202 protein-coding genes, 11 tRNA genes, 8 pseudogenes and 2 riboswitches (2 of these 223 only partly in view) are annotated in these 226,416 nt (G+C 64.9%); of the genes and pseudogenes, 124 read left to right on the top strand and 97 right to left on the bottom strand.

What is annotated here, in order from left to right:
* Window positions 1-154, bottom strand: the 5' portion of a protein-coding gene (gene acuR / locus CT3_RS12840; protein WP_066533101.1) for an acrylate utilization transcriptional regulator AcuR. It extends 485 nt beyond the left edge of the window; the window shows 154 of its 639 coding nt (coding positions 1-154); it begins with the start codon at window positions 152-154; its stop codon lies off the left edge, out of view.
* 121 nt (window positions 155-275) lie between these two features.
* A complete protein-coding gene (locus CT3_RS12845) occupies window positions 276-1,070 on the bottom strand; it encodes an IclR family transcriptional regulator (RefSeq protein WP_083520214.1) in 795 nt (264 codons plus the stop codon).
* A 218-nt stretch (window positions 1,071-1,288) separates the two neighbouring features.
* Between CT3_RS12845 and CT3_RS12850 the strand changes: the two genes are divergently transcribed.
* The 11 genes from CT3_RS12850 to CT3_RS12900 all read left to right on the top strand — a co-directional run bounded on the left by CT3_RS12850 (window position 1,289) and on the right by CT3_RS12900 (window position 13,511).
* Window positions 1,289-1,549 (top strand): hypothetical protein, encoded by a 261-nt coding sequence (locus CT3_RS12850; protein ID WP_066533105.1) that lies wholly within the window; start codon window positions 1,289-1,291, stop codon window positions 1,547-1,549.
* Window positions 1,495-2,592, top strand: coding sequence for an amidohydrolase family protein (locus CT3_RS12855; protein ID WP_083520215.1), 1,098 nt, complete (start codon window positions 1,495-1,497; stop codon window positions 2,590-2,592). The genes CT3_RS12850 and CT3_RS12855 overlap by 55 nt, the downstream gene beginning before the upstream one ends.
* Before the next feature lie 34 nt (window positions 2,593-2,626).
* Window positions 2,627-3,598 (top strand): Bug family tripartite tricarboxylate transporter substrate binding protein, encoded by a 972-nt coding sequence (locus tag CT3_RS12860; protein WP_066533360.1) that lies wholly within the window; start codon window positions 2,627-2,629, stop codon window positions 3,596-3,598.
* A gap of 25 nt (window positions 3,599-3,623) precedes the next feature.
* On the top strand, window positions 3,624-4,613 hold the full coding sequence (locus CT3_RS12865) for a Bug family tripartite tricarboxylate transporter substrate binding protein (RefSeq protein ID WP_066533111.1): 990 nt from the start codon (window positions 3,624-3,626) through the stop codon (window positions 4,611-4,613).
* Window positions 4,614-4,624: 11 nt separating this feature from the next.
* On the top strand, window positions 4,625-5,827 hold the full coding sequence (locus CT3_RS12870) for a CaiB/BaiF CoA transferase family protein (protein ID WP_066533112.1): 1,203 nt from the start codon (window positions 4,625-4,627) through the stop codon (window positions 5,825-5,827).
* Window positions 5,824-6,642 carry a citryl-CoA lyase gene (locus CT3_RS12875; RefSeq protein WP_066533113.1) on the top strand — a complete coding sequence of 273 codons (819 nt, stop codon included), beginning with the start codon at window positions 5,824-5,826 and terminating at the stop codon, window positions 6,640-6,642. Before CT3_RS12870 ends, CT3_RS12875 begins: the two co-directional genes overlap by 4 nt.
* An 89-nt stretch (window positions 6,643-6,731) precedes the next feature.
* Window positions 6,732-8,135, top strand: coding sequence for a GTPase-associated system all-helical protein GASH (locus tag CT3_RS12880; protein ID WP_115594650.1), 1,404 nt, complete (start codon window positions 6,732-6,734; stop codon window positions 8,133-8,135).
* A 68-nt stretch (window positions 8,136-8,203) separates the two neighbouring features.
* Window positions 8,204-9,100 (top strand): TRAFAC clade GTPase domain-containing protein, encoded by an 897-nt coding sequence (locus tag CT3_RS12885; RefSeq protein WP_066533118.1) that lies wholly within the window; start codon window positions 8,204-8,206, stop codon window positions 9,098-9,100.
* On the top strand, window positions 9,093-9,932 hold the full coding sequence (locus CT3_RS12890; protein WP_066533119.1) for a TRAFAC clade GTPase domain-containing protein: 840 nt from the start codon (window positions 9,093-9,095) through the stop codon (window positions 9,930-9,932). The genes CT3_RS12885 and CT3_RS12890 overlap by 8 nt, the downstream gene beginning before the upstream one ends.
* Window positions 9,932-12,400 (top strand): GAP1-N1 domain-containing protein, encoded by a 2,469-nt coding sequence (locus CT3_RS12895; RefSeq protein ID WP_066533121.1) that lies wholly within the window; start codon window positions 9,932-9,934, stop codon window positions 12,398-12,400. Before CT3_RS12890 ends, CT3_RS12895 begins: the two co-directional genes overlap by 1 nt.
* A 4-nt stretch (window positions 12,401-12,404) precedes the next feature.
* Window positions 12,405-13,511 (top strand): caspase family protein, encoded by a 1,107-nt coding sequence (locus tag CT3_RS12900; RefSeq protein ID WP_066533126.1) that lies wholly within the window; start codon window positions 12,405-12,407, stop codon window positions 13,509-13,511.
* Window positions 13,512-13,827: 316 nt separating this feature from the next.
* On the opposite strand, the gene CT3_RS12905 is transcribed toward CT3_RS12900, so the two are convergent.
* A complete protein-coding gene (locus tag CT3_RS12905; protein ID WP_066533127.1) occupies window positions 13,828-14,382 on the bottom strand; it encodes a TetR/AcrR family transcriptional regulator in 555 nt (184 codons plus the stop codon).
* Between the two features lie 211 nt (window positions 14,383-14,593).
* Between CT3_RS12905 and CT3_RS12910 the strand changes: the two genes are divergently transcribed.
* From CT3_RS12910 to CT3_RS12925, 4 genes are all read left to right on the top strand, one after another.
* The gene (locus CT3_RS12910) at window positions 14,594-15,829 is read left to right on the top strand and encodes an efflux RND transporter periplasmic adaptor subunit (RefSeq protein WP_066533133.1); all 1,236 of its coding nucleotides are present in this window, start codon (window positions 14,594-14,596) and stop codon (window positions 15,827-15,829) included.
* 65 nt (window positions 15,830-15,894) lie between these two features.
* The gene (locus CT3_RS12915; RefSeq protein ID WP_066533135.1) at window positions 15,895-19,053 is read left to right on the top strand and encodes a multidrug efflux RND transporter permease subunit; all 3,159 of its coding nucleotides are present in this window, start codon (window positions 15,895-15,897) and stop codon (window positions 19,051-19,053) included.
* Window positions 19,054-19,060: 7 nt separating this feature from the next.
* On the top strand, window positions 19,061-20,503 hold the full coding sequence (locus CT3_RS12920; protein WP_066533140.1) for an efflux transporter outer membrane subunit: 1,443 nt from the start codon (window positions 19,061-19,063) through the stop codon (window positions 20,501-20,503).
* A 257-nt stretch (window positions 20,504-20,760) separates the two neighbouring features.
* Complete coding sequence (locus CT3_RS12925) at window positions 20,761-21,453, top strand: pentapeptide repeat-containing protein (RefSeq protein ID WP_083520216.1); 693 nt, start codon at window positions 20,761-20,763, stop codon at window positions 21,451-21,453.
* 140 nt (window positions 21,454-21,593) lie between these two features.
* On the opposite strand, the gene CT3_RS12930 is transcribed toward CT3_RS12925, so the two are convergent.
* Window positions 21,594-22,211 (bottom strand): nitroreductase family protein, encoded by a 618-nt coding sequence (locus CT3_RS12930; RefSeq protein WP_066533142.1) that lies wholly within the window; start codon window positions 22,209-22,211, stop codon window positions 21,594-21,596.
* Between the two features lie 150 nt (window positions 22,212-22,361).
* Window positions 22,362-23,234 (bottom strand): EamA family transporter, encoded by an 873-nt coding sequence (locus CT3_RS12935; RefSeq protein ID WP_066533144.1) that lies wholly within the window; start codon window positions 23,232-23,234, stop codon window positions 22,362-22,364.
* 60 nt (window positions 23,235-23,294) lie between these two features.
* On the opposite strand from CT3_RS12935, the gene CT3_RS12940 reads away from it, so the two are divergent.
* The gene (locus CT3_RS12940; RefSeq protein WP_066533145.1) at window positions 23,295-23,840 is read left to right on the top strand and encodes a MarR family winged helix-turn-helix transcriptional regulator; all 546 of its coding nucleotides are present in this window, start codon (window positions 23,295-23,297) and stop codon (window positions 23,838-23,840) included.
* Window positions 23,841-23,928: 88 nt separating this feature from the next.
* A complete protein-coding gene (locus CT3_RS12945) occupies window positions 23,929-24,216 on the top strand; it encodes a barstar family protein (RefSeq protein WP_066533147.1) in 288 nt (95 codons plus the stop codon).
* Window positions 24,217-24,546: 330 nt separating this feature from the next.
* Here the strand turns inward: CT3_RS12945 and CT3_RS12950 are convergent, their stop codons facing one another.
* The 6 genes from CT3_RS12950 to CT3_RS12975 all read right to left on the bottom strand — a co-directional run bounded on the left by CT3_RS12950 (window position 24,547) and on the right by CT3_RS12975 (window position 30,107).
* The gene (locus tag CT3_RS12950; protein WP_066533149.1) at window positions 24,547-25,551 is read right to left on the bottom strand and encodes a transketolase family protein; all 1,005 of its coding nucleotides are present in this window, start codon (window positions 25,549-25,551) and stop codon (window positions 24,547-24,549) included.
* Window positions 25,548-26,402, bottom strand: a complete 855-nt coding sequence (locus tag CT3_RS12955; RefSeq protein WP_066533153.1) for a transketolase — start codon at window positions 26,400-26,402, stop codon at window positions 25,548-25,550. Before CT3_RS12955 ends, CT3_RS12950 begins: the two co-directional genes overlap by 4 nt.
* A 36-nt stretch (window positions 26,403-26,438) precedes the next feature.
* Entirely contained in the window at window positions 26,439-27,698 is a 1,260-nt protein-coding gene (locus CT3_RS12960) for a TRAP transporter large permease (RefSeq protein WP_066533155.1), read from the bottom strand.
* 28 nt (window positions 27,699-27,726) lie between these two features.
* Window positions 27,727-28,242 (bottom strand): TRAP transporter small permease, encoded by a 516-nt coding sequence (locus CT3_RS12965; RefSeq protein ID WP_066533158.1) that lies wholly within the window; start codon window positions 28,240-28,242, stop codon window positions 27,727-27,729.
* Window positions 28,243-28,326: 84 nt separating this feature from the next.
* Entirely contained in the window at window positions 28,327-29,313 is a 987-nt protein-coding gene (locus CT3_RS12970; RefSeq protein ID WP_066533160.1) for a TRAP transporter substrate-binding protein, read from the bottom strand.
* A 44-nt stretch (window positions 29,314-29,357) separates the two neighbouring features.
* Window positions 29,358-30,107, bottom strand: a complete 750-nt coding sequence (locus tag CT3_RS12975) for an SDR family NAD(P)-dependent oxidoreductase (protein ID WP_066533163.1) — start codon at window positions 30,105-30,107, stop codon at window positions 29,358-29,360.
* Between the two features lie 124 nt (window positions 30,108-30,231).
* Between CT3_RS12975 and CT3_RS12980 the strand changes: the two genes are divergently transcribed.
* From CT3_RS12980 to CT3_RS12995, 4 genes are all read left to right on the top strand, one after another.
* Window positions 30,232-31,116, top strand: coding sequence for a LysR substrate-binding domain-containing protein (locus tag CT3_RS12980; RefSeq protein WP_066533164.1), 885 nt, complete (start codon window positions 30,232-30,234; stop codon window positions 31,114-31,116).
* Window positions 31,117-31,677: 561 nt separating this feature from the next.
* Window positions 31,678-32,118: a hypothetical protein gene (locus tag CT3_RS12985; protein ID WP_066533165.1), complete on the top strand. Its 441-nt coding sequence runs from the start codon at window positions 31,678-31,680 to the stop codon at window positions 32,116-32,118.
* Window positions 32,119-32,349: 231 nt separating this feature from the next.
* A complete protein-coding gene (locus tag CT3_RS12990; RefSeq protein ID WP_256682307.1) occupies window positions 32,350-33,264 on the top strand; it encodes an alpha/beta hydrolase in 915 nt (304 codons plus the stop codon).
* Between the two features lie 448 nt (window positions 33,265-33,712).
* Window positions 33,713-34,045, top strand: coding sequence for a hypothetical protein (locus tag CT3_RS12995; RefSeq protein ID WP_127446233.1), 333 nt, complete (start codon window positions 33,713-33,715; stop codon window positions 34,043-34,045).
* A gap of 245 nt (window positions 34,046-34,290) precedes the next feature.
* Here the strand turns inward: CT3_RS12995 and CT3_RS13000 are convergent, their stop codons facing one another.
* Entirely contained in the window at window positions 34,291-34,740 is a 450-nt protein-coding gene (locus tag CT3_RS13000) for a hypothetical protein (RefSeq protein WP_066533171.1), read from the bottom strand.
* 471 nt (window positions 34,741-35,211) lie between these two features.
* Here CT3_RS13000 and CT3_RS13005 point away from each other — a divergent pair, with 471 nt between their 5' ends.
* From CT3_RS13005 to CT3_RS13060, 10 genes and pseudogenes are all read left to right on the top strand, one after another.
* A complete protein-coding gene (locus CT3_RS13005) occupies window positions 35,212-35,610 on the top strand; it encodes a DUF7674 family protein (protein ID WP_066533172.1) in 399 nt (132 codons plus the stop codon).
* 952 nt (window positions 35,611-36,562) lie between these two features.
* Complete coding sequence (locus CT3_RS13020; protein ID WP_066533176.1) at window positions 36,563-37,228, top strand: NAD(P)H-binding protein; 666 nt, start codon at window positions 36,563-36,565, stop codon at window positions 37,226-37,228.
* A gap of 470 nt (window positions 37,229-37,698) precedes the next feature.
* Complete coding sequence (locus CT3_RS13025) at window positions 37,699-38,697, top strand: LacI family DNA-binding transcriptional regulator (RefSeq protein WP_066533180.1); 999 nt, start codon at window positions 37,699-37,701, stop codon at window positions 38,695-38,697.
* Window positions 38,698-38,733: 36 nt separating this feature from the next.
* A complete protein-coding gene (locus CT3_RS13030) occupies window positions 38,734-39,747 on the top strand; it encodes an ABC transporter substrate-binding protein (RefSeq protein ID WP_066533184.1) in 1,014 nt (337 codons plus the stop codon).
* Between the two features lie 18 nt (window positions 39,748-39,765).
* Window positions 39,766-40,599, top strand: coding sequence for an ABC transporter permease (locus tag CT3_RS13035; protein ID WP_066533186.1), 834 nt, complete (start codon window positions 39,766-39,768; stop codon window positions 40,597-40,599).
* 35 nt (window positions 40,600-40,634) lie between these two features.
* The gene (locus CT3_RS13040; RefSeq protein ID WP_083520218.1) at window positions 40,635-41,402 is read left to right on the top strand and encodes an ABC transporter permease; all 768 of its coding nucleotides are present in this window, start codon (window positions 40,635-40,637) and stop codon (window positions 41,400-41,402) included.
* Window positions 41,392-42,447, top strand: a pseudogene (locus tag CT3_RS13045) (ABC transporter ATP-binding protein). Before CT3_RS13040 ends, CT3_RS13045 begins: the two are co-directional and overlap by 11 nt.
* 14 nt (window positions 42,448-42,461) lie before the next feature.
* A complete protein-coding gene (locus tag CT3_RS13050) occupies window positions 42,462-43,295 on the top strand; it encodes a phosphodiesterase (RefSeq protein WP_083520219.1) in 834 nt (277 codons plus the stop codon).
* 851 nt (window positions 43,296-44,146) lie between these two features.
* Window positions 44,147-44,353 (top strand): hypothetical protein, encoded by a 207-nt coding sequence (locus CT3_RS13055; RefSeq protein WP_083520220.1) that lies wholly within the window; start codon window positions 44,147-44,149, stop codon window positions 44,351-44,353.
* A 111-nt stretch (window positions 44,354-44,464) separates the two neighbouring features.
* A complete protein-coding gene (locus CT3_RS13060; RefSeq protein ID WP_083520221.1) occupies window positions 44,465-44,812 on the top strand; it encodes an RNA-binding regulator in 348 nt (115 codons plus the stop codon).
* Window positions 44,813-45,356: 544 nt separating this feature from the next.
* On the opposite strand, the gene CT3_RS13065 is transcribed toward CT3_RS13060, so the two are convergent.
* Window positions 45,357-47,024, bottom strand: a complete 1,668-nt coding sequence (locus CT3_RS13065; protein ID WP_066533191.1) for a 2-isopropylmalate synthase — start codon at window positions 47,022-47,024, stop codon at window positions 45,357-45,359.
* Window positions 47,025-47,294: 270 nt separating this feature from the next.
* Between CT3_RS13065 and CT3_RS13070 the strand changes: the two genes are divergently transcribed.
* Window positions 47,295-48,128, top strand: coding sequence for an AraC family transcriptional regulator (locus CT3_RS13070; protein WP_066533193.1), 834 nt, complete (start codon window positions 47,295-47,297; stop codon window positions 48,126-48,128).
* 85 nt (window positions 48,129-48,213) lie between these two features.
* On the opposite strand, the gene CT3_RS13075 is transcribed toward CT3_RS13070, so the two are convergent.
* The gene (locus CT3_RS13075; RefSeq protein WP_066533196.1) at window positions 48,214-49,083 is read right to left on the bottom strand and encodes a LysR family transcriptional regulator; all 870 of its coding nucleotides are present in this window, start codon (window positions 49,081-49,083) and stop codon (window positions 48,214-48,216) included.
* 243 nt (window positions 49,084-49,326) lie between these two features.
* Between CT3_RS13075 and CT3_RS13080 the strand changes: the two genes are divergently transcribed.
* Complete coding sequence (locus CT3_RS13080) at window positions 49,327-50,322, top strand: NAD(P)H-quinone oxidoreductase (protein ID WP_066533200.1); 996 nt, start codon at window positions 49,327-49,329, stop codon at window positions 50,320-50,322.
* 141 nt (window positions 50,323-50,463) lie between these two features.
* On the opposite strand, the gene CT3_RS13085 is transcribed toward CT3_RS13080, so the two are convergent.
* Together CT3_RS13085 and CT3_RS13090 are read right to left on the bottom strand one after the other, a co-directional pair.
* Window positions 50,464-50,883: a VOC family protein gene (locus CT3_RS13085; protein WP_066533202.1), complete on the bottom strand. Its 420-nt coding sequence runs from the start codon at window positions 50,881-50,883 to the stop codon at window positions 50,464-50,466.
* Window positions 50,884-51,164: 281 nt separating this feature from the next.
* Window positions 51,165-51,698: a DMT family transporter gene (locus CT3_RS13090; protein WP_066533203.1), complete on the bottom strand. Its 534-nt coding sequence runs from the start codon at window positions 51,696-51,698 to the stop codon at window positions 51,165-51,167.
* A gap of 89 nt (window positions 51,699-51,787) precedes the next feature.
* Here CT3_RS13090 and CT3_RS13095 point away from each other — a divergent pair, with 89 nt between their 5' ends.
* Window positions 51,788-52,705 (top strand): LysR family transcriptional regulator, encoded by a 918-nt coding sequence (locus CT3_RS13095; protein ID WP_066533204.1) that lies wholly within the window; start codon window positions 51,788-51,790, stop codon window positions 52,703-52,705.
* Between the two features lie 122 nt (window positions 52,706-52,827).
* Here the strand turns inward: CT3_RS13095 and CT3_RS13100 are convergent, their stop codons facing one another.
* Entirely contained in the window at window positions 52,828-53,709 is an 882-nt protein-coding gene (locus CT3_RS13100) for a LysR family transcriptional regulator (protein ID WP_066533207.1), read from the bottom strand.
* A gap of 51 nt (window positions 53,710-53,760) precedes the next feature.
* Between CT3_RS13100 and CT3_RS13105 the strand changes: the two genes are divergently transcribed.
* A complete protein-coding gene (locus tag CT3_RS13105; RefSeq protein WP_066533209.1) occupies window positions 53,761-54,699 on the top strand; it encodes a DMT family transporter in 939 nt (312 codons plus the stop codon).
* Window positions 54,700-54,839: 140 nt separating this feature from the next.
* Here the strand turns inward: CT3_RS13105 and CT3_RS13110 are convergent, their stop codons facing one another.
* Window positions 54,840-55,238: a hypothetical protein gene (locus CT3_RS13110; RefSeq protein WP_066533210.1), complete on the bottom strand. Its 399-nt coding sequence runs from the start codon at window positions 55,236-55,238 to the stop codon at window positions 54,840-54,842.
* A gap of 101 nt (window positions 55,239-55,339) precedes the next feature.
* Between CT3_RS13110 and CT3_RS13115 the strand changes: the two genes are divergently transcribed.
* Window positions 55,340-56,236, top strand: a complete 897-nt coding sequence (locus CT3_RS13115) for a LysR family transcriptional regulator (protein WP_066533364.1) — start codon at window positions 55,340-55,342, stop codon at window positions 56,234-56,236.
* Window positions 56,237-56,869: 633 nt separating this feature from the next.
* On the opposite strand, the gene CT3_RS13120 is transcribed toward CT3_RS13115, so the two are convergent.
* The 7 genes and pseudogenes from CT3_RS13120 to CT3_RS13150 form a co-directional block, all read right to left on the bottom strand.
* On the bottom strand, window positions 56,870-57,880 hold the full coding sequence (locus tag CT3_RS13120) for an RES family NAD+ phosphorylase (protein WP_066533212.1): 1,011 nt from the start codon (window positions 57,878-57,880) through the stop codon (window positions 56,870-56,872).
* An 8-nt stretch (window positions 57,881-57,888) separates the two neighbouring features.
* Complete coding sequence (locus tag CT3_RS13125; RefSeq protein ID WP_066533214.1) at window positions 57,889-58,821, bottom strand: sce7725 family protein; 933 nt, start codon at window positions 58,819-58,821, stop codon at window positions 57,889-57,891.
* Between the two features lies 1 nt (window position 58,822).
* Window positions 58,823-59,710, bottom strand: a complete 888-nt coding sequence (locus CT3_RS13130) for a sce7726 family protein (protein ID WP_083520222.1) — start codon at window positions 59,708-59,710, stop codon at window positions 58,823-58,825.
* Between the two features lie 641 nt (window positions 59,711-60,351).
* Complete coding sequence (locus CT3_RS13135; protein ID WP_227657894.1) at window positions 60,352-61,041, bottom strand: alpha/beta fold hydrolase; 690 nt, start codon at window positions 61,039-61,041, stop codon at window positions 60,352-60,354.
* Between the two features lie 216 nt (window positions 61,042-61,257).
* Window positions 61,258-61,731, bottom strand: a pseudogene (locus CT3_RS13140) (aminotransferase class I/II-fold pyridoxal phosphate-dependent enzyme); the annotation flags it as partial.
* 125 nt (window positions 61,732-61,856) lie between these two features.
* The gene (locus tag CT3_RS13145; protein WP_083520223.1) at window positions 61,857-62,783 is read right to left on the bottom strand and encodes a helix-turn-helix transcriptional regulator; all 927 of its coding nucleotides are present in this window, start codon (window positions 62,781-62,783) and stop codon (window positions 61,857-61,859) included.
* Window positions 62,784-62,796: 13 nt separating this feature from the next.
* Window positions 62,797-63,444, bottom strand: a complete 648-nt coding sequence (locus CT3_RS13150; RefSeq protein ID WP_066533215.1) for a YbhB/YbcL family Raf kinase inhibitor-like protein — start codon at window positions 63,442-63,444, stop codon at window positions 62,797-62,799.
* Window positions 63,445-63,838: 394 nt separating this feature from the next.
* Between CT3_RS13150 and CT3_RS13155 the strand changes: the two genes are divergently transcribed.
* Window positions 63,839-64,249, top strand: coding sequence for a VOC family protein (locus CT3_RS13155; protein ID WP_066533217.1), 411 nt, complete (start codon window positions 63,839-63,841; stop codon window positions 64,247-64,249).
* A gap of 581 nt (window positions 64,250-64,830) precedes the next feature.
* On the opposite strand, the gene CT3_RS13160 is transcribed toward CT3_RS13155, so the two are convergent.
* A complete protein-coding gene (locus CT3_RS13160) occupies window positions 64,831-65,784 on the bottom strand; it encodes an alpha/beta fold hydrolase (RefSeq protein WP_066533219.1) in 954 nt (317 codons plus the stop codon).
* Window positions 65,785-65,845: 61 nt separating this feature from the next.
* Window positions 65,846-66,274: an organic hydroperoxide resistance protein gene (locus CT3_RS13165; protein WP_066533222.1), complete on the bottom strand. Its 429-nt coding sequence runs from the start codon at window positions 66,272-66,274 to the stop codon at window positions 65,846-65,848.
* A 119-nt stretch (window positions 66,275-66,393) separates the two neighbouring features.
* On the opposite strand from CT3_RS13165, the gene CT3_RS13170 reads away from it, so the two are divergent.
* On the top strand, window positions 66,394-67,233 hold the full coding sequence (locus tag CT3_RS13170) for an AraC family transcriptional regulator (protein ID WP_066533224.1): 840 nt from the start codon (window positions 66,394-66,396) through the stop codon (window positions 67,231-67,233).
* A gap of 476 nt (window positions 67,234-67,709) precedes the next feature.
* Here the strand turns inward: CT3_RS13170 and CT3_RS13175 are convergent, their stop codons facing one another.
* A complete protein-coding gene (locus CT3_RS13175) occupies window positions 67,710-68,279 on the bottom strand; it encodes a TetR/AcrR family transcriptional regulator (protein WP_066533226.1) in 570 nt (189 codons plus the stop codon).
* Window positions 68,280-68,364: 85 nt separating this feature from the next.
* Between CT3_RS13175 and CT3_RS13180 the strand changes: the two genes are divergently transcribed.
* Window positions 68,365-68,832 (top strand): nuclear transport factor 2 family protein, encoded by a 468-nt coding sequence (locus CT3_RS13180; protein ID WP_066533228.1) that lies wholly within the window; start codon window positions 68,365-68,367, stop codon window positions 68,830-68,832.
* A 493-nt stretch (window positions 68,833-69,325) separates the two neighbouring features.
* Here the strand turns inward: CT3_RS13180 and CT3_RS13185 are convergent, their stop codons facing one another.
* From CT3_RS13185 to CT3_RS13225, 9 genes are all read right to left on the bottom strand, one after another.
* Complete coding sequence (locus CT3_RS13185) at window positions 69,326-69,838, bottom strand: CbrC family protein (RefSeq protein WP_066533230.1); 513 nt, start codon at window positions 69,836-69,838, stop codon at window positions 69,326-69,328.
* 264 nt (window positions 69,839-70,102) lie between these two features.
* On the bottom strand, window positions 70,103-71,110 hold the full coding sequence (locus tag CT3_RS13190; RefSeq protein ID WP_227657895.1) for an LLM class flavin-dependent oxidoreductase: 1,008 nt from the start codon (window positions 71,108-71,110) through the stop codon (window positions 70,103-70,105).
* Window positions 71,094-71,903 (bottom strand): ABC transporter ATP-binding protein, encoded by an 810-nt coding sequence (locus tag CT3_RS13195; protein WP_066533375.1) that lies wholly within the window; start codon window positions 71,901-71,903, stop codon window positions 71,094-71,096. The genes CT3_RS13190 and CT3_RS13195 overlap by 17 nt, the downstream gene beginning before the upstream one ends.
* A gap of 14 nt (window positions 71,904-71,917) precedes the next feature.
* Complete coding sequence (locus tag CT3_RS13200) at window positions 71,918-72,910, bottom strand: FecCD family ABC transporter permease (RefSeq protein WP_066533233.1); 993 nt, start codon at window positions 72,908-72,910, stop codon at window positions 71,918-71,920.
* Window positions 72,907-73,845: an ABC transporter substrate-binding protein gene (locus CT3_RS13205; RefSeq protein ID WP_227657896.1), complete on the bottom strand. Its 939-nt coding sequence runs from the start codon at window positions 73,843-73,845 to the stop codon at window positions 72,907-72,909. Before CT3_RS13205 ends, CT3_RS13200 begins: the two co-directional genes overlap by 4 nt.
* 107 nt (window positions 73,846-73,952) lie before the next feature.
* A complete protein-coding gene (locus CT3_RS13210; protein ID WP_227657897.1) occupies window positions 73,953-76,157 on the bottom strand; it encodes a TonB-dependent receptor in 2,205 nt (734 codons plus the stop codon).
* Between the two features lie 203 nt (window positions 76,158-76,360).
* Window positions 76,361-76,615: riboswitch (cobalamin riboswitch) on the bottom strand.
* A 174-nt stretch (window positions 76,616-76,789) separates the two neighbouring features.
* Complete coding sequence (zigA, locus tag CT3_RS13215) at window positions 76,790-77,980, bottom strand: zinc metallochaperone GTPase ZigA (protein WP_486815980.1); 1,191 nt, start codon at window positions 77,978-77,980, stop codon at window positions 76,790-76,792.
* A gap of 380 nt (window positions 77,981-78,360) precedes the next feature.
* Window positions 78,361-79,335, bottom strand: a complete 975-nt coding sequence (locus CT3_RS13220) for a Bug family tripartite tricarboxylate transporter substrate binding protein (RefSeq protein WP_066533238.1) — start codon at window positions 79,333-79,335, stop codon at window positions 78,361-78,363.
* 36 nt (window positions 79,336-79,371) lie between these two features.
* The gene (locus CT3_RS13225) at window positions 79,372-80,496 is read right to left on the bottom strand and encodes a mandelate racemase/muconate lactonizing enzyme family protein (RefSeq protein ID WP_066533242.1); all 1,125 of its coding nucleotides are present in this window, start codon (window positions 80,494-80,496) and stop codon (window positions 79,372-79,374) included.
* Window positions 80,497-80,631: 135 nt separating this feature from the next.
* Between CT3_RS13225 and CT3_RS13230 the strand changes: the two genes are divergently transcribed.
* Together CT3_RS13230 and CT3_RS13235 are read left to right on the top strand one after the other, a co-directional pair.
* Complete coding sequence (locus CT3_RS13230) at window positions 80,632-81,516, top strand: LysR family transcriptional regulator (RefSeq protein WP_066533243.1); 885 nt, start codon at window positions 80,632-80,634, stop codon at window positions 81,514-81,516.
* Between the two features lie 174 nt (window positions 81,517-81,690).
* Window positions 81,691-82,197: an arsenate reductase ArsC gene (locus tag CT3_RS13235; RefSeq protein WP_066533245.1), complete on the top strand. Its 507-nt coding sequence runs from the start codon at window positions 81,691-81,693 to the stop codon at window positions 82,195-82,197.
* 201 nt (window positions 82,198-82,398) lie between these two features.
* Here CT3_RS13235 and CT3_RS13240 read toward each other — a convergent pair whose 3' ends face one another.
* A complete protein-coding gene (locus tag CT3_RS13240) occupies window positions 82,399-84,840 on the bottom strand; it encodes a membrane-bound PQQ-dependent dehydrogenase, glucose/quinate/shikimate family (RefSeq protein WP_066533248.1) in 2,442 nt (813 codons plus the stop codon).
* A gap of 275 nt (window positions 84,841-85,115) precedes the next feature.
* On the opposite strand from CT3_RS13240, the gene CT3_RS13245 reads away from it, so the two are divergent.
* Genes CT3_RS13245 through CT3_RS13255 form a run of 3 tightly spaced genes read left to right on the top strand, consistent with a single transcriptional unit; the run spans window position 85,116 to window position 87,476 of the window.
* Window positions 85,116-85,787 (top strand): TetR/AcrR family transcriptional regulator, encoded by a 672-nt coding sequence (locus tag CT3_RS13245; RefSeq protein ID WP_083520241.1) that lies wholly within the window; start codon window positions 85,116-85,118, stop codon window positions 85,785-85,787.
* Window positions 85,788-85,805: 18 nt separating this feature from the next.
* Complete coding sequence (locus CT3_RS13250) at window positions 85,806-86,483, top strand: type 1 glutamine amidotransferase domain-containing protein (RefSeq protein WP_066533254.1); 678 nt, start codon at window positions 85,806-85,808, stop codon at window positions 86,481-86,483.
* A 15-nt stretch (window positions 86,484-86,498) separates the two neighbouring features.
* Window positions 86,499-87,476, top strand: a complete 978-nt coding sequence (locus CT3_RS13255; protein ID WP_066533255.1) for a zinc-binding dehydrogenase — start codon at window positions 86,499-86,501, stop codon at window positions 87,474-87,476.
* A gap of 425 nt (window positions 87,477-87,901) precedes the next feature.
* Here CT3_RS13255 and CT3_RS13260 read toward each other — a convergent pair whose 3' ends face one another.
* On the bottom strand, window positions 87,902-88,621 hold the full coding sequence (locus tag CT3_RS13260; protein ID WP_066533379.1) for a Crp/Fnr family transcriptional regulator: 720 nt from the start codon (window positions 88,619-88,621) through the stop codon (window positions 87,902-87,904).
* A 294-nt stretch (window positions 88,622-88,915) separates the two neighbouring features.
* On the opposite strand from CT3_RS13260, the gene CT3_RS13265 reads away from it, so the two are divergent.
* The 3 genes from CT3_RS13265 (at window position 88,916) to CT3_RS13275 (ending at window position 90,339) form a co-directional block, all read left to right on the top strand.
* Window positions 88,916-89,629, top strand: a complete 714-nt coding sequence (locus CT3_RS13265; RefSeq protein ID WP_066533256.1) for a Crp/Fnr family transcriptional regulator — start codon at window positions 88,916-88,918, stop codon at window positions 89,627-89,629.
* A gap of 139 nt (window positions 89,630-89,768) precedes the next feature.
* A complete protein-coding gene (locus CT3_RS13270; protein ID WP_066533257.1) occupies window positions 89,769-90,116 on the top strand; it encodes a hypothetical protein in 348 nt (115 codons plus the stop codon).
* Window positions 90,117-90,180: 64 nt separating this feature from the next.
* Window positions 90,181-90,339, top strand: a complete 159-nt coding sequence (locus CT3_RS13275) for a DUF3309 family protein (protein ID WP_083520242.1) — start codon at window positions 90,181-90,183, stop codon at window positions 90,337-90,339.
* Window position 90,340: 1 nt separating this feature from the next.
* Here the strand turns inward: CT3_RS13275 and CT3_RS13280 are convergent, their stop codons facing one another.
* The 4 genes and pseudogenes from CT3_RS13280 to CT3_RS13295 all read right to left on the bottom strand — a co-directional run bounded on the left by CT3_RS13280 (window position 90,341) and on the right by CT3_RS13295 (window position 93,843).
* The gene (locus tag CT3_RS13280; RefSeq protein ID WP_066533259.1) at window positions 90,341-91,621 is read right to left on the bottom strand and encodes a cation:proton antiporter; all 1,281 of its coding nucleotides are present in this window, start codon (window positions 91,619-91,621) and stop codon (window positions 90,341-90,343) included.
* A gap of 5 nt (window positions 91,622-91,626) precedes the next feature.
* On the bottom strand, window positions 91,627-92,439 hold the full coding sequence (locus tag CT3_RS13285) for a GGDEF domain-containing protein (RefSeq protein ID WP_172591788.1): 813 nt from the start codon (window positions 92,437-92,439) through the stop codon (window positions 91,627-91,629).
* A gap of 249 nt (window positions 92,440-92,688) precedes the next feature.
* Window positions 92,689-93,554 (bottom strand): annotated as a pseudogene (locus tag CT3_RS21390) (slipin family protein).
* A gap of 64 nt (window positions 93,555-93,618) precedes the next feature.
* Window positions 93,619-93,843: a glycine zipper 2TM domain-containing protein gene (locus tag CT3_RS13295; protein WP_066533261.1), complete on the bottom strand. Its 225-nt coding sequence runs from the start codon at window positions 93,841-93,843 to the stop codon at window positions 93,619-93,621.
* 349 nt (window positions 93,844-94,192) lie between these two features.
* Here CT3_RS13295 and CT3_RS13300 point away from each other — a divergent pair, with 349 nt between their 5' ends.
* The 10 genes and pseudogenes from CT3_RS13300 (at window position 94,193) to CT3_RS13340 (ending at window position 109,012) form a co-directional block, all read left to right on the top strand.
* Window positions 94,193-94,516, top strand: coding sequence for a BON domain-containing protein (locus CT3_RS13300; RefSeq protein WP_066533262.1), 324 nt, complete (start codon window positions 94,193-94,195; stop codon window positions 94,514-94,516).
* Between the two features lie 70 nt (window positions 94,517-94,586).
* Window positions 94,587-95,168 carry a hypothetical protein gene (locus CT3_RS13305; protein ID WP_225608641.1) on the top strand — a complete coding sequence of 194 codons (582 nt, stop codon included), beginning with the start codon at window positions 94,587-94,589 and terminating at the stop codon, window positions 95,166-95,168.
* Window positions 95,169-95,277: 109 nt separating this feature from the next.
* A complete protein-coding gene (locus tag CT3_RS21585; protein WP_428041658.1) occupies window positions 95,278-95,382 on the top strand; it encodes a DUF3309 family protein in 105 nt (34 codons plus the stop codon).
* A 235-nt stretch (window positions 95,383-95,617) separates the two neighbouring features.
* Entirely contained in the window at window positions 95,618-95,776 is a 159-nt protein-coding gene (locus tag CT3_RS21400; RefSeq protein WP_282597774.1) for a hypothetical protein, read from the top strand.
* Between the two features lie 21 nt (window positions 95,777-95,797).
* Window positions 95,798-104,224 (top strand): glycoside hydrolase family 94 protein, encoded by an 8,427-nt coding sequence (locus tag CT3_RS13315; protein WP_066533264.1) that lies wholly within the window; start codon window positions 95,798-95,800, stop codon window positions 104,222-104,224.
* 431 nt (window positions 104,225-104,655) lie between these two features.
* Window positions 104,656-104,847, top strand: a complete 192-nt coding sequence (locus tag CT3_RS13320; RefSeq protein ID WP_066533265.1) for a hypothetical protein — start codon at window positions 104,656-104,658, stop codon at window positions 104,845-104,847.
* Window positions 104,844-106,529: a glucose-6-phosphate isomerase gene (pgi, locus tag CT3_RS13325; RefSeq protein WP_066533266.1), complete on the top strand. Its 1,686-nt coding sequence runs from the start codon at window positions 104,844-104,846 to the stop codon at window positions 106,527-106,529. Before CT3_RS13320 ends, pgi begins: the two co-directional genes overlap by 4 nt.
* A gap of 65 nt (window positions 106,530-106,594) precedes the next feature.
* Window positions 106,595-107,100, top strand: a pseudogene (locus CT3_RS13330) (hypothetical protein).
* Window positions 107,101-107,549: 449 nt separating this feature from the next.
* Window positions 107,550-108,374, top strand: a complete 825-nt coding sequence (locus CT3_RS13335) for an alpha/beta fold hydrolase (protein ID WP_218568107.1) — start codon at window positions 107,550-107,552, stop codon at window positions 108,372-108,374.
* Between the two features lie 164 nt (window positions 108,375-108,538).
* The gene (locus CT3_RS13340; protein ID WP_282597775.1) at window positions 108,539-109,012 is read left to right on the top strand and encodes a cupin domain-containing protein; all 474 of its coding nucleotides are present in this window, start codon (window positions 108,539-108,541) and stop codon (window positions 109,010-109,012) included.
* A 161-nt stretch (window positions 109,013-109,173) separates the two neighbouring features.
* Here the strand turns inward: CT3_RS13340 and CT3_RS13345 are convergent, their stop codons facing one another.
* Window positions 109,174-110,067 (bottom strand): LysR family transcriptional regulator, encoded by an 894-nt coding sequence (locus tag CT3_RS13345; protein WP_066533270.1) that lies wholly within the window; start codon window positions 110,065-110,067, stop codon window positions 109,174-109,176.
* A 190-nt stretch (window positions 110,068-110,257) separates the two neighbouring features.
* On the opposite strand from CT3_RS13345, the gene CT3_RS13350 reads away from it, so the two are divergent.
* A complete protein-coding gene (locus CT3_RS13350; protein ID WP_428041663.1) occupies window positions 110,258-111,706 on the top strand; it encodes an MFS transporter in 1,449 nt (482 codons plus the stop codon).
* A 262-nt stretch (window positions 111,707-111,968) separates the two neighbouring features.
* Here the strand turns inward: CT3_RS13350 and CT3_RS13355 are convergent, their stop codons facing one another.
* A complete protein-coding gene (locus CT3_RS13355) occupies window positions 111,969-112,880 on the bottom strand; it encodes a LysR family transcriptional regulator (protein WP_066533272.1) in 912 nt (303 codons plus the stop codon).
* 210 nt (window positions 112,881-113,090) lie between these two features.
* On the opposite strand from CT3_RS13355, the gene CT3_RS13360 reads away from it, so the two are divergent.
* The 3 genes from CT3_RS13360 to CT3_RS13370 all read left to right on the top strand — a co-directional run bounded on the left by CT3_RS13360 (window position 113,091) and on the right by CT3_RS13370 (window position 115,931).
* Complete coding sequence (locus tag CT3_RS13360) at window positions 113,091-113,444, top strand: cyclophilin-like fold protein (protein ID WP_066533381.1); 354 nt, start codon at window positions 113,091-113,093, stop codon at window positions 113,442-113,444.
* Window positions 113,445-113,489: 45 nt separating this feature from the next.
* The gene (locus CT3_RS13365; protein ID WP_227657941.1) at window positions 113,490-114,605 is read left to right on the top strand and encodes an alpha/beta hydrolase; all 1,116 of its coding nucleotides are present in this window, start codon (window positions 113,490-113,492) and stop codon (window positions 114,603-114,605) included.
* A gap of 117 nt (window positions 114,606-114,722) precedes the next feature.
* Window positions 114,723-115,931: an MFS transporter gene (locus CT3_RS13370; RefSeq protein ID WP_227657898.1), complete on the top strand. Its 1,209-nt coding sequence runs from the start codon at window positions 114,723-114,725 to the stop codon at window positions 115,929-115,931.
* A gap of 42 nt (window positions 115,932-115,973) precedes the next feature.
* Here the strand turns inward: CT3_RS13370 and CT3_RS13375 are convergent.
* Window positions 115,974-116,057, bottom strand: a pseudogene (locus CT3_RS13375) (LysR substrate-binding domain-containing protein); the annotation flags it as partial.
* A 286-nt stretch (window positions 116,058-116,343) separates the two neighbouring features.
* Between CT3_RS13375 and corA the strand changes: the two are divergent.
* The 3 genes from corA to gorA all read left to right on the top strand — a co-directional run bounded on the left by corA (window position 116,344) and on the right by gorA (window position 119,011).
* Entirely contained in the window at window positions 116,344-117,318 is a 975-nt protein-coding gene (corA, locus tag CT3_RS13380; protein ID WP_066533385.1) for a magnesium/cobalt transporter CorA, read from the top strand.
* Between the two features lie 66 nt (window positions 117,319-117,384).
* Window positions 117,385-117,579, top strand: coding sequence for a thioredoxin family protein (locus CT3_RS13385; RefSeq protein WP_428042561.1), 195 nt, complete (start codon window positions 117,385-117,387; stop codon window positions 117,577-117,579).
* Window positions 117,580-117,655: 76 nt separating this feature from the next.
* Window positions 117,656-119,011, top strand: coding sequence for a glutathione-disulfide reductase (gorA, locus tag CT3_RS13390; RefSeq protein ID WP_066533275.1), 1,356 nt, complete (start codon window positions 117,656-117,658; stop codon window positions 119,009-119,011).
* Between the two features lie 351 nt (window positions 119,012-119,362).
* Here gorA and CT3_RS13395 read toward each other — a convergent pair whose 3' ends face one another.
* On the bottom strand, window positions 119,363-120,271 hold the full coding sequence (locus CT3_RS13395) for a LysR family transcriptional regulator (protein ID WP_066533276.1): 909 nt from the start codon (window positions 120,269-120,271) through the stop codon (window positions 119,363-119,365).
* Between the two features lie 101 nt (window positions 120,272-120,372).
* On the opposite strand from CT3_RS13395, the gene CT3_RS13400 reads away from it, so the two are divergent.
* Together CT3_RS13400 and CT3_RS13405 are read left to right on the top strand one after the other, a co-directional pair.
* Window positions 120,373-120,702 (top strand): nuclear transport factor 2 family protein, encoded by a 330-nt coding sequence (locus CT3_RS13400; RefSeq protein WP_066533277.1) that lies wholly within the window; start codon window positions 120,373-120,375, stop codon window positions 120,700-120,702.
* The gene (locus CT3_RS13405; protein WP_066533278.1) at window positions 120,699-121,481 is read left to right on the top strand and encodes an SDR family oxidoreductase; all 783 of its coding nucleotides are present in this window, start codon (window positions 120,699-120,701) and stop codon (window positions 121,479-121,481) included. Before CT3_RS13400 ends, CT3_RS13405 begins: the two co-directional genes overlap by 4 nt.
* Window positions 121,482-121,944: 463 nt before the next feature.
* Here CT3_RS13405 and CT3_RS13410 read toward each other — a convergent pair whose 3' ends face one another.
* Window positions 121,945-122,787 carry an MBL fold metallo-hydrolase gene (locus CT3_RS13410; RefSeq protein ID WP_066533279.1) on the bottom strand — a complete coding sequence of 281 codons (843 nt, stop codon included), beginning with the start codon at window positions 122,785-122,787 and terminating at the stop codon, window positions 121,945-121,947.
* A 407-nt stretch (window positions 122,788-123,194) separates the two neighbouring features.
* Window positions 123,195-123,713 (bottom strand): annotated as a pseudogene (locus CT3_RS13420) (sugar ABC transporter); the annotation flags it as partial.
* 157 nt (window positions 123,714-123,870) lie between these two features.
* Here CT3_RS13420 and CT3_RS13425 point away from each other — a divergent pair.
* From CT3_RS13425 to CT3_RS13445, 5 genes are all read left to right on the top strand, one after another.
* Window positions 123,871-124,767 carry a LysR substrate-binding domain-containing protein gene (locus CT3_RS13425; protein ID WP_066533282.1) on the top strand — a complete coding sequence of 299 codons (897 nt, stop codon included), beginning with the start codon at window positions 123,871-123,873 and terminating at the stop codon, window positions 124,765-124,767.
* 205 nt (window positions 124,768-124,972) lie between these two features.
* Entirely contained in the window at window positions 124,973-126,064 is a 1,092-nt protein-coding gene (locus CT3_RS13430) for a tripartite tricarboxylate transporter substrate binding protein (protein WP_083520227.1), read from the top strand.
* A 179-nt stretch (window positions 126,065-126,243) separates the two neighbouring features.
* Window positions 126,244-126,732 carry an OsmC family protein gene (locus CT3_RS13435; RefSeq protein WP_066533284.1) on the top strand — a complete coding sequence of 163 codons (489 nt, stop codon included), beginning with the start codon at window positions 126,244-126,246 and terminating at the stop codon, window positions 126,730-126,732.
* Between the two features lie 463 nt (window positions 126,733-127,195).
* Window positions 127,196-127,972 (top strand): SDR family oxidoreductase, encoded by a 777-nt coding sequence (locus CT3_RS13440; RefSeq protein WP_066533285.1) that lies wholly within the window; start codon window positions 127,196-127,198, stop codon window positions 127,970-127,972.
* Window positions 127,973-128,258: 286 nt separating this feature from the next.
* A complete protein-coding gene (locus tag CT3_RS13445; RefSeq protein WP_066533286.1) occupies window positions 128,259-129,881 on the top strand; it encodes a sensor domain-containing diguanylate cyclase in 1,623 nt (540 codons plus the stop codon).
* A gap of 114 nt (window positions 129,882-129,995) precedes the next feature.
* Here CT3_RS13445 and CT3_RS21405 read toward each other — a convergent pair whose 3' ends face one another.
* The 14 genes from CT3_RS21405 to folC form a co-directional block, all read right to left on the bottom strand.
* Complete coding sequence (locus tag CT3_RS21405; protein ID WP_172591786.1) at window positions 129,996-130,148, bottom strand: hypothetical protein; 153 nt, start codon at window positions 130,146-130,148, stop codon at window positions 129,996-129,998.
* A gap of 582 nt (window positions 130,149-130,730) precedes the next feature.
* Window positions 130,731-133,562: an HD domain-containing phosphohydrolase gene (locus tag CT3_RS13450; RefSeq protein ID WP_066533287.1), complete on the bottom strand. Its 2,832-nt coding sequence runs from the start codon at window positions 133,560-133,562 to the stop codon at window positions 130,731-130,733.
* A gap of 358 nt (window positions 133,563-133,920) precedes the next feature.
* Window positions 133,921-133,997 (bottom strand) — tRNA-Asp (locus CT3_RS13455).
* Window positions 133,998-134,045: 48 nt separating this feature from the next.
* Window positions 134,046-134,121 (bottom strand) — tRNA-Glu (locus CT3_RS13460).
* Between the two features lie 44 nt (window positions 134,122-134,165).
* Window positions 134,166-134,241, bottom strand: a tRNA-Ala gene (locus tag CT3_RS13465).
* A 9-nt stretch (window positions 134,242-134,250) separates the two neighbouring features.
* Window positions 134,251-134,327 (bottom strand) — tRNA-Asp (locus CT3_RS13470).
* Between the two features lie 48 nt (window positions 134,328-134,375).
* Window positions 134,376-134,451, bottom strand: a tRNA-Glu gene (locus CT3_RS13475).
* Between the two features lie 40 nt (window positions 134,452-134,491).
* Window positions 134,492-134,567: transfer RNA gene (locus CT3_RS13480), tRNA-Ala, on the bottom strand.
* A gap of 72 nt (window positions 134,568-134,639) precedes the next feature.
* Window positions 134,640-136,046, bottom strand: coding sequence for a glutamate--tRNA ligase (gene gltX / locus CT3_RS13485; protein ID WP_066533388.1), 1,407 nt, complete (start codon window positions 136,044-136,046; stop codon window positions 134,640-134,642).
* Window positions 136,043-137,257 (bottom strand): O-succinylhomoserine sulfhydrylase, encoded by a 1,215-nt coding sequence (locus tag CT3_RS13490; RefSeq protein ID WP_066533389.1) that lies wholly within the window; start codon window positions 137,255-137,257, stop codon window positions 136,043-136,045. Before CT3_RS13490 ends, gltX begins: the two co-directional genes overlap by 4 nt.
* A gap of 259 nt (window positions 137,258-137,516) precedes the next feature.
* Window positions 137,517-139,025, bottom strand: coding sequence for an amidophosphoribosyltransferase (gene purF / locus CT3_RS13495; protein ID WP_066533392.1), 1,509 nt, complete (start codon window positions 139,023-139,025; stop codon window positions 137,517-137,519).
* Window positions 139,026-139,108: 83 nt separating this feature from the next.
* Complete coding sequence (locus CT3_RS13500) at window positions 139,109-139,603, bottom strand: CvpA family protein (RefSeq protein WP_066533394.1); 495 nt, start codon at window positions 139,601-139,603, stop codon at window positions 139,109-139,111.
* 20 nt (window positions 139,604-139,623) lie between these two features.
* Entirely contained in the window at window positions 139,624-140,526 is a 903-nt protein-coding gene (locus tag CT3_RS13505) for an SPOR domain-containing protein (RefSeq protein ID WP_066533396.1), read from the bottom strand.
* 32 nt (window positions 140,527-140,558) lie between these two features.
* Window positions 140,559-141,881: a bifunctional tetrahydrofolate synthase/dihydrofolate synthase gene (gene folC / locus CT3_RS13510; RefSeq protein WP_066533399.1), complete on the bottom strand. Its 1,323-nt coding sequence runs from the start codon at window positions 141,879-141,881 to the stop codon at window positions 140,559-140,561.
* A gap of 48 nt (window positions 141,882-141,929) precedes the next feature.
* On the opposite strand from folC, the gene CT3_RS13515 reads away from it, so the two are divergent.
* The 7 genes from CT3_RS13515 to CT3_RS13545 all read left to right on the top strand — a co-directional run bounded on the left by CT3_RS13515 (window position 141,930) and on the right by CT3_RS13545 (window position 147,536).
* The gene (locus CT3_RS13515; protein WP_066533962.1) at window positions 141,930-142,292 is read left to right on the top strand and encodes an ArsC family reductase; all 363 of its coding nucleotides are present in this window, start codon (window positions 141,930-141,932) and stop codon (window positions 142,290-142,292) included.
* A gap of 386 nt (window positions 142,293-142,678) precedes the next feature.
* The gene (locus CT3_RS13520; RefSeq protein WP_066533400.1) at window positions 142,679-143,425 is read left to right on the top strand and encodes a glycine zipper 2TM domain-containing protein; all 747 of its coding nucleotides are present in this window, start codon (window positions 142,679-142,681) and stop codon (window positions 143,423-143,425) included.
* A gap of 179 nt (window positions 143,426-143,604) precedes the next feature.
* Window positions 143,605-143,922 (top strand): pyrimidine/purine nucleoside phosphorylase, encoded by a 318-nt coding sequence (ppnP, locus tag CT3_RS13525; protein ID WP_066533965.1) that lies wholly within the window; start codon window positions 143,605-143,607, stop codon window positions 143,920-143,922.
* A 134-nt stretch (window positions 143,923-144,056) separates the two neighbouring features.
* Complete coding sequence (argG, locus tag CT3_RS13530) at window positions 144,057-145,394, top strand: argininosuccinate synthase (protein WP_066533967.1); 1,338 nt, start codon at window positions 144,057-144,059, stop codon at window positions 145,392-145,394.
* Window positions 145,395-145,619: 225 nt separating this feature from the next.
* Entirely contained in the window at window positions 145,620-146,108 is a 489-nt protein-coding gene (locus CT3_RS21410; protein ID WP_066533403.1) for a hypothetical protein, read from the top strand.
* A gap of 293 nt (window positions 146,109-146,401) precedes the next feature.
* Window positions 146,402-146,719: a DUF4148 domain-containing protein gene (locus CT3_RS21415; RefSeq protein ID WP_066533405.1), complete on the top strand. Its 318-nt coding sequence runs from the start codon at window positions 146,402-146,404 to the stop codon at window positions 146,717-146,719.
* A gap of 121 nt (window positions 146,720-146,840) precedes the next feature.
* Complete coding sequence (locus CT3_RS13545) at window positions 146,841-147,536, top strand: Crp/Fnr family transcriptional regulator (protein ID WP_066533411.1); 696 nt, start codon at window positions 146,841-146,843, stop codon at window positions 147,534-147,536.
* Between the two features lie 119 nt (window positions 147,537-147,655).
* On the opposite strand, the gene murB is transcribed toward CT3_RS13545, so the two are convergent.
* Window positions 147,656-148,714, bottom strand: a complete 1,059-nt coding sequence (murB, locus tag CT3_RS13550; protein WP_066533413.1) for a UDP-N-acetylmuramate dehydrogenase — start codon at window positions 148,712-148,714, stop codon at window positions 147,656-147,658.
* Window positions 148,715-148,800: 86 nt separating this feature from the next.
* On the opposite strand from murB, the gene CT3_RS13555 reads away from it, so the two are divergent.
* Window positions 148,801-149,286 carry a YajQ family cyclic di-GMP-binding protein gene (locus tag CT3_RS13555; RefSeq protein WP_066533969.1) on the top strand — a complete coding sequence of 162 codons (486 nt, stop codon included), beginning with the start codon at window positions 148,801-148,803 and terminating at the stop codon, window positions 149,284-149,286.
* A gap of 40 nt (window positions 149,287-149,326) precedes the next feature.
* Here the strand turns inward: CT3_RS13555 and CT3_RS13560 are convergent, their stop codons facing one another.
* From CT3_RS13560 to CT3_RS13595, 8 genes are read right to left on the bottom strand one after another with little or no spacing between them, the layout of a single operon-like run.
* The gene (locus CT3_RS13560) at window positions 149,327-150,229 is read right to left on the bottom strand and encodes a TIGR01777 family oxidoreductase (protein WP_066533415.1); all 903 of its coding nucleotides are present in this window, start codon (window positions 150,227-150,229) and stop codon (window positions 149,327-149,329) included.
* A gap of 32 nt (window positions 150,230-150,261) precedes the next feature.
* A complete protein-coding gene (locus CT3_RS13565; RefSeq protein WP_066533417.1) occupies window positions 150,262-150,960 on the bottom strand; it encodes an SDR family NAD(P)-dependent oxidoreductase in 699 nt (232 codons plus the stop codon).
* 20 nt (window positions 150,961-150,980) lie between these two features.
* A complete protein-coding gene (locus CT3_RS13570; protein WP_066533971.1) occupies window positions 150,981-152,549 on the bottom strand; it encodes a cryptochrome/photolyase family protein in 1,569 nt (522 codons plus the stop codon).
* A complete protein-coding gene (locus CT3_RS13575) occupies window positions 152,546-153,853 on the bottom strand; it encodes a DASH family cryptochrome (protein WP_066533418.1) in 1,308 nt (435 codons plus the stop codon). Before CT3_RS13575 ends, CT3_RS13570 begins: the two co-directional genes overlap by 4 nt.
* Entirely contained in the window at window positions 153,850-154,011 is a 162-nt protein-coding gene (locus CT3_RS21590; RefSeq protein WP_083520245.1) for a DUF2256 domain-containing protein, read from the bottom strand. The genes CT3_RS13575 and CT3_RS21590 overlap by 4 nt, the downstream gene beginning before the upstream one ends.
* A gap of 20 nt (window positions 154,012-154,031) precedes the next feature.
* A complete protein-coding gene (locus tag CT3_RS13585; protein WP_066533419.1) occupies window positions 154,032-155,102 on the bottom strand; it encodes an NAD(P)/FAD-dependent oxidoreductase in 1,071 nt (356 codons plus the stop codon).
* 6 nt (window positions 155,103-155,108) lie between these two features.
* Entirely contained in the window at window positions 155,109-155,717 is a 609-nt protein-coding gene (locus CT3_RS13590) for a lipocalin family protein (protein WP_066533973.1), read from the bottom strand.
* 2 nt (window positions 155,718-155,719) lie between these two features.
* Complete coding sequence (locus CT3_RS13595) at window positions 155,720-156,673, bottom strand: MerR family transcriptional regulator (protein ID WP_282597776.1); 954 nt, start codon at window positions 156,671-156,673, stop codon at window positions 155,720-155,722.
* A 379-nt stretch (window positions 156,674-157,052) separates the two neighbouring features.
* Here CT3_RS13595 and CT3_RS13600 point away from each other — a divergent pair, with 379 nt between their 5' ends.
* Together CT3_RS13600 and CT3_RS13605 are read left to right on the top strand one after the other, a co-directional pair.
* On the top strand, window positions 157,053-158,576 hold the full coding sequence (locus CT3_RS13600) for a methyl-accepting chemotaxis protein (protein WP_265331856.1): 1,524 nt from the start codon (window positions 157,053-157,055) through the stop codon (window positions 158,574-158,576).
* A gap of 224 nt (window positions 158,577-158,800) precedes the next feature.
* Entirely contained in the window at window positions 158,801-159,826 is a 1,026-nt protein-coding gene (locus CT3_RS13605) for an HD-GYP domain-containing protein (protein WP_066533425.1), read from the top strand.
* Between the two features lie 133 nt (window positions 159,827-159,959).
* Here the strand turns inward: CT3_RS13605 and def are convergent, their stop codons facing one another.
* Window positions 159,960-160,499: a peptide deformylase gene (gene def, locus CT3_RS13610; RefSeq protein WP_066533427.1), complete on the bottom strand. Its 540-nt coding sequence runs from the start codon at window positions 160,497-160,499 to the stop codon at window positions 159,960-159,962.
* Window positions 160,500-160,628: 129 nt separating this feature from the next.
* On the opposite strand from def, the gene CT3_RS13615 reads away from it, so the two are divergent.
* The 5 genes from CT3_RS13615 to CT3_RS13635 all read left to right on the top strand — a co-directional run bounded on the left by CT3_RS13615 (window position 160,629) and on the right by CT3_RS13635 (window position 161,563).
* Window positions 160,629-161,045: a YbaN family protein gene (locus CT3_RS13615; protein ID WP_256682304.1), complete on the top strand. Its 417-nt coding sequence runs from the start codon at window positions 160,629-160,631 to the stop codon at window positions 161,043-161,045.
* A gap of 84 nt (window positions 161,046-161,129) precedes the next feature.
* Window positions 161,130-161,205: transfer RNA gene (locus tag CT3_RS13620), tRNA-Asn, on the top strand.
* A gap of 46 nt (window positions 161,206-161,251) precedes the next feature.
* Window positions 161,252-161,327, top strand: a tRNA-Asn gene (locus CT3_RS13625).
* 41 nt (window positions 161,328-161,368) lie between these two features.
* A tRNA-Asn gene (locus CT3_RS13630) sits at window positions 161,369-161,444 on the top strand.
* A gap of 43 nt (window positions 161,445-161,487) precedes the next feature.
* A tRNA-Asn gene (locus CT3_RS13635) sits at window positions 161,488-161,563 on the top strand.
* Between the two features lie 91 nt (window positions 161,564-161,654).
* Here CT3_RS13635 and CT3_RS13640 read toward each other — a convergent pair.
* A complete protein-coding gene (locus tag CT3_RS13640) occupies window positions 161,655-161,999 on the bottom strand; it encodes a hypothetical protein (protein ID WP_066533432.1) in 345 nt (114 codons plus the stop codon).
* A 209-nt stretch (window positions 162,000-162,208) separates the two neighbouring features.
* On the opposite strand from CT3_RS13640, the gene aat reads away from it, so the two are divergent.
* The 3 genes from aat to CT3_RS13655 all read left to right on the top strand — a co-directional run bounded on the left by aat (window position 162,209) and on the right by CT3_RS13655 (window position 164,596).
* Complete coding sequence (gene aat, locus CT3_RS13645) at window positions 162,209-162,964, top strand: leucyl/phenylalanyl-tRNA--protein transferase (protein ID WP_066533433.1); 756 nt, start codon at window positions 162,209-162,211, stop codon at window positions 162,962-162,964.
* The gene (locus tag CT3_RS13650; protein ID WP_066533434.1) at window positions 162,961-163,719 is read left to right on the top strand and encodes an arginyltransferase; all 759 of its coding nucleotides are present in this window, start codon (window positions 162,961-162,963) and stop codon (window positions 163,717-163,719) included. The genes aat and CT3_RS13650 overlap by 4 nt, the downstream gene beginning before the upstream one ends.
* 79 nt (window positions 163,720-163,798) lie before the next feature.
* Complete coding sequence (locus tag CT3_RS13655) at window positions 163,799-164,596, top strand: IclR family transcriptional regulator (RefSeq protein ID WP_066533436.1); 798 nt, start codon at window positions 163,799-163,801, stop codon at window positions 164,594-164,596.
* 83 nt (window positions 164,597-164,679) lie between these two features.
* Here the strand turns inward: CT3_RS13655 and CT3_RS13660 are convergent, their stop codons facing one another.
* Together CT3_RS13660 and CT3_RS13665 are read right to left on the bottom strand one after the other, a co-directional pair.
* Window positions 164,680-165,387 carry an HAD family hydrolase gene (locus tag CT3_RS13660; RefSeq protein WP_066533438.1) on the bottom strand — a complete coding sequence of 236 codons (708 nt, stop codon included), beginning with the start codon at window positions 165,385-165,387 and terminating at the stop codon, window positions 164,680-164,682.
* 184 nt (window positions 165,388-165,571) lie between these two features.
* Window positions 165,572-166,027, bottom strand: coding sequence for a Cd(II)/Pb(II)-responsive transcriptional regulator (locus CT3_RS13665; protein WP_098066181.1), 456 nt, complete (start codon window positions 166,025-166,027; stop codon window positions 165,572-165,574).
* Window positions 166,028-166,066: 39 nt separating this feature from the next.
* Between CT3_RS13665 and CT3_RS13670 the strand changes: the two genes are divergently transcribed.
* The 11 genes from CT3_RS13670 to CT3_RS13720 all read left to right on the top strand — a co-directional run bounded on the left by CT3_RS13670 (window position 166,067) and on the right by CT3_RS13720 (window position 176,350).
* Window positions 166,067-168,169 carry a heavy metal translocating P-type ATPase gene (locus tag CT3_RS13670; RefSeq protein ID WP_083520248.1) on the top strand — a complete coding sequence of 701 codons (2,103 nt, stop codon included), beginning with the start codon at window positions 166,067-166,069 and terminating at the stop codon, window positions 168,167-168,169.
* A gap of 334 nt (window positions 168,170-168,503) precedes the next feature.
* A complete protein-coding gene (locus tag CT3_RS13675; protein ID WP_066533442.1) occupies window positions 168,504-169,160 on the top strand; it encodes a DUF6198 family protein in 657 nt (218 codons plus the stop codon).
* A 154-nt stretch (window positions 169,161-169,314) separates the two neighbouring features.
* Window positions 169,315-169,506, top strand: a complete 192-nt coding sequence (hemP, locus tag CT3_RS13680; protein WP_066533444.1) for a hemin uptake protein HemP — start codon at window positions 169,315-169,317, stop codon at window positions 169,504-169,506.
* A 66-nt stretch (window positions 169,507-169,572) separates the two neighbouring features.
* Window positions 169,573-170,172 carry a hypothetical protein gene (locus CT3_RS13685; protein ID WP_141891764.1) on the top strand — a complete coding sequence of 200 codons (600 nt, stop codon included), beginning with the start codon at window positions 169,573-169,575 and terminating at the stop codon, window positions 170,170-170,172.
* Between the two features lie 94 nt (window positions 170,173-170,266).
* Window positions 170,267-170,695, top strand: a complete 429-nt coding sequence (locus CT3_RS13690; RefSeq protein WP_066533449.1) for a hypothetical protein — start codon at window positions 170,267-170,269, stop codon at window positions 170,693-170,695.
* Window positions 170,692-172,128 carry a TolC family protein gene (locus CT3_RS13695; protein ID WP_066533450.1) on the top strand — a complete coding sequence of 479 codons (1,437 nt, stop codon included), beginning with the start codon at window positions 170,692-170,694 and terminating at the stop codon, window positions 172,126-172,128. Before CT3_RS13690 ends, CT3_RS13695 begins: the two co-directional genes overlap by 4 nt.
* A 1-nt stretch (window position 172,129) precedes the next feature.
* Entirely contained in the window at window positions 172,130-173,521 is a 1,392-nt protein-coding gene (locus CT3_RS13700; protein ID WP_066533452.1) for a multicopper oxidase family protein, read from the top strand.
* A 14-nt stretch (window positions 173,522-173,535) separates the two neighbouring features.
* Window positions 173,536-174,045, top strand: a complete 510-nt coding sequence (locus CT3_RS13705) for a cupredoxin domain-containing protein (RefSeq protein WP_066533454.1) — start codon at window positions 173,536-173,538, stop codon at window positions 174,043-174,045.
* A gap of 22 nt (window positions 174,046-174,067) precedes the next feature.
* Entirely contained in the window at window positions 174,068-174,580 is a 513-nt protein-coding gene (locus CT3_RS13710; protein WP_066533457.1) for a DUF411 domain-containing protein, read from the top strand.
* A gap of 17 nt (window positions 174,581-174,597) precedes the next feature.
* On the top strand, window positions 174,598-175,023 hold the full coding sequence (locus tag CT3_RS13715) for a copper-binding protein (protein ID WP_066533459.1): 426 nt from the start codon (window positions 174,598-174,600) through the stop codon (window positions 175,021-175,023).
* A gap of 127 nt (window positions 175,024-175,150) precedes the next feature.
* A complete protein-coding gene (locus CT3_RS13720; RefSeq protein WP_066533461.1) occupies window positions 175,151-176,350 on the top strand; it encodes a leucine-rich repeat-containing protein kinase family protein in 1,200 nt (399 codons plus the stop codon).
* Between the two features lie 148 nt (window positions 176,351-176,498).
* Here the strand turns inward: CT3_RS13720 and CT3_RS13725 are convergent, their stop codons facing one another.
* The 3 genes from CT3_RS13725 to CT3_RS13735 all read right to left on the bottom strand — a co-directional run bounded on the left by CT3_RS13725 (window position 176,499) and on the right by CT3_RS13735 (window position 179,954).
* A complete protein-coding gene (locus CT3_RS13725) occupies window positions 176,499-177,329 on the bottom strand; it encodes a MetQ/NlpA family ABC transporter substrate-binding protein (RefSeq protein ID WP_066533462.1) in 831 nt (276 codons plus the stop codon).
* Window positions 177,330-177,689: 360 nt separating this feature from the next.
* Window positions 177,690-178,721 (bottom strand): porin, encoded by a 1,032-nt coding sequence (locus tag CT3_RS13730; protein WP_066533464.1) that lies wholly within the window; start codon window positions 178,719-178,721, stop codon window positions 177,690-177,692.
* Between the two features lie 405 nt (window positions 178,722-179,126).
* Window positions 179,127-179,954 (bottom strand): MetQ/NlpA family ABC transporter substrate-binding protein, encoded by an 828-nt coding sequence (locus CT3_RS13735; RefSeq protein ID WP_066533467.1) that lies wholly within the window; start codon window positions 179,952-179,954, stop codon window positions 179,127-179,129.
* Window positions 179,955-180,171: 217 nt separating this feature from the next.
* Here CT3_RS13735 and CT3_RS13740 point away from each other — a divergent pair, with 217 nt between their 5' ends.
* Window positions 180,172-181,173, top strand: a complete 1,002-nt coding sequence (locus tag CT3_RS13740; RefSeq protein WP_066533975.1) for a P1 family peptidase — start codon at window positions 180,172-180,174, stop codon at window positions 181,171-181,173.
* A gap of 121 nt (window positions 181,174-181,294) precedes the next feature.
* On the opposite strand, the gene CT3_RS13745 is transcribed toward CT3_RS13740, so the two are convergent.
* Together CT3_RS13745 and ettA are read right to left on the bottom strand one after the other, a co-directional pair.
* Window positions 181,295-182,290, bottom strand: coding sequence for a Bug family tripartite tricarboxylate transporter substrate binding protein (locus tag CT3_RS13745; protein ID WP_083520250.1), 996 nt, complete (start codon window positions 182,288-182,290; stop codon window positions 181,295-181,297).
* A gap of 275 nt (window positions 182,291-182,565) precedes the next feature.
* On the bottom strand, window positions 182,566-184,227 hold the full coding sequence (ettA, locus tag CT3_RS13750; RefSeq protein ID WP_066533469.1) for an energy-dependent translational throttle protein EttA: 1,662 nt from the start codon (window positions 184,225-184,227) through the stop codon (window positions 182,566-182,568).
* Between the two features lie 263 nt (window positions 184,228-184,490).
* On the opposite strand from ettA, the gene CT3_RS13755 reads away from it, so the two are divergent.
* Both CT3_RS13755 and CT3_RS13760 read left to right on the top strand, forming a co-directional pair.
* Window positions 184,491-186,383, top strand: coding sequence for a DEAD/DEAH box helicase (locus CT3_RS13755; protein ID WP_066533471.1), 1,893 nt, complete (start codon window positions 184,491-184,493; stop codon window positions 186,381-186,383).
* A gap of 166 nt (window positions 186,384-186,549) precedes the next feature.
* Window positions 186,550-188,292, top strand: coding sequence for a M14 family metallopeptidase (locus CT3_RS13760; protein ID WP_066533473.1), 1,743 nt, complete (start codon window positions 186,550-186,552; stop codon window positions 188,290-188,292).
* A gap of 256 nt (window positions 188,293-188,548) precedes the next feature.
* On the opposite strand, the pseudogene CT3_RS13765 reads toward CT3_RS13760, so the two are convergent.
* Window positions 188,549-189,238 (bottom strand): annotated as a pseudogene (locus tag CT3_RS13765) (bifunctional aspartate transaminase/aspartate 4-decarboxylase); the annotation flags it as partial.
* Window positions 189,239-189,583: 345 nt separating this feature from the next.
* Window positions 189,584-190,153 (bottom strand): manganese efflux pump MntP, encoded by a 570-nt coding sequence (mntP, locus tag CT3_RS13770; protein ID WP_066533478.1) that lies wholly within the window; start codon window positions 190,151-190,153, stop codon window positions 189,584-189,586.
* Window positions 190,154-190,172: 19 nt separating this feature from the next.
* A riboswitch (yybP-ykoY riboswitch) is annotated at window positions 190,173-190,335 on the bottom strand.
* A gap of 417 nt (window positions 190,336-190,752) precedes the next feature.
* On the opposite strand from mntP, the gene CT3_RS21420 reads away from it, so the two are divergent.
* The gene (locus CT3_RS21420; protein ID WP_172591785.1) at window positions 190,753-190,911 is read left to right on the top strand and encodes a hypothetical protein; all 159 of its coding nucleotides are present in this window, start codon (window positions 190,753-190,755) and stop codon (window positions 190,909-190,911) included.
* 119 nt (window positions 190,912-191,030) lie between these two features.
* Here CT3_RS21420 and CT3_RS13775 read toward each other — a convergent pair whose 3' ends face one another.
* The gene (locus CT3_RS13775; RefSeq protein ID WP_227657901.1) at window positions 191,031-191,804 is read right to left on the bottom strand and encodes a cysteine hydrolase family protein; all 774 of its coding nucleotides are present in this window, start codon (window positions 191,802-191,804) and stop codon (window positions 191,031-191,033) included.
* Window positions 191,805-192,402: 598 nt separating this feature from the next.
* Here CT3_RS13775 and CT3_RS13780 point away from each other — a divergent pair.
* The 3 genes from CT3_RS13780 to CT3_RS13790 all read left to right on the top strand — a co-directional run bounded on the left by CT3_RS13780 (window position 192,403) and on the right by CT3_RS13790 (window position 199,342).
* Window positions 192,403-193,575 (top strand): response regulator, encoded by a 1,173-nt coding sequence (locus tag CT3_RS13780; protein WP_066533480.1) that lies wholly within the window; start codon window positions 192,403-192,405, stop codon window positions 193,573-193,575.
* Window positions 193,576-193,687: 112 nt separating this feature from the next.
* On the top strand, window positions 193,688-197,794 hold the full coding sequence (locus tag CT3_RS13785) for a response regulator (protein ID WP_066533482.1): 4,107 nt from the start codon (window positions 193,688-193,690) through the stop codon (window positions 197,792-197,794).
* Between the two features lie 9 nt (window positions 197,795-197,803).
* Entirely contained in the window at window positions 197,804-199,342 is a 1,539-nt protein-coding gene (locus CT3_RS13790) for a GAF domain-containing protein (RefSeq protein ID WP_083520252.1), read from the top strand.
* 108 nt (window positions 199,343-199,450) lie between these two features.
* Here CT3_RS13790 and CT3_RS13795 read toward each other — a convergent pair whose 3' ends face one another.
* Window positions 199,451-199,963 (bottom strand): ClbS/DfsB family four-helix bundle protein, encoded by a 513-nt coding sequence (locus CT3_RS13795; RefSeq protein ID WP_066533490.1) that lies wholly within the window; start codon window positions 199,961-199,963, stop codon window positions 199,451-199,453.
* Window positions 199,964-199,979: 16 nt separating this feature from the next.
* Window positions 199,980-200,339: a hypothetical protein gene (locus tag CT3_RS13800; protein ID WP_115594645.1), complete on the bottom strand. Its 360-nt coding sequence runs from the start codon at window positions 200,337-200,339 to the stop codon at window positions 199,980-199,982.
* Between the two features lie 322 nt (window positions 200,340-200,661).
* Here CT3_RS13800 and CT3_RS13805 point away from each other — a divergent pair.
* Window positions 200,662-200,738: transfer RNA gene (locus CT3_RS13805), tRNA-Arg, on the top strand.
* A 131-nt stretch (window positions 200,739-200,869) separates the two neighbouring features.
* Here the strand turns inward: CT3_RS13805 and CT3_RS13810 are convergent.
* The 3 genes from CT3_RS13810 to CT3_RS13820 all read right to left on the bottom strand — a co-directional run bounded on the left by CT3_RS13810 (window position 200,870) and on the right by CT3_RS13820 (window position 202,383).
* Window positions 200,870-201,145 carry a hypothetical protein gene (locus tag CT3_RS13810; RefSeq protein WP_066533495.1) on the bottom strand — a complete coding sequence of 92 codons (276 nt, stop codon included), beginning with the start codon at window positions 201,143-201,145 and terminating at the stop codon, window positions 200,870-200,872.
* A gap of 152 nt (window positions 201,146-201,297) precedes the next feature.
* A complete protein-coding gene (locus tag CT3_RS13815; RefSeq protein WP_066533497.1) occupies window positions 201,298-201,765 on the bottom strand; it encodes a GNAT family N-acetyltransferase in 468 nt (155 codons plus the stop codon).
* A 48-nt stretch (window positions 201,766-201,813) separates the two neighbouring features.
* Window positions 201,814-202,383 carry a helix-turn-helix domain-containing protein gene (locus CT3_RS13820; protein WP_083520253.1) on the bottom strand — a complete coding sequence of 190 codons (570 nt, stop codon included), beginning with the start codon at window positions 202,381-202,383 and terminating at the stop codon, window positions 201,814-201,816.
* Between the two features lie 49 nt (window positions 202,384-202,432).
* Here CT3_RS13820 and CT3_RS13825 point away from each other — a divergent pair, with 49 nt between their 5' ends.
* The 5 genes from CT3_RS13825 (at window position 202,433) to arsH (ending at window position 206,372) form a co-directional block, all read left to right on the top strand.
* Window positions 202,433-203,338 (top strand): DMT family transporter, encoded by a 906-nt coding sequence (locus CT3_RS13825; protein WP_066533501.1) that lies wholly within the window; start codon window positions 202,433-202,435, stop codon window positions 203,336-203,338.
* A 207-nt stretch (window positions 203,339-203,545) separates the two neighbouring features.
* Window positions 203,546-203,899 carry an ArsR/SmtB family transcription factor gene (locus CT3_RS13830; RefSeq protein WP_066533503.1) on the top strand — a complete coding sequence of 118 codons (354 nt, stop codon included), beginning with the start codon at window positions 203,546-203,548 and terminating at the stop codon, window positions 203,897-203,899.
* Window positions 203,900-203,909: 10 nt separating this feature from the next.
* Window positions 203,910-204,398 carry an arsenate reductase ArsC gene (locus CT3_RS13835; RefSeq protein ID WP_066533504.1) on the top strand — a complete coding sequence of 163 codons (489 nt, stop codon included), beginning with the start codon at window positions 203,910-203,912 and terminating at the stop codon, window positions 204,396-204,398.
* Between the two features lies 1 nt (window position 204,399).
* Entirely contained in the window at window positions 204,400-205,500 is a 1,101-nt protein-coding gene (gene arsB, locus CT3_RS13840; RefSeq protein WP_083520254.1) for an ACR3 family arsenite efflux transporter, read from the top strand.
* Between the two features lie 101 nt (window positions 205,501-205,601).
* Window positions 205,602-206,372 (top strand): arsenical resistance protein ArsH, encoded by a 771-nt coding sequence (gene arsH / locus CT3_RS13845; RefSeq protein ID WP_083520255.1) that lies wholly within the window; start codon window positions 205,602-205,604, stop codon window positions 206,370-206,372.
* A 103-nt stretch (window positions 206,373-206,475) separates the two neighbouring features.
* Here arsH and CT3_RS13850 read toward each other — a convergent pair whose 3' ends face one another.
* On the bottom strand, window positions 206,476-207,729 hold the full coding sequence (locus CT3_RS13850; protein ID WP_066533505.1) for an MFS transporter: 1,254 nt from the start codon (window positions 207,727-207,729) through the stop codon (window positions 206,476-206,478).
* A 192-nt stretch (window positions 207,730-207,921) separates the two neighbouring features.
* On the opposite strand from CT3_RS13850, the gene CT3_RS13855 reads away from it, so the two are divergent.
* Entirely contained in the window at window positions 207,922-208,860 is a 939-nt protein-coding gene (locus CT3_RS13855) for a LysR substrate-binding domain-containing protein (protein WP_066533507.1), read from the top strand.
* Window positions 208,861-208,873: 13 nt separating this feature from the next.
* On the opposite strand, the gene CT3_RS13860 is transcribed toward CT3_RS13855, so the two are convergent.
* Window positions 208,874-209,254, bottom strand: a complete 381-nt coding sequence (locus tag CT3_RS13860) for a tautomerase family protein (protein WP_066533509.1) — start codon at window positions 209,252-209,254, stop codon at window positions 208,874-208,876.
* Window positions 209,255-209,345: 91 nt separating this feature from the next.
* Between CT3_RS13860 and CT3_RS13865 the strand changes: the two genes are divergently transcribed.
* A complete protein-coding gene (locus CT3_RS13865; RefSeq protein WP_066533510.1) occupies window positions 209,346-210,215 on the top strand; it encodes a LysR family transcriptional regulator in 870 nt (289 codons plus the stop codon).
* Window positions 210,216-210,342: 127 nt separating this feature from the next.
* Here CT3_RS13865 and CT3_RS13870 read toward each other — a convergent pair whose 3' ends face one another.
* Window positions 210,343-210,978, bottom strand: a complete 636-nt coding sequence (locus CT3_RS13870) for a LysE family translocator (RefSeq protein ID WP_066533512.1) — start codon at window positions 210,976-210,978, stop codon at window positions 210,343-210,345.
* A 179-nt stretch (window positions 210,979-211,157) separates the two neighbouring features.
* Here CT3_RS13870 and CT3_RS13875 point away from each other — a divergent pair, with 179 nt between their 5' ends.
* The 4 genes from CT3_RS13875 (at window position 211,158) to CT3_RS13890 (ending at window position 216,616) form a co-directional block, all read left to right on the top strand.
* Window positions 211,158-212,195: a LysR substrate-binding domain-containing protein gene (locus CT3_RS13875; RefSeq protein ID WP_066533513.1), complete on the top strand. Its 1,038-nt coding sequence runs from the start codon at window positions 211,158-211,160 to the stop codon at window positions 212,193-212,195.
* A gap of 196 nt (window positions 212,196-212,391) precedes the next feature.
* Window positions 212,392-212,916: a sigma-70 family RNA polymerase sigma factor gene (locus CT3_RS13880; protein WP_066533515.1), complete on the top strand. Its 525-nt coding sequence runs from the start codon at window positions 212,392-212,394 to the stop codon at window positions 212,914-212,916.
* On the top strand, window positions 212,913-213,932 hold the full coding sequence (locus CT3_RS13885; protein ID WP_083520257.1) for a FecR domain-containing protein: 1,020 nt from the start codon (window positions 212,913-212,915) through the stop codon (window positions 213,930-213,932). The genes CT3_RS13880 and CT3_RS13885 overlap by 4 nt, the downstream gene beginning before the upstream one ends.
* Before the next feature lie 146 nt (window positions 213,933-214,078).
* The gene (locus CT3_RS13890; RefSeq protein WP_083520292.1) at window positions 214,079-216,616 is read left to right on the top strand and encodes a TonB-dependent siderophore receptor; all 2,538 of its coding nucleotides are present in this window, start codon (window positions 214,079-214,081) and stop codon (window positions 216,614-216,616) included.
* A 128-nt stretch (window positions 216,617-216,744) separates the two neighbouring features.
* Here CT3_RS13890 and CT3_RS13895 read toward each other — a convergent pair whose 3' ends face one another.
* Entirely contained in the window at window positions 216,745-217,113 is a 369-nt protein-coding gene (locus CT3_RS13895; protein ID WP_066533521.1) for a DUF1428 domain-containing protein, read from the bottom strand.
* Between the two features lie 656 nt (window positions 217,114-217,769).
* Here CT3_RS13895 and CT3_RS21425 point away from each other — a divergent pair.
* From CT3_RS21425 to CT3_RS13910, 4 genes and pseudogenes are all read left to right on the top strand, one after another.
* A pseudogene (locus tag CT3_RS21425) lies at window positions 217,770-218,251 on the top strand (hydantoinase/oxoprolinase N-terminal domain-containing protein); the annotation flags it as partial.
* Window positions 218,252-218,416: 165 nt separating this feature from the next.
* The gene (locus tag CT3_RS13900; RefSeq protein ID WP_256682329.1) at window positions 218,417-219,877 is read left to right on the top strand and encodes a hydantoinase/oxoprolinase family protein; all 1,461 of its coding nucleotides are present in this window, start codon (window positions 218,417-218,419) and stop codon (window positions 219,875-219,877) included.
* Window positions 219,874-221,535 carry a hydantoinase B/oxoprolinase family protein gene (locus CT3_RS13905; RefSeq protein ID WP_066533523.1) on the top strand — a complete coding sequence of 554 codons (1,662 nt, stop codon included), beginning with the start codon at window positions 219,874-219,876 and terminating at the stop codon, window positions 221,533-221,535. Before CT3_RS13900 ends, CT3_RS13905 begins: the two co-directional genes overlap by 4 nt.
* Before the next feature lie 62 nt (window positions 221,536-221,597).
* On the top strand, window positions 221,598-222,578 hold the full coding sequence (locus CT3_RS13910; RefSeq protein ID WP_066533525.1) for a tripartite tricarboxylate transporter substrate binding protein: 981 nt from the start codon (window positions 221,598-221,600) through the stop codon (window positions 222,576-222,578).
* A 229-nt stretch (window positions 222,579-222,807) separates the two neighbouring features.
* Here CT3_RS13910 and CT3_RS13915 read toward each other — a convergent pair whose 3' ends face one another.
* Window positions 222,808-223,209: a cupin domain-containing protein gene (locus CT3_RS13915; RefSeq protein WP_066533528.1), complete on the bottom strand. Its 402-nt coding sequence runs from the start codon at window positions 223,207-223,209 to the stop codon at window positions 222,808-222,810.
* 48 nt (window positions 223,210-223,257) lie between these two features.
* Window positions 223,258-224,136 carry an AraC family transcriptional regulator gene (locus CT3_RS13920; RefSeq protein ID WP_225608636.1) on the bottom strand — a complete coding sequence of 293 codons (879 nt, stop codon included), beginning with the start codon at window positions 224,134-224,136 and terminating at the stop codon, window positions 223,258-223,260.
* Between the two features lie 279 nt (window positions 224,137-224,415).
* On the opposite strand from CT3_RS13920, the gene CT3_RS13925 reads away from it, so the two are divergent.
* The gene (locus CT3_RS13925) at window positions 224,416-225,117 is read left to right on the top strand and encodes an aspartate/glutamate racemase family protein (RefSeq protein ID WP_066533530.1); all 702 of its coding nucleotides are present in this window, start codon (window positions 224,416-224,418) and stop codon (window positions 225,115-225,117) included.
* Window positions 225,118-225,520: 403 nt separating this feature from the next.
* Here the strand turns inward: CT3_RS13925 and CT3_RS13930 are convergent, their stop codons facing one another.
* Together CT3_RS13930 and CT3_RS13935 are read right to left on the bottom strand one after the other, a co-directional pair.
* Entirely contained in the window at window positions 225,521-226,063 is a 543-nt protein-coding gene (locus CT3_RS13930; RefSeq protein ID WP_127446236.1) for a DUF3885 domain-containing protein, read from the bottom strand.
* 163 nt (window positions 226,064-226,226) lie between these two features.
* Window positions 226,227-226,416: the 3' portion of a hypothetical protein gene (locus CT3_RS13935; RefSeq protein WP_127446237.1), read on the bottom strand. The gene runs 158 nt beyond the window's last position; 190 of the gene's 348 nt are visible here — the last part of the coding sequence; its start codon lies off the right edge, out of view; it ends in the stop codon at window positions 226,227-226,229.

Consider the following 226,416-nt stretch of genomic DNA (forward strand, 5'->3'; position numbering starts at 1 on the left):
GGGCCAGGATTTCATCGATTCCGGCGGTGGCGAAACCTTTTTCGGTGAGCGTCTCCAGACCTGCACGCAGCAGCAGTTCGCGCGTGTCAACGTCCTCGACCCGGGGCCTTGGCGGCCTGCCGCGCCGCGGTTTCAGGAGTGGGTCGGTGTGCATGCGGCAAATATAGACTGGTTAGTCTATATTTTCAAGTGGCGACGGCCAGCAGCCATCCACCCTGCAAAACGGACCATCGCTTTCGGCCATCAACACCCCGTCTGCAGCCCATACGGCAGGCTCAGTCTGGCCTTGCTGCGCTGACGCTGTTCAGCTGGAGATGCTTGCCCGCAGTGAGCAAGCGGGCCGGATTTCCGCCGAAGGCAATCGTGGCGCGCACGGCCATGTCCAGCAGCGCACCCACGGCCGCATGCATGGCCTGCGGCACGCCCAGGCGCGACAGCGGCCCCGACACGGTCAACGCCCCCTTGAGTTCACCCAGGGCACCAAACACCGGCACCGATGCGGCGCAGGACTCTGCATCGCGTTCGCCATAGGAGGTGGCCCACAGGCGCTCGCGGACCGCCACCATGTCAGGCTGCAACTCGCTCTCGGTGAAGGCCAGCAGCACCTTGCCTGCCGCACCGTGCCGGATGTCGAAGTCTTCCCCCACGCGGATGGAGACCCGCACCGCCCGCGCGGGCTCCACGCGGCTGACCACCAGGCGCCGCTCTGCCGCGCGCACATAGAAGGACGCGGTCTCGTTCAACGCAGCGCTCAGCTCGGCCAGCAAAGGCTCGATCACGGAGTCCACCCGGAACGATCGCTGGTAGATCGCGGCCAGGCGCATGGGTTGGGGGCCCACGGCATACAGACCGTCTTCCAGCTTGCGGATGAAGCCGCCATGCTCCAGCGCCACCAGCAGGCGCAGCACCGTGCTTTTGTACAGCCCCGTGCGCTTGGACAGCTCGGTCAGGGTCAGGCGGTCGTCCGTGGGGCTGAAGGCCCCCAGGATGGAAAACGCTCGGTCGAGCACGGCCACGCCGCTGCTGGATTCAGCGGTGTCCGGTGCGGTCATGGGGGGGTCACTGGGCATGCAAAGGGCTCTGAGTGCAGTTTTCGGGCTGTTCTGCCTAGTAGAACATGATTTCGATTTGATCCAAGATTAGGTACTTACCCTGAATCGATTGGGCTTTCTTGGTTTTATAGTTCTTCTACACAGAACGAAGTTCTATCAGATAGAACAAACAACCAACGCGCTGCACCTTGCAGATGCGCTGGCTGGATTTCAGACAGTTGAAAGTGGAGACAGGAATGTTGCTTGCACCCGGCTACGGCACGGTCATCCCCCGCACGGTGCGGACCCTGGCGCAGCGAATGGCCGCCGTGGTGGCGCTGGCACCGGTACAGACACCGCTGCCCATGGCCCGTGTCCGTGCAGGTACCCGTGTGACCGCGTCACCGGATGCGGTCACCAGCACGCTGAGCCATAGCGCCCCCCGCCTGGCGCAAGCCGACACATGGCGGCTGGGCACGGCGGTGCTGCCGGCCGCCGCAGGAGGGCTGCGCCCATGAGCACCAACTACCTTCCCGTGCGCGCAGACTGGCTGGCCCAGGGGGTGGAAGCCGCCCTGGAGCCGCAGCTGCCCATTGTTGATGCCCACCACCACTTCTACGACCGCCCGGGCTGGTCGTACCTGAAGGACGACTATCTGGCCGATGCCATGTCGGGGCACCATATCCGCGCCTCGGTCTACATGCAGGCGCTGACGCGCTACCGCACCGATGGGCCCGACGCACTTCGGCCGGTGGGCGAGACCGAATTTGTGGTGGCCATCACGCCGGCTGATCCCGTTGATCCCGTTGACCCGGCTCCATCCGCGCAATCCGCCGAACCGCAAATCGCCCAGGCTATCGTGGGATATGCGGATCTGCGCCTGGGCAGTGAAGTGGCGGGCGTGCTGGAGGCGCACCAAATAGCCGGCCAGGGCCGCCTGCGTGGTGTGCGCCACCTGGTCACCTGGGATGCCGACGCCTCCCTGGCCAACCCCTTGACCGCGGCGCCTCCCCACCTGCTGCGGGATGCCAGCTACCGCGCCGGTCTGGCGCAGCTGGCACAGCGCCAGCTGTCGTACGACGCCTGGCTGTTCTGGCCCCAGCTGGCCGAACTGGCCGAGGTGGCCGACGCCTTTCCGGAACTGCCGATCATCGTGAACCACTGCGGCGGCATCGTCCGCATCGGGGCCTATGCGGACCGGGGCCCGGAGGTCTTCCACCACTGGCGCCAGGCCATGCAGGCGCTGGCACGCCGGCCCAATGTGCACGTGAAGCTGGGCGGCCTGGGCATGCGCATCAACGGATTTGGCTTTCACGAAGGCGCCCTGCCCCCCTCTTCCCAGCAGCTGGCAGAGCACTGGGCGCCCTGGATGCGGGCGTGCATCGACCTTTTCGGCCCCGAGCGCTGCATGTTCGAGAGCAATTTCCCCGTGGACAAGGGCTCCTACAGCTTTGTCAACGGATGGAACGCATTCAAAAGGCTGAGCCAGGATTTTTCGCCCGCAGAGCGACAGCAGCTTTTTGAAGGCACGGCAAGCCGCGTGTACGGGCTGGGCCGGTAGCCGCGGCAACTACATCAACGAAGGAGACAAAACCATGGCCATTCTTTCCCGCATTGCAGGGGCGTGCGCGCTCGCCACCCTGGCGCTGGCAGCCCATGCCCAGCCTGCCTACCCCAACCAGCCCATCAAGGTCATCGTGCCGTTTCCGCCAGCGGGTGGGACCGACATCGTGACACGCATGGTGCTGGAAAAAATCCGCCTGTCCACCGGCTGGAACCTGATTGTGGAAAACCGGCCGGGTGCCGGCGGCAACATCGGGCTGGACGGGGTGGCCAAGGCGCAGCCCGACGGCTACACCCTGGGCATGGGCCAGACCGCCAACCTGGCTATCAACCCCTCGCTCTACGCCAAGATGCCGTATGACGCCGCCAAGGCCTTTGCCCCGGTGGCCACGGTGGCCGGGCAGCCGGTGGTGCTGGTGGTCAACAGCAACTCCAAGTACAAGACGCTGGCCGACCTGGTCAGCGCCGCCAAGGCCAAGCCAGAAACGCTGACCATGGCGTCGGCAGGCAACGGCACGGTGGGGCATTTGACGGGCGAGGTCTTCACACGCCAGGCCGGCATCAAGACCCTGCACGTGCCCTACAAGGGCGCAGGCCCTGCCGCCAATGACCTGCTGGGCGGCCAGGTGGATTACTACTTTGCCACGCCGCAGACGGTGCTGGCGTTCCTCAAGGCCGGCAAATTGCGCGCCCTGGCCGTCAGCTCGCAGGCGCGCCTGCCCGCCCTGCCGGACGTACCCACCGTGGCCGAAGGCGGATACAAGGACTTCCAGACCAGCGACTGGAAGATGCTGGTCGCCCCGGCAGGCACCCCGCCCGCCATCCTGACCAAGCTGCAGGCCGAAGTGGCCAAGGCCCTGGCCCGCCCGGACACCATCAGCACCTTGCAGGCCGAAGGCAGCACGCCCATGGGCGGCAGTTCGCAAGAGGCCGCCAAGCTGCTGGCGGCGGAGCAGAAACGCTGGACGGCCGTGGTCCGCGAAAGCAACGCCAAGCTCGACTGAACGCCACGCCATCCAGGAGAACACCATGATCTTCACCCGTGCCCTGGCGGCGGCTGCCACTGTCGCCACCGCCGTCACCACACTGTCCTTGTCTGCAGCGGCCCTTGCCCAGACGCCCGCCTACCCGACCAAGCCCATCACGGTCATCGTCCCCTACTCCGTGGGCGGTACCACCGACATCGTGGCCCGCCTGGTCACCACCCAGCTGGGCAACAGCCTGGGGCAGTCGCTGATCGCCGACAACCGCGTGGGCGGCGGCGGCCAGATCGGCTGGAGTGCGGCAGCGCGCTCGGCCCCGGACGGCTACACCTTGCTGACCACGGAGATGTCCTTCACCATTGCCCCGGGCCTGTTCCCCAAGCTGCCGTTTGATGGGCGCAAGGATTTCGCCCATGTCATCACCGCCGCCGCGGCGCCGCACGTGCTGGTCATCAACCCCAATGTGCCCGCCAAGAACGTGCAAGAGTTTGTGGCATTGGCCAAGGCCAAGCCCGGCAGCATGAACTACGGATCCGGCGGGAACGGCACCAACACCCACCTGGGCGGGGAGCTGTTCAAAAGCGCCGCCGGGGTGGAGCTGGTGCACGTGCCCTACAAGGGCGCCGGCCAGGTGCTGACCGACCTGATGGCAGGCCAGGTGCAGGCGCTGGTGACATCGCTGCCCACGGCGCTGCCGCACATCAAGTCCGGCAAGCTGCGGGCCCTGGTGGTCACCAGCGACACGCGCTCACCGCTGCTGCCCGATGTGCCGTCCGCCAAAGAGGCCAAGCTGCCCAGCTTTGTGATGGATTTCTGGGTGGGCTTTGCGGTGCGCGCAGGCACGCCGGCACCCATCATCGACCAGCTGAACCACGCGATTGCGGCCACCCTCACCTCGGCGGACGGCAAGCGGCGGCTGGCAGAACAAGGACTGACGCCGGTGGCCAACACCCCTGCACAGGCAGGCCAGCTGGCCGCGTCAGAAATGCAACGCTGGGCAGCCGTCATCAAGGCTGCCGGCATCAAGGCGGAATAAGGAACCCCACCATGGCTATCAAACCCCTGCACGGCATCCGCGTGCTGGATCTGACCAACGTACTGGCCGGCCCGTTCGCATGCCATCAGCTCGCCCACATGGGCGCCGATGTCATCAAGGTCGAAGCCTGCCAGGGCGGCGACCTGGCCCGGCAGCTGGGCGCGGACCCGGCGTTGAACCAGGTCCACATGGGGGTCTCCTTTCTGGCCCAGAACCCCGGCAAGCGTTCCATCACGCTGAACCTGAAGCACCCGCAAGGCAAAGAAGCACTGCGGCGCCTGGTGCGCACGGCCGACGTGCTGGTGGAGAACTACCGCCCGGGCGTGATGCAGCGCCTGGAGCTGGGCTATGAAGACCTGCTGAAAGAGAACCCCAAGCTGATCTACTGCGCCATCTCGGGGTTCGGCCAGGACGGGCCCTTGCGGGACCTGCCCGCCTACGACCAGATCATCCAGGGCATGTCCGGCATGATGAGCATCACCGGCGCGCCAGAGAACGCGCCCTACCGCGTGGGCTACCCGGTGGCAGACACCATCGGCGGCATCACCGCGGCCTTTGCCGTGGCCAGTGCCCTGGCCGACCGCCACCGCACCCAGGGGGTGTTCATCGACGTGTCCATGCTGGAAGCGGCCATGGCCACCATGGGCTGGGCCGTCTCCAACCACCTGATCGCCGGGCGCGAACCCCAGCCGCTGGGCAATGACAACGTGACCGCCAGCCCCTCCGGCACATTCCGCACCGGGGACGGGCTGCTGAACATTGCCGCCAACAAGCAGGAACAGTTTGAAGCCGTCTGCCAGGTGCTGGGCCACCCGGAGTGGATTGCCGATGCACGGTTTGCCGCCCGCCAGGGCCGTTTGCAGCACCGCGCACAGCTCAAGGAACTGATCGAAGGCGCGCTGGCCAGCCAACCCGCCAACGCCTGGTGGGCCTTGCTGAATGCGGCAGGGGTCCCCGCCGGACCGGTCTACACCGTGCCCCAGGCGCTGGACATTCCCCAGATTGCCGAGCGCGGAATGATCGGCACGTTCGAGGACGTGCCGGGCGTGGGCCGCGACATCCGGGTGCTGCGCACGGGCTTCAAGCTCAACGGCGAAGCGCCGACCGTGGACACCCCTCCCCCGCAACTGGGCCAGCACACGGCCGACATCCTGGCCGAACTGGGCTATTCCCAGACCGACATTGACACCCTGGTAAAGGAGAAAGTGGTATGAGCACGCAAGACCCCCGCGTCAGCGACTGGTGGCGCACCTCCATCATCGACATGCAACCCGGCGTGATCCGCTACAGCGGCTACGCCATCGAAGACCTGATCGGCCGCGTGAACTTTGCGCAGATGATCTGGCTGATGACTCGGGGTGAGCTGCCCAGCGAAAGCCAGGGCCGGCTGCTGGATGCCGCGCTGATGTCGGCCGTGGACCATGGCCCCCAAGCGCCCAGCATTGCCATTGCCCGCATGGCCACCACCTGCGGCGTGGGCCTGAACAACGCCATGGCCTCGGCCGTGAACGTGCTGGGCGATGTGCACGGCGGCGCCGGCGAACAGGCGGTGGAGATGTACCAGGAGATTGCCGCGCACCAGGCGGCAGGGGCAGACCTGGAGGCTGCCACGCGCCTGGGCCTGGACAGTGCCATCGCGCGCCACGGCAAGTTCGTGTCCGGCTTTGGCCACCGCTTTCACCCCATCGACCCGCGTGCGCCGCGCCTGCTGCAGCTGGTGGACGAAGCCGCCCAGGCCGGTGTGGTGGACGGCAAGTTCGCCGCCATCGGCCGCGCGGTCGAAGCCGAGCTGGCCCGCCGCAAGGACGGCCGCCGCATCCCCATGAACATCGACGGCGCCACCGCCGTCATCTATGCCGAGCTGGGCTTCCCCGCCCCCCTGGCGCGCGGCCTGTTCTGCCTGTCACGGTCGGTCGGCATCCTTTCCCACGCCTGGGAACAGACCGGACAAGGCGGCCGCAACAAAGGCCCTATCCCGCGCGAATATCTGTGGACCTATGAAGGGCCACAGCCGAGGGCTGTGCCCTGAGTTTTGGGCAGGACCAAGCCAATGGAGTTGGGGCACGGGCCGCTAGGCGGCCTGTGGTTGGACATTGCTGCACCAAACCACTATGCGGGTTGGGGTTCAACTTTGCTGCGCTGAAGCGGGTCGAGCGAAGCCAGCGCTTCGCGGAGCTGCCAATCAGCGCTGCAGTATCATCGTGCAAAAACTATGATCATCGAGGGGGGATGATGGGGACAAGCCTGCTCCAAGAATTTCTGAGTTTGCGACTTCTGGATATCGGTGCCGAGGACGCTCGCCTTGACAAGCTCGAAAGCACCTGCGTCGAACTTGCTCTGTCGTACGCAACCAATCCTCAAAGCGCTCTGCCACCGCTCCTAGCGGCGTGGGACCCGAATGCTGAAGCGGACCCCGCGCTGCTAGAAATTGCTACGGTCCTCCAAGGACACTGGCCAACATTCCGGGGGGCGTTTTCCGGTGAACCGCTGACACTGTACCGAGCGGTTGTGCTCGAGTCGGTCATGCGGGCGATGGAATTGCAGTCCTCGCTTGCAGTCGCAGTGAGCCTAGTTGCCGCCAACGTCCTCCCACAACTGAAGGTTGGACAAGAAACTCCCATCCTCAAGATTCTTGTTGGACGAGCAGAAGCCCTCACCACTGTGCGGCTTGAACAAGCTTGGCCGCAACAGGATGGCGCGGGGACTAACCTGGCATCTATGGCTGTACCGCCTATGAATAGCCTGAAGAGAATTGACGAGAGCACCTGGTTCGCGCAGGTAGCCGCTGCGGCTGGCCCACATACAAACAAAGGTGACGTGGCTCTTAACAGTCCGAACCCACACTGGACGAATCAGACAGGGGGCTGGTCATATGAATTTGCTGACCGCATGGCTCCGATACTTGCGGACGTGCATGACAAGGCCGCCGGAAATGCGCTGCGAGTCGCTGGGAGTGCTTTCAAAGCCCTGGTGGATGCTGTAGCAGCTAAGCTCAACGAGTTCGTAGAAGCTGAACAGGCACGCAGCAATCAGCGAGAAGCAGCCAGTCGCCTCCTATGGTGGCGCCAAAGCCTCTACTCCGAGACTGCGGAGAAACCGTACCGCAAACTGCCCGTGGCGCTTGTCGTATGGCACATGGCACTGGACATCTCTGACCTCCTACCGGAGGTGTACCCGCGTGCCGTTGAGTCACTGCTATTCGAGTCAGTGCTCGCGGTCACGGAAGCTCAGGGCGACGTCGAGTTGACTCTGAAAGAGCTACTCCAAGTGGACGGTGCGACCTCGCAGCTGGCACAACTCCAATGGCTCATGGAGCAGCGAACGTCCGCCTCAAGGACTCTTCTGGTTCAGGCGCTGGCGAACTCCTATGCCGCACGAAATTCCGAGCTGCCCAAGCTCGGGATGGACACTGAACTCAAGATGCCGCCGGGCGATTGGGCGATTTGGCTCCTCCGTGAAATCAAAGCGCTCGAAACGCTGGCATCTCCCGGTGCGGTCAAACAGGAAGCGGAGGCGGCGTGAGCCTCAAATGTTCGCACAGCGCGTGCCTTGCCCCAGATGAACTCGGCTGCAAGGTAGGAGAAAGCTCCTTGCAGCAGTGCAAGTATTGGCAAAGCAGCCGCGAAGTGCTGGAAAAAGCTGCGGTAGCCGAGATTGACGACAGCGCTCGGCTTCCCTGGACAGGGAACGCCATGGGCGCAGGCGACATCGGATTCCTAGGTGGCGCAAGCCGCACACGTCTGGTAGGCGTCTTCGGGGTTGCAGAAAGTGGTAAGACTTCTCTATTGGGTGCGTGGTACCTGCTCTTGGGTCGCGGCATCGGCCCCAAGGGCATTTCTTTCGCCGGTTCACTGACTCTTGAAGGTTGGGAGAACATCGCCGGGAACCTGCGCTGGAACGCCACGCATGGACCATCGTTTCCGCCGCACACGTCCAGCGGCGCTGGCAGACATCCCGGGCTGCTGCACCTGGATCTGCAGGTCGACGGTGGCCGGCATGACCTGCTCTTTGCAGACGCGCCTGGGGAATGGTTTAGCCGTTGGTCAGTCCGCCGCGATGCGGAGGACGCAGCTGGTGCTGCCTGGCTATCGGGCGCCGCAGATGTACTCTTGGTGATTGCCGACTCCAAAGAGTTGGCTGGAGAGCGGCTCGGGACAGCTCGGGCGAATCTGCTCAGTCTACTGCGAAGGGTGGGCGCTGAGCGGCATGGTCGCCCCGTGGCACTCGTCTGGACTAAGTGCGACGTTGCGGTCGGCGAGCAAATGCGTAGCGCCGTGAAGCATGCTGCCGACTTGGCGCTAGGCACTTACGAGACGTTCAGTGTGAGCATGCACGCTGCCCCCGGGCAGGAGCCGTATAACTGCGGCCAGGGCCTGCTGGAATTACTCGATTGGCTTGTGCGCGTAGGTGATGTTACGTTCCCCAAGACGGTGTTGCCGAATCCGGAACAAGACTTGCTGCGCATCGTCGGAGGCGTCCATGCTTGAGGCAGCTCTGAAGATTGCCGTATTCGGGAAGTCCAACGTAGGCAAGAGCCACTTTGGCGCACAGCTCATTGGGCGGCTGAATGCAGAGAGCGGGTTGTTACGGATGCGCGGTGCTGCTCCAGACCTGGGCGCCTTCGAGGAGGTGGTCCAGTCGCTCAGTAGTGGTGTACCCGGCGCCCATACTTCTGCTGGCACGTACACCGAAACACTTCTTCCTGTACAAACTGCCGACGGCACTGCAATCGATCTGAACTGGCCTGACTACGCGGGCGAGCAAGTCAGTCAACTCCTGGAGGACCGGCGTGTTCCGGCTTCCTGGCAGGAACGGGTGGAGGCTGCCGATGGGTGGATTCTCATGGTTCGTCCCAGACACGTCCCTTTAGGCAATGACATCTTCTCCAAGCCACTTAGCGACTTGCAGGCGTCGCGATCTGGCGGTGCCGTCGAGTGCTCGCCGCAGGCGCGGCTGGTGGAACTTCTGCAGATGCTGGTCTACACCTCCCGTGCACGAACCGGCAAACGAAAGCCCGCACTCGCAATACTGCTTTCGTGCTGGGACGAGCTTGAGGCGCCGCTGGGAGTCACTCCCGCCGCAGTGCTGCGCAAGAACTTGCCGATGCTGGCCGATTACGTCAGCAACAACTGGAGCGAGGAACGCCGAATCATTCTGGGGTTGTCAGCAACAGGAGTTGCGCTCTCCAAGGCGGCGCCCAACCAGGACTTTATTTACAAGGGCGCAGAAACGATGGGCTGGGTTGTTGATGCTGATGGCGAACACTCCCCGGATCTGACGCTGCCTATCGCCAAGCTCGCTGTGGCAATCCAGAGCTGATGCGAATTCACAAAGCATGGTACGGCCCCAAGGGCGGGCACGCGCTGCTGTATTGCACAGACCCTGGCCTGCAGTCGACGTTCAGACAGGCTGCTTGGCTCACGGACTTACCGGGCAATGCTCCGACCGGGCTGACCTGGGCTCCCTACTTTCGCACCGCAATTCACGATGACTACTTCGTGCTGGTGCATACGCGACCCAGCCAAGCCTCAGACAGAGCTGGCATGGTCGATTCGGTGGCTGCATTCGTGCCACTGAACGAGCTACCTCAAGTTCCCGACCTGAGAGCGTTGGCTTCAAACGTGCGGGAGTCTCACGACAACCAAACGCCGGCCCCCTTTGAGGCAACCGCAGACGCGCAGGAGGTGACGGGCACGCCGCAACCAATGCTTCTGAGCATCGCTGAAGCACTGATTTCGGCGACCGCGCGGCCGGTAGTGCATGTCGGACAAGAGGGTTTCGATGAAATCATGATGGACCTTCTGCAACTGGTTCCAAGGCAGCTACGCAGGGAGATTCTGTTCAGCCTCAGTTTTTCTCCGGGAGAACCTGGCTCACCATTCGCCGTGGCAACACCGCGTGAGCAGGCATCGCGCTTTGCGCCAGCGCAAGTGCTCAAGCCGTCTGAGACGAGCCCGACAGCGCGTGTGGCGGCTATTCTGAATCGGCAAGAAGGCAGGCCTTTGCTGGAGTTCGTACAACAAGCCGGCTTTGACTTGCAGTCACCTGGCGCGTTTATCCTGTTGGAGCGGGCCTTCCAGCTCTGGACAGATTCGACGAGCGTTGAGAATGCAATCACCTTGGTGCGCCTTTTGGCAGCCAAGTCGTCCGATGTGCCAACAGCGCGCGAGCTTAGGGGAGCAGCACTCGACCGCCTAATATCGACTTCGGAACAGTGGACGCCAACAGACGTTCTTGCAATGCGCAACCTGCAACTCGAGCGCTTCGAATCCGACGCGCTGGCCCAAGCACTGCAGGATTGGATAGTGCGAAGGGTGGGCAGCATGCGTGGCCTGCTGCCTGAAGACCATCAGCTTCTTGCACAAGCGTCACGCGCAGCGGCGCAGCAGAATTGGTGGAACCAGCGGGCTCAAGGTGGGCTTGCGTTGGCGTGCAATGCAACGCCTGCCGCGATGAGCTCTCTCGCATGGGGCGCGATTGTGGCCTTGCCGCAAGACATCGAGCCGGTTATCAGCTTCCTCCTAAAGCAGACGTTGCTGACTGCGCTTTCGGAGAACACGCCGACCACTTTGGCCACCGCGGTTGCCCAGAAGGTAGCGCAGGTCAGTGCAGGTCATCAAGCGTGGGAGCTGTGCGGCGCAGCTTTAGCCGCTGCATACTCCCCTGCCGAAGCACTGCGCGAAGTCCTCAAGGTCGCGACGACGAAGGTCGCGCGGCGGGCTGCCATCGAACAGGCACTCAAAAACGCAACGCCCACCGAGCTTTTGGCACTCGCAGTGAGCGAAGACCTAGAAGAGGTTACCGTCCTGGCGGCTAAGGCCGTGGTGAGCCGTCCCAGCCTGATCGGGGATTTCGATTGGACCTCTCCCGTCTGGTTTGACATCCTGCAGCGTGTTGTCGACAAGCGCCGCAGTGCCGTGGCTGAGGTGCCCAACCGTGTAAAGGGGCTTCAGAGCATCATCACGGCGAGTTTGACTTCCGAGCGCATCTGGACTCCTCTGGTCAACATGGGCTTGGCGGACCTCTCGAAGGTGCCTAACCGAGCTGATGCTTGGGAACTCATACCCAACAAACTCCAGAGGGACACCCTCTCACTCACCGCCAAAGGCTGGATTGCCTCACTACTCGATGGCTCCGCACAAATGGCAGCACTGGAGGAACCACTAGGTGGCGAAGCGCGAAAAATGCTTCGAAGCTCCAATGTGCTGACAACGGTTGCCCAGAAACACCCAGCGCTTTTCATCAGTGTTATCAATGAGGTGCACCCGTGCAGCGACCACGACTGTGTCAGCCTGCTCGATTCCTTCGCCAGCAATGGACGATGGCTGGCACCTGCGCTAGCCTCGGCGATTGGTGCTCTTATCAGGGAGCGACTCTGGCGTTCAGCAGCTTCGCGCGCTGCGAGTTTGGCTCAAACGCGCGACGAGTTCCTTGTAGTTTGCAAAGAGTGCTTGGACGTTATGTCGTTGTGGGACTGGTTTCCATTGTCTCTGCGCGTTGGCAGGGCCTTACAGGTCCGTGAGGACGATGCCTGGAAAATTTTCGAGGAGACGCTGGCAAAGCTGTATCCCAGCGGCCCTACCGACCAAGAGGTCTGGAGCAGAAGCGGCGGGCGCAACGAGGAGCTAATTCAAGAAGGGAATGGCATCGCACAGTGGCATCGCTGCCTCAAGCAAGTACGCTCGGGAAATGGGCCACTGCTCTCTAAGTTGCTGAACACGGCTCTTCAGGACTTCAGCAACAACTCTGTACTGCAGATTTTGCGCGACAACCGCGCGTTAGGCTAGGAACGTGAGCAAGTCTTTTCACTCGGGTCGCGCTTTCATCGTCGGGATCGGCGACTACGACAATCTTTCGGACCTGGGACTTGCTCCCGTTTACGACGCTGACGACGTCGAGAAGCTGCTGGTTAGCCCGAAGCACTGCGGTTACCCCACAGCCAATGTGCGGATTCTTCGAAATCGTGAGGCATCCCGCAGTGCAATCATCGCTGGCCTCCAGGAATTGGCCGCCCAGTCTCAGCCCAATGACACAGTCGTCGTCTACTTCTCGGGCCACGGCGCGCAACGCACGGCAGGCCCAGATGTGGGGACATACCTGTGCCCGCCCGAATTCGACAGCACGCGACCGCGCGAGACAGGCATCGAAGCAGAGGAGCTTTCGGACCTGCTCCAGGGAATCAAGGCCGAGCGCCTGCTTGTCCTGATAGATGCCTGCCGCTCCGGAGCGGTGGCCCGCATCAAAGCCGAGGAAGGCGAGGATTTATTGAAGTGGGAGTTCGGCGGCCAGCGGCTTGACAAGCTCGCTGTTGGCAACGGGCGCGTCATCATCTCTGCAAGCGAAGCACACCAGAACTCGATGATTCTCGGGCGTTACCGCAACAGCCTATTCACCCACTTTGTGCTCAAGGGCCTTCAGGGCGGCGTTGACGACCGCTCGGACGGCCTCATTCACGTTCTTGACCTTTTTCACTATGTCGCACAACAGGTCACTACCGAGCGTGGCGACCAGAACCCAGTGCTGACAACGAGGACGCAAGACAACTTCCCGGTTGCGCTGCGTAAAGGAGGTTTGCTCAAGTCCGAAGATGGGTCTGGCGACGACGCCAGGGAGCAGGAGCCTGGCAATGCGGGGGCGGACCCAAAAGAAGTCGAAGACCTGATGGTGATCCTGTATCCGCAGGGCCCCACTGACCGAGAGATTTGGTCACGTGCTGATGGAGACATTGCAAGCCTACGTGCAGGCAGCACAGGGCGTGCCGCCTGGCATGCTGCACTGCGCACGCTCGCCCTGGGCGGTGGCGGCGCTATCACGATGGACTCCCTCCTGAAAGAAGCAGCTGCTGAATACGGAAACAATCCTCAATTGCGCAGCCTGCTTGACGCCCGACGATCTTGAGCCCTAAGCGATAACATGAGGGAATAAAGTCAAGAGCCACCGCATTTCAGCGACAGGGAAGATGTCGCTGAACGGGGGACAACGCCAAACTGGCGGCTACGTAGCAATCTGCCGCCCGCTGCCGTAGATGGCTGCTGTCAGCCACTGTGTGGTCGGCTACTCGACGTAGTTGAAGGACTGCAACCACTCCCAGGACGAGGGAACAAGAGGGGCCGCAATACGTCGCAAGCAACTCCACTCTTGACCGTCTGTGCTTCCCCAAAAGCTCACCCGTTGGGTCACCGCGATGTGGCGAAAACCCAAACTAGCCGGAGTTTCACGCAGACGCCCCCTTGAGGAACAGGGCTTCCAGCGTGGGCGCGATGCTGGTGCGGGCCACGCGGCCATTGCGTTCGGCGTCGACCAGGCCGCAGAACAGGCCGCCAAAGGCTTCGCTCAGGGCGGCGGCCGAGATGTCGATGCGAAACGCGCCTTCGCGCTGGCCGCGCAGGAAGAAGGCGTCCATGCGGTGGGTGAACTCGTCCCACTGCGCGGCTTGGGCCGGGTTGTCCAGCGCATCGGGCCGCCAGTAATAGATCATGAACGCCATCAGCTCGCGGTGTTCCAGCTGCGCCGCGATGAGCTTGGGCAGCACCTGGATGGGCGAGCCCTCTTCGATCTCCACCAGGTCGGCCGTGGCGTGCAGCAGCGCCGTGCCGTGCGCCATCAGCCGGTCGATCAGCTCCTCCCGCGTGCGGCAGAAGCGGTAGAGCGTGGCCTTGCTGATGCCCACCGCCTTGGCCAGTTCCTGCAGCGAAGCGCGGGGCTTCTGCACCAGCGCCAACGCCAGGGCGGCGAGCAAACGGTTGTCATCCGGTGCGGACACGGTCATCTCAAAGTTCCAAGGTGGTGAGGGAAAAGTCGCAGCAACAGGGGATCTGCGCCCCCAACTTTGCGCACACGGGTTCAATTTTACGCCCTCTCACCCGCAATGACCTTACAAAGAATCATGTGAATCACATTTGATTCATTTGATGCAAATGAGTGATAATTTTTCCCTACCCGATTCACGGGTCCTGCACAGAACAGCATGAGGGAAGAAGATGGCGTGGAATGAACGGCGGTTGCCGGTGGCGGTGGCAGCAATGGCGGTGGCGGGCTTTTTGACGGCTTGCAGCCAGGGGCATACGGAAGCCGGAGGCCCGCCGGGCGGCCCGGCCGTGGTGGAGGTACAGGCCGCGGGCACGCGCGCCTTGTCTCTGGGTGAGGAACTGCCCGGGCGCGTGGAAGCAACCCGTGTGGCCGAAGTGCGCGCCCGGGTGGCGGGCATTGTGCTGAGCAAGAACTTTGTGGAAGGCTCGGACGTCAAGGCCGGGCAGCTGCTGTTCAAGATCGACCCGGCCCCCTACCGGACGGCGCTGGCCCGCGCCAAGGCCGAACTGGCAAAAGCGGAAGCCGCTGTGGCCGACGCCGATGCCGTGGTGCGGCGCTACAGCCCGCTGGCCAAGCTGGAGGCCGTGAGCCAGCAGGAGTTCGACACCGCCCAGGCCACGCTCAAGAGCGCCCAGGCGGCGCGCCAGTCTGCGGTGGCCGATGTGGACACGGCGCAGCTGAACCTGGACTACACCAGCGTGGTGGCACCCATTGCCGGGCGCATTGGCCGGGGGCTGGTGACCGAAGGCGCCCTGGTGGGACAGAACGAGGCCACGGCCATGGCCGTGATCCAGCAGCTGAACCCCGTCTATGTGGACTTCACCCAGGCCGCTGCCGAGGTGATGAAGGCCCGGGCACAGGGCGCCGCTACGGCGGCCACGCGTCTGTCGGTCACCATTGAAGGCACCGACCAGACGCGCGACGGCAAGCTGCTGTTTGCCAATGCCTCGGTCGACAAGACCACCGGACAGATTGCGCTGCGCGGCGAGTTTGCCAACCCCGACGGCCTGCTGCTGCCCGGCATGTATGTGCGCGTGAAGATGGCCAACGCCGAACCGACCCAGGCCGTGGTCGTGCCCCAGCGTGCCGTGAAGCGCGCCGCTGACGGCAAGCCGCTGGTGATGGTGCTGGGCCAGGACGGCAAGGTGGCTGCGATGCCAGTGGAAACCGGGCGCATGGTGGGCCCGGACTGGCACATCACCGCCGGCCTGCAGGGGGGCGAGCGGGTGATTGTGGGCGGCGCCCCGGTCAACCCTGGCGATGCGGCCACCGCCGCCGGTGCCCCTGAAGCACCTGCAGCAGCTGACGCACCGGCAGCGCCCGGCGCATCTGCTGCCGCTCCTGCGGCTGCGGCAGCGCAAGCGCCCGCTGCGCAGGCCGATGCCAAAGGATCTGCCGGCACCTGAGTCGTGACCCAGTCCCCGGGTTTCCGGGGCACGCGCCTGCGGGCGCTTTCAAGCACTGAGCATCCATGTCCAAATTTTTCATTGGACGGCCCAACTTTGCCTGGGTTGTCGCAATCTTCATCACGCTGGCTGGCGTGTTGTCCATCCCGTCGCTACCGGTGTCACAGTTCCCGGTGGTGGCCCCGCCGCAGATCACCGTGGCGGCCACCTACCCTGGCGCTTCGGCCAAGGACGTGTCCGAATCGGTGACCAGCATCCTCGAAGAGGAAATCAACGGCGCCAAGGGCATGCTGTACTTCGAGTCGTCCAGCTCCAACGCCTCGGCCGAGATCACGGTCACCTTCAAGCCGGGGATGGACGCCGACCTGGCCCAGGTGGACGTGCAGAACCGCCTGAAAAAGGCCGAAGCACGCCTGCCGTCCGCCGTGACCCAGCAGGGTCTGCAGGTGGAGCAGGCCAATGCCGGCTTTCTGCTGATCTATTCGCTGCGCTATAAGGCCGAGGACAGCAGCAAGGACGTGGTCGAGCTGGCTGACTACGCAGCGCGCCGCATCAACAACGAGATCCGCCGCATCCCCGGTGTGGGCAAGCTGCAGTTCTTCAGCTCCGAAGCCGCCATGCGCGTGTGGGTGGATCCGCAGAAGCTGCTGGGCTACGGCCTGTCGATTGCCGACGTCAACAGCGCCATCGCGGCGCAGAACGTGCAGGTGCCGGCGGGCAGCTTTGGCAGCCGCCCCGGCACGGCCGAGCAGGAGCTGACGGCCACCTTGGCGGTCAAGGGCATGCTGGAGTCGCCCGAGGAGTTTGGCCGCATTGTGCTGCGCGCCAACACCGACGGCTCCGCCGTGCGCCTGGGCGATGTGGCGCGCCTGGAAATCGGCCGCCAGGACTACAGCGTGGAAAGCCGCCAGGACGGCCGCAAGGCCGTGGCCGCCGCGGTGCAGCTGGCGCCGGGCGCCAACGCGCTGCAGACCGCCGATGCGGTCAAGGCCCGGTTGAACGAGCTGTCGGCCGCCTTCCCCGCCGACATCGAGCATTCCATCGCCTACGACACTTCGCTGTTTGTGAAGGTGGCCATCGAGAAGGTCATCTACACCCTGCTGGAAGCCATGGTGCTGGTGTTCCTGGTGATGCTGCTGTTCCTGCAGAACCTGCGCTACACCTTGATCCCGACCATTGTGGTGCCGGTGTGCCTGATGGGCACCTTCGCCGTGATGTCGCTGCTGGGCTTTTCCGTCAACATGATGACCATGTTCGGCATGGTGCTGGCCATCGGCATTCTGGTGGACGACGCCATTGTGGTGGTGGAAAACGTCGAGCGCATCATGACCGAGGAAGGCCTGTCCCCGGCCGCGGCCACGGTGAAGGCCATGTCCCAGGTCAGCGGTGCCATCGTCGGCATCACCCTGGTGCTGGCCGCCGTGTTCCTGCCGCTGGCGTTCATGAGTGGCTCCGTAGGCGTGATCTACCAGCAGTTTTCGCTGTCGCTGGCGGTGTCCATTCTGTTCTCGGGCTTCCTGGCCCTGACGTTCACGCCGGCGCTGTGCGCCACCCTGCTCAAGCCGGTGGCCATGGGCCACCACGACACCAAGCGGGGCTTCTTTGGCTGGTTCAACCGCAGCTTTGAACGCCTGACCGGCCGCTTTGAAGCGCTGAACCACCGGCTGCTGCGCCGCACGGGCCGCTACATGGTGATCTACGCCGCCCTGGTGGGCGTGCTGGGCTGGATGTATGTGCGCGTGCCCGAGTCGTTTGTGCCTTCGGAAGACCAGGGCTACATGATTGTGGACATGCAGCTGCCCCCCGGCGCCAGCTACGCCCGCACGGAAGCACTGGTCAAGGATGTGGAGCAGTACCTGGCGGAACGCAAGACGCTGTCGTCGTCCTTCTCGGTGCTGGGCTTCAGCTTCTCGGGTACCGGGCAGAACGCGGCGCTGGGTTTTCCGACCTTCAAGGACTGGTCCGAGCGCAAGGGCGCGGGCGAGTCTGCGGCCGACGAGGCTGGCGCGCTGAACGCCCGCTTTGCGGGCAACCCCGACGGCACGGTGATGGCGGTGACCCCGCCGCCCATTGAAGGCCTGGGCAATGCGGGCGGCTTTTCGCTGCGCCTGCAGGACCGTGGCGGCGTGGGCCGTGAGGTGCTGACCCAGGCCCTGGGCACGCTGCTGTACAAGGCCAACACCTCCCCGGTCATTGCCTACGCGATGATGGAAGGCCTGGCCGACGCGCCCCAGCTGCGCCTGGATGTGGACCGCGCCAAGGCCCAGGCGCTGGGCGTGGGCTTTGACACCATCAGCACCGCCTTGTCGACGGCCTTTGGCTCCGCCACCGTGAACGACTTTGCCAACGCCGGCCGCCTGCAGCGGGTGGTGGTGCAGGCCGATGTGCGCGACCGCTCCACCCCGGAGAGCATCCTGACCCTGCACGTGCCCAACCGGGCCGGCGACCAGGTGCCGCTGAGCGCGTTTGTGACCGCGCAGTGGGAGAACGGCCCGGTCCAGATCTCGCGCTACAACGGCTACCAGGCTTTCAAGATCGGCGGCGACGCCCGCCCGGGCTACAGCACCGGTGAGGCCATGGCCGAGCTGGAACGCATCATGAAGGAGCTGCCCGAAGGCATTGGCTACGAATGGACCGGCCTGTCCTACCAGGAACGCTTTGCCGGTGCCCAGGCGCCCATTCTGTTTGCCCTGGCCATTCTGGTGGTGTTCCTGCTGCTGGTGGCGCTGTACGAAAGCTGGGCGATCCCCGCCTCCGTCATGCTGATCGTCCCCATCGGTGCCCTGGGCTCGGTGCTGGCCGTCACGGTGGCGGGCCTGACCAACGATGTGTACTTCAAGGTGGGGCTGATCACCGTGATCGGCCTGGCGGCGAAGAACGCCATCCTGATCGTCGAATTCGCCAAGGCGCTGCGCGAGCAAGGGCTCTCCCTGGTGGAAGCCGCCGTCACGGCCGCGCGCCTGCGCTTCCGCCCGATTGTGATGACCTCGCTGGCCTTCATCCTGGGCGTGGTGCCGCTGGTGATTGCCACCGGCGCGGGCGCTGCCAGCCAGCGTTCGCTGGGTACGGGGGTGATCGGCGGCATGCTGAGCGCCACCTTGCTGGGTGTGGTGTTCGTTCCGGTCTTCTTCGTGTGGGTGCTGTCCCTGCTGGGCGACCGCAAGGGCAAGAAGCAGCAGGCTGATGCAGCCGACGGACAAACTGCCCCTGCGGCAGCGGAGTAACTAGGCAATGAACAAGCAACGGACATTTCAAACCCTGCCCCTCGGGGCCCTGGCACTGGCGCTGACACTGGCCTTGGGAGGCTGCTCCCTGGCCCCGACCCTGCAGACGCCCGAAGCCCCCATTCCCCAGCAGTGGGCCGGCAACGTGCCCACCGCTGCAGCCAGCGCCGCCGTGGACTGGCAGGACTTTGTGACCGACCCCACGGTGCGCAAGCTGGTGGAGCAGGCGCTGCACAACAACCGTGATCTGCGGCAGACGCTGCTGAACATCGAGGTGGCGCGCGCCCAGTACCGCATCCAGCGGGCCGACCGCCTGCCGGGCCTGAACGCCCAGGCCGGCGGCACCCGCCAGCGCACCCCTGCCGATCTGTCGGCCGGCGGCGCGGCCAGCATCGGCAACACCATCCAGGCGGGTGTGGGCATCACCTCGTTCGAGCTGGACCTGTTTGGCCGCGTGAAAAGCCTGTCGGACGCGGCGTTGCAGGACTATCTGGCAACGGAAGAAGCCGGGCGCGCCGCCCGGCTCAGCCTGGTGGCCGAGGTGGTGCAGGCCTACCTGACCCGCGACAGCGCCCAGCGCCGGCTGAAGCTGACACAGCTGACGCTGGCGGCCCGGGAACGTTCGCTGGAGCTGATCGAACAGCGCCGCCGCAACGGTGCCTCCAGCGCGGTGGACTACCAGGAGGCCCTGGGCCTGACCGAGCAGGCCCGCGCCGACTTCGAGCGCAATGCGCGCGAATTCAGCCAGGCCACCAATGCGCTGGCACTGTTGGTGGGCGACCACCAGGCCGTCGCCGCGCTGCCGGTGGCGGTGGCCACCGGCCCGCTGGTGCTGCAGCAGCTGGTGCCGGACATGCCGGCCGCCCTGCTGACCCGCCGCCCGGACATTCTGGCTGCCGAACACCAGCTGCAGGCGCGCAACGCCAACATCGGCGCTGCGCGGGCGGCTTTCTTCCCCAGCATCTCGCTGACGGGCTTCTTCGGCAGCTCCAGCGCAGACCTGTCGCGCCTGTTTGAAGGCGGGCAGCAGGCATGGTCCTTTGCCCCGCAGCTGACCTTGCCCATCTTCGATGGCGGCCGCAACCGCGCCAACCTGGACGTCGCCAAGGTCCGCAAGGACATGGCGGTGGCCAAGTACGAAGCCACCATCCAGACGGCGTTCCGGGAAGTGGCCGATGCACTGGCCGCCACGGACACCTTGCGCCGGGAAGAATCTGCCCGCCAGGCCTTGGCCGCCAGCAGCACCGAAACCATGCGCCTGTCTGAGGCACGCTACCGCGCCGGCGTGGACAGCCACCTGCGCTACCTGGATGCGCAGCGCAGCAACTACACCAACCAGGTGGCGTTGATCGAGGTGACCACCCAGCGCCAGACGGCCCTGGTAAGCCTGTTCCGCGCCCTGGGCGGCAGCTGGTCAGCCGCCCCCAAGGCGGATGCCGGGAACAGCTGATGGCGGTGCAGCACACCGCTGCACGGGGCGGGATGGGGGTGGGGGTCGGGCCGCGCCCTGCCCCACTCCCCTACTGCCCCACAGACCTATCCCTGCCGCCTGCTGCATACAAGCGGCGGCCTTCTGAAACACCGCAGGGGACCCGGCCGCGTGCCGGGTCTTTTTGCGATGGCCCGCGATGACGCGCGCTGGCGCACGATGGCGCACCACCCCGCCAGCGACGCGGTAACCTCACCGGCCCAGCCTGAAAACACGATATGACCGATCTGCTGACACTGAAAGGCGGCCCGCTGGACCGCGCTGACCTGCAAGCGCTCCAGCGCACCCGCAGCGGCAAAGGCATTCGCCTGGAGGGCTGCGAATTGGACGATGCCGACCTGTCGGGCCTGGACCTGAGCGGGGTGCAGTTCAGCGAATGCACGTTTTCCGGGGCCCAACTTGAAAAGGCCGACCTCTCCCGCACCACCTGGAGCCGCTGCCGCGCAGCCTTTGCCCAGTTCGACATGGCCAACCTGACCGAAGCCCGGTTCGACGGGGGCGACTTCAACAACGCGTCGTGGACGCGCGCCCGCCTGGCGGCCGCCACGTTCAGCGAGGTCAAACTGACCGGTGCGAAGTTCTACCAGGTGCAGTCTCTGGGGTTGACCCTCCAACGCTGCCTGCTGGTGAATGCGGACTTGCGGGGCATGTCGTTTCGCAAGCTGCGCCTGGAAGGCCTGAACTTCGCGGGTGCCGACCTGGGCGGCTGCGACTTCTCCCAGGCCGTGTTTGCGGGCGGCAGCCTGCGGGATGCCAACCTCCGGAACGCCAACTTCACCTCGGCCGATGTGCGGGATGTGGAGCTTGGCAAGGTCCAGGTCGGGGACCTGCAGCATCACTTCAAAGGCGCCATCATGTCCACGGACCAGGCGGCGGCCATCGTCGCGTCTCTGGGCGTGACCGTGCTCTGACGGGGTGGCCCCTCCGCTGGGGCCGGATATTGGGGCAGAACGCCAGGGCAGCGGCCGCCCTGCCCTCTCCTGCCTCATTACCCGCCAGCGCCTCGCTAGCGCCTCGCCAACGCTCCACTGGTCGCGCGGCACGTGCCCCGTCACACGATGGTCAGCACATCCGCCACCGGTTTGCGGGGCTTCTGGGGCCAGTTGCCGGGCTCTGGATGGCCGACCACCACGATCAGCACCGGCAATTCCGTGCTTGCCAGGCCCAACGCCTGCGCAACCTGTGCGGCGTCAAAGCCGCTCATGGCGCACGAGCCCAGACCCATGCTTTCGGCCGCAAGCATCAAGGTCATGCCCGCCAGGGATGCGGAGCGCACGGCCTCATCCCGCTGCAGCGTGCTATTGCCCGTATGGCTGCGGTGCGCCTGCGACTGCCAGGCTTCGGCCATGGCCTGCGGCATGAATCCCGCCTGCACGCTGGGAGCCAGGGCCGATGCCAGTTGCGTGTGCGCCTCCAGCGTCCCGCAGACCAGGAAGGCGGCCGAGGCATCCGCAATCTTCTGCTGCCCATAGGCCGCAGCCTGCAGGCGGGCCTTGGCCTCTGGCGAGCGGGCCACCACAAAGCGCCAGTTCTGCAGGTTGTAGGCCGACGGAGCCTTGGTGGCCAGGTCAACCAGCGACGCGATGGTGGCATCGTCCAAAGGACGGTCGGGCTGGAAGCTGTTGACGGAAATGCGGGATGCGATGGCAGCTTGGACGGACAGGGTCATAGGGGTAACGGAAGAAAAAAGGGGTCGAGAAAAAATGATCGAAGTGATCGAGGAAGTGATCGGAAAAGTGATCGGGAAAGTGATCCGGGAAGTGATCGCGAAGGTGGTCGGATCAAAGGAGAAAGCTTGGCCGTGGCAGTGCGCGCCGCTCTAGGGCTTGCGGCTTGAAGCCCATTGCACGCCAAAGACACTGGCCAGCACGACCAGCAGCCCCAGCAGCGAAGCCCCGGTCATGGACTGGGACAGCAAGGCCCAGCCCAGCACGACAGCGGTCAGCGGGCTCAGCAGGCCCAGCGACGCCACGGCCACGGAAGGCAGACAGGCCACACCGCGAAACCACAGCACATAGGCCACGAGGGCGCCCGCCCCGCTGAGGTAGGCATAGGCGGCCCATTGCACCCCGGTCAGCGTCGGCAGCGGGGCATCTGCCAGCCACGCCACCGGCGCCAGCATCAGCCCTCCCAGCACCAGTTGCCACCCGGTCATGGACAGCACAGGCAAGCCGATCTGCCAGCGCCGGGTCAACCAGACGCCCGTGGCCATGGACACCGCCCCCAGCAAGGCCGCAGCCATGCCAATCGGCTCAAACACGGTCTGCGGCGACAGCAGCAGCACGGCCATGCCGAACACACCGGCCGCAGCGCAGCACACCGCCACCACGCCCGGTGCACGGCGATCGACGGCCCAGGCCAGCAGCATGACCAGCAGCGGTTGAATCGCCCCCAGCACTGCCGCCAGGCCACCGGGCAGGCGATAGGCCGCCACAAACAGCAGCGCCTGGAACACGCCGATGTTCAGCGCGCTCAACACCCACAGCCGCCACCAGTGCTGCCTGTGCGGCAGCTGCCGCGTGATCAGCAGCAGCAACAGCCCGGCGGGCAGCGCCCGGATCAGCGCGGCGGTGAAGGGCCGGTCCGGCGGCAGAAACTCGGACGTCACGATGTAGGTGGAGCCCCAGATGACAGGGGCGCACGCGGTCAGCAAGGCGTCGCGCCAGGGGTGGGGAGAAATGTCGGCAGGCATGTGTTATCTTCAAATCAAGACAATTCATTGTGCAAGCCAGTTATCTTGAAGTCAAGACAAATGAAAGACCATACGCTTTCTCCGCCGCGCGATGCCGTGGACACCATCCTGGCCCAGTGGCGGCGCGAGCGCCCCGATCTGGATGTGAGCCCTATGGGCCCCATCGGGCGCATCAAACGTTGTGCGGCGCTGCTGGAGCAGCAGCTGGAAGCCGGCTTTGCGGAGTTCGACCTGAGCGTGTGGGAGTTCGACATGCTGGCCGCCCTGCGGCGGTCTGGCGCCCCTTACTGCCTCAGCCCCACGGAGCTGTTCTCCACCCTCATGGTGACCTCGGGCACGATGACCCACAGGCTCAAGCGCCTGGAGGCCCGGAGGTGGGTGGCACGCGTACCCAACGCCCAGGATGCGCGCAGCACCCTGGTACAGCTCACCGCGGACGGGCTGGCGCTGATCGAGCGCGCGGTGGAGGCGCATGTAGACAACGAACGCACGATGCTGTCGGTATTGCCTGCCGACGTGCTGCGCGACCTGGATGCACAGCTGTCCCACTTGCTGCGCGCCCTGGAGCCTTCCAACCATGGTGCCGATGCGACGCCGGCATCCTGAGCGGCATGGGCACCGCAGCGGACCCCGGCCACATGCCGGGTCTTTTTTGGGCAGGAGGCAGAATGGGATCCAAAGGAGTTCTGCACACATGGCACGCGCGCAGCAGGTGGTGGTCACTGTCAGCGATGTTTTCAAGACAGAGGAGCTGCATCAACGGCTGATGACGGCGCTGTCATTTCCGGGCTTCTACGGCCGCAACTGGGACGCCTTCTGGGACGCCATCACCGGGCTGGTGGAGATGCCCCACACGCTGCGGCTGGAGGGATGGCGGGCACTGGAGGCACACCTCCCCCGCGATGCCCGCGTGCTGCAGCAATGCCTGGAGCGCATGCAGCAGCAGTACCCCGCGCTGGCAGCCCGGGTGGAGTACGTGTAACCCGGCTCACCCATGGCAGGCCGTCTGTCTGGATGGGCTGTTCGGCCGCCTGAAGCCAGCACAGGGGCCAATGCTGCGCCGCAGCGCGACGACTGGAGGCTGCCCCGCCTGCGCCGGCAAGCCGTCACGGGGTGTGGAGCGCCCCTCCACCAAGTGGTTCAGTGACGGTAGTGAGCAGGCCTGCCTGCTTTCGGCCATGAGCAGTCCTCTAAGGCATTCCTCCAGGCGACTGCTTCAGGCTGGTAGCAGACACTCAATACTGAGAGCTGGAGGACGGCTTCCATCGTAAACGGTCATTCGACGGAAGCCATTCAAACTGCTCGACGGCGTTCAACCCAGCCAGGCCTTGACGCGCCGACTCAGCGCCTCAGTGCTGATGCCGTAACGGTCATGCAACGTAGGCAGCGCCCCAGCATCCAAGTATGCATCGGGCAGGCCTGCGAGGCGAAACTTGGTGGGTGTCACGCTGTTTTGCAACAGGCTACTGGCCACCGCCTCGCCCAAGCCTCCCACAACCGAATGGTTCTCAGCCACCACCACCAAGCGCGGCTTACGCAGCACCTCAGCGAGGATGGTGACCTCATCCAGTGGTTTGATCGTCGGACAGTGCAACACCGCCACGCCGATCTTGTCGGACTGCAACGCCTTGGCCACCTCAAGCGCGCGCATGGTCATGAAGCCGCTGGAGATGATGAGCACCTCGTCCCCGTCCACCAGGCGCTTGGCCTTGCCCATCTCGAAGCTGTAGTCGTATTCGTCCAGCACCAGCGGCACGTTGCCGCGTAGCAGGCGCATATAGACCGGACCGTTGTGCGCGGCCATCTGCGGTACGGCCTGTTCGATGTCGAGCGCGTCGCAGGGGTCGATAATGGTCAGGCCGGGGATGCCGCGCATCATGGCCACATCTTCAGTGGCCTGGTGGCTTGGGCCGTAGCCGGTGGTCAGTCCAGGCAATGCGCAGCACATCTTCACATTCAGGCTCTCTTCGGCTATCACCTGGTGGATGAAGTCATAGGCCCGGCGCGTGCCGAACACCGCATAGGTGGTGGCGAACGGGATCAGGCCTTCTTTGGCCATACCGCCGGCTGCGCCCATGAGCAGTTGTTCGGCCATGCCCATCTGGTAGAAGCGCTCGGGGTAGGCTTGCGCAAACAAGTGCAGGTCGGTGTACTTCGCCAGATCAGCGGTCATACCCACGATTTCAGGCCGCTTGGCGGCCAGTTCGACTAGGGCTTTTCCGAACGGAGCAGCTTTGACGCGCTGTCCCTCGCCCGCGATGGAGGCGATCATGGCGGAGGTGGTCAGACGCGGCTTTTTTTCAGCGACAGGGTTCATGCGACGGCTCCTTCGGGGGCATTCTGGTCGAGGATGGAGAGGGCTTGTTGCCACTCTGGTGGATCGACCCGGATAAAGTGGTTTTTATCGCGCGTCTCCAGGAATGGCACACCCTTGCCCATCAGCGTGTTGAAAAGGATCACACGCGGCTTGGCTTCCTTGAGGTTTCGTGCGATATCGAACGCGGCCAGGACGGCAGCTAGGTCGTTGCCGTCGATGCGCTGCACATGCCAGCCGAAGGCGGCCCACTTGTCGGCCAGCGGCTCGAAGCCCAGCACCTTGGAACTGGGGCCGTCGGCCTGCTGGTTGTTGATGTCCACCAGGCAAATCAGGTTGTCCAGTTGGTGGTGCGCAGCCGACATGGCGGCTTCCCAGGTCGATCCTTCGTCAAGCTCGCCGTCGCTCATGGAGTTGTAGACAAAGGCGGGGTTCTTCTTCTGCTTGAGGCCCAGTGCCATGCCGACACCAATGATTAGGCCCTGGCCCAGCGAGCCGCCGGAGATTTCCATGCCCGGCGTATAGGTGGCCATGCCGCTCATGGGCAGGCGACTGTCGTCGCTGCCGTAGGTTTCCAGTTCTTCCTGCGGGATCACGCCAGCCTCGATCAGCGCCGCGTAGTGCGCGATAGCGTAGTGGCCGTGCGAGAGCAGAAAGCGGTCGCGGCCCTCCCAGGTGGGGTCTTGGGGTTGCAGGTTCAGCGCGTGGCCGTAGGCCACGGCCAGCACATCGGCCCAGCCCAGGGCCTGGCCGATGTAGCCCTGACCCTGAACCTCACCCATACGAACGGCGTAGCGGCGGATGCGATGGGCGCACCGGGCCAGCGCCTGCAGTTTGTCTGCGGCGGAAGTCATGAAGTTCTCCTGTGTGAAGCGGGGGAAGAAAAGCGGTCAGCGAAGGATCGAGGCCGGCACATAAGACACCAGCGCCAGTACCAGGAAAGCTACAAAGTAGAACGGTCCTAGCTCACGTACCGTCTGACCCACCTTGACCTTGGCCAGCGCGCTGGTGATGAACAGCGTGGTGCCCACGGGCGGGGTGTAGAGGCCCACAGCCAGGTTCACCACCATCATGATTCCCAGCTGTACCGGGTCCATGCCAATGCTTTCGGCCAAGGGCAGGAACACCGGGGTCAGCAGCAAGACGGCGGCCGGCAGGTCGATGAACATGCCGATGAACAGCATCAGCAGGTTCATGATCAGGATCACGATCCAGCCTTGGCTCACGTTCTGCTGAATCCAGTGGGCTACGCCCGTAGGCATCTGATCGTAGGTGAGCAGCCAGCCGATGGCGGCAGAGGCCATGATCACCAGCAGCACTACGCCGGTCGCCAGGCCTGCATGCACCACGGCATCGTTCAGGCGCTTGAGCGACAGGTCGCGGTACACCACCACCGACACCGCAGCGGCGTACAGCGTGGACAACACTGCCACCTCGGTGGGTGTGGCAATGCCAAAGCGCAGGAACAACACGATCAGCACCGGCAGCAGCAGCGCGGGCGACGAGTACAGCAGGTGTACGCGGAACTCGCCCCAATTGATTGGGGTGGTGTCGCGCGGAAAGTTACGGCGCTTGCCGACCCACCAGCACATGAACATGAAGCCGGCGCACATGAGGATGCCAGGCAGGATGCCCGCGACAAACAGTGCCGCAATGGAGGCATTGGCCGTCAGCGCGAACAGAATCATCGGGATCGAGGGCGGGATGAGGATGTCGATGGTGGCTGCCGCGGCTAGCGTAGCAGCAGAGAAAGCGGGCGGATAGCCCAGGCGCTTGTGCCAGGGAATCAGCAGCGAGCCAATGGCCGAGGCATCGGCCACGGCAGAGCCCGACACACCACCGAACAGCGTGGACGACAACACGCCCACCTGCGCAGGCCCGCCGTGAAAGCGGCCGATTAGGGTGCTGAGCACACCCACCAGCGCTGCCCCCAGGCGGCCGCCCATCATGAGCGAGCCGGTGAGCATGAAGAACGGGATCGCGATGAGCGGAAAGCTCTGCACCTGCGCCACCATCTGCTGCACCAGCAAATCGAGCGGGATGCGGTCAGAGGTTGCAGCGGCAGCCATGGCCGCGACCAGCAGCGCATGGGCAATGGGCATGGCCAGCACGGCGGCACCGAGAAAGACAACAAGAATGAGGGCGCTCATAGGGGAAATCCTTGGCAGGGGACGGGGCTTACCAGTGCGCCTCTGGCACGGCGGTCTCGGTATCGGGGGGGCTGGGCACCTGCGGCGTGGCCCATGCGTTCCAGGCTGACTTGAGCGCCAGCAACGCCAGCATCACCAGCCCGCCCATCACGCAGCCATAGGTGAGCGACCCGGGCACCTGCAGGATGGGCGACTTCTCGTCGTGGACGATCACCAGCATCTGGTAGGTGGCGCGAGCGAGCGTGCCATACAGCACTGCCACGACCAGCCAGCTGCCGATGGAGGCCCAGCGGCGCAGCGCAGGAGGAACGGCGTCCATCAGAAAGCTGGTGGTGATGTGAGCACCATGTGCAGCCGCCAGTACCACGCCAGACATGACCAACCAGGGAAACAGTAGCTCCGGTACCTCGTTGGCCCATTGCAGGCTGGTTCCGGTGGCGTAGCGCAACACGGTGTTGGCCACTAAGATGACAAAGATGACGGTCGTGCTGATCCATAACAGCACACGGCATACGCCGACAACGGCCCATTCGATGAAGTTCATCGGAAGACTCCTTGGGCTGCAGGGGCCGTGACCCATGCAGCGGCTTCGGTGAAATGAAAACTGGCGTAGCTGCGCCTAGAACGGTCAACGCGCAGCGGCGATGACTTTCTTGAGGTAAGGCCCGATGGGTGTGGTCAGCCACTTGGCGTCCACTCCTGCCGTGGCCTTGGCAAACGCAGCCTTGTCCACCGTGGTCACCTGCACGCCCTTGTTCTTGAGGTCTTCCAGCAGCTTGTCGTCGGCCTCTTGCGACATCTTGCGCTGCAGCGTTGTGGCTTCGGCGGCGGCCTCGGTCACTGCCTTGCGGTCGGCGTCAGACAGGCGGTCCCAGGTGCGCTTGCTCATCAGGAACGGCGTCATCTGGAACATGTGGCTCGTCAGGGCCAGGTGCTTTTGCACTTCGTACAGCTTGCTCGCATGGATGTTGACCAGCGGGTTCTCCTGCCCATCGACCACGCCTTGCTGCAGCGCCACGTACAGCTCGGCAAATTTGATCTGCTGTGCCTCGGCACCCAGCGCCTGCATGATGTCCACCAGCACTGCGTCAGGCGGGGTGCGCATCTTCAAGCCCTTCATGTCTTCGACCTTGGTGATGGGACGTTTGCTGTTGGTCATGTGGCGGATGCCGTTGTCCCAATAGCCCAGCACCACCATGCCTTTGTCTGCAGATTTTTGCGCCAGCTCCTGGCCCAGCGGGCCGTCCAGCAGCTTGAAGGCCTGCGCGGGGGTGGAGAACATGAACGGCATGCCATAAGCGGCATACTCGGGCACAGCCACCGACACGGCACCTTGCGAGTTCGCTGTCATGTCCAGCGCGCCGGTGCGCACAGCTGTGACCATGGCCGCATCGTCGCCCAGCTGGGCCGATGGCGCCACCTGCACCTCGATGCGGCCTGCGGTCTTGGCCTTGAGGGTTTCAGCAAACTTGACGGCGGCCTCGTGGCGCGGATTGCCAGGGGCAGCGCCATGGCCCAGAGTGAGCTTCATGGTCTGTGCCTGAGCGAGCCCGGGCAGTGCCACTGCCAAAGCGGCGGCTGCCAACAAGGTGCGGGTGAAGGTTTTGCGTTGCATCGTTTGTCTCCTGGTTTATGTTTTTTGAGAGGTCGTGAGGGCGGTCAGTGGATCAGCATGCCGCCGTTCACATCGAGCGTGATGCCGGTGCAGTAGGTCGACAGCGGGCTGGCCAGGAACACGCAGGCGCCGGCAATGTCGTCGGCCCTTCCCAGGCGGGCCAGTGGAATGGTCTCCGCGATCTCGGCCTTTTTCTCTTCGGTCAGTTTGCCCTTGATGATGTCCGTGCCGATCAGCCCGGGCGTGATGCAGTTGACGCGAATGTTCTCGGAGCCAAACTCGCGGGCCATAGCGCGGGCCAAGCCCAGTACGCCCGCCTTTGCAGCCGAATAGTGGGGGCCACCCAGAATGCCGCCGCCGCGCTGGGCCGAAACCGACGAGATACAGACGATAGATCCGCTTTGCTGCTGGCGCATGGTCGGCAGCACTGCTTGAGACATGTAAAGCGTACCGCGCAGACTCACGTCCAGGATGCGGTCGTAGTCGGCACCGGTGATCTCCAGCGTCTTCACTGGTTGCGTGATGCCCGCGTTGTTCACCAGCGTGTCGATGCGACCGAAGGCCTTGAGCACGGCTGCTGCTGCGGCGTCGCACGAGTCCTTGTCGGTCACGTCAGCGACGATGCCGATGGCGCCGTGGCCAATCTGTGCAGCAGCCGCAAACGGATCGGCGCGTTCCAGATCGAGGATGGCGACCCTGGCACCCTGCGCTGCCATGAGACGGGCTGTGGCAAATCCGAGGCCGTTGACGCCGGCACCGCCGGTAATGATGGCCACGTTGTCCTTGAGAAGCATGAGTCTTGTCTCCAGTGGTTTGAATAGTGCGTGGAGCGAATTCTCAAAGCCGGACATGATGATGACAAGCGATATAAGGTCAGCGTAAGATGACAATTCGTCACTCAACATGAGGATTCACCCGATGGCTGCGTTGCCCCCCATCGCCAACCTGCAGGCGTTCGAAGTGGTGGCCCGCCGCCGCAGCTTTGCGCTGGCAGCGGCTGAGCTGCACCTCACTGCCTCAGCCATTAGCCACCAAATTTCTCGGCTCGAATCGCACCTGGGCGTCCGCCTTTTCGAACGCAGCGCGCACGGAGTTCGCTTGAGCCCCGCAGGTGAGCATTACCGGTTACACGTGGGTGCGGCACTCAACGCCATAGCTGCCGCAACCGACGACCTCAAGCAGGGCATCCGCAACAGTCTCTACGTGCACTCCGCACCAAGCATCGCCAGCCTCTGGCTTATGCCTCGACTACATCGCTTCGCACAGGCCTATCCGGACATCTCGCTCAATCTTTCCGCCGCACACACACCCAGCGACTTCGCGCTCGGCCAGTCCGACATCGATATTCGTTATGGCATCCCGCAGTGGGGCGATCTGGTAGTGGAGCCGCTGTTCGTCGAGTCGCTAGTGCCGCTGGCAAGCCCGGCCTTCATAAAGACGCACAAGCTCAAGCGGGTCGAACAGTTGCTGGAGGTGCCGCTGATCCAGAGCAACGTGAGCATCGTGCAGTGGTCCGACTGGTTTGGCCGTTTCACAATGCAGCGCGCACCCGACCGCTTCGCGCTACGCTTCGACCGAGCACAGATGTCGCTGGATGCGGCCACACAGGGCTTAGGTGTGGCGCTGGAAAGCACCATGAACGCCGGCGGTCACCTGGAAGAAGGCAAGCTTGAGGCGCCGTTTGGCATGGAGAAGGCCATACGCGTCAAAGCGCATTTCGCCGTCTACCCCGAACGCCACGCCAAACGCCCGGCAGTGGAGGCCTTCTTGTCCTGGCTGCACGGAGAAGCAGCGAAAACATAAGCTAAACGCAACCGCAGGGATTTCGCAGGAGGCTGGCCCCGGGGGGGCTTCGCTTTGTAGCCTCAGCTGGCTATGAGTCGCTTACCGACCACCGCATCTATTCGCACCTAGAGCGTCAAAACCAACGTCCGCTTGATGGCAACCAGCGTAAGTATGAGTTGCGTCACCGAAGGACCGCAACCGCTGCTAATCAGTCACCGGTCGACGAGGCTTGAACTGCTGCAATGGGTCGCTAGCGGACGTCGCGGAGGTCTGTTCTCAACCAGGAATAGCCGTTCGCGAAGGCTGCCTGGCCAACTGCTTCCAGCTGAGAGCTAATGCAGGGGCTGCAACACCGAATGTCGGCGGCGATCAACCGCCGAACTGGATGGACTCGGGCTGCAATCTCCAGGAATCGGCATTCCAGGATTTTCGCAGCCTTTGCCCTTGTGGGAGCTCACCCTGCCCCAGCCCGGCCCCTTGGCGACGATTCACCGTGCCTTCAGGCAAAATCCAGAGGATCGGGGCAAGCCTGGCGTCAGGTCTGCCGGGAAGCCCATCTTGAAGAATGGAACAGCATCAATGGCACTGACGAAGAAGGGCGAGTTCTGGTACGGGACGACGTCCGGCGACACCCAAGCCGAACTGCGCAGCTACAGCGTTGCGAATGGCTACGAGGCCGTCCGGTTTGCCTCGTCCAAATGCAATTGCGGGAGCCGGACTTTTGCGCTGCAGACGGATGAGGAAGCCGGCGTGGCAATCCGCACCTGCAGCGACTGCGGGCAGGAACACCTGATGGGCGACAGCGCGCACCACATTGAAGAGGCCGCCCCCGAGGCGCACGAGTGCGTGTGCGAGAACGAGGTGTTCGAGCTGGTGTCCGGCGTCTCCGTGTACGAGGGCACACATGACGTGCGCTGGTACTACATCGCTTGCCACTGCGTGGAATGCAATCTGGTGGGTGTCTTCGCAGACTGGAAGTGTGAAGCGGGTGATGCAGCGGCCTTCCTCGCCAAGGTATAAGCGCACTCCCCCCGCAGAGATCCTGCGCGCAGGCTTGAGCGGCCGGGGAGTGTCATGAGGTGGTGTTGTGGTACGGCTGGCCGAAGTCTCTGGGCTGTGGAGGAAGGTGCCGGTCAGCAATGTGTCGCCGAGAGTGGCTCTTAGTGGTGGGTTGATGTTTCGGTTTCGGCACTAGCTCCACGTTGAAGTACACGTGTGAATCCAAAAGCCGTTAAATGGCGTATGGACTGCATGCCTATCTTTTCCAAGCTTTCCACACCAATGAGCCGTCGCATAGGCCTCATGGGCATCGGGTCCGCCATCGTGGCTTTGGTGTCAGGCTGTTCTGGTGCCCAGGTGCTCGACCATCTGGTGCCCCATGACACCTACCACGGCCCCACCGGCGTGTCCTACGGGCCCGATCCGCGGCATCTGCTGGATGTGTACCAGCCACAGCCAGCCACGGATACCGTGCCCGGCCATGCACCGGTGGTGCTGTTTTTATACGGCGGCAACTGGACGAGCGGCGAGCGGGCCATGTATCGTTTCGTGGGCGAAGCCCTGGCAGCCAACGGCATCATCGCTGTGGTGGCCGACTATCGACTGAGTCCCCAGGTGCACTACGACGGTTTTCTGGGCGATTGTGCTTTGGCCCTGCAATGGACCTTGTCGCATGCTGCCGGCCTGGGAGGCAACCCCGAGCGGGTGATGGTGATGGGCCATTCCGCTGGGGCTTACAACGCGGCCATGCTCGCGCTGGACCCGCGTTGGCTGGCGCCTTTGGACTTGACCCCAAATCGCCTGGCCGGTTGGATTGGTCTGGCCGGGCCGTACGACTTTTTGCCGATTGTCGACCCCGAGGTACAGCTTGCTTTCGGCTGGCCGCACACCCCGGCCAACTCCCAGCCCATCTTCCACGCCAAAGCCAAAGCGCCCCGCACCTTGCTGCTGGCCGCGCGCAACGACACCGTGGTAGATGCGCAGCGCAACACCGTCGGCCTGGCGAACCGGTTGCGGACTGGGGGTACCGAGGTGGAGATGCGGATCTTTGACCACATAGGCCACGTGACGACCGTCGCTGCCCTGGCCCGCCCCCTGGGCTGGTTGGCCCCGATACTGCCGACCGCGGTAGCTTTTGTGCGCGGGGAATCACTGCCTCAGACATGAGGCGAGCGGGTACGACCGCTTTCCGGCCATCGGGCACGTGACCACGGGCCTGTGAAGCATGGGCCACGCAGATCAAGGACATGCCGGACATGCAGTCGCCTCTATCTGCAGTACCGGTTCTGGCGAAGGCCATCCGGCCGGTGGAGACTGCTATGGCACCAGGCACCAGCAGCGACGAAGAGGCCGCAGCCAATGCAGCCGCAAACCAGTCCAACCGCATGAAGCACCGCGTTGCACTGGCTGCACGCTGCCCATCAGCGTCTGGGGCAAGCCGAGCCTGCACCTGATCCGCGGCGACTGCAACCAACGCTTCAATGCCTAGTGAATTACTTGCGGATGAACGCCGGAGGCGGCATACGGCCAGAAGCTGACAGTCGATGCTTGCAGCACAATATTGCTCGATCAGGTTTCTCGTAGGTGGTAAGAGACGGCCGCTAAAAGGAGTCGCATGAATTGGCTTGATGAAAGGCAAGTGGCCGAGGCACAAAAGGCGGTTATAGGCACAGCCCATGGTCTTGCTGGTGGCTCAGTTCCATTCTTAGAAGGTGTTCGCCAGCTTGCCTTTTTGAGATTCCAAGCATCAAAACTGGACAATGACCCTGACTTTATGTTGTTCGTTGGCATAGCTAGCGAAGCAGATCACATTCCGCCTCAAGAAATTCGCAGCCAATGTACTAAATTGTGGCTTGAACAATGCGACAACGAAGCGAAGGAGCTGGAAGCCTTGTACCAACAGCAGGTTCGTGCGACGTGCGAGCGACTTATTCGGAGATTTTCCTGATTGCAGGTATCGAGGTGGTGGCTGATTCCCGCCAAGCTGCGCATTTGAGCAAAGCCTCTTGACATTGAGTAATTTGCAGCTATCCGCTGAAAGACAGCCTCGGGTCTACAGGGACTTTCCGGCGAGAGCTGCTGTCGGCCATGAGCCGTCGCTGATGGAGTCAAGAAGCAGACATTCAACGCCTGACATGAGCGGCTTACCTTAGGCGAATGCGCTCGATGGCAGGGTCAGGCGCCACGTGCGGGTCAGGTGTCATAGTCACCACTGTCCCAAGGCTCGAAGAACGCCATGTAGTTGCCCGGTTGCGCCTCAACGGCCCAGTCATCCTCTTCATCTTCGGGTGTGCGAAGAACCAAGCCAAAGGTGGTGCCGAACTTGTCGACCGAGAACGGGGCCACGCTGATTCTTTGGTACTTCACCGGCTCTATCTCGGACAAAAGCTTCTTGTGAAACGCTTGGCGCGCAGCTTCATCCATTGCATCGCGAGGGCCGAAGCTGTCGATCTTGGCTTCGACAAGCGCCCCTTTCTTGTCGAACAGGTAGAGCGCAACGAATTCTTCTCCCGCTTTCCCTCTGATTGCAGGCTCAAACGGTGTCGTCAGGAAGAACTGACGACCGTCTGCCGTTTGGCCAACGAATGCCGCTGCGTAGTCGTCGTGGTTGATAGCGATGAGCTTAGGTGGTTGGGTTGGCATGTTCTTTACGCCCAGGGTTTGAATTCAGCGGCCGCCGGAGGCAGCCCGCTGGAATGACTGGTCAGGGCGCATTCATGGATAGCCGCTGTTTCGAAGGAGCAGCAAAACTATTGTTGATTGATAGAAGAGCGAAATTCCGTCTGGCGCTTGCGGTCTAAATTGGCATGCAAAAGAGCCGCAAGAGACTTGTCGCCTGACTCGGTGGCAGGTGTTTTGCATGAAAATTCAGTACTGAATTTAGCTATGAACCCGTCACCTCTCCTGTGTTACGCACCACGCGGTTGTTGAATCAGATCCGCGAGCGAATTTGTAACAAGCACTATATCCTACGGCACGGAGCATGCCTATTTGCAATGGGTGCGGCTGTTTGTGCAATGGCACGGTTTGCAGCGTCGCGAGACATGGGGCTGCAGGAAGTCGCGGTTTTTCAAGGCATGTTGGCCACAGAGCAACCAGCAACGAGTCCCCTCTATGATCGAACAGAACCAAGTCATGCCATTGCTGCTTCAAGCATGCCCATCCTTCGAGGAGGATTGGTTGGCTCACCTAGCTGAGTATGGCGACGAACCATTGCTCTATGTGATTGCAGGAGATTTGGCACGGCATTTGTTGATGCTGCATCGCGCTGGCCGAGATCAAGAGCTGATTCCAGTCGTCGGTGCCATAGAGCACATGCACGTCGAGGGCTCTCTCTGGGTCAAGGAGTTCGCAACCATCGGCATTTTGGAGGGCGTGCAGAACGTCTGGGCTCACGATCGTGCCAGTTTGAACGAATTTGAACAGATGCTCGGGCCTGAAAGTCGGCGTTGGTGGTTAGGTCTTAACGACTTCTGGGATGGAAAGACCGCGCAGGTATTGCCTTCTGCGTAGGTCCGCTTGGGGTCGCTAGCGGACGTCGCGGAGGTCTGTTCTCGGCCAGAAGCAGCCATTCGATGAATAGACATTAACAGCTCATGTCAATCTCCTATTTCGAAATTTTTAGGTTTTCCTAAAAGGCATGCTTGCGATCGATCACTCTCATCATTTCGGATATATTTATTTTATGAGAACGGCGAGCGATTCTGCCTGTCGTCTAAATCTAGGTAGGCTGCACAAAGCATGCGCACTTCTCCACTTTACCGCTCAGTAAACACTCGGACTCATGGCGTGAAACATGGCGTGGGTGGAGAGTTCCGACATGACCGTCAAACGAAGAGCTCAAAAAACAGTGAAGCCAGCCGTACATCTATGCACGGCCGGCTAAAGCACGGCCGTGACTACACTCCACTTTTCCGCTTTTTATTATCAAAGGTGGGAGATCCTTGGGATCGAGTATTTGGGGAGGCTAAGTCTCGCCTTGACACAACGGAGCCAATATTCTGGCTCGTTGCAAGATGTGAAGAACAGAAAGAAAAGTTTGTACGCGTAGGCGAGAGCAGCTATTTCAGCGGGCTATTCGTTGATGGAGAAGGTCTACTTCAGTTAGTAGATTCCAGTTTGAGGGCTCAAGACATGAAGCCGTTCTGCACTTGTTGCACGCACACATTTAATGGCGTTCAGTTCGGTACCAAAGATTAAAAACTACGATTGGGTACGGCCACCTCAGGTTCAGCCTAGCAATTCATCCAAGCCGAACCCGCTTCGCTGGTCGGTTTAATTCAGGCACTATCGAGTGACTGCAATGGGTCGCTAGCGGACGTCGCGAAGGTCTGTTCAAACGCCACAGGCGAAAGCCCTGCCGCCAACAAGTGACAATGATCCTTCTATCGCACGTTCCATGACTGGACCGGGCAGACACCCGACAGCGCACGCCAGTCCATGCGCCTGAACTGAGGAAAACGGTATGAACACACAACGAACCGTACTGCTGGCTGGTGCTACGGGCCTGGTCGGTGGCTTGATGATCGAAGCACTGCTTGCCGACCCGCAGGTCACAGCGGTGCATGCCTTGAGCCGCAGGGCGCTGCGTACCAGCCACGCCAAGCTGTGCGTTCATATTGTCGACTTTCAACAGCTGCCAACGCTGCCGCAGGTGGACGAGGTGTATCTGGCACTGGGAACCACGATCAAGGTGGCTGGCAGCCAGGCCGCATTCCGCGCCGTCGACCTGGATGCCAATCTTGCGGTGGCGGTGGCCGCAGTTGCCGCCGGTGCGCGCCGCGTGGGGGTGGTCAGTGCGGCCGGCGCGGATTCCACATCGTCCGTGTTCTACAACCGCACCAAAGGTGAGCTGGAAGATGCGCTCAAGACCTTGGGCCTTGAGGCCTTGGTGATCGCGCGCCCTTCTCTGCTGCTTGACACCCGAGAGCACCTGGATCAGCCTGCACGGCTGGGCGAACGGATTGCGATTCCGGTGGCCAAGCTGCTCGCCCCCATTCTGCCGGCCACCTACCGGCCCGTGCATGCGCGGGCCGTTGCTTTGGCATTGGTGCGCAGCGTTCCAGCCGCACAAGGCATTGTGGAGCTGTCCTCTGACGCATTGATTCGGCTGGGCACCCCGGCCCCATGAGCACAGCCCTGTGAAGGCATGGGAGAGGCCCCGCTGAAGGGGGCACCAACCTCCCCCCCCAGCTGGCGCGGTTGGCACGATTGGCCTGAAAACAGGCATCTCCGGGAAGGCGGCCTGACTCGCGAACGCTTCAGGCCGGAGTCTGGCGCTCAGTGAGAAGGCGCAAGAAGCCGCTGTGCGCCCCACGCTGCCGTCGACGCCATCGATGTCCTCGGCGCCATCGACGTCATCGGGGTCTCCTGCTGCAAGGTGCACTGCCCTGCTCCAGCCGGTGAGCGCGGCGTCCATGGCTTTGCGCCAAGGGCCAGGCTCCCGCATTCAACCGGTCACCCGCCACTGTCGTCGCTTCGCTGCGCAGCAACGGTTGGCAGGTGCAATCGCCGCCGTGTCACAAAAGCTTCTTGGAAACATCACCCCCATGTCATGTGCGACGGGTGAAATGAAAACGTTTACAGAAAACGATTTCATTCATGAGCATTGCAGAAGTGGCGCGGCGTGCAGGGACATCGGTCGCAACGGTATCGCGGGTTTTCAACAACCCGGGCATTGTCAATGCACAGACCTGCAGCACCGTGCTGCGTGCAGCGCATGAGCTTGGCTATGTGCCCAACAGCAGCGCTCGCACCTTGCGGACCCGCCGCAACAAGGTGCTGGGGGTCATGCTGCCCACCTTGGCCAATCCCGTGTTTGCACAGTGCCTGCAAGGCATTGCGGAAGAAGCGGAAACACGTGGGTATGCCATTGTTCTGACGACGACGGAATACAGCCCGGAGCGGGAGGCCGCAGCAGCAGAGCGATTGCTGAATGCCGGGGTGGAAGGGCTGATCCTGGTGGTGTCCAACCCGGCCACCTCCCAGGTCCTGCAACGCACCCAGCAAACGAAATTGCCTTATGTGCTGGCGTACAACCAGGCGCAGGAGCACACCTGCATCTCTGTCGACAACCATGGTGCGATTTTCCAGCTGATCCAGCGCCTGCATGCCGCCGGCCACCAGCGCATTGGCATGGTCACGGGCCAGTTGCATGCCTCTGACCGTGCCCAACAGCGCTGCAAAGGCTATGTGGAGGGCATGCAGGCACAGAACCTGTCGCCATTGCCCGTCTGGGAACTTCCATTTGCCGAACAGGCGCTGGAGCAGCTGCAACAGGACCTGATGGAGGCCACCAGGCCGACGGCCCTGGTGTGCAGCAATGACGTGATTGCCATTCGCAGCATCCGCGCAGCCACGTTGGCCGGATTGCGCATTCCCCAGGATCTGTGCGTCGTGGGGTTTGACGGCATTGGCCTGGGCCGCGACCTCACCCCCTCGCTCGCATCCATCACACAACCCAATGAGGCCATTGGCCAGCAGTGCGTGGCGCTTCTGTGCAACGCACTGACGGATGGCATTCCGCTTCTGCCTTCGCACAGCGTGCAGCTGCCATACGGCTGGCGTGCCGGGGAATCTTGTTCACCTTTGCCTCTGTGAGGCGGTGCTTTTGCTTTTACCAACCGAGGAAATCTGATGTCTTTGCCTAAAGCGAACTTTCGTGGCCTGGCCGTGATGGCTGCTGCCACCACGATGTGCGGTGCCGTGCTGGCCCAAAACGCCATTTGCTACAACTGCCCTCCTGAGTGGGCGGACTGGGGAAGCCAGATCAAGGCCATCAAGGCCGATACGGGCATTACGGTGCCGCCGGACAACAAGAACTCCGGCCAGTCGCTGGCGCAGCTGGTGGCCGAGAAATCCAGCCCGGTGGCAGACGTCACCTATGTGGGCGTGACGTTTGCCATCCAGGCGCAAAAGGATGGTGTGGTGACGGCTTACAAGCCCGCCACATGGAACGAGATTCCGGATGGCTTGAAAGACCCCAAGGGGGAATGGTTCACCATCCACTCCGGCGCCCTGGGCTTCATGGTCAACAAGGCAGCCCTGGGCAACAAGCCTGTGCCCAAGTCCTGGGCGGACTTGCTCAAGCCTGAATACAAGGGGCTGATTGCCTACCTGGACCCTTCGTCTGCTTTCGTGGGCTATGTGGGCGCAGTCGCCGTGAATGAGGCCCTGGGCGGAAGCATGGACAACTTCACCCCGGCGTTGAACTATTTCAAGCAACTCCAGAAGAACGAGCCGATTGTTCCCAAGCAGACGTCGTACGCGCGTCTGCTGTCGGGAGAGTTTGGCATCTTGCTGGACTATGACTTCAACGCCTACCGGGCCAAATACAAAGACCACGCCAATGTGGAATTTGTCATTCCCCAAGAGGGCACTGTGGTCATGCCCTATGTCATGAGCCTGGTCAAAAACTCCCCCAACGCTGAAAACGGGAAAAAGGTTCTGGACTATGTGCTCTCGGACAAAGGGCAGTCGCTGTGGGCCAATGCCTACCTTCGCCCGGTTCGCGATGTGAAGATGCCCAAGGAAGTGGCCAGCCACTTCCTGCCTGCATCGGAATATGCACGCGCCAAGTCCGTCGACTACCGCAAGATGGCCGAGGTGCAAAAGAGCTTCTCCACACGCTACCTGCGTGAAGTTCGCTAAGGAACACGAGGCTGATTCATGACGCGCCACAGTATTTCGGGCTCTGTCTCTCCCCGTTTCCTTTTGATTGCCTGCAGTGCCCCTGCTGTGGCGTTCTTTGCCGCATTCTGGCTGCTTCCCGCCGTGATGTTGATTGCCCTGCCTGCCAGGGAGGGCTGGAAGACCTATTTCGCCACGTTCACCGACGTGCTGTATCTGCAAAGCCTGTTGCAGACCGTCGGGCTGTCCCTGCTGGTCACTCTGGCCACCTTGCTCATCGGGGCCATCATGGGCATTGCCATGGCCCGCAGCCGTTTTACAGGACGGGGCCTGCTGCTGTCATTGCTGACGCTGCCCCTGTCGTTCCCCGGGGTCATCATCGGCTTCTTCATCATTTTGGTGGGTGGCCGGCAAGGTGTGGTGGCCGATCTCTCCGCCGCCCTGGGCATGGAACGCATCACCTTTGCCTATGGCTTCTGGGGATTGTTTCTGGGCTATCTGTATTTCTCGCTGCCACGCGCCATCGCTTCGTACACGGCCGCAGCAGAAGCCATGGATGCCCACCTGGAGGAAGCCGCCCGCTCTTTGGGTGCCCGCGGCTGGGCCGTTGCACGCGATGTGTGGTGGCCGCAGCTGATGCCCACCACCATGGCCTGCAGTGCCATCGTATTTGCCACGGCCATTGGGGCGTTTGGCACGGCATTCACCTTGTCCAGCAAGTTTGAGGTGCTGCCCATCAGCATCTACAACGAATTCACCAACTACGCCAATTTCGCACTGGCAGCCAGCTTGTCCATCAGCCTGGGGCTGATTACCTGGCTGGTGCTCTGGCTGGCCCGACGCTTTGCCGGGCCGAATGCATCGGGGGTCTGACCATGCACCGCACCTCTCAAAAAATGCCACTGCTCATGTGGGCCGTGACACTGGTCGTCACCGCCTTCATGCTGGCACCCATGCTGCTGTCCATTCTGGCGGGCGTGGTGGTCAATTACAGCCAGGGCATCTCCAGCGGCTTCACGACGCGCTGGTTGCTTGAAGTCTGGACAGGCTATGGCAATACGGTGCTCATGTCCTTGTTCATTGCGTGCGCCTGCGTGGTGCTCGCATTGGTTCTGGGCGTTCCGTGTGCCTATGCCCTGGCGCGCAGCCGCTCTGCCTGGGCCCGCCATTTTGAAGAGCTGTTGACGCTGCCGGTGGCCATTCCTGGTTTGGCAAGCGCATTGGCACTGCTGCTGGCCTACGGCAGCGTCACCCACTTTCGCCAGAGCTTTGCGTTCATTCTGGTGGGCCATGTGATCTTCACTCTGCCCTTCATGGTGCGCATGGTGGGCTCTGCCTTTCGCAGGCAGGAGCTTGTTTCTCTGGAGGAAGCGGCACGTTCGCTGGGGGCGCCCTTCTGCCAGCGCTTTGTCGGCATTCTCATTCCAGCCGTGCTTCCAGCCATCGTTGCCGCGTGCCTCATGGTTTTCACCTTGTCGGTCGGCGAATTCAACCTGACCTGGATGTTGCACACCCCTTTGACCCGCACCTTGCCCGTGGGGTTGGCAGACAGCTATGCCTCCATGCGCCTGGAGATTGGCTCGGCCTACACCATCATTTTTCTGATCGTCATCCTGCCTGTGATGTGGGCTCTGCAAGCGATTGGTCACGTTATTGAAAAGCACTATGGAAAATAAAAGCACCAGTATTGACATTCGCCAATGCGCCAAAACGTACGCCGACGGAACGCGTGGACTGCAACCCACCGACCTGCATGTAGAGCCTGGAGAAGTGCTTGCGCTGCTCGGGCCTTCGGGGTGTGGCAAAACGACCTTGCTGCGCATCATTGCCGGCCTGGAGAGCGCGGATGCCGGCAGCTACATCGGCTTTGGCAGCCAGGACGTCACGCACATGCCGATCGAGCAGCGTGAGGTCGGCATGGTGTTTCAGCACTACGCCCTGTTCCCGCAGATGAGCGTCCAGGCCAACATCGGCTATGGCTTGCGCATTCGCGGTGCCTCCGCGGAAGAGCAACGTCGCACCGTGGGCGAGCTGGTGGATCTGGTGCGCCTGAACGGCCTGGAACACAAGCGCCCGGCAGAATTGTCCGGCGGTCAGCGCCAGCGAGTAGCCCTGGCCCGGGCTGTGGCCTCCAAGCCCCGCGTACTGCTGCTGGACGAGCCTTTGACGGCTTTGGATGCCAAGCTGAAGGAAACACTGCGTGATGAACTGGCCTAGCTTCTGCGGCAGTTGCGCATCACGGCCGTGCACGTCACCCACGATCAGCAAGAAGCCATGGCCATCGCAGACCGGATGGCGGTCATGAAAGCAGGACAGATTCTGCAGATCGGTGATGGGGAAAGCCTCTACCGCAACCCCTCCCATCCCTTTGTGGCGACGTTCCTGGGACGTGTGAACCAGCTGGAGCGTAGCGGCGAACTGCTCGCCCACAACCAGATCATGCTGGGCGATGTGGTGCTCCACTGCCCGGATTCCTGTGCAGGGGCTGCGCAGGTGCTGCTGCGCCCGGAGGACATCGAAGTCTGCGCTGCAGGCACCGCTGGCGCCGTCACCTGCGCGGTGTCTCGCCGTGTGTTCCTGGGCGATCGCGTCCAGTTGACGCTGAACGTTGGCGGGCCAAACCCCTTGATTGCCGATGTGGGCCGTGACCATGCCGCCAACGCCGGTGACCTGGTCGGCATCCAGATCGCCCACCACCACTGGATGGCCAGCCGCGTTTGATAGGGATGTTGGATATGACGACTTTTCTGCTGCAAATCACCGACCTGCATATTCGGGAACCAGGCCGGCTCACCTATCGACGCATTGACACAGCAGACTATCTGCGCCACACGATCCAGGCGATCTTGCGACTGCCCCAGAAGCCCCACGCCATGGTGATCACCGGTGATCTCACGGACTTTGGCAGAGCTGCGGAGTACGCGCACCTGCGTGAACTGCTCAGCCCGCTGGGGTCCTTGCCTATCTACCTGCTGGCCGGCAACCACGACGAGCGCCACGGCCTGCGGGATGCATTTCCAGAATTTGCCTATCTGCCATCGGATGGGGAGTTTCTGCAATACGCGGTGGACATCGGCGATTTGCGGCTGCTGGCACTGGATACGGTCACGCCAGGAAAAAGCGAGGGCAGCCTGTGCGCCCAGCGCCTTGCATGGCTGGAAAATGAACTGGCATCCTCCCAAGGTCGCCCGGTGGTGATTGCCATGCACCATCCGCCATTTCAGACACTGATTGGGCATATGGACCGCATTGGCTTGGTACAAGGCGCTGCAGAGCTGGAGGCCATCATCAGCCGTCACCCCAATGTGGAACGTGTCATTTGTGGCCACCTGCACCGCAGCATTCAGGTGGCATTCGGGGGCACGGTCGCCATGACTTCGCCGGCGCCTGCACACCAGGTGTGTCTGGACTTGTCGGAGGATGCGCTTTCTGCCTGGACCATGGAGCCCCCCGGGTTCATGCTGCATGCGCTGCCAGCGTCGGGGCGGATGGTCAGTCACACCGCATATAGCGGCGCCTTTGATGGCCCACACCCGTTCTGGGATAGCAATGGCAAGCTGATCGACTAGGGCCGTTTTGGCCGTTTTGGCCGTTTTGGCAGTTTTCTTGCTGCCTGGATGATTTTTCTTTCAGCGAAGTAAGCGGGTACCGGCGGAATGCGGTGCCCCCCCCGCACAGCCAGCGACCGCGGCTCCCTCCCCTCCAAAAAACAGCCATTGAACTGAAATGTCCTTTCAGGTTGGCTTCACACCTCCAAGCTGTCACTCGGTCACTGGGCATATGCCAGGCTCGAGTGACGGCTTTTGCGTGTTTTGCAGTGGCGCTACCGACCCGGCGCGGCCCTCACCCCCCTCATTGCAGGCCGATTGCACGGCTGGCCCACACGGTCGCCCTGGCGGGGGGGGGGAGTTATCGGTGGCGCAACTGCGCGCCCTGGAGCCCGCCAACCATGGCGCTGAAGCGGCACCAGCATCTTGACGCGCTTGGCTGTTGGCAGCCCCTCTTGCGCTGGCATGCCATCACGGCGTGTGGAGCAGCACCACCTCCTGCGGGGCGCCGCAACGGTGGTGAACAGACCTGTCTGCAGCCGGCCAAGAGCAGACAATCGATAAGACAAGCGCTATCGCGGATAGAGCATTCGTCCATCGAAACGCAGACCATCCCAAAAAGAAAGAAAAATCCAAAAAAATAATAAAAGTTGTCTTTTTTATAAAAAAGACTTATGATAAACACCGTTGCGAAGCAGCTTCAACCAGCTTTCTCGCGACGTACTTCAGAGGTCAAAATTCCTCTGAAAAAATTTTCGCGAGGTTTCTCGCGCCGTTGGCTGTAGAGCTTCAGCCAATCGAGTTATCAAAAGCTCATGCAGGCCTCTTGGTCTGCTCTCAGATTGAACTAAATTCCACTTTCTCCTATTGCCATGGGCAAGTACTTTGTTACGCCCACATCGCTTAAGACCCATTGCGGTCGCTTCCAAGCTTCTTTCGCACTTCAGCGCACAAAGCAAAACAGCAGCTACTGCCGTATTTTTCGCTTTGACAAAACATTTGCCTCAACCGAAGCAGCAAAAATTTATGCTGTGACGCAAGGCTGGCTGCATACGTCCATGCAGCCCTCAATGAGCTGAGCTGTAGACAAGCACTCAACTTTATCCGGTTGCTACGGACTCCCACTCCCACAGCCATATTCAAACGATGCGTCCATCATTGGCACATCACAAATAGAAAAGGCTCCTTCCATGAGCACCAAAATTTACGTGGGCAACCTGCCTTACTCCGTGACCGATTCCAGCCTGAAAAGCAACTTTGCTGAATTCGGAAGCGTTACCTCCGCCAAAGTCATGATGGATCGTGACAGCGGGCGCTCTAAAGGCTTTGCGTTTGTGGAAATGGCATCTGCCGATGCGTCCCAAGCCGCTATTACTGCGCTGAATGGAATGTCCGTCGATGGTCGTTCGATCGTCGTCAACCTTGCAAAACCTCGCGAGGAAGGACGTGGATTCGGTGAAAAACGCGAATTCCGCGCCAGCTCTCGCCCGAATGTTGGCTATGGCAATGATGGCTATGGCGGTGGTTCCAGCTACTGATCTAGCAGCCACACAGCACAGAAAAACGCCCCACGATTGAGGGCGTTTTTTGTACTTGGGAGTGTGCATTGCCGAGCAGGATTTATCGGCCTTTGGATGACTGCAATGGTTGCATCGATCTACTGAATCCGCAGTCGGGAGCCGACGTTCAAGGTAGCCTGTTGTCAGCCACAGGCCTCCACCCGCGCTGCTGACAGGATAGTTTCTGGCGGTGGATTCGCACGCGCCACACTGCCCTTGCCACACCGGCCCGCCACTTTGGGTTGAAGAGGCTTGCTCCACCTCAAAAGCCCCAGACAGGAACTGCGCCGCCGCAGGCACCCGCGGGCTGGAGCGCAGGGTCATGGCAATCCAGGCCTGCCCTACCGGCACGCCGGCCAGGGTCAGAAAACAGTCCGGCTCCAGGCTGGAGCACACACCACCCGCGGGTTCCATGCCGGTGGTGCGCACGCATGCCTAACTGCCTGTCTACCTGCTTTCTGCTGCCAGAAACAGCCGTAAATACTGCCCTGCACTGGCCAGTGAAAGGGCAGCATGCACCGCATCAGCCTGCGCCGTGGCCACATCGCATGGCGGCGTTGAGCACTGCCAGCACAGAGGCTTTCACGATATTGGCATCCTTGCCCGCACCAAATCTGGAGCCCGGGACACCGGGGAAGGACGCTTCCACAATTGCGACTGCCGATACTTCGGCACCGCCCCCCACGCTGCGCTCCTCGTAGCTGTCGATACGGACAGGCAGGTTCAAGGCGGCCACAGTCGCCGCAATGGGGCCGTTGCCAGTGCCAATGCGGGTCTGCGGCTGGCCTTGTGCATCCAGCCACTGCAGTTCAATCCCTTGCCCCTGGGCGTCGTCAAACAGCCGGTGGCCCAGGTAGTGCATGGATGCTCCCTTCTGGTGCGGCCGCATATAGGTGGCCTGAAACAAGTCCCATATCTGCTGGCTGGAGAGTTCGGCTTCGCTGCCGTCCGCCATGGCCTGCACAATGGCGCTGAATTCAATCTGCATACGCCGTGGCAGCACCATGCCGTGGTCCCGTTGCAGCAGGTAGGCGATCCCGCCCTTGCCCGACTGGCTGTTGACCCGGACAATGCTGTCATAGGTGCGCCCCAGGTCATTGGGGTCGATGGGCAGGTAAGGCACCCGCCACAAGGCATCCGGTTTTTGCGCGGCAAAGCCTTTGGCAATGGCATCCTGGTGGGAGCCCGAGAACGCGGTGAACACCAGATCCCCCACATACGGATGGCGCGGGTGGATGGGCAGCGCCGTGCATTCCTCGGCAATGCGTGCAATGCCGGAAATATCCGAAAAGTCCAGTCCCGGCGCAATGCCCTGGGTGTAGAGGTTCAAGGCCAGCGTGACCACATCCAGATTGCCACTGCGTTCGCCGTTGCCAAACAGGCAGCCCTCCACCCGCTGGGCACCGGCCAGCAGCGCCTGCTCGGCGCAGGCCACGCCAGTGCCCCGGTCGTTGTGCGGGTGAACGGACAGGACGATGTGTTCACGCCGGGCCAGGTGTCTGTCCATCCATTCGATCTGGTCGGCGAAGACATTGGGCGTGGACACCTCCACGGTGGTTGGCAGATTGATGATCATGGGCCGCTGCGGCCCCGCATCCCAGGCGGCAATGGCGGCGTTGCACACCTGCAGCGACACCTCCAGTTCTGCCATGCAAAAGGTCTCCGGCGAGTACTGCAGCACCCATTCGGTCTCCGGGTGTGCCTGGGTCAGGCGCTTGAGCAGGTGGATGTGGTGTTCCACCATCGCAATGATCTGCGGCACGTCCATGCCGAAAACGATCTCGCGAAAAGCCGGGGCGATGGCGTTGTAGAGATGGACGATCACGCGCCGGGCACCGGCCACGCTGTGCACCGTGGTGGTGATCAAGTCTTCACGCAGCTGTGTGATGACCATGGGCGTCACGTCGGCCGGAATCAGTTGCGCATCAATCAGGTGGCGCACGATGTCGTAATCGGTCTGCGATGCCGAGGGGAAGCCGACTTCGATTTCCTTGAACCCCATCCCTACCAGTTGGTGGAACAGGCGCAGCTTGCGTTCACGGTTCATCGGCTCGAACAGGGCCTGGTTTCCGTCACGCAAGTCGGTGGAGAGCCAGATGGGCGCTTGCGCCAGCGTGCGAGATGGCCATTGGCGATCAGGCAGATGGACAACAGGAAAAGCGCGGTATTTTTGAGAGGGAATGGCCAGCATGGAAGCCTCAATGGGGGAGATGAATGTGCTGGTTTCCCTGCTCTCAGGAGCTTGGCTGCGGTCGGGATCTGGGGAAACCTGCATGCAACCATGGGCAGCCGCATGCGTACAGACCCCGACCGGGTGTCAGGGCTAGCAGGCATAGCGGGAAGGTGTGCATGGGGTTCACGAAGAAAGACTTGTGGGAAGCAATGCACACACTCTAGACTTCCATCCCAAAGGCATCTATCAAAAAATTCCCATTCTTTTTATCAATTTGGACATCACCCCATGGGCTTTGCTGCACACAGCCGTGGCGGCCACAGACTGGATCTGGACCCCGCACATGCCTCCCCACTGGCCGCAACCGGGGTGGTGGAGCGCTACCCCGCAGAGCATGTGGTTCCCTTCCACAGCCACCCGCGCGGACACCTGATTTACGCGTCGACAGGGGTGTTGCTGGTGCAGGCTTCAACCGGGCAGTGGCTGGTGCCCCCCACCACGGCCGTGTGGCTGCGCCCTTGCGTACAGCACCAGTTGAAGGCGATGACGGCCGTCACCGCCCATGGCATTTTTGTGGGCGAGCACCTGGACGCGGGGCTGCCCCCCGTCGATTGCGTGGTGCACATCTCCCCGCTGATGCGGGAACTCATCACCGCCCTGGTGCAGGTGCCCCACCAAGCGCCGTTCCAGCCGCGCGATGCACTTTTGGGTCAGCTGCTGGTGGAGGAGCTGAAAACGGTGGCGCACCTGCCGTTTCATCTGCCCTGGCCCGATGACCAGCTGATGGGCACCGTGTGTGAACACCTCGTGCGCCATCCGGCACAGGCCAGCACGGCCGAGGATCTGGCCCAACGCTATGCGATCACGTCCAAAACCCTGCACCGGCGCTTCCTGAAAAGCACGGGCATGAACCTGGGGCAGTGGCGGCAGAAGATGCGCTTGATGCAGTCCATCGAAAAGCTGCTCCAGGGGATGCCCATCACCCATGTGGCCCTGGAGAGCGGCTATGAAAGCCACAGCGCCTACTCTGTGGCATTCAAGAAGACGTTTGGATGCCCGCCATCGGAGTTTGTCGCGGCAGCATCCGGCATGCCAAAAGGTGCGCAAAGGCTGTCCGCCTAGGGTGGTGGATTCAGCCGGCGCACGGCGCACGCCCCCTGCCCCTGTCACACCGTTGCACCGCTGGGAACTTTGCGGTGTGGCCGGCTTACTCCACCTCAAAGGCCGCAGACAGAAACTGCGCCGCTGCACGCACGCGGGCAGTGCGCTGCAGATCGGGGTGCATGACCTGCCAGACTTCGTAGTCGTTCGGGCGGCGGCGTTGCGGCCAGATGCGGACCAGGCCTTCGCGTTCACCCATCCACACGGGCATTTCCCCGAGGCCGATGCCGGCCGCCACCGCCTTGCGCACCAGCAGGCTGGAGCGCACGGTCATGGCAATCCGGGCCTGGCGTGCCGGCACGCCGGCCATGGTCAGAAACGGGCCCTGCTCCAGGTAGGGTGCGTAGACCACCAGGTGGTGGCCGCGCAGCTCGTCCTCCGGAACGGGTTCGCCAAAACGCGCCAGATAGGCCTCACTGGCAAACAGGCCCACGGGCCAGGCCGCCACCCGGCGCACCACCAGATCCGGGGCGTCGGGCCGGACATTGCGGAACGCGATGTCCACCTGCCGGCGGCTGAGGCTGAGCAGCTGGGTGGAGACTTCCAGGTCCACCCGGATGTTCGGCCACTGCTGCTGCAGCTGCTCCACCGCAGGCAGCAGCAGGTCGATGGCGATGGAATCGGTGCTGGTCACGCGCACCAGCCCGCCCGGGTGCTCGTCCTGCCCCTCGATCTTGGTGCGCAGCTCCAGCGCGGCGCTTTCCATGCGCCGCGCGGCGGCCAGCGCCGTCTCGCCTGCGGCGGTGAGCAGGTAGCCGTCCTTGGCGCGCAGAAAGAGCTTGGCCCCCAGCTCGGATTCCAGCGCGTTCAGGCGCCGCCCGACCGTGGCCTGGTCCACCCCCAGGCTGCGCGCAGCGGCACGCAGGGAAGGCGTGCGGGTCAGGGCAAGAAAGATGCGGGTGTCGTCCCAGTTCATGGTGATTGGCCTGCTGACTGACTGATGTTTGGCTGATATTTGACTGATGTGTGCCCGGTATTCTGCTGATGCAAATTTGCATCACTGCAGAGCGAAATCGCTGCATCATAAAAGCAGGCGGGCGGCGTAACCTTCGGGGCCTCAAGATATTTTCAGCACACGCCTATGTCCACCCTTTCCGCCCCATCCACCTTGTCCCTCTCCGCCCTCCCCGCCTCGCAAGCCGCCCCACTGCCCACCACCATGCAGGCCATTGTGTTTGACGACTTTGGCGGCCCCGAAGTGCTGGTGCCCCGCGACCTGCCTATTCCCGAGGTGCGCCCGCACGACCTGATGGTGCGCAATGCCGCCATCGGCGTGAACCGCGCCGACCTGCTGCACCGCAAGGGGGCCTACGGCCGCGCCTACTTTGGCGATGCCGACACCATGGGCCTGGAGATTGCGGGCACCGTGGTGGCGCTGGGCCCGCAGGTGCAGGGCTTTGCCGTGGGCGACCGGGTGATGGGCATTGTGGGCGGCGGCGCCTATGCGGAGTTGTCGCGCATCGACCACCGCATGGCCATGCATGTGCCCCAGGGCCTGGACCTGGTGGAGGCCGGTGCCGTGGCTGAGGTGTTTGTGACCGCGCACGAGGCGCTGTTTCACCTGGCCGGCCTGCGCGCCGGGGAATCGGTGCTGATCCATGCGGCGGCGGGCGGCGTCGGCTCGGCCGCCGTGCAACTGGCCCATGCGGCGGGCGCCCGGGTGTTTGCCACCGCCAGCGGCGACAAGCGCGACGCGGTACTGGGCTTTGGCGCGGATGTGTGCATCGACTACCGCAGCGAAGACTTCCAGACCGTGGTGGCCCAGGCGACCGAGGGCAAAGGTGTGGACGTGGTGATCGACTTTGTAGGAGCCCCTTACCTGGAGGCCAATGTGCGTTCCCTGGCCGTGGGCGGGCGCATGGTGTGCGTGGGTCTGCTGGGTGGCGCGGCCAACGCCAGCTTGCCCATGGACGCGGTGCTGTACCGCCACCTGAAGATCTTTGGCACGGTAATGAAGTCACGCACACCCGAAGTCAAACAGGCCATGGTGCAGCGCTTTGCCAAGCAATGGCTTGCCGCCCTGGAGGCGGGCACGATCCGGCCGGTGATCGACCGCCGCTTTGCGCTGGCAGACGCCGCGCAGGCGCACCAGCACATGGAGTCCGGTGCCAATATCGGCAAGATTCTGCTGCTGCCCGCTGGCACGGAGCGCTGACGTACAGAGCCAGCACAGGCCCGGCCCAGGCCTGCCATGCCGTGGGCTGGCCTTGGACTTGCGTCGGGGCAGCCGTCAAGGCAGGTACAGCATCTGGCCGGCGATGGTGACAGCCCCCCAGGGAAAGAACCTCCCCCTCAGTCACGCGGCGTTCGCCGGGCCTTTGAGTTCCACCCGGTTGTGGTCCGGATCGCTGCAGTAGAGGGAGGGCCCTGTGCCTTCGGCCCCCAGACGCTCCTCGGCTTTCTCTGCCGCTACGCCATGGCTGGCCAGATGCGCCAGCAGCGCGGCTTCGTCAAAAGGATCGATGCGCAGGCACAGATGGTCGACGTTCCGGCGCTCGCCGGGCAAGGCGGGTCCACCGCCCGCACGCCCGAGCGGGCCTTGCACATCGACCAGATCGATCAGGGAGGCGCCGGCACGCAGATGGACCATGCCCAGGTCCTCGCGCCGCTTGACCAGCTCGCAGCCCAGCACCTGCTGGTAGAAGCGGATGCTGCGCTCCAGGTCGCTGACCCGCAGCACGATGTGGTCGATACGCTGGATGCGGAATGGATGCATGGGAATCTCCTTTGAAAGCCTGGTGCGCTGTGGGCCGCGCGCCTTAGGGGCGTTCTCACCCCAACTCACACTGTCGCTTGGAGCCAGGGGACCCTGGTTTCATCCTGTACTTCACCCTGTGCATGATCCGGTGTGTACGCCGACTTGCCCAACCTTGTCGAGCAATGTGGGAACGGGGCCGGCGAAGGTCACCCAGGGGGGTGGTGTGCGCAGTGCGGCGTGGTGCGCGGTGGCTTACCCACCACGGGTCCCCAAGCGCTCCGCATGTTCTCTGTCCGCGCTCAGGAGGTGCCCAAGCCGGTGCTGGCAGGCACGGGCATGGCCACCGGCTTCACCGGCTGCTTGCTGCCGCCGCCCTGGATCAGAAACACCCCACCCAGAATCAGCAGCACGCCCAGCACACGCATGGCGTTGATGGGCCGGGGGGTCAGCCCCATCAGGCCGTAGTGGTCCACCAGCACCGCAGTGACCATTTGCCCGGCGACCACGGCCACCAGAAAGCTCCCGGCGCCCAGCTTGGGCGTCAGCACGGTGGCGCTGCCCACGTACAGCGCGCCCAGCACCCCGCCCACCCACAGCCACCAGGGGCCGTGCAGGGCGGCGCTGACATTCGGGCTGGGGGCTTTGACCGCCAGCAGCAGCGGAACGATCACGGCCACGCTGACGGTCAGCGAGGCCATGGCCCCCCACAGCGGGTGGCCCAGCGCGCGCCCCACGTTGGCATTGGCGGCGGCCTGAAAAGGCAGCACCGCACCGGCGGCCAGTGCCATGCCCAATGCGCTCATCAAGGCCATCTTGCTGTTCATATCGGTCATTCCTTGCATTGTTGTGAACCAGTGACTGCATGGTCATGCATCCGACTTGTTTATGGAAATCATTTGTACGCACATGTACTATTCGCCGCATGGATGATCTACGCCGCATCGACCTGAACCTGCTGCTGGCGCTGCATGCCTTGCTGACGGAAAAACACGTGACCCGGGCCGCATTGCGCCTGCACAAAAGCCAGCCGGCCGTGAGCCATTCGCTGGCGCAGCTGCGCGAACACTTCAACGACCCCTTGCTGGTCCGCAAAAGCGGCAAGCTGGAGCTGACGGCCCGGGGCAATGCCCTGCTCCAGCCCCTGTCGGAAGCGCTGGGCAAGCTCAACACCCTGCTGGGCACCGCCCCGTTCGACCCGCTGCAGGAGCGGCGCCGGTTCCGGCTGGCCTTGTCGGATTACGCGGCACGCCTGGTGCTGCCGGACCTGATGCGCTATGTGCGCGTGCATGCGCCAGGCTTTGACTTCGCCATCAGCCAGGCCAGCCGCGACGCCATGCTGGCCCAGTTGGCGGATGGCGAGCTGGATCTGGCCTTGGGCATCTTTCCCGAGCTGCCGCAAGACATCCAGGTGCAGACCCTGTTTGAAGAGGACTTCATCTGCCTGGCCGACAAGACGGCCGTGCCGGACCAAAGCGGCCTGACCCTGGCGCAGTGGCTGGAGCGCCCCCATGTGATGGTGGCACTGCGCCCGGATGCCAACGATGAAATCGAGCGCGCCTTGGCAGCCATGGGCCTGCAACGCCGCATCACCGTGGCCCTGCCCCACTGGAGCGCCGCCGTGGAACTGCTGCCCGACACCGATCTGGTGCTGACCATTGCACGGCGTGCGGTGGGCCCGCTGCGTGCGTTCCGGCAACTGCGGCAATTTCCGCCGCCGTTGCAGCTGCCCAAGCTGGCATACCAGCAGGCCTGGCACATCCGCAAGGACATGGACCCGGCGCTGACCTGGTTGCGGCAGGTGATGGCGGACTGCTGCACCACGGGCATGCCATCTGGCTGACTAGCGGAGGGCCCGGCAGCGGCAGCGCTGCACGGCAACCGATGGCCCACCGCAGCGGCCCACTGCCGGGGCGACTGCATAGGCGTCAGTCAGCGCCAGTCCATCGCCAGCCCCCTTCCCGCTCAGCCCATCACCCAGTGCTTGCGCGCCTTGCGGGTGGTCTCGACAAAGGCGGCAGCCGCCGGCGAGAGTTTGTCAAAGCGCAGCGCCGCCAGGGCGATGGGCCGGCGGCAGCGCGGCTTCAGCGGGCGGTAGACCACGCCGTCCGGAGGGCTGGGCAGCGCCAGCCGTGCCGCAATGGTGAGCGCATCGCCCCGGGCCACAAAGCCCATCATGGAGCTGAGCTGTTCAAACCGGAACAGGGTGCGGGGCACGGCCCCCTCCTGCGCCAGAAAGGCATCGATGTGCGGGCCCGAGCCGGCCGAGGTGCGGATAAAGGGCTGGCCATGCAGATCCATGGCGCGCACGGCAGACTTGGCGGCCAGCGGGTGGGCGGAGGGCAGCACCGCCACCAGCTCGTCCTCGGTCAGCGGCAAGGTGTCAAAGCGCTCGTCGGGCAGCACCACAAAGCCCAGCTCCACCCGCCGCTCCAGCAGCCATTGCACGACCACCTCGTCGGTGGCTTCCTCGATCTGCACTTCCACCAGCGGGTGCGCGCTCTGGTAGCGCGCCAGCAACTGGGGCAGCAGGCGCAAGGACGAGGTGGCCCCAAACGATGCAATGCGCAAGGTGCCCCGGGCCATGCCCTGCTCGGCATCGGCTTCCTGCTGCAGTGCCTCTTTCTGCTGCAGGATGTCATTGGCGCGGGCCAGCAGCCGGCCCCCCACCTCGGTCACCGTGGCGGCCGCCCCTTCGCGCAGGAACAGGGTGACGCCCAGCTCCGTCTCCAGCTGTTTGATGGCATGGCTGACCCCGCTTTGCGAAATGCCGAGCATCTGCGCAGCCCGGGAAAAGCTGCCCACCCGGGCCAGTGCGGCAAAGACTTCAAGCTGCGTGAAGGTCATGAGCGTTTACTCATTCGACGATGAATATGAATGAGCAGATAGTACCGCTCCATGCACATACACCGCACTTTCACACACCTTCAACTGATCGGCATGGCCGCCCTGTGGGGCGCTTCCTGGCCCTGGGGCCGGGCCGTGGCGCAGGCCATGCCCCCGCTGGCCGCCGCCAGCCTGCGTTTTGGGCTGGCCAGCGCGGTATTGCTGCTGTGGCTGTGGCGCAGCGGCCGGCTGGGCAGCTTGCGCGCCCTGTCCACCCGCCAGTGGCTGGGGCTGACCGCCGCCGCCGCAGTGGGCGTGCTGGGCTATTCGGTGTGCTTTCTCTGGGCGCTGCAGACTGTGCCTGCGGGCAAGGCGGCCATGGTGGTGGCGCTCAACCCGGTGCTGACCCTGGTGTTTGCGGTGCTGCTGTTCCGCGAACGCTGCAACGCGGTGATGTGCCTGGGCCTGGGGCTGGCCGTGACCGGCGCGCTGTATGCCCTGGGCGGCGGCAATCCGCTGGCCCTGCTGTCTGCAGCATCCGGCGCGGGCGAATGGCTGCTGCTGGGCTGCGCCGCCTGCTGGGTGGCCTACACGCTGGTGGGCCGCACCGTGCTGACCCGGGTGGAGGCGCTGACCACCACCACGGCCACCGCCCTGCTGGGCGCGGTGCTGCTGCTGGCGTCCAGCCTGGTGCTGGAAGGCCCTTCCGCCTGGGGCAGCCTGGTACACGCCCCGGCCACGGCCTGGTACAGCCTGGTGGCGCTGGCCGTGGGCGCCACGGCGCTGGCTTACGTCTGGTACCTGCAAGGGGTGCAGGAACTGGGCGCTGGCGCCGCAGCCGCCTATATGGCGCTGGTGCCGCTGTTCGGCATGCTGTTTTCCAGCGTCTGGCAGGGTGAGGCCCTCACCGCCAGCCTGCTGGGCGGGGGCGCCGCCGCCATTCTGGGCATGCTGCTGATGACCGCCGGGCGCATGCGGCTGGCGGGCACAGGGCAGCAGGCCAAGGCCTGATGTGATGGGGCGCCACCGCGCCCGCAACACCCACCCGGGCTACCGCCAGGTGCGGGGCGGCAAGCGCCCTCCTGGCCCGCCGCACGGTGCAGCGGCCATGGGCCCTGCCAGACACCGTTCATGCGCCTGTTAGGCGCCAGTCATACACGTGTGGCATTGGGCTGCAGGCGCTGGCGCGTGAGCAAGCCCACCACCATCCGGGCGCCAAAGGCCAGCGCCACCACGGCCAGCGCCCCGAATCCCCAGATGGCCCAGGCCAGCACGGTCACCAGCCCCCCAAGCGCCGGCACCATGGTCAGCAGCGACTGCACCATCGGCCCGAACGAAGCCACCAGGACCTGGAAAAGCTCCACCATCTCGGGCGGCATCCAGATCTGCAGCCATGCGGGCACCAGGGCGGCATCTATCGCAGCGGTTCCGCCGGCCATCGTGCCGGCGCTGGTGATGGCCCACAGCGTGACGGCGTGCAGGCTCCAGCAGGTCAGCGACCACAGCGCCAAAAGTACAAAGGCAAGGCCCCAGGTGAGCGCAAAAAACATCCAGCTTCCTTCACAAATATCGGTCGAACAGTATCGTTAGCTGGCATCATGCGATCTATCAGTTTTTACCGAATCAAGTATTCGGTTTTATCGACATGAGCATGCTGAACTTCCGACATCTCTATTACTTCTGGATCGTGGTCCAGGAAGGCGGCTTCTCGCGCGCGGCCGAGCGCCTGGGCATGGCGGTGCAGACCGTCAGCATGCAGGTGCGCGATCTGGAGAAGGCGCTGGGCCACCAGTTGCTCAAGCCATCCGGCCGGGGCGTGGCGCTGACCGATGCCGGCCAGGCCGCGTTTGCCCGGGCCGACGAGGTGTTCCACCTGGGGCAACGCATCACCGATGAGGTGCGCGAGGCCGCAAGCACCGGCACCGTCAGGCTGTCCGTGGGCTTGTCCGACGGCATCTCCAAGCTGGCCGCGCATGCGCTGCTGGAGCCGGTGCTTGCCACCCCGCAGCTGCGCCTGGTGTGCCATGAGGGCGAGTTCGAGGAACTGCTGTCCGAGCTGGCCTTGCACCAGCTGGATGTGGTGCTGGCCGGCCAGGCGGCGCCGCCCAACCCCAACCGCCGCCTGCGCAGCGAGCGCATTGCCCGGTCCACGATCCAGTGGTTCGGCCCCACCTCCCTGGTGAAGAAGTCGGCGCGGGACCATTTCCCCCGGTCTCTGGCGCATCTGCCGGTGCTGTTGCCGACCTCCCATTCGCCGTTGCGGGCGGCGCTGGACCAGTGGTTCCATGCCATCCACGTGCGGCCCCGGGTGGTGGGCGAGTTTGAGGACAGCGCCCTGCTGGCCGTGTTTGCGGCCAGGGGGTTGGGGGTGTTTCCGGTGAGCGAGCTGGGCGCCAAGGATGTCAGCCTGGTGCGCGGACTGCGCCAGCTGGGCAGCAGCCCCGACGTGGCCGAAGAAGTGCACGCCATCTGGTCCAGGCGCGGCCAGAACCATCCCCTGGTGCGGCGGCTGCTGGCTGGAGGGCAGGGGGCGGAGACAGGGCCATGAGCTTAGCGACAGAGTCCCGGCCCGGTGCGACCGGGCGTGGAAACCGTTCGCGCCGTGCTGGCATCGCTGACCTCCGCCGGGCTGTGGTCGCTGCGACGCTCCGGGCGTGCCATGCTCTGATGGCCCTTCCGTGGGTAAAGCACGCGCCAGGGTAGTGCCGTGCACGGCTTGCAAGGCCCAGAACGGCCTAGGGCTACAGCAGCCAAGACGGGAAGAACCTGAACCAGCTCTACCGCAAGGTACCTATTCCAGCGGAGGTCGATCTGGTGCTGGTGTTTCGGGGTTGAGGGCGGGGATGGTGCTTTGATCGCTTCCTGCATCAGGGACGATGGCGGTAGGCGTCATGACTGGCGGGCTAGGCTACTGGCGAACATTGAGCACCGGCAGATGACATATGCCGCGCACCAGACGGAAGGCTGATGGGCTAGTTTCTGGCCGGTCAGAAACAGCCCGAGCAATGCGATGCCTCCTGCCGCTACAGCTCAAACGCTAAATGCCCCAAAGTTTCGAGAGCTGAAGTTCGCGGCGCACCAATTGGCGTCCAGCCTTGCCCTAGACCCGGACGCTCAATCGCTGCCACTGGAGCGAACGCCTTGGCTGCTAAGCCAGAAGAGAACAGACATTCCCCTGGTCCTATTTAATGTCGACGCTAACGCATGCGACTGTTCTTGGTCTCACCGAAAATGCCGCTGCACGAGACGGCGAAAATAGTGCAACATTCATGCCGTCACTAACAGAGCTTCGATAAATGACACCGTCATACCCGATCTTCTTGATGAATTCGCATAGGTACTGGCTCGGAACGTAGTCAATCGCGGCTCTCGAAGGGAGAACCGGACGAGTTAGCTCGAACCCAAGCCGCTCAATGAACGGAATATCCGCATACAGGCCGGCTATTAAGTCCTCATCACCGAAATCAAACGGAGAAATGAGCTTCCTGGGGTTACGCAGATCGAGCAGCCGCATGCCATCTTCAATCGCGAACTCGGCAACCGTCGCGACTTCTCCGGTGTGGGGACGAATCTCGGCGACGGCGGTCTGTTCGGTGGAGCCGAGATACAGGTACGGAATTCCGGCAGGGTTCGCTCGTCCATGAGAGGGCTGACCGCGCGGTGGCGCGCCCATCTCCGCGAGCGCATACATCTGCTCACCCTGTTGCATGCGTGCGCGATACCAAGTCGTCGGTACGTCGATCGCCTCTAGCAGCGAGAGCAAGGCCTCAAGCCTACGTTCATCAATTCCCGCCTCAGGGAAGTAGCGGTTACTGAACATCAACTCGTCGCGCAGCCGCTCCCACAGTAAGTCCAGCCCGTCGCGCACATAGGACTGAGCAAACGCGAACGGATGGCGTACTACCTCGCCGTCATCAAGGATTTCAGCAAGAAGCCCTTTTTTGCGTTGCAAATCGAGCCGCGGGTGATCGAAGAGCAGCCAGTCGGTAGCTAGGCGCTCCACCAACAGAGGGCCCTCGGAAACTCGCTCGTACACCGCAAGAAGCGGTGCGAAGATGTTTGCCAGCACCTTGGGGTCAACCAACTTGACGTTAGTCGTCTCGCAGAACGAGCACGTGCCTTCATCAGACGCCAGATCCGTAATGGTCTTCTGCAGCGTGAGATCCCCAAAGCAATGCGCGCAACATTTCATCGCCGTGACTACTTCTTGAAGAAAGCGGCAAGCGTCTCGATGTGATGCTGCATGGACAGCTTCTTGACATAGCCCAGCCCCGGGAAATGCCCTCTTGCGTGAAGTGATCGAAACTCCAACACAGCCTGTGTCTCAAGCACTTTCGAGTCGACCCGATTGATGGTTTCAATGAGAGCGGACAGCGCTTCCGCAAACTTGCCAGCCGGATCGGCAGGGGTGTCTGATCTCAGCGACTTGAAGTGATATACGAACATCCGATCCTCATCATCGGGATCGATATATGTCAGATGAATAGCGATGGAGTAGGCGGGCCCTCCAGACTCTTGGAACTCGTCGCCGACAGTAAGAAAATCGCCAAACCCATCCATCCCCTCCTCTTCAAACGAGGCGTGGAGCACAGAGAAAAACTCTACGGGCGGATAGTCGAGATTGCGCTTTCGACGTTTGAATCCATCGCGAACAAGGACTCTAGGCTGCCCCTTGAAATTACGTCGATACAGGGGGTCTTCGCTTCCGAGAAAAAGGTGCCGAACCACGTTATTGCCAGCAACGGCCTCGGCCAGCGCCTTCCCTTGTGTAAAGCCTGCATGCAGGAGGGTCAAGTTATGGTCCTCATGAACCTTCAAGCACGAGACGACTTCATCCAAATTCATGTCTGCGGTCAGGAGCACACCTGCGGCGATCTCCCTCTTGGGCAGGTACGCCTTCAGCAGGTTTGAGATGCCCTCGCCGTTCTCGGAGTGATCGCCATGAAAGGGGTTGACGACAACAACCGCGCTTCCACCAGCGTCGCACACGGCTTTCAGCGATTTTTCAAGACCTCCGAAGCTCTCCCTGACCGGCTCGATGACTGGCACAAAGCCCGCTTGCGCAAACCTCTCCGCGTTCTCGCGAACAGAAATGAGTTCAAACTGCTTTCCTCGAAAGTAGGGGAAGTACATGTCAAGACCAGTCAAGTGCGTTTTCGAAAGGCGCGTCAACGGCCGCTGCGAGCGTCTCACGCTCCCCTGCGGCTAGCGGAATGGTTAGTGCGGCAGCAGTCAGAGATGAGGGAAGTGCCGTTACTAGGTCTTGAAGTCCCGAAAGGCTGCGATGCACCTTTAGGACTTGAACGGCGGCTTCGTGCAACTCAGAAGGATCAAGCTGAACAAATATCTTGCGTAACTCAGCTCGCAGCAATGTGTTTGGTACAACTGGAACTGCTAGTCCAAGTCGTTCAAGCACATCGATTGCCTCAGCAGTCCTCAACGAGTCCAGTAGCGTGACGCCACATATTTTCTCTGCACCGCAAATCGCTTCACGAACTGTCTGGACTTGGAAGCGAGAGGATAGTTTCAGAACGCCGATATGTGGATCGGACTCACGAAGAATTTCTTCTACAAATCGCTCGGCTGCGATCACGTACACCTTGGCAAAAACCTTACGGTACATCTCAAGTTGTTTGCTCAGCCTGGAGAGTGAGTCACGCTCAGACTTGATTTCATAAACCGTGGCAGTGCCATTGAGAATCACAAGATCTGCTTTGCAGGAGCCGATCCGAAACTCTGAGAGCATCGTGGCAGTTCTAAGCGAATGCGTCCCAAGCAGCACTCGCTGCGTCAAAGCGGCTTTGTATATGTACTCATCCCGCCGATTCACCGGCTTTAGAGCAGCAAACGCAGCGTCGAAGGCGCTAGCAATCGTAGGTAGATCGTTGCGGCTTTGATGCAGCCCTGCTTCCCTTGCAAATCGACTGAAAAGAGGAGACCGTCCCAGGCTGGCGAACTCCCTTAGGACGCCAGCTGAGAAGAGACGTGAGCACGCAACGAGCTGTGCGTTCGACAGGTGCAAAAGATATCCTCAGACGCTCTGCTGTTAAATAGACCAGTATAGTTCATAGACCATAAGAGATCCCTCGGCTAGGCATGACTCAGCGACAACCCGTGTGAGCAGGTGAAGGGAGAGCTTGTCGCTGGCTGGCTACGAGTGGCAAATTCCCACAGTGTGCGGATCATCGCCAGCGGCACCGGGCGACTGAAGCCGAGCAGCAAGCCCCTCAAAGCGCTCTCGAATCAGGCCAGCCCACCGTCTCTCCACGTGCGTGCTGTTTAGTCGGTCTCGGCAGGCAGCCGCGAAGCTACTCCCAGCATGTCGAAGTGCCTTTTTTAGGCTTCTTCCTTAGAAGCGACGTCCAGCTACGACGACAGAAAGGGTGGAAGTCCAGTTTTCACTGGCACTTCCGCTACACATCACAGAGAGGTCGCGGAACGACGCACTTCTCTGCTGTCGCAACGACTGCAATGCGCCTGATGTCGTACGCATTGCATGCAGGTGCGAGGTGCAGGCCTCGCTGCACTGCAGACCTAGGCGGGTGCAACTTGGCAGCAACCTGCTTCAGATAGGCACCCCGCACATGCCACTGACACATGCAGCGCATCAGCTCCCGTGGACGGCCTCCTGCTGACAGGCCAGCAGTCCACGCCGCATCCAGGCTATCCGTTGCGCTGACGAAGAAACCCCGCCAGCACGCTTTGCGTCTCTGCCGGAACCTCCATCGGGATCATGTGCCCGGCATCCAGCACTTGAAGCTGTGATCCCGGGATGCCCTGGTGCAGCTCCTGCGCTTCATCCAGGCTGCGCAAGCGGTCTTGCTGGCCGGCAATGACTAGGGTGGGGCAACGGATGTCGCCCAGGCGGTTGGTGTCGCCGTCGCGGCGGAGCTGGGCCTGGCGGCGGAAGGCGTCGCCGCCCAGGCGCACGCCCATGGCGTGGATGCGGTTGACCAACGCATCGTCATCCTCCCGCGCGGGCGCCAGGGATTGACGGATGGAGCGCTTGCTCACCCCCGCAAAGGTCTGGGGTGCGGCCAGCACGGCGTCGGCCTTGCGGCGCGCCTGCAAGGTGGTGTCGCCGCGCGACGAGGTGGCCATCAGCACCAGTTGCTGCACGCGGTCCGGTGCAATGCGGGCGATTTCGCGGGCCACGTAGCCGCCCATAGAGAAGCCGATGACGTCAAAAATGCCGTCCGGCACCGTGCGCAGGACATGGGCTGCCATGTCTTCGATGGTGCTGGCGGTGCTGAGGTCCGCATACACCAAGGGGCCACGGGTCTGCAGATAGGGGTGGATGTCGGTCCATAAATCCTGGTCAAGCATGAAGCCAGGGATCAGAACGGTGGTCAATGGTGACTCCTGCTGTGTGTTGGATGTGCTGTCCTATTTGCCGCTGCAACCGCTTTCGCCGCTGCTACCGCTTCGGCCGTTTCTGTCGCGTTCTCCGTGCTCACCGTGTTCGCTATGTCCGCCGTTTGCGCCATCTTCACCCTGCTCTCCATCTTCGACCTCTTCGCCCTTCTCTTTCTTCGCCCATCACCCTCTTCCCGCCGTTGTGGCTGTGCGCTAGCGGGACAGCGAGCGGCAGAACGCCTGTATGGCCTGGCAGGCCGTGTGCAGCGATGCATCGTCCAGCGCATACGCCAGCCGCACATAGGGGCCGAGCCCGAACGCACTGCCGTGCACGGAGGCCACACCGGCCTCGTCCAGCAGCGCGTTGACCACGTCTTCGTCACTGCCCAGCAAGGTGCCCGCCGGGGTGGTGCTGCCCATCAGCCCTTCACAGGAGGCAAAGGCGTAGAACGCGCCTTGCGGCACCTGGCACTGCAGGCCGGGGGCCTGGTTGAGGGCGGCGACCACGGCATCGCGCCGGCGTTGGAACACGGCGCGTGATTGTGCAATGAAGTCCTGCGGCCCGGTCAGTGCCGCCAGCGCCGCGTGCTGAGAAATCGTGCTGGCGCCCGAGGTCTGTTGGCCCTGGAGTTTTTCCATGGCCTCCACCAGCCAGCCGGGGCCGGTGCCAAAGCCGATGCGCCAGCCGGCCCGCAGCGAAGGCAAGGCTCCATATCGCAGCGCTGGTGCCTCCCGTCCCTTTCCTCTGTCTTCTCCCTCTGCGCTGCCTTGGCCCTGCTCGATCTCCCCCATCCGGTGCGATCGGCCGCAGATCACCGCACGGCCGAAGGCAGATAGCCAAAGCGCGCCTTAAAGCGTTGGGCAAAGCGGGCGCGTGACTTGTAGCCGCAGGCCTGGGCAATCTCTGGAACGCTCCAGGACGTGGTTTGCACCAGCATCATGGCGTGGTGCATGCGCACGTCGATCAGCACGTCCTCAAACCGCGCGCTTTCGCCGGCCAGGCGGCGGCGCAATGTGGCCTCGCTCACAGCCAGTGCCTTGCCCGCTGTCTGCGCCGTCCAGTGCTGGCTGGGGGCTTCGCCAATCAGGGCGCGCAAACGCCCGGACAGCCCCGGCGAATGCGGCGGCCTGAACACGCCCCCACGTTCGGCCAGCGCCGCCAGAAAATCCAGGGCGCGGTAGCGCAGGCGCTCGTCACTGAGCTGGCCGTCTGCTGCGCTGGCCAGCAGATGCTGCAGCGAGGACGCCAGATCGGCATCCAGCGCAATCTGCTGGAAGGGTGCGCCCGCCTGCGCAGCATCCTCCCCCATGTCGCGGCCCCGGCGAAACGCCTCCAGCAACTCTGGTGACAGCGTCAAAAACACCGACCGGAAACGCTGCTCCATGCCGCCGGGTGTCTTGCGCAAGTCGGCACAGGTGTTGGCGCCCACCAGCAGCAAGGACGCAGGCGTATCGACACCGATACGGTGGGAGCCGGAATCCATGTCCAGCCGCCCCGCCGCAATCAGCAGCACCGTCGCGTCCTGAAACAGGAAGCGGGGCGTGTGCTGTACCAGCTTCAGACACGGCTGAGCCACGGTGCACAGGCCGCGCCGCCAGATGGGCGCGCCCGCAGGCAGCAGCCATGGCAGATTGCCCGCATCGGCTGCATCGGTGGCTGCCGCCAGCGGGGCTGCCGGGTGGGCTGCGTGGTGGGCTGCCGGCGGGGCGGTCTGGGGAGCTGGCTGCGTAACTGCCATGGCCGACTGGCTTTTACTGCGCGCTGGTCTGCAGCGACACCGAAGGGTTCAGGCTGTAGACCCCGGTGAGGCTGGCCTGCCCCAGCACCTGGGCCGATGCCAGGGCGGCGCGCACATTCGCGCCCGTGAGCGGGCCTGCCACAGCCAGCGTGGGGGTTGCCAGTGCGTAGATGGTGAACACGTAGTGGTGCAGCAGCGTGTCGTTCCAGGGCGGGCAAGGGCCGTCATAGCCGTGGTAGTCGCCCTTCATCTGTTCGTCCGCGGCAAACCATCCGGTGTAGTCGTTCAGACCGTGGCGCCCCCCTGCAGGTGCGGCAGGGCCGGCTTTGCCCCGGGGGGTGACACCGTCCGAGTGGGAGCCCGCAGCGATGTGCGTGACATCGGCGGGAATGTCCAGCAGCAGCCAGTGAAAGAAGTCCACGCGCGGCAAGGAGGATGGGACCTCGCGGCCCTCCTGGTTCACATCGTCGCCCCGGCTGGGCACGTCTGGGTCATGGCAGACGATAACAAACGACTGCGTGCCCGCTGGCACACCGCTCCAGGCCAGATGCGGGTTCCGGTTGGACGACAGGGCCACATGGGATGCTGCATCAGGCACCGCGAACGCGAATTCACCGGGAATGGCCTGGCCGTCTTGAAAACTCTGGCTGATAAGTTGCATGGAAATCCGTCCTGCAGTGGGTTGGGCTGATGCGACATGCATCGACCGTCCTGCAGAAGTGTAGGGAGTCCAGCGCACGCCAAAGCACCAAATCCGATCAATCGAGGCAGCACAGGCTGTCAATTTGTATGTATTAGGCTTTACCGGGCAGTGGCTCGCCCTTCGGGCATCAGCTTGCAGCATGTCTGCGGCCGGAGCTGCTGCGGGCCAGAAGCCCCGTACGCATCCCGGCAAGGGAGGGCTTCCGGCTGGTGGAGGCCATTGCCAACCAGTCAGCCCATGCCCTGAACGACAGCCAACGCCGTTCGCTGACACGGATGCAGCGGGATACCCTGTTGACGTCGCTTGCCAATGCCTGAAGATGCCCTCTCCATGCCGACCTTGAAAGGCCCACATGTCCCAGAAAATCTTCGTCAACCTGCCCGTCGCTGACCTGCCCAAGGCCAAGTCCTTCTATGAAGCGATCGGCGCCGTCAACAACCCGCAGTTCACCGACGACACCGCCGCCTGCATGGTCCTCTCCGACAGCATCTACGTGATGCTGCTCACCCACCCGAAGTGGGCCACGTTCACCCAAAAGCCGATAGTCGACGCCCACGCTGCCAGCGAAGTCATGCTGTGCCTGAGCGCCGACGACCGCGCGGCGGTGGACAACATGGTGGCGGCCGCTTCCGCCCACGGCGGCAAGGCGGATGTGACCCCGTTGCAGGACCTCGGATTCATGTATGGGCGCAGCTTTGAGGACTTGGACGGCCACATCTGGGAAATCATGTTCATGGACATGGGCCAGATGCCCCAAGGCTGACGCAACCCCGGCCATAGCAACGCCTGTTGATGGACACCTTCTGGCATTGCCTCTGAAGGTATGCACACCATCGGCCAGGAGGTGCTGGTCAATACACTTGCCTGGTGGGCGGCTTCAGGGTGATCTGAGTCATTCATGGCACTGCACCTGAACGGCTGCAATCAGCACCACCAGCCGTTGAACGCCGACTGCCTCGAAGGGCTGCTTCACCTTGAGGACCGGTCACCCGATTGCGTGGTTCATTGCATACTCAAACGAAAGACCGCTTCTGTGCGCCGCTACAGGCGTGCGGCGCCCCGTTGCTGCCCTCCAAACCCAGGCGGCGAACAGCCGCCAAGCAGCGCTTTCTGCTGCCCATGTTGGCATCACGGACTGCCGGCCCAAACCACATGCAGTGGTCAGGGGTCACAAAGTAGACGACTGCTCACTGACAGTTAAAGGTAAGTGGCGGTCAGCGGCTGATAGGCGACGAACTGTCTACGTCTACAGAACGATGCTCGATTCGCATATCAAGCTTTTTACGTAACAACCTAAATGCAAGCGAGGCCAAGGCTTAAAAATTTAAGCCTTGGCCTCAAGTTTTATTTGGTCAGGAAGTTCAAGAGATCCTGGTTCAGACGGTCCTTGTGCGTATCGGTCAGTCCATGTGGTGCACCGGGATAGATGATTAGTTGTGCGTCCTTAATCTGGGCAGCTGATGCCTTGCCAGCGGCGTCAATCGGCACAACCTGGTCATCATCACCGTGGATCACCAAGGTGGGCACGTCGAACTTCTTGAGGTCGGCGCGGAAGTCGGTGGCCGAGAACGCCGCGATCGAGTCGTAGGTGTTCTTATGGCCTCCCTGCATGCCCTGCACCCAGAAGGACTGAATCAGGCCCTGATTGGGCGTGGCGCCTGGTCGGTTAAAGCCGAAAAAGGGGCCAGAGGCAATGTCCAGGTACAGCTGCGAGCGGTTCTCTAGCGCGGCCTTGCGGATGCCATCAAACACTTCGATGGGCAGGCCGCCAGGGTTGTCAGCGGTCTTGAGCATCAGCGGTGGCACGGAACTGACCAGTACGGCCTTCTTGACGCGTGCCGTGCCGTGGCGACCGATGTAGCGTGCCACTTCGCCACCGCCTGTGGAGAAGCCTACCAAGGTCACATCCTTCAGATCCAGCGCATTGATCACGGCTGCCAGGTCGTCGGCATAGTGGTCCATGTCATTGCCATCCCATGGTTGACTGGAGCGGCCATGGCCACGGCGGTCGTGCGCCACCACGCGGTAACCCTTGGACGCCAGGAAGATCATCTGCGACTCCCAACTGTCCGAACTCAGGGGCCAGCCGTGGCTGAAGGTGACGACTGGGCCGTTCTTGGGACCCCAGTCCTTGTAGTAAAGCTGCACGCCGTCGACGGTGGTGATGGTATTGGCCGTGCGGGCAAACGCTTCAACCGGCGCAGGCGCGGCCTGAGAGATGGCGGGCGCAGCCTGGGCCATCAGTTGGGCGGCTGCGGCAAGCAGAGCAATAGCAGAGGTACGGACAATCGCGTTCATGGTGATCTCCTGGAGATTTGAGTTCGGGCTGAGGAAGCAATGGATAGGCAGGGGGCGCTTCTTAGTCGGCGATCACCAGGGTGACGTCGATGTTTCCGCGGGTGGCGTTGGAGTAAGGGCAGACGATGTGCGCCTGCTGCACCAGGTCTTCGATCACGGCGCGTTCCATCCCGGGGGCGCGGATGGTCAGCTGTACCTGGATGGCAAAACCCGTGGGGATGGGTCCGATACCGACTTCGCCGGTGATGCGGGTGTCAGCGGGCAAGGCCTTCTTGTTGCGCAGGGACACAAACTGCAGTGCGCCCAAGAAGCAGGCCGAATAGCCTGCGGCAAACAGCTGCTCGGGGTTGGTGCCGCTGCCGCCGGCACCGCCCAGTTCACGGGGCGTGGACAGTTGCACGGCCAGGGCGCCGTCCGAGGAAACGGCTTGGCCGCTACGGCCACCGGTGGCGGTGGCAGAGGCGGTGTAGAGCACTTTGGCGAGGGACATGGTTTTCAACTCCTGCGTGTGGTGCAGTTCAGTACTGCGTTGCGACAGGAAGAAGTTTCTCGCGTTCAGTGATACGATTTATGACGATTAGTCTTTGATTCTTTACTTTGGGTATTTGTATGGTAGATCGCCTGGCAGCCTTGCTCAATCACTTCACGGTCACGGCCGAGATGTTTCATGCGGGTACCTTGTGCGGTAGCCACTGGCTGGCTGCCAAAGAAAACATGGGGCAGATGCACCTGATACGCCGCGGCCCACTCACCGTCTACCATGGGAGTGAGCAACTGCACATCGACACGCCCAGCCTGCTGCTGTACCCACGGCCCATGCCGCACCGTTTTGAAAGCGATGCGCATTCGGGTACCGACATGGTGTGTGCGAACTTGGTGTTTGCCGGCGGTGTGAACAACTCCATTGCCGATGCGTTACCCAACGTGGTCTGCCTGCCACTGAAAGATATGCCCGATGCCGCCGTGGTGCTGCAGCTGCTGTTTGATGAAGCCTTTGCCCAGCGCTGTGGGCGCACTACGGTGCTGAACCGCTTGTTTGAGGTGGTGCTGATCCAGGTGCTTCGCCAGCTGATGGAACGCAGTCAGGTGCAGGGAGGCATGTTGGCGGGGTTGGCACATCCGCGCCTGCGTTTGGCATTGGTGGCCATGCATGAGGCTCCCGCCAATGCCTGGAGCTTGGAGGAACTGGGCGCGCTGTGCGGCATGTCGCGCAGTGTGTTTGCCAACAGCTTTCGCGACACGGTGGGCTGCACGCCCGGGGTGTATTTGCAGAACTGGCGCATGGCCATTGCCCAGCGTCTGCTGCGCCAGGGCCAGTCGCTGCTGCAAGTGGCCGATGCCGTGGGCTACAGCAGCGAGACGGCGTTTTCCCGCGCCTTCCGCGCCCAGGTCGGCATACCTCCACGCCAGTGGCGCGAAGCACAAAAGCAGGCGCAGGTGATGATTTAGGCCAGTTGCCGCATCTGCCACAGTGAAATGCATGGCACGTGCAGCGACCATGGGACATGGGTCCGGCGCGTTCGTGCGCCAGCGGCAGCGGCTGTACAGTGCGCCCGGAAAGATGGCTTCACAGCCTGCGCCGGCGATGCCTGAACCCAGCCGCAAGCCCAATGTGCATGCCGTATTGGCGGCCAGCAGCAAACTACATCCAACCAGTCCCAAGGCATACAGACCCAGACGCAGCACAGCAGAAGCGGGTTGGTCTCCCATCGAGCTGTGGGCTCCACAAGATGCGCGCCTCCACTGGCCGAAGTCGCCGCCCTGCATGAGCCCCACGCCAGCGACGCGGGATGGCCGCAGAGTATCGGCACCCTGGCGCGCTGGACCAATGTCAGCCTCGGCCCGAAGCGGTCACTCAGTGCACCGTTGGCGCTTCAGCCTGCAAGACCCATGATGAGCTGAAGCTGCAGAGGCCACACGCGGTCTTACCTGCCGACGATGCTTTCGACGATGACCTTGAGGCTTCCAAGCACTTCTTCGACTGGCTGCCCCATCTGTACATGCACGATTGTGCCGTCCACTGCCAGCGAAAGCGACTGGCCTGCAGAGACTGCGTGGCGGCCGAACAGTTCATCCAAAACGCATGCCATCTCTTCCTTGTGCTGACGCACCACTTCCAGAATCCCGGGATCGGTAGATCCCAGCTCTGCAGCGGCATTCAGGAACGCGCAGCCTCGAAAGTGGGGCTGACTGAACCAGCCCCTGAGAGTACGAAGTAGGGCCTCAGTCGCGCTCGCGCCGTCACGGGACTCCTGCAACAAGCTGCTCTTGAACCAAGACATCCACCCTTGGTGCCGGTAATCGAGGTACGCCCGAATCAACTGGTCTTTGCTCGCGTACTGCCTATAGAACGTGACCTTGCTGACCGACGATCGATCAATGATCCGGTCAACACCCGTCGCTCTGATTCCTTCGCTGTAAAAAAGATCATGGGCAGCTACCAAGATTCGCTCGCGTGGAGGCAGCGCGGCAAAAGATTGTTTGTCAGGGTTCATGCGGACATTGTAGACAGATCGTTCTACACCGGGTAGCATTCAGCATGTAGACAGATCGTTCTACATGCTTACATAGAGGTCCATCATGGAATCACGTCCCCCCCTGCCCCCGTTCACCCACGAAACTGCCGTGCAGAAAGTTCGCTTGGCGGAAGACGGCTGGAACACACGCGACGCCGCCAAGGTTGCCTTGGCCTACACGCTCGATACGAAGTGGCGCAACCGCGCTGACTTCGCCAACAACCGAGCCGAAGCGCAGGCTTTCCTTGAGAGAAAGTGGAAGAAGGAACTTGACTACCGACTCATCAAGGAGCTCTGGCTGCATGAGGGGAATCGGATAGCAGTGCGCTACGCCTATGAGTGGCATGACGATGCGGGCAACTGGTTCCGGTCGTACGGAAACGAAAACTGGGAATTTGAGGCCGATGGCCTGATGCGCCGTCGCTACGCTTGCATCAACGACATGCCCATCAAGGAATCGGAACGTAAATTCCACTGGCCACTTGGACGTCGTCCCGACGACCACCCTGGACTCACCGAACTGGGGCTGTAACTAGCGCAGACGGCCCAAAGCTGCCTTGTCCGCTTTGGGTCGCAAGCTCCCGCTCGCACGACGTGAAAGCGGACATCCATCGACTATCTGCCTGCACCTGATGGTCTCTGCCGGCTGCACACATGGAACACGTCATTCTGCAATCGTCGGCATCGATACTCGGATGGCTGCTAAGGGTCCGTGACGCATAGATTGCGATGCAGCAACGAGCAACGAGCAATGAGCAACGAGCAACGAGCAACGAGCAATGAGCAACGAGCAATGAGCAACGAGCAACGAGCAATGAGCAACGAGCAACGAGCAACGAGCAACTGCAATCGTTGCATTGTCGCTGTGCATCTGCGGAATCTGCCCCCATGAACACCCCTCTCAGGTCTTCATGACCGCGACGCTAATGGTGCACAGCGTCCAGTAGGTCACGCTGCACCGGGCCGCCGTGGACGGTGCAGATGCATGCGCTGAATGGCCAGGTCAGCCTAGATCTGGGGCATGCTCAGTCCAGATCAAGCACCGCGCGATAGCGGTCACCGTTCACTTCCTTGAAGACCAGCAGATAGGGGGAAGGCCCGACGGGCTCAGTCCAGCCGATCTCTGCAAAGGTCTCGCTGATCGCCGATCGCACTGCATCGATCGCCAGCAAGCCCTTATCCTCTCCGTAACCCAGAAACGCCATGGGCATGCTGTCCAGCACCGGCCATTCAAAGGGGTTGAAACAGGCGACCCCGGGCGTGCGCTCCAGCAGTTCTTGCTCCAGCGCAGGGTCCGCGCCATCGAGTTCGACATCGTGAAAACTGAAACCCTCTCCTTCCAGGAGAGCGCCCAGCCTGCCGTCCGCGATGCAGCATGCGCAAATGGTTGGACTGTCGGCACGCATGTAGATATTGCCTCGGTACTTCCAGCCACAGGGCTGGGCACAGACACCGCAGGTCTCATCAGACGGCTCGAAAGCACGACCTTCTTGGTAGGCACCGGGGTTGAAACGGAAAAAGGGCTGTCTTTCGCTCATGGTGGTGGCATTGTCACGTCGATTGCTGCGCCTTAAATCGTTGCGCGCTCGCGAGCGGTCTGCTTGGTGCGCACCAGCAAACACTGATTGGTGCCATGAGAACGGATACGAAAACTGAACCTGCGGGGCATTAGGAGCAGCGGCAGACCGGCCTTCACCGCACCCACAGCAGTCATGTGCGAAGCGGTGCAATGCTGGGTGGGCAGCGCACTTCCCTGCTGCCGCAACGTACCACCAAGTATTGCCGGATAAGCCCGCCCTCGCCTACCGCACCGCCGGCAGGACCTCTTGCGCAAACAGTTCCATGCCGGCCAGGGCGGTGGCGTTGCTCCACAGTCCGTTGGCGTTGAACACGCAGCGCAGCTGGTGAATTCCGGTGCGGGCTTCCAGGGCCTGGATCTGGGCGATGCAGGCTTCGGGCGTGCCGTGGATGAACAGGTCGCGCAGCAGTTGGGCTGTGTCCAGGGGTGGCACATCGGCTGGCGCGATGCCGCGCTTGCCAGCAAAGTACACCCTGCGCTGGTAATACTGGGCCCACAGCGTGTCCAGCTGGGCTTGCACCTGGGCGTCGTTGGCGCCGATGCACACATAGCGCGCCAGCGAGGAGCGGGCGCGCAGCGGCGTGGAGTCCCGCCCGGTTTGCTGGGCGACCTGGGCCAGGCGTTCCAGCTGGCCGGTTTCCGGGGGTTCCAGGCTCAGCAGCAGGGGCAGGTCTTCATTCAGCGCAAAGCCCAGGGTCTCGCTGGTGGAGCCGGCCACGTAGATCGGCGGGTGCGGGCGCTGCACGCCGGTGGACGCCAGGGTGCGCGGGGCGAATTGCCAGGGGTCCTGCGGGCCGCCCGCAATGGTCGCCCCACTCAGGCCGTCGCGGATCAGGCGGCATGCGGTCTCGAACCGTTCCCGCGTCTGCGACGGGTCGATCTGCAGGGTCTGCAGCGACGCGGGCTCGGTGCCGCGCCCTACCCCGATGTCGATGCGTCCGCCGCTCTGGTAGTCGACCTGCGCAATCTCTTCGGCCAGCATCAGGGGGTGGTGCAACGGCAGCACCAGAATCGACGTGCCCACGCGCAGCCGCTGCGTGCGGGCCAGCAAGGCCGACGCCAGCAGCAGCGGCGACGGATACGGCCAGTGCGCATCGGGCACGCGGAATTCGCTAAACCACACGCCGTCAAAGCCGAGCACGTCTGCACGTTCGAACAGCGCAAAAAAATCGCCGGGCTGGCCCAAGGTGGCCTCCCGGGTCCAACCCGCCAGATCAATCCGCACAGCCATCCTCCTTCTTGCGCCGCGCCCGCAGCAGGACCTGGGGCGGCGCGTCGATACGGTCAAACTCCACCTGGAACACGGCGTCCAGTGCGGGATCGGTCAACAGGTCCTGGGCGGCGCGGTCCTGCACCACGCGGCCGCGGTCCATGGCGATGACCCGGTCAAAATGGGCAAAGGCCAGGTCCAGGTCGTGCATGACCACCAGCACCAGCCTGTCGCGCCCTCTCTGGGCTAGCGCGTCGACCAGCTCCAGCCGGTGGCGTACGTCCAGGGCGGCGCCGGGCTCATCGGCCAGCAGCACCGGCGGGTCCGTGGCCAGCACGGTGGTCAGCAGGCAGCGCGACTGCTCGCCCCCCGACAGCGAGTTCCAGCGCCGGCTGGCAAAGGCCTGCAGTCCGTGCTGCTGGAGCACATCGTCCATGTCCACGGACGGGCCCAGGCGCATCTGCAGCAGTTCTGCCAGGGTGACATCCCAGTACGGGGAAAACCGCTGGGGCATGTAGCCGATGCAGCGGGCGCGCTCCGCAAAGGACAGGCGCTGCAGCGGCGCACCGTGCCACAGCACCTGGCCCTGGCTGGGCGTTTGCAGCCCCGCCAGCATGGACAGCAACGACGATTTGCCGGCCCCGTTGGGGCCGATCAGCGCAATGGCGCCGCGCGCGGGCAGCGCCAGCGAGACCTGGTCCACCACCCGGCTACCCCGGTGCTGCAGCACCAGGCCCTGGGCGGCGAGTACGGACTGGGCACCAAGTGTATCCGGCGCGGCAGCTGTATCCGGTAGGCCCTGTGGGTCGTGCATGGAAAACCTCACGGTCATGACGCGCGCAGGCGCCGCGCCAGCAGGATGATGAAGAACGGGCCGCCGGCGATGGCGGTGATCAGCCCCAGCGGCACTTCCGCCGGGGGCAGCACGCTGCGCGCCAGGGCGTCGGCCACGGTGACGACGATGGCCCCCACCAGGGCGCTGGCGGGCAGCACCACCCGGTGCATGGGCCCCACCATCCAGCGTGCAATGTGCGGCGCAGCCAGCCCGACAAAGGCCACCAGCCCGCCGTAGGCCACGGCGGCGGCCACCACCAGCGAGCCCACCAGCACGGCCAGGGGAATGAAGCGCGCCGGGTTCAGGCCGAAGCCCTTGGCCACCGTGTCGCCCAAGCCCAGCAGGTCCAGGCCATGGGCAAGGGGCCGTGTGGCGACCACACAGCCCAGGGTGATGCCGGCCAGCACCAGCAGGCCGTTCCATGAAGGGGTCTGGATGCCGCCCAGCACCCAGCTCATGACCACCTGCAGACTGACGGTTTCATCGGACAGGGCCAGCATCAGAAAGGAACGCAACGCGCCCAGCATGGCGGCCAGCGCCACGCCGGCCAGCAGCAGGCCGGCCGCATCCAGCGCGCCCGCCGCCCGGGCGACGGCCAGCACCAGCAAGGTGGAGCCCCAGGCGCCCGCAAAAGCCAGCACCGGCAGCACCAGGCCCTGGGGCAGGCCCAGCGGCACCAGCAGGGCCACCGTGGCGCCCAGGGCCGCGCCGCCGGATGCGCCCAGCAGATAGGGTTCGGCCAGCGGATTGCGGAATACGCCTTGAAAGATGGCCCCCGACAGGCCCAGCAGTGCACCCACGCAGGCGGCGGCTGCCACGCGCGGAAGGCGCCACTGCAGCAGCAGCCGGCTGTGCAGGGAATCGTCGCCGCTCAGCGCGCGCCACAGCTCGGGGACGCTGGCCCACTGGTGGCCGGCGCAGGCTGCGCCCAGCAGGCACAGGGCCAGCACCAGCAGCGCGGCCCACCATGTTGTGCGTGAAGTCATATCGGGTGCAGTTGCCGGGCCAGCGATTCGATACCGTCGAAGGTACGCGGCCCGGGGATCAGAAATTCGGAGCGGGACACGGTCCAGCAGTGGCGCTGACGCAGGGCCCGCATGTCGCGCCAGCCGGGCTGGTGCAGCAGGTCGTCCAGCCCCGCCTGGTTGCCGGCGAACAGCAGCACATCCGGGTCGGCGGCCAGCACGGCCTCAGGCGACACCTGGGCCAGCACGCCCAGCGCCGGCAGCGCGTGCTGGCAGCCGGCGCGCACCATGGCTTCGCCGGTGTAGGTGCCCGGACGGGCCAGCAGCAGCATGCCGTTGCCCGCGCGCCCGGTGACCATCAGCGCCCGCAGGTGCGGCCGGCCGGCCACGGTGGCATCCACTGCCTGCAGCCGCGCATGCAGGGCTTGGGCCAATGCAGCGCCGCGTTCGGGCTCGCCGCAGGCCTGGCTGACCAGGCGGATGTTGTCCAGCACCTCCTGCAGGGTACGACTGAGCAAGACCATGATGGGCACTCCTATGCGTTCCATGGGCGCGACGAGCTGGGTGGCGGCCTGCCGTGCCGGGGTCACGATGACCAGATCCGGGCGCTGGGCCACCACGGCATCCACGGAAAATCCCAGCCGGCCGCCAACCTTGGGCAGGCCCAGCACCTCGGCCGGGTAGCGGGTGAAGTCCTCGACACCGACGATGCGGTCCACCAGCCCCAGGGAGGCGACCAGTTCGGTGTTGGACGAAAAAATGGTGACGATGCGCCGGGGCGGCCGAGGCAGCCAGACGGCGCGCCCCAGTGCATCCTTCAGATGGATACCCGAGGCCGCCTGCATGGCCTGCTCTGCCGCTCCTGCAGGCCCGGCCGGACCGGCCAGCACCGTGGGCACGGCAAGGCCGGGCAGCAAGGCGCCGCCCGCCGCCGCCACGCCCCAGCGGCGCAGCACGGCGCGCCGGGACAGTGCGCCCGGAAGCGCGTCAGGAACTGCACCCGAAAGTGCGTCCTGGGGTGCTTCCGGAAGGGGGCTGGCGGGCCTGTGCATGCAGCCTGGCCTCAGAAGTCGGCCTGCAGGCCGACCATCAGCTCGCGCCCGGGCATGGAGGTGCCGCAGCCGCCGTTCTGGAAGCGCGCATCCGCCAGGCAGGGCGAGCGGTCCTGCGCAATGAAGATGGGGCTGCGGTTCAGGTTGAAGACATTGTTCACCGCCGCAAACAGCTTCACGCTGCGGTTCACCCGGTAGTCGCCGCGCAGGTTCCACACCGTGAAGGCCCCTTTGCGGTGGATGTAGGTGCTGCTGGGTTCGCCCTGCGGCACCAGCAGGTTCTCTTCGGTGTCGTACCACATCGGTCCGCGCAGCAGCGCCGTGAGCTGCATGCTCCAGTCACCTGCATTGCGGTCCATGCCCTGGGCGTAGCGCATGCCGGCAGAGGCCTGGAAGCGGTACATGCGCTGCACGCGGTCGGTGTTGGCGGTGGCTGCCGCGCCCTTGTCGCGCATGTCGAAGTGGTAGTAGCCGCCTGCAAAGGCGCTGAGCGACTGGCCCGGCAGGCCCAGGGCCAGCACCTGCTTGAGGTCGACCTTGGTGGTCAGCTCCAGGCCGCGCGCCACGACTTCTGCGGCATTGTTGGCATAGTCCGAGGTGTTGGTGCTGGGGCCCCGGGACACGGTGGTGATGCGGTTGGAGATGACGTTCTGGAACAGCGCTGCATCCACCTTCCAGCCCGGCTGCGTGAAGGTGGTGCCCACTTCGATCTGGCGGCTGGTCTCGGGCTTCAGATTGGGGTTGCCGAAGGTGCGCCCGCCGCCCACGGCGGTGAAGTCGGCGGCCAGTTCGGTGGCGGTCGGCGCCCGGAAGCCGGTGGCGATGCCTGCGCGCAGGTTCCAGTCGTCGGTGGCCTTCCAGGTCGAACCCAGGGACCAGGTGTGCGTGTCGTACTTGCGCACATTGGACTGGGCAAACGCCAGGTTGGGCGTGGGGTCGAACCGGGTCTCGCCCCAGGTCTTGCGCAGGCCGCCGCGCAAGGTCAGGCGGTTGTCCAGCAGGGTGTGGGCGTCTTCCAGGTACAGCGCCTTGGTCTCTTCCGTCTGGTTGTTGTCGTACGGGGCCACCTGGCCCGACGGGCCGCCGGGCATGGCCACGCGGAAGCGGTCCGAGCGCAGATGGCTGCGTTCCCAGTCCACGCCCACCAGCAGGTCGTTGGCGGCAGACAGGCGAAAGCGCGGCTGCAGACGGATGCCGGTGGCATCCAGCTTGCGGTCGTTGTAGTCGCGCGCCGTGCCCGGCACCGGGTTGGTGCCGCTCTTGATGACGGGGGACGCCCAGTTGAATTCGTCCTCGTCCACGAAGTGGTAGACCTGCGCCAGCCAGCTGACCGACTGGTCGGCCAGTGCGCCGGTGTAGGTCAGGTCCAGCGAGCGGTTGTCGCGGTTGTCCTTGCTGTAGATGTTGGACCCGGATCCCCGGAAGCCCGCGTTGTAGATGCCGTCAGTGCGGGCCTGCAGCTCCACCCGGTTCAGGCTGTCGATCTGCAGCCCCAGGGCGGCCACCGCGCCACGGCGCTTCCAGCCGGTGTTCTGCATGACGGTGCCGCCGTCGCCGGACTTGTAGTCATCGCGGGCGCTGGTGTTCAGGCCCACATACCAGTCCAGCATGCCGCTGGCGCCTGCGGTCTGGGCCTGAGTGCTCCAGCCGCCCCAGGAGCTGCCGGTCACCGTGACGCGGTTCAGCGGGCCGCTGGCGCCGGTGCGCAGGATGATGTTGATCACCCCGCCCATGTTCTGGCTGCCGTACACCACCGAGGCGGGGCCGCGCACGATTTCGATGCGGTCCACATCCGTCAGGCTGAGCTTGGACAGATTGGCCGTGCCGGCGCGGCGGCCGTTGAGCAGCACCAGCACCTGGCCCTTGAAGTCGCGCCCCTGGCCGTCGGTGGCGGCGCCACGCAGGTTCAGCGATGTCTGGGCCGCGGTCCATTCGCTGAGAAAGCCCACCGCATGTTCGGCCAGCAGGTCGGTGACCGAGCGGGCCGACGAGCGTTCGATGTCCTGGCGGTCAATGACCTGGGTGGTGGCGGCAATGCGGGCGCGGTCCTCGGGCCGGGCCGTGGCGGTGACGAAGACATCGCCCAGGGCCGCAGCCGGGGCCGATGTCGATGCGGTGGCTGTGGCGGCAGAAGCAGCAGACGCCGCGGCGTTGTCGGCCACACCCTGGGCGTGGGCGCCCCACAGCGCGCAGCACAGGGCGGCGCCGGCGGTCACGGGCTTCAGGGCGGAAAGGGGAAAAGCGACAGGCCCGCAGAGGGGGCGCGGGGAAACACGGGAAGGGGTGCGCATGCGCGGCTCCAGATGGCCCTGCTCTCCCGCAAGGCCGATTCAAGAAAACATCCGCAGGCAGGCATGCGCAGGGGGGACAGCTCGGCGCACGAACCCATCCAACCTGGACTGCGCGCTCACCCGCGGCGTCCAACAAAAGTGACAAGGCCGGTATCCGGGCTCGCGAAATGCCGACACTCCGGGACATCCGTCCTGGAACTTTCGGCCCACTCCACGCCTTCCCACGCAGTGCGCAGTGGCTTCAGGTCTTACCTGGGTGCAGAGGGTGATTCGCTTACCGTTGCGGGGGCAGCGCAGGCATTGCACTCCATGGAGCGCACCTGCTTCCCGTTTAACTCCAGTGGCCGTCAGGCCAATGCAGCACCTCGTAACAAGCATTGAAATGTATCTCAATGCAGCGAGGAATTATCGTTCAGGACACATGTGCGCAACGGACACAACACGCCGGACACATCCGGAATGCATGCCCTTGCGGCCGAAGGAGCGCAGCGCTGCACAAAGGCTGCAAAAAGGCAGTACAAATGCTGAACCAAGGCTGCAGCCGGGCATGCACAGCGTCAGTCCCAGGCCGGAAACGGGTCATGAAAGCCAGTCCAGGCCTTGGGGGCCAGGGCCATTTCGTGGTCGGTCAGCAGGCAGGCATCCAGCCGCTGGCGCAGCGCCGCCTCGTCCATGCCGATGCCGATCAGCACCAGTTCCTGGCGGGCATCGCCCACGTGCTCGTCCCAGTGCTGGGTGATGGTGGCCAGCGCCTCGGGCTCGCGCGGCCACTGTTCCCGGGGCACGGCGGCCCACCAGCGCCCTGCCCGGCCATGGCGGCACACGGCCCCGGCCTGCGACCAGTTGCCCGCATAGAGGGGGCGGCTGGCCAGCCAGAAAAAACCTTTGGAGCGTATGACCCCGGGCCATTCGGACCCCACCAGGGCGTGAAAGCGCCTGGGATGAAACGGCCGGCGCGCGCGGTAGACAAAGCTGCCGATGCCGTATTCCTGGGTTTCCGGCGTGTGTTCGCCGCGCAGCTCTTTCAGCCAGCCCGGGGCCTTGGCCGCCTCGTCGAAGTTGAACAGCTTGGTGGACAGCACCGACGCCAGCGGCACCTTGCCGAAACTGGATTCCACGATGCGTGCACGCGGGTTCAGGGTCTTCAGGATGGCCATCAGCCGCTGGCGCTCTGCGCCGGTGATGAGGTCGGTCTTGTTGAGCACCAGCACATCGCAGAACTCGACCTGTTCCACCAGCAGGTCCACCACCTTGCGCTCGTCGCCTTCCCCCATTGACTCCCCGCGCCCCTGCAGGCTGTCCCGGGATTCGTAGTCCTTGAGGAAGTTGAAGCCGTCCACCACGGTGACCATGGTGTCCAGCATCGCAATATCCGACAGGCTGGCGCCCGCTTCGTCGGTGAAGGTAAAGGTCTCGGCCACCGGCAGCGGCTCGGAGATACCCGTGGATTCGATCACCAGGTAGTCAAAGCGCTTTTCCCGGGCCAGGCGGCGCACCTCCACCAGCAGGTCTTCGCGCAGGGTGCAGCAGATGCAGCCGTTGCTCATTTCGACCAGTTTTTCCTCGGTCCGGGACAGGTCGCTGCCGCCTTCGCGCACCAGCGCCGCGTCGATGTTGACCTCGGACATGTCGTTGACGATGACCGCCACGCGCAGGCCCTCGCGGTTGTGGAGGATGTGGTTGAGAAGCGTCGTCTTGCCTGCGCCCAGAAAGCCAGACAGGACGGTGACGGGGAGAAGCTTTGCCATCGCCGGTACCATGAACAAGATTTGATAATGATAACTCATTATCAAATATGGAGACAGGAAACGGCCGCGGACGCGTCACCCCACCCTGCTGTTGCCCAGCCCCTTGCTGGACAGCGCCCTCCGGGCCCCTATGCCTGCGAAGGCGCTTGGCTGCGCAGTGCACGACCCGGCACATAGCAAAGCCCCCGCTGCGCGTGCACAGCGGGGGCGTTTGGTATCAGTCGTTTCACGGGCTGCTGTGGTGTAGCGGTGCAAGCGACCGCTGTCTGCAATCTGCCCTCTGCATCCCGCACGGGGCTCCGCACATGCGGGGCGATCGGCATCGGGCCGCCGCTCCCCCAAACCGTAAAGGCCTGGGCGGCGACCGCCCTGCCCTGGGTTCAGGCGTCTACCCGGATCCCGCGCGACTGGATGAGGTTGGCCCACTTGGCACGCTCATCCCGCATAAAGGCCTCAAAGCGCTGCGGCGTTCCGCCGCCGTCCTCGGCCCCGAACTCTTCCAGCTTGCTCACCACATCCGCCATGGCCAGGATGCGGTTGACGTCGGCATTGATGCGTGCCACCACTTCCGCAGGCATCCTGGCCGGGCCGACCAGGCCGAACCAGATGCTGGCATTGAAGCCGGGGTAGCCCTGCTCGGCCACCGTGGGTACATCCGGGAAGGCTTTCACGCGTTTGGTGCCGGTCTGCGCCAGCGCACGCACCTTGCCGCCCTTGATGAAAGGTGACGCCGTGGTCATGCCTTCGAACGCATAGTCGATCTGCCCGCCCAGCAAGTCCGTCATCACATTCGATGCGCCCTTGTAGGGGATGTGCAGGGCCGACACCCCGGCCGTCTGCTCGAACAGTGCCAGCGCCAGGTGCTGGGCCGACCCCGTTCCGGAAGAGCCGAAGCTGACTTCGCCGGACTTCTTCTTCAAGGCCGCCAGCAGCCCCTGCATGGAGGTGGACGATTTGGGGCTGGCCACCAGCACTTGCGGGGTCTGCCCCACCAGCGCAATCGCCGCAAAGTCCCGCTCGGGGGAGAAGCCGAGCTTGGGGTTCAGCGCAGGGGCAATGCCCAGGGCATTGATGTGGCCCATCATCAGGGTGTTCCCGTCGGCCGGGGCCTTGGCGACTTCGGCCGCCGCAATCAGGCCGGCCGCGCCGGGCTTGTTTTCCACGATGACGGGGATGCCCCACAGCGTGTTGAGCTTGTTGGCGATGATGCGCGCCAGGATGTCGGTGCCGCCACCGGCCGAGAAGCCGACCAGAATCTTGACCGGCCCCGCCGGGGGCTTGCCTTGGGCGAAGCCGGGCTGGGCACAGAGTGCGCCGGCGGCGGCAACCGTGGACAGAAATTGTCTGCGTTGCATGGTGTGTCTCCTTTTTTTTATATGGGCCGAGGGGTCTTACGCCACCTTGCTCCAGCGGCCGAACTTCGCAACCTGCGCCTCGTCGAAGTTGAAGCCGAGGCCGGGCGTCTGGTGCAGAACGACACGGCCCTTTTCCTGCGACAGCTGGCGGTCCAGCAGGCGGCGGAAGTTCAGGACCTGGTCATCCCAGAAGAATTCGACGTAGCGCGCGTTCGGCGTGGCGGCCACCAGCGGTGCGTGCACGTCGTGGAACCAGTGCGGGCACATCTGGATGCCGTAGCCGGCGGCCATGGCGGCAATGCGCTTCCATTCGGTGATGCCGCCGCACACCGCCGCATCCGTCTGCAAGATGGAGGCGGCCCCCATGTCCAGCAGGTGCTTGTGGTACCAGCGGCCATAGCCGATTTCCGCCGTGGCCACGGGGATGCGGGTAAGCTTGGCCAGGCGGGCGTGGCTTTCCACGTCGTCGGGGCTGAACGGCTCTTCGATGAAGTAGGGGTCGTACTGCTCCATGCGGCGCAGGTACTGCATGGCCTGCACGGTATCGACCCAGCCGTTGTTGCAATCCAGCATCAGCTCCACGTCGGGGCCAATGGCTTCGCGGGCGGCCTTCACGCGCGACTCTTCGCCCTGGGGCGACCAGCGACCGGTCTTCATCTTGACGGCCTGGAAGCCCAGCTCGACATAGCTGGCCATTTCCTCGCCCAGGTGCTCCGCCGTCTTGCCTTCCACGTAGTAGCCGCCGCTGGCGTAGGCGGCCACGGTGTCCAGCTCCACCGCGCCGAGGTATTTGTGAAGCGGCAGCTGGGCGGTGCGCGCGTTGAGGTCCCACAGGGCGATGTCCAGGGCGCTGAGCGCGCGCATCACCGTGCCCATGCGGCCTTGCAGCAGGGCTTCCTGGTACATCTTCTTCCACAGGCCTTCGACGGCCAGCGAGTCGCGGCCCAGCAGCACGGGGGCCAGCAGCTGCTCGACCGCCACGCGAAACAGCTCGCCTGCCGCGTTGCCGACGTAGCAGAAGCCGATGCCTTCGACCCCGTCGGTGCTGCGGATCTTGACCAGGCCGTAGTGGCGGTCCACCACGGTGCGGTTCGACAGGTAGGTGACTTTGTCCAGCGGCACGCGCGCGACGCAGACTTCGATGGATTGGATGGTGGGCATGCGGGCTCCTGAGGTGAGGTACGAAAAAAGGGATGGCCTGAAGGAATGACCAAAAGGAATGGCCGCACTGTGCGCCGCATGGGCTCCACAAAAAAGATGGTGTTTGGTGGTTCAGATCACGCAAAATGCGTTGTTATGGATTCGCGTTTTCTCCAGAGCTTCATTGCCGTCGTGGACTGCGGCTCGATGGCCGATGCCTCGCGCCGGCTGGACCTGCCCCCTACCACCGTGGCGCAGCAGATGCGTGCGCTGGAGGCGGACGTCGGCAGCGCACTGCTGACGCGGGTGGGCCGCACCGTGCGCCCCACCGTGGTGGGTGCGCGCATCGTGGACCAGGCCCGGGAGGTGCTGAAATCCGTGGAAAACCTGCGGTCCGTGGCCTCGGCCACCGAACTGCCGGCAGGCCCGCTGCGCCTGGGTGCCACGCCCACGGCGCTGATGGGGCTGGTTCCGCCGCTGCTGCGCCGCTGGATGCGTGCCCACCCTTCCATCCAGGTCTATATCGAACCCGGAACCTCGTCGCTGCTGCTGGACCAGGTGCTCGCCGGAAATCTGGATGCGGCCATGCTGGTGCACCCCACGTTCGCCATGCCCAAGACCTGCGAGTGGCGGCTGCTGCGCAGCGAGGCGCTGGTGCTGCTGACGCCCCAGGACATGAAGGTGCAGGACCCGCTGCTCACCGCTGCGCGCGAGCCCTTCATCCAGTACGACCGCAAGGTGGTGGCCGGCCGCATGGCCGACGAGTACCTGCGCGGCCACCACATCAAGCCCAAGGTGCGGTTTGAGCTGGATGGGATTGAGCACATCGCCCAGCTGGTGGCGGAAGGGTTTGGCGTGTCCATCCTGCCGGACTGGCCGGTCATCGGCCCTGCCGATCCCCGCATCCGCCGCTGGCCGCTGCCGGCCCCCTGCCCCTCGCGCGAAGTGGGCATGGTGTGGCAGCGCTCTTCCATCCGCTCGCCCCTGGCCGCCGCCCTGTTTGACCTGGTCGGCCCGCTGCAGTCCGGCAGGCCGGACTGAGCGTCAGCGCCGGGGCATTTGCGCCTTGCGCCCTGGGCCTTGGGCGCCACCCGATGACATGGTGCAGGCCCCTGTCATCAAGCTGCAAACATTGCCGTGTCAGATGGTGCGGCGGGCGCCGGCATGCACTGTGCCTACGCACGCCTGTTCATTCCTGCCCCATCCCGAAGATCCATGACCGACACCACCGCCCCCCTGAATGTTCTGTTCCTGTGCACTCACAACGCGGGGCGCAGCATCCTGGCCGAGGCCTTGCTCAACGACATCGGCCAGGGGCGCTTTCACGCCTATTCGGCCGGCAGCAGCCCGCGCCCTGGCGAGCTGCCGCACCCGCTGGGCCTGCAGGTGCTGCGACGGGCCGGCGTGCCGGTCGACGGGCTGCGCAGCAAGAGCTGGCACGAGTTTGCCGCGCCTGGTGCACCGCACATGGACCTGATCATCACGGTGTGCGACGACGCGGCCGAGGAAGTCTGCCCGGTATGGCCGGGCCACCCCGCCACGGCCCATTGGGGCTACCCGGACCCGGCCGCAGGCGATGCCCCGGACGAAGGCAAGCTGGAAGCCTTCCGCCAGACCCTGCACATGCTGCACCGGCGCCTGGAGCTGCTGGTCAACCTGCCCACCGACAAGCTGGAAAAGGCCCGCCTGCAGGGCACGGCCCGGGACCTGTCCCACCACTGAGACGGCCCGTCTGCGCCCGCCGGGCGCTCCATGCCTGGTGCCGCCCTCCCTGACGCAGACACCCAACACGGACACCGGGGCACAACACCCCAGCCGGAACACCACCCCGGATCGCCCATAAAAAAACCCGGCACGGGCCGGGGTGGGATGGGAGCGCCCGCAAGGGCTGCGGCGCTCCACACAGGCGACTAGCGCCTTGCCTTACTTGCGGGGCAGCGCGTAGGCGATCACGTAGTCGCCACGGTCCGGCGAGTTGCGGGCGCCGCCGGCCGAGACCAGCACAAACTGCTGGCCGGTCACAGGCGACTGGTAGCTGATGGGCGTGCCCTGGCTGCCCACGGGCAGGCGGGCCTTCCACACTTCCTTGCCGGTGCCGGTTTCATAGGCGCGCAGGTAGTAGTCCTGGGTGGCGGCGATGAACACCAGACCGCCTTGCGTGGCCAGGGTGCCACCGATGGTGGGCATGCCGATGGGGATGGGCAGGCCCATCTTGATGCCAAAGGGGCCGGTGTCCTTGACGGTACCGACGGGCACTTGCCAGACGATCTGCTGGGTCTTGAGGTCCACAGCAGTCAGCGTGCCGAAGGGCGGCTTCTGGCAAGGGATCTCCAGCGGCGACATGAAGCGCACCTTGGCGTTGATCGCGTAAGGTGTGCCGTCCAGCGGCACGGGCTTGGTGATGGCAGCGGCTTCGTTGCCGTCGGCCTTGGCGCCGGCGTCGGCCGGGTCGGCCTTGATCAGCTGCACTTCCAGGCCCACGCGCATGTCGTTGATGAACAGGTAGTTGTTCGTGGGATCGACCGACACGCCGCCCCAGTTCATGCCGCCCAGCGAACCGGGCAGGTTCAGCGAGGCATCGGTGCCCGGGGGCGTGAACAGTCCGGTGTAGCGCTTGGACTTGAACTTCACGCGGCACAGCAGCTGGTCGAACGGCGTGGCACCCCACATGTCCGATTCCTTCATGTCGGCAGCGCCGATGCTGGGCATGCCGACGGAGAAGGGCTGGGTGGGCGAGTAGGTTTCGCCTTCGATGTTGCCGGCGGGCACGGCACGTTCCTCGACCTTGGTCAGGGGCTTGCCGGTGGCGCGGTCCAGCACGAAGAGCTGGCCGGCCTTGGTGCCGAACACCATGGCGGGGGTGGTCTTGCCGCCTTCGCCAGGAAAGTCCACAAAGGACGGCTGCATGGGCACGTCAAAGTCCCACAGGTCGTCGTGCACGGTCTGGTAGACCCACTTTTCCTTGCCGGTGCTGGCGTCCACAGCCAGCATGGAGGCGCCGTACTTGCGGTCCAGGGCAGTGTGCTTCACGCCCCACAGGTCCACGGCCGCGCTGCCCACGGGCATGAACACGGTGTTGGACTGGGGGTCATAGGACATGGGGGCCCAGACGTTGGGCGTGGAACGAGCGTAGGTCTTGCCTTCGGCCGGAGCGCTCTGCTGCTCGGGGTTGCCGGGGTCGAAGGCCCAGCGCAGCGCGCCGGTGACCACGTCGAAACCGCGCACCACGCCGCCAGGCATGTCGGTGCTGACGTTGTCGGCCACACGGCCGCCGATCACGATGGTCGTGCCGGCCAGCGTGGGAGCGGAGGTGGGGTAGTACTGGCCCTTGTCGGCGCCCTTGCCCATGCCGGCGCGCAGGTCCACGCGGCCGTGGGTGCCGAAGTCTTCGCAGAAGGCGCCGGTGTCGGCGTCCAGGGCGATCAGTTCGGGGGCCACGCTGTTCATCAGCACACGGCGCTGGCAGGCAGCACCGGCCGGCACGGACACGGCCTTGACGGGGGTGGCGCCGGCCACGCTGGGCTGCACCTGGGGCTGGGTGGCGTCAAAGTACGCCAGACCGCGGCAACGCATCCATTTCTTCTGCTTGGCGTTGATCTCTGTCTTCCACAGCTCCTTGCCGGTGGTCGCGTCCAGGGCAATCACATTGTTGTGGGGCGTGCAGACAAAGACCTGGTTGCCGATCTGCAGGGGCGTCAGCTGGTCTTCGGCACCGCCGCCGCCGGGGCTGACGGGCACATCGCCGGTCTGGTAGGTCCAGGCCAGCTGCAGGTCCTTGACATTGCTGCGCGTGATCTGATCCAGCGCCGCAAAACGTGTGGCACCGGGGGTGCTGCCGTAGTATGCCCAGTCGGCAGGCGCCTGGCCGGGGGCCACGGGCTGCAGCACGGTGGCATCGGCCTTGGCGGACACGGAGGCGTGGGGCAGGAACATGCCGCCCACGGTGGCCAGACAGCCCAGCGCCAGCACACCCGCCACGGCGAACGATGCACCGCGCAGCGATGGCAGGGCATGGGCGCGGCGCAGCACGGGGAAGGTCAGGGCCACCAGGATGCCCAGGCCGGCCAGCAGCAGCACGCGCGAGACCAGGGGCCAGAAGTCCAGGCCGGCATCCGCCAGCGCCCAGACCACGGTGGCCACCAGGGTGGCGCCATAGATCAGCGCACCGCTGGGGCGCTGGCGCACCAGCTGCACGCCGGAAGCCACCAGGGCCACACCGCTGAGCAGGAAGTACCAGCTGCCCTTCAAGGCCACCAGCTGGTAGCCGTAGAAGGCGAAGAACAGGCCTGCCGCCAGAAGGCCCAGACCCAGAACGAGCAACCACACCTTGGCAGCCAAGGAGGGTGGCGTTTGTTGTTTTTTCATTTTTACATGCGATTGGGTGTGCAAGGCGCCGCACCGCCGTGGGTGGGACAGTGGGCGGGCCTGGGCAGTCGGCCACTCGCACAAGCTATGAGGTATCGGTCTTGATCTGCGTCAAGATCCGAGGCGGATTATTGCGCCCCCGGAAAATCATCTATTGACAAGGTGAATTCGATACGCAGAAACGCGTAGCCGCTGCCCGCCACGCACCAAAGACCCTGCCGGCATTGCTTTTGAAGGCAATAGACGACCGGTCTATTTTTCATACAATGCAGGCCATGACACTGAGCAAGAAAGCCGAAGCGACACGCCAGCACATCCTGGACACCGGGTACCAACTGGTGCTGCACAAAGGGTTTGCGGCGCTCGGCCTGCAGGAGATCCTGAAGTCCTGCAACGTCCCCAAGGGGTCGTTCTATCACTACTTTCCGTCGAAGGAAGCCTTTGGCTGCGAGCTGCTGCAGCAGTATGTCGACGGCTATGGCCGCAAGCTGGAAGGCCTGTTGGCCGCCGAGGGCAACGGCTGCGAACGGCTGATGCGCTACTGGGATGCCTGGATTGCCGCGCCCCACGATGCCGCATGCGGCTGGGCCGAGGAATGCCTGGTGGTCAAGCTTGCCGCCGAAGTGGCCGACCTGTCGGAAGACATGCGCCGCGTGCTGGACACCGGGGTCCAGCGCCTGCTGGCACGGATTGCGGCATTGATTGATGCGGCCCGCGCAGACGCCTCCTTGCCGGCCGGCGCGCCATCGCAGGCACTGGCCCGCGTGCTCTACCAGATGTGGCTGGGCGCCGCGCTGCTGGCCAAGCTGAGCCAGGACAAGACCTCTTTGGTGCAGGCGCGCGAGACCACCGTGCTTTTGCTGACCTGCGACGCCGCACGGGCCACCCACGCGCAGGCCGCCCACACGCGGGCCGCCCAGTCTCCCTCCTCCATCCCCCACCCCTGAACACCCAAGGAGCCACCCATGAAAGTTCTGTTTGTACTGACATCGCACGACCGTCTTGGCGACACCGCCCACAAGACCGGTTTCTGGCTGGAAGAGTTTGCCGCGCCCTACTACGTCTTCCAGGACGCCGGCGCAGAGATCACGCTGGCCTCCCTCGCTGGCGGGCAGCCCCCGCTGGACCCCAAGAGCGACGCGCCAGATGCGCAGACCCCGGCCACCGAGCGCTTTCGCCGTGACCCACAGGCGCAGGCCGCGCTGGCAGCCACCACGCCGCTGGCCCAGGTCAACGCCCAGGATTTCGATGCCGTCTTCTACCCCGGCGGCCACGGCCCCCTGTGGGACCTGGCCAACGATGCCGCATCCATTGCCTTGCTGGAAGCGTTTGAGCGCGCGGGCAAGCCGCTGGGCCTGGTCTGCCATGCGCCCGGTGCACTGATCCATGTGCATGCGGCAAACGGCCAGCCCCTGGTCAGCGGACGGCGCGTCACCGGCTTCACCAACAGCGAGGAAGCCGCTGTCGGCCTGAGCGCCGTCGTGCCCTTCCTCATTGAGGACGAGTTCACCCGCCTGGGCGGCCGCTTTGAAAAAGGCCCGGACTGGCACGAGCATGTGGTCACCGACGGCCGCCTGGTGACAGGCCAGAACCCCGCCAGCAGCGAGGCGGTGGCCAAGGCACTGCTCTCCCTGCTTGCTTGAATAAGGACATTCACCATGCGCAGCGCCATTCACACCACCTTCGGCGAACCCTCTCTTGTGCTGGAGGCTAGCGATCAGCCGGTCCCCCAGCCTGCCTCCGGCGAAGTCCGCATCAAGACCTTGCTGGCCCCCATCCACAACCATGACCTCTGGACGATTCGCGGCAGCTATGGCTACAAGCCGGTGCTGCCCGCCATTGGCGGCAGCGAGGCCGTCGGGGTGGTGGATGCCCTCGGCGAAGGCGTCGAAGGCGTCACCGTCGGGCAGCGGGTTGCGGTGGCCGGGGTCCATGGCACATGGGCGGAGTATTTTCTTGCCCCCGCCAGCCAGCTGGTGCCCATGCCCCCGGCCATCCCGGATGAGGTGGCGGCCCAGCTGATCGCCATGCCCCTGAGCGCCCTGATGCTGCTGGAGTTCCTGCACGTCAGCCCCGGGCAATGGATCGTGCAGAACACCGCCAACGGTGCCGTCGGCAAGACGCTGGCCATGCTGGCCGGCGCACGCGGCGTTCAGGTGCTGAACCTGGTCCGCCGCGATGAAGGCGTTCAGGAACTCTCGGACCTGGGCGTGGCCCATGTGCTGTCCACGGCCCAGGCCGATTGGAAGCAGCGCGCCAGCGCCCTGCTCGGCCCTGCGCTGGCGGTGGCGGCGGTCGACTCCATCGGGGGCAAGGCCAGTGCAGCACTGCTGGAGCTGCTGGGCGAAGGCGGCACCCTGGTGTCGTTTGGCACCATGGCCGGAGAGCCCATGCAGATCAGCTCCGGCGCCTTGATTTTCAAGCAGGCGACGGTCAAAGGCTTCTGGGGCAGCAAGGTCAGCCAAGCCATGGCGGCGCAAGACAAGCGGCGCCTGCTGGGCGAGCTTTTGCAGCGCACGCTGAGCGGCGAGCTGAAGCTCCCGATCGAGGGCATCTACGATCTGGGAGACGCCGCCCAGGCCGCTGCCGCCAGCCTGCGACCGGGCCGCAAGGGCAAGATTTTGCTCAAACCCTGAAGCACGCCATGGCGCCCCAGGAGGTGGGGCCACCCAGCTTCAGAGTGAGGCTGGGTGGCCGCCATGGGGGGGTCTGCGAGCGTCGCGGTTCGGCCAGGAGCAGTCCTCCGAGGCATTGCCACAAGCGACGGCTTCAGGCTGATCTAAGTCATTCATGGGCACTGCGCCTGAACGGCAGCAATCAGCAACACCAGCCGTTGAGCGCCGTCAGCCTCGATGGGCAGCTTCACCTTGAAGACCGTTCACTCGCTTGCGTGGTTCACCGCGTATTCAAACGAAAGACAGCCGCTACAGGCGTGTGCCGCGCCATTGCTGCCGTCCGCCAAGCAGATGTTTCTGCTGCCCATGTCGATATCACGAACTATCTACAAAACTCTGGTCGATTCAGTTGCTGCAAAGCCGAGTTCAACACGTGGCTAAGAGCCCTAGATCGCCGAGATTCGAGGCAATAGGCGGTTGTACTCATCTCTGACAACCTGGTAGCACTCGCACACCCGTTGCTCAAGGCCCTGTCGATTCAACACGGAGATATGTCCACGCGCGTAACGGATGAGGCCCGCGCGCTGGAGCTTCAGTGCCCCTTCAGTGACGCCTTCACGCCTGACACCTAGCATGTTGGCGATCAATTCTTGCGTCATGAGCAGCTCACTCCCGTTCAGCCGGTCTAGGCTGAGCAAAAGCCAGCGGCACAATTGCTGATCCAGGGAATGGTGGCGGTTGCACACCGCAGTCTGAGCCATCTGGGTGATCAAGGCCTGAATGTAGCGCAGCATGAGATGCAGCACAGGCCCCGAGCGGCCAAATTCCTCCTTGATGACGTGCGCGCGCATGCGCAGCCCCTTGCCAGCGCTTTGGACGACTGCTCTGCTGGTGGTGGACTCCCCCCCCATAAAGATGGCAATCCCCACCACGCCGTCGTTGCCCACGACAGCAATTTCCGCAGAGCCGCCATCTTCCAGCACGTACAGCAATGACACGATGGCGTCAATAGGAAAATAAACATGGCTCATGCGGATGCCCGATTCATACAGCACTTGGCCAAGGGCCAGGTCAACCGGCTCCAATTCGCACTGCCAGCGCCTCAACTCCGGGTCCGGTAAGGCGGCAAGAAGGTGGTTGTGCTGGTATGGGGAGAACTGTTCCATGATGACTTCTCCATGGCAACCCGTCTGCGTTGCGGAAAGCATTCTGCTCAAGACGCCATTGCTGATAAACCAACCGTTCCGGTGCCAGCACATGAGCGCAATCGACTTCGCACGATAGATACACGTCCCCTATGGTGACGGCAAACTTCCACCGCCACAAGACCAATGTGCGATACCGGACAGTCACCCGTCTGGGTTGCACACACACTCCTAGCGAGCGCTTCCCTAGATGGCGTTTCCAGCCCTTCATCGCAAATCTCCACATATGACAAGGATTGAGATTCCTTCCACCTCATGAAATCGCTTGTCAACGCTCTGATCCTTCAACTGCCCCGCGCGGCGCACCACCGGCTGCTGGATCAATGCGAGCTTTTCGAGCTGGACACGCCGCATGAACTGGGCGAACAAGGGCAGCCGCTCAGCCATGCCTACTTTCCCAACCAAGGTTTCTTCACGCTGATCGCAGATATCGATCGACATCGATGTCTGGCGATCGGCATGGCAGGCCCCGAAACGGTGCTGGGGGCGGAACTGATTCTTGGAGCAACCAAGCCCGCCTGGCGGGCCTTGGTGCAGCAACCGTGCTCTGGCTGGCGTATCAGCGCTGCAGATTTGCGCCAGCAATGCACTGCCAGCCCCGCGCTGCAACGATTGCTGCGGGCCAGTCTGCTGGTGCAACTGCACCAGCAGGCGCTCGCCGCCGCCTGCCAGCGATACCACCTCTTGACCCCACGCCTGGCGCGCTGGATATTGATGAGCCGCGACCGATCCTCTTCCGCCGGGAGCTTCCACGCCTCACAACAATCCATGGCACAGATGCTGGGTGTCCGGCGGGTTAGCGTCACCAATGCGGCCAGCGAGCTCCAGGCGGACGGCCTGATTGCATACCACCGGGGCGAGCTGACGGTGCGAAATCGCAAAGTCCTGGAGGCGAGAGCCTGCAGTTGCTACGCAACCGACAAGCGCATCTACGCCCAGATCATGGGGACAGCCCCTAGGTACCGGTAAGCGCAGGTAGCAGTCAAGACCATCGTCTGTCTGCCACAGTACCCATGCGCATACGCCCAACACGTAGTGCTGGTGTATGCCAGCGCACAGACCGGTTAGGCAGACAGGCTTCCAATAGCAGAAGAAAGAGGAGCATCGCATGAACATCGTCACTGTCCTCGTTGCCTTTGCCATGGCGGCCATCGGCGCGACGCTCTACTTCCTGGACAGCATCGGTCTTGGCATTGCGCTGATCGTGTGCGCCGCCGTGGTTTCGCAAACAGCGACCTTGGCCAACATCTGGCGGCGACAAATTGATCGCAGATATGACGAGGGTAGGAGCCCGGCCTCACGGGACGCGGCAATGGACGATGACATCCTGAAGAGCGCCGTGTCCGAAATTGAGGAAGACAGCGTGGACACCCGCAGCTTCCTCAAGCACATCCACACTGCCTGGCATAAGCCGGATGCGCAAGCCCCGCCCCATCGGAGCAACAAGGGCATGTGAGCCTGCCCCTCTTGGAAATAGGGTGCAGCCAGCGAACGAAACAACTTACCGTAAGGAGATAATCATGAGCATAGGTACTATTTTGCTGGTCGTCCTGCTCCTGGTATTGATTGGTGCGCTCCCCGCTTGGCCGCACAGCCGAAGCTGGGGCTACTTCCCGAGCGGCTTGGTTGGCTTGGCTGTGGTGGTGTGGGTCGTACTGATTCTGATGGGACGCCTCTGAGTCATCCGTGGGGCCCGATGTAGCGCTTCATCAATGGCAGTACCGTGATGCCATGCACGATGATCGAGGCGGCCACAGTCCACAATGTCAGGCTTACCACGGTTGCGGCAGTGGCCGGATCAATGCCATGTCGCAATGCCAACAGCATGTAGAAGATGGAGCCGATACCCCGAATTCCAAACCAGCCGATCATGGCCCGCAGCCTCCAATCCGCATGCCTGCCCCATACGGCAGGCAGCGTGGACACAGGCCTGAGGACTAGCAGCACCAATGGGACGAACCACCAAACGGGTGTCACCGGTTTGGCGTAAGGCAGCATGGCTCCCACCATGAGCACGAGAGCTAGTTCAGCAAGCCGCTCCAGCTGTTCATTGAATCCGTGGACGGAATCTCGCATATCACTCGCGTGAAGCGTCGCACCGGCCATTAGGACTACCGGGGGCGCGAGCATTTCTTTCCCTGTCACGGCTCTGGGGAGCTCGCGCACGCGCTGCAGCGCAAGGCCTGCGGCGAATACTGCCAGAAATCCCGAAGCCAGGCTCAGCTGAGCTGTACCGTAGGCCATCCCGATGAGCCCGATACCCAGAAACTCGTTCAAGCCCGCGGCTTCCTTATGGCGGCTGCGCAGATAGACAACGAGTCTGCCCGTGCCCGCTCCCAGCGCCGCGCCGATCGCCAGACCCGCAGCCATAGACCACAGGAACTCCATGGTCCACCAATGCAGCATGCGTTCGCCCAGCGGGTGCAGCCCCAGCAGCCCAAGCCCCAGCATCACCATGGGGTAGGAGGTGCCATCATTGAGCCCTCCTTCACCGGCCAGGCTAAACCCCAACCGGTCCGGGCTCGTCCCAGGCTGCGACTGGACACCCGAAGCCAGCACCGGATCCGTGGGCGCCAGGATGGCGCCCAGAAGCACCGCCGCGCCCAATGACAGACCCAAGACCCAGACACCAATGGCCGCGACCATCGCCACCATGGCGACCATCGAGAAGACGGCAAGGCGCAGCGGCAGCCACCAGCGTGGATCCCGCACTGGCACGCCCAGTTGCATCCCCACGGAGAACAGCGATATGAGCACCGCAATCTCCGACAAGCGCTCCAGCAGTGGGGCGTACATGAATGGATCCGGCCTCAGCACGCCCAATGCAGCGGGCCCCAGCAACCAGCCCAGCGCCAGATAGACCATGGCATTACTCAGCGGCAGCCGCCCCAACAAGGTGCTCGACAGCACCATCGCGATGAGCAGCACGCCCATGAAGAAAGACCATTCAGGCAGCGACATGGCACCTAAGGCGTGTGTATGTTGTCACCACTGAATCTGAACCGGCTGCGCGTGCGTTTGGCATGGTACATGGCCCTATCTGCCTCCGCGATCATCTGCTCTGCCGATGCAGGCCGCGCATCCGCCACCACAATGCCTATGCTGGCCTGCACCTGGAGTTCCTGACCATTGCAGTGAATGGGTTGCTCGATCTCCGCGCACAGCGTGCCTGCCAGGATGCATAGCTGCTGCAATGTGGGAGACGGGTCCAGCAAGCATGCAAACTCATCGCCTCCCAGCCGGCTAACGAGGTCGCCATGCCTCAAGACCGCCCGCATACGATGCGATACGACCTTGAGCACTTCGTCCCCGGCGGGATGTCCATGGGAGTCATTAATACATTTAAACCCATCCAAATCCAGGTACAGCAGCGCCATGGCCCCTGGCTTGCACCTGCTGCCACCGATGGAGTCTGCGAGCCGATTGAGGAACACAAGCCGGTTCGGTAATGACGTGAGATGGTCGTGGGTCGCCAGATGGTACGCGCGTCGCTCCCCCTCCTTCGTTCTGTCAAGGTCGGAATACATCTGATCCAGTGCAAACCGGGCCTGGAGCAATTCGTCTTGAAGGCGCGCGCACCTGTGCAGCGCCGCCTGCAAGCTAACTTGAAGACAGCGGACCGCATGATTGTCCGGCAAGGCATCCGGCCAGAGCGACGGCACCGAAATACCGTGATCCGCATGGGCCTGTTTCGCAGAGTGATCCGTGCCCTCCTGAAGCAGTGCGAAAAATTGGCGGGCAGCTCGAGCGTTGGAGCGCAGGGGAAACCTTTGAGCCATGGGGGGGTTTTCCTCGGAGAGCACTTTCGTGCTTGGGCTATGGACGATGGACGATGGACGATGGACGTGAATCCTAGGCCCGGCGCCCCCAGGCAATCCGTGCGGCATCGAACATAGCGCGTAAGGGGTGCACTTCGCCCATCACTGGGCTCGCGGCCTGTCTGGCCATGGGGCTTGAGAGGGCTCCACGCCTCACTGGGCAATGGGCGGCTGGACTGTACCGATCGGTGCGTGCGGCGGAGCCGATGTTCATTGCGCCATGGGGTCCAACCCCGACGACGCCTTGCCTACAAGGGCCGCCAAACCCAATGACCCTGGCATGGGGTTCAGGCAATCCACCATCAAACTGGGCATCAGGATCGTGGCGCCCCGCTCCTTGGTGGTCTCGTAAATGATGTTCATGGCGCGCAGCTGCAATGCCACGGGATGCCCCGCATAAATATTGGAGGCCTCGACGAATTTCCCGGCGATCGCCGCTTCGGCAGAACCGAGAGTGACGCGCGCCTGCTTCTCGCGCTCTGCCTGCGCCTGGCGGGACATCGCATCCTGCAAGGCCTCCGGTATGGCCACGTCACGAATCTCCACCGAACTGATCGATACACCCCAGGGCGCAGTCTTCCTGCCGATGACCTCCTTGAGCTGTTCATCGGCGTCCTTGCGATCGGACAGCAGCGCAGCCAGCATGGAGGCACCAATCATCTCGCGCAATGAGGTTTGCGCAACGCGGTCAATCGCCTCGCGGTAAATGGTGATGGCCAACGCGGCTCTCTCCGCGTCATGCACATGCCAGAAAATGATGGCGTCGACATTGACCGGAACCGTGTCCTTGGTCAGCGCCTGCTCGGCATTGAAAGCAGTGTTTGAATGCGCACGTCAATCACCGCCGCCACGCTGTCAAGGATGGGGATGATGGTGAACAGACCCGCACCCTTGACGCTCTGCAGCCGACCCCTTCTCAAGATGACGAACTTCTGCCACATTGACCATCTGCAGGGACATCGCGATAAGAACAGCCATGGCAAAGAAGATCGATACCCCGTGGGGTTGATCGAATAGCCCACCGCGACGCCTGCGAGCAGGCAGGCGAGCACTAGAAATGAGGTGATGGGATTCAGATTCATAGAGCCTCCATCGCACCTTCAACGCGCCTTGCACCGCACCACTGGTCCGGTGATCGGCCTATTTCCTGTCTTTACCGACCTCATTGCCAATCACGCCACCCACAGCAGCTCCGCCAATCGTGCCAATGGCACTTCCGCCAGTCAGCACAGCGCCTCCGACAGCACCGGCGCCGGCACCGATGGCCATGTCCCTGTTCTGTCTGGACATATCGCCGCAAGCGCCCAAACCCACCAGCGCAGCTACTGCGAGGATCGCGGTTGCAGTTACCTTGATCGTTTTCATGAAAGTACCTCTTTTGAAAAAGCATGGGAATTGGCCCCAGGCACACTTGGATGTCTCTGGATAGAGAGGCAGCCCGTAAGACGCCCTGACCGAGCCGGTGCATCCTTGTACCGTGCCTGCCCATCGTTGCGGAACAAGACGCGGCAGTCGGTACGGTGGGTCACATATATCCGGCTTTCTCTTTCTCTCTGCACCTTCGGGCCTGCCTTGCGTCGCTGTGTGCTCGAGCGCACCGACACCAGGCTGCGCCGACACCATGCTCAACCTGCGCTCGCTTGGATCGCGTCCTCTGTTTCCCGAGCATCGGCACATCGGGCAGCGCCATCTCCCATCCAGCGAGGAACTCACCATGATCACGAATACCCATTGCATGCACCGCAGCGCCTTGGCGGTACTTCTCGTCACCAGCCTAGCCTTTATCGGCTGCGCTTCCACCGCCCGCAGCGAGGGCTCGGGGGAATACGTGGACGACACCATGATCACGACCAAGGTCAAGGCAGCCATGTTCAACGATGCCAGCCTGAAGTCGGCCGAAATCAACGTGGAGACCTTCAAAGGCCGGGTCCAGCTCAGCGGCTTCGTCAATTCTCAGGCGGACATCAACCGCGCTGTCGCCTTAGCACACCATGTCAATGGCGTGAAGTCGGTGACCAACGACATGAAGCTCAAATAGGGCATGCCGTGCCGACCATGGCCCCAAAACCGCGCCATCACTCCAGGGAATCGCCATGAAACGAATCACAATGAACCTGAACACCGCTTCCATCATGCTGGGCCTCGCAGCCTCCTGCGTGCTGCTGGCTAGTGCGTCAGCCGCCGACATGGGCAAGCCGCAGTACAAGGCCGAGGGGCAGACCATCGTGGCCCAGTACAAAAAGGACAAGCAGGCCTGCGTCAGGCATTCCGGCAATGCCCGCGACATCTGCATGGCCGAGGCCAAGGGGCACGAGCAAGTGGCCAAGGCCGAACTGGAGGAGAACTACCGCCCCTCCGACAAGCATGCCTACGACTTGCGTGTCACCAAGGCCAATACCACCTTCGCCATCGCCAAGGAGAAATGCGACGACCAAGCCGGCAAGGCCAAGGATCTATGCCGCCAGCAAGCTAAGACCGCGCACGTGGACGCGCTGGCCGATGCCAAGATGGCCATGAAAACGGCTGGAGCCAACGCGCAGGCGCGCGAGAAATCCGGCGAGGCGCGCAGCGAGGCTGCAATCGACAAGCGCGATGCCGCCTACGACCTAGCTAAGCAGAAGTGCGAGGCACTAGCCGGCGATGCAAAGAGCACTTGCCTACAAGAGGCCAAGCAGCGCTTTCAGCCCTGATCGAAACCTGGCACGCTATCCATCGCCAGCGTGCTGTTTGGTCGGCATCCATTGCCGATCAAGCTTAGAAAGGAGCCGTGATGAGTCTCGGTCTCATTCTGTTGATCGTATGGTCGGTGCCGTACCGACCTGGCCACCCAGCCGCAGCTGGGTGGCCAGGAGTGTGCTGGGCGCAGGCACGATCGTACTGATCCTGCTGCAGGGGCGCCTCTGAAGAGGTACCACCAATGGGATCTTTGCGGCTGCATTGATTGGCCTTTGTGCGGACTTTGTTCGATAGCGCACAGACTCCTACTGGACATGCCCGTACAAAGGGCCATGGCCTGCGGGTCTGCCGATCCGCGGGCTGCACAAGGAGGCATCCATGTCCAGTTTCCCCCCCCCTCCCCCCCAGTTGGGATACATCGTCGCGCGGCTATCCGGACAAAACCACCCGCGTTGAGCACCTGATGCTCAGCAAACATCTGGCCCATTGCGGCGCGCTGCAGGGACCGCTGCGGGTGGCGTGGATGGGCATATCAAGACTTCATCGCATGCTTGCACAGCGTGCTCTCACGGGGACGCTGCTGATTGCGCTGTTGGCTGGCATGGCATGGCTGGTGCTGTAGCACAGAAGGCTCGGAAAGAGAATGGAGCTGCAACGCCAATGGGCCTGGGTACCATCACAGATAGACGATGTACTGGATGCCAGAAACGGACCTGCGCTGCAGCCTTTCAGAGCGGAGCTCTTTGGCTGCGAGGGGTTCACGCAGTACGGGCTCAGCCTGGGCCGATCGCACCATGTGGGCAAGGCCCGCTTTGGGCAGGCCACGTTCTATCCGCGCCTGCAAAGCAATCTCCGGCAACTGCGCGCAGCGTTGCGCTATATCACCGAACTTACCCAGGACGGGCATGAGGCCGGGCCGGGAACTGAGTGGCTGCTCGACAACTTTCCGCTGATCGAGGACCAGTTGCGGGAGATCACCGAAGGCCTGCCGCCACGTTACTACCGCACTCTTCCCGCCCTGCAAGGGGAGCCCTTGGCCGGGTTCCCTCGCATCTACCACCTTGCCTGGGCTTTTGTGGCGCATGTCGATAGCGCATTCGATGAAGATCTTCTGACCTGCTTTCTCAAGGCCTACCAGGAAGGGAGTGAACTCACCCAAGGCGAACTCTGGGCGCTCCCCACCACGCTGCGGGTCGTACTGGTGGAGAACCTGAGGCGCCTGGCCGACCGGATCGCCAGCCAAGGGGCCGCGAGGGAATTGGCGGTTTTGTGTTCTCACCATATTGAGCATTTGACGCTGAAGGACGTCCAGGACATGCAGCGCCTGATGGATGTTCGCGGCGTAAAGCGAATATTCCTGACCCACCTGGCGCAGGTTCTGACGGGACACCGAGGGGTCCTGGGCGATACCCCGGCCCCCGCCATGGATCAGTGGCTCCAGGAAGCTATTCCTGATCTAGCTTCCCTGCAGATACAGCAGTATGCCGACCATGCCGCCGATCACCTGAGTGTGAGCAATGCCGTGGCTTCCCTGAGGCTGATCGGTACCAGCGACTGGGCAGGCATCGTGGCACAAGTCAGCCGTACCATGCGTGTGATGCAGGCTTCCTCGGTGTTCGTCGCCGAGGATGAGGCCAGTCGCAATGCCACGCTGCACGGGATCGAGCGCTTGTCCGTGCGCAGCAGCGGGCTGGACGAATCCACCGTGGCCCGCACGCTGATCCGTTTCATGGCTAACGTGCAGGGCGCAGGCGCCCAGGCCGGCTACTGGCTCCATGGCGCGGGGCGCGCGCAGCTGGAGCACGCGCTGGGCGCGCAGCAGAGCATCAGGGATTTATGGCGTTCCCTCCCGATCCCCCGCACCTGCGCCTACCTGGGTGCCGTACTGGCCGGCACGCTGGCGCTCGTGGCATGGTTGCTGCACTTGTCCGGCGCTATGCCGATGGAGCGATCTGGCTTTGCCGGCCTGGGCCTTGTGGGGCTGCTGATGCTGCTGCCGGCCTCCGAAGCCGTGATTGCCCTAGTCAACCGCCTGATCTGCGAATCCGCCACGCCGGTGCATCTTCCCCGGTTCCTACTCGCCGAAGGCATACCACCATCGGCACAGACGATGGTCGTGATTCCTGCGCTGCTGAGCCAGCCCGCCACGGTGGCCCAACTGGTGCATCGTCTGCACCTGCATTATCTGGCCAATCCGGAGGTCTGCGCCCAGTTCGCGTTGCTCAGCGACTGGAGCGACGCCCCTGCCCAGAACATGCCGGAGGATGCGCGCTTGCTGGAGCATGCGCAAGCGCTGCTGCAAGCGCTTAACGCGCTGCATCCCCCGCGCCAGGGCGCGCCGCCCCGTTTTCTGCTGCTGCACCGCGCTCGCGCCTACAGCGCCACCCAGCGTCAATGGATCGGGTGGGAGCGCAAGCGCGGCAAACTCGAACAGTTGGTCTGTGCCTTGGCCACCGGCACGCGCGGCCCTTTCCTGGACATGGCGGAGCTCTCACAGGTGGCACCAGGAACGCGCTACGTCCTGACGCTCGACAGCGACACCGAACTGCCCCCCGGCCAGCTGCGCGCCCTGGTAGGGGTTGCAGAGCATCCGGATAATCAGCCCCAGTGGGATAGCGCGGGCCGCACGGTGGTGCAAGGCTATGGCATCCTACAGCCACGCGTAGTGTCGCCCCTGCCCCAGGCCGACGCCTCATCGCCGTGGCAATGGCTGTTCGCAGGGCAGCAGGGCATCGATCCCTACAGCGCCGCAACATCGGACGTGTACCAGGACTTCTTTGGCGAAGGCAGCTTCATCGGCAAGGGGCTGCTGCATGTCTCCGCGCTGCACGCGCTCCTGTGCCAGAGACTACCCCACGATCGCATCCTCAGCCATGACCTGCTGGAGGGCGCGATGGTAGGCTGCGCGGTGGTTTCCAACGCAGCCGTGATCGAAGCCCCTCCCCTGCACAGCGACACCGCCGCGGCCCGCCAGCACCGCTGGAGCCGTGGAGACTGGCAGTTGCTGCCCATACTCTGGCAGCACAGGCACTGGGGGCTGTCGCCCATTAGCCGCTGGAAGCTGCTCGACAATCTGCGCCGCACCTGCGTGGCACCGGCGTCGCTGGTCCTGATCGTCGCCGCCATGACCGGGCGTGGCCTAGCCCTCCCGATGGCCCTGGCATTGGCGACGATGGCTTATGCCACCGGACCTGTGGTCGGCAGCCTCGCCAGTCTGCTGCCCCACCGCGCCCATGCCGCGGGCAGGCGCTTTGCCATTGCGGCCGCTCAGGATCTGCTGCGCGCCGCACTGGGCGGCGTATGGAACCTAGCGCTGCTGCTGTCGCAAGCGCTGCTGCAGGCCGATTCCATTGTCCGCACGGCCTACCGCCTGCTGTGGAGCCGACGGCATCTGTTGGAGTGGACGACCGCCGAATCCGCCCATGCCTCCATCAAGGCGGGCCTGCTTTCCGCACTGGTCCGGCACCGAGCCAGCACATTGACCGCACTGGCGCTGCTGGCAGGGCTGTGGTTGCTGCAAGCACCGATGGCGCCGCTGACCCTGATCGTGCTCGTGGTCTGGACCTGCACACCTGCGCTGGTGTGGTGCATGAACAAGCCCTGCAGATTCTCTGGCCGCCGCGCCCTGCCCCCTCAGGATAGCGAGATGCTGGAGGGCATCGCGCGCGACACCTGGCGCATATTCGAGCGCTGTGTGACTCAGGATGACCACCACCTGCCGCCAGACAACCTGCAGACCGCGCCGTTCGAAGCCATCGCTCACCGCACCTCGCCCACCAACATCGGGCTCTACTTGCTGAGCGCTGCCTGCGCGCGAAAGTTCGGCTGGATCGGCACCCTGGATCTGCTGGCACGCCTGGAATCCACACTGGCCACACTGCAGAGCATGGAGCGCCATCAGGGGCATTTCCTGAACTGGTACGACACCGAGACGCTGCAACCCTTGCATCCCCGCTACGTATCCACCGTGGACAGTGGAAACCTGAGTGCCCATCTGCTCGCCGTGTCACAAGCCTGCGTCGCGCTGGCACGCGATCCGCTGGAGCCGCATGCGGCGCAGCAGGCTCTGCATGCATCGCAGTTGCGGCTGCAAGCACATCATTCTCACGAAGAATCATCATGGATCCATGCCGATCAGTTGGTCACCAGCCAATCGGCGGCGCGAGATATCGCAGCCAGCGCCGCTGGCGAAGCGCCCTCCATCACGCGAAAACTGCTGGATCTGGCCCACAGGCTGGATCAGTTGGCCTGGGATGCGGACTTCCGCTTTCTGTTCGACGCCAAGCGCCATCTACTGCATATAGGCTACCGCGTGGAGGAGCAGGCGCTAGACGCCTCGTTCTACGATCTGCTGGCATCGGAAGCGCGCACCACCAGTCTGCTCGCCATTACCAAAGGCGACGTGCCCGTGCGGCACTGGAAGGCGCTGGGACGGCCCTTCTTCGCCAGTGGCCGCAATGCCGTGCTGCGGTCGTGGTCGGGCTCGATGTTTGAATACCTCATGCCCACTCTGGTCATGGCCGATCCCCATGGAAGCGCCCTGGACGACGCCAACCGCTCGGCGCTGCGCGAGCAGATAGCCTTCGTTCGCGGGCAAGGCATTCCGTGGGGTATCTCTGAAAGCGCCTACGCCGGGCGCGACCAGACATTGGCCTACCAATACGCGCCGCAAGGCGTTCCGCGCCTCGCGCTGCGCCGCACACCCATGGCCGACAAGGTGATCGCCCCTTACGCCACAGCCTTGGCGTGTCAGATTGACACGCCTGCCGCTTGCAACAATTTTCGCGCCTTGGCTGCCTTGTCGGCGCGCGGGCGCTATGGCTTTTTCGAGGCGCTGGATTTCACGCCGGGACTGCAGGCGCCCGGCGAGAGATTCACACGTGTCAGCACCTACATGGCGCACCACCAGGGCATGACCATCGTGGCTCTGGCCAACGTGCTGCGCCAAGGGGCCGCGCAACGCTGGCTGATGGGCCACCCCCGCATCGAAGCGGTCTCGTCGCTGCTGCAAGAGCGTGCGCCGCGCGAGCTTCCTCGGCTGTACACCCCACCGCCGCTGGGCTTGCCGCTGCAATCCCCGAACAAGCGCCCCGGGCACGTAAGTCGCACCGTGATCCCGGGAGCGCAGGCACCGGAGCCCACCCACCTGCTGTCCAACGGGCGTTACAGCGTCACCCTGCGCGCGAACGGCGCGGGCTGGAGCCGCTGGGGCTCCGCGGACATCACCCGCTGGCGCGACGACGTGCTGCGCGACGCTTACGGCAGCTTTGTGTACCTGAGGCTCGGCCGCCATGCCGCTCCGGTATCCGTCACGAGCAACCCGGCCCCAGACCCCGATGCCCTCTACCGCAGCACCTTCCAACAGGACCGCGTCTACTTCGATGCGCGCTGGCCCGAATTGCAGGCGCGCACGACGGTCTGGGTCAGCCCCGAAGATGACATCGAGCTCCGCAAGGTGGTGCTGAACAACCTCAGCAAACACACCGTCGAACTGGAGCTGCTGTCGGCCTTTGAAGTGTCTCTGGCCAGTGCCGCAGCGGACGAGGTCCACCCCGCCTTTTCCAATATGTTCGTGAAGGCGGACTGGCTGCCCGCCCAGCAGGCCCTGCGCTTCGAGAGAGTGCCCCGCGTGCTCGGCGAAAACACCATGCGGGCCGCGCATTTCGTGGCACACGCGAGCGGCGAGATCCTGGGCCTGCGCTGCCAGACCGACCGGGCCCGGTGGCAGGGCCGCAACCACGCGGCAAGCCAGCCGCTGGCCAGCCTGGAGCCCGTGCCGGGGCAGGCGGCCGCGCTGGTGACCCAGCTGGACCCCGTCTCGGTGCTGGGCGTGCTGCTGCAGATCGCGCCGGGCGAGCAGGTGAGTGTGACCTTCGCCTTGGCCGCCTGCGACTCAGAAGCCCGGCTCATGGCGGTCGTGGACAAGTACCGCCAGCCCAGCTACGTGGAGCGCGCCTCGGTGATGTCCGCGACCCTGGCAGGAGGGCCAGCGGCGCCGCACCGGCCACGGCCCGACTATCTGCCCACCCTGCAACTCCTGACTACCGCCCTGGTCTTCACCCTGCCCAGGGCGCAGACGCAGCGCGCGAAAAACCGGCAGGACGAGGCCTCGACCAGCGACCGGCGCGTGCTGTGGCCACTGGGCATTTCCGGCGACCGGCCCTTGATCCTGGTGAACGCGGGCGCTCCGCAGGGCCTGGGCTTGCTGCGCCTTCTGGTGCAGGCCCTGTGCGAATGGTCGCGTGGCGGCGTCGTGTGCGACCTCGTCGTACTCAACAGCGAAGTCCACTCCTACCACATGCCCGTGCAGCAGGAACTGAAGCTGCTGTGCGACCAGCACGAGACGGACCGCAAGGCGCGTTCAGGCTCCGCAGTGACCAGCCTGCATGTCTTGCGCCAGGATGAGATCACCAGCGAACAAACAGCCACCCTGCAACGCCTGGCGCGTGTGCGGCTGTATGCCGATGGCCGCGCCCTGTCGCACCAGATCAAGTCCTGGAGCGCGCACTATGCGGCCCACTCGAGGCCCTTGCGGACCGAGGCGCAGGTGCACCAAGTCGGCGTTCAGCGCAGCTCGGGCACGGCGGCCCCGGCGCCCACGGGCGCGTTCACCGCCGGCACGGGCGACTTCCAGTTCGACGTGGGGCCCGCCCTGCGCCCTATCCGACCCTGGGCCAACATCCTGGCCAACCCCGGCTTCGGCGGGCAGGTCACCGAGAGCGGCGGCGGCAATACCTGGGCCGTCAACAGCCGGCTGAACCAGCTCACGGCATGGCAAAACGACCCCGTGGCCGACACGCCCGCCGAATGGCTCCTGCTGCAGGACCGGCACACGCAGGAAGTCTGGAGCGTCGCACCCAGTGCCTGGGGCGATGCCGGCGCGACCTACCATGTCGTGCACGGTCAGGGCTTTACCGACATAAGCCACCGGCGCGGCGACCTGGAAGTTTCTGTGCGCTGGTGCGTGGACATCGCGACCGCGATCAAGCAGGTGCGCATCCGGGTTACCAACCAGGGCGCGCGCAAGGCGCACCTGCGTATTGTCGGCATGGTCGAGTGGATGATGGGGGAAAAGCGCGCGGATCGCGCGACGGTGGAAACCGCGCCTTGTTTCGCCCCCCCGCCACACCAGGGGCTGTGGGGCCTGCTGTGCACCCAGACGGAGGCCGGGGCCGGCTTTGGCGGCGGCACGGCCTTCTTCTGCGAAGGCAACAGCCTGAGAGGCGACAGAAGCCACGAGGGCCTGGACTGGACCTGCGATCGCAGCGCCTTCTTTGGCACCCAGGGGCAGCTGCAGTTGCCGTCCTCGCTGGGACAGCGCAGCGGTTACGGGCTCGACCCCTGCGCGGCGCTGTCGCGCCTTACCACGCTGCGCCCAGGATCCACCCTGGAGCAGGTCTACCTGACCGGCTATGCGGCCAGTCCCCAGGCGGCGCGGGCGCTGCTCGCGCAAGCCGCCCCCCTCCCCCCTGCCGGGCGCGAGCAGGCGATCCGCCAGTACTGGAGCACGCTGCTCGGGGCCACCCAGGTGCGCACGCCCGATCCGCTGTTCGACGTGATGGTGAACCGCTGGCTGCTGTACCAAGTCCAGTCCTCGCGGCTGTGGGCCAAGGCGGGCTTCTACCAGGTCAGCGGCGCGACCGGCTACCGCGACCAGTTGCAGGACGCCATGGCATTCGCCTGGGCCGATCCGCCCCTGCTGCGCGCGCAGATCCTGCTGTGCGCCTCGCGCCAGTTCCAAGCGGGCGACGTGCAGCACTGGTGGCATACGCCGGGCGGCGCGGGCGTGCGCACCCATTTCTCCGACGACCTGCTGTGGCTGCCCTTCGCCTGCGCGCACTACCTGCAGGCCACGGGCGACACGGCCCTGTTGCGCGAGAGCGTGCCGTTCCTCGATGCCGCGCCCATCCCCGACGGCGCCGAAGATGCCTACGAAACGCCCCAGGTCAGCGCGGTCTCGGCATCCCTGTACGAACACGCCGCACGCACCATCGACCGGAGCCTCGCCGTGGGCGCGCACGGCCTGCCGCTGATGGGCGCGGGCGACTGGAACGACGGCATGAACCGCGTGGGCCCCGCTGGCCAGGGCGAATCGGTGTGGCTGGCCTGGTTCCTGTGCGCCATCGTCGCCGACTGGATCCCGCTGGCGCGCGGCGTGGGCGACGCCGACCGCGCCGCGCGATGGGAGGCCGCCCAGCAGGGCTGGCGCCAGGCGCTGCAAGGCCCGGGATGGGATGGGCAATGGTACAAGCGCGCCTTTTTCGACGACGGCAGCCCGCTGGGCTCGGCCAGCCAGTCCGAGGCACGCATCGACCTGATCGCGCAGGCATGGGCCGTGCTCTCCACGCCGCAGTGGTCTGCCCGCCAGGGCGTCGCCATGGAGGCGGTCGAAACGCATCTGGTGCTGCCTAATGCGGGGCTGATCCAGCTGCTGACCCCTCCCCTGGTGCATGCCATGCCCAGTGCCGGCTACATCCAGGCCTACCCGCCCGGCGTGCGCGAGAACGGCGGGCAGTACACACATGCCGGGGTCTGGGCGCTGATGGCGGCAGCGGCACTGGCCGTGCGCCAGCCCGCGTGTTCCACCAGTGCCGGCGTGGCCACCGACACGCCCTACCGCTATTTCACCTGCCTGAGCCCGGCGCACCGGGCCAGCCACCCCGAATGGGGCCGGCACTACGCCATCGAGCCTTATGTGATGGCCGGGGACGTCTACAGCCAGCCGCCCTACGTGGGGCGCGGCGGCTGGAGCTGGTACACCGGCTCGGCGGGCTGGATGCACCGCGCCGCCGTGGAATCCATCCTCGGGCTGCACCTGATGGCCGAGGAGCTCTTCTTCACGCCCTGCCTGCCTGCCCATTGGCCCGAAGCCGAATTGACACTGGCACGCGACGGCCGCTCCCTGCATTTCATCCTGGTGCGGGGCAACCGGGCGGCGGCGATGGAAAAGGGGGCGGCTGCTGGCGCACGGGTGCTGCAGGTAGCTGAGCGCCTACGCTGGAGAGACCTGCCGGCGCACAGCTGCTTTGTCATTCCCCTGGCGGCGGTCACCCCGCAGAGCGCGCCGTGAATGCGCAAGCCCTCCTTGGCACGCGCATTCAAGAAAACAGATCTGTTTACGCTTACCCACCATTACTTTCATATGGTTGTTTTCAGAAAAATGAGGCGTAGCAAGCGCTGGAAGATGCTTTTTTTGATATGGCGGTGCGCAGCCATCCAAGGAAAGCGCCCCTGCAGTGTTCGCAATCGCACAGACGCCCGCCAGGCGCAGGCCTAAGCTGCAAGCGATGCTCAGCCATCGCCTCCAGGAGAAAGCCACCATGAGAGTTGAACACCACGAACCCGATCCCCAAGCGCTCGCGAGACAAAAAAGCGACTTCACCGCCGAGGGCGCGCCCTCCCCCTACCAGCAGGCGCCGTCCGCCCAGGATCGCGCTGACGCGGGCAATCCGCTTCGGACAAGACCCCATCGGGACACCTTGACACTCAAGCGCCCTTCACATGCGCGCCATCCCTGAGCATGCGTTCCACAGCGTGATCATCCGCCGTTCGCGGGTGGACACAGATGCACTCGCCGAACGCCTGCAGCGCGAGGGAGCGGATTCATTCACCGCATCCTGGCGCGCCCTGCTCGGCCACATGGCGGTCAAGGCGTCCACGCTCGCGCAGATAGCGCAGGCAGGTGTGCGATGAGCCGCACCTTCCTGCTGGTGGGCGCCACTCCCCCGCCACTGACAAGCCGCAGAGCCTGGAAGGCGCTGGCCGAACACCACCGCGTCATCGGAGCATTGCATCTGCGCCAGCTTTTTGCCGACGATGCACGGCGAGGCGAACGCCTGAATGCCGAGGCTGCCGGCTGGTACCTCGACTACTCGAAAAACCGCATCAACGACGAGACCCTGCGTCTGTTGCTGGCCCTGGGCGACAGCAGCGGCCTGCGCGAGCGCATCGATGCCATGTTCCGGGGCGACCCGGTCAACACCACCGAGCAGCGCGCAGCGCTGCACACCGCGCTGCGCGCACCTGCGGGCACGCAGCTGCGAGTCGCGGGCATCGACGTGATCGCCGAAGTGCAGACCGTACTCGGGCGCATGGCCGCGTTCGCAGACGCGCTGCGCGGCGGCCAGTGGCTCGGCTACACTGGCAAGCGCATCCGCAACATCGTCAACATCGGCATCGGCGGCTCGGATCTGGGGCCCGCGATGGCTTACAAGGCACTGCGCCACTACAGCCAGCGCGAGCTGCACTTCCGCTTCGTCTCCAACCTAGATGCCACCGCGCTCGTCGAGGCGACGCGGGGCCTCGACGCCGCCGAGACGCTGTTCATCGTCTGCTCCAAGACCTTCACCACGCTGGAGACACTGACCAATGGCCACGCGGCGCGCACCTGGTGCGTGGCGCAGCTCGGCGATGAGCGCGCGGTGGCCCGGCATTTCGCCGCGGTATCCACCAACGCCGAGGGCGTAGCGCGGTTCGGCATTGCCCCGGCCCAGATGTTCGGCTTCTGGGACTGGGTTGGCGGGCGTTACTCGGTGGATTCAGCCATCGGCCTGTCGTTGATGATCGCCATCGGCCCGGAACAGTTTCGCGCGATGCTCGCGGGCTTTCATGCGATGGACACGCATTTCCACAGCGCGCCGTTTGGCCGAAACCTGCCGGTGCTACTGGGCTTGCTGGCGGTCTGGTACACCAATTTCTTCAACGCGCAGACTCAGGCAGTGCTGCCTTACGACCAGTACCTGCAGCGCTTGCCGGCCTACCTGCAGCAACTGACGATGGAGAGCAACGGCAAGCAGGTCACGTTGGCCGGCATGCGCGTGAACTACGCCACCTCGCCCATCGTCTGGGGCGAGGCGGGCACCAACGGGCAACATTCGTTCTACCAGCTGCTACACCAGGGTACGGCCCTGGTGCCATGCGACTTCATCGGTTTCTGCCAGGGCCTCCATCCTCAGGCCCTGGAGGGCAGCCAATCGGACGACCCGCACAACCTGCTGATGGCCAATTTCTTTGCACAGACCGAAGCCCTGGCCTTTGGCAAGACGGCCGCACAAGTGCGCGCCGAGGGAACGGCGGACAAGCTGGTGCCGCATCGGGTGCTCGAAGGCAACCGGCCCAGCAACACACTGTTGGCGCAGCAGCTCACGCCCGGCGCGCTTGGCGCGCTGGTGGCACTGTATGAGCACAGCGTGTTCACTCAAGGCGTGATCTGGAACATCGACTCCTTCGACCAATGGGGCGTCGAGCTGGGCAAGGCGCTCGCCAATCAAACTGCCGCCGAGCTGGCCAGCGTCCACGCGCCCGCGTTGGAGCATGACAGCTCGACCAACACGCTCATGCGCCGCTACCAGCGGCTGCGCCAGGAAAGTCCATGACCTCCGGCCAAGACACCGCCCTCAACCTGCGCTGCATCAACAGCCTGCGCACCCTGGCCATCGACATGGTTCCAGAAGCCAACTCCGGCCACCCGGGTACGGCCATGGGCGGGGCGCCCGCAACCTACAACCACCCCGGCTTCACGCTGTTCGACCACCAGGTCGTTGCGCTGGCCAGCGAGCGCGACATGATGGAGGGCATCAGCGCCGAGGCCACCTCGCTGGCCGGCCATCTGCGCCGATCCAGCCTGTGCTGGATCTACGACTGCAACCGCATCAGCATCGAGGGCGCGACGGCCATCACCTTCACCAAAGACGTCGGAGCTCGCTTTCAGGCCCATGGCTGGCGGGTGCCTGAGGTCACGGAGCCAATGACCTCGAACGCCTCTCGGGCAGCCTGCAGGTATTCTTCGAGACGCAGGCGCAGCCAACGCTGATCATCGTGCACAGCCACATCGGCTACGGCGCGCCGCACAAGCAGGACACCAAGGAAGCGCACGGCGAACCGCTCGGTAGCGCCTATTCATGCACTGCGATAGCGGACATCTTGCAGCCCCTTGGTGGGTACTGATGGCCAGCGTCGGCTGCTCACCTGAAAGCCGTCGCAGGGCCGGCTTGAGCCTTGGTGCCAGGATGACCGCCATGTGGTTGTGACCGAACGCTCGCGAGCAGACCATGGGTGGCAGCAACCGCTGCGCAGCAGACTTTGGCAACCAAGGCAAGAACGACTGCAACGGGTCGAAAGCGGACGTCGCGGAGGTCTGTTCAAACGCCACAGGCGAGAGTGCTGCCGTCCACGCGTGACGATGCTGTCGTTTTCGAAAATTCTGATGTAGCCAGCCCTACCAACAACGCAGAGACAGCGCGAAGACAGCGCAGATAATGCTTGGCTTGTCCAGAACATGCCCTGACCACAGGGCCGACTTAATGCGTTTCTCAGCCCTGCTCGCAGCCTTCGGCCTCACCTCTTTACTGACCTCGGCTACGCTGGCCCAATCGACCACCGCACCAGCAGGGCCCATGGTGCGTGAGCGCATCTCGGTGGTAGTGGAAGGTAGCGGACCCGATGTCATCCTGATTCCGGGTTTGGCATCTTCCCGCGATGTGTGGCGCGGTCTTGCCGCACGCCTGCAGCAAAGCCATCGCTTGCACCTGGTGCAGGTGGCGGGGTTTGCCGGCGCACCCGCAGCGCACAACCCGCAAGGTTGGGTGCTTGAGCCCACGGCAGCAGCCGTTGCGGAGTACATTGAACGCGCGCATCTTCAGGCTCCCGCTGTCATCGGTCACTCCCTGGGCGGCGAGCTCGCACTGATGCTGGGCGCGCGCCATCCTGAACGGGTGTCGCGTCTGATGATCGTAGATGCATTGCCCTTCTACAGCCTGATGTTTGATCCGTCCGCAACCAGCGAGAAAGCTGCACCGGGCGCGGCCGCATTCCGCGCCACGTTGCTGGCGGCCACCGACGCCCAGATGGAGGCCATGCAATCGGCCGCCATCGCCCGCCTTACCAAGACTGAAGCAGCCCGCCCTTCACTGCTCAACGCCACCCTCCGATCGGACCGCCCCACCGTGGCACATGCCACTTACGAGCTGATGACCACCGACCTGCGCCCGGAACTGCACCGCATCACGGTGCCCGTGCATGTGGTGCATGCCTACGACACCAGCTATGGCATCCCCGCAGACCGCGTTGATGCCATGTTCCGATCCGCCTACGCGGCCACGCCCCACGTCAGCTTTCAGCGCATCGATGGCAGCTACCACTTCGTCATGCTGGACCAGGCCGAACCATTCGAGCGTGCCGTGACCGACTTTCTCCGTCCCACAACCACTGTCAAGCGATAAAACCGACAAGGCTTCCGAGCGAGTCTTCCAAAACCTGTTCCGGTTGGCCGGAAGCGGTCTCTGGCGACAGCCCACTGACGGGCGATTGACGCCATCAAAGCCGATGCGGCATTCTGGCCAGTTGGAACCGCTTCGCTCGTTGCGTGTTCATGGAGGAAACTGAATTGAATCAATCTCAGGATTTCATCGAGGCCGCCTCAGCGCCACTCCGGACAAAGTCTTCGAATTACCCGGAAACATTCGCACAAAGAATGATGGGACGTGATAAGCGGCCCATTGGCGATTTATTTGGAATCACGCAGTTTGGCGTCAATCTAACGACTCTGCACCCAGGCGCTGTCTCTGCACTTCACCACCAGCACACGCTGCAAGACGAGTTTATTTACGTATTGGCAGGGGAGGTCACCCTCTACACGGGTACCCAGGAGCACATCCTGAAATCCGGTATGTGTGCTGGATTCAGGGCTGGCGGCCAAGCGCATCACCTTCGAAATTGCTCTGCATCCGATGCCACATACATTGAAATTGGAAGCCGGGTTGACGGTGATGCGGTGAGTTATCCCGAAGACGACCTGGTTGCCGTGATGGGGGCCGATGGGAAATGGTCCTTTGAACACAAAAATGGACAGCCGTACTGAGTTGTCCCGAACGGCTGCAATGGGCTGCATACCGGTTGCATACGGGTGAAAGCGGGTTGAAAGCGAACGCCGCTTTCCAGCGTGGATGCAGACGGCATCGGTCCACAGAATCGGGGGGCAGGGCCAGCGGGAAGTCCCGGCCAGGACCGGCTGCGGCACCATCAAGCCTGCGCCGTCAGGAAAGTCCGAAGGTGGTCGATCAGCACCCGCACCTTCGGTGACAGGTGGCGGCCCGAAGGCCAGACCAGATGAAAAACCCCGCCGCCGTCGGTCTGCGCATCGAGAACCGGAAGCAGCCGCCCATCAGCGAGTGCTTTCTTGGCCAGGAAGTCTGGCATGCAGGAAATACCCAAGCCGTCGACCGTAGCCTGCAGCACCGCTTCCATGTTGTTGCAGACCAAAACGGTCTTCAGTTCAGGCGCTTCGTCGGGTGACAGGCCTGACAACGGCCACACCTGCAGGCGACCGGCATTGGGGTAGCGAAACCGGATGCAGGCATGGGCCTTGAGATCCTGGACGTAGCGTGGCGTGCCGTTGCGCTGCAGATAGTCCGGGGCGGCGCACAGTTGCATCCTGTATGGCGCCAACGGCCGCGAGACCAGGCTGGAGTCCGCCAGGTCGCCGCTGCGTATGGCCAGGTCGATGTTCTTGTCGATGAGGTCGACCAGGCGGTCGTTGAAGTCGATGTCCAGATCGACCTCGGGGTAGCGTTGGGTGAAGCTGGGCAGCGCTGGCAGCAGGAAATGGTGGCTGACGATGGGTGCGCTCAGCCTGAGATGGCCGCTGGGGCGCTGGCGCGACTCCGACAACATGGACTGCGTGTCGTGCCAGTCATCCAGCATGCGCCGACCACGTTCATGCAGCAGGCGCCCTTCCTCGGTCAAGCTGATGCGCCGGGTACTGCGCTGCAGCAGCCGCACGCCCAGCTGCGCCTCCAGGCGGGCGACCGCCTTGCCCACGGCCGAAGCCGACAGGCCCAGTACCTGCCCCGCAGCGACAAAGCTCCCCAGGTCCACTGTTTTGACGAAGGCCGTGAGGCCATTGAATTTGTCCATCCGTCAGCCCATTTATTCCGGCAATTTTTTCCGTATTCAACGGAAATATGGCCTGTTTCCATTTCATTCAGGCAAGTCTATCTTCTCCTGCTCCGCCACAGAAGACGTAGCCATGCCTCGTACAAACCATCCCGAAACCTTCTCACGACCCGGTTGGGCCACCGCAGCCGTGTGCCTGGCGTCTGCCGCCATGCCCATAACCTTTACAGGCCCGGCGGTCGCCCTGCGGGAAATCGAGGCCCATCTGGGGGGCTCGCCGCTTGCACTCGCCTGGGTCACCAACGCCTTCATGCTGGCGTTCGGTAGCTGCCTGATGGCGGCCGGCGCCCTGGCCGACAAACACGGTCGGCGCAAGGTGTTCCTGGGGGCCATCGCCGTGTTCGTGGCCGCCTCATTGGCACTGATGGCATCGCCCAACCTGTGGGTGTTCGATGGATTGCGCGCGCTCCAGGGTGTCGCCAGCGCCGGTGTGCTGGCGGCCGGTGCAGCCGCTCTGGCGCAGGAGGTGCAGGGGCAGGCGCGTGTGCGCGCTTTCAGCCTGCTCGGCACCAGCTTTGGTGCCGGGCTGACGCTGGGCCCGGTGGCCGCAGGCTGGCTGACCACGGCCTTTGGCTGGCAGACCATTTTCGTGCTGGTCATTGCCACAGCCTCCATTGCTTTCTCCATCGGCATGCGCGTATTGCGTGAATCTCGCGACCCCGCTGCGCAGAAGCTCGATGTGCCGGGCGCATTGGCCATCACTTCCGCGCTGACACTGTTCACCTTTGCCATCCTGCAGGCGCCCGCGCAAGGTTGGCTGCACCCCATGACGATCTCCGCGCTGTGTGGCACGGCCCTGCTGCTTGCCGCTTTCGTGTTTGTCGAGCGGCGCCATCCACGGCCCCTGTTGGACCTGAGCCTTTTCCGCTATTCCCGCTTTGTCGGGGTTCAGTTGCTTGCCGCCGCACCGGCATTCGGCTTTGTCGTGCTGTTGGTGCTGCTGCCCATCCGCTTCATTGGCATAGAGGGGGTTCCAGTGGCCCAGGCCGGGCTGTGGATGGCGGCCTTGTCCGCCCCGCTGGTGGTGTTGCCAGCAGTCGCTGGGCGCCTGTCGCACTGGATATCTCCTGCGACCTTGTGCGCAGCCGGCTTGCTGATGGCAGCGTGCGGGCTGGTCAGCCTGTCTGTGTCCGCAGGCGGTGCTGCGGCACTGTGGCCCATGTTCGCCATCGGCGTTGGTATCAGCCTGCCGTGGGGCCTGATGGACGGTTTGGCCGTGAGTGTGGTGCCGACAGAACGGGCTGGCATGGCCACCGGCATCTTCAGCACCGTGCGCGTTGCCGGAGAAGGTTTGGCCCTGGCCATGGTGGGTGCGCTGCTCACCGCCCTGATAGCCCATGAGCTGCTGACCGCAACCCATCTCCCGTCTGACACCGCCGTTGCCGTGGCCCAGGTCCTGGTGAGTGGCAACCTGGCCGGAGCGCAGGCAGGCTGGCCTTCCATTGGCGCCGCGGAATTGATGCGGGCCTTCGAGGCCGCGTTCTCCACCTTGTTGATGGTGTTGGCCGGTGGTACGGGACTGATCGCCCTCTTTGTGTTTCGCTTCTTGAGAACGCCCAATGTGCCGAGCGCTACAAACTGCCTGGGTGAGTCTGCCTGATGTCCTGCAGAACATGGCAAAGGAGGCAGCACATGGACAGAAACGGCGGTCCTTCGGTGTCGGCCTGGGGGTCGATGGCTGTTCACGGTGAATTCCGCATGCACCACACGCACCACATCCACCGCCTGCTGCGGACATTGGCAGGTTCAACGCGCGGTGTGGACGGCGGTGGTGTGGAGATGGCCCCTCCCCCATCGCGCTGTTGGCGGGTGACGTATTCGTCCGCTGCCTTGGCCACTGGGGAAATCCGCATGCATCGGCGCTACCGCTTGGAGGGATGTGGCGTTGCCACCCTGAGCGCTTGAACCACCAGTGTGAATGCCGGCGATGGCTGGCGCCTACTGGGATAGTACAAATGGTAGCCCTCGAACTTCGGGCACCAGTCTTCAAGCACACGCACCAGCCGACCATCTGCCATGTACGGGCCGAGCTCGTCTTCCGGCAATAGCGTGATCCCCAGCCCGGCCACCGCCGCATCAATCTGGGGCTGGGTGGTGTTGAAGATCAACTGTCCATCCACACGGACATTCACCTGCTGACCGCGGCGCTCGAAGTCCCAGACATAAAGGCCACCGGAGCTTTGCATGCGCTGGTTGATGCACTGGTGTGCCGTGAGATCTTTGGGCGTCCTGGGAATGGGGTGGACGGCAAAGTAGCCGGGCGATGCCACCACCGCCAGGCGCATGGGCGGACCGATGGGCACGGCGATCATGTCCTTGTCAATGGTCTTGCCCAGGCGCACCCCGGCGTCGAAGCGGTCTGCCACGATGTCCCGGAAACCGTAGTTCACATCGAATTCCAGCTTGATGTCTGGATACTCCCGGAGCAACGGTGCCAGCTTAGGCAACAAGACGCTGTGCAGCACATGGTCGCCGCAGGTGATGCGCACCGTGCCGGCAGGTTTGTCGCGCAGTTCGGTCAAGGCGTCGAGTTCTGCCTCAATCTCATCGAAGCGGCTGCCAATGGCCTGCAGCAGCCGTTCGCCAGCAGGGGTGGACGAGACGCTGCGGGTGGTGCGAGTGAGCAAGCGGATCTGCAGGCGCTCTTCCAACGCACGGATGGTCTGGCTCAAAGCGGACTGGGTCACCCCCAGGGCAGCCGCTGCACGCGTGAAGCTGCCTTCACGCGCAACGGTGACGAAAGCCAGCAAGTCATTGAGGTTGCGCCGGGCCATAGACCACATTCTTCCATGAGTACTAATTAGCTGGACTTATAAGCGATTTAAGAATTCATTAGATAGTCAACAGCACGTGGATTCGCAAAAATCGAGGACATGAAGCAGCCCATTCCACTCCTGCTCGCCAGTGCGCTGTGGGGGCTGGCGGCTTGCGCACCGTACCTCGCTGTGGCCCAGCCGACGTCCAGCACCCAGAAGGACACGCTCATGAAAATTCGCCTGACTGTCGACGGACAGACTGCCACGGCCACGCTGTATGACAACGCCACCGCACGCGACTTTGCATCCTTGTTGCCCCTGTCCCTCACGCTGGAGGACTACGACGTCATTGAACGGGTGTCCAGGCTGCCACGCAAGCTATCCACACAAGGCGCTCCCAAAGGGATGCAACCCATGGCCGGAGAGCTGACCCATTACGCCCCCTGGGGCAATCTGGCCATCTTCACCGAGCCGCGTTCCTATGCCCGCAGCTTGCTGCCCTTGGGCAAGGTGGATGAGGGCCTGCCGATCCTGGCGCGACCTGCCCCCTACCAGGTCCGGATCGAACGTGTCACGCCCTGAACTGGCCCCGAACGCTATCTGCAAGAAATCCCCAACATGACCAAGATGCTCAAGATGACCCAAACGAACGGCGATACCGGCCTGCCAACTGTTGCCGAGATAGACCGCCGCAGCTTGCTGAAAATGACCGGCAACGGAATCGCGGCATTTAGCTTAGCGGCGGCGGTCACAGGCCCGGCGACGGCACAACCGCAGGTCGAGCGCCAGGGAAAGTGGGACAAGACCTTCCCCCAGAGCGACAAGGTCCAGCACCAGAAGCTCACCTTCAAGACCCGCTATGGCATCACCCTGGCCGGCGATCTGTACCGGCCCCAAAATGCCCGTGGCCCGCTTGCGGCGCTGGCAATTGGCGGCCCGTTCGGCGCCGTGAAGGAGCAGTCCTCGGGCTTGTACGCGCAGACGATGGCCGAACACGGCTTTGTCACGCTGGCCTTTGACCCTTCCTACACCGGAGAAAGCAGTGGATTGCCGCGCAACGTGGCTTCACCCGACATCAACGTCGAAGATTTCAGCGCTGCGGTGGATTGCCTGGGTCTGCTGCCAGAGGTCGATCGCGAGCGCATCGGCATCATCGGCATTTGCGGCTGGGGTGGCATGGCATTGAGTGCTGCGGCCGTGGACAAACGCATCAAGGCCGTTGTGGCCAGCACCATGTACGACATGACGCGCGTCATGTCCAAGGGCTACAACGACAGCATGACCTTGGAGCAGCGCACCCGGGCTCTGGAGCAACTGGGCCAGCAGCGTTGGAAGGATGCGGAGGCCGGCCAACCCGCTTACCAGCCACCCTACAACGAGCTGCACGGTGGCGAAGCACCGTTCCTGGTGGAATACCACGACTACTACCGCACCCCGCGCGGCTTCCATCCGCGCGCAGTCAACTCGGGCAACGCCTGGACGATCACGACACCGCTGCCGTTCATGAACCTGCCGATCCTGGCCCACATCAAGGAAATCTCGCCGCGCCCCATCCTCCTGGTGCACGGCGAGAAAGCGCACTCACGCTACTTCAGCGAAACCGCTTATGCGGCGGCGGCGGAGCCCAAGGAACTCCTGATCATTCCAGGCGCCGTCCACACGGATTTGTATGACCGTACTGACGTGATTCCCTTCAACACACTGACCACGTTCTTCCAGAAGAACCTGCCTGCCGCGGCGTAGCACCTGCGGAGCGGGGGGCCCAGGCCTCCGCTCCCCCCTTCACATCCACCACCGCGCATACGCCCTGCGGATGGCGCGGCGCTGCCCCTGCCGAGCCCCCCAAGAGTCATCACGCCCATGGCCGTCAATTCTCCCCTGCCACCTCTACCACCCCTGCCTGCCGCGCCGCCGGCCTCCTGGAGCGCTGTCATTGCCATGTCGGTGTGCGCCTTTGTGCTAATCGCCTCGGAATTCCTGCCCGTCAGCCTGCTGAGCCCTATGGCCGCCGACCTGCATGTCACGGAGGGAATGGCTGGACAGGGGATTGCGATCTCAGGTGCTTTTGCCGTACTGACAAGCCTCTTCATCTCGCCGCTGGCTGGCAACCTCAATCGCAAGACCTTGTTATTGGGGCTGACCGTGGCGATGGGTGTTTCCGGAGCCGTCGTCGCCATGGCGCCGAACTACGCCACCTACCTGCTGGGACGGGCACTGATCGGTGTGGTCGTCGGCGGCTTCTGGTCCTTGTCGGCGGCAACCGCCATCCGGCTGGTGCCCACACCGGATGTTCCGCGCGCGCTGGCCATCGTCAATGGCGGCAATGCACTGGCCACCGTAGTGGCCGCACCGCTGGGAGCTTATCTGGGTACGGTCGTCGGCTGGCGTGGCGCTTTTTTCTCTCTGGTCCCGGTATCTCTGATCGCCTTGGCCTGGCAATGGAAGGCTCTGCCTTCCATGCCCTCTGCGGTACGCACGCTCCGCATGGCGCAGGTATTTCAGGTTTTTACGCTGTTCCAGCGCCGCAGCGTCATTCTGGGAATGATGGCCAGCAGCCTGCTGTTCATGGGCCAGTTCTCGCTTTTCACCTACGTGCGGCCATTCCTGGAGACGGTCACGGGAGTACGCAGCACCACGATTCCCCTGGTCTTGCTCGTGATCGGTGTCGCGGGCTTGGTTGGTACCGCATTCATCGGCAGACTTTTGCAGCGAGGCTTCTACCTGACGCTGACTCTCATCCCGCTGCTGATGGCGGCAACAGCCCTGGCTCTGGCGGTGTTTGGCAGTTGGACGGCCATCGTCATCGCGCTGCTGGGCTTATGGGGAGTGATGGGAACTGCAGCGCCCGTCGGCTGGTGGGCCTGGATCGCCAAGGTCTTTCCGCACAACGCCGAAGCAGGTGGTGGTCTGTTCGTTGCGGTGGTTCAACTGTCGATTGCCTTGGGCTCCACCGTGGGAGGCCTTCTGTTCGACCACAGCGGATACCAGCACACCTTTGTGGTGAGCGCCGCCTTGCTCACGACCTGTGCCGTAATGACGCTGGTGACTTCGCGCACCGCAGCAGGCTGAATCCACAGAGCTGCTTGAGGCCAGTTCCGGGCGTTACCACGCAGCCAGCACAATGCCCGGGCCGTCGACGGCTGCCTGGAGCACCGCCGCAGAGTTGTTGATCCGCATGCCGCGTTCCGTGGCGATACCTGCGTACGCCAGCCTGCGACCGGGCCGCAAGGGCAAAATTCTGCTCAAACCCCGAAGCACACCATGGCGCCCCAGGAGGTGGGCCACCCAGCTTCAGAGGGAGGCTGGGTGGCGGCCATGGGTGGGTCTGCGGCAGGCGCAGTTCGGCCCGGTGCTGCCGGTGGTTGCGCCCCCGCTATCGATAGCGGGCAAGTTGCTGAGCGCCGAGAGGCTTTGAACTCTGCCGCGGCAGCGACAGCGGCATGGCACCATACGGCTTTTGGACAGCCTGGAGAGGGTGCTGATGCTGATCAACTGCGTTGCCTACGAAAAGGGATCCAAGCTGGCCGATATTCCGGTGGCGGATATCAGCGAATACATTGCGCGCCCTGGCTGCTTTGTCTGGGTGGCCTTGTCCGATGCGACGGCGGCTGAGCTGGACGAAATGCGTGAAGAGTTCGACCTGCACGAACTTGCGGTGGAGGACGCCCGCAATGGACACCAGAGACCCAAGATCGAGGAATATGGGCAATCACTTTTCGCCGTGATGCAGCTGCTGGAGCCTGATCCCGACCGACCGGGCCACTTCAATCAGGGGGAAGTGGACGTTTTTGTGGGCCCCAACTATGTCTTGTCGGTCCGCAATCGCAGCACCCAGGGTTTCCTGGGGGTGCGAGGCCGCTGCGAGAGAGAGCCCGAGCTGCTGAAGCATGGCGCGGGATTTGTGCTGTATGCACTGATGGATGCGGTGGTGGACCGTTACTTCCCCGTCATCGAGGCCTTGGAGGCCGAGCTGGACGCCGTAGAGCTGCAGATCTTCACGCACCGTGCTGCCCGCGACAACATCAAGCAGCTTTATGGTTTGAAGCAGCGCGTCATGGACGTCAAGCACACCGTTGCGCCGCTGCTGGAGGCAGTGAGCAAACTGTACGGCGGGCGTGTGCCGCAGATATGCGCGGGCTCCCAGGAATATTTCCGCGATGTGGCGGACCACCTGGTCCGCATCAACGGGCTGATTGACGGGATGCGCGACACCATCGCAACGGCGATGCAGGTCAACCTCGCCTTGGTCGCCATCGATGAGAACGAAGTCACCAAGCGGCTGGCAGCGTGGGCCAGTATTTTTGCGATCTGCACCGCTTTCGCGGGCATCTGGGGGATGAATTTCGAGCACATGCCGGAGCTGAAGTGGCAGTACGGTTACCCCGCCGCCATACTGCTGATGGTCTGTGTCTGCAGCTATGTCTATCACCGCTTCCGCCGGGCAGGCTGGCTGTAGCGTTGGCTGCGCCCTCTGTCAGCCCTTACCAGTCCCTGCCGCGCCATTGCCCCGGCGCTCTATGCCATTGCGGCAGCGCACCAGGGCAAGCTCGCGGTGTACAAGCTCCATGTGGATGAACATCCGGAGCTGTCTGCGGCCTTCCGCATCCGCAGCATTCCTGCACTGCGCGTGTTCCAGGGCGGACAGATCGTGAAGGAATTTGGCGGCGCCATGTCCAGGCAAGCCCTGGAGCAGCAGCTGGCTGAATTTCTGCAATGAACAGCGCCATGCCAACCCCTGCGGGCGTCAACCGCCTGTACACGCAGGCTTGCGCTGCGTATTCTTGGAAGCAACTATGACCCAGTACGACAAAGATCTTCTCGTTATCGGTGGCGGCTCCGGCGGTGTGCGTGCCGCGCGCATCGCGGCCCAGCATGGGGCGCGCGTCGCCATCGCTGAAAGTGCCAATTTCGGCGGCACCTGCGTCAACCGCGGCTGTGTGCCCAAGAAGCTGATGGTCTATGCCAGCCGCTTCCCCGAGCAGTTCCGCGCCAGCCAAGCCTTTGGCTGGGCGCAGGGCGAGCCGCCGCGCTTTGACTGGGCGCATTTCCTCCTGCACAAGGACGCAGAGATCGCGCGGCTGGAAAGCATTTACGAGCGCAACTTGCAAAGCGCGGGGGTCGAGACCCTGGCCGACCATGCCGAGATCGTCGACGCGCACACTGTGCGGCTGCGCGACAGCGGCCGGGAGGTCAGCGCCGGCACCATCCTGGTTGCTACCGGGGGACGCCCCTCGGTTCCGCAGTTCCCAGGCAACGAACTGGCGATCACGTCGGACGAAGTCTTTCACCTGTCCGAGCGCCCGCAGCGGGTGCTGATCGTGGGCGGCGGCTACATTGCGGTCGAGTTTGCTGGCATCTTTGCCGGGATGGGCAGCGAGGTGACGCAGTTTGTCCGGGGTCCGCACCTGTTGCGCGGGTTCGACCAGGACATTGCGGCACTGCTCGCCACCCACATGGAGCAGCGCCATGTCCAACTGCGCTACGGACACGAAGTGCGCCGCATCGACCAGGTCGCTGGCGGACTGCAGGTCAGCGCCAGCAACGGCGACGTGCTGGAAGTGGACGCCGTCATCCTGTGCACCGGCCGCCAGCCAAACACCTCCGGGCTGGGGCTGGCATCGACCGGGGTGGCAACCGCTGCCGATGGATCCATCGTGGTGGATGACTTTGGCCGCACCAACATCGACTCCATCTATGCCATCGGCGATGTCACCAACCGCGTCAACCTGACGCCCGTGGCCATCCGGGAAGGGCATGCCTTGGCAGACCGGCTCTTCGGCGGCATGCAGGTGCCCCCGCTGAACTATGGGTTGGTGCCCACGGCCGTGTTCTCCACCCCGGAAATCGGTGTGGTAGGCATGACAGAAGCGGCCGCCCGGGCGCAGTTCCCCGCATTGCGGGTGCTCACCACCCAGTTCCGGGCGATGGGGCAGGCATTTGCCGGCTCCCAGGAGCAGGTCTTCATCAAGGTGCTGGTGGACGGCACCACCGACCGCGTGTTGGGCATGCACCTGCTGGGCGACGGCGTGGCCGAGATGGTCCAGCTGGCGGGTGTGGCCCTCACGGCCCATGCCACATGGAGCGACTTCCGCGCCACCGTGGCACTGCACCCCACGATTGCGGAAGAGATCGTGACCCTGCGGGGCTGACCCGCGCCCTGCCCCACTGGCACAGCCCATCCGGCACCGTGCATCGCCAGCGCACGGCTGGGGAGCCACGGCACGGCATGCGCCACGGACGAGGCGCCCTGACCGGAAGGTGAAGGCGATGGTTGTAGCCGCCTACTGGGGCATGGTGGGTGGTCTGCGACAGTCACGGTTCGGCCAGAAAGAAGCAGCTGCTCGCAGCTGACCGCTTCCAGGAGGCCAGAACGCTCGTGTGCGACTAGCCGCCAGTAGCGGCGGGCGACAATATCGGCTGAGATGCCTACGTGCCAAGGACAGCCCCCGGCTGGCTGTTTGTCGTACCGAGGCATATCAGTCGGGGCTGCGGCCCCAACGCTATGAAGCGGGCATATCCCGATCCAGCAGGCAATCGATAAATGCTCCCAGCGCTGGCCGCGGATGCCGGCGGTTCGGGTAGTACAAGAAAAGCCCAGGCCTGCTGATGGACCAGTCGGCCAGAACTTGTACCAGTCGGCCCTGCGCAATGGCGTCGTCGATGCGGTCGTGATCGAAGGCATAGAGGATGCCAAGTCCCTGCAAGGCAGCTTCGGCTCCCAGATCGGCCTGGTTGGTCGTCAGTACCCCTGCCACGGAAACCTCAAGTCGCTTGCCCTTCTTCTCGAACTCCCAGCGATAGGGACTGCCGTCGGCGCGCAGGCGCCAGTTGATGCACGAGTGGTTGTGCAGGTCGTCGGGAGCGCGCGGCGTGCCTTTGTGCGCCAGGTATTCCGGCGAGGCCACGGCGATCATCTTCACGTCCGGCGTCAGGCGCACCGCGATCATGTCCTTCTCCAGCCGCCCGCCGACCCGGATGCCGGCGTCGAAGCGGCCGGCAACGATATCGCTCAATGCGTCATCGACCACGATATCGAGTACCACGTCGGGATGCGCCCGATGAAAGCGGGCCAGGCGGGGCGCAATGATCTGCCGCACGGCCATGCCCAGCGTATTGATGCGCAGCGTTCCTCCTGTCTGGCTTGCTGCAGCACAGGCCTGCGCGACCGCCTCGTCCATATCACGGATCAATGGAGCCATGCGCTCGTGCAATTGAGTGCCTGCGGCCGTGGGGGCCACGCTGCGCGTCGTCCGGTTCAGCAGCCGCACCCCCAGCCGCGCCTCGAGCTGGCGGATGGTCTGGCTCAACGCAGAGGGCGAAAGACCCAGGAATTCGGCAGCGCGCGCAAAGCTCGCCCGTTCGACCACGGCGACGAAGGCCTTCAGCTCGGCGAAATCAGAACCTCTCATTGTGTATTGATGACTACATAAATCAATCAGATTCTGAATTATTCACGAATACTTTCCGGAACGGCATTCTGAAATGCCTTCAAGCACAAGGCCTTCTTACCATGAGTACCCTGCACCTTCCCGATACTGTTACAGCCTATTTCGCTGCCGACCGACAAGGCGCCGATGCCGTCGCACGCTGCTTCACCATGCAAGGCGTGGTGAAGGACGAGGGCCGTACCTACACAGGCCCGGACGCCATCAAGGCATGGAAGCTCGCAGCATCTTCCGCCTATGCATACACGAGCGTGCCCCTGGCCGTGGAGCGGCACGACGGGGTCTGTCTCGTGACCTGCCGCGTGGCCGGCAATTTCCCGGGCAGCCCCATCGAGCTTCGCTATGGCTTTCGCCTTGAGCGGGGCTTGATCGCCTCGCTGGAGATCTCGGCTTGAGCTTCGATCTTCAACTGGCCGGCCTGCGTGCGCTGGTGAGTGGCGGCACCAAGGGTGTCGGCGCTGCCGTCGTGAAAGGGCTGAGCGAGGCCGGCGTCCAAGTCATCGCCACCGCACGGTCCCTGCCTCCGCATCCCATCGCAGGCGTGCGCTATCTCGCCGCAGACCTCTCAACCGCGCAGTGCGCTGCCGACGCGGCACGTTCGGTCCTGGAGCAATGGGGAGGCATTGACATCCTCGTCAACGTGCTGGGCGGCTCCAGCGCGCCGGCTGGCGGCTTTGCAGCACTGAACGACGCGCAGTGGTCCAAGGAACTGAATCAGAATCTGATGCCGGCGGTACGGCTCGACCGAGCCCTGCTGCCGGCCATGCTGGCTCAAGGCGCGGGCATCATCGTCCATGTCAGCTCGATCCAGCGCGTTCTGCCTTTGCCGGAGTCAACGATCGCCTATGCAGCGGCCAAGGCAGCCTTGTCTACCTACAGCAAGGCGCTCTCGAAGGAGGTGACGCCCAAGGGTATCCGCGTTGTGAGCGTTGCTCCGGGCTGGGTCGAAACCGAGGCTGCGGTCGCGCTGGCCGAGCGTTTAGCTGCTCAAGCCGGGACGGACTATGAGGGCGGCAAGCGAATCATCATGCAGGCGCTCGGCGGCATTCCATTGGGCAGACCGGCAAAACCGCAAGAGGTTGCCGACCTCATCACTTTCCTCGTGTCGCCGCGCGCAAGTTCGATCTCGGGGGCTGAATATCTGATCGACGGCGGCACCGTTCCGACGGTCTAGCAGCTTGCCAAACAGACGGATCCAAACCCAGGCGACGGTGGCCGGCAATGCTGCGAAATGCCGCACCCGGCCGTTCCAGCGTCAGCTCGAACCCTGCCGGCCACGGCAGGTTCTCGCGAATGTCCGGTTTCAGGACCGGATCGCGAGGGGTCAAATGTCTCCGATGGGTCGATTGCTATCCATGGTCACCTTTGCATACGCCCCATTGGCACTGGGCTGGTCCGTCACCGCCGGGCCTGTGGCACGCAGTTGATGCCTCAGCTTGAGAAGCAAAATCTGGTCGGGGCAGCAAGGCCTCCAGCGCATCCATGCCCACGGCGTTGCGCTGTTTCAGCTTCATGAAGCGCACGGCAAAGTGCCTGCCACAGGCGGGGCCCAGGTGCTGCGCCTTGCACAGACAGCCCCTGATCCGCAGGGTCTCACTCAAGGTCTTGGGCGGCTTGCAGGGGCCGCCGGCCATAGTTCAGCTGCGGTCGTATTGCAGGCTGAAGCCGCTGCGCTCACGCTGGATGCGGGCAAATCCCAGCTCTCCCAGGTGCATGCCGGCAATCAGCAGCTGGTCGGCACTGGCCATGTCCAGCATGCGCGAACGGGTGCTGGCAGACAGGGCAGCATTCTGGTCAAAGGCGATGGTGACATCGGGCCGCTGGATCTGGATATGGGGAAAGTGCACGATGTCCCCCCACACCAGCAGATTCTGCGCTGCCGAGGTCAACAGATAACCCGTGTGGCCTTGCGTGTGGCCCGGCAGCGGCATGGCCTGCACACCCGGGAGCACTTCTTCGGAGTCAAAGGTGCGCAGTTGCTGGTGGTAGCGTTCAAACACGGTGCGGGCGATCTGAAAATTGCCACGTGCGCGTTCGCTGGCGCGGCTGAGGTGGGCATCGTCCCGCCAGAAGTCCCATTCACTGCGGTGCACGACCAACTCGGCGTTGGGGAACACGCGCTCACCTGCGGCGTTGAGCAGCCCGCCCACATGATCGGGATGGGCGTGGGTCAACAAGATGGTGTCGATATCTTCGGGCGACACGCCCGCCAAGGCCAGGTTGTGCAGCAACAGGCCGCCCCCTTGCCTGATGCCACCAGCACCCGCATCAATGAGCACGGTGTGCCTGGCGCTGCGAAGCAGGTAGCAGTTGATGTGGATGGACTCCGGTGGCCGCTGCCCTGCGCGGCTTTGCATCTGCGTGGCGTCGGCAGGGTCGATGTTCGACAGCAGGCCCAGCGGGGCCTGGAGGTAGCCATCGCTGATGGCCGTGATGTGGAAGTCACCCACGCGGTGACCGGGGAAGCTGTGTTCAATCATGGGTCTCTGCAATCTGGATCAGTAAGTCAGTGGGTCAGTGGAGCGCGTGTATCTGGCCAGCGCCGTAGCCGAAGCAGCGGATGCGCGCGGGAGATGCCGTGTGCTGCACGATGGACGCCTGCAGCTTTTGCATGAAGCGCTGCAGCACTTCGGGCGTGCGAAACGGCTCCAGGCGGTACTGGACTTCCACATGTATTGGCAGCCCATGCCCTGGGCGGGCTGCGACATAGATCACATGGACGTTCTGCTGCTGCGCTGCCAGCACCCCGGTGCACAGCTGCATGCAGTCGGCAGACAGCAGCGCCAGAGCGGCCTCGGATGGCATGGGCGCCGAGATATAGAAAGTCAGGTTGGGCATAAACAGCCTCACGGTCTAAGCAGGCGCCTTGGGGGGCCACGGTGCTGCGCAGCTGCTCTGTCATGGCTTCATAGGCCTGGACGTCTGGCGGCAATGCGGCCATGGCAGGGCGCTGCGCTGCAGGCAGCCTGGCCATCCAGCGTTGCAGTGGACAACCCTCCAGCGCCACCGCCTCCAGGGCCAGTGGGCTGAGGCCTATCTGCTGCAGGCTGCCCGGGCCCTGCGGGCTTACCAGCAACAGGTCCCCCGCCTGCAAGGCGGGTGCGACCTGCGCACAGGCATAGAGGTTGCGGTGCCAGTCCGTGATGTGCTGTTGCCAGCGTGCAAAGTTGCCGCCGCCTTTTTCCCGGTAGTCGTCGCCGGTCAGCACGCCGAGGCCATCGATGGTGTGCAGCGCCAGGTACACGGGCACCGCCACCGGCACACCTGCATCCAGCGCCTTGAAGCGCTGCGAGGTCTGAAAGCCGCCCACAGAGATCAGCGCGGGCAGTTTCTGCAGACTGTAGAAGTCATTCCATTCGGCTTCGGTCTGCGCATCGGCGTAGCTGCATTCAACGGTGTAGATCATGGTGGATTCCTTGGAAAGCGGTGGCTGCTTGGGCTGTGCAAGCGGTATTTGAATTAACATAAAGTCATGCTATCCAAAGGAATTCAGGCTATATAGCGATATAAAATCGATCTTCATTGATGTTTGATCAAGCTGCGCTTGGAGCTTGCCTTCAACCATGCGACGCAAGATTCCCAGCAATTCCGCCCTCCAGGCCTTTGAAGCCGCCGCACGCCATGGCAGCTTTGCCCGTGCCGCGCAGGAACTGGCGCTGACGGAAGGCGCCATCAGCCGCCAGATCGCCAGGCTGGAAGAATTTCTGGGGATGGCGCTGTTTGAGCGCGTGGGCAACCGCGTGCGGCTGGCGCCCAGTGGGGTGCGCTATGCCGCGCAGGTGGGCGAAATCCTGGATCGTCTGGAACGGGAAAGCCAGTACCTGATGGGGCAGCCTACGGGCGCGGCCAGCTTGCACCTGGCCGTCATTCCCACGTTCGCCACACGCTGGCTGATTCCGCGCCTTCCGCGCTTTCAGCAGGACCACCCGCATATCACCCTGCACATTGCCGAGCGCATGGAGCCCTTTGTGCTGGCGGGCAGCGGCTTTGATGCGGCGCTGCATTTCGAGCACCCGGCCTGGGCGGGCATGCGCACGCACCGCTTGCTGGAAGAAGTGCTGATTCCCGTCTGCAGCCCCTCGCTGTTGGCCGGGCACCCCCAGGATGGCGGATTGGACGCCCTGCCCCGGCTGCACCGCATGCAGAACCCGGATGCCTGGCAGCGCTACGCGGAAGAGACGGGCGTGGCGCTGACCCACCCCGCCGTGGGGTCGCGCTTTGATTTGCACGCCATGCTGATAGAGGCTGCGCTGTGCGGACTGGGCGTGGCCCTGGTGCCGCGTCTGTATGTGGAAACAGAACTGGCGCAGGGCCGTCTGCTCGCCCCCTGGCCGCAGAGCCCGTCCGTTGCCAAAACCTTTTGCCTGGTGCTGCCGGAACCCCTGGGGCTGAGCGAAGCACCGTTGCAGGCCTTTGTCCGCTGGATGCTGGCGGAGGCGCAGACGGCCCGTTCTGCCTGAGCACGGGTCTGGCCCCCAGCCCGTGGTGACCCGGCATCGCTATGTTTCTGATAGCGACTATTGCTGCAGCAGTGGCTTCAAAGACCCAGCGCGGGCCTCCGCCGGCAGGCAGTCACCGCCAGCGAGAGGAATAGAATTTGTCGCTTCCGTCGCATGGGCTCTCGCCCATTGGCATGTATGCCATGTGCAACTGTGAGTGATCGTGATGAAAAATACTGCCCCACTTCTGGCGTCTGCGGCCGCAACTGCCGATGCCATTTCCGCGTTGGTTTCCAACACCTGCGTGCAGCCGCTGAATCGGCGCAAAGCCATGGGGCTGCTGCTGGCCGGTGCGGCCGCAGCCCACCAGGTGCAAGCCCAGGTGCTGGCGCCCAGCACTGCTGGCACTGCCAGCGCAGCTGGCGCCGATACCAGGTTTCCCCGCAACAAGATTGTGAAGATTGTGGTGGCCTACCCACCTGCCGGAGACACCGGCATTTTGGGCCAGCTGATTGCCGAATTGCTGAGTGCCCAATGGGGCAGCAACGTGATGGTGGAATACAAGCCCGGTGCCACCGGCATCATCGGTACGCGCGAAGTCATTGCCAACGCCCCCGATGGCTATACCCTGCTGGTGGCCCCCAACTCGGTGGCCATTGCGCCGCACCTGACGCCGTCGTACGACGTGCTGAAAGACCTGACCCCCATTGCCAAGCTGATCGACCAGCCCATCATTGCCGTGGTCAACAGCGCATCGGGCATTACCGATTTGCGCACCCTAGTGCAAAAGGCCAAGGCCGGTGCCCTGCCCGGTTACGCCAGCCCCGGCCACGGCTCCACCATGCACATCGTGGGCGAGCTGTTCAACCAGGTCGCAGGCATGCAGCTGCAAGAGATCCCCTACAAGGGCACCATGCCCGCCATCACCGACCTGGTAGGCGGTCAGGTGCCCCTGATGTACACCACGCTCAACCCGGTGCAAAACTTCCTCAAGACGGGCCAGTTGCGCGCCATCGGCATCATCGCTCCCCAGCGGGTGTCGTTCCTGCCCCAGGTCCCCACCTTTGCCGAAAGCGGCTACCCGCAGGTGTATATCTCCACCTGGCAGGCGCTGCTGGGCCCTGCCAACATGCCGGCGGCGCTGGTGCAGCAAATCAACCACAGCGTGAACGCTGCGCTGCAAACCCCCAAGGCCAAGGCCTTGCTGCAGCAATGGGCCATGCAGCCGGTGACCGAAAGCCCCCAGGCGCTGAAGCACACGCTGGAGCAGGACTACGCCCGCTACGGCAAGCTGATCAGCCAGCTGCACATTTCCTGAGGCAGGCACCCATTGCCTGCGGGACAGGGCTGGATACACAACGTGCCTCCCTACCCTGTGCCTGCTCCCGTACCGCTGACTGCACCCGGCACTGAGCGCCCGGCCACGCCAGACCCTTCCTTGCTTTCGCTGTTCTCTGTTCATTGCGCCCCTTGAGGGGCTGAGAAAGGACTTGTTCTATGGACTGCACCCTCACCTTGGTGACCGACGGCACCACGCCCTTCTTTCAGGTGCAAAACTCGGGCCCCGAGCCGCTGCACATTCGTGCCCCGGCCTTGCAGCAGGTGTCCACCACGGCGCCAGACGCCCCCGAGCCCGCTGGCGCGGTGCCCGCAGCCGCCTCCGGCACGGCTGCGCCGCAGCTGGCATCGCCGCTGGAAGTGATGCTCTCGGGCGCCACCGGCTGTTCGGCCTATGACATCACCAACCGGCTGCAGGAGCGTGGCATCCACGTCACCGCCATGACGGTGCACACCCAGGCCGAGCGGGCGACGACCGCGCCCCGGGTCTTCACCTCGGTGCATCTGCATTACCGCATCACCGCGCCCCAGGCCGACCGCGAAGCAGTCGCCTCCGTGGTCGACATGTCGGTGCACGCACACTGCTCCGCGCTGGGCATACTCAAGCACACCGCCCGCATTGGCTACACCTTGGATCTGACGGTGTAACGCACCGCCCAGGATCAAGGGAAACCACAAGGGGCGCAATGCAGGGGGCACAGCGGGGGTCTGCCCCACTGTGTGGGCTATGGCGTGAAGCCCCGTCGCCGCTTTCCGCCATCCATTGCCGCCACGGTCCGGCACCCGAGCGGCAGCAACCGCCGGCACCAGACCTTGCATGCGGCCTGTCTTGAACGACCGCTTACGGCCAATTGGCCAATTGGCCACTTCCACCACGGGAGCAGCCGTTCGATGGCGTGGTGCGGCACCAACCGGCCCGCAGGGCCGCTTCAGGGTGTTGCAGCAGGCTCAGGTCGACCCGTTGCGGCCACCTGAGGTGGGCCCGTCCACACCTGCCATGCACCCTCACCCGACTTCTGCGCTGTCAATTCTTAACAATTGAAATTAACAATCGAAATTTGAGTATCGATATTCTTCAACTTCCACATCACCTGTTTGTTGGAGAAAACTGATGACCCATCGCCATGCCATCAAAGACAAAGTTGCTCTCATCGCAGGAGGGGGCAAGAACCTGGGCGGCCTGATTGCGCGTGATCTGGCACAACAAGGTGCCAAAGCCATCGCCATTCATTACAACAGTGCAGCCAGCGAAGCCGAAGCCCTGGCCACGGTTGCGGCCGTCAAGGACCTGGGCGCCCAGGCCATTGCCGTGCGTGGCGATCTGACCAAGGCAGCGGCGGTGCAAAAGCTGTTTGCGGACACCGTTGCCGCCTTTGGCCGCCCGGATATCGCCATCAACACCGTGGGCAAGGTGCTGAAAAAACCGATGCATGAGATTTCCGAGGCCGAGTTCGACGAGATGTCGGATGTCAACAGCAAAGCGGCATTCTTCTTCCTCAAAGAGGCTGGCATCCATGTCAACGACCACGGCAAGGTGGTGACGCTGGTGACCTCCCTGCTCGGCGCCTTCACGCCGTTCTACGCCTCCTACGCCGGCACCAAGGCGCCTGTCGAGCACTACACCCGCGCTGCCGCCAAGGAGCTGGGGGCCCGTGGCATCTCCGTCACCGCAGTGGGTCCCGGCCCCATGGACACGCCTTTCTTCTACCCTGCGGAAGGCGCAGATGCGGTGGCCTATCACAAGACGGCTGCAGCGTTGTCCGGCTTCAGCAAGACGGGGCTCACCGATATCGAGGATGTGGTTCCGTTCATTCGCCACCTCGTCAGCGACGGCTGGTGGATTACGGGTCAAACCATTTTGATCAATGGTGGCTACACCACCAAATAGGCCGCCGATCTGATCGCACTGTGAACCTGCGGCCTGGCGGGGCTCAAAGAACCTGAGCCCAGCCAGGCCAATGTCGGTACCGAAGGGTGTCGCCCTCAAGCGGGAACAGTAAGCGGGCCCGGCGCAGCATCGAAACAGGCAGGCGCCATGCAGCGAGAGCGCCCTGCTGCCCTGATGACCTTTCCTAACTGTTCGCTGGGAGGGTACTTGTTACCATTTGCTCATAACGGCCTGGAGGGTGTACGTGAGCAAGGCATTACCGCAGCAAGCCCAGCACAGACGGTCCATGCGATCCAGCGTGCGCATGGTGACGCTGGGGGTGGCGTTCGCCTGGCTGGCCTTGGTGGCCAGTCTCGGGTGGTGGATGTCACAGAAAATTGTGGCATCGGAGTTGGACCGTTTGGCGGCCAGCGCTGAATACGAAGCCAAAACCACCGCACGCATCATGGATCGGCTGTTCACCGAAATGGTGAGTGTGGCCAATATGGTGGCACGCCAGGGGCTGGTGATCCAGCTCGCCACCCGCTATCGCACCGATCCGCCCGACCTGGCAGAGCTCACACGCCAACAGCGCGCAGCGCAATTCACGCAAGACCCGTTGGTGCGCAAAGTGGGCGACTTCATGAATGAGCTGTCTGGCGATCTGCGCTATGCCCGCATCTACATGAACAACATGTCGGATGACACGGTCACCGCCAGCAACTGGGCGGAGTCCGACAGCATTGTGGGAATGATCTACTCCGGTCGCCCCTATCTCGTCGACGCATTGCGTGAGGGCAATGGCCATTCCTTCGGTATCGCGCGCCTGAACAAGACGCCATCCTATTTCGTGGCAAGCCGTATTGAGAGCGAGGACGACCAGCCCCTGGGTTCCGTCACGGTCAAGTTCGATGCCCCAGATATTGTTCCCTACCTGTCCGGGAGCCACATTGCCCTGATTCTGGATCGCCAAGGTCGGGTGACCACCACATCGTCCGCGCCCTTCATGCTGCGCAACGCGAGTGCGCTGCTGCCGCCTGGTTCTGCGCCTGCTGGGGCAAGGACCAACGCCTTGGACAGTGATGAGCAGCCAGGCGCGCCGCTGGATGCGCGTGCAGTGACCGGCTCGGATCAGTGGATCATTGACGGCAAGCCCTATCTGCTGCGGCATGAGCCGCTCTCCAACACCCAATATCAATTGATCACACTGGCGAGCTTGGATCACCTGCCAGCCATGCGCAGGCTGCACCTTGGGTTGGCCGGGCTGGTAGCGTCGGTGGGTCTGCTTTTCATTCTGCTCTGCGGTCACGTGATAGGACTGATGGTGGAGCGGCGGCAGGACGAGTGGTACGCGGCGAACCATGATGCGTTGACCAATCTGCCCAACCGACGCAACGTGCTGTGCCACCTGGAGCAGCTGTTCGCCCAAGCCAAGAAAACGCAGCAATGGGTGGTGGTGGCTTTCGTGGATCTGGATGGGTTCAAAGCGATCAACGACAGCTATGGCCACGAGGTCGGCGACCAATTCCTGGTCGAAGTCGGTCGGCGCTTGACCATGGGCTTGCGTCAGAGTGACATGCTGGGACGGCTGGGGGGTGACGAGTTCGTCGTCATTGGCCTGATCGATCCGCCAAGCCCCGCAGACCAGGACCAGGCCCTGGAGGCCATGCGCAGCCGCTTGGCCCCCCTGCTGATTGGGCGGTATGCGTTTTCCGAGTGCTGCCTCGACTATCCGGGTGCCAGCTTCGGCATTGTGAGTGTCGACCCCTCCATCAGCTCGACACAGACCGTGCTCAGGGAGGCGGATCTGCGCATGTATGCGGACAAGCAGGCCAGGCGGACGTCGCGACGGGATTCTGCAAAGGGTGACGCAGCCTGTGAAACAGGCGAACTGCCAGGGCACGATCCCCGGATGCCGCTCCCCACCTAGGTCCAGCCCCCAGACATTCGCCAGTCACGCAAAACTGAGCCACCGGGGGCTAGTGGACCACTTCTGGGTGGAAATCAACCGGTTTGCACCCTGTAGCGACCGCCTCCGGTCGCATCATTTGCCCAGCTTCTCGGCGAGCATTCGCAGCAGAAGCAAATAGGTGATTGCGCCAGCGAGGAAGAGCGGTCCGCTAACAAGCGCCTTGAGCGGCTCGTAGAAGAACGCGAATGGCACAACCCCGGCGATGTAAACCCAAATCTTCTTCATTTGCGGCAAGTTCAATCATTCGTCCCGCTGGCACCGGTGACTTGTTTTCAAATGGCTTTCACGCCGTGGAAGGCCACCTGTGAATCCACAACATCGGCAACGCTCGTGGCGTGAGAAGCAATGCGCGATTCAATCTGTGCGGCACGATTCATCGTCTGGGCGCGACCAAGTTGCTCGGGGAGGTTTGCTATTGCCCGCCCCGAATTCGCCGTCGTCTTTCCAACACCGAGCCACCCGGGTGCAATTGCTCCCACTGCTGCAGAAACTCCAGCGTCATACCAGTTGCAGTCCCCGACATCGAGGACATCACATCCGTTCCGATAGTTGATTGGCAGCACAGTGGCACCGCCAACTTGATTTCGCTGAATGCATCCAGCGTGAGCTTCAGAGGACCTAGCGTCAAGATGATTTCGCCAGATGGCCATGACCGTCTGCGGCGCATTGCGCCAGCGAGCTTCCAGTCCGGAATCGATTGCTGTCCACGGTCAATTCCGCCCCTCCAGGCACCAGACCGGCCATTGCGCATCCCGTCACAGCAGGGCATGTGGCACGCAACCGCTGCCTTAGTTTGGTTAAGCCCAACTATGGTTTAGGCAGCAAGGCCTCCAGCGCATCCAGGTCCACGGTGTCGCGCTGCTCGGGCTTCATGAAGCGCACGGCAAAGGCTTCCCACAGGCGGCTGCGCAGGAAGTAGCGGAACAGGCCGGGGTCCAGGTGCTGCTCCTTGCACATGAAGGCCATGATCCGCAGGGTCTCGCTCAGGGTCTTGGGTGGTTTGTAGGGGCGGTCGGCGGCGGTCAGGGCTTCGAAGACATCGCACATCGCCATCACACGGTCCAGCACGCCCAGGCGTTCGCCGGGGATGCGCCGGGGGTAGCCTTTGCCGTCCATGCGCTCGTGGTGCGTGGCGGCCAGCTCCGGCACCTGCTCCAGCCCCGGCGGCCAGGGCAGCCCCTTGAGCATGATGTAGGTCTGCACCATGTGGTCGTTGATCTTGAAACGGTCCTCGTCGGTCAGCGTGCCGCGGCGGATGGCCAGGTTGTGGAGCTCGCCCAGGTTCTGCTGGTAGGACGGCAGCTTCATGTCGAAGCCGTATTTGTTGCGCGGATCGCCCGCCTCCACGGCGGGGCGGTCCTCGCCCCAGGGAATGCGGTGTTCGGGCAGGTCGGCCAGCAGGGCTTCGGTGGCGGGCAGCGACGGGGCTTCGGGCCGCAGCTGCTGCAGCTGGCGCAGTTCGGCATCGGACAGGCCCAGGCGGTCGTCGAAATGGCGTTGCCAGCCTTGTGCCCCGATGGCCTGCAGCCGGGCGATGGCGTCGTCGGACAGGAATTCGCCACCCACATTGCAGGTGGCCACAAACGTGAAGTCGTCGATCAGCTGCTGCTGGCGGGCGGCCAACTGGGCGGCGTCGAGCTCGCCGCGCGCGGCCGCCAGTTCGGCGTCGCGCCACAGGATCTCGAAGCGCAGCCGCACTTCATGGATGCGGTTGCGGATGGCTTCCAGCTTGGTGGCCTTGTCGACGATGTGTTCCGGGCTGGTCACCTTGCCGCAGTCGTGCAGCCAGGCGCCCAGGCGGAAGGCATAGCGCTCGTTCTCGCTCATCTGGAAGTCGGCATACGGCCCGTCGGCCGCCGCGTGCAGGTGGTCCGCGAACGCGATGGCCATCTGCGGCACGCGCTCGCAATGGCCGCCGGTGTAGGCGCTCTTGGCGTCGATGGCGTCGGCAATCAGCTGGATGATGGCGTCGAAAAGGCGGCGCTGCGATTCCAGCAGCTGGCGGGTTTCGATGGCCACCGCCAGCATGCCCGAGAGCCGGTGCGCAAAGCGCTGGAAGGCCGCATCTTCGTGCGCGGCGTCGGCCTTGAATTCCAGCACCAGCAGGCCCTGCAGACCGCCCTGGCGGCCGCGCAGCTCCAGGTCCAGCCGGTTCACACCGCCCTGCGCACCACGGGGCCCGGCCGGCAGCGGCGGGTAGGCAAAGTGTTCCGGCAGCGGTGTGACCAGGCTGCCGGCTTCTGCGGCGCGCTGCATGCTGCCTGCCTGCGCATCCCACAGGTAGACGGCTGCGGCCTGCGATTGCGTGGCCTGCGTCAGCTGCTCCAGCACCTGCTGCAGCATGCGCTCCACCTCGGGCACTGTGGCCAGGCGCTCGGTCAGGCTCAGAAAGGCCTCGATGGTGTCGCCCATGTGCTGCATGGCCTGGGACAGCTCGCCCACCTCGCTGACACGGCTGGCCGGCAGGCGGCTGCCCGTGAAGTCGAAACGGGCGATGCGCAGGCTGCGTTCGCGCAGGCGGTTGATGCTGCGGCCTATGGCCTTGCCCGCCGCCCAGCCCAGGGGCAGCAGCAGCAGCGCCAAAATCACGGCCAGCCCGATGAAGTACAGCGCACGCTGCCGGGCCTCGGCGGTCAGCTCGTCCAGCGGCAGCATCTGCAGCAGCTCGAACACCCCACCCAGGCCGATATCGATCTGGGTGTGCAACCCCACCCATTGCCGACCATCGATGGTCAGGATCTGCGGTTTGCCGGTGTGCCGGGAGGTCTGCTGCAGGCGCAGCAGTTCGGGCTCGCCGATGGCGTCCAGCATGGGCTGGGTGTCGCGGTCGCTGCTGTTCAGGTTCACCGTGGCCGCCATCACCTGCCCGCTGCTGTGCAGCAGGGCCAGGCGCGTGCCCGGGGTGGTGCGCAGCCCCACCAGCATCTGCTCCAGGTCGTCAAAGGCCACATCAATACCGACCACGGCATCGCCCGAGGTGGCCTGCTGGCTCAAGGTGACACCCAGGCGCTGCGTGGTGGCAAAGCGGTAGGGATTGGACAGCTGGGCGGTGCCGGGATGTTCGCGCGCCAGCGCATACCAGGGGCGGGTGCGGGGATCAAACTGGTAGTCGGCCCGCTCCTGGCTTTGCTGCAGCCTGCCGTCTTCACCCAGAAAATGAAAACGGCCGACGCTGCGGCCATCGGGCTGGTGGCTGATGGTCTGCACCAGGTAGACCGCACTTTCCGGCACGTTCAGGCGCTGGCGGATGCTCGCCAGGCGCAGGGGCCGCCCCAGCAGAAAGTCTCCATTCGGGTAGGCCACATAGATGGCGGCTTCCAGCGGGTTGGCCCGCAACTCGCCCAGCAGCACATTCAGGGCTTGCAGCCGGGTGGCCTCGTCCGCCGCCAGCGGCAGACGGCCCGCGCCGATCTGGCGCAGCGCGCCCTGGGCGGGGATCAGCTGCAGGCGGATCTGTTCACGCAGCAGCAGGGTGTCGCGCACCGCGCGCTCGCCCGCATCCTGCACCAGTTGCCGGGTGGTGGCCACCCACCCCAGGCCGATCAGCAAAGCGGCCACCAGCCCCATACAGGCCATCGTCAAGGCGGCAATGTGCACGCGGATACGGAACTGCTGGGGGACAGACAGGATGCGGTTCATCAGACCGACTTTCCGCAGGTGGACGCACCTGCCATGGGCATTCAGTTTACGGTGCATCGCAGCAGACCGCGGAAGCTACATGCATGGATCGCCAGGGCTGCGTTGCAAAAAAGCAGCGGGGGCGGCCTGCAGCCCTTTGCAGCCGCCCTCTGCAGCATTCCGCACCGCGTGCCCTGCCCCCCGGCCTGCCGGGGGCGCCGTTTGATGAGGATCGCCTTGCGCCGGTGGCGGCGGGTCTGCCTGAGCCGAGCGCCTGCCCCCTTTGCTCGCGGCCCTGCCCACGCATCCGGCCCGCCCAGAAAGAGATACCGCAAAACAAAAAACCGCTGCAGCTTGCGCTGACAGCGGTTTTTAAATCTGGCGGAGTGGACGGGACTCGAACCCGCGACCCCCGGCGTGACAGGCCGGTATTCTAACCAACTGAACTACCACTCCTGGCAGGAAGCTTCGCTATTTTTTAGATAGCTACCAGCGCTTCAAACTTGGCGACCCTACGGGGATTCGAACCCCGGTACTCACCGTGAAAGGGTGATGTCCTAGGCCTCTAGACGATAGGGTCAATTCCTAGAACTTCTGGCTGTTACCAGCCAGCGTCTGATTTTTTGGTGGAGGTAAACGGGATCGAACCGATGACCTCTTGCATGCCATGCAAGCGCTCTCCCAGCTGAGCTATACCCCCAAAAATCTGTGGCGGAGTGGACGGGACTCGAACCCGCGACCCCCGGCGTGACAGGCCGGTATTCTAACCAACTGAACTACCACTCCTGGCAGGAAACTTTGCTATTTTTTAAATAGCTACCAGCGTTTCAAACTTGGCGACCCTACGGGGATTCGAACCCCGGTACTCACCGTGAAAGGGTGATGTCCTAGGCCTCTAGACGATAGGGTCAATCCTAGAACTCTGGCTGTTACCAGCCAGCGTCTGTTTTTGGTGGAGGTAAACGGGATCGAACCGATGACCTCTTGCATGCCATGCAAGCGCTCTCCCAGCTGAGCTATACCCCCAAAATTCTCACTCTTGACAACGCGACTTTTATTCAATCGCGTTGTGCAGAGCCTCGAATTATAGACAGGTTTTTAGCGGTTTTTCAAACGCGTCAGAATTTTTTCGCGACCGAGCAATTCCAGCACCGCATCCACCGACGGCGTGTGGGCCGTGCCCACGGTCAGCACGCGCACGGGCATGGCCAGAACGGGCATTTTTACGCCCTGGGCCTTGAGCACTTCCTTGATGGCGGCGGCGATGGCTTCCTTGGTCCATTCCACGCTCTGCATGGCGGCGGCGAAGGCATCCAGCACCGGGGTAGCGGCTTCGGCCACATGCTTGGCATAGTCTTCAGCATTGCGTTCCACACCATCCACATAGAAGACCTTGGCCCAGTTGGCCAGGTCCACCAGGGTGTCGCAGCGGTCCTTGAACAGGGCCACGATGCGCACCAGGCGGTCGTCGGCCTGCAGCACGGCGGCGTCCACACCGGCCTTGACCACGAAGGGCGTGACCAGGGCGGCCAGCGCCGCATCATCCATGGCCTTCAGGTGCTGGGCATTGACCCAGCGCAGCTTGGCTTCATCGAACTGGCCGGCGCTGCGACCCAGGTGGTCCAGGTTGAACCATTCCAGGAACTGGGCGCGGCTGAAGATTTCATCGTCGCCGTGGCTCCAGCCCAGGCGGGCCAGGTAGTTCACCATGGCGTCGGGCAGATAGCCTTCGTCGCGGTACTGGGTCACGGCCTTGGCGCCGTTGCGCTTGCTCATCTTCTCGCCCTGCTCGTTCAGCACGGTGGGCAGGTGGGCGAACACGGGCACGTCGGCGCCCAGGGCTTCGAAGATGTGGATCTGGCGCGGGGTGTTGTTGACGTGGTCGTCGCCGCGGATCACGTGGGTGATGCGCATGTCCATGTCATCGACGCAGACGCAGAAGTTGTAGGTGGGCGTGCCATCGGGGCGGGCGATCACCAGATCGTCCAGCTCGGAGTTCTGGAACTCGATATGGCCCTTGCACTTGTCGTCCCAGCCCACCACGCCGTCCTTGGGGGTCTTGAAGCGCAGCACGGGCTTCACGCCTTCGGGGATGGCCGGCAGCACCTTGCCGGGCTCGGGGCGCCAGGTGCCGTCGTAGCGCGGCTTTTCCTTGGCGGCCATCTGCTTCTCGCGCAGGGCGTCCAGCTCTTCCATGCTCATATAGCAGGGGTAGACAAGGCCCTTGGCCTGCAGCGTGGCCAACACTTCCTTGTAGCGGTCCATGCGCTGCATCTGGTAGAACGGACCTTCGTCATGGTCCAGCTGCAGCCATTGCATGCCTTCGATGATCACGTCCACCGATGCCTGGGTGGAGCGCTCCAGGTCGGTGTCTTCGATGCGCAGCACGAAGTCGCCGCCATTGGCGCGGGCAAAGGCCCAGGGGTACAGGGCCGAGCGGATGTTGCCCAGGTGGATGAAGCCGGTGGGCGAAGGGGCAAAACGGGTACGAATTTTGGTTGTCATTTCAAGGTATCCAGTCCGCGAGAAAGATCGGCCTTCAAGTCATCAAGGTGCTCGAGGCCCACGGAAATGCGAATCAGGCCCTGGCCGATACCGGCGGCCTGGCGCTGCTCTTCGGTCAGGCGGCCGTGCGAGGTGCTGGCCGGGTGGGTGATGGTGGTCTTCACATCGCCCAGGTTGGCGGTGATGGAGCACACCTGGGTGCTGTCCACCACATGGAAGGCGTTGGCGCGCAGTTGCTCGGCGCCCTGCCCGATCACATCGAAGGCGATCACGGCGCCGCCCATGCCGTTTTGCTGGCGCATGGCCAGCGCATGCTGCGGGTGGCTGGCCAGACCGGGGTAGTACACGCGCGCCACCTTGGGGTGGGCTTCCAGCCAGGTGGCCAGCTCCAGCGCCGATGCGCTTTCGGCCTTGACGCGCAGGGCCAGCGTTTCCAGACCCTTCATCACCACCCAGGCGTTGAACGGCGCCAGGTTCAGGCCGCCGCTGCGCAGGAAGGTGCCCATGACCTTGTCCACCAGCGCCACGGTGCCACAGACGGCGCCGGCCATCACGCGGCCCTGGCCGTCCAGGAACTTGGTGCCGGAGTGCACCACCACGTCGGCGCCCAGCTTGGCGGGCTGCTGCAGGATGGGCGTGGCAAAGCTGTTGTCCACGGCCAGCAGTGCGCCGTGGGCGTGGGCGATCTCGGCCAGCGCGGCAATGTCGCACAGGTCGGTCAGCGGGTTGGTGGGCGTTTCGGCAAACAGCATGCGGGTGTTGGGGCGGATGGCCGCCTTCCACTCGTCGATGTTGGTTTGCGACACAAAGCTGGTTTCCACGCCGAAGCGGGCCATTTCGGTGCCCAGCAGCTTGATAGTGGAGCCGAACATGGACTGCGAGCAGATCACGTGGTCGCCCGTCTTCAGCGCCGTCAGCGCCACCAGCAGGATGGCCGACATGCCGGTGGACGTGGCCACAGCGCATTCCGTGCCTTCCAGGGCTGCCAGGCGGCGCTCGAAGCTGGTCACCGTGGGGTTGCTGGTGCGGCTGTAGGTATAGCCTTCTTCCTGGCCGGCAAAGCGGCGCGCCGCCGTCTCGGCGTTGGGCTGCACAAAGCTGCTGGCCAGGTACAGGGCTTCGCTGTGTTCGCCCCACTGGCTGCGTTCCACGGCCTCGCGCACGGCGAGGGTCTCAGGGTGCAATCCCTGGGGCAGGGAGTGATCGGTCACGGTACTTGGTCCTTGCAGGTGGCACCGGCGGTCTCTCCTCCGCCGGTCGCGGCATGCACGCTTCCACACGAAGCGCGCTTGCACCGCATCTCAACAAAACAAAAAAATGAGCTGATTGCGCTGTCGTCACCAGACTTTTCAGCAAGAAACATTGTGAAAGTCTTGGTAATCCAGCGCAATTAGCTCATGTTTCTGAAGCTCTCGCTTCCGGACACAGTGTGCAAGGCGGCGCTGTCGCCCACCTTGCACACCGGGTGCATCAGCTTTCCTGGGCGTTGGGCAGCGACAGGCGGGAAGTGTCTTCCTGCTCCTCTTCGCCGCCGCGGTTGCGGCCTTCGTTCAGCGCCGTCACCTCGGCACTGGAGATGTCGCCGGTGATGTAGACGCCGTCGAAGCACGACGCCTCGAAGCCCTTGACCGCCGGGTTGATCTTGCCCACGGCCTGCTTCATGGCGTCCACGTCCTGGTAGATCAGCGCATCGCAGCCGATCACCTGGCGGATCTCTTCCACGGTGCGGTCGCTGGCCACCAGCTCGGAGCGGGTGGGCATGTCGATGCCGTACACATTGGGGTAGCGCACAGGGGGTGCAGCGGAAGCCAGGTAGACCTTGTTGGCGCCGGCGTCGCGTGCCATCTGCACGATTTCCTTGGAGGTGGTCCCGCGCACGATGGAGTCATCCACCAGCAGCACATTGCGGCCCTTGAACTCGCTGCCGATGGCATTGAGCTTCTGACGCACCGACTTCTTGCGCGCGCCCTGACCCGGCATGATGAAGGTGCGGCCCACGTAGCGGTTCTTCACAAACCCTTCGCGGTAGGGAATGCCCAGCAGCTGCGCCAGCTGCATGGCGCTGGGGCGGCTGGATTCGGGGATCGGGATGATGGCGTCGATCTCGCTGGGCGGCACCGTGGAGATCACGCGCTTGGCCAGCGTCTCGCCCATGTTCAGGCGGGCCTGGTAGACCGAGATGCCGTCCATGGTGGAGTCCGGGCGGGCCAGGTACACGTACTCGAACACGCAGGGGTGCAGCTCGCTCTTGGCGGCGCATTGCTCGCTGTGCACGGTGCCGTCGTTGCTGATGAACACGGCTTCGCCCGGCGCCACATCGCGTTCGAACTGGTGCAGCGTGCCTTCCAGTGCCACGGATTCGCTGGCCAGCATGTGCGTGCCGTCCGCGCCCTTGCCGATGCACAGGGGGCGGATGCCATAGGGGTCGCGGAAGGCCAGCAGGCCGTAGCCGGCGATCAGCGCGATCACGGCGTACGAGCCCTTGAGGCGCAGGTGCACGGCACGCACGGCCTTGAAGATGTCTTCGGTCTTCAGCGGTGCGCCGCTGGAGGCACGGCCGATTTCGTGCGCCAGCACGTTCAGCAGCACTTCCGAGTCGCTCTCGGTGTTGGTGTGGCGATGGTCGGTCTCGGCCAGCTCGTTGCGCAGCTGCTTGGCGTTGGTGAGGTTGCCGTTGTGCACCATCACGATACCAAAGGGCGCGTTCACGTAGAAGGGCTGGGCCTCTTCTTCGCTGGAGGCGTTGCCCGCCGTGGGGTAGCGGACTTGGCCCAGGCCCACCGAGCCGGGCAGCGCACGCATGTTGCGGGTGCGGAACACGTCCTTCACCATGCCCTTGGCCTTGTGCATGAAGAACTTGCGTTCCTGCTGCGTGACAATGCCGGCGGCATCCTGCCCGCGGTGCTGCAGCAGCAGCAGGGCGTCATAGATCAGTTGATTCACGGGCGCGGTGCTGACCACGCCGACGATTCCACACATATTGCGTTTCCATCATGGCAGGACTGGGTCCTGCGTGTTTATGCGGGGCGGCTTGCGCTGCCCCGCGACCTTCTCAACTCTTGCTACACCGGGGCCGTCAGGTACTTGCCCAGCTCTTGCGGCAGCGACGGCACCAGCGTGCGCGCCAGATCGGCCAGCTGCGGCCCTGCCCACGACTGGACCCACCAGTCCTGCTGGTGCAGCGGGGTGTTCACCACCACCAGCGTGACCACCAGCACCAGCACCATGCCGCGCAGCACGCCGAACAGCGCGCCCAGTGTGCGGTCGACCGGGCGCAAGCCCACGACCTCGATCAGTTTCTTGGCCAGGGCGCTCAGCAGCCCCCAGGCGAACACCGCCACCACAAAGACGGCGACAAATCCTGCGGCATAGCGCACCGTGGGGTCAAAGCCATCCACGGGCAGCCAGGCACCGACATCGCCTGCGAACAGGCGGGCAATCCAGAAGGCTGCGACCCAGCCCACCAGCGAAAACAATTCATACACCAGACCGCGCCACGCTCCCAGCATCAGGGAGGCGCAGCACACCACCAGCAAAACCGCGTCCAAGGTTGCCATGCGTCGCTATCGGCCCGCCATCAACCGGGCTGCACCGACGCCGGCAGACCCAGTGCCTTGATGCGGGATGCGGCCTTGTCCGCCTCGGCACGGCCGTTGAACGGTCCCACGCGCACACGCGTTACTTTGCCAGCGGCTGCATTCACAGTCTGGGTGTAGGCCTTCAGACCGGCACCGGCCAGCTTCTGGCGCACCTCGTTGGCCTTGTCGACATCGCCGAAGGCGCCGACCTGCACGATGAACTTGCCTTCCTGCTTGGCCGCCGCTTCGGGCTTGGCCGCAGCGGTGGATGCAGGGCGCCCTTCGAGCAGCGCACGGGCACGCTCGGCGTCGTCGTCGCGCGATTTCTTGGGTTCGGGCTTGGCCTCGACCTTGGGCTCCGGCTTGTGCTCCACCTTGGGCTCGGGCTTCTTCACCTCGGGTTTGGGCTCGGGCTTGGGTTCCGGCTTCTTCACCTCGGGCTTGGGTTCGGGTTTCGGCTCCGGCTTGGGTTCGGGCTTGGGCACCAGCTGGGGCTGCGGCGGCACCGGCACGGCCGGCGCAAACACTTCCTCGCCCGCTCCCAGGCTGTTTTCCGTGCGCACGGGCGCGGTGGGCTCAGGCGCTGGCGCGGCCGGCGCGGTGGCGCGCGGATTGGCCGCCATGGTCGTGTGCTCGCCGGGCACCACCATCGGGGCGACCTGGTTGCGATCCGGGATTTCGATGGGCACGTCCACCGCGATCGGGCGCGGCTGGGTGTCAAACAGCAGGGGGAAGCCCACCACACCGACCAGCACCAGCACCGCCGCGCCGATCAGGCGGTGGCGCGCACGGCGGCGCAGCGATTCGACGCTGTCCCCCTGTGCATTGCGGGATGAGCGCCGGGAAGATGGCTGTTCTGCCTCTTCTTTCTGGCCGGGCCAGCGGAACTTGAAAAATGCCATGGAGTGCGATGCGTGTGGGCCGTTGGAGGACGTCAGGCTTCCAGGTGCTTGGCGCCCAGTCGGGGAATGCCATGCTGCAGCACACCACCCACCGTATAGAACGAGCCAAAGACCACGATTCTATCAGCCGGCTCCGCCGCAGCGACGGCCGCCTGCAGCGCGGCCTCTGGGTTGGCGTGCAGGCTGGTACTGACTTGCCGCTGGCCGCCGGCAACCATCTGCACCGCATTCCATTTGGCCTGCAGGCTGGCGGCGGTCTCTGCCCGGGGGGTGGGCAGGTCGGTGAAGTACCAGCGGTCGATCAGCGGACCGACCTTGGCCAGCATGGGTGCCAGGTCCTTGTCCGCCATGGCGCCAAAGACCGCATGCGTGGTGGGGAAGTAGCCCATGGCATCCAGATTGGCGGTCAGCGCCGCCACCGAATGCGGGTTGTGCGCCACGTCCAGCACCAGCGTGGGCTGGCCGGGCACGATCTGGAAGCGCCCCGGCAGCTCGACCATGGCCAGCCCGGTGCGCACCGCCTGGGCGGTGACGGGCAGGCGGTCGCGGATGGCTTCGAATGCTGCCAGCACGCCCGAGGCGTTCATCAGCTGGTTGGCACCGCGCAGCGCCGGATAGGCCAGACCGGCATAGCGGCGGCCACGGCCGGCCCAGCCCCATTGCTGCTTGTCGCCGTCAAAGTTGAAGTCGCGGCCGAAGCGCCACAGCTCGGCACCGATGGCCTGGGCATGGTCCAGCACGCTTTGCGGCGGCACCGGGTCGCTCACCACCACCGGGCGGCCGGCGCGCATGATGCCGGCCTTTTCACGGCCGATGGTCTCGCGGTCGTTGCCCAGGATAGCGGCGTGGTCGATGTCCACGCTGGTGATGATGGCGCAGTCGGTGTCGATCACGTTGGTGGCATCCAGACGGCCGCCCAGCCCCACTTCCAGGATGGCGACATCCAGCCTGGCCAGGCTGAGCATGCGCAGGATGGCCAGCGTGGTGAATTCAAAATAGGTCAGCAGCACTTCTTCGCCCTGCAGGCGGGCGGCCTCGACGGCGGCGAAGTGCGGCAGAAAGTCGTCGGCCAGCGCGATTTCGCCGTGGATGCGGCAGCGCTCTTCAAAGTGCACCAGGTGGGGCGAGGTGTAGACCCCGGGCCGATAGCCGGACTGCAGGGCCACGGCTTCCAGCATGGCACAGGTGGAGCCTTTGCCATTGGTGCCGGCCACGGTGATGACCGGGCAGTCGAAGCGCAACTCCATGCGGCGCGCGACTTCCTGTACGCGCTCCAGGCCCATGGCGATGGATTGGGGATGAATCTGCTCGCAATGGGCGAGCCACTCGGTCAAGGTGTTCGGGGTGGTGTGCATACGAGGCTTTATTGTCGCCCACCCTCCGTATCCCTGATGATGGAGGGCATGAGTACCACGACCATTCTTTACGGCATTCCCAATTGCGACACCGTCAAAAAGGCCCGCGCCTGGCTGACCGAGCAAGGCATTGCCTATAGTTTTCACGATTTCAAGAAGCAAGGCGTGCCCGCCGACCACCTGCCGCGCTGGCTGCAGGCCGTGGGCTGGGAAAAGCTGGTCAACCGCCAGGGCACCACCTGGCGCAAGCTGGATGCGGCCGTGCAGGCCGCGGTGCAGGACGATGCCAGCGCCACCCGGCTGGTGCTGGACAACGCCAGCGTGATCAAGCGCCCCGTGGTGGAATGGGCAGACGGCCGCACCACCGTGGGCTTCAAGGCGGAAGATTGGGCTGCCGCCCTGGGCCGCTGACCAGGGTCCGGCGCCCGTGGCCCGGTGCACCCGCCCCCGGTACCGTGCGGCCGGGGCGCACGGGAACTTTGCGGGCTGCGCCCCACCCTAACGGGGGAAAGGGCATGCAGGCAAAGGAGCATGCGCATGGGCATGGGTATAGCCCTGTGGGCAGCATAGACCGCCGCCGCCCGGGCGCACAGCAGCCCGGTTGCACACCCTCACACGGGCTTTGCGCAACTTTACCCCGGCCCGGGCGAGCGTTCACACACCGGGTCTAGACTGCAAGGCATGGGACAGCGCAAGCAGCGCCCATGTCAACACGGGGCTGACGCCCTGCGTTGTAGAGAGCCAAGGCAGCCGGTCTCCGGAGCGCCGTGGCACACAGATTGGACAAGGAGCATTCCATGAGGATCACACATTGGCTGACTTGGGGCACGCTGGCCGCCGCGGCAGGCCTGGCCTGCGGCACTGCCAACGCCCAGGAACGTGGCCGCGTGCTGCAATCCGTCCCCGTGGTGCAGCAGGTGGGCATACCGCAGCAGGTCTGCGGCGATGAACCCGTCTACCGCGGCCAGCAGACGTCGGGCGCCGGCGCCGTGATCGGCGCGCTGGTGGGCGGCGTGGCCGGCAATGCCCTGGGCACAGGCGGTCACTATGGCCGCCACGGCCAGTACTACGGCTCCAACCGGGGCGCCACCACGGTCATCGGCGCGGTGGCCGGCGGCCTGATCGGCAACCAGGTGGAAGGCATGAACGGCGGCACGCCGGCCTACCAGACCGTGCGCCGCTGCACCAACGAGACGGTGTACGAAAACCGCACCGTGGGCTACGACGTGACCTATGAATACGCCGGCCGCCGCTACACCGCCCGCATGGACCATGATCCCGGCCGCTGGGTGCCGGTGCAGGTACAGCCCCGGGGCAGCTACAGCAGCTCGTCGGTGACCGGCAGCGGCTTTGTCGGCCCCAGCGGCACCTACAGCTCGGCCCCGGCCGGCGTGACGGTGACCGAGAGCATCACCTACGAAGCGCCGCAGTCCAACATCCCCATCGTGGTGGATGTGAATGTGGACCCGCGCTATCCGGGCTACCCCGCCTACCCGCCCTATCCGGGCCGCCCCCAGCCGCGCGGCTACGGTTACGGCTACTGAGCCACAGGGCAGGCGCACAACACTCCATTGCAGCCGCCTTTGCACTGCACAAAGCCCTCATCCAGCCCCTGCTTCCCGGCAGGGGCTTTTTCTTGTGCGCCCCTTCGCGCCCGTCCAGCGTTGCGCTGGCCTAAAATGGCCGGTTTCGACCACCTTTGTCGCACCGCGCGCATTACTCCATGAGCACCGACCAATTCTCCGGCGTCACCCTGACCACCAAGGCCAATGTCTACTTTGACGGCAAATGCGTGAGCCACAGCTTCACCCTGGCCGACGGCACCAAGAAGTCCGTCGGTGTGGTGCTGCCCGCCACGCTGACCTTTGGTACGGCCGCCGCCGAGATCATGGAATGCGTGGGCGGTGCCTGCGAGTACAAGCTGGACGGCAGCGATGAATGGAAGAAGTCCGTGGCGGGCGAGAGCTTCCACATCCCTGCGAACTCCAAGTTCGACATCCGTGTGGACGAGGCCTACCACTACATCTGCCACTACGCCTGAGCGCCGGGGGCGGCATTGCGACGCCCCTGCGATCGCCACAGCCGGTCGTTGCACCCGTTTTTGGCCGCTGGCACGCTGAGAGCCCCGGGCTCGCCGCGCGCACCAGCAGCTGTCTTTTGATTGAGAAGCACACCATGGAAACCATCCTGCAAAACGTTCCCGTCGGCCAGAAGGTCGGCATTGCCTTCTCCGGTGGCCTGGACACCTCGGCCGCCCTGCGCTGGATGAAGAACAAGGGCGCCCTGCCCTACGCCTACACCGCCAACCTGGGCCAGCCCGACGAAGAGGACTACGACGCCATCCCCCGCAAGGCGATGGAATACGGCGCCGAAAAGGCCCGCCTGATCGACTGCCGCACCCAGCTGGCCAACGAAGGCATTGCCGCCATCCAGGCCGGCGCCTTCCACATCAGCACCGGTGGCATCACCTACTTCAACACCACCCCGCTGGGCCGCGCCGTGACCGGCACCATGCTGGTGGCCGCCATGAAGGAAGACGACGTCAACATCTGGGGTGACGGTTCGACCTTCAAGGGCAATGACATCGAGCGTTTCTACCGCTACGGTCTGCTGACCAACCCGGCGCTGAAGATCTACAAGCCCTGGCTGGACAACGCCTTCATCAACGAGCTGGGCGGCCGCACCGAAATGTCGGAATTCCTGATCAAGGAAGGCTTCGGCTACAAGATGTCGGTCGAAAAGGCCTACTCCACCGACTCCAACATGCTGGGCGCCACCCACGAAGCCAAGGATCTGGAGCAGCTGAGCAGCGGCATCCGCATCGTGAACCCCATCATGGGCGTGGCGTTCTGGAAGCCGGAAGTCGAAGTGAAGGCCGAGGAAGTGTCGGTCACCTTCGAAGAAGGCCGCCCCGTGGCTCTGAACGGCCAGCGCTTTGACGACCCCGTGGCCCTGTTCCTGGAAGCCAACCGCATCGGCGGCCGCCACGGCCTGGGCATGAGCGACCAGATCGAGAACCGCATCATCGAAGCCAAGAGCCGCGGCATCTACGAAGCCCCCGGCATGGCCCTGCTGCACATCGCCTACGAGCGCCTGGTGACCGGCATCCACAACGAAGACACCATCGAGCAGTACCGTGTGAACGGCCTGAAGCTGGGCCGTCTGCTGTACCAGGGCCGCTGGTTCGACCCCCAGGCCATCATGCTGCGCGAAGCCGCACAGCGCTGGGTGGCCCGCGCCATCACCGGCACCGTGACGCTGGAGCTGCGCCGCGGCAATGACTACTCCATCCTGAACACCGAATCCTCCAACCTGACCTACGCGCCCGAGCGCCTGTCGATGGAGAAGGTGGAAGACGCGCCGTTCAGCCCGGTGGACCGCATCGGCCAGCTGACCATGCGCAACCTGGACCTGATCGACACCCGCGACAAGCTGGCCATCTACGCCAAGGCCGGCCTGCTGAGCGTGAGCAGCACCAGCGCCCTGCCCCAGCTGGGCGGCGACAAGAAGTAAGTTCTGCCAGCCCTGGTCCGAAAAATCAGGGTTTACACGGAAGCCGCTGCCTCTGCAGCGGCTTTTTTTATGAGCATTCAATGCCTGTGCAGCCTTGATCTCCCACAGGTTTGTCGTTGAAATGCCGCAAAACCGTACACAGGCCGCTACCAAAACGAAGAGTTACCCCGTGCACCCTGGCAGCGGCTACAGTGGCAACCAACGTAATTGCGCAAAGGAGCGCTGATGTCCCGTTCTACCCGCCGCTGGAGCCAACCGGCCCTGTTCATCCTGGCCGCTGCCCTGGCAGCCCCTGCTTTTGCCGCCGATCCGGCCCCTGCCGCAGCGCCCGCCCCGGCCGACGCTGCTGCACCGCAACAGCAACAGCAGCAAGCCCCCAAGCCCAATCCCGCCGCAGAAAAGGCGCTGGGCCAACGCTTCCAGTCCATCTTTGCCGCCTTCGAAGGCAAGGCCGCCCTGCCGGACAGCAAGAGCTTCTCCGAAGAGTTCAACAAGCAGGTCACGCCCGAGCAGATGAAGGAAGTGCTGCAACAGGTGCACCAGAGCGTGGGCGCCTGCCGCGTGGCCGCCCAGATGCGCGTGCCCACCTCCTACGCCTCCGGCTACCTGCTGCAGTGCGACAAGGCTTTTGTGCCCATGGACATCGCCGTGGAAGAAAAAGCCCCTTACCGCATCCACAGCCTGCTGATCCGCCCCGGCTACTGGAAGAAGTAAGCCGCGCGCACGCTGCACGCCTGGTGCGTGCAGCCGCCACCCCCGAAGCCGCCTGGCCCGTGCCGGCGGCTTTTTTCATGGGCCCATGGGCGATGGCCCCGGGCTGCCGGCCCGGTATTCCGCCCAGCATTGGGTCCGGCATTTCGCTCGGCATTCGCTCCACCTGTTTCTCTGGTTCGCTTTCGCGCGAAAGTGTGCGTTTTGGCACATACACACGGGCCCTGCGCGCTCGACACTGCAGCCATGCATGGAGGCCTCCCACGCATGTTGACCACCAGAACCGGAGAACCCTTATGCCATCCCCTCGCACCATCCTGACCCTGTCCCTGCTGGCCTGTGCTGCCGGCACCGCCTTTGCCGGCGGCCCTGCCGGTGAAGGCAGCGATTGGCCTCCGCTGCCCCAGGGCGGCACACCGCTGAGCCGCGCCCAGGTGCAGGCCGACACCCAGGCAGCACGCGACCATGGAACCCTGGCCATGCAGGGCGATCAGATGTACATCGCCCCCAGCGCAGCCAGCCACTTGGACCGCGCCACGGTGCGCGCCGAAGCGGCCCAGGCGCTGCGCGCTGGCCTGATCCCCAGCGGCGATGCCAGCACCTCGGTCCACTGACACCGTGCCGGTGGCGGGGGCCGTGCAGCCCACGGCCTGCACCACCGGCACGCCTTTGAGTCCATTCAGATCTTTCAGGTCTTTCCTTGCCTGCGCGCCCACGGCACGCGGGCTGGTCCCCATGCAGCCGTCGACCCCACGCTCCGGACTGGCCTTGCAGTCCATCGAACTGTTCCGCGGCCTCAGCCCCGCCTGCCTGCAGCACATTGCCAACCGCTGCGCATGGTGGGTGCTGGAGCCCCACACCCAGCTGCTGCAGAACCAGCAGGTGGCGTTTGTCTGCTCCGGCAGCCTGCGCATTGCCACCTACTCCGCCAATGGCAAGGAGGTGTCGTTCAGCGAACGCGGCGCGGGGTCGCACATCGGGGATATTGCCGCGCTGGAAGGCCACACCGGCACGGCCTTCGGCACCACGCTGGAGCCCACGGTGCTGGCCACGCTGGACCGCCATGCCTTCACGGAGCTGCTGCACCAGGAGCCCTTGCTGGCCCACCGGGTGATCCATTCGCTCACCGCCCGCATCCGGCGCCTGAGCGAGCGGGTGGTGCAGCTGAGCACCCTGGGCGCGCCCGCCCGCCTGCATGCCGAGCTGCTGCGCCTGTGCGAGGCCGCCGGCATCGACGCGCAGGGGCAGGCCCATCTGCAGCCCCTGCCCTCGCACGCCATCCTGGCCAGCATGATCGGGGCCAACCGTGAGCAGGTGACCCGCGCCCTGAATGCACTGGCCAAACAAGGCCTGGTGCGCAAGACCGGGGCGCACAGCCTGAGCGTGCTGGATGTGGCCGCGCTGCGCCGCCGGGTAATGGCGGGCGAATAAGGCAGCCGGCCCGGCCCCGGCAGAACGCGGGGTCAGGCCAGTGGAGTCCAGTTCAGGTCAGCTCAGGGGCATGCCCTACACACTGCGCGGCGGCCTGGAGACCTGGAAACCGCCCGCGCTTACACCACCACCGGCTCGGGTTCCAGGCGGATGCCGAAGCGTTCGTAGACGCTGGTCTGGATGGCGCTGGCCAGGGTCATCACCTCGCCGCCGGTCACGTTGACGCCGCCGGTGCCGCGGTTGACCAGCACCAGGGCCTGCTTGTCGTACACGCCGGCATGGCCCAGGGACTTGCCCTTCCAGCCGCAGGCATCGATCATCCAGCCGGCCGCCAGCTTGATGCTGCCGTCGTCCATGGGGTAGTGCACGATCTTGGGCTCGCGCGCCAGGATGTCGCGGCACTGGTCTTCGCTGACCGTGGGGTTCTTGAAGAAGCTGCCGGCGTTGCCGATGACGGCCGGATCGGGCAGCTTGGCACGGCGGATGGCGCAGACCCAGTCGAAGATCTGCTGCGCCGTGGGCTGTTCCACCCCTTCTTCCTGCTGGCGGCGCTGCAGGTCCAGGTAGCTCAGCTCGGGCTTCCAGGGCTTGGGCAGGGCCAGGCGCACGGTGGTGATCACGGCGCAGCCCGCCAGCCCCATGCCCAGGCCGTTGCTGCTGGGCGCATGCTTGAAGACCGAGTCGCGGTAGCCGAAGGCGCACTGCCCGGCATCCAGCGAGAACACGGCGCCGCTGCGCAGGTCCACGGCGTCCAGCGAATGGAAGCGGTCCTGCAGCTCGATGCCGTAGGCACCGATGTTCTGCACCGGCGCCGCACCCACGGTGCCGGGCACCAGAGCCAGGTTTTCCAGCCCGGGATAGCCGTGGGCCACGGTCCAGGCCACCACATCGTGCCAGCGCTCGCCGGCGCCGGCTTCCACGATCCAGTGGCGCTCGGTCTCTTCCAGCAGGCGGATGCCCGGGATTTCCACCTTCACCACGACCGCGCGCACCACATCCCCGGTCAGCACGATATTGCTGCCGCCGCCCAGCACAAAACTGCGCCGCCCGCGGTAGACGGGACTGGCGGCAAAATCCTGGACATCGGCCACACTGCGCACACGCACCAGCGTGTCGGCACTGGCCACGATGCCAAAGGTGTTGCAGTCCTGCAGGGGGGTGTTTTTCTCGACTAACATCCCTGCAATTGTCGCACCGCCGCATGCCGCCCATGGCGCCGCCGGCGGATGGCCCCGTGAACCCCATTCAAGGAAAGAGTGACCCCATGCCTTCTTTTGACACCGTGCTGGAAGCCGACTTCGTCGAAGTCAAGAACGCCGTCGAAAACGCCTCCAAGGAAATTGGCACCCGTTTTGACTTCAAAGGCACATCGGCTGCCGTGGAACTGAAAGACAAGGAAATCACCATGTACGGTGATGCCGAGTTCCAGCTGCAACAGGTGGAGGACCTGCTGCGCAACAAGCTCACCAAGCGCAATGTGGACGTGCGCTTCCTGGACATCGAAAAGCCCCAGAAGGTGGGCGGCGACAAGGTCAAGCAGGTCGTCAAGATCAAGAACGGCATCGAGTCCGAGCTGGCCAAGAAGCTGCAGAAGCTGATCAAGGACAGCAAGATGAAGGTGCAGGCCTCCATCCAGGGCGAGAGCGTGCGCATCACCGGCGCCAAGCGCGACGATCTGCAGGCCGCCATGGCGCTGATCCGCAAGGACCTGGCGGACCACCCGCTGTCGTTCAACAACTTCCGCGACTGACACCCCGGTCCCTGACGGCGTCAGCGCCGGGGTGGCTGCCTCAGGGCGGGGCCAGCAACTGCCCAAGCGCTGCCGGCAGTTCCGGGTGGCGCCAGGAAAAGCCCGCTTCCCGGGCGCGCTGCGGCACCAGCCGCTGGCCGCCGAGCACCAGCACCGACATCTCCCCCAGCGCCAGACGCAGCGCCCAGGCCGGCACAGGCAGCAAGGCCGGGCGGCCCAGCGTCCGCGCAAGGATCCGGGTGAATTCGGCATTGCGCACCACCTGCGGCGCGCAGGCGTTGTAGGGGCCGCTGCAGGTGTCGCTGTGCAGCAGGTGGTCGATGAGGGCCACCTGGTCCTCGATGTGTATCCACGGCATCCACTGCCGGCCGTTGCCCAGCGTCCCCCCCAGCCCCAGCCGGAACGGGGGCAGCAGGCGCGCCAGCACGCCTGCGTGGGGCGCAAGCACGGGTGCCGTGCGCAACAGCACAACCCGCGCACCCGACTGGCGCGCGCGCTCCGCCTCCTGCTCCCACGCCATACACAGGCGGCTGCCGAAGTCCGTACGACCCGGCATGCTGTCTTCGGACAGCCATTGCTCCCCGCCGTCGCCGTACCAGCCCGTGGCAGAGCCCGAGATCAGCACCGGCGGCACCGTGGTCTGGCGCCCCATCCAGTCCACCAGGGTGCGCGTCAGGTCCACGCGGCTGCGCCACAGCAGGTCGCGCCTTGGCGCAGTCCAGCGATGGCTTGCAATGGGGGCGCCTGCCAGGTTGACGACGGCGTCCACTGGCGGTCTGCCATCCAGCGCCTCCAGCCTCGCGATGCCCTGTGCGCCGCTGCACAGCGCCGGCACCTGCTGCGGGTTGCGGCTCCAGACCCAGAGCTCATGGCCTTGGCGTTGCCAGTGCCGGCACAGGGCCTGCCCAATCAGGCCGGTGCCGCCAGTCAATAGGATACGCATGGTGTTCTCCTTGGTGGACAGTGGCGAAGACCTTACCAGGGAAGGCACTGGCCATCGTAGGCCCAGAAGCCGCCGCTGTCTTCGGGTTGCAGGCCGTCCAGCAGCACCAGCAGGTCATGTGCGGCCTCTGCGGGCGGACGACCGATCTGCGCCCCGCGAAACGGGGCCGACAGGGCCGAGTCCACGGTGCCGGGGTGCAGCGCGGCCAGCACGGCCTGGGGACGCGTGCGGGCGACCTCGATCGATGCGGTCTTGAGCAGCATGTTCAGCGCTGCCTTGGAGGCGCGGTAGCTGTACCAGCCACCCAGCCGGTTGTCGCCGATGCTGCCCACCTTGGCCGACAGCACTGCAAACAGGCTGCGCTCGCCGCGCGCCAGCAGGGGCGCGAAATGGGCCAGCACCAAGGCTGGGCCGATGGTGTTGGTGGCAAAGCTGGCCGCCAGGTGCGCAGCGTTGAGGTCGGCCAGGCGTTTCTCGGGGCCGCCTGTCGGACCGCAGAGCATGCCGGTGGCCAGCACAATCAGGTGCCAGGGCCCGCGATGCGCCAATGCCTGCGCGGCGCTGGCGATGCTGCGCCCGGCGTCCAGGTCGACCGCCGGATCGCTGTGGCGGCTGAGCGCACACACCTCGGCGCAGCGTGGATCGGCGCTCAGCTGCGCAGCCATGGCGCCGCCGATGGCACCGGAGGCTCCGATCACAATGGCACGGTAGGCAGTGGGAAGCGATTGCATGGCAGGCCTCGTGCGTGGGGTTACAGCGTATCCAGCCGCCCGCGCAGCTGACGGGCCTGCCCGCGCAGGGCCTCCTGCTGTTGCGGGGGCATCTTCTGCCACTGGCGGTACACCAGCGTCAGCCGGTGGTTGTCGCGCAAAGCGGTGCTGTGGCGGTCAAAGAAATCCCAGTACAGGGCGTTGAAGGGGCAGGCACGCGGGCCCGTCCTTTGCCGGGGGTCGTAGGCGCAGCCCCGGCAATAGTCGGTCATGCGCTGCAGGTAGGCAGCCCCGCTGACATAGGGCTTGGTGGCAATCAGGCCGCCATCGGCGCTCTGGCTCATGCCCAGGGTGTTGGGCAGTTCCACCCACTCGAAGGCATCGATGTAGATGCCCAGGTACCAGCGGTGCAGCGCGACCGGATCCAGGCCGGCCAGCAGGGCGAAATTGCCAATCACCATCAGCCGCTGGATGTGGTGGGCATGCGCGGTCTGCAGCGACTGGCGTATGGACAGCTGCAGGCAGCGCATCCCGGTATCGCCCGTCCAGAACCAGCGCGGCAGCGGCAGGTGGTGGCCCAGAGCGTTGCGGTTCTCGTAGCCCGGCATGCATGACCAGTAGATGCCGCGCACGTACTCGCGCCAGCCCAGTATCTGGCGCACAAAGCCCTCCACCGCCGCCAGCGGGGCCAGACCGCCGCGCCAGGCTGCTTCGGCGCGGCGGATCACTTCCAGCGGCTGCAGCATCTTCACATTCAGCGCAAACGAGAGCAGCGAATGGAAGAGGCGTGGCGCCTGGCTGGCCATGGCGTCTTCATAGTCGCCGAAGTGCGGCAGCGCCTGGGCGATGAAGGCTTCCAGGCAAGCCAGCGCCTCGGCGCGGTTCAGCGGCCAGCGCAGGGCTGCGGCCTGTGGCTGGCCCAAGCTGTCCACACCACAGCGCTGCAGCATTGCCCACAGCCCGCTGTGATCGTGTGTCGGGCGCCAGTCGGGCGGCTGCGGCGGAGTCCCCGGCCAGGGCTTGCGGTTGTCGTGGTCAAAGTTCCACCGCCCGCCTTCGGGCTGGCCGTCGGCATCCAGCAGCAGCCGGTGGCGGCGGCGCATGTGGCGGTAGAAATGCTCCATCAGCCACTGGCGGCGCCCCTGCATCAGTGCGGCCAGCTCGCCACGTGCCGTCAGAAAGTGTTCGCTGTCCACTATGTCCCAGGCCAGCGGCTGGGTGGCAGCCCAGGCCTGCAGTTGGGCATCCAGCCGCCATTCGTCGGGCTGCTGCCATTGCACGCTGCGGGCACCGTAGTGCCTGGCCAGCGCCTGCAGGTTGCCGGGGATGGACTGGCGGTTGCTGGCACTCTCCAGCGCTACATAGCGCACGCGGTGGCCGGCGGCACGCAGCTGGCGCGCAAAATCGCGCATGGCCGCAAAAATCGCCAGTATTTTTTGGGCGTGGTGCAGCACGTAGTCGGTTTCCTGGCGCACCTCCATCAGCACATAGACCACCTGCGCGTCCACCTGCTGGAACCAGCTGTGCCCGGGGTTGAGTTGGTCGCCCAGCACCAGCCGCAGGGTGCGGGCTGGCCAGGGGGCCGCGCGGGGGGATGTAGCGTGTGTCATGCTGTCCCCCACCGGCGCCGGTAGGTTCCCTGGGGATCCCAGGTGGCGGCCTGTCGCACAGGATCAAAGCGCCGGCCGCCGCGCGGGTCGGTGCCCCGGCCGGCGATGTAGAGCCAGTTGCCCTGGTTGCTGTAGACGTCATAGTCCAGTAGTTGCGCTTCGAACCATGCCGCCCCGGCACGCCAGTCGCAGCCCAGCTCATGTATGAGGTAGCTGGCTGCCACCTGGCGCAGGCGGTTGCCCAGGTAACCGGTGGCCGCCAGCTCGCGCATGGCCGCGTCCACCAGCGGCTGGCCCGTCTGTCCGGCGCACCATGCCGCAAAACGGCGGCCATCGTGCGGCGTGGCGCGCACGGGCCCCAGCCCGCGCGACCGGTACAGTGCGCGGCCGTGCTGCAGGTGCAGCAGACGGAAATAGTCGCGCCACAGCAGCTCGAACCACAGCCAGTAGCTGCCATCGCTGGCGCCGTGCATGGCCTCGAACTGCCGCAGCTGCGCCCACGCCTGCCGGGGTGAGAGCGCTCCCGTGGCCAGCCAGGGCGACCATTTGCTGGAAAAGTCCAGCCCGAGCAGACCGTTGCGCGTGCGCTTGTAGCTGTGGGGCAGATGCCGGGCCAGGTACTGCGCCAGGTGGGCCAATGCCGCCGCTTCACCGCCGTGCAGCCCGTGCTGCAGATAGGGGAACGCGCTGCGTCCATCGGCGGCAGGCCCCGACCCGGCCAGCGCGGCCAGGGCCTGTGCCGGAGCATCGGTGCATTGCCCGGGCATGCCGGGTGGCCATGGCGGCAGCGCGGTGGGCGACGGCAGGGGCGCGGCAGGCTGCAGCCCGGCGCTTTCAATCGCCTGGCGAAACGCAGTGAAGACGGCGGGCAGTTGCAGTGGCGGCCAGGGCAGGTGGTCGGGATCGAGCAGGCTGCTGTGCCATACGGTCTGGACCTGCAGGCCTGCCGCACGCAGGTCGGTAACCTGCGCCTGCTCCTCGGGTGCTGCAATCTCTTCGCACACCACAGTGCGGGTGCCCACGGTCCGTGCGAGTGCCGGCAAGGCGCTGGCAGCAGGTTCGTCCAGTATCCAGAGCGGGCAGCCCAGATGCTGCAACTGCTGGCGCAACTGCTCCACGGCGGAGGCCCACCAGGCACGCCGGTGCGGGCCGATGCGCGCAAAGCCCCAGCGGGTGGTGGCATGCACATCAGGCAGGCACACCACGGGCAGCAGGTGCTTCGCCCCCAGGGCACACGCGCGCTGCAGCGCGCGCTGGTCGTGCAGCCTCAGGTCGCTGCGGAACCAGAACAGCACTGTGCTCATGGCGGCGCTCCCGGCGATGGCAGCCGGGAGCGCTGTCGACGGCAGCGTTCCGAGCAGTACAGGACCGCATCCCAGACGCGGGCCCACTTTTTGCGCCATGCAAAAGGGCGCCCGCAGCGCTGGCAGCACTTTTGCGGCAGATGGGGCTTGCGGTGCATGGCGCCCTTTCGGTGGGAGCTCAGGCGGCGTGGCGCTGCCCTGCCGCATGGACGGCGCGTGCCAGGCTGCGGCCACTCAGCCAGGCTCCTTCCACGGTGCCGTTGTGCAGCCAGTCTCCGCACAGGCCCAGGCCAGCCGCAGGGCTCCACCAGCAATCCACATGCAGCGGCTGCGTGGCGTCGGCATAGCGCCAGCGGTGTGAGGTCGCCTGCACGCTGGCCGGGCTGGGGCCACCGAGCTGCGCGAAGGCCTGCAGCAGGGCTGCAGTGACCGTCTGGGCATCGTCTTCCAGGTGGGCTTCGCTCCAGCTGTGGGAGGCCTGCAGCAGCCAGGTTTCGGGGCCGCTGCGGCCGGGTTTGCTGCTGTCGCGCGCAATCCAGCGCAAGGGGCTGTGCTCGACGACGCAGCCGTCCACCGCCATGGGAACCGGCCCGGCACAGCGCACCATGACCGACCAGCAGGGCCGCATGCGGGCGCTGCGGGCAAGCCGGGCCGCTTCGGGCGCCACGGCTTCCAGCAGAGCCCCCGCCTGCGGCGCGGGCACGGCCAGCAGCACGGTCCGATAGCGCTGTGGTGCGGCGCCATGCTCGGGGCTGTGCAGCGTCCAGCCAGCGCCCTCCCCGGCCGCAGTCTGCAGCGGTTCAACGGTGGTCTGCCATTGAAAGCGCACCGGATCGGGCATGTCCTGCATGCCGCGCACCATGTGCGCGGCGGGGGACGTCATGCGCGGGGTGCCGACAAAGCGCTGCGGCGCGTTGTCCTGCAGCCGAAGACGTTCACCATCGTGGAGCCCTATCCTGCCTGGCCATGGGGCCGTGGCGCCCGCTTCCTGCCAGCTCCGGACCTGGGCGCGGAAATCGGCGTCATGGGCCTGGAAAGAGGGTGCACCATGGTCGCACTGCCAGTGGGCGCCGGCGTCGGTGCCGCGCCGCGTGCTCATCCGGCCCGAAGCCCCCCGGCTTTTGTCGAAGACGTGCACGCTGTGCCCGGCCCGGGCCAGAAGCTGTGCACAGGCCAGGCCCGCCAGGCCGGCACCGATGATGGCGATGGGACCGGACGGGGCCGAGGGGGAAGGAATCGGGATGGACATGGAACCTCAGGGCCGCCCGGTGGGGTCTGCATGGGTGTGGGACACCCAGATGAACGCATGCGTGTCGATGCCCAGTGCCTTGGCGCGCTGGACAATGCCATCCAGGGTCTCGGGCGGCAGGCTGGTGTCGCGCGCCAGAATCCAGGCATAGCGGGTGTTCTCGCCCACGACCAGGGCCCAGCGGTAATCCGGGTCCAGCGCCACCACGTGGTAGCCACCGTAGAACGGGCCGAAGAAAGACACTTTCAGCGAAGCCGTGCTGGCGGCCCCTGTGAACAGGGCTTTGCCCGTGGCCTCACGCCACACGCCGGTGGCAGCGATGCGGCCACGGTTGACCACCTGGACGCTGCCGTCCGGCTGGGGGGTGTAGCGTGCCGAGACATTGTCCATGCCGCGCTCGAACGCATGGTCCAGGCGCGCCAGCTCGTACCATCGCCCCTGGTAGCGTGCAAAATCGAATCCCTGGACGGGCTGCATCCCCTGCGGAGGATGGGTGTTGGCACAGCCCGTCAGCAGGGCCGTGCAGGCCAGACCGATTGCCAGCCAGCACAGCAGCCGTGCGTGCAGGGACCAGGCGGTCGGCCCCCAGGGCCGTGTGCGTCGCAGAAGAAGCATGGTCATGTTCTGGTGGTCCTTGTGTTGTGTGTTTCAGTCTCCCGGCGCCGCCAGCGCGCCACCGCACCGGGAATGTTGGTCAGCAACCCCACCGGCACGACACCGGCGATGGGGTGCCGGTAGAGCGCGGGGCATGCGCCGCCGACCCACAGCCCGAGCGGCTGCGGCAGCTGGTTGCGCAAGGCCTGGAGGTTGTCCAGCACGAGGGATTCGGGGTGCACGCTGCTGAAGCTCAGGGCGATGAGATCCACGTGGTGGGCGTGCGCTGCGTGCGCCAGATCCTCCAACGGTGTCTGCGTCCCCAGCGACACGCAGCAACAGCCTTCCAGCGTCAGCAGGGCTTCCACCATGAGCAGGCCCAGGCCGTGCTGCTCCGGCGGCAAGGTGGTCAAAAGCACTTTGGGACGCCGGGCGCTGGCCAGGGGAGCGAGCGAGGCAATCGTCTCCCGCAGCAGGGAACCGATCACCTCGGTGTAGAAATGCTCCTCGAACACCTTGAAACGCCCTTGCACCCAGGCTTCACCGACGGCCTGGTTCAACGGAGCGAGCAGCTCCGTGACAAACGGCGCCACGCCCATGCGCAACTGGGCATGTGCCAGGGCATGGCGCAATGCCTGGGGTGAATGCCCGGCAATCAGGTCCAGGAAGTCGGATACGGACTGGGCGGGCGGTGCGACAGCATTTTTTGTCCTGGACAAATCAGACAGGTCGTTCACGGAGGTTTCGGCCAGCAAACGTGCCAGCGCCTCTGCGCCGAGGCCGACCACCTTGCCTGGACGCATGCCTGCATCCAGCAGCTGCCGAATCTGCCTGAGCCGGGCAACCTGGCTGGCGGCATACACCCTGTCTCCTTTGGTATCACGCAAAGGCTGCGGAAAACCATAGCGTTTTTCCCAGACGCGCAGCGTGTCCTTGGCAATGCCGGTTTCGCGTTCCACTGCAGCGATGTGCAGCATGGAAGCGCCATCCTGCACGGATGGACTGCAATCGGACGGGGCAGAGATAGACATGGTCAATTCAGGGAATAGGTCAAATTGTCTAGGACAGAAATGAGTTTGTCCAGTACATTGATTGTTACAAAGTTGGGCGCCACCTCGGTACGCGGTGCCCGCCGACAGCAGCGGAGGCCCTGGCACAACGGGGAAAAACCGCTGCAAGCCTGGCCCGCCATGCCCTTCTTTCAGGGCGCAGCGGAAGGCAGGTTGTACCGGTGAAGCCGGGTCCGGCCGTGGATATAGCGCTTTTTCAACCGTTCTGATGAACTGATTTTTTTCTTGAAGACCAGGTTTTCCAATGTCAATCAAAAACAAGTTGCTATTGTCTTTTGGTCTTTTGATGCTGATTCTGTTTGGACTTTCCGGGATGGCCATGCGCACCATCGCCTCCACCCAGGAAAGCTTCGAGCACTTTGTATCCAACGATTTCCGGCGGGCCGGTCTGGCGCGCGAGGTACAGGCTGCGGCCGATGCCCGTGCGGTGGCTGCCCGCAACCTGCTGCTGGTCTCGGAAGACGCCGATATCGCGGTGGAAAAGCAGGCCGTGGCGCAAGCCCACGAGCGGGTGCAGGAGCGTCTGGGGCGGCTGCGCACCCTGGTGCAAGCACCGGAAGTCTCCAGCGAGGAGCGCGCGCTGTTTGCTGCCATGGAGCAGATCGAGGCGGGCTATGGCCCCGTGGCACTGGCGATTGTCGAGCTGACCCTGCAAGGCCAGCGCGAAGCGGCCATCCGCAAGCTGAGCGATGAATGCCGCCCGCTGCTGGCCGAATTGATGCGCAGGACCAGCGCATACGTGGCCTACATCCGCGTCCAGGGCGATGCCAACGTGGATGCGGCAGCACGTACCTATGTGTCCGAAAAGACGTTTCTGCTGTCAGCCTGCGGCCTGGCCCTGGTGGTGGCGGGGGTGCTTGCCTGGCGCATCACCCGCAGCCTGACGCGTGCGCTGGGCGCCGACCCCTCCGAGCTGCGGGCGGTGGCCCAGCGCGTGGCAGCAGGCGAGTTGAGCGAGGTCGCGCTGGATGTGGGAGTGCACCACAGCAGTGTGCTGGCCTCGCTGGCAGATATGCAGATAGCCCTGGCACAGATCGTCCGCGGGGTGCGCTCGTCGGCAGAAACCATTGCCGCCAGCTCGGCGCAGATTGATTCGGGCAACACCGATCTGGCACAGCGCACCGAACTGCAGGCTACGCGGCTGCAGCACAGCGCGGCGACCATGGCACAGCTGCACGGCACCGTGGAGCAGAACGCAGAGCATGCCCACCAGGCCACGGCACTGGCGGCGACCGCCAGCCGGTCGGCAGAGCATGGCGGCCAGGTGGTTGGCGGCGTGGTGCAGACCATGGAGGACATTGCCGCGGGCTCGCGCCGCATCGGAAGCATCATCGGCGTGATCGACGGGATTGCCTTCCAGACCAATCTGCTGGCCCTCAATGCTGCCGTGGAGGCCGCCCGCGCGGGCGAGCAAGGGCGCGGATTCGCCGTCGTTGCAGCCGAGGTGCGCATGCTGGCACAGCGCAGCGCAGAAGCGGCCAAGGAGGTCAAGCAACTGATTGATGCCAGCATGGGCAAGGTGGCACAGGGGGTGGAGCAAGTCCAGGACGCCGGGGCAACCATGGGGCAACTGGTGCACGAGGTCAAGAGCGTGGCGTCCCTGATCCGCGAAATCAGCACGGCGTCGCGTGCGCAGACACAGGGGATTGGCGAAGTGACCGTCTCGGTCTCGGAACTCGATCTGGCGACCCAGCAAAACGCCTCGCTGGTGGAGGAAATGGCGGGAGCGTCGGGCAGCCTGCGTGATCAGGCGAACCGCCTGATGGATGCCGTTGCCCTGTTCCGTACCGCCCGCAATCCCATGGCATGAGCCGGATCGCCGTGTCGCCCGGCCCGCCATGGCAGCATGGCGGCATGGCGGCGCACCGGCAGGCGAAAGCCGCCGTGGCTGCGCGGTGCGCCCGCAGCATATGCGGCAGTGGAGGCCGCAGCACCCGCCTTGGGTCCCGGCCGGCCAGAACATGCTGGCCGGAAGCCCCCTGCCGCGCGACAATATATGGATGGCGCGGGCCCCGCGCCCCGCCGAGCCGCACCATGCCCACTTCCGCCCTCCTGCCCGCAGCCCTTGCCACGGATGACGACCATTACGAAGACCTGCTGGGTCTGTGGTCCGATCTGGAAGCCAGTCTGCACCTGGTACTGACCTCGCCCGCCCTGGTGCCCGCGCTGCCGGCCAAGATCCAGCAGCTGGAAACCTGGATGCGCGACCTGGTGGCCCACGACACCGATGCGGCGCTGTACCTGATGTTCCAGCTGGCGGGCACCTCCACCGTGGGCTACAGCGCCTCGCACGCCCTGGTCTGCGCCACGCTGTGCCAGATTCTGGCCACCTCCTTGCAGCTGCCGCCGCACGAACGCCACAGCCTGGTGCGCGCCGCGCTGACCATGAACATCGGCATGACCACCTTGCAGGACCAGCTGTCCCTGCAGCGCGACCGCCCCAGCCCGGCCCAGCAGCAGGCGATCGACCAGCACCCGCAGGCCAGCCGCCGCCTGCTGGAGGAGCAGGGCGTGAACGATGCGCTGTGGCTGGACATCGTCGCCCTGCACCACGCGGTGCCGCCCACACAGCTGCCCCTGCTGCAGCAGCCCGTGGCCGAACGGCTGGCCCGGATTCTGGCCACCACCGACCGCTATGCGGCCATGATCAGCCCACGCAAGTCGCGCCCCGGGCGTTCGGTGGTGGATTCGACCCTGGCGGTGACCCAAGGGCCTTCGGGCGTGTTCGACGAAGCCGGTCAGGCGCTGGTGCAGTGCGCCGGCCATTACCCGCCCGGGGTGTTCGTGCGCCTGGACAACGACGAAACCGCCATCGTGCTGCGCCGCAGCCCCACGGCCCAGGCACCACTGGTCGCCCAGGTGCTGACGGCCCAGGGCTTTGCGCTGCGCCAGCCCCTGCTGGTGCATCTGCAAACCAGCGATGCGCGGATCAGCGGCGCACTGACCCACACCGAAGTCAGCCTGCGCGTGAACCACTTCGCCATGGTGCAGCTGGGCCTGTACGCCGCGCGCTACAGCGAAGGGCTGCAGCACCTGGTGCAGCTGCCGGGCACGCCCTGAGCGGCCCAGGCTGCAGCTCCCGGTCTGCTTGCTTATAGAGTTACAGAGTTATTGAGATTGAGCCATAGGGCCCAAACACCGGGCTGCCGCGGCAAGTGCCCAGCGCTCCGGTGCGGCTGCTGGGGCCCCGGCCTCAATCGTCCTCGGCCGCGCTGATGTCCGGAAACAGCACTTCGGTGAACCCGAAGCGGGTGAAGTCGCGCACCCGCATGGGATAGAGCTTGCCCCACAGGTGGTCGCATTCGTGCTGCACCACCCGGGCGTGGAAACCGTCGACCGTGCGGTCGATCACCTGGCCCAGCGGATCCCAGCCGGTGTAGCGGATGCGCTGCCAGCGCGGCACCCAGCCGCGCATGCCCGGCACGGACAGGCAGCCTTCCCAGTCGCCCTCTTCGGCATCGCCCAGCGGCGTGATGGAGGGGTTGACCAGAACGGTGGGCGGCACCAGCGGGCGGTCGGGGTAGCGCGGATTGCGCTGGTCCGAGCCGAAGATCACCACCTGCAGCCCCACGCCGATCTGCGGCGCCGCAATGCCGGCGCCGTTGGCGGCGCGCATGGTGTCGCGCAGATCGGCGATCAGCGCATGCAGCTGCGGGGTGTCAAAAGTCTGTACGGGCTGCGCCTGCTCCAGCAGCCGCGCATCTCCCATCTTGAGGATGGTGCAAATCGCCATGGCAAATTCTTTCAGTGGGGCCCGCCGCGTGCGCCTGCAGCGCGGAACCGCAGCGGGAATGGGGCAAAGCATAGCGCCAGGCCGTACAACCCATGCACAATGCCAGCATCCCTGTTGACTGCTGTTTTCGTGCCCGATTCCGTCTCACCGCCTGCCACGCCGCCGCCCCACCAGCCTGTGGCCCACTGGCTGGTCCGCTTTCTTCTGCGTGCGCTGGCCGTCACCAGCCTGACCCTGGGCATTGCCGGGGTCTTCATCCCCGGTCTGCCCACCACGGTGTTCATTCTGATCGCCGGCTGGGCAGCAGCGCGCAGCTCCCCGCGCCTGCACCGCTGGCTGTGGCAGCACCGCCTGTTCGGGCCCATGTTGGTCAACTGGAGCCAGGGAGGCAAGGTCAGCCGCCGGGCCAAATACAGCGCCAGCATCATGATGACCCTGTGCGCCGCCGTGCTGTGGCTGGCGCCCACCCCGCTGTGGGTGCGCTGGCTGGCCTGCGGCTGCATGGCCTGCGTGCTGGCCTGGCTGTGGTGCCGCCCCGAGCCCTGAGAGGGTCGCCCCAGGCGGTCTTTTGATTTTTTGTAGCGCTTTGTCCGGAGCGTATTTTTTCTATGTATATAATCTAGGTCTTGTTCCTCAATAGCTCAGTTGGTAGAGCGCCGGACTGTTAATCCGTAGGTCCCTGGTTCGAGCCCAGGTTGAGGAGCCACCGAATTGATCTGGTTGCGCAATCGCACGCAGCCATACCGAAATGTTCCCTGATAGCTCAGTCGGTAGAGCGACGGACTGTTAATCCGCAGGTCCCTGGTTCGAGCCCAGGTCGGGGAGCCATTTTTTCTGGCTGCGCAATCGCACGCAACCATACACCTTTTTCCTCAATAGCTCAGTTGGTAGAGCGCCGGACTGTTAATCCGTAGGTCCCTGGTTCGAGCCCAGGTTGAGGAGCCACAAACTTCGGGCTGCGCAATCGCACGCGGTCCTACCGAAATGTTCCCTGATAGCTCAGTCGGTAGAGCGACGGACTGTTAATCCGCAGGTCCCTGGTTCGAGCCCAGGTCGGGGAGCCACATGAAAAGGCTTGCAGCAATGCAAGCCTTTTTTCTTTGGCGCATGCGCACGGCCCCACACGGCACCCTATGCCGCCGCAGCGCCTGCAGCCTACGCCGCCCGCACAATGCCCACCGCTGCTGGCTGTGCAGGGGCCACCACCGGCGCCGCTTCCAGCTTGGGCGCTCCCATCTGCTTGGTTGCCGCCACACCCTCTTCACCATTGCGCTTGCTGCGGGCCGCATCGCGCTCTGCGTCCCGTTGCGCTTCCCAGTGTTCGAGTTCGGCTTCCAGCCGGCGGGCACGCTCGGCATACATGTCGGCCGAAGACTGGTAGTGCTCTGCCGCAATGGAGTGCTCCAGCATGGCCATGCGCGCCTCTTCCAGGTAGGCGCGGGTACGACGGATATAGCGCGGCTCCGTCAAGCTGCCACTGAAAATTTTGCGGAAGAACATACGCTGGACTCCTTCACAATTTCCGAACACAAGCATACCGACAACTGCCAGAAGCGATAAGGTCCAGCATACGGTTCGCCGACCGACTGTCTTGTCCCTTGACCGCACCTGCATTTGTAGGAACAGCCCTTACCCCACTACTGCACACAGCGTACAAACCTGAGCACGTGTTCTGTGTGACGATTTGATTCAGCGAAATTGATTGAGCCATGACCCACCAGCTGCCCTGGCTTTCGGAAAACGATGTCTTCCCCCCCGTGCAAAGCGCCTGGGGCCTGGATGACCCTCTGCCCGGCCTGCTGGCCGCCGGCGGTCGGCTGGATGCCGACAACCTGCAGACCGCCTATGCGCAGGGGATCTTCCCCTGGTTCAGCGAGGGCCAGCCCGTGCTCTGGTGGTCCCCCAACCCGCGCATGGTGCTGCAGGTGGCAAATTTCCGCCTGCACCCTTCGCTGCGCAAGACGCTGAAGAAATTCCGCAAAACGCCGGGCTGCGAGGTGCGCATCGACACCGCGTTCGAGCAGGTCATGCGCCACTGCGCCCAGACGGTGCGTCCCGGCCAGGACGGCACCTGGATCGTGGACCGCATCGTGGCGGCCTACACCGCGCTGCACCGCCAGGGCAAGGCCCACAGCGTGGAAACCTGGATCGACGGCCAACTGGTGGGCGGCCTGTACTGCGTGGCACTGGGCCGCGCGGTGTTTGGCGAATCCATGTTCGCCCATGCCAGCGACGCCTCCAAGATCGCGCTGGCGGCGCTGGTGGGCCTGTGCCGCCACCAGGGCGCCACGCAGATCGATTGCCAGCAGGCCACGCGCCACCTGGCGTCGCTGGGGGCGCATGAGATCCCCCGCAGCCTGTTCCTGATCGAGGTCGGGCGGCAGCGCAAGCTGCCGGATATGGATTGGCGGTTTCATTCCGTATACTGGGATGCCATCTTGTCGTCCTCTGTTGATTCCGCATGACGCATCCGAACGATCTTCCGCTGCACACCTTGCAGTTCTATGCCACGGCCCCGTACCCGTGCAGCTATATCGAGGGCAAAGAAGCCCGTTCGCAGGTGGCCACGCCCAGCCACCTGATCCAGACCGGCATCTATTCGGAGCTGGTGGCCCAGGGTTTCCGGCGCAGCGGCATGTTCACCTACCGGCCCTACTGCCGCGCCTGCGTGCCGCTGCGGGTGCTGACCAATGAATTCCAGCCCAACCGCAGCCAGAAGCGGGCCTGGAAGCAGCATGCCCAGCTGGAGGCCAGCATCCAGCGGCTGAGCTATTCGGCCGAGCACTACGACCTCTACCAGCGCTACCAGCACGCCCGCCACAGCGGCGGCGGCATGGACCACGACAGCGTGGACCAGTACACCCAGTTCCTGCTGCAAAGCCGGGTCAATTCCCGCCTGGTGGAGTTCCGGGAGCCCGCCGTGGGCGATGCGCCCGGCGTGCTGCGCATGGTGTCCATTCTGGATGCGCTCGATGACGGCATCTCGGCCGTCTACACCTTCTACGAACCCGATCCCACCGCCAGCTATGGCACCTACAACGTGCTGTGGCAGATTGCGCAGGCGCGCAGCATGGGCCTGCCGTATCTGTATCTGGGCTACTGGATCGCACAAAGCGCCAAGATGCGCTACAAAGCACTCTTTCTGCCCCACGAGGTGCTGCACGACCAGCTGTGGGAGCGGGTCGAGACGTCGCCCGAGCGACCCCACACCGCGGATTGAGTGCCACGCACCGGCACAACTTTTGTGCGGTGCCGCAATCGCGGCATAGAATCCGCCCAACGCAGCATAACAAGAGCCCATGACCAACAAAACCGATCACGATTCCCTTGCCAAGCCCAGCGTCCAGGTGCTGGAGCGCATGTTCATCCTGATCGATGTCCTGGCCTCGCGCGAAGAAGCCGTTTCCCTGAAGGAAATCAGCGAAAAGACCGGACTGCACCCCTCCACCACCCACCGCATCCTCAACGACCTGGCCATCGGCCGCTTTGTGGACCGCCCCGAGTCGGGCAGCTACCGCCTGGGCATGCGCTTTCTGGAACTGGGCAATCTGGTCAAGGGCCGCCTGAGCGTGCGCGAAGCGGCGCTGGGCCCGATGCGTGCCCTGCACAAGCAGATCCACCAGCCGGTGAACCTGAGCGTGCGCCAGGGCGACGAGATTGTGTATGTGGAGCGCGCCTACAGCGAACGCTCGGGCATGCAGGTGGTGCGTGCCATCGGCGGCCATGCGCCGCTGCACCTGACTTCCAACGGCAAGCTGTTCCTGGCGGCCGACGACCCCCAGCGCGTGCGCGCCTACGCCATGCGCACCGGCCTGGCCGGCAACACCCACAACAGCATCACCCAGCTGCATGCGCTGGAGCAGGAGCTGTCCAAGGCCCGCCAGTACGGCATTGCCCGCGACAACGAGGAACTGGAGCTGGGCGTGCGCTGCATGGCCGCCGGCATCTACGACGACCAGGGCAAGCTGGTGGCCGGCCTGTCGATTTCCGCCCCTGCCGACCGCCTGGACGAAGGCTGGCTGCCCAAGCTGCAGCAGGCAGCGCACGATATCTCGGCCTCGCTGGGTTTTTCGGGCGACCGCCGCCGCGATCTGTAAACCGCTCCCCCGCTGCGGCCCTGTTGCCGGGGCCCTGCCGCAACGCCCTGCCCTGCAGGGCGTTGGACTTTGGGGCCTGTGCCTTACAGGGACAGCGCCGGCTGCTGTGCCCCCACCTGGTGCAGCAGCTCGCCGTAGCCGGCATAGCGCAGCACCTGGGGCAGAGCCTGCACCCGGGCATCGCCATAGCCCACGCTGTGCCAGGCAAAGCGCACACCGGCCGCCTGGGCGCAGGCCGCATCGGCATGGGTGTCGCCAAAGAACAGCGTCTCCTGCGGGGCCACGCCCAGTTGCGCCAGGGTGCGCAGCAGCGGTTCGGGCGAGGGCTTGCCCACGCCATAGGTGTCCGAGCCGGTGATGGCGCCAAAGCCTTCGGCAATGTCCAGCTGCTGCATGCCGTCGCGCGCCAGGCGCTCGAGCTTGTTGGTGCAGATGCCCAGTGCCACGCCCTGCTGGCGCGCCCAGTCCAGCCACTGCGGCACCCCTTCGTACAGGCGGGCCTGGCTGGGGTTCTGGGCGGCGTAATGGGCTTCGAACTCGGCGCGCAGCCGCACCAAGTCGGTGGGTGCCGGGTAGCCGCGTTCCACGAACACGTCGCGCACCAGCTCTCCGGCGGTGCCGAACAGATTGGGCAGCTGGTAGCCTGCCGGCAGCGGGGCATGGCCGTAGTCCACCAGCGTGTCGCTGGCGGCGGCCAGAATGTCGGGCCGGCTGTCGAGCAGCGTGCCATCCAGATCGAAGACCCAGGCCTTCACCTGGCGCCACTGCACGGGCGATTGCGGCATGGACATGGGCAGCGCCCCTCCTGTCATGGGTTGAAAACACGGGCGGACGCGGGCGCCGGCCGCCACAGTAGGCAGGCAGCGCGCCGCCACGCATCCATGGTCAATTTTGCACTGCAACATGACGACCGCGTGGCAGTGCCGCCCATACCCGCGTGCGCCACTGCGGTGCCGGCGCCCCTGGCGCGGTCGGTCAGACGTGGCGCTTGCTGGCGCCGGCCGCCGGGGGACGGGCTTCTTCCAGCGGCGCATCGGCCTGGGCGTGCAGCGCTTCGATGATGTGGCAGTGGGCGTCGCTGCCGTCGCAGCGCCCGCGCAGCGCCAGCAGCTCCTGCTCCAGGATCTGCAGCTCGTGCAGGCGCTCGCGCACATGCTGCAGGTGGCCATTGACCGTGGCATTCGCCGCCGCGCAGTCTTCCTTGCTGTTCAGGTCCAGCGCCAGCAGGGTGCGCACCTCGTCCAGCGACATGTCCAGCGCGCGGCACATGCGGATGAAGCGCAGCCGGTGCAGGTCGGCATCGGTGAAGAAGCGGTAGTCGTTTTCGGCACGGCCGCTGGGGCGCACCAGGCCTTCGCGCTCGTAATAGCGGATGTTGGCGGCCGAGACGCCGGACAGCCGCGCAGCTTCACCAATACGATACTGGGACATGCTTGACCTTGAAGTGGGTTTCAGGTTTCCAATCATCGCATGAGCAAGAACCACCCGCGCCACGAAGAGGCCTATGTCCACAGCTGCGGCTGCGGAGGCGGCAGCTGCGCCCCCCAGCCCTCTCCCTCCATCCCCCCGCAGGGCGCAGCGCGCCCCGCCCGGCATGACCATGACCACGGCGAGCATGCAGGCCACGACCACCGCCACGGCGAGGACCGCACGGACGCCGCTGCCGATGCCCATGCCGGCCACGACCACGGCGTGCTGCCGGGCTGGCCGCGCATTGCCGCGGCGCTGGTGCTGGCCGTGCTGGCCGAAGCCGCACACTGGGGCGCGTCGCTGCACCCCTGGCTGAGCTATGGCGGCATGGCCCTGGCCGTGGTGGCCATCGGCCTGTCGGGCCTGGGCGTGTACAAGGCCGGGCTGAAGGACCTGGCCCGCTTCAAGCTGGGCATACACGCGCTGATGGCCGTGGCCGTGACCGGCGCCTTTCTGATCGGCCAGTGGCCCGAAGCGGCCATGGTGATGGCCTTGTACGCCGCCGCCGAACGCATTGAAGACCAGGCCATGGACCGCGCCCGCCAGGCCATCCGCAACCTGCTGCAGCTGGCCCCGGAAACCGCCGATGTGCTGCAGCCCGACGGCAGCGTGGCCGCGACCCCCGTGGCCCGGGTGGCCCTGGGTGCGCGCCTGCGCATTGCCCCCGGCGCCCGCGTGCCGCTGGACGGCACCGTGGTGCAGGGTGAGAGCAGCGTCAACCAGGCCCCCATCACCGGCGAGAGCGCGCTGGCCGACAAGGCCCCGGGCGACGCCCTGTTTGCCGGCAGCGTGAACCAGCACGGGCAGCTGACCATGGAGGTGACGGCACCCGCCACCGACAGCCTGCTGGCGCGCATCGTCCACGCCGTGGAGCAGGCCCAGGCCACGCGCGCGCCCACGCAGCGCTTTGTCGACCGCTTTGCCCAGGTCTACACCCCCATCGTGCTGGTGCTGGCCGCGCTGCTGGCCGTGCTGGCGCCCTGGCTGCTGGGCTGGACCGGGCACGACGCCCTCTACCAGGCCCTGGCCCTGCTGGTGATTGCCTGCCCCTGCGCGCTGGTGCTGTCCACGCCCGTCACCGTGGTCAGCGCGCTGACCGCGGCGGCGCAGCGCGGCATTCTGATGAAAGGCGGCCGTTCGCTGGAAACCGCCCGCCTGCTGCGCGCCATTGCGCTGGACAAGACCGGCACGCTGACCAGCGGCAGCCCGGCCCTGGTGCACTGGCAGGCGGCAGATGCCGCCGCGTCGCAGCCCGGCGATCTGGCCCGCACCGCCTGGCAGCTGGCCAGCGGCTCGGACCACCCGGTCTCGCGGGCGATTGCCGCCGGCCTGCCTGCCGGCACGGGCGCCGGTGCGGTGCAGGAACTGCAGGCCCTGCCCGGCCGCGGCGTGCAGGCCCGGATCGACGGCCAGCGCTGGACCCTGGCCAATCTGCGCTGGGCGCGCGAGCAGTCCCTGTCCACCCCGGCGCTGGAAGCTGTGCTGGAGGCGCAGGAGGCCCAGGGCCGCACCGTGACCCTGCTGGCCGACGACCAGGCCGTGCGCGCCCTGTTTGCCGTGGCCGATCCGCTGCGCCCCCAGGCGGCCGAAGCCGTGGCCCAGTTGCAGGCCCTGGGCGTGACGCCCGTGGTGCTGAGCGGCGACAACCAGGCCACGGTGCAGACCATTGCCGCCCAGGTCGGCATTGCCGATGCGCGCGGCAGCCTGCTGCCCCAGGACAAGCTGGACGCCATGGCCGTGCTGCAGCGTGTTGTGGGCCCCACCGGCATGACCGGCGACGGCATCAACGACGCGCCGGCGCTGGCCCAGTCGGACCTGGGCTTTGCCATGGGCGGGCGCCACAGCACCGGCATGGCCATGGAGACGGCCGACGTGGTGCTGATGAACGATGACCTGCGCCGCATTCCGGAGACCATCCGCCTGTCGCGCAAGTCGCATACCGTGCTGTGGCAGAACATCGGTCTGGCCCTGGGCATCAAGGCCGCGTTCTTTGCCCTGGCCGTGGCGGGCATGGCCACCATGTGGATGGCCGTGGTCGCCGACATGGGCGTGAGCCTGCTGGTGGTGGCCAACGGTCTGCGGCTGCGCCGCTGGCGCGGTTGAGGGGCTGGAAGCCGGGTTGGCAGGCGGCGGCCCACGCTGTCGCCCCCACGCCACGGCCGCGGCGCCCCGGCTGCGTTTTGCATGAAAACTGCGCGGCACGCCAGCTAAACTTTTGCCAATCGCTATCAATAAAGTAGCAATCAATCCGACCCAGGCGGTGGCTGTGCCGTCGCTTTTTGGGTCGCTGTCCGCCCGCTCTCTCTGGCCCCCGCCCTGCTGCTGCAGTCCGGGGGCTTTGTGTGTTGCACGCCGCCGGGGCCCTCCGGCGGTGCGGTGCAGGGTCGGATCGCCCCGGCCGGGTTGGCTGCGCTTGCCGTTTCACACTGCCTCTGCCATGACCGCGCCCCGCCCTGCCACGGCCTCCGTGACACCGACCATTCCCGCTCCACCCACCCCGGCCGTGCCCCATACGCTGGTGGAAGACGCTGCCGCCCTGTTCACCGGCTGCACGCTGATTTCCGTGGGCATTGCCCTGTGCTCGGGAGCCAAGCTGCTGACCGGCGGCATGGTGGGCCTGGCCTTTGTGCTGCACTACGCCACCGACCTGCCCATAGGCCAGCTGTTCTTTGCGCTGAACCTGCCCTTCTACTGGCTGGCGTGGAAGAAGATGGGCCGGGCCTTCACCGTCAAGACCTTTGCCGCCGTGCTGCTGCTGTCGCTGCTGACCGATCTGCAGCCCCATGTGATGCAGCTGGGCCCGCTGCACCCGCTGTACGCGGCCATTGCGGGCGGCCTGCTGCTGGGCGTGGGCATGCTGGTGCTGTTCCGCCACCGGGGCAGCCTGGGCGGCATCGGCATTGCCGCGCTATACCTGCAGGACCGCTACGGCTGGCGTGCCGGCAAGGTGCAGATGGCGCTGGACTGCCTGATCCTGCTGGCCGCCTGCGTGACGGTGGAGCCCTCGCGCGTGGGATGGTCCATCGTGGCAGCCATCACGCTGAACCTGGCACTGACCATGAACCACCGCCCGGGGCGCTACCAGGTGGTGTGAGCCGCAACGGTCGCATGAAGGGGGTTCTGGCCATGGTGTCAAAGGCGGCGGCGATGGAATACGCCGCCATAAAGCCCGATTGTCAGCAGGGTGGTTGCGTTATCAAATAAGAATTATTATCATTCGCACAACTCAACCGTTTCGGGATCCCACCATGCTCACCCAGCCCGCTCTGCGCACCACCTCTTCCTCCACCTCCATCCTGCCCGTGGCCGCGTCCCCGGCCCATATGCAGCTGGACAGCGCCGAACTGCTGCAAGGCCAGAAGGCCGTCACCATTGTGCACAACGGCTCTACCTACCGCCTGCAGGCCACCAAGCTGGGCAAGCTGATCCTGACCAAGTAAGCCGACGGTCCGGCCCCCTTGGCCGGACCCGGCATGCCGCACCGGGCGCCACGCCCCATTTTGGCCGTGCGGCCCCTGCCCACCGCCCCGATCACCCCGACCGTGGAACTTCCCGACGTGGGCGGTATCATTCCCTGCATGCGCCGCATGCTGTCCTTTTTCCTGGTGGTTCTGCTGGCCCTGCGGGGTCTGGCGGGCGATGCCATGGCCATGGGCACCTTGCCGGCGATGGGTGCCAGCACGGCGGCCGTGCACCACAGCATGCCGGGCATGGACCACGGCAGCCCCTCCCCCTCTTCTTCCCTTGCCAGTACGGTGCAGGCGGATTCCCATGGCACCGCGCATGGGCCGCAGGGGCACCACACGGAGCATGCCGACCGCGATGCGGTGGCGCCGCACCATTCCGCCCCCTCTGACGGTACGGATCTGCATGCCGCACTGACCGCGGCGGACCGGTGTGCGGCCCCGGGGGCGCAGTCCGCTTCCGGCTGCGAGCACAGCCACGGCGCGCCCTGCGCCGCCTGTGTGGTCTGCCACTCCGCCGTTTCTCCCATGTCGCTGCCCCTGGCCGCGAACGACACCCCGCCCCACGCCCAACCCGTGGGCGGCGCTGCGCGCTTTGCCAGCGCCCAGCCGCTGCAGGCATCCAAACCCCCCATCTTCTGAGACCTGACGCCCGAAGTGCGTCCGCAGCCGCGCGGTGGCCTGGTGCACACCGCCCGGCAGGACGCCGTGTTTGTCACGTTGCAGGAGACTTTGCATGCGCTTTGCGCACTCTTTCACCCCGTGGTGTGTGGCGGCTGCCGCACTGACCACCTTGCCCTCCGGCGCCTGGGCCCAGACGGCCCCTCCCGCCCCCGCGGACCATACGGCCGCAGCCCCAGGCGCAGAGGCGGCCCCGCCGTCCCGGCTGCCGGACTGGCTGCAGCCCACAGCCCCCAGCCGGCCGCTGCAGCACCTGCCCCTGCCCGCCAGCGGCGGCGTGGAGCAGGCCAGCACGCCCTGGCAGGCGGCCAATGCCGCCGTCGCCCAGTTCCCGCGCGGCCATACCGATGTGCTGCAGCGGGAAAAAGCCCAGGCGGGCACCCCACCCGCAGGGTCCGCCCACCACCCGCCCGCCCCGGCTGCGCCCACGGCAGCACCTGCGGCAGGCGAGCATCAGGGCCACCACCACGGAGGCCAGCCATGAGCCCACGCCTGCTTCGCCTCACCCCCGTGGTCGCGGCCCTGGTGCTGGCCGGCTGCGCCAGCGTGGCGCCGGACGGCCAGCGCAGCGCCGTCACGGCCCATACGGCAGGCAGCCTGCCCGCCGGCAGCCAGTTGGCCGACCCCGCCCCCCAGGCCCGCGCTGCCGCCCGCGCGCAGGTGGCGGCCTGGCTGCAGCAACCGGTGGATGCCGACACTGCCGTGCGCATCGCCCTGCTCAACAGCCCGGCCCTGGAAGCCCAGGTGGCCGCGCTGGGTGTACAGGATGCCCAGCGCGTACAGGCGCTGACCCTGCCCAACCCCACACTCACGCTGGGGCGCTTTGTCAACGCCCAGGAACGCGAGATCGAGCGCCAGCTCAGCTTTGGTCTGGTCAGCCTGATCACCCTGCCCTGGCGTGCCCGCTGGCAGGGCTGGCAGCTGGAGCAGGCCACGCTGACCACCGCCCAGCAGGTGCTGCTGCATGCCGCCGACACGCGCCGCGCCTGGCTGCGCGCCGTGGCCGCGCAGCAGCAATTGCAGACGGCGCAGACCCTGCACGAAGCCGCTGCCGCCGGTGGCGAGCTGGCCCGGCGCATGGCGCGCGTGGGCAACTTCAGCAAGCTGGAGCAGGCCCAGGAACTGCGCGTACAGCAGGAGGCCGCCGCCAACCTGGCCCGTTCCCGCCTGAATGCCGCGCTGGAGCGCGAGCAGCTGGCCCGGCTGATGGGCCTGTGGGGCGCGCAAGCGGACTTTGTGCTGCCGGCCACCCTGCCGCCGCTACCCGCCGCCGCCGCACTGCGCGCCGGCGACGATGCCGAAGCCACGGCCCTGCGCGAGCGCCTGGACCTGCGTGCCCTGCGCCGCGAGCTGGACACCACGGCCGAACGCAACGGCTTTGCCCGCGTAGGGGCGGTGTTCGGTGATGTCGGCGCCAGCTACAGCCGCAACACCAGCACCGAACGCGCCAGCGGCCATGACGACATCACGCGCGGCTGGGAGCTGGAGCTGCCGCTGCCGCTGTTCGACTGGGGCGGCGCTGCCAGCGCAGGCGCCCGCTCCGCCCTGCAGCGCAATGCCGCCCAGCTGCGCGAGACCGCGCTGCGCGCCCGCAGTGAGGCCCGCAGCCACTGGCTGCGCTACCGCACGGCCTATGACCTGGCCCAGCAGCAGCAGACCGAAGCCGTGCCGCTGGCGCGCTTTCTGCAGGACGAAGCGGTGTACCGCTACAACGGCATGTTCATCAGCGTCTGGCAGCTGCTGGCCCAGGCCCGCAGCACCGCCCAGGCGGTGGCCACCGCCACCGAGGCCCAGCGCGACTTCTGGCTGGCCGACGTGGACCTGCAGCTGGCGCTGACGGGCACCTCGCCCGGCACACCGCCTTCCCCCGTCACCCCCAGCGCAGCGCCTGCTGCCACCACCGAGGCAGGCCACTGATATGCAACGCCGATCCTTTTTCACCGGCGCCGCCACGGCCGTGGCCGCCGCTTCCGTCAGCCGCGTGGCCATGGCCGCGCTGCCCGAGCCCGTGATCCAGGCCAGCGCCGACACCGCTGAGCCGCTCACGCCCCCCAACGGCCGCCCCTACCACCCGGTGGTCACGCTCAACGGCTGGACCTGTCCCTGGCGCATGAACGCCGGGGTCAAGGAATTCCACCTGGTGGCGGAGCCCGTGGTGCGCGAGGTAGCGCCTGGCTTTTTCGTCAACATGTGGGGCTACAACGGCCAGTCGCCGGGGCCGACCATCGAGGTGGTGGAAGGCGACCGGGTGCGCATCTTCGTCACCAACCGCCTGCCCGAGCACACCACCGTCCACTGGCACGGCCAGCGCCTGCCCAACGGCATGGACGGTGTGGCCGGCCTGAACCAGCCGGCCATTCCACCCGGCAAGACGTTTGTCTACGAGTTCGAGGCGCGCCGCCCCGGCACCTTCATGTACCACCCGCATGCGGATGAAATGGTGCAGATGGCCATGGGCATGATGGGCCTGTGGATCACCCACCCCAAGGCCCGGCATCCGCTGATTGCCGAGGTGCAGCGCGACTACGCCTTTTTGCTGGCCGCCTACGCGGTGGAGCCCGGCGCCGCCACGCCCCGGGTCAACGAGATGACGGATTTCAATATCTGGACCTTCAACAGCCGTGCCTTCCCGGCGATCAGCCCGCTGGTGGCCAAACAGGGGGACCGGGTGCGCATCCGCGTGGGCAATCTGACCATGACCAACCACCCCATCCACCTGCACGGCCACGAGTTCGAGGTGACCGGCACCGATGGCGGTCCTGTGCCGCTGACGGCGCGCTGGCCGGAGGTGACCACCGATGTGGCCGTGGGCCAGATGCGCCAGCTGGAGCTGGTGGCCGATGCGCCGGGCGACTGGTCGCTGCACTGCCACAAGAGCCACCACACCATGGGCGCGATGGGGCATGGCGTGCCCACCATGATCGGCGTCGACCACCAGGGTCTGGTGGGCAAGATCCAGAAGATCGTGCCCGACTACATGCTGATGGGCGAGCGCGGCATGGGCGACATGGGGTCCATGCAGATGCCGCTGCCCGACAACACCTTCCCGATGATGACGGGCCAGGGGCCGTTCGGGAACATCGAGATGGGCGGCATGTTCACCACCTTCAAGGTGCGCAGCCAGCTGGGGGCCAACGACTACCGCGACCCGGGTTGGTACCGCCACCCCAAGGGCACGGTGGCCTATGAATGGCAGGGCGCACCACTGGATGCCCAGGCCCCGCGCCAGACCGCACCAGGCACGGCCCCGGGCGCTGCCAGCGTGCACAAACCCGAATCCCTGCCCCCGGCGGCAGGCCATGCGCATTGAAAGGAAGACCTCCCATGAAGACATTTCCCTGCATGGCGGCCCTGGTGCTGGCGGCCAGCGCGGCCGCCGGCGCCTTCCCGGCCTGGGCCCACGGCACGGACGCCCATGCGGCGCCCGATGCCAGCCGCCCCACCCTCAGCCCGGAGCAAAAAGACTGGGGCCTGGCCGGCGATGGCCAACATGCCCGGCGCACCATCACCCTGACCATGACCGATGACATGCGCTTCACCCCCGACCACTTCCAGGTGAAGCGGGGCGAAACCGTGCGCCTGCGCGTGGTCAACCAGGGCCAGGTGATGCACGAAGCGGTGCTGGGCACCCGGGACTCGCTGGACGCGCATGCCCAGATGATGCTGAAGTACCCCGGCATGGAACACGCCGAGCCCTATATGGCCCATGTGGCCCCGGGCCAGACCGAAGAGCTGGTCTGGAACTTCAACCGTGCAGGCAGCTTCGACTTTGCCTGCCTGATTGCCGGCCACTACCAGGCCGGCATGCAAGGCCGTTTCACGGTCACCGAATAACCCCCTCAACAAAGGACACACCATGCATACCACCAACACACGCACGAGCCGCCGCCACGCCCTGGGCCTGCTGGCCGCCAGCGGTCTGGCCAGCCTGGCCGGCCTGGGCGCTTTGCCCGCGCTGGCCGCCGCACCCGCCAAAACGCCGATGGAAGTCTGGAAAGACCCGAACTGCGGCTGCTGCAAGGACTGGATCGTGCTGATGGAAAAAGCCGGCTTTGCCGTGACCGTGCACGACAGCGGCAACAGCGCCGTGCGCGCCAAGCTGGGCCTGCCGCAGAACCTGGGCTCCTGCCACACGGCCCTGGTGGGCGGCTACCTGGTCGAAGGCCATGTGCCTGCGGCCGATGTGTTCAAGCTGCTCAAGGACAAGCCCAAGGCGCTGGGCATCACCGTCCCCGGCATGCCGGTGGGCAGCCCCGGTATGGACGGCCCCGAATACGGCGGCCGCAAGGACCCGTTCGATGTGCTGCTGGTCACCCAGAATCTGATGGGCAGCGGTGTCGGCACCCGCGTCTTCTCCAGCTACCGTTGATGCACCCAGGACCTGCCATGTTTGCTTCTTCCCCCTCCACACTGTCCCTGCGCACCCCGGCCCTGGGCGCCACCGTGCTGGCCCTGGGCCTGGCCTGGGGCAGCGCCCAGGCCCAGGGTGCCGCCGCGCCCATGGATCACAGCCAGCATGGTGCCCACAGCGCTGCGGCGGCAGATAGCCCTGCAGCCCCGCAGGCAGCGGCTGCGGCCGACCCTGCTGCGGTGCTGACCCCCGGTGAAATCACCCGGGTCGACGCCCGCGGCGCCAAGCTCACCATCCGCCACGGCGAGATCACCAACCTGGGCATGCCGGCCATGACCATGGTGTTCGGACTGAAGGACAGTACCCAGCTGGCGCAGTTCAAGCCGGGCGACCAGGTGCGCTTTCATGTGGAGGACGCCCAGGGCCAGCTGCTGATCACCCACATCGAAGCCGCGCACTGAACCCGGGCCGCAGCCGCGGCCCCGGGCTGCGGTACATCAAGGCCGGCCCATACCGAGAAAAAAATCTGCGTGGGCCCGCCCATCTTGCCGGGAAGGTGACAGGCGGGCGCCTACACTTGGCGCCCGCATGCATACCCTGGATCAATTAGAAAGTGGCGCGCTGGCCGGAGCGCGCGAGGTGAGACTCTGCAACCAGGGTCTGACGGCCATCCCGCCGGCCCTGTTCGCCCTGGCCGATACCCTGGAGCTGCTGGACCTGTCCGGCAACCAGCTCAGTTCCCTGCCCGCCGAATTCGCGCGCTTTGCACGGTTGCGCGTGCTGTTTGCCTCCCACAACCCCTTCACCGAGCTGCCGTCCGTGCTGGGCCAGCTGCCGGAGCTGGAGATGGTGGGCTTCCGTGCCTGCCGGATTGCCGAGGTGCCGCCGCACAGCCTGCCTGCGCGCCTGCGCTGGCTGATCCTGACCGACAACTGCCTGACCAGCGTGCCCGACGCGCTGGGCGAACGCCCGCGCCTGCAGAAGCTGATGCTGTCCTGCAACCAGCTGACCGCCCTGCCCGCCAGCCTGGTGCGCTGCAACCGGCTGGAGCTGCTGCGCATGGCAAGCAACCGCTTCACCGCCGTGCCCGAGGTGCTGCTGCAGCTGCCCCAGCTGGCCTGGCCGGCGCTGGCCGGCAACCCGCTGACCCAGGCCAGCGAGCAGCAGCTGCATGCCGCAGCCGCCGCCAAGGCCCTGCCCTTTGCGGATCTGGAGGTGGGTGCGCTGCTGGGCGAGGGCGCCAGCGGCCATATCTACCGCGCCCGCAACACGCGCAGCGGAACGGAGCTGGCGCTCAAGATCTTCAAGGCAGCCCACACCAGCGACGGCACGCCCCAGTCCGAGCTGGCGGCGGGCATGGCGGTGACGCACCATCCCCAGTTGCTGACCCCGCTGGCGGCCGTCAGCGGCCTCCCGCAGGGCCAGCTGGCCATGGCCTTGCCGCTGCTGCCCGAGGGCATGCAGCCGCTGGCCGGCCCGCCCAGCCTGCGCAGCTGCACGCGCGATGTCTATGCGCCCGGCGTGTCGCTGTCGTCCTGTGCGGCCCAGCACATCCTGGCGCAGATCAGCGGCGCCGTGCGCCACCTGCACTACAGCGGGGTGCTGCATGGCGATCTGTATGCGCACAACATTCTCTGGAACCCGCAGACCGGGGCCGCCATGCTCAGCGACCTGGGCGCTGCGCTGCTGACGCGGGGGCTGCCGACCGCCCAGGTGCGGGCGCTGCAGCAGATCGAGCTGCGCGCGCTGCATATCCTGCGCGACGAGCTGTACGCCGTAGCGCGCTGACAGCAGCGAGCACGGCTTTCCGGCCCCGGCCCGGCGACCCGCTCGGTGCGGTTGCGGTGCACCGGTGGCAGCACGAACGCACCACGCAAGCAAAAAGGGACCGCATCGCGGTCCCTGGTGTACTTTGGCAGGCGCCTTGCGGCAGGGCTTACTGCAGGAAGCCTGGCTTGGCGTAGCCGGCGAACTTGCTGTCGACCACGGCCTTGAAGTCGGCCGAGCGGTAGGCTTCGGCCAGGTCCTTGGCCCACTGGGCGTCCTTGTCCTTGGTCTTCACGGCCACGATGTTCAGGTAGTGGTCCGGCACTTTTTCCAGCAGCACGGCTTCGGTCAGCTTCAGGCCGGAAGAGATGGCGAAGTTGCCGTTGATGATGGCGAACTGCGTGTCATCCAGGGCGCGCGGCAGGTGGGCGGCGTCCAGCGGCACCAGCTTGATCTTCTTGGGGTTGGACGCCAGGTCCAGCTCCGACACGCGCAGCGGGTTCACGCCTTCCTTGATCTTGACCAGGCCGGCCTGCTGCAGCAGCAGAATGCCGCGGGCCAGGTTGCTGGGGTCGTTGGGCAGGGCCACGCGGTCGCCTTCCTTCAGGTCGGCCAGGCTCTTGCGCTGCTTGCTGTACACGCCCATGGGGGCGATGGGGCCCTGGGTCAGTGCCACCAGGTCCAGCTTGCGGTCACCCTTGAACTGGTTGAAGTAGACCTCGTGCTGGAAGAAGTTGGCGTCCAGCGAACCATCGGCCAGGGCCAGGTTGGGCTGCACGTAGTCGTTGAACTCCACCAGCTTGACCTTGTAGCCCTTCTTCTGCAGCTGGGGCACGATGCCGTACTGCAGCTGGTCGATGTTGGAGCCGGCCGTGCCGCCGATCACCAGCTGCTTCTTGCTGGCGTCCTGGGCCAGCGCCGGGGCCGACAGGCCGACCGAGGCGGCAGCCAGCACGGCAGCGGCCAGGATGGAACGGCGGGTGGTGAACAAACGGGACATGGTGGCTTCTCCTGGGATCTCTCTGGCCGTCTTGCGGCGCGGGTCTTGAAAAACGGTCTGTCTGTGCAGGCGGTGCGGGTGTCGGGGGCTGGTTCAGCCCTCGCTTCTGTCACGAAGGAAACCGGTGGTGCCGGCCTGCTGCAAACGTCTGGCGGCAGTATCTCCAGAGTCGCTTCAATCTCCAACCAATAAAAATTCCAATCCTTATTCAATATTTCATATGAAGAATGCGCCATGGCCACAGGCATGGCGGCAGGCATTCCGCAGGGGCCTGGAGGGCGTGCCTGCGGCGCGCAGACATAAAAAAACCCGGCCGAGGCCGGGTAGGTCCAGCAGGGCAGACGCAAGGTCTGCAACTGCTTAGAAGCGGTGGCGGATGCCCACAGCCAGGCTGGTGCCGGACTTCAGACCGGTGAAGCGGTCGTTCATGACCACGCCGTACACATCGGTACGCTTGGACAGGTTGTGGTCGTAGCCCACGGTGGTGGTGGTGTGCTTGCCGTCCCAGGCGCCGGTGTCCATCTTGGTGTGTGCCACGGCGGCCTTGATGGTGCCAGCCTTGGAGACGGGGATGTCCAGACCCAGCGAAGCGGTCTTGCCTTCGTAGTTGTCGTTGTCCTTGGTCTTGGACTGGCCGTAGGTGCCGTAGAGCTTGACCACGCCGAAGTCGTAGGAGCTGCCCAGCATCCAGTTTTGCTTGGTGCCGTCAGCCAGCAGGCCTGCGCCGGGGTTGTTGACCTGAGCGCGCTCGTAGAAGCCGGTCAGCATCAGGCCGCCGGTGCGGTAGGTGGCATTCACGCCCACGTTCTTCTTGCTGTTGGCAGTGGCCACTTCACCGAACTGGTAGGCCACGTTGATCGTCAGGCCGCCAATGTCGGGCGTGGTGTAGCGGATCTGGTTGCTCCAGCCGGTGTCCGACGGGGTGGTGCTGTAGTTCACGCCGCCGTTGTAGAAGGACACGTTCTCGTGCAGGATCAGCGGCGAGACTTCGAACGAGTCGCCAAACGGGTTGGCAAACACGGAAGGCAGGAAGTTGGGGGCCGAAGTACGACCCAGCAGCAGCTGACCGAAGCCGCCCGACAGGGTGACGTTCGCATCGCGGGCAAAGTAGGTATCGCCGGGGAAGCGGCCCTTGGAGCCGTCATCGCCCTGGAAGAAAGCGCCCAGCATGAAGCCGGCCTTCAGGCCGCCGCCCAGGTCTTCCGTGCCCTGCACGCCCCACCAGGAGGTGGACATGCCGCCGGAATCGACCACGCTCTTGCGTTCCGAACCCGCCATCTTCATGGAGCCGACATACATGTCGACCAAGCCGGTCAGTTGGACATTGCTTTGTGCGTGGGCAGCGCCCAGGCATGCGAGCGCAGCACCGCAGGCGATGAGAGTTTTTTTCATGTTGTTTCCTTGTGACAATGCGGCGATTCTCTGCTGTGTGCACAGAGTGCGTCACCATGCAAGAGGCTGGAGCCCGCTTTTTTTGCCTTGAACGGAAAAATTGAAGCAAAAAAGCAACAAATCGCGGTCAAAGCGCCGACAAAGCCGCTGCTTGCGCACCAGCTTGGTGCAAACCACCGACCGACGACGTTGCGGATATTTCCCCTTGCAACGCCCTTTTCGCTGCTTATCTGCGCTCTTTCCGCACTCTTGAAGCACCGGCAGCGCCACACCGGCTGCGCGTCCTGCCCCGCGGCACAGCACCGCCCAAAACAAAGGGACTGCCCTGCAGTCCCTTGTTGGTGCCTGGTGCCTGGTGTCAGGCAGTCAGACCGGCAGGCCGCGGCTCGCGGCCCGTGCAGCGGCTTACTGCAGGAAGGCCGGCTTGGCGTAGCCGGCAAACTGGCTGTCCACCACGGCCTTGAACTCGGCCGAGCGGTAGGCGGCCGCCAGGTCCTTGGCCCACTGGCTGTTTTCGTTGCCGGTCTTCACAGCCACCACGTTCAGGTACTGGTCGGGGGTCTTTTCCAGCACCACGGCGTCGTTCAGCTTCAGGCCGGACGAGATGGCGAAGTTGCCGTTGACCACCACGTAGTCGGCGTCTTCCAGCACGCGCGGCAGCTGGGCGGCTTCCAGCGGCAGGAACTTGAGCTTGTGCGGGTTGGCCGCCAGGTCCAGCTCCGAGATGCGGGCGGGGTTCACGCCCGGCTTGACCTGCACCAGACCGGCCTGCTGCAGCACCAGCAGCGCGCGCGCCAGGTTGCTGGGGTCGTTGGGCAGGGCCACCTTGGCGCCGTTCTGGATGCCTTGCAGCGACTTGTGTTTCTTGCTGTAGACGCCCATGGGGGCCACGGGGCCCTGGACGATGGCGCTCAGCGCCAGCTTGCGGTCGGCGGTGAACTGGTCAAAGTAGGCGCGGTGCTGGAAGAAGTTGGCATCCAGCGAGCCGTCGCTCAGCGCCAGATTGGGCTGCACATAGTCGTTGAACTCCACCAGCTTGATCTGGTAGCCCTTCTTCTGCAGCTGGGGCAGGATGCCTTTTTGCAGCAGGTCGTAGTTGGAGCCGGCGGTGGCGCCGATCAGCAGCTTCTTCTTGGCGGCGTCCTGCGCCAGCGCGGGCGTGCCCAGGGCGGCCACCAGGGCCAGGGTGGAAGCGGCCAGCACGGCGCGGCGGGAAACAAAGCGGGAGGTCATGGGAAAACTCGCAAAAGGGAGAATGGGGGGAGAGAATCCGGGCCACCGGACGGTGGCGGTCGCCCTTCAGTATCGCGCCGCCATGGGTAAACCCTAGAGATAAAAAAACTATTTGTTTATCACCCATCCCATATAAACCCGGCCATCGCCCTGACGGAACCTGCCTGTGACCGCTTTCTTCCCCGCCGCTTCTGCGCCTTCCGCCGCCGTTCTCGACCTGTTGCAGCATCCCGGGCACATCGCCCGGGTGCAGGGCATCAGCGTGGGACACCACACCGACTCCCGCCGCCCCACCGGCTGCTCCGTGGTGCTGTGCCCGCAGGGCGCAGTGGGCGGGGTGGATGTGCGCGGGGCTGCCCCCGGCACCCGCGAGACGGATCTGCTGGCCCCCTCCAACCTGGTGCAGCAGGTGCACGGCATCACCCTGGCGGGCGGCAGCGCCTGGGGGCTGGATGCCGCCAGCGGCACGGTGCGCTGGCTGGAAGCCCAGGGCGCCGGACTGGACATTGGCGTGGGTCGCATTCCACTGGTGCCTGCTGCCGTGCTGTTCGATGTGATGCTGGGCGACATGACCATCCGCCCCGATGCCGCGGCCGGCTACGCGGCCTGCCAGGCCGCCACCCGCGAACGCCCGGCAGAAGGCAGCGTGGGCGCTGGCGCCGGCGCCGTGGTGGGCAAGATCTTCGGCTTTGCACGGGCCATGAAAGGCGGCATCGGCACAGCCAGCTTCACCGTCGACGGCGTTACCGTGGGCGCCCTGGTGGCGTGCAATGCACTGGGTGATGTCTACCACCCGACCACCGGCGAGCTGCTGGCCGGTGCACGCACGGCCGATGGCGCCGCTCTGCTGTGCGCCCGCGATGCCCTGCTGCGCGGCGACAGCCCACAGACCATTCTGGCCGGCAGCAACACCACCATCGGCGTGGTGGCCACCGATGCCCAGATCACCAAGCCCCAGGCCCAGCGCCTGGCCACCGTGGCCCACGACGGTCTGGCCCGCGCCATCAACCCGGTGCACACCATGAGCGACGGCGACACCCTGTTTGCCCTGGGCACGGGCCAGTCCGGCCGGACCCTGGGTCTGATGACGCTGTTCACCCTGGCCGCCGAAGCCGTGGCCGTGGCCACGGCCCGTGCCATCCTGCTGGCCGGCGCGGTGGAGGTGCCCGGTCAGGCCAGGCTGCCGTGCTGGAGCGACGGGCTGCGCCCTGCACGCTAGCCCTGCAACCCTGTACCTCACAGCGGGCAGGGTGCAAGGCACACGCCGGCACCACGCATCCACCGCCTCCCCGGACGGACCGGGTGGGCTGTGGGGGTGGATTGGGGCTGGGAGGTGTGCCTCAGTCCACCTTGGCGCCCGAGGCCTTGACCACCGGCGCCCAGTTGCTGACTTCCGAGCGGATGAAGCTGCTGAACTGGGCCGGTGTGTTGTGCTCGGCCACGGCGCCCAGCTTGGCGTAGGCTTCCTTGACCTCGGGCTTGTCAAAGGCGGCGTTCATGGCCTTGTTCAGCTTGTCCACGATGTCCTTGGGCGTGCCCTTGGGGGCAATCAGGCCGAACCAGCTGCTCACATCGAACGGTGCCACGCCGCTTTCCTCCATGGTGGGCAGGTCCGGCGCCGAGGGCGAGCGGGTCTTGGTGGTCACCGCCAGCGCGCGCAGCTTGCCGCCCTGCACCTGGGGCCAGGAAGACGGCATGTTGTCGAACATGAACTGCACCTGGCCGCCCATCAGGTCGGTGAGCGCCGGCGCGCTGCCCTTGTAGGGTACGTGCTGGGTCTGCAGGCCGGTGCGCACCTTGAACAGCTCGCCCGCCATGTGGATGGAGGTGCCGCTGCCCGATGAGGCGTAGGACACCTTGTCGTTGTTGGCCTTGGCCCAGGCGATCAGCTCCTTCACATTCTTGGCCGGCACATTGGGCGTGACCACCAGCACATTGGGCACCTTGGCACCCAGGGCCACGGCCTCGAAGTCGCGGTTCAGGTCGAACTTCACATTGGGGTACAGGGTCTGGTTGATGGCGCTGGTCACGGCCACAAACAGCAGGGTGTAGCCATCGGCCGGGGCGGCGGCCACCAGGTCGGTGGCGATATTGCTGCCGCCGCCGGGCTTGTTGTCCACCATGAAGGTCTGGCCCAGGGCCTGTGTCAGCTCCTTGGCCATGATGCGCGCCACCACGTCGGTGGTGCCGCCGGCCGAAAAGCCCACCACCACGCGCACGGGCTTGTTCGGGTAGGCGGTCTGCGCGCCGGCGCCCAGCGCGCAGGTGGCCAGCAAGGCGGCTGCGGCGCGGGCAATGCCGCGGCGGGACAGGGGCAGTGAAGAAGAAACGGGCATGGGGAGAGTCTCCGGAAGATGCTAGGACGGTGCGGCGTGGCTGGGTGTTGCCCCCGCCTGAGGCCGCGGTACCCCGCGAATCTAGGCGGCCTGCGCCTTCTGCGGCACTGGGATTTGCCCCTGCGCCGGCAGCGCCCGGTCGCACCAGCGACAGGGGCCGCCACGCCGTACACTGGCGGCACCCGGGGCATGCCCACGGGCCCGCCGGTCCTTGCTGCACCCCATCTCCCATGAAAAAAGGCTCCCGAAGGAGCCTTTTTGCGGAACCACAAGAATTACTTGAGGGCCTTGTAGCGGAAGCGCTTGGGCTGTGCGCCCTCTTCGCCCAGGCGCTTTTTCTTGTCGGCTTCGTACTCTTGGTAGTTGCCGTCGAAGAACACCCATTGCGAATCGCCTTCGGCGGCCAGGATGTGGGTGGCGATACGGTCCAGGAACCAGCGATCGTGGGAGATCACCATCACGGTGCCGGCGTATTCCAGCAGCGCGTCTTCCAGGGCACGCAGGGTTTCCACGTCCAGGTCGTTCGAAGGTTCGTCCAGCAGCAGCACGTTGCCGCCCTGGATCAGGGTCTTGGCCAGGTGCAGACGGCCACGCTCACCACCGGAGAGGTTGCCGACCTTCTTTTGCTGGTCCTGGCCGTTGAAGTTGAAGCGACCGGCGTAGGCACGCGAGGCCATGGTGAACTTGCCGACGTTGATCATGTCCAGACCGCCGGAGATGTCTTCCCACACGGTCTTGTCGTTGGCCAGCGCATCGCGGTGCTGGTCGACGAAGGCCATCTTCACGGTCTGGCCGATGTCCACGGTGCCGGAATCGGGTTGTTCCTTGCCGGCGATCAGCTTGAACAGCGTCGACTTACCGGCGCCGTTGGGGCCGATGATGCCGACGATGGCGCCCGCAGGCACGTTCATGGACAGGTTGTCGATCAGCAGACGGTCGCCAAAAGCCTTGGAGACGTTGTTGAATTCGATGACCTTGGAGCCCAGACGCTCGGCCACAGGAATGAAGATTTCCTGGGTTTCGTTGCGCTGTTGGTATTCGTAATCGCTCAGTTCCTCGAAGCGGGCGATACGGGCCTTGGACTTGGCCTGGCGGCCCTTGGCGTTCTGGCGCACCCATTCCAATTCCTTCTTCAAGGCCTTGGCGCGGGCTTCCTCACCCTTTTGTTCGGCTTCCAGACGGTTGCCCTTTTGCAGCAGCCAGTCGGAGTAGTTGCCCTTGTAGGGGATACCGTGGCCACGGTCGAGTTCCAGAATCCACTCGGCGGCGTTGTCGAGGAAGTAGCGATCGTGGGTGATGGCCACCACGGTGCCGCTGAAACGGTGCAGGAAGTGCTCCAGCCATTCCACGGATTCGGCGTCCAAGTGGTTGGTGGGTTCGTCGAGCAGCAGCATGTCGGGCTTGGACAGCAGCAGCTTGCACAGGGCCACGCGGCGCTTTTCACCGCCGGAGAGCTGGCCGATCACGGCGTCCCATGCGGGCAGGCGCAGTGCGTCGGCGGCGATTTCCAGCTGGTGTTCGGAGTCCGTGCCGGCGGCGGCAATGATGGCTTCCAGCTGGCCTTGCTCGGCAGCCAGGGCGTCAAAGTCGGCATCTTCCTCGGCGTAGGCGGCATACACCTCTTCCAGACGGGCCTTGGCGTTGTTCACCTCGGCCATGGCTTCTTCCACGGCCTGGCGCACGGTGTGCTCAGGGTTCAGCTGGGGTTCCTGGGGCAGGTAGCCGATCGACAGGCCGGCCATCGGAATGGCTTCGCCTTCGATTTCCTTGTCCACGCCAGCCATGATCTTGAGCAGCGAGGACTTGCCAGAGCCGTTCAGGCCCAGCACGCCGATCTTGGCGCCAGGGAAGAAGCTGAGGGAGATGTCCTTCAAGATCTGCCGCTTCGGCGGCACGGTCTTGGTGACATGGTTCATCGAAAACACGTATTGGGCCATGGATGCTTACGAAAAAAAACTGGGTTTTGGTGAGAAATCTGGGCAACCGGAGGCTGCCGACCAACCATGATTATCGACGCATGCGACAATATGCATAGCCAAGAGCTCCAGTTGCCCTTGGCATCAGCATTTCAGCTGGGGACGACGGACGCTGCTCCAGGCTCCCATTCCTTGAAATCATCTGCCTAAGACTGGCCCGGCAACCAACGCAGGTTGCCCCGACAGGCTGATACCCAGCGCCCCGGACGGGCGCATCGACAAGAATGACATTTGAAGAACTGAACCTGGCACCTGCCATTGTCAAGGCCGTGCTCGAACAGGGTTACGAGAACCCGACACCCATCCAGGCACAGGCGATCCCCGCTGTGCTGACCGGCCAGGATCTGCTGGCCGGCGCCCAGACCGGCACCGGCAAGACGGCTGCCTTCTCGCTGCCCATGCTGCACCGCCTCACGCAAGGCGGCACCCAGGCTCCGGCCGGCGGCATCCGCGCTCTGGTGCTCTCGCCCACCCGCGAGCTGGCTGCCCAGATCAACGAAAACCTCGTCAGCTACGCCAAGTACCTGGACGTGACCTCCACCGTCATCTTCGGCGGCGTGGGCATGAAGCCCCAGGTGGACCGCATCCGCAAGGGCGTGGACATCCTGGTGGCCACCCCCGGCCGTCTGCTGGACCTGCAGCAGCAAGGTCTGGTGGATCTGTCCCAGGTCGAAATCCTGGTGCTGGACGAAGCCGACCGTATGCTCGACATGGGCTTTATCCATGACGTGAAAAAGGTCTTGAACCTGGTGCCCAAGGACAAGCAAAGCCTGCTGTTCTCCGCCACCTTCAGCGACGACATCCGCGAGCTGGCCAACAGCCTGCTGAAGAACCCGCAGTCCATCCAGGTCACGCCGCGCAACACCACGGTGCAGCGCATCACCCAGGTGATCCACCCCGTGGGCCGCGGCAAGAAGAAGGAAGTGCTGCTGCACATCATCAAGGAACACAACTGGAGCCAGGTGCTGGTGTTCACCCGCACCAAGTTCGGTGCCAACAATGTGGCCGACTACCTGACCAAGCACGGCATCAGCGCCATGGCGCTGCACGGCAACAAGAGCCAGAGCGCCCGTACCCAGGCACTGGCCGGCTTCAAGACCGGTGAGCTGCGCGCCCTGGTGGCCACCGACATCGCGGCCCGCGGCATCGACATCGACGAGCTGCCGCACGTCGTGAACTACGAAATCCCCAACGTCCCTGAAGACTACGTGCACCGTATCGGCCGTACCGGCCGCGCCGGCCGCGAAGGCCATGCCGTCAGCCTGGTGTGCATGGACGAAGAAGGCTTCATGATGGAGATCGAGCGCTTCACCAAGCAGGAGATCCCGGTGCAGGTGCTCGAAGGCTTCGGCCCCGAAGCCGATGAGAAGGCCGAACCCATCGCCATGGGCCGCCAGACCATCTGGGGCGGTGCCGGCAAGCCGCCCAGCCGCGACGTGATGCAGGCCGCTGCAAAGGCTGCGCGCCAGGAAATGATGGACCGCATCCGCACCAACAAGGTGGCCCAGGGTGGCGACCGTGCCGCCGGCAAGGGCAAGGGCCCCCGTCCCGCCGCAGGTGGCCAGGGTGCCGCGGCATCCGAAGACGGCCAGCGCCGCCAGGGTCACAGCAACGGCAGCAACCGCCGTGGCAACGACCAGGCCCGTGCACCGCGCCCCGAATTCGCCGGTGAGGGCGACGCCCAGCAACGCCGCAGCGGCCAGGGCTTCAATCGCTCGCGCCAACGCCCCTCGCGTGACAACCCGCGTGCCGATGCACCGCGCAGCGACTTCCCCCGTGACGAGCAACGCGCACCGCGCAGCCAACCCCAGCGCCAGATCCGCGACGGCTACGAAGGCCCGAGCCGTTTTGACGACCAACCCCCTCGCGCCAACGCCCACCTGGGCACCCATGTGGGCGTGATCCGCAATGCCGCTCCGCGCAGCAATGGCGGCGGCGGCAATGGCGGCCAGCCTGACCCGATGCGCACCAGCGTGGACAGCATGGCCGATCGCGGTCGCCGTGGCGGTTTCGGCGGTGGCAACCGCCGCGGTGGCAATGGCGGCGGTGGCGGCAACGGCGGCGGCGGCTTTGGCGGCGGCAACCGCCGTGGTGGTGGCGGCGGCTTCAACCGCTGATCCCGCCCACCTGCAGGCCCTGCGCCTGCAGGTTTTCGAACTGCAGCAGCGCGCCCTGCGCTGACACACGGACTCCCCACGCTGCAGCTAGCATTGCCCCTGCGCCACCCGCACGCCCCTTGCGGCTGCGGAATGGCCTGACCGTGACCCGAGGTACCCGCACACCATGACCACGCCCTCCACTTTCGCCCCCTCCTCCTTTCAGGATCGTTCGGAAGCCCGTTCTGCCCTCTTGCGGTGGCTGAGCGTCCTGGGCGCCGCCACGGTGCTGGCCGGCTGTGCCAGTACCCCGCTGCCCGTCTGGCAACCCAGCCGGCCCGCTCCGGCCCCGGCGCGCACACCCGCACCCGAGGCCGCCGGCGGCTCGCCATCCTCCATTCTGTCGACTGCGCAAACCACGCCGATTGCCCCGGCCCCTGCGCTGGAAGCCCTGCCTTACGCCGGAGAAGTGGCGCTGCGCTTTCCCGATCCCGCCGTGCGCTACCAGACGCCCGGTCTGGAAAACGGCCGCCGCAGCTTCACCACCAATGAAGAGCTGAGCACGCTGCTGCAGACCCTGTCCACCAAGACACTGGGCCAGCCTGTGCGCCTGGGCCTGATCACCATCGGCACCAGCCAGCAAGGCCGCCCCATCCATGCGCTGGTGGCCGCCAAGGCCAGCGCCATCAACCCCGAAGCCCTGGACGAGACCCGCCGCCCCACGGTACTGATCGTGGCCGGCCAGCAAGGCACGGACTTTGCCCCCACCGAGGCGCTGCTTGCCATGAGCCAGGAGCTGGACGCCGGTGGCCGGCTGCACCCCCTGCTGGGCCAGGTCAATGTGGTGCTGGTGCCCCGCGCCAACCCCGACGGCTTTGAAGCCGGCAGCGCCGCCACTGCGGACGGCACGTTGCTGACGCAGGACCACCTGCTGCTGCAGACCCCCGAAGCCCGCGCACTGGCCAAGCTGGTGCGGGACTACCGCCCCACCGTGGTGGTGAATGCCGAGGAATTTGCCGCCATCCACCCCACGCTGGAACAGTTCGACGCCCTGCGCGCCGACGATGCCGGCCTGCAGTACGGTCTGAGCCCCAATGTGCACGAGTTCGTGGCCAAGGCCGAACGCGAGTGGCTGCACCGCCCCATCACCGACAGCCTGACCCAGGCCGGCCAGCGCGTGGACTGGGCCTATACGGCCAGCCCCACCGACAAGGTGCTGAGCACGGGCAGCCCGGCCCCCACCAGCCTGTTCAACATGGCGGCGCTGAAGAACCTGCCCAGCCTGACGGTGCAAAGCCGCGGCGCCGACCTGCAGCGCCTGCACATCCAGCGCCGGGTCCACACCCAGGTGACGGCACTGACGGCCGCGCTGAACGACACCATTGCCCGGGCTGACGACCTGAGCAAGGTGCAGTCCTTTGTGACCCGCGATGTGGCCTCCCAGGCCTGCAAGGGCCAGCTCACCGTGGCCGCACAGGCACAGCAGACGCAGCGCGATGTGGTCATGCTGGACCCGCTGACCGGCGCCGACAAGACGGTGCGCGCCGCCTGGCGCTCCAGCCAGGAACTGCGCCCCACCTTGCAGCGTCCCCGCCCCTGCGGCTACTGGCTGTCGCCGCAAAGCGACCGCGCGGTGGAACGCCTGCGCCTGCTGGGCGTGCAGGTGCAGCGCGTGGCCGAACAGGCCCCGGTGCTCAGCGACGGCTATGCCGCCGCCGGCGCCGATGCCAAGATCAGCGTGGTGCGCAACGCCATCGACGCCGTGCCCGGCAGCTACTTCATCAGCATGAACCAGCCCCTGGCCAATGTGGCCGCCGCCGCGCTGGAGCCCGATACACCCTACAGCTATGTGAAGCAGGGCATCATCCCCACACTGGGCGATCTGGCCCGCGTGATGGCGCCCACCACCCTGGTGTTCGAAGAGGACTGAATAGGACTGAAGCGACCCCAGGCGCAATGATGCGCAGCGGTGCGCAGGCGCTGCGGCGCGGCGCATCGGCAGCCCCTGGCAATTTCGCCCCAGCAAAAAGCCCCGGCGCTCAGGCTCCGGGGCTTTTTTGATCGCTGGTGGGGCTGCGGGGCGACCGGCCTATACCGATCTACTCCGACCTATACCACCCCATTCAGCCTGACAGCCGACCTTCCGAGCAGCCGCGCATGGTGGTGCGCCGCGGCCCGGGCTGGCATCATTTCTTCTTCTTCCAGGCCGCGTAGTACTCGTCGGCCATGCTGCGCAGGGCCCGGCCGATGCGCGCATATTCGAACTCGTTGAGGTTGGCCAGCGAGGCGCGGCCCGAGGGGTGCGGGGTGCCAAAGCCCCGGCCCGGCAGCAGCACGATGCCGGTTTCATCGGCGATGCGGAACAGCAGCTCGTTGGCCGCAAAGCTGCCCTTCACCCAGGCCGCAAACTCGGTGCCATAGAGCTGCTCGGAGATTTTCTCCAGATCCAGCAGGGTGTAGTAGTCCACCGAGTTCTCATCGTCGGGCACCTCGATGCCCAGCTCGGCGTACATCGCGCCCTGGCGCCGGCGGATGACGCCTTTGAGCGCCGCCTTGTAATGGTTGCTCTCGTCCATCAGCGCGAACAGCGAGAACAGCACCATCTGCACCTGCTGGGGCGTGGACAGCCCGGCCGTGTGGTTGAGTGCCACGGTGCGGCTGTCGGCCACCAGACGGTCGATGAACTTCAAGCCGGGGACATCGGTGGTGATGGACGCATACCGGTGCTCCAGCGAGGTCTTGTCTGCCGCAGACAGGGCCGCCAGCTTCTGGTCGATCACATTGTTCTGGTGCAGGGCAATGGTGCCCAGCCGCCAGCCCGTGGCGCCGAAGTACCTGGAGAAGGAATACACCAGGATGGTGTTCATCGGGCACACCTCCACAGTGCGGTGCATGCGCGTTCTGCCACGCCACCAAAATCACGCGAACCGACCACCTGCAATATGGGTCTGCTATAAAAAAACAAACCTCTATGCGAGAAAGCAAACCACGCAGCGTTGGCACTGAAAGCATTTCCTCCATAGAAAAACCCGCCGACAGCGGGATTTTTTGTAGGCGCATACCAATATCTCTTCAGCCCATTTGCGGCCCATCCTGCACATGCCCATCAAAAGCTGGATGGCGGCCGGGCACAGTCAAAAAATGGGACACATTCACACCTCCACGGAATCAGCGCCGCAGTGGATGGCTGTGCAGCGCTTGCCGTGGATATGGCTTCGCTCTCAGACGGCGGACAGGTGCTCGTACAGAATCAGCGAACCAATGGCGATCAGCACCAGGCCGCCCACCGCTTCTGCCCACCGGCCCGTGACATGGCCCAGCAGGCGCCCCACCATGACGCCCAGCGTCACCATGGCGAAGGTGGCAAAGCCGATGCTCAGCGCCACCACCGTGATGTTCACATCCAGGAACGCCAGACCCACCCCCACCGCCATGGCATCGATGCTGGTGGCAAAACCGGTGGCCACCAGCAGCCAGAACCCGTGCCGTGCCGGCTTGCTGATCTCCGGCGCATCCGTATGCTGGAACGCGCCCCGCACCATGCGCAGGCCCAGCACCAGCAGCAGGACAAAGGCAATCCAGTGGTCCCAGGATTCGACATAGTCGGCGGCGGCATAGCCCAGCGCCCAGCCGACCAGGGGGGTGATGGCCTCGATGACGCCAAAGATCAGACCGGTGCGCACCGCCTCTGACCAACGGGGTTTCATAAGGGCGGATCCTTTGCCAATGGCAGCAGCAAAGGCGTCGGTGGACATGGCGAGCGCCAACAGGGTGATGGAAGCAGCGTTCATCTGGGGTTCTGGGAATACGGTCGGGCCTGAGCACAACGGCATGCCACCACTGCCCGACCTGCGTCGCAGTGACATGCCGATGGTCTCGCCAACCGAAGAACGGATGCCTGCGCCACAGCATGAAGATGCCGAGTGTGTTGACGCAGACGCTTCCAGGGCGGAAGCAGGCTACTCCCCAAGGGAACCGAAAGTTTAAGCGCGCTGCGCCCATCTTTGGGAGGTAGCGCCAAAGGCCCTATTTCACGTTCGAAATGGATCGCATTGCACCTGCGAAAGCCGGTGCGAACGGTGAATGGCACGTGCAACTCTGCAGCACCTTTGCGACCCCAGCGCTGCGAAAGCTGCTGCCCGCCATGGCAGAAGCGCTGCATGGATACAGACCAGCCTCCCACCGGGCCCCGGCGCATTGCCCCGGCGCATTGCCCCAGCCCTGCCAGGCATGCCACCAGACACCGGCTTTGCATTCCGCAGCCACCCTGTAGGTGGGCGCTGCTGCGTGAGCAACCGCTGACCGACGCTGTCTTTACACAATTCTGTTTCAGTTTGATACAAACTAGCCGATAAACGGTAGACAGCAGATCACGTTCAAGGAGTCATCAATGAGGCGGTGCATTATCAAAGTCGAAGGGGCGTACTACACCGCCCTGTTCCCCAGCACCTGCGCGGCCCTTGAAGATGCCATGCGGCGCTTTCCCAGGGCATCTGCCATCAGCGTGCGGACCGTGCAGCGCCTGTACCGCTGCATGGCGGTGCACTGATTCCAGTCCAGGACCTACCGTTCACAGGCTTTACCTTTTTGCCGGGCCTGGGAGCGTCTCCTCCCTCCCTCTCTTCAGTTCCCACGCACGCCGCAAGGCACCGGCTTTTTTCTTCGGCATCAGCTGCCAGATGGGGGCAGCCACCAACCACAGGGAGCACGACACGCGATCGCACCCGACGGTCGCCGCGCGCATGGAAGCGATGCACCTGCGCCATCGCATGAGAACAGATACCCTGTTGAGCTAAACGCACGCCACACACCGCACCGGCATTCGGATACCGGCCCTGCGGCTCCTGGCGCAGAGCCGCAGGGCCGGAGGTGGCGTGGTTCGGGCCTCAGCGTGCCGGCACGGCAGTGCGCGCGGCCTGGGCTGGCACCGGGAAACTCCAGGCATCTGCAGGCACGACCGAGCAGAACAGCCAACGTCGCGTTGTGGTGTGCCACGATCTGCTCGGCACGCAGCTGAGGGGTGTCCGCGCAGGTATGGCCATCGGCAATGAGCACGGCCTCCAGGCCCATATCGCGCGCAGCCCGGCAACTGGTGTCCACGCAGTACTGGGTTTTCATACCGGTGATGACCACGCCGCTCACACCGACAGCGCGGAACTTGTCCAGCAGCCCGGTCCCTGCAAAAGCGCTGGGACGGTGCTTTTCAAACACCACTTCACTGCCATCCAGCTGCAGCTCCGGCGCCAGTTCGGCCAATGGGCTGCCGGGGCCGATGGGCGTGCCCACGGGACCGATGTGGCGTGCCAGAAAAATGGGGGCTCCGGCGCGCCGGGCCTGGGCCATCAGCGTGTTGATGGTCTCCAGCATCTCGGTGCAGCGCCACATGGATTCGGGACCGTGGACCAGCCCGACTTGGACATCGAGGACTAACAGGGCAAACATGTATGCATTTCCTTGCGTGGTGCCAGCGGCGCAAGGGCATAAAAAAAGCCCTGTCCATTGCTGGCGGGCCTGGGAAGTGGATCGACTGATCGCTCACGGCACTTCACACGGTCCGCAATTAGCGGTCGTGGAGGTAGTGGTGGTGAGTGTGCAGCGAACCATGGAGCCCCACTGTAGCAAGTTTTTGCACTGCAGCATCTACAGCGACGCTGCCATGGCCGCTGTCGCAGTTGTGGCAGCTCACACAAGCCCCCCGCCGCCCCCAGCGCAGTCCACTCGCCAGCCACCACAGCAGGCCTTCCCTGCTGGCTGGCCTGAGCACGGGCCTGCCCTGCACGGCGCCAGCCCCCAGGGACACCGGAAGCCGGGCGCTGCCGATCGCCGGAGGCATGAGCGCCTTCCCGGGTGCCGGCAAGGCTGACAGCTGCTGGCAGGCGGCTGATGGCAGGCGGGCGCACTGCGAACCGTGCGGGCGAACGAGCACAACGATGTTCCTGCGCAACCTGAATGGGAGCCTGTCGGGAAAGTCTTGCCAAGGTGTAGGCAATGGTGGACATTCTGAAAAGAGAGTCTCGACACCCGTGACCAGGGAGATCTTATGCTTGCAGGAACCACAGAGAAGCCGCTTCGTCCGCAGATTCTGGCGGTGGACGATTCACCGGACAACCTGTGGCTTCTGTCTGGCCTGCTCAAAGCCAAATACCAGTTGAAGCTTGCCAGCTCCGGCGAGAAGGCCCTGGAGATCATTGCCCAGGACACACTTCCCGACCTGGTGCTGCTGGACGTGATGATGTCCGGGATGTCGGGCTACGAGGTCTGCCGCAGGCTCAAGGAGTCGCCCAGAACCCGGCACATCCCCATCATCTTTCTGACGGCCATGACCGGCACGGCCGATGAAACCACCGGGCTGGAGGTGGGCGCGGCCGACTTCATCAGTAAGCCCATCAATCCCCCCATTCTGCTGGCACGCGTGGCATCGCAGCTGCAGGCCAAGATCGGGGCGGACATCCTGCGAAACCAGAACGAGTTTCTCGACTTCGAGGTGCACAGGCGCACCCGTGAGCTGGCAGCCATCCAGGATGTCACCATCCTGGCAATGGCCTCGCTGGCCGAAACCCGTGACAATGAAACCGGCAACCACATCCGCCGGACCCAGCACTATGTGAAGGTGCTGGCCACGGCGCTGAAAGACCACCCGCGCTTCCGCCTGCACCTGGACGGCAATGTGATCGACATGCTGTTCAAGTCCGCGCCCTTGCATGACATTGGCAAGATCGGCATTCCCGACCGGATCCTGCTGAAGCCGGGCCGCTTCGAGCCGCAGGAGTTCGAGGTCATGAAGACCCACACCACCTTAGGCCGGGATTCGATACAGCATGCCGAGGACCAGCTGGGCATGGCGGTGGACTTCCTGAAATACGCCAAGGAAATAGCCTACGGCCACCACGAGAAGTGGGACGGCAGCGGCTACCCGCAAGGCCTCGTCGGCGATGCCATTCCCGTCTCGGCCCGGATCATGGCGGTGGCGGACGTCTACGACGCACTGATCAGCCGCCGTGTGTACAAGGAAGGCATGCCGCACGGAAAGGCGGTGGACATCATGCGCGAAGGGCGCGGCACGCATTTCGACCCGGATGTGTTCGACGCCTTCCTGGGCGTGCTGGACCGGTTTCAGGAGATTTCGCGGACCTATGCCGACAGCCATGCCGACATGCTGGAAAAGCAACGCAGCGTGGAGCTTGCCAAAGGCGACATCGGCTCCATTGCCTAGCCTGCGGGCGCCTTTACCTCGTTGCCCCATCATTGCCCCCTTGCCCGGCCCCTGCGGGCAGCCCCCCCGATAGCGGCCCCCTGCACTGCTCTTGAGAAGAGGCGCTTACTCCATGACTGGTCTGGTTCAGCACTACCACCGCTCTTCGTTGACGGCCAAGCTGGCCACCGCTTTTGCGGTGGTGCTCCTGATGGCGTCCCTGATCAGCATGCTCGGGCTGTACACGGTGGGAAAGGTGAGCCACCAGATCGAGGACATGTACGAGAACGAGCTGCAAGGCATCTCCGATGCGCGGGCCGTGCAGTTCTTCTATGCCGACATGGAGCGTTCCCTGCGCGATGCGCTGCTGACCAACGATGAAGCGGACCATGCCAATGCCATGCGGCAGCTGGACAAGGCGCATGCGGACATCAGCCGTGAAGTGGCGGAGCTGCGCAAACGCATCGTCCAGGAGGACAACCGGCGCAGGCTGGCGGCATTCGACCAGAACTATGCCGCGTACCGCCTGGCCCTGGAGCACATGCTGGAGCTGGCCCGCCAGGGCCGCCTGAACGAGGCCCGGCTGCGCATTTCCAGCCGGGAATTCAGGACGATGGGCGACACCGTGGGCCAGGCCATGGAGGCCATTGCCACCTCCAAGGAGCAGAGTGCCCGCGCCACCCTCAAGGCGGTGCAGGTGCTGGCCGATGAAACCCGGCTGCGCGGCATGGTGCTGCTGGCACTGGGCGGCTTGTCCAGCGTGCTTCTGGCCTGGCTCATCGTCCGCTCCATCCGCGTTTCTGCGGCGGAGCTGCGCACGGCCGTGGAACGTATCGCCGCAGGCGACCTGGAGCAGCAGGTGCCCCACACCGCCTACCAGAACGACGTGGGCGCCCTGGCGCGCGCCGTGACAGTGCTGCAGGGTTTTGCGCGCGAGCTGGAAGTACAGCGGTGGGTGAAGGCGCACACCGCCTCGATTTCGGCGGAGCTGCAGGCCACCCGCACCTTTGCCGAACTGGCGCAGCGCTTCTTCACCTTGACTGCGCCCTTGCTGGGCGTAGGGCATGGGGTGCTGTATCTGCACGAAAAGGCGCAGCGCCGGTTGCGCCTGCTGGGGGGCTTTGCGCAGTGCGCGGGCCAGTCCCAGGAGCCGTACATTCCGCTGGGCCAAGGGCTGGTGGGGCAATGCGCCGTGGAGCGCAGCCCCATTGTGCTGACCAATCCCCCGGCAGACTATGTGCGCGTGGGCTCTGCACTGGGGGAGGCGGCGCCGCGCTCCATCAACGTGCTGCCCGTCATGCGGGGGGATGAACTGCTGGGCGTTCTGGAGATCGCCAGCCTGGAGCCCAGCGCCCCCGGCCGCCAGGCGCTGCTGGATGCCCTGATGCCGTCGCTTGCGGCCAATCTGGAGATCATGGAGCGCAATCTGGCCACCCACCAGTTGCTGCAGGAAACCCAGGCCCAGGCCCGGACGCTGGAGCGGCAGGCCGACGAGCTGGCACGGCAGAAGGACGCGATCAAGGCCACCGAGACCTGGTACCACAGCATCATCGAATCCTCGCCCGACGGCATGCTGGTCCTGGATCCGGAAGGCTGCATCTCTTTGGCCAACCCCCTGGTGGGAACGATGTTCGGTTATGGGGAGGAAGAGCTGATCGGCATGCCCATTGCAACGCTGATCCCCTTCTATGCGCGGGATGGGTATGCCGCACAGCGGGATAGCTTTGCCCAGGAAGGCGGCTCCCACCTGATGGGCGCTGACGGTATCCGTGTGTACGGCCTGCGCAAGGATGGGACGGAAATCCCCATCGAGCTAGGGATCTCCCGCCTGCCCGATGTGGGCGGCCGGGGCGAATGCGTGTGCGCCTCGGTGCGCGATGTGACGCAGCGCCACCGCGCCGAGGACGAGGTGCGCCGCGCCCGCGAACTGGCCGAGGAAGCCACCCGCGCCAAAAGCGAGTTCCTGGCCAATATGAGCCATGAGATCCGCACGCCCATGAATGCCATCATCGGCATGTCGCACCTGACCTTGCAGACCACGCTGAACGCCAAGCAGCGCAATTACATCGAGAAGGTCAACCACTCGGCGGAAAACCTGCTGGGCATCATCAACGACATCCTGGATTTCTCCAAGATCGAGGCCGGCAAGCTGTCCATGGAGAAGGTCGACTTCAAGCTGGCGGACGTGCTGGACCATGTGGCCGACCTCATCGGCATCAAGGCCGAGGATCAGGGTCTGGAGCTGCTGTTCAATACGGCGTCCGGCTTGCCCGCCACCCTGGTGGGCGACCCGCTGCGGCTGGGGCAGGTGCTGGTCAATCTGTGCAGCAATGCGGTCAAATTTTCTGAGCGCGGCGAAGTCATCCTGGGAACGGAAATGGTGGCCCAGACGCCCGACGAAGTGGAGCTGCACTTCTGGGTGCAGGACTCGGGCATCGGCATGACGCAAGAGCAGTGCACACGGCTGTTCCAGTCCTTCAGCCAGGCCGACAGCTCCACCACCCGCCGCTATGGCGGGACCGGTCTGGGGCTGGCGATCTCGCGCACCCTGGTGGAGCTCATGCAGGGCCGCATCTGGGTGGAGAGTGCGCTGGGGCATGGCTCCACCTTCCACTTCCACGCCCGTTTCGGCCTGCAGCCCGACCCCACACCCCAGCGAATGTTCGACTCGCAGGAGCTGCTGGGACTGCGCATCCTCGTGGTGGACGACAACGCTGCCGCGCGCGAGATCCTCTCGACCATGGCTCGGAACTTCGGCCTGGAGGTGGATGTGGCCCGGGACGGCGATGAATGCCTGTCCCTGGTCCGGCAGGCCAACGAGCGGCAGCTTGCCTACGACCTGGTGCTGATGGATTGGCGCATGCCCCGGATGGACGGCGCCGAAGCCGTGGCGCGGATGCAGTCCTCCCACGGAGGGGACGCACCGGCCGTCATCATGGTCACGGCCTTCGGGCGTGAAGAGGCCATGACGGCCCTGCAGACCCGGGGAGCACATGTCAATGCTGTGCTCACCAAGCCCGTCACACCATCCACCCTGCTGGAAGCCGTGGGAGAGGCGCTGGGCAAGGGCCAGCTGGTGCAGTCCCGTGCCGCAACCAGGGAACAGGGGCAGAAAGAGCATTTGCAGCAGTTGCAAGGGACACGGGTGCTGCTGGTGGAGGACAACGAGCTGAACCAGGAACTAGCGCAGGAGCTGCTGCGCAATGCAGGCATCGACGTGGTGGTGGCCTGCAATGGCCAGGAGGCCTTGGACTGCCTGGCACAGGATCCACGCTTCGATGCGGTGCTGATGGACTGCCAGATGCCCGTGATGGACGGCTTTGTCGCCACACAGAAGATCCGCGCCCAGCCACGGTTGGATGCCCTGCCCATCATTGCCATGACGGCCAACGCCATGGCGGGGGACCGGGAAAAGGTGATCGAGGCCGGCATGGTGGACCACATCCCCAAGCCCCTGCGGGTGGGCGAGATGTTTGCCTGCCTGGCCCGCTGGATCGGCCGCCCGCTTACCGGCCCGGAGGCTGGTGCAGGCCCGCCACCGGGGACCCCAGGCGGGGCGCCCCCTCCGCCCCTGGCTGGAGCGCCGTCATTGCCGGCTGTGCCGAAACGCTCGGAACTGTCGGAGCTGCCCAAACTTCCCGGGGTGGATCTGGCAGCAGGTCTGCACATCGTGCAGCAGGACGCCCGCCTCTACCGCCGCCTGCTGGGCCTCTACGCCCATGAGCAGGCAGGTTTTGCGGCCGCCTTCACGGCAGCCGTGCAGGCAGGCGATGCCCCGCTGGCGACGCGCCTGGCCCATACGCTCAAAGGGGCGTCTGGAACCATTGGCGCCCAGGCCCTGGCCACTGCGGCTGCGGGGCTAGAAGCGGCATGCCAGACCACTCCTTCCAGGACCGGTGTGCTGCCTCTGCTGGGCCAGGTGGAGGCGCTGCTGCAGCCCCTGATTGCGGCCCTGGAGCAGTTGCCACGCCCGCAGGGTATTGCACAGGCAACGGTGTCCGCCGTGCAGCCCCCGCATACACGCTCCGCCGCCACGGCGACGATGCTGCAGGGCTTGCGTCAACTTCTGCAGGACAGCGATGCCGAAGCCGTCGACCTGCTGCAGGCGCTGACGCAGCGCCTGGCCGCGGAAGCCGATCCGCTGGCGGCGCAACTGACCCCGGTGGCGCGCGCGATCGACCGGATCGACTTCACGGCGGCCCTGGCAGCCCTGGACCAGGCCCAGGCCCAAACCTTGTAGGCGCACACCATGCACACGCTCCTACGCACTCTTCTGCCCGTGATGGCCGCTGCGGCCCTGGCGGGAGCGGGGTCCGCCCATGGCCGGACGCTGGCAGAGATTCGCAACACGGGGGAGCTGCGCGTGTGCGTGGCCGGATCCAGCGCGGACTTCTACCGCACCAACGCCCAGGAATTTGCCCGCTACCTGGGGGTGCCCGCCAGGGTGGAAAACCTGCCCTCCTGGGATGCGCAGTTCGTCAACGCCCAAGGCGTGGTCCAGCGCGATGCGCGTTACGAAGCCGCGCCGCTGGCCTCGGGCCGCTGCGACCTGTACCCCAACGATCTGCACATCACCCCGTGGCGCGAACAGAAGATGGTGCTGGTGCCGTATTTCTCGACCCGCAACGTGGTGGTGGCGCGGCCAGACGCGCGCACCATCCTGCGCAGCCCGGACGACCTTGCCGGGCGCACAGCGGCCGTGCAGGCCGGCACGGCGTATGAGGGATGGCTGCGCAGCTACAACGCCACCAACAAAAATACGCCCATCACCATCCACCCCCTACCGACCGCACAGGCCATGCAGGCGGTGGCACAGCGCCGTGCCGACTTCACCGTGATCGCCGCCGAGTCGGCCTTCAAATGGGTCCGTGACGATCTGGACAACCTCGATCTGCTGTTTCCGGTGGGGGAACTCACACAGGTTGGCTGGGGCATTTCCCCGAATACCCCGGATCTGGAGCAGACACTGAGCGCCTTCTTCAGCCAGAGCCGCCGCGTCGGGTCGGGCCTGGATATCTCCTGGCGCAACAAGTACGGTGTGTCGCTGATGGAGTACCAGATGTACTCAGCCTCCTTCGACACCGACCACCAGTGGCGCGATCTGCTCGTGACCTGGGGGATTCCTGCAGGTTCGGCACTGGCGGGGCTGCTGCTGGCCATGGCCTTCTGGGCCCGACGGCTTCACCGCGAGGTGGCCCGCCACCGCCTGACCGTACAGGCGCTGCGCGAGAGCCAGCAGCAGATGCACGACGAAGCCGCGCGCGGCCAGGCAGTTTCCGATCTGCTGCGGGGACTGCAACTGGTGGATTCGCTGGAAGCCTTCGGCCAGGTCACCCTCAGGGAACTGGCACGCCATCTGCCGCTGGGCCAGAGCCTGATTGCCGTGGTGGATGGAAGCGATCAGCGCCTGCAGGCCCTGGCGCACTATGCCGGCACGGCCGCCACGCCCTCCCAGGCGCTGGCCGATTTTCCGATGACCACCGGGCTGATGGCCCGCTGCGCCAGCACCGCCGAACCCGTGCTGGTGGAGGCCCCGGGTCCGCAGTACCTGCGCATCCGCTCCGGCCTTGGCCACTGCACACCAGCGTCTCTTCTGCTGGTGCCGATACGGCATGCCGGCCAGGTGGTTGCCGTCATCGAAATGGCCAGCACCCAGCCTTTGACCCCTGCACACCGGGAGCTGCTGGCGGCACTGGAGCCGATTGTGGCCACCGGCATCCACCGGCTGCAGAAAGAGACTGCCTCCGCACCACCGCACACCGACTCGCACCGTGAAGCATGCTGCTGAGCCAGCGCCCTGCCAGGGGGCGCAGCAAAAGCTGCAAGCCAACATTCCCCGTCGAATGCCTGCGGGCTGTACAAGATGGCGCGATCTGGCGCGGGCCAGCGAACACCCTCAGGCCAGCTGGTGCAGCTTCTTCCACTTGCGGATGCGGACCCGCGCATTGGCGTTGGGGGATGATGTGTTGAACTGGATCATGCGCCCCAGTGTGTATTTGCCATACCAGGGCGCGCCGTACAGCTGTGCATCGCTGCAGGCTTCCACCAGCGCCACGATGCGCGCGTGCACCTGGGCCAACTGCTGCTGCAGCGCCGGGTAGTCCTGGTGCGCGTGGTCGGCGTAGAACTTCTGCGCCAGCAGCCCCAGTTCATTCCACTGGTAGCCCGTCTCCGGGAAATCGACAGACTCCCCTTGGGCCTTGCGGTCACACCACTTGAGCACCAGCAGGTTCCAGCCGACCAGGTAGGCCACCAGATCCGCCGGGCTCATGCACGTGCCTTGGGCATGGCCTTCCATCGTGGCTTCATGGGCGCGCGCATCGGGGATGGTGCACAGGTCCGCCCACAGCCTGGCATGCGTGGTCCGGATGGCCTCCAGCAACTCCTGTTTGTTTTGTGGAACGCCCACCCATGCCCCCCTTCTCTCAGCCGCTGAAGGGAATGCGGTTCAGGCGGCTGGCATGCACAGCCATACCCATGGTCAGCACGGCGGTGGCCACCACGGCCGCCTTGGCGCCGCGCTGCCACACCAATGGCCCGGCATACTGGCCGGCGGACTTCCATGTGGCCCGCCACCACCCAAAGGCATAGAGCAAGCCGAATTGCCAGGCCGTTGCCTGCATATAGGGCAAATGGGTGGCCAAAGCGTACATGGCCAGCATGCACGCGCCGCCTCCGCCCAGGCCAAAGCCCCAGAACACGGTGCGCAGCGGGTAGTTGCCGGCAAGGTAGCCTGTCAGCCCCGTGGCGTTCTGGCGGGACTTTGGAAGTGCTTTGCTCCTCATGCGGGCAATGTAACAGGCGCTCACAAACAGCCGGGAAATCCAATGCACACAGCGACCACCGCTGCAGGCACCGTACAGCCTGGGGCCCCATCTCAGTCGAGGCATGCCGCAGGATCGACCGGCGTGATGGCCAACATTCCGGCAGGATGGGAAGGCCGTGGAGATAACGAAAGAGCGCATGGCGCTGCAAAGTCCCGCGTGCCCAATCGCTGGCATAATCAGCGGCTACCCTGAAAGCACGGGAGGGGGAATACGGCGCGCTGCGCTCCACCCACCGTGATGGCCATCCCCTAGAGGGCATTTCAGACAGTTAACCAAGCGTGTGGCGTTAGCTCAGTTGGATAGAGCAACAGCCTTCTAAGCTGTGGGTCACTGGTTCGATTCCAGTACGCCGCACCACCGCTGCCAAGCCGTACCGGTTCGCCGGTGCGGCTTTTTTCATGCCCCGGTCCTGCGTACGGCGCACGGACCCGCACCCGGGATGCGGCATGCCCTGGCTGCAGGCGCTGCCGGCGGGCCCTGACAGCGCCTTATGCGGCGGGCGCGTGCTCCACCAGGGGGTGCAGGCTGCCATCGGCCGCCACCAGCGCATTCACCGCAGCACCGCCTTGCACCGGCACGCCCAGGAACACGGCTTCCCAGCCGGGGCGCAGCACGTAGTTCATGGTGTCGTTGACCAGTTTGCGGGTGTCGTTGAGTTCGCGCAGCGCGGCGTCGGTCAGCTCAAAGCGCTGGGGATATTGTTGGCTGTGGGCGGTCCAGTGCTCCCGGAGCGCGGCGACCATGTGGTTGTAGAGGGCTGACATGGAGGCAAGTCTAAACGCAGACGCGGCGCCCCCTGGGAAACGCAGCACACGGGGAGGCAGCGCCCCAGGCGACGGGCTGCACCACCGCACCGGGATGCCCCAGGTCGCAAAACAGGTCGCAGAACGGGGCGATTCGACGGTACTCCGCGCCGTCAGTTCTGAGCCACAGCAACGGGCGGCTTGAGCATCTCGATGTGGGGGATGCCGTCCTCGTCGTAGATCTCACCCACCGGCAGGAACCCCAGCGAACCATAGAACTTGTGGAGATGGGCCTGGGCCCCGATGCGGATGCCTGTTCCAGGGAACTTGGCTTCGGCAAACGCAATGGCTTCTGTGACCAGCGCACGGCCAATCTGCAGCTTGCGGTACTGCGCCACCGCCATGACACGGCCGATGGACGGCTCGCAGTACTTGACGCCGGGATCGACGACACGCGCATAGGCGGCCAGCTCGCCGTCCAACAGGACGGACAGATGCCAGGACTGGGTGTCTGCGCCATCCGCTTCCTGGTACGCACAGGCCTGCTCCACCACGAACACGGCTTCGCGTGCCTGGATGATGTTGTACATCTCCAGCGCGGAGAACGACTCCATGCGGTTCCATTTGAACTTCAGATCCATCTCTCTTCTTTCCTCTTTCCTCATTTTTTGGGAGGGTAGCTGTGCCCATCACCGGTAGTGGCTCTTGATCACCAGGTAGCGTGCGGTCGCATCCGCCGGGTTTTCAAACGTTTGTTCCTGGGTGGTGGACACCCTGGCGCAATCACCGGGCTGCAGCTCGTAGAGCACTTCTGCACAGCGCAGATTCAACCGGCCCGCAAGCAGCAACACCTGGTCGTCTGAATGCAGGCTTTCGGTGGCCGCGAAGGTCACGGTCTTGTGCGCGGGCAGCTCCACGGCCACGACTTCCGTGGCGCTGTCATCCCCTGGCGGCGATACCAGCCGACGGATATAGCCCGTCTCCGGATCCACCCAGTGCGGCTGCTCCTGCATCCTGCGCACGGCGGTGGTGGGGGTGCGCGGCTCGCTCATCAGAGCCGACAGGCTCAGCCCCATGGCATCGGCAATTTTGGACAGCAGCACGGCCGTGGGGGTGCTCTGCCCCCGCTCGATCTTGGAAATCATGGCGCGGCTGACGTCCGCCATCCCGGCCAGCTGGTCGAGCGTCAGCCCCCGTCGGTTGCGCTCTTCGCGGACACGGCGGGGTATCAGGTGTTCAGGGGAGGAGTGGGTTGCCATGCCATCTACTATAGTAGAAAATCTACTTTAGTGGAATTTTCTGATTGTCATGTTTTCAAATTCAACCGTCGCTCCAGTGCTGGCCCTGCTCCTGAACTGTGTAGTCTGGGGGGTCTCATGGTGGCCGCTGAAGCAGCTGCAGGGCATGGGGATGCACCCGCTGTGGGCCACTGCGGTCATCTACCTGGTCGTGGCGGTCGTGGTCGCTGTCTGGCGCCCCAGCGCGGTGCGCTTGCTGGCCCGAACGCCCGCACTGTGGTGGATATTGATGGCCTCGGGCTTCACGAACGCGGCATTCAACTGGGCGGTCGGAATAGGCGATGTGGTGCGGGTTGTCCTTCTTTTCTATCTCATGCCGCTGTGGTCACTGCCTCTGGCCAGACTGCTGCTTCAGGAACGCATGACGGCGCCAGCAGTGCTGCGTGCGGTGCTGACGGTGATCGGTGCGGCCTTTGTTCTGATGCAGCCCGGTGCCAGCACGGACACCAGCCCAGGCAGCCCTGCCCAGCCGGTGCTTGCGGATGTGCTGGCGACGCTTTCCGGATTTGCATTCGCGCTGAACACGGTGATGCTGAGGCGCGGTGCCGCGTTGCCCAGCGAAGGCCGCGCCATTGCGATGTTCCTTGGCGGGGCAATGGTTGCGGGCACTGCGGCCATCGCCTTCTCTTGCGGAGCGGCTGCGGCAACGATGGAAGTGAGTTTTCCGTCGGCATCCGGCCCCTGGCTGGTGCTGGTGGCGGGCCTCGCGGTGGCTTTTCTCGCCTCCAACCTGTGCCTTCAATACGGGGCGGCACGGCTTACGGCCAGAGTGACCGCCGTGGTCATGCCGTGTGAAGTGGTGTTTGCGGCGGTCACCGCCGTATGGTGGGGCGGTGCCGCAGTGCATGCAGGGCTGATGGTCGGCGGGGCGCTGATCCTGTCGGCGGCGTTTGCCAGCGTTCTAGGACGGCGGTAAGCACGGCTGGCTGCGGAGCCTGTGCCCAGACACCCCGACGCAGTGCACTCAGGGCCCGCGATGCCGGGTGGTGCTGCGTCACCCGATGCCCAAGGGGCGGTCTGACCGAACTCCGGGCCAGACCAGGCCCCACCCACGCCGCTACCTCCAGCGGTTGTTTTGGCAGCGGGCTTTGCTTCATTTCAATAATTCAACTATTATTGAAATATGAATGAAGACCAAGTCATCCAATCCCTGGCCGCACTGGCCCATGCGGTCCGGCTGCGCGTGTTCCGTGCGCTGGTGGTGGCCGGTGCAGGCGGGCTGACGCCTTCCGTGCTGGCCGAGCAGCTGGACGTGGCCGGCACCGCCCTGTCCTTTCACCTGAAGGAACTGGTGCGCGCCGGTCTGGTGACGCAGGAGCGCTGCAGCCGCAACCTGATCTACCGCGCGGCCTACGCGCAGATGGATGCCGTGCTGGGCTACCTGACCGAAAACTGCTGCGCCGGCGCCGACTGCGGCCAGTCCGTGGGCAGTTGCTGCCCCGGCGACGACGCCGCCACCTCCAACCCCTCCGCTTGAGGCTGACCCCATGACCACCCACATCCTGGTGCTGTGCACCCACAATTCCGCCCGCAGCGTGCTGGCCGAGGCCATGTTCAACCACTGGGCCCGGCAGTTGGGCATAGACGCCCAGGCCCACAGCGCCGGTGCCGCGCCCAGCGGCCGGGTGCACCCGCAGGCCCTGGCGGCGCTGCGCGCGGCCGGGGTCGATGTGTCCACCCTGTCCAGCAAGCACATGGATGCGTTTGCCCAGCCCGGTGCGCCGCAGATGCGCGTGGTCATCACGGTGTGCGACAGCGCGGCGGCCCAGCCCTGCCCGATCTGGCCCGGCGCCCCCGTGCGTGCGCATTGGAGCTACCCCGACCCTTCCGCCGCCCCGCCCGAGCAGCAGGCCCAGCGGTTTGAGCTGACACGCCAGGCCCTGGCCTACCGCATGCTGCAGCTGGTGCAGCTGCCGTTTGCCCAACTGGATTCCGCCGCACTGCAGCCGCTGGTGGCGCGCATCGGAGCGAACTGAGATGACCGCCCCGATGCCTGCCACCGAGACCTCCACCACAGCCGCCCCGGCCCCACGTGCAGCGGCCCGCCCGGCCCTGGGGGTGTTCGAGCGCTATCTGACTTTGTGGGTGCTGCTGTGCATTGCCGCTGGCGTGGCACTGGGCCATGCGCTGCCGGGGCTGACCGCCGCGGTGGCCCGCATGGAAGTGGCCCAGGTCAACCTGCCCGTGGGGGCGCTGATCTGGGTGATGGTCATCCCCATGCTGGTCAAGATTGACTTTGCCGCGCTGGCGCAGGTGAAGGCGCATGCCCGCGGCATGGGGGTGACGCTGTTCATCAACTGGGCGGTCAAACCGTTTTCCATGGCGCTGCTGGCGTGGCTGTTTGTGCGCCAGCTGTTTGCACCCTGGCTGGATGCAGCGCAGATCGACAGCTATGTGGCCGGCCTGATTCTGCTGGCCGCCGCGCCCTGCACGGCCATGGTCTTTGTCTGGAGCCAGCTGTGCAAGGGCGACCCGTATTTCACGCTGTCGCAGGTGGCGCTGAACGACGCCATCATGCTGGTGGCCTTTGCGCCCATTGTGGCGCTGCTGCTGGGCATGTCGTCCATCACCGTGCCGTGGGACACGCTGCTGGCCTCGGTGGTGCTCTACATCCTGGTGCCGGTGGCCCTGGCGCAGGCGCTGCGCCGCCACCTGCTCAAGCAGGGTGAGGCCGCCTTCCAGCGTGCCACGGCAGTCATGGGCCCGCTGTCCATGGCTGCGCTGCTGCTGACGCTGGTGCTGCTGTTTGCCTTTCAGGGCCAGTCCATCCTGGCCCAGCCCGTGGTGATTGCGCTGCTGGCCGTGCCCATTCTGATCCAGGTGGTCTTTACCGCCGCTTTGGCCTACGGGCTGAACCAGCGGCTGGGGGTGGCGCACTGCGTGGCCGGGCCTTCGGCACTGATTGGCGCCAGCAATTTCTTTGAACTGGCGGTCGCCACGGCGATTGCCCTGTTCGGCCTGCACTCGGGCGCCGCACTGGCCACCGTGGTCGGCGTGCTGATTGAAGTGCCCGCCATGCTGGCCGTGGTGGCGGTGGTGAACCGCAGCCGCCGCTGGTACGAAGGCGGAGCCGCCTGAGCCAGTACCAGCGCTGGCGTCTTTCGCCCGGCTACTGGCTCCCGCACAGCCCCTGCCCCGCCTGTCTGTCTATCTGTCACCGGATCCTTGAGCACTACCGCATGTCCACCATCGCCATTCCCGATACGCCTTTCGACATCACCTCCGACACTGCGTCATCTGCCGCAGTCCTCTGCCCCCAGCTCGACCCGGGTAGTTTCCGCGTTCCCACACAGCAGGCGCTGCACGCGGTGCAGCCGTCCACGCACGCACCGCGCATCCTGATGCTGTATGGCTCGCTGCGCGAGCGCTCGTACAGCAAGCTGCTGACGCTGGAAGCGGCGCGCCTGCTGCAGGGCATGGGCGCCGAGGTGCGCATCTTCGACCCCGCAGGCCTGCCCCAGCCCGACGCCGCGCCGGCCGACCACCCCAAGGTGCAGGCCCTGCGCGAGCTGGTGCTGTGGAGCGAAGGCATGGTCTGGACATCGCCCGAGCGCCACGGCGCGATGACCGGCATCATGAAGTCGCAGATCGACTGGATTCCGCTGTCCGAAGGGGCGGTACGCCCCACGCAGGGCAAGACCCTGGCGGTGATGCAGGTCAGCGGCGGCTCCCAGTCTTTCAACGCAGTCAACCAGCTGCGCGTGCTGGGTCGCTGGATGCGCCTGCTGACCATTCCCAACCAGAGCTCGGTCGCCAAGGCCTATGACGAATTCACCGAGGCAGGCCGCATGAAGCCATCGCCCTACTACGACCGCGTGGTGGACGTGATGGAAGAGCTGGTCAAGTTCACCTTGCTGACACGCGATGCCGCCCCGTATCTGGTGGACCGCTACAGCGAACGCAAGGAGGCGCTGGCCCGCCAGCACGCCCAGACGCTGGCCAGCATGTGAGGAATGCCATGTGCCGTGTGCCTGCCGTGGTCCCCGGCCAGGACCCCGGTGGCTGCGGCTGCTGCAAGTTTTGTGCGGCAGCCGTCGCGGCGTACCAGGCCCGTCAGGCAGCGGCCGCTGCCGTGCGCGCCGGCAGGCGGGCTTCGCGGATCGGCAGGTTCACCAGCGCTGCCAGCAGGGCCAGCACCGCATCGGCCCACCACATCCATTCGTAGCTGCCGGTGGTGGTGATGGCGATGCCGCCCAGCCACGCCCCCAGAAAACCGCCCACCTGGTGGCTCAGCAAGGTCAGGCCAAACAGCGTGGCCAGGTAGCGGGTGCCGAACAGCTTGGCCGTCAGCCCCGCCGTGGGCGGCACGGTGGCCAGCCAGGTGGCCCCCAGCGCCAGCGCAAAGATGTAGAAGGTGGCCGGCTCCTTGGGCGCTGCCAGGTACAGCAGGATGGCCACCACGCGCGAGAGGTACATCCAGAACAGGATCATCTTCATGCGCACACGCTCGCCCAGCGCGCCGACGACCAGGCTGCCCGCCACGTTCGCCAGGCCGATGATGGCCAGCGAGGTGGACGCCACGTTGGCGCTGAGCCCGCACAGATCGACCTCGCCCGGCATGTGCGTCACCAGAAAGGCGATGTGGAAGCCGCAGGTGAAGAACCCGGCGTGCAGGCACCAGTAGCTCTTGTTGCGCAGCGCCTGGCGCAGCTGCTCACGCAGCGTGGTGCCGGCAGGCGCTGCCGCACCGGCTGGAGCTGCTGTGGCGGAAGGGGCTTGCGGGGTTGCTGCAGCGGCCGCACGCGGCGTGCCGCGCAGCCACCAGGCCATGGGCGCGGTGGACAGCGCCAGCACGGCCATCATCCACATGGCAGACACCCAGCCGAATGCCGTCATCACCGCCTGGTTCAGCGGTGCAAAAATGAACTGGCCCATGCTGCCGCCGGCGTTGATCACCCCGCCCGCCACCGAACGGCGGTTGGCTGGAATGCGCTGCGCCGTCGCACCGATCAGGATGGAGAAACTGCCCGCCCCGGCGCCGGCCGCGCTCAGCAGGCCCACGGCCACGATCAGCCCCCATTCGCTGGTGACCTGGGTGGTCAGCGCGCAGCCGGCCGCCAACAGCGCGGCACCGATCACGATCACCCGGCCCGGGCCCCAGCGGTCGGCCACGGCCCCAAACACCGGCTGCACCGCCCCCCACACCAGCTGACCGATGGCCATGGCCAGGCTGATCTTGGCAATGCCCAGGCCGGTGGCTGAGTTGAGCGGCGACATGAACAGCCCCAGCGACTGCCGTGCGCCCATGGTCACCATCAGGATGGCGGCGGCGACCAGCACCAGGCCCCAAGCGCCCCGGGCCTTCATGCGTGCCCCCGTTGCAGGCGGCGCGCCATCACGCGTCCTCTCCATCGGCCCATCACTTGACCCACCATTTGCTCGCACTCCGACATACCAACTCCTCACGCCCACAGGCGATCCACGATGGCGAAATTGTCAAATCTCCGCGCCTGCGCGACAAACGATTTAAAAACTGCCATGGAATAGAATTTCTTCATCATGCCCACTCCTCTCCCTCTCAAGTCTCTGGCGGTTTTCGATGCGGTGATGAAACACCACAGCTTCACCATGGCGGCGGCGGAACTGCATGTCACGCCCGGCGCCGTGGGCCAGCAGATCCAGAAGCTGGAGGAATGGCTGGGACAGCCGCTGTTTGTGCGCAGCATCCGCCAGATCCAGCCCACGCCCGAGGCCCAGACCTACTGGGCCGCCGTGCAGCCGGCGCTGGCGCGCATCCAGCAGGCCAGCGACCAGCTGCGGCAGCTGGATGCGCACCAGGTGTGGCTGTCCATGCCGCCCACGCTGGCCGCCAAATGGTTCGCGCCGCGCATGGCGGCGTTCCTGCAGCGGCGCCCGGACATTTCGCTGCACCTGAGCGCCACCACCGACATGGTGGATTTCGAGCGCGACCGCGTGGACCTGGCGGTGCGCCACTTCGGCGGCCAGGCCCCGGGCCTGCAGACCGAGCTGCTGTACGCCGACAGCGCCCACCTGTACTGCGCGCCCGGCTACGCCCAGCGCCTGGGCCTGCACCAGCCGGACGACCTGTCCCGCGCCACCTTGCTGCACACCACGCTGCTGCCCTACTGGCGCGACTGGCTGCGGCGCTTCAGCAGCCTGGGCGATGCGCAGATTGCCCAACTGCCCAGCCTGCACTTTGACCAGTCGATGCTGGCCATCGAGGCCGCACGCCACCACCAGGGCGTGGTGCTGAGCAGCCCGCTGCTGGTCCAGCAGGAACTGCGCGACGGCGTGCTGTGCGAGCCGCTGGGCCTGCGCATGGCCGTGGACAAGGGCTATTACCTGGTGTCCCCGCGCCACACGCCGCTGCGCCCGGCCGCCGCCGCCCTGCGCGAGTGGCTGCTGGAGACGGCAGAGCTGGAGCGGGAGGCAGGGGCGGACATGCGGCTGCGGCCGGAAACCAGGCCAGGGGTCTAACCCCGGCGCCGGTTCAGGCGTACTGCGCCTCGCCATGGCCCAGCGACCAGTTGGCCCGGTCCACCTCGACGAGGCTGATGAACACATCCTCCGGGCGAACACCGGGGCTGCGGCCCAGGCGCTCCACGATCTGGCGGTACAGCGCTTTCTTCTGCGCCTCGCTGCGGGTGTTGTTGGCGGTGATCTGGATGATCACCAGATCATCGCTGCGCGCCACGCCCAGGTAGGAGGCGTTGTAGCGGAAGTGGGAAGCCTCGCATTCCGCCATGGTGGCGAAGTGGTTGTCCTCGGGCACATTGAATGTGGCGTGCATGGCCTGGTGCAGGCTGTCGAAGATGGCCTGGCGGTAGGCCTCGGGCTTGCCGGCACGCAGGGTGATGTGGGTCAGGGGCATGGAACACCTCCGCAAGTGAAGAATGAAAGATGTCTGCATGCTAGGCATTTCAAATATTTATCAAAAGGAATTTCATTGATAAACTTTTGAAATGACAAAACAGCCTGTGCAACGCCCTCTGGACCTGGATGCCGTGGCCACCTTTCTGCAGGTGGCGGAGCTGGGCAGTTTCACCCGCGCCGCCGAAACCCTGCAGACCACGCAGGCCGCCGTGAGTCTGAAGCTCAAGCGCCTGGAAGACCGGCTGGGCTGCCGCCTGCTGGAGCGCACGCCCCGCTATGTGGAGCTGTCTCCCCAGGGCACGGCTTTTGTGGCGCATGCGCGTGCGCTGCTGGAGGCCCACCACCATGCCCTGAGCGCCTTCACCGGCGCGCGCCAGCGCCTGGTCATCGGCATCAGCGACCATGTGGCCGGGCCCGAGCTACCGGCGCTGGCCGCCCGCCTGAACGCCCGGCATCCCGATCTGCTGATCGTGCTGCGCATAGGCTCATCCGGCGAGCTGCTGCAACGTTATGACCGGCGCGAACTGGATGCCGCCCTGGTGCGCCTGCACAGCGGGCGCACCGACGGCGAAGTGCTGACCGAAGAACCGTTTGGCTGGCTGGCGGCCCCGCACTGGCAGCCGCGTGCGGGCGAGCCCCTGCCCATCGTGACCCTGGCCGAGCCCTGCGGCGTACGCCAGATGGCCAGCAAGCTGCTGGATGCCGCCACCCTGCCTTGGGCCGAAGTGTTTGTGGGTGGCGGGGTGGGCACCGTCAGCCAGGCCGTGATGGCCGGCCTGGGCATTGCCGCCCTGGCGCCTCGCATGCTGCCCCTGGGGGCCGTGGACGTGGGGGCCCGGCTGGGCCTGCCAGCCCTGCCCCGCCTGCCGGTCCTGCTGCACAGCCACACCCGCGATGCACGGGCCTGCGCCGCACTGGACGAATTGGCGGCGGCCTACCGCAGCGCGATCCGCCCGTAAGCCAGGGCCACCACGCAACCCGGGGGCGCTGGTGGACAGCAGGGGTGGGGCCGCACCACGGCGGCCCAGGAGCCGGGAGGAAAAGACTGCAGTGCACCCGGGCTGCGCATACCACCGCCCGGAATCATCACCCCTGCGGCCACAGCCCTTGCAGCGACCAGGCGGCCGCCACCAGTGCCATGGCCAGCAGCGCCAGCAGGGACCACAACGTCAGCACCCGCTGGTGGCGCTGCACGCGCGGGTGCTGGGCAGCGGCGATGTAGCCCGCCAGGATCAGCAGGTCCAGCCCCACCCAGATGGCGGCCAGCAGGCCCAGCCGCGCCAGCGGGTTGGTGGCGGCGTGCAGAAACTGCGGGAACAGCGCGGCAAAGAACAGAATGTCCTTGGGGTTGGCCACGGCCACGCCAAAGCCGCGCCGCCAGCCGCCCTGGCGCCCGGGAGGAGTCCCTGCGGCCGACGTGCTGTGCCGCCCTGCAGCGCCCCAGGCGCGCAGGCCGCTAACAGCCAGCACGATCAGAAAACCGCTGCCCGCCAGCCCCAGCCAGGCCAGGGCCTGCGGGTGCAGCACCAGCACCCCGCCCACCACCAGCGCTGCCAGCGCCATCAGCACCAGTGCGCCGCTGCTGGTGCCCAGCGCCGTGCGCCATGCCATGCCCCGGCCCTGCTGCAGCGCCACCTGGGTGATGTAGGCCACGACCGGGCCGGGGGTGGCGATCAGCAGCACGATGGACAGCACATAGGACAGCAACAGGGCAGCAGGCATGGGAGCGGACAGAGGCAGTGGCAGGAGAAAGGACCCAAAGGGACCCAAATGGACCCAAACGGGGCCGGATTCTGGCGGGCGCTGGCTTGCGCGCAAAACGCAAATAACGCATCTACACTGTGAGTTTTACGCACAATGTCCGCCCGGCAGACCGCTTGCGGTGGGGCGGGTCCCGCACCATGTCCCTGCCCCCGCTGTATGCCCTGCGCGCCTTTGAGGCCGCCGCACGCACCGCATCCTTCACCCGCGCGGGGGAGGAGCTGCACCTCACGCCCAGCGCCATCAGCCGCCATATCCGCACGCTGGAAGCGCAGCTGCAGCGCCCGCTGTTCACCCGCCACGGCCCGCGCGTGGCCCTGACGGCCGAAGGCCAGCTGCTGGCGCAGGAGCTGAGTGCGGGCTTTCGCACCATCGAGCGTGCTTGCGCCCGCATGCAGCAGCGCAGCGACGGCCTGCGGCTGAAGGCCCCGACCTCGCTCACCACCCGCTGGCTGCTGGCCGCACTGCAGGCCCACCGCCCCGCGCTGCCGCAGGAACGGGTGCTGCTGCACAGCCAGTGGATGGATGTGGACCATGTGGACTTTGCCAGCGAGCCGTACGACTGCGCAGTGCTGCTGGGCCACTTTCGCCCACACCCGCAGTGGCACAGCCTGAAGCTGGTGGATGAATGGCTGCTGCCGGTGTGCAGCCCGGCCGTGGCGGCACAACTGGGTCTGCAGCCCATTCCCCATGCACCGGGAGCGCCGGGGGCACCGGATGGGCCCGATGTTCCCGATCCCGCCGCATCGGCTGCGCAGGCGGAGCAGGTCACACCGGCCGCACGGCTGCTGCAGCAACTGCCGCACACCGTGGTCATCCACCCTTCCCCCGACCGGCGCGACTGGCGCCGCTGGTGTGCCGGCCTGGGTCTGGCCCGGGAGCCGGACAGCCCCACGGCCCTGGTGTTTGACACGCTGGAACAAGGCATGGCCGCCGCCATCCAGGGCCACGGCGTCAGCATGGCCGACCTGGCCCTGGCCGCAGACGCCCTGCGCAGCGGACAGCTGGTGGCCGCCGTGCCCACGGCCGTGCCCACCGGCGACGGCTACCACCTGGTCTGGCCGCGGGGCAGCGCCCACGACAGCGCCATCCGGGCGCTGGGGCGCTGGCTGAAAGCACGCGTGCCGCGCCTGGGGGATCTGGGCGTGGAGCGGCGCACGCTGCGTGAAGCGGAATAAGCCGGAACAAGGGGAGACAACGCGGCGCGATGGCAAGTGGAAGCGCCATGGGTCGCTGGTGGGCGGTCTATCGACGGCGCAGTGCCAGCAGCCCAGTGGCCGGTTCGCCACGGGATACCGCAAGGGCTTCTTGCAAATGAGAATTGATCTCATAATGACGCCCTTTGCCGACACCCCTCCTGCCTGCACTTGCGCCATGTCTGCCACGCCCACCGCCGCCCACCCCGAAGTCACCGCCCTGTACACCGCGCACCAGGTTTGGCTGCAGGGCTGGCTGCGCCGGCGCCTGGGCAATGCCTGGGAAGCGGCCGATCTGGCACAGGACACCTTTGTGCGCCTGCTGGCCACGCCTGCGGGCCAGGCCGACCTGCAGACCGCGCCGCTGCGTGAGCCGCGCGCCTACCTGGCCACGGTAGCGCGGCGGCTGCTGATCAACCACCTGCGCCGCCAGTCGCTGGAGCAGGCCTATCTGGAGGCCCTGGCCGCCCTGCCCGAGGCCCAGGCGCCGTCGCCCGAGCAGCAGCTGGTCATTCTGCAAAGCCTGCAGGAGCTGGATGCCATGCTGGACAGCCTGCCGCCCAAGGTGCGTTCCGTGTTTGTGCTGTCCCAGGTGGAGGGGCTGACCTATGCCGCCATTGCCGAGGAGCTGGGCATCGGCCTGCGCTCCGTCAAGCGCTATATGGCCCAGGCCATGGCCGAATGCATTTTGCTGGCGCCATGAACCGCAGCACCGCATCCGCTTCGGTTTCCACTGCCGCTGCTTCAGCTTCTGTTTCCGCTGCCGCACCGCTCCCGCTGTCGCGCGAGGTCGCCCTGCAGGCCGCCGAATGGTTTGTGCAGCTGCAAGACGGTGATGCCACGGCCGCCGACCACCAGGCCTGCGCCGCCTGGCGTGCCCAGGCCCCCGCCCACGAACAGGCCTGGCAACGCGCCCTGGCCGTGAGCCAGCGCGCCGCTGGCGTGCCGTCCGCACTGGGCAGCAGCCTGCGCCGGCCCCAGCGCGTGGCGCGCCGCGATGCGGCCCGCGCCCTGGCCGTGCTGATGGTGGTCGCGCCTGCGGGCTGGCTGGCCTGGCGCACCGAGCCCTGGCAGCGCTGGACGGCCAGCCACGCCACGGCCACCGGCGAATGGCGCAGCTGGACGCTGGCCGATGGCAGCCGCATGACGCTGGACACGGCCACGGTGGTGCAGATCGAATTTGACGGCCACCAACGCAGCATCCACCTGCGCTCCGGGGCGGTGTTTCTGGAAACCGCCCCCGACCCGAATCCCCTGCCCCGCCCCCTGGTGGTGTTAACGCCCCAGGGCCGGGTGCGCGCCATCGGCACGCGCTTCAGTGTGAGCACCGAGGGCGACCACAGCCAGGTGGCCGTGCTGCAAGGGGCGGTGGAAGTACAGCCGCGGAATGCCGCCACGGCGCTGCGCCTGCAGGCGGGCGAGCAGACCGCGTTCGACCGCCACCAGGTGGCGGCCGCGCAGCCGGCCGACAGTGGCGCCGGCCAGTGGGCCCAGGGCGTGCTGGCCGTGGACGATGTGCGGCTGGGCGACTTTGTGGCGGAACTGGGCCGCTACCGCCATGGCCTGCTGCGCTGCGACCCGGCCGTGGCCGGCCTGCGGCTGACCGGCGCTTTCCAGCTGGCCGACACCGATGCCGTGCTGCAGAACCTGGTGCACCTGCTGCCGGTACAGGTGATCTACCGCACCCGCTACTGGGTCACCGTGCTGCCTGCCGGTTGATTTTTGGAGGCCATGGGGCGTGGTGTGCCCCCGGCCTGGCCCCGGTTCGGTCCCTGTTTGGCCCCTTTTGCAAGACCGGTGTGTCCTGTTCGATGGAGCGCTTTTTTGCACTGCACTTTTCCATCGCACTTTCCCCAAGGAACACCATGGTCTCCCTGCCCCCATCCTGCGTGGCCCATACGCCCCACACGGCCCGCACTGCCCGCCTTCATGCGCACGCACCACGCCACACCGCCACCGCCCATGCCGTGCTCATCACCCTGGCGCTGGCAGCGGGCGCCATGGCACCGCTAGGCGTTCTGGCCCAGCCGACCACGCAGGCTGCCGACACGGCCCGGAATTTCCAGGGCCCGGCGGGTCCGCTGGGCGCGGCCCTGACGGTGTTTGCCGCCGATGCCGGCATCAGCATCAGTGCGCCCCCGGCCCTGGTGCAGAACCGGAACACGCCCGGCCTGAACGGCCGCTACGCCGTGGACGAGGCGCTGGTGCGCCTGCTGGCCGGCTCCAACCTGCAGGCCCAGGCGGCTGGCCCGGGCAGCTATGTGCTGCGTGCGCTGCCGGTGGTGGCACCGGGTGCCGCCGCCGGCCAGGGCGCGCCCCTGGGCGAGGTGCGGGTGACGGCGCAGGCCGAGCGCGAAACCGCCTGGGGCCCAGCCGGCGGCTATGTGGCACGGCGCGCTTCGACCGGCACCAAGACGGATGCGCTGCTGGTGGAAACGCCGCAGTCGATCTCGGTGGTCACGCGCGAGCGGATGGATGACCAGGGCGTGCAGCATCTGGGTGAAAGCATGCGGTATCTGGCCAATGTGCGGCCCGACAGCGGCGGTGCGCAGAATGCGGCGACCAATGTCTACATCCGGGGGTTCCAGTCGGCCGATTTCTACGTGGACGGCCTGCGCTACCGGCCGCTGGGCTTCTTCGGCATGATGGCCGAGGAGCCCTATGGCGTGGAACGGGTGGAGGTGTTCAAGGGGCCGACGTCCGGGCTGTACGGCCAGTCCAACCCCGGGGGCATTGTGAACCTGGTGTCCAAGCAGCCCACCGAGTACCAGCGCGGGCAAATCGAGCTGTCGCCCGGCACGCATCGCCGCATGCAGCTGGCCGCCGATGTCAGCGGCCCTGTGAACGAAGACAAGACCCTGCTCTACCGCATGGTGGCGCTGGGCCGCAAGGCGGATGCGGTCATCGACCACCAGAAGGACGACCGCGTGTACCTGGCGCCCACCATCCGCTGGCAGCCCGATGCACGCACCAGTCTGGATGTGCGCACCGTGTACCAGAAGAACTGGGCACTGGCGAGCACCAATGTGCCCTGGGCGGCCGTCAACGGCAGCAGCCCGTACGGCCGCATGCCCATGGACCGGTTCCTGGGCGAGCCGGGCTTTGACCGGGAGACCCAGGAGCAGAAATCGCTGGCCTATGAATTCCGCCACGAGTTCAACGACGACTGGAGCGTGCGCCAGAATTTCCGCTACGGTGATTTCGACAACCACGAGAACTATCTGGCCCGCGCCAGCGGTCTGGTGAACGGCACGCAGTTGCTGCGCAACTACCAGCTGCGCCATGCCTACGGGGATGTGGTGGCGCTGGACAACCACCTGCTGGGCCGGGTGAAGACCGGCGCGGCCGAGCACCAGTTGCTGGTGGGCCTGGACTACAGCCGCAGCCATACGATCCGCAACGAGAAATGGGGCGTGGGCCCCGTGCTGGACAACGTGTTTGCACCCAACTATGGCGCGGCGGTGGACACCTCGGTCTACACGTCCTGGGTCAATGCCTCCACCCGCACCACGCAGACGGGCGTGTACCTGCAGGACCAGATCAAGCTGGGCGGCTGGGTGCTGACGCTGGGCGGCCGCCATGACAAAGTGGATACCGAAGTGCAGGACCGCTGGATCGGCGAATTCACCACCAACCGCAGCTGGTCGGCCACCACCGGACGCGCCGGCCTGAACTATGTCTTTGACAACGGCCTGGCCCCGTATGTGGGGTATTCGGAATCCTTCACCCCGGTGACAGGAGCCACCTCTCCCGCACGGGGCAGCACCTCGTTCGACCCGGAAACGGGCAAGCAGGTGGAAGTGGGCATCAAATACCAGCCTCCGGGACAGGACAGCTTTGTGACGCTGGCGGCATTCGACCTGCGCCGCCAGAACGTGAGCACCATCGACCCGGACGATGAGCGCTACAACGTGCAGACGGGGGAAACACGCTCCCGTGGCATCGAGCTGGAAGGCGTGCTGCAGCTGACACGCCAGATGCGTGTGGCCGCGGCGTACAGCTACAACGACATCGTCGTGACCAAGGACAACGCATCGTCCAGCGGCTACACGGTGCAAGGCAAGGGTCTGTTCAAGGCACCGGCACACATGGCTTCGCTGTGGGTGGACCACCGTTTCGATGACGGCGTGCTCCAGGGCCTGGGCGTCGGCCTGGGTGCCCGCTACACGGGCAGCGCCTGGGGTGATGCGCTGAACACGTTCAAAGTGCCGGCCTACACCCTGTGGGACCTGTCGCTGCGCTATGACCTGGCCCAGGCCGATCCGCGCTGGAAAGGCTGGACTGCCAGCCTGAATGTGCGCAACCTGACCAATCGCTACTACGTGGCATCGTGCTTCTTTGCCCTGGCCTGCAATATGGGGGAAGGACGCACGGCGGTCGCCAAGCTGGCCTACCAGTGGTGACACCTGGCGGTGTGTGGTGAATGCCCACGGCCGCGCCCACGCCGGCGCGGTGCGTGTGCAGTGACCCTGGCAAAGCAGGCGCGGGCCTGGGCTTGCTGAACAGGTGCTACCGCCCTGCCCCGGCCACTTCAGGCCTTCACTTCGACCACCGGTTCAAAGCCCCCGAAGATCATGCGTTTTCCGTCAAAAGGCATGGGCGGGTTGCCGGGGGCGGACGGGTCCATGCGCGGGTCTTCCATCATCTTTTTCATGCCGGCGTCGCGCGTGGCCTTGTCCGGCCATTCGATCCACGAGAAAGCCACCGTTTCCTCGGGCGTGGCCTGCACTGCGCGCCGGAAGTCGGTGAGCTTGCCGTCGGGCACATCGTCGCCCCACGCCTCGATCACCCGCAGGGCCCCCAGCTCCAGAAAGATGGGGTCCAAGGTGCGCGCATGGGCGATGAATTTTTCCTTGTTGGCGGTGGGCACAGCGATCACGAAACCATCGATATAGGACATGTATGCACTCCTGCTGGTTCAATCGGTCGGTGCTGGCGCAGCACCGCTACGGGATACCCATGGGGCCGACCGCTGCGATGCCTGCAGCGCTGATCCCTTGGGTGCGAAGGCCCGGCTTCCACCATCCGCGCCGGGCATGGCCTTGCCACGTTGTCTGCGGCACACGGCACGCTGAGCGTGCCTGGCGTGGCTGAGCGCTGTTATGCGTATGCGCGCTGGCCTGCCTCTGTGCCCACCCCGCAATTCATCCCGAAAAACGTGGCGTTGTGGGATGCCATGGTAGTGCTGCAGACCTGAGCGGGGGCAAAGGTTTGTGACCGACTGCATCCGGCCCGAAGCCGGCCCTGCGGCCGGTCAACTTGTCCCATAGCGCGAAGGACCCAGAGCGGCTCTACACACTGCTCACACGGCCCAGTCCACCGCAGGTTGATGGGCATGGCAAGGCGTGAAACCAGGGGCAGTCGCTGCGAAGAGCGCCGTGTAATCACGGCACATTGCGGCCCATTGCGGGATTACCCTTACAAAACAGTGACCAACATTTTCTTATTCCCGAACGCTATATCAACACCGATTGAATGACGCCTTAAACGTGTCCTTGCGCGCCACACCGCCCCGATGGCCGCCGCACAGGCACCGAAAAACAAGGAATAACAGTCATGTCGAAATGGTCCGTTGGTATAGACATCGGAGGCACGTTCACCGATCTGGTGGCCTTGCAACACGCCACAGGAACACAGCGCAGTTTCAAGGTGCTCACGACGCACGGCGACCCCTCCATGGGCGTCATCGAGGGCATACAACAGTTGATGCGCAACCATGGCATCCCTGCTGACAGCGTCGAGCTGGTGGTCCATGCCACCACGCTTTCACGAATGCGCTCATTGAGCGCCGCGGTGCCTGCACCGGTTTGCTGACCACCCAGGGGTTCGCCGACATTGCCGAGATGGGCAACGAACGCAAATACGATCTGTACGACCTGCAGATCGAGCGCGCACAGCCTTTGGCGCCACGCCACCTGCGGGCCGAAGTGGCAGGCCGGCTGAACGCCCAGGGACAGGAAATCGAGCCACTGGACATCCCGCAGGCCTTGGCTGCGGTGGACACCCTGGTGCACGCCGGGGTCGAGTCGCTGGCGATCTGCCTGCTGCACGCCTATGCCTCGCCGCAGCACGAGCTGGCATTGCAAGCCGCCATTCAGGCCCGCCACCCCCAGCTGACGCTCACGCTCTCCAGCCAGACGGCACCGGTGATCCGCGAGTACGAGCGCACCACCACCACCTTGGCCAATGCCTACATCAAGCCCATGGCACGCGCCTACCTGGACAAGCTGGCCGACGAGCTGGCCGCCATCGGTCTGCCGCGCGGCGTGCTGATGATGCTGTCCAACGGAGGGCTGGCACGCATTGACGATGCCCGTGAGTTGCCGATTGCCCTGCTGGAATCCGGCCCGGCGGCGGGCGCCGTCTCTGCCGTTCACCACAGCTTGCTGGAAAGCCACCGGGATCTGCTGGCCTTCGACATGGGGGGCACCACCGCCAAGCTGTGCCTGGTCACCCAGGGCCAGCCCTCCATCAGCTTTGGCTTCGAGGCAGCCCGCCGCCAACGGTTTGCCGAAGGCAGTGGCCTGCCCATCCACATCACCACGGTCGACCTGATCGAGATTGGCGCTGGCGGCGGCAGCATTGCGCACCAGGATGCCTTGGGCCTGCTCAAGGTGGGCCCGCGCAGCGCAGGGTCCGAACCCGGCCCCATGTGCTATGGCCTGGGCGGCGATGCCCCCACGGTCACCGACGCCAACTTGCTGCTGGGCTACCTCAACCCCGATTTCTTCGCCGGGGGCACATTGGCCATGGACCGCCAGCAGTCGGTGGCCGGTTTTGCGGCACTGGGCCAGCAACTGCAGCACAGCGCCGTCGCCACGGCCTGGGGGGTGCACGACATCGTGGCCGAAAACATGGCCGCCGCGGCCCGCGTGCATGTGTCGGAACGCGGACAGGACCCGCGCAAGTTCGTGCTGGTCGCCACGGGCGGTGGAGGCCCGCTGCATGCCTACTATGTGGCACGCAAGATCGGCATCTCCACCATCATTGCGCCGCCCGAAGCAGGCGTGGCCTCGGCCTTTGGCTTGCTGGTCGCCACGGCGCGGTCCGATCGCTCGCGCACCATCAGCTTCAAGCCTGCCACCGACGATCTGCGTGCGCTGGAAACCCAGTTCACAGCCCTGGAAACCCAGGCGCTTCCCCCTCTGCACGCGCTGGAGCAGGGCTTTGGCCCCATCCAGCTGCAGCGCCGGGCCGATGGCCGCTTTGTCGGCCAGGGCTTCAACCTCACGGTCGATCTGCCCAGCGGGCCCTACCACTTTGCAGACAGCGCCGGAGAAGCCGCATGGCGCGCCCAGCTGGACCAGGCATTCCGCAGCGAATACCAGCGCAAGTTCGGCCGCGTCCCGCCCGATGTTCCGGTGGAGCTGGTCAATCTGCGCATCACCGGGGAAGCGCCACCGGTGGAGCCCTTCCACGCCGCACCACTGCCCGCAAGCCACAGCACGCCCGAGCCGGTGGCCCATCGCGATGTGTATTTCCATGAAGTGCGCGATTACGTGTCCACGCCCATCTTCCGGCGTGCACAACTGCGCCCGGGCTTTGCCATGGCGGGCCCCCTGCTGGTGGAAGAGCCCAGCACCACCGTCGTCGTCGGCCCGCTGGGCCGCATAACCATGACGGAGCACGCCAACCTGGTCATCACTGTGGAGACTGCGCAATGAGCACCACCCGCCCCACCCACGACAACACCGCCGACAACGCCATCTTTCTGGAGGTGTTCTGGACCCGCGTACGTTCCGCCGTGAACGAGGCCGCCAAGCTGATTGTGCGCACCTCGTTCTCCACCCTGTCGTCCGAGGCGAATGACTTTGCCGTCGTCATGACCGACTCGCAGGGCCAGACCATTGCCGAGAATGCCGGCGCCATTCCCTCGTTCATCGGCACCCTGGGCAACACCGTGCGCGCCATCATCGGCGCCATCGGCACGCAGGCCATGCGCGACGGTGATATCTACATCACCAACAACCCCTGGATCGGCACCGGCCACCTGAATGACGTGTGCCTGGTCAAGCCCATCTTCCATGCATCGCAGCTGGTCGGCTTCGCCGCCACCGCAGGGCATGTGCCCGACATCGGCGGAAAGATCCGGTCGGTCGATGCCCGCGAACTGTTCGAAGAAGGCTTCCACATTCCGCCCATGCACTTCCTGCGGGAAGGCCGGGCCGATGCCACCTTGCTGAGCCTGCTGCGCACCAATGTGCGCACACCCGAGCAGACCGTGGGCGACATCTGGTGCCACGCCAGCGCCACCGAACTGATTGCCCGCCGCGTCAGTGACCTGCTGCACGAGTACCGGCTGACCGGTGTCGACGACCTGGCCGAGGCCTTGTTCAGCCGCAGCGAACAGGCCATGCGCGCCGCCATTCGCGCCCTGCCGGATGGCGAGTACCGCTACGGCATGGACACCGACGGCTTTGACGAGCGCTTCCGCTTCGAAGTCACGGTGCGCATTGCCGATGGCACGCTCACCTGCGACTTCACCGGCAGCTCCCCCCAGCAGCCCCGCGCCGTCAATTGCGTGCTGGCCTATACCCACGCCATGACGGCCTATGCCATCAAGAGCCTGCTGCTGCCCGATCTGGCCAACAACCAGGGCTTGTTCCGGCCGATTCACACCGTCGCCCCGGAAGGCTCTTTGCTCAACCCGCTCTCGCCCGCCCCGGTCGGTGGCCGCTCCTGCACCGGGCACTATGTGCCTACCACCATCTTCGGGGCGCTGTTCCCGCTGCTGCCCGGACGTGTCATGGCCGGTGTCGGATCGCCGGTGTGGATCACCAACCTGACGGGCCGCCGTGCCAACGGCAAATCCTTTGCGAATGTGCTGTTCTACAACGGCGGCATGGGTGCCACATACGGCAAGGACGGGGCCTCGGTCATGTCCTGGCCCAGCAACATCTCGCCCACCCCGATCGAGGTGGCCGAGCGCGATGCCCCGCTGCGTTTCATGCGCAAGGCCTTGATTCCCGACTCGGGCGGCACCGGCCAATGGCGCGGTGGCCTGGGCGAGGAAATCCAGTTCGTCAACCAGCACGAGGGCCCGTTGAATGTGGTGTTCCTGACCGAACGCCTGAAGGTGGCGGCACCCGGACTGGGCGGAGGCGACGACGGCGCCCCGGGCGCGGTCTGGATCAATGGCCAGCCCATCAACTCCCGCACCCCGCAAGTGCTGCAACCCGGTGACGTGGTCACGCTGCGCACGCCCGGCGGTGGGGGCTACGGCCCTGCCGCGGCCCGCAGCGCGGATGCCATCGCCCGCGACCGCCTGCTGGGATATGTCAGCGCCACCGCCCTTCCCTCTACCGCTGCGTCTGCGCACTGATGGCGCATCTCGGCGCATTCCGGCGCACCCCGGCTCCTCCCTCATCCCTTGAAAGTCGTTCCATGATTTCCCTGACCAAACGCTCGCTGGCTCGCTGGAGCCTGGCCTCCCTGGCATTGCTCGCCACCGCGCACCCGGCACTGGCCGCCGCCTACCCCCAAAAACCGATCACGCTGGTAGTGGGTTTCTCTGCCGGCAGCAGTATTGACATGGTGGCCCGCGCCGTCGGCAACAAGCTGTCGGACAAGCTGGGCCAGCCGGTGCTGATCGACAACAAGCCCGGCGCGGGCGGCAACGTCGCCGCCGGCCTGGTGGCACGCGCGCCAGCGGATGGCTACACCCTGCTGGTCGTGGCCAACAGCATTGCCATTGCCCCCGCGGTCTACCCCAACCTGAAATTCGACGTGCAGAAAGACCTGCGTGCCGTGGCCTACGTCGGCGTCGGCCCGGTGATCATGAAAGTCAGCACCCAGCGCGGGTTTCAAACACTGAACGACGTGGTGAGCTACGCCAAGGCCCACCCCGGCGCGTTGAACTTCGGCTCCTCCGGCGTCGGCGGCACCCCCCACATGGCCACCGAGCTGTTCAACCACATCGCCGGCATCAAAATGACGCACATCCCCTACAAGGGTGGTTCCGATGCACTGGCGGCGCTGATCGGTGGCCAGATCGACGTGCTGATCAACCCCTTGCTGGGTGATGTGGCCTCAGACAAGGTGCGCTCCCTGGCCATCAGCGGCACCCAGCGCTCCCACCTGGCCCCCGGCGTGCCCACCTTTGGCGAAGCCGGCTACCCCGCGTACGACCTGGGCGTGTACTACGGCGTGGTCGCTCCCAGCCACACGCCAGCCGATGTGGTGCAGAAAGTCAATGCCGCCATCAACGAGGTACTGAAAGATCCTAGCGTGGTGGACGCTCTGACCACCCGCAGCGGCATCACACTGGCCCCCGGAACGCCGGCGGCCTTCCAGAAGTTCATTGACCAGGACATTGCACGCTGGAAGAGCGTGGTCGAAAAGAACCCCGGCATCGTGCAACCCTGACGCTGCCAGCCCCCCCAAAAAAAAGCCGTGGCACCTTGTGTGTCACGGCTTTTTTGCTGGGTGGCGTTCTGGCGTACTCGCGCAGACGGCATGTTGCCTGCAACGCGGAGCGATCCAGGCGCGCATGCGCCATGGTCTTTTCGCCCATATGGGCCCAACCGTATCGGCCGAACCGTATCGGCCAAACGTTCACTCGCCATGCCGTGGCCCATTGCCAGTGCGCCTGGTTCTAGATCCACACGTCATTGAGAGCCCTTCGCTCCGAATCGCTGTCCCCGGTGTTGGGAACCCCTGCGGGTTCGATCATCAGCAGTTTGGCTTCCGTTGCCGCAAACGTCTTGTGTTCCACCCCTCTGGGGACCACCGCCATTTCACCAGCTTGCAGTTCGATACTGTGGTCTCGGAAGTCGATTCGCAGCACGCCTTCCAGCACCATGAATGCCTCGTCGGTATCGCTGTGCGCATGCCAGATGAAGTCCCCGGCGATCTTCACGACCTTGAACTGGTAGTCATTCATTTCAGCCACCACACGCGGCTGCCAATGGTCTTGGATCAGACCGATCTTGCGCAATAAGTTAACGGGCACTTGCTGCCCACGGTCCTGGGCAGGGGAAGAAATGTTTGCAGCCATGGCTGGTCCTTGATCCATCAAAGGCCCCAGCGTAGGCAAAACAAGCCGTCAGATCTTGAACGTTTGTGCGCCGGAAGGCGTAGCTATGTGGGAGCGCATCATCCGCAACCACCGTCCAGGCGGCATGCCAAAGGTCTGGGTGAAATGGCGTGTCATGTGGGCCTGGTCCGCAAACCCGGTGGATGCTGCCGCATCGGCGAGCGAAGCCCCGCAGAGCATGCGTTGCCTTGCCACATCCAGCTTGCGCAAGATGACAAATCGCGACGGGCTGGTGCCATAGAACTTGCGGAAATCGCGGGACAGACTCCAGCGATCCCGCCCGGTGACGGTGCTCAGATCCTCCATGGAGATGGAGTCTTGCCAGGAGTCACACAAAAAATCATGGGCCAGTTTGGTGCTGTGGAAGTCTCTGGCAGGCAGTCCGCCGGCTCCACCCGTGCCGCCCGCTTCGGCATGGAGCGCGAGCGCAAGCTCCACGATGGCGTCGGTTTCTTCCATGGAATTGCTTGCCCCGAGTGGCTGGTCCAGCACGGCTCTGGTGGCGCTCTCAACACGCGGGGATTGCGTGATGCCGCCTTCAATATAGGGAAGCGCGTGGCCTCCGAGCACCTCCTGAATCAGTGCAGGAGCCACATAGATCATGCGGTAGTGGAATCCGTCATCCGTTCCCGCTTGGCCGTCGTGCGCCTCGTCGGGATGCAGCACCATGGTGTGGCCTGGCAGACTCTGTCTGTGGGCGCCCCGGTAGTGGAAGGCTTGCACTCCGGCCATCGTGCAGCCAATGGCATAAGTGTCGTGTCGGTGCATGCCGTAGGCATTGCCCTGGAAAAAAGCCTCAATGCGCTCCATTCCCTGTATCGCATCGCTGCGATGGAGCCAGCTTTTTTGATCCAGATGCATTACTTTCGTCATCGTGCTTTCTAACATGGGTCGAAAGCTTCGTTGCGAAGGTCTGCTCCTGGCCGACAGTGCGCCGTGGCCATGCACCGCACAAGCAGATGCCCGGTGTGAAGGCCGCACCATCCAGTCGCTGCGTTCAGGGACGCGCGACATGGAGCGCTTGGCCACCAGCCCCCACAGCGGGCCGTTTCCGGCTCCGGCCGCTCCATGCAGCGGTGATAGCATCCAGACAAGCATTCTTCGATTGGCGCTTTCACACCATGCGGCGCCATATCAACGCCATACGTGTTCGCGATCCCGAATCCCATGAAAACTATCGGTCTACTTGGCGGCATGAGCTGGGAATCCACCATTCCCTACTACCGCCACATCAATGAAGCAGTGAAGGCGCGGCTGGGCGGGCTGCACTCTGCCAAGGTGGTGCTGTACAGCGTGGATTTCGCCGAGATCGAGCGCCTGCAGCACCAGGGTGATTGGGAGGCAGCGGGCGCCCTGCTCGCCAACGCGGCGCAGGCGCTGGAGCGTGCCGGTGCGGATGTCATCGTGTTGTGCACCAACACCATGCACAAGGTGGCGTCGGCCATCGAGGCGGCCGTGGCGATTCCGCTTTTGCACATCGCAGACCCGACCGCAGCGGAAATCCGCCAAGCCGGCCTGTCCCGCATCGGTTTGCTCGGCACGCGCTTCACGATGGAGCAGGATTTCTATCGCGGCCGCCTTGCGGAGCGGCACGGCATCGAAGTGCTTGTGCCCGATCAGGAAGACCGCGATCTGGTGCATCGCGTGATCTACGAAGAGCTCTGCCTCGGCCGCGTGGAAAACGCTTCGCGCCAGGCCTACCGCGACGTGATGCGGCGCCTTGTCGCGCGTGGAGCCCAAGGGATCATCCTGGGCTGCACGGAGATTTCGCTGTTGGTGGGCCAGCAGGATGCGAGCGTGCCGCTGTTCGACACCACCGCGATCCATGCCGCCGCTGCGGCGGAGTGGGGTTTGCCGGACGCAGCCTGATTCCGGCTGCAACATTGGGTGCAAAAGGACATCGTTCCGGAGAACCATCAGCGGCTGAAGCGGGCATTTCCCCCGACGCTCAGGCTGAGCGGGCGATTCTGACCAGGTTCAGGGCACAGGCTCCATGAAGATAGGAACCAAGTGTGCCTGGAGTGGCTGAGCCCGCCCATGCACCTGCACCCCGGCCTCCACACCCTGTACACCGCGCAGCTCTCCCAGAATGAGGTGGCATTGTGGGATGCGATGGCAATGCGATGTATCTACGTGGGAGCGAATTTTTGTGACCGACTGCATCCGGCCAGAAGCGGGCGGTGGTTGCGAGTAAAAGCGGACGCTCAACCTTGAAGCTGAGCCGCTAGGGGCGGCTTGCCGACACGAGTCCGCTTGAGCGAATGGTTAGGCCTCATAGCCTGTCGGGCCTGCCGGAAAGCCATGCAGAGAACTTCGCCTCCAGTTCTGGAACGCCACGAGAAAAGACGAAGATATCCATGCCTCCATCGTATGGACAATAAACGTTCTTGGACGCTGGAGACACTAGCGTAACCATATATTCCAAATCATGGGCGATCTCTTGAACAAGCCGGTCGTAGAAATCTGGTTTCCACGTTGTAACCAGTGCGCGCGTGACAAGGACGTCGTCGTCTTCTCTCGCGACGGTCTCAGGGTTGACTGGGAATTCCAAACTAGCCTCTCGCAACTGCCGCCCAGCAATGCTTTGCCGCGCATTCGTCTCGCGCCGGGACAGCGGGTATCGCGACTGATACGCATAGAGTTGCTCGCCGGGAACAAACAGCTCGCTAGCAATTTGGCAGTGACGAGAAATGACTTCGTGAACCTCAAGCTCAGACTCAGGGTATCGCTTGGATCCTGGGAGCGAATGAAAACGAATCCAGTTAGATCGCATGTACTGCCGAAGCGCATGGCCAACAGGTGCCACGTTTCCCATATCGGACTTCCACCAACTAAGCGGACTGCAATGCATTTCTTGAGGCCTAACGTTTGACATGAGAGGTGCTTGGAGGCCGTAGGCCGGAAAGCGTCCTCTCGATGGAAGGGTTAGCCGTCATTCGATGTAAGCGAACATTCGATGCGGCCAAGACTTTGCTTGACTACCGTACTTCTTGAAAAACGCATAGATGCTTGGCGCAGCGTATTCGAGAAATGGCGTGGCCATCACCACTCTCCTCTGAAAAATACTCCCCGACGGAAGCGTACTTCCCGTCTTCGGTCGCAAACGTGCCTGGCTTTGCTCCTGCAGACTCGCTGCTTCGTATGAACAGATCTTGCCAATGCTCAAGA

Origin of the sequence: Comamonas terrigena NBRC 13299 (assembly GCF_006740045.1) — a bacterium.
Taxonomy (GTDB): Bacteria; Pseudomonadota; Gammaproteobacteria; order Burkholderiales; family Burkholderiaceae_C; genus Comamonas; species Comamonas terrigena.

Bases quoted from the DNA above. Each gene is read 5' to 3' on its own strand.
- CT3_RS13315 (WP_066533264.1), top strand. From the start codon at position 95,798: ATGGAGCTGCAACGCCAATGGGCCTGGGTACCATCACAGATAGACGAT.
- CT3_RS13235 (WP_066533245.1), top strand. From the start codon at position 81,691: ATGACCGACACCACCGCCCCCCTGAATGTTCTGTTCCTGTGCACTCAC.
- CT3_RS12875 (WP_066533113.1), top strand. From the start codon at position 5,824: ATGAGCACGCAAGACCCCCGCGTCAGCGACTGGTGGCGCACCTCCATC.
- CT3_RS13360 (WP_066533381.1), top strand. From the start codon at position 113,091: ATGAAAATTCGCCTGACTGTCGACGGACAGACTGCCACGGCCACGCTG.
- CT3_RS13275 (WP_083520242.1), top strand. From the start codon at position 90,181: ATGAGCATAGGTACTATTTTGCTGGTCGTCCTGCTCCTGGTATTGATT.
- CT3_RS12965 (WP_066533158.1), bottom strand. From the start codon at position 28,242: ATGAACTTCATCGAATGGGCCGTTGTCGGCGTATGCCGTGTGCTGTTA.
- CT3_RS13285 (WP_172591788.1), bottom strand. From the start codon at position 92,439: ATGGCTCAAAGGTTTCCCCTGCGCTCCAACGCTCGAGCTGCCCGCCAA.
- CT3_RS13780 (WP_066533480.1), top strand. From the start codon at position 192,403: ATGCTTGCAGGAACCACAGAGAAGCCGCTTCGTCCGCAGATTCTGGCG.
- CT3_RS12935 (WP_066533144.1), bottom strand. From the start codon at position 23,234: ATGCCTGCCGACATTTCTCCCCACCCCTGGCGCGACGCCTTGCTGACC.
- CT3_RS13095 (WP_066533204.1), top strand. From the start codon at position 51,788: ATGGATGATCTACGCCGCATCGACCTGAACCTGCTGCTGGCGCTGCAT.
- CT3_RS13725 (WP_066533462.1), bottom strand. From the start codon at position 177,329: ATGTCCCGTTTGTTCACCACCCGCCGTTCCATCCTGGCCGCTGCCGTG.
- CT3_RS13345 (WP_066533270.1), bottom strand. From the start codon at position 110,067: ATGGACAAATTCAATGGCCTCACGGCCTTCGTCAAAACAGTGGACCTG.
- def (WP_066533427.1), bottom strand. From the start codon at position 160,499: ATGGCGATTTGCACCATCCTCAAGATGGGAGATGCGCGGCTGCTGGAG.
- CT3_RS12895 (WP_066533121.1), top strand. From the start codon at position 9,932: ATGCGAATTCACAAAGCATGGTACGGCCCCAAGGGCGGGCACGCGCTG.
- CT3_RS13915 (WP_066533528.1), bottom strand. From the start codon at position 223,209: ATGGCTGCAAACATTTCTTCCCCTGCCCAGGACCGTGGGCAGCAAGTG.
- CT3_RS13185 (WP_066533230.1), bottom strand. From the start codon at position 69,838: ATGAGCGAAAGACAGCCCTTTTTCCGTTTCAACCCCGGTGCCTACCAA.
- CT3_RS12970 (WP_066533160.1), bottom strand. From the start codon at position 29,313: ATGCAACGCAAAACCTTCACCCGCACCTTGTTGGCAGCCGCCGCTTTG.
- CT3_RS13410 (WP_066533279.1), bottom strand. From the start codon at position 122,787: ATGATTGAACACAGCTTCCCCGGTCACCGCGTGGGTGACTTCCACATC.
- CT3_RS13695 (WP_066533450.1), top strand. From the start codon at position 170,692: ATGAGCCCACGCCTGCTTCGCCTCACCCCCGTGGTCGCGGCCCTGGTG.
- CT3_RS12915 (WP_066533135.1), top strand. From the start codon at position 15,895: ATGTCCAAATTTTTCATTGGACGGCCCAACTTTGCCTGGGTTGTCGCA.
- CT3_RS13705 (WP_066533454.1), top strand. From the start codon at position 173,536: ATGAAGACATTTCCCTGCATGGCGGCCCTGGTGCTGGCGGCCAGCGCG.
- CT3_RS13835 (WP_066533504.1), top strand. From the start codon at position 203,910: ATGACCACCCACATCCTGGTGCTGTGCACCCACAATTCCGCCCGCAGC.
- CT3_RS13085 (WP_066533202.1), bottom strand. From the start codon at position 50,883: ATGCATCCATTCCGCATCCAGCGTATCGACCACATCGTGCTGCGGGTC.
- CT3_RS21415 (WP_066533405.1), top strand. From the start codon at position 146,402: ATGCCATCCCCTCGCACCATCCTGACCCTGTCCCTGCTGGCCTGTGCT.
- CT3_RS13190 (WP_227657895.1), bottom strand. From the start codon at position 71,110: ATGGCTGTGCGGATTGATCTGGCGGGTTGGACCCGGGAGGCCACCTTG.
- CT3_RS21400 (WP_282597774.1), top strand. From the start codon at position 95,618: ATGCTCAGCAAACATCTGGCCCATTGCGGCGCGCTGCAGGGACCGCTG.
- CT3_RS12985 (WP_066533165.1), top strand. From the start codon at position 31,678: ATGGCACTGACGAAGAAGGGCGAGTTCTGGTACGGGACGACGTCCGGC.
- CT3_RS13815 (WP_066533497.1), bottom strand. From the start codon at position 201,765: ATGGATCTGAAGTTCAAATGGAACCGCATGGAGTCGTTCTCCGCGCTG.
- CT3_RS12940 (WP_066533145.1), top strand. From the start codon at position 23,295: ATGAAAGACCATACGCTTTCTCCGCCGCGCGATGCCGTGGACACCATC.
- CT3_RS13830 (WP_066533503.1), top strand. From the start codon at position 203,546: ATGAATGAAGACCAAGTCATCCAATCCCTGGCCGCACTGGCCCATGCG.
- CT3_RS13270 (WP_066533257.1), top strand. From the start codon at position 89,769: ATGAACATCGTCACTGTCCTCGTTGCCTTTGCCATGGCGGCCATCGGC.
- CT3_RS13650 (WP_066533434.1), top strand. From the start codon at position 162,961: ATGACGCATCCGAACGATCTTCCGCTGCACACCTTGCAGTTCTATGCC.
- CT3_RS12910 (WP_066533133.1), top strand. From the start codon at position 14,594: ATGGCGTGGAATGAACGGCGGTTGCCGGTGGCGGTGGCAGCAATGGCG.
- CT3_RS13050 (WP_083520219.1), top strand. From the start codon at position 42,462: ATGACGACTTTTCTGCTGCAAATCACCGACCTGCATATTCGGGAACCA.
- CT3_RS13120 (WP_066533212.1), bottom strand. From the start codon at position 57,880: ATGAAATGTTGCGCGCATTGCTTTGGGGATCTCACGCTGCAGAAGACC.
- CT3_RS12995 (WP_127446233.1), top strand. From the start codon at position 33,713: ATGAATTGGCTTGATGAAAGGCAAGTGGCCGAGGCACAAAAGGCGGTT.
- CT3_RS12990 (WP_256682307.1), top strand. From the start codon at position 32,350: ATGCCTATCTTTTCCAAGCTTTCCACACCAATGAGCCGTCGCATAGGC.
- CT3_RS13100 (WP_066533207.1), bottom strand. From the start codon at position 53,709: ATGACCTTCACGCAGCTTGAAGTCTTTGCCGCACTGGCCCGGGTGGGC.
- CT3_RS13585 (WP_066533419.1), bottom strand. From the start codon at position 155,102: ATGTCCATCCCGATTCCTTCCCCCTCGGCCCCGTCCGGTCCCATCGCC.
- CT3_RS13260 (WP_066533379.1), bottom strand. From the start codon at position 88,621: ATGGAACAGTTCTCCCCATACCAGCACAACCACCTTCTTGCCGCCTTA.
- CT3_RS12890 (WP_066533119.1), top strand. From the start codon at position 9,093: ATGCTTGAGGCAGCTCTGAAGATTGCCGTATTCGGGAAGTCCAACGTA.
- CT3_RS13450 (WP_066533287.1), bottom strand. From the start codon at position 133,562: ATGAACCGCATCCTGTCTGTCCCCCAGCAGTTCCGTATCCGCGTGCAC.
- CT3_RS13790 (WP_083520252.1), top strand. From the start codon at position 197,804: ATGCACACGCTCCTACGCACTCTTCTGCCCGTGATGGCCGCTGCGGCC.
- CT3_RS13160 (WP_066533219.1), bottom strand. From the start codon at position 65,784: ATGAACGCGATTGTCCGTACCTCTGCTATTGCTCTGCTTGCCGCAGCC.
- CT3_RS13250 (WP_066533254.1), top strand. From the start codon at position 85,806: ATGAAAGTTCTGTTTGTACTGACATCGCACGACCGTCTTGGCGACACC.
- CT3_RS13365 (WP_227657941.1), top strand. From the start codon at position 113,490: ATGCTCAAGATGACCCAAACGAACGGCGATACCGGCCTGCCAACTGTT.
- CT3_RS13280 (WP_066533259.1), bottom strand. From the start codon at position 91,621: ATGTCGCTGCCTGAATGGTCTTTCTTCATGGGCGTGCTGCTCATCGCG.
- CT3_RS13030 (WP_066533184.1), top strand. From the start codon at position 38,734: ATGTCTTTGCCTAAAGCGAACTTTCGTGGCCTGGCCGTGATGGCTGCT.
- CT3_RS13665 (WP_098066181.1), bottom strand. From the start codon at position 166,027: ATGTCCCAGTATCGTATTGGTGAAGCTGCGCGGCTGTCCGGCGTCTCG.
- CT3_RS13745 (WP_083520250.1), bottom strand. From the start codon at position 182,290: ATGCCCGTTTCTTCTTCACTGCCCCTGTCCCGCCGCGGCATTGCCCGC.
- CT3_RS13810 (WP_066533495.1), bottom strand. From the start codon at position 201,145: ATGTCAGCCCTCTACAACCACATGGTCGCCGCGCTCCGGGAGCACTGG.
- mntP (WP_066533478.1), bottom strand. From the start codon at position 190,153: ATGAACGCTGCTTCCATCACCCTGTTGGCGCTCGCCATGTCCACCGAC.
- CT3_RS13035 (WP_066533186.1), top strand. From the start codon at position 39,766: ATGACGCGCCACAGTATTTCGGGCTCTGTCTCTCCCCGTTTCCTTTTG.
- CT3_RS13890 (WP_083520292.1), top strand. From the start codon at position 214,079: ATGGTCTCCCTGCCCCCATCCTGCGTGGCCCATACGCCCCACACGGCC.
- CT3_RS13730 (WP_066533464.1), bottom strand. From the start codon at position 178,721: ATGAAAAAAACTCTCATCGCCTGCGGTGCTGCGCTCGCATGCCTGGGC.
- CT3_RS13860 (WP_066533509.1), bottom strand. From the start codon at position 209,254: ATGCCCCTGACCCACATCACCCTGCGTGCCGGCAAGCCCGAGGCCTAC.
- CT3_RS12950 (WP_066533149.1), bottom strand. From the start codon at position 25,551: ATGAACCCTGTCGCTGAAAAAAAGCCGCGTCTGACCACCTCCGCCATG.
- CT3_RS13735 (WP_066533467.1), bottom strand. From the start codon at position 179,954: ATGACCTCCCGCTTTGTTTCCCGCCGCGCCGTGCTGGCCGCTTCCACC.
- CT3_RS13435 (WP_066533284.1), top strand. From the start codon at position 126,244: ATGGACTGCACCCTCACCTTGGTGACCGACGGCACCACGCCCTTCTTT.
- hemP (WP_066533444.1), top strand. From the start codon at position 169,315: ATGCTCACCCAGCCCGCTCTGCGCACCACCTCTTCCTCCACCTCCATC.
- CT3_RS13905 (WP_066533523.1), top strand. From the start codon at position 219,874: ATGAGCACCACCCGCCCCACCCACGACAACACCGCCGACAACGCCATC.
- CT3_RS13195 (WP_066533375.1), bottom strand. From the start codon at position 71,903: ATGCACGACCCACAGGGCCTACCGGATACAGCTGCCGCGCCGGATACA.
- CT3_RS13675 (WP_066533442.1), top strand. From the start codon at position 168,504: ATGACCGCGCCCCGCCCTGCCACGGCCTCCGTGACACCGACCATTCCC.
- CT3_RS13445 (WP_066533286.1), top strand. From the start codon at position 128,259: ATGCGATCCAGCGTGCGCATGGTGACGCTGGGGGTGGCGTTCGCCTGG.
- murB (WP_066533413.1), bottom strand. From the start codon at position 148,714: ATGTTAGTCGAGAAAAACACCCCCCTGCAGGACTGCAACACCTTTGGC.
- CT3_RS13370 (WP_227657898.1), top strand. From the start codon at position 114,723: ATGGCCGTCAATTCTCCCCTGCCACCTCTACCACCCCTGCCTGCCGCG.
- CT3_RS13145 (WP_083520223.1), bottom strand. From the start codon at position 62,783: ATGGCAGTTACGCAGCCAGCTCCCCAGACCGCCCCGCCGGCAGCCCAC.
- CT3_RS13865 (WP_066533510.1), top strand. From the start codon at position 209,346: ATGACAAAACAGCCTGTGCAACGCCCTCTGGACCTGGATGCCGTGGCC.
- CT3_RS12975 (WP_066533163.1), bottom strand. From the start codon at position 30,107: ATGCTTCTCAAGGACAACGTGGCCATCATTACCGGCGGTGCCGGCGTC.
- CT3_RS13080 (WP_066533200.1), top strand. From the start codon at position 49,327: ATGCAGGCCATTGTGTTTGACGACTTTGGCGGCCCCGAAGTGCTGGTG.
- CT3_RS13125 (WP_066533214.1), bottom strand. From the start codon at position 58,821: ATGTACTTCCCCTACTTTCGAGGAAAGCAGTTTGAACTCATTTCTGTT.
- CT3_RS13020 (WP_066533176.1), top strand. From the start codon at position 36,563: ATGAACACACAACGAACCGTACTGCTGGCTGGTGCTACGGGCCTGGTC.
- CT3_RS13820 (WP_083520253.1), bottom strand. From the start codon at position 202,383: ATGGCAACCCACTCCTCCCCTGAACACCTGATACCCCGCCGTGTCCGC.
- argG (WP_066533967.1), top strand. From the start codon at position 144,057: ATGGAAACCATCCTGCAAAACGTTCCCGTCGGCCAGAAGGTCGGCATT.
- CT3_RS13355 (WP_066533272.1), bottom strand. From the start codon at position 112,880: ATGGCCCGGCGCAACCTCAATGACTTGCTGGCTTTCGTCACCGTTGCG.
- CT3_RS13600 (WP_265331856.1), top strand. From the start codon at position 157,053: ATGCTGATTCTGTTTGGACTTTCCGGGATGGCCATGCGCACCATCGCC.
- CT3_RS12865 (WP_066533111.1), top strand. From the start codon at position 3,624: ATGATCTTCACCCGTGCCCTGGCGGCGGCTGCCACTGTCGCCACCGCC.
- CT3_RS13110 (WP_066533210.1), bottom strand. From the start codon at position 55,238: ATGTTTTTTGCGCTCACCTGGGGCCTTGCCTTTGTACTTTTGGCGCTG.
- CT3_RS12845 (WP_083520214.1), bottom strand. From the start codon at position 1,070: ATGCCCAGTGACCCCCCCATGACCGCACCGGACACCGCTGAATCCAGC.
- CT3_RS13755 (WP_066533471.1), top strand. From the start codon at position 184,491: ATGACATTTGAAGAACTGAACCTGGCACCTGCCATTGTCAAGGCCGTG.
- CT3_RS13245 (WP_083520241.1), top strand. From the start codon at position 85,116: ATGACACTGAGCAAGAAAGCCGAAGCGACACGCCAGCACATCCTGGAC.
- CT3_RS13775 (WP_227657901.1), bottom strand. From the start codon at position 191,804: ATGTTTGCCCTGTTAGTCCTCGATGTCCAAGTCGGGCTGGTCCACGGT.
- CT3_RS13505 (WP_066533396.1), bottom strand. From the start codon at position 140,526: ATGGCATTTTTCAAGTTCCGCTGGCCCGGCCAGAAAGAAGAGGCAGAA.
- CT3_RS12850 (WP_066533105.1), top strand. From the start codon at position 1,289: ATGTTGCTTGCACCCGGCTACGGCACGGTCATCCCCCGCACGGTGCGG.
- CT3_RS13180 (WP_066533228.1), top strand. From the start codon at position 68,365: ATGGAATCACGTCCCCCCCTGCCCCCGTTCACCCACGAAACTGCCGTG.
- CT3_RS13785 (WP_066533482.1), top strand. From the start codon at position 193,688: ATGACTGGTCTGGTTCAGCACTACCACCGCTCTTCGTTGACGGCCAAG.
- CT3_RS13300 (WP_066533262.1), top strand. From the start codon at position 94,193: ATGATCACGAATACCCATTGCATGCACCGCAGCGCCTTGGCGGTACTT.
- CT3_RS13150 (WP_066533215.1), bottom strand. From the start codon at position 63,444: ATGCAACTTATCAGCCAGAGTTTTCAAGACGGCCAGGCCATTCCCGGT.
- CT3_RS13025 (WP_066533180.1), top strand. From the start codon at position 37,699: ATGAGCATTGCAGAAGTGGCGCGGCGTGCAGGGACATCGGTCGCAACG.
- CT3_RS13850 (WP_066533505.1), bottom strand. From the start codon at position 207,729: ATGAAGGCCCGGGGCGCTTGGGGCCTGGTGCTGGTCGCCGCCGCCATC.
- CT3_RS13575 (WP_066533418.1), bottom strand. From the start codon at position 153,853: ATGAGCACAGTGCTGTTCTGGTTCCGCAGCGACCTGAGGCTGCACGAC.
- CT3_RS13875 (WP_066533513.1), top strand. From the start codon at position 211,158: ATGTCCCTGCCCCCGCTGTATGCCCTGCGCGCCTTTGAGGCCGCCGCA.
- CT3_RS13305 (WP_225608641.1), top strand. From the start codon at position 94,587: ATGAACCTGAACACCGCTTCCATCATGCTGGGCCTCGCAGCCTCCTGC.
- CT3_RS12930 (WP_066533142.1), bottom strand. From the start codon at position 22,211: ATGACCCTGTCCGTCCAAGCTGCCATCGCATCCCGCATTTCCGTCAAC.
- CT3_RS12905 (WP_066533127.1), bottom strand. From the start codon at position 14,382: ATGACCGTGTCCGCACCGGATGACAACCGTTTGCTCGCCGCCCTGGCG.
- gorA (WP_066533275.1), top strand. From the start codon at position 117,656: ATGACCCAGTACGACAAAGATCTTCTCGTTATCGGTGGCGGCTCCGGC.
- CT3_RS13400 (WP_066533277.1), top strand. From the start codon at position 120,373: ATGAGTACCCTGCACCTTCCCGATACTGTTACAGCCTATTTCGCTGCC.
- CT3_RS13295 (WP_066533261.1), bottom strand. From the start codon at position 93,843: ATGAAAACGATCAAGGTAACTGCAACCGCGATCCTCGCAGTAGCTGCG.
- CT3_RS13220 (WP_066533238.1), bottom strand. From the start codon at position 79,335: ATGCAACGCAGACAATTTCTGTCCACGGTTGCCGCCGCCGGCGCACTC.
- CT3_RS13520 (WP_066533400.1), top strand. From the start codon at position 142,679: ATGAGGATCACACATTGGCTGACTTGGGGCACGCTGGCCGCCGCGGCA.
- CT3_RS13440 (WP_066533285.1), top strand. From the start codon at position 127,196: ATGACCCATCGCCATGCCATCAAAGACAAAGTTGCTCTCATCGCAGGA.
- CT3_RS13925 (WP_066533530.1), top strand. From the start codon at position 224,416: ATGAAAACTATCGGTCTACTTGGCGGCATGAGCTGGGAATCCACCATT.
- arsH (WP_083520255.1), top strand. From the start codon at position 205,602: ATGTCCACCATCGCCATTCCCGATACGCCTTTCGACATCACCTCCGAC.
- CT3_RS13265 (WP_066533256.1), top strand. From the start codon at position 88,916: ATGAAATCGCTTGTCAACGCTCTGATCCTTCAACTGCCCCGCGCGGCG.
- CT3_RS13060 (WP_083520221.1), top strand. From the start codon at position 44,465: ATGAGCACCAAAATTTACGTGGGCAACCTGCCTTACTCCGTGACCGAT.
- CT3_RS13690 (WP_066533449.1), top strand. From the start codon at position 170,267: ATGCGCTTTGCGCACTCTTTCACCCCGTGGTGTGTGGCGGCTGCCGCA.
- CT3_RS13040 (WP_083520218.1), top strand. From the start codon at position 40,635: ATGTGGGCCGTGACACTGGTCGTCACCGCCTTCATGCTGGCACCCATG.
- CT3_RS13555 (WP_066533969.1), top strand. From the start codon at position 148,801: ATGCCTTCTTTTGACACCGTGCTGGAAGCCGACTTCGTCGAAGTCAAG.
- CT3_RS12980 (WP_066533164.1), top strand. From the start codon at position 30,232: ATGGCTGCGTTGCCCCCCATCGCCAACCTGCAGGCGTTCGAAGTGGTG.
- corA (WP_066533385.1), top strand. From the start codon at position 116,344: ATGCTGATCAACTGCGTTGCCTACGAAAAGGGATCCAAGCTGGCCGAT.
- CT3_RS13870 (WP_066533512.1), bottom strand. From the start codon at position 210,978: ATGCCTGCTGCCCTGTTGCTGTCCTATGTGCTGTCCATCGTGCTGCTG.
- CT3_RS13655 (WP_066533436.1), top strand. From the start codon at position 163,799: ATGACCAACAAAACCGATCACGATTCCCTTGCCAAGCCCAGCGTCCAG.
- CT3_RS13565 (WP_066533417.1), bottom strand. From the start codon at position 150,960: ATGCAATCGCTTCCCACTGCCTACCGTGCCATTGTGATCGGAGCCTCC.
- CT3_RS13430 (WP_083520227.1), top strand. From the start codon at position 124,973: ATGAAAAATACTGCCCCACTTCTGGCGTCTGCGGCCGCAACTGCCGAT.
- CT3_RS13320 (WP_066533265.1), top strand. From the start codon at position 104,656: ATGCGCGCCATCCCTGAGCATGCGTTCCACAGCGTGATCATCCGCCGT.
- CT3_RS13055 (WP_083520220.1), top strand. From the start codon at position 44,147: ATGGGCAAGTACTTTGTTACGCCCACATCGCTTAAGACCCATTGCGGT.
- CT3_RS13895 (WP_066533521.1), bottom strand. From the start codon at position 217,113: ATGTCCTATATCGATGGTTTCGTGATCGCTGTGCCCACCGCCAACAAG.
- aat (WP_066533433.1), top strand. From the start codon at position 162,209: ATGACCCACCAGCTGCCCTGGCTTTCGGAAAACGATGTCTTCCCCCCC.
- purF (WP_066533392.1), bottom strand. From the start codon at position 139,025: ATGTGTGGAATCGTCGGCGTGGTCAGCACCGCGCCCGTGAATCAACTG.
- CT3_RS13105 (WP_066533209.1), top strand. From the start codon at position 53,761: ATGCACATACACCGCACTTTCACACACCTTCAACTGATCGGCATGGCC.
- CT3_RS13065 (WP_066533191.1), bottom strand. From the start codon at position 47,024: ATGCTGGCCATTCCCTCTCAAAAATACCGCGCTTTTCCTGTTGTCCAT.
- CT3_RS13760 (WP_066533473.1), top strand. From the start codon at position 186,550: ATGACCACGCCCTCCACTTTCGCCCCCTCCTCCTTTCAGGATCGTTCG.
- CT3_RS13920 (WP_225608636.1), bottom strand. From the start codon at position 224,136: ATGTTAGAAAGCACGATGACGAAAGTAATGCATCTGGATCAAAAAAGC.
- folC (WP_066533399.1), bottom strand. From the start codon at position 141,881: ATGCACACCACCCCGAACACCTTGACCGAGTGGCTCGCCCATTGCGAG.
- CT3_RS13155 (WP_066533217.1), top strand. From the start codon at position 63,839: ATGTCCCAGAAAATCTTCGTCAACCTGCCCGTCGCTGACCTGCCCAAG.
- CT3_RS13070 (WP_066533193.1), top strand. From the start codon at position 47,295: ATGGGCTTTGCTGCACACAGCCGTGGCGGCCACAGACTGGATCTGGAC.
- CT3_RS12925 (WP_083520216.1), top strand. From the start codon at position 20,761: ATGACCGATCTGCTGACACTGAAAGGCGGCCCGCTGGACCGCGCTGAC.
- CT3_RS13335 (WP_218568107.1), top strand. From the start codon at position 107,550: ATGGTGCGTGAGCGCATCTCGGTGGTAGTGGAAGGTAGCGGACCCGAT.
- CT3_RS13090 (WP_066533203.1), bottom strand. From the start codon at position 51,698: ATGACCGATATGAACAGCAAGATGGCCTTGATGAGCGCATTGGGCATG.
- CT3_RS12955 (WP_066533153.1), bottom strand. From the start codon at position 26,402: ATGACTTCCGCCGCAGACAAACTGCAGGCGCTGGCCCGGTGCGCCCAT.
- CT3_RS13885 (WP_083520257.1), top strand. From the start codon at position 212,913: ATGAACCGCAGCACCGCATCCGCTTCGGTTTCCACTGCCGCTGCTTCA.
- CT3_RS13855 (WP_066533507.1), top strand. From the start codon at position 207,922: ATGCCCACTCCTCTCCCTCTCAAGTCTCTGGCGGTTTTCGATGCGGTG.
- CT3_RS13595 (WP_282597776.1), bottom strand. From the start codon at position 156,673: ATGCTGCACATCGCTGCAGTGGAACGCGAAACCGGCATTGCCAAGGAC.
- CT3_RS13225 (WP_066533242.1), bottom strand. From the start codon at position 80,496: ATGCCCACCATCCAATCCATCGAAGTCTGCGTCGCGCGCGTGCCGCTG.
- CT3_RS13545 (WP_066533411.1), top strand. From the start codon at position 146,841: ATGCAGCCGTCGACCCCACGCTCCGGACTGGCCTTGCAGTCCATCGAA.
- CT3_RS21410 (WP_066533403.1), top strand. From the start codon at position 145,620: ATGTCCCGTTCTACCCGCCGCTGGAGCCAACCGGCCCTGTTCATCCTG.
- zigA (WP_486815980.1), bottom strand. From the start codon at position 77,980: ATGGCAAAGCTTCTCCCCGTCACCGTCCTGTCTGGCTTTCTGGGCGCA.
- CT3_RS13880 (WP_066533515.1), top strand. From the start codon at position 212,392: ATGTCTGCCACGCCCACCGCCGCCCACCCCGAAGTCACCGCCCTGTAC.
- CT3_RS13115 (WP_066533364.1), top strand. From the start codon at position 55,340: ATGCTGAACTTCCGACATCTCTATTACTTCTGGATCGTGGTCCAGGAA.
- CT3_RS13670 (WP_083520248.1), top strand. From the start codon at position 166,067: ATGAGCAAGAACCACCCGCGCCACGAAGAGGCCTATGTCCACAGCTGC.
- CT3_RS13930 (WP_127446236.1), bottom strand. From the start codon at position 226,063: ATGGGAAACGTGGCACCTGTTGGCCATGCGCTTCGGCAGTACATGCGA.
- CT3_RS13720 (WP_066533461.1), top strand. From the start codon at position 175,151: ATGCATACCCTGGATCAATTAGAAAGTGGCGCGCTGGCCGGAGCGCGC.
- CT3_RS13590 (WP_066533973.1), bottom strand. From the start codon at position 155,717: ATGCTTCTTCTGCGACGCACACGGCCCTGGGGGCCGACCGCCTGGTCC.
- CT3_RS21405 (WP_172591786.1), bottom strand. From the start codon at position 130,148: ATGAAGAAGATTTGGGTTTACATCGCCGGGGTTGTGCCATTCGCGTTC.
- CT3_RS13605 (WP_066533425.1), top strand. From the start codon at position 158,801: ATGCCCACTTCCGCCCTCCTGCCCGCAGCCCTTGCCACGGATGACGAC.
- CT3_RS13570 (WP_066533971.1), bottom strand. From the start codon at position 152,549: ATGACACACGCTACATCCCCCCGCGCGGCCCCCTGGCCAGCCCGCACC.
- CT3_RS13175 (WP_066533226.1), bottom strand. From the start codon at position 68,279: ATGAACCCTGACAAACAATCTTTTGCCGCGCTGCCTCCACGCGAGCGA.
- CT3_RS13395 (WP_066533276.1), bottom strand. From the start codon at position 120,271: ATGAGAGGTTCTGATTTCGCCGAGCTGAAGGCCTTCGTCGCCGTGGTC.
- CT3_RS13800 (WP_115594645.1), bottom strand. From the start codon at position 200,339: ATGAGGAGCAAAGCACTTCCAAAGTCCCGCCAGAACGCCACGGGGCTG.
- CT3_RS13425 (WP_066533282.1), top strand. From the start codon at position 123,871: ATGCGACGCAAGATTCCCAGCAATTCCGCCCTCCAGGCCTTTGAAGCC.
- CT3_RS13000 (WP_066533171.1), bottom strand. From the start codon at position 34,740: ATGCCAACCCAACCACCTAAGCTCATCGCTATCAACCACGACGACTAC.
- ppnP (WP_066533965.1), top strand. From the start codon at position 143,605: ATGAGCACCGACCAATTCTCCGGCGTCACCCTGACCACCAAGGCCAAT.
- CT3_RS13640 (WP_066533432.1), bottom strand. From the start codon at position 161,999: ATGTTCTTCCGCAAAATTTTCAGTGGCAGCTTGACGGAGCCGCGCTAT.
- CT3_RS13660 (WP_066533438.1), bottom strand. From the start codon at position 165,387: ATGTCCATGCCGCAATCGCCCGTGCAGTGGCGCCAGGTGAAGGCCTGG.
- CT3_RS12860 (WP_066533360.1), top strand. From the start codon at position 2,627: ATGGCCATTCTTTCCCGCATTGCAGGGGCGTGCGCGCTCGCCACCCTG.
- CT3_RS12960 (WP_066533155.1), bottom strand. From the start codon at position 27,698: ATGAGCGCCCTCATTCTTGTTGTCTTTCTCGGTGCCGCCGTGCTGGCC.
- CT3_RS21420 (WP_172591785.1), top strand. From the start codon at position 190,753: ATGAGGCGGTGCATTATCAAAGTCGAAGGGGCGTACTACACCGCCCTG.
- gltX (WP_066533388.1), bottom strand. From the start codon at position 136,046: ATGACAACCAAAATTCGTACCCGTTTTGCCCCTTCGCCCACCGGCTTC.
- CT3_RS13075 (WP_066533196.1), bottom strand. From the start codon at position 49,083: ATGAACTGGGACGACACCCGCATCTTTCTTGCCCTGACCCGCACGCCT.
- CT3_RS13240 (WP_066533248.1), bottom strand. From the start codon at position 84,840: ATGAAAAAACAACAAACGCCACCCTCCTTGGCTGCCAAGGTGTGGTTG.
- CT3_RS21585 (WP_428041658.1), top strand. From the start codon at position 95,278: ATGGTCGGTGCCGTACCGACCTGGCCACCCAGCCGCAGCTGGGTGGCC.
- CT3_RS21590 (WP_083520245.1), bottom strand. From the start codon at position 154,011: ATGCACCGCAAGCCCCATCTGCCGCAAAAGTGCTGCCAGCGCTGCGGG.
- CT3_RS13515 (WP_066533962.1), top strand. From the start codon at position 141,930: ATGAGTACCACGACCATTCTTTACGGCATTCCCAATTGCGACACCGTC.
- CT3_RS13005 (WP_066533172.1), top strand. From the start codon at position 35,212: ATGATCGAACAGAACCAAGTCATGCCATTGCTGCTTCAAGCATGCCCA.
- arsB (WP_083520254.1), top strand. From the start codon at position 204,400: ATGACCGCCCCGATGCCTGCCACCGAGACCTCCACCACAGCCGCCCCG.
- CT3_RS12920 (WP_066533140.1), top strand. From the start codon at position 19,061: ATGAACAAGCAACGGACATTTCAAACCCTGCCCCTCGGGGCCCTGGCA.
- CT3_RS13825 (WP_066533501.1), top strand. From the start codon at position 202,433: ATGTTTTCAAATTCAACCGTCGCTCCAGTGCTGGCCCTGCTCCTGAAC.
- CT3_RS13715 (WP_066533459.1), top strand. From the start codon at position 174,598: ATGTTTGCTTCTTCCCCCTCCACACTGTCCCTGCGCACCCCGGCCCTG.
- CT3_RS12945 (WP_066533147.1), top strand. From the start codon at position 23,929: ATGGCACGCGCGCAGCAGGTGGTGGTCACTGTCAGCGATGTTTTCAAG.
- CT3_RS13700 (WP_066533452.1), top strand. From the start codon at position 172,130: ATGCAACGCCGATCCTTTTTCACCGGCGCCGCCACGGCCGTGGCCGCC.
- CT3_RS13350 (WP_428041663.1), top strand. From the start codon at position 110,258: ATGCCCATAACCTTTACAGGCCCGGCGGTCGCCCTGCGGGAAATCGAG.
- CT3_RS13710 (WP_066533457.1), top strand. From the start codon at position 174,068: ATGCATACCACCAACACACGCACGAGCCGCCGCCACGCCCTGGGCCTG.
- pgi (WP_066533266.1), top strand. From the start codon at position 104,844: ATGAGCCGCACCTTCCTGCTGGTGGGCGCCACTCCCCCGCCACTGACA.
- CT3_RS13230 (WP_066533243.1), top strand. From the start codon at position 80,632: ATGGATTCGCGTTTTCTCCAGAGCTTCATTGCCGTCGTGGACTGCGGC.
- CT3_RS13500 (WP_066533394.1), bottom strand. From the start codon at position 139,603: ATGGCAACCTTGGACGCGGTTTTGCTGGTGGTGTGCTGCGCCTCCCTG.
- CT3_RS13255 (WP_066533255.1), top strand. From the start codon at position 86,499: ATGCGCAGCGCCATTCACACCACCTTCGGCGAACCCTCTCTTGTGCTG.
- ettA (WP_066533469.1), bottom strand. From the start codon at position 184,227: ATGGCCCAATACGTGTTTTCGATGAACCATGTCACCAAGACCGTGCCG.
- CT3_RS13170 (WP_066533224.1), top strand. From the start codon at position 66,394: ATGGTAGATCGCCTGGCAGCCTTGCTCAATCACTTCACGGTCACGGCC.
- CT3_RS13200 (WP_066533233.1), bottom strand. From the start codon at position 72,910: ATGACTTCACGCACAACATGGTGGGCCGCGCTGCTGGTGCTGGCCCTG.
- CT3_RS12870 (WP_066533112.1), top strand. From the start codon at position 4,625: ATGGCTATCAAACCCCTGCACGGCATCCGCGTGCTGGATCTGACCAAC.
- CT3_RS13560 (WP_066533415.1), bottom strand. From the start codon at position 150,229: ATGCGTATCCTATTGACTGGCGGCACCGGCCTGATTGGGCAGGCCCTG.
- CT3_RS12855 (WP_083520215.1), top strand. From the start codon at position 1,495: ATGGCGGCTGGGCACGGCGGTGCTGCCGGCCGCCGCAGGAGGGCTGCG.
- CT3_RS13165 (WP_066533222.1), bottom strand. From the start codon at position 66,274: ATGTCCCTCGCCAAAGTGCTCTACACCGCCTCTGCCACCGCCACCGGT.
- CT3_RS13900 (WP_256682329.1), top strand. From the start codon at position 218,417: ATGGCACGCGCCTACCTGGACAAGCTGGCCGACGAGCTGGCCGCCATC.
- CT3_RS13910 (WP_066533525.1), top strand. From the start codon at position 221,598: ATGATTTCCCTGACCAAACGCTCGCTGGCTCGCTGGAGCCTGGCCTCC.